The sequence below is a fragment of the Demequina muriae genome (assembly GCF_030418295.1).
In the GTDB taxonomy this organism is placed as follows: domain Bacteria; phylum Actinomycetota; class Actinomycetes; order Actinomycetales; family Demequinaceae; genus Demequina; species Demequina muriae.
Genome location: NZ_JAUHQA010000001.1, coordinates 1,757,998 through 1,988,683, shown reverse-complemented (window position 1 = coordinate 1,988,683; position 230,686 = coordinate 1,757,998). Strand labels below are relative to the sequence as shown.

General features: G+C 70.1%; 211 protein-coding genes, 2 tRNA genes and 1 riboswitch (2 of these 214 running past the window's edge). Of the genes, 78 read left to right on the top strand and 135 right to left on the bottom strand.

The annotated features are described in order from the left end of the window. The 18 genes from QQX02_RS09355 to rpmE form a co-directional block, all read right to left on the bottom strand. Positions 1-14, bottom strand: the 5' end (the start) of a protein-coding gene (locus tag QQX02_RS09355) for an alpha/beta hydrolase (protein WP_301143705.1). Its footprint begins 694 nt before the window's first position; only the first 14 of its 708 coding nucleotides appear in the window; its start codon is at positions 12-14; its stop codon lies off the left edge, out of view. A 40-nt stretch (positions 15-54) separates the two neighbouring features. Further along, positions 55-366, bottom strand: coding sequence for an Rv1322 family protein (locus QQX02_RS09350; RefSeq protein ID WP_301142647.1), 312 nt, complete (start codon positions 364-366; stop codon positions 55-57). Between the two features lie 78 nt (positions 367-444). Further along, entirely contained in the window at positions 445-1,911 is a 1,467-nt protein-coding gene (locus QQX02_RS09345; protein ID WP_301142646.1) for a glycoside hydrolase family 1 protein, read from the bottom strand. A 173-nt stretch (positions 1,912-2,084) separates the two neighbouring features. Next, complete coding sequence (gene nucS / locus QQX02_RS09340; protein WP_301142644.1) at positions 2,085-2,780, bottom strand: endonuclease NucS; 696 nt, start codon at positions 2,778-2,780, stop codon at positions 2,085-2,087. A 3-nt stretch (positions 2,781-2,783) separates the two neighbouring features. Further along, on the bottom strand, positions 2,784-3,053 hold the full coding sequence (locus QQX02_RS09335; protein WP_301142643.1) for a F0F1 ATP synthase subunit epsilon: 270 nt from the start codon (positions 3,051-3,053) through the stop codon (positions 2,784-2,786). Between the two features lie 2 nt (positions 3,054-3,055). After that, complete coding sequence (gene atpD, locus QQX02_RS09330) at positions 3,056-4,570, bottom strand: F0F1 ATP synthase subunit beta (RefSeq protein ID WP_084631194.1); 1,515 nt, start codon at positions 4,568-4,570, stop codon at positions 3,056-3,058. Between the two features lie 17 nt (positions 4,571-4,587). Next, positions 4,588-5,481: a F0F1 ATP synthase subunit gamma gene (locus QQX02_RS09325; protein WP_301142641.1), complete on the bottom strand. Its 894-nt coding sequence runs from the start codon at positions 5,479-5,481 to the stop codon at positions 4,588-4,590. A gap of 6 nt (positions 5,482-5,487) precedes the next feature. Then, the gene (gene atpA / locus QQX02_RS09320) at positions 5,488-7,122 is read right to left on the bottom strand and encodes a F0F1 ATP synthase subunit alpha (RefSeq protein ID WP_301142638.1); all 1,635 of its coding nucleotides are present in this window, start codon (positions 7,120-7,122) and stop codon (positions 5,488-5,490) included. A 45-nt stretch (positions 7,123-7,167) separates the two neighbouring features. Continuing rightward, complete coding sequence (locus tag QQX02_RS09315) at positions 7,168-7,980, bottom strand: F0F1 ATP synthase subunit delta (RefSeq protein WP_301142637.1); 813 nt, start codon at positions 7,978-7,980, stop codon at positions 7,168-7,170. Between the two features lie 5 nt (positions 7,981-7,985). Then, positions 7,986-8,555 (bottom strand): F0F1 ATP synthase subunit B, encoded by a 570-nt coding sequence (locus tag QQX02_RS09310; protein ID WP_301142636.1) that lies wholly within the window; start codon positions 8,553-8,555, stop codon positions 7,986-7,988. Beyond that, entirely contained in the window at positions 8,555-8,785 is a 231-nt protein-coding gene (locus QQX02_RS09305) for an ATP synthase F0 subunit C (RefSeq protein ID WP_301142635.1), read from the bottom strand. The genes QQX02_RS09310 and QQX02_RS09305 overlap by 1 nt, the downstream gene beginning before the upstream one ends. A gap of 54 nt (positions 8,786-8,839) precedes the next feature. Then, positions 8,840-9,709, bottom strand: coding sequence for a F0F1 ATP synthase subunit A (gene atpB / locus QQX02_RS09300; RefSeq protein WP_301142634.1), 870 nt, complete (start codon positions 9,707-9,709; stop codon positions 8,840-8,842). 86 nt (positions 9,710-9,795) lie between these two features. Further along, a complete protein-coding gene (locus tag QQX02_RS09295; RefSeq protein ID WP_301142633.1) occupies positions 9,796-10,212 on the bottom strand; it encodes a Cg1360 family ATP-synthase-associated protein in 417 nt (138 codons plus the stop codon). Continuing rightward, positions 10,213-11,508, bottom strand: a complete 1,296-nt coding sequence (locus tag QQX02_RS09290) for an MraY family glycosyltransferase (protein ID WP_301142632.1) — start codon at positions 11,506-11,508, stop codon at positions 10,213-10,215. Continuing rightward, positions 11,505-12,188, bottom strand: coding sequence for an L-threonylcarbamoyladenylate synthase (locus tag QQX02_RS09285; protein ID WP_436968529.1), 684 nt, complete (start codon positions 12,186-12,188; stop codon positions 11,505-11,507). Before QQX02_RS09285 ends, QQX02_RS09290 begins: the two co-directional genes overlap by 4 nt. Positions 12,189-12,192: 4 nt before the next feature. Then, the gene (gene prmC / locus QQX02_RS09280) at positions 12,193-13,089 is read right to left on the bottom strand and encodes a peptide chain release factor N(5)-glutamine methyltransferase (RefSeq protein ID WP_301142631.1); all 897 of its coding nucleotides are present in this window, start codon (positions 13,087-13,089) and stop codon (positions 12,193-12,195) included. A gap of 3 nt (positions 13,090-13,092) precedes the next feature. Then, on the bottom strand, positions 13,093-14,178 hold the full coding sequence (gene prfA, locus QQX02_RS09275; protein WP_301142629.1) for a peptide chain release factor 1: 1,086 nt from the start codon (positions 14,176-14,178) through the stop codon (positions 13,093-13,095). A gap of 21 nt (positions 14,179-14,199) precedes the next feature. Further along, entirely contained in the window at positions 14,200-14,406 is a 207-nt protein-coding gene (gene rpmE / locus QQX02_RS09270) for a 50S ribosomal protein L31 (RefSeq protein WP_062132150.1), read from the bottom strand. 914 nt (positions 14,407-15,320) lie between these two features. Between rpmE and QQX02_RS09265 the strand changes: the two genes are divergently transcribed. Further along, positions 15,321-15,683: an endonuclease domain-containing protein gene (locus QQX02_RS09265; RefSeq protein WP_301142627.1), complete on the top strand. Its 363-nt coding sequence runs from the start codon at positions 15,321-15,323 to the stop codon at positions 15,681-15,683. A 149-nt stretch (positions 15,684-15,832) separates the two neighbouring features. Here the strand turns inward: QQX02_RS09265 and rho are convergent, their stop codons facing one another. After that, positions 15,833-17,707: a transcription termination factor Rho gene (rho, locus tag QQX02_RS09260; RefSeq protein ID WP_301143701.1), complete on the bottom strand. Its 1,875-nt coding sequence runs from the start codon at positions 17,705-17,707 to the stop codon at positions 15,833-15,835. A gap of 358 nt (positions 17,708-18,065) precedes the next feature. On the opposite strand from rho, the gene QQX02_RS09255 reads away from it, so the two are divergent. Continuing rightward, positions 18,066-19,253 (top strand): ROK family transcriptional regulator, encoded by a 1,188-nt coding sequence (locus QQX02_RS09255; RefSeq protein ID WP_301142626.1) that lies wholly within the window; start codon positions 18,066-18,068, stop codon positions 19,251-19,253. A 212-nt stretch (positions 19,254-19,465) separates the two neighbouring features. Here the strand turns inward: QQX02_RS09255 and QQX02_RS09250 are convergent, their stop codons facing one another. From QQX02_RS09250 to QQX02_RS09240, 3 genes are all read right to left on the bottom strand, one after another. Further along, positions 19,466-20,467 carry a sugar phosphate isomerase/epimerase family protein gene (locus tag QQX02_RS09250; RefSeq protein WP_301142625.1) on the bottom strand — a complete coding sequence of 334 codons (1,002 nt, stop codon included), beginning with the start codon at positions 20,465-20,467 and terminating at the stop codon, positions 19,466-19,468. A 33-nt stretch (positions 20,468-20,500) separates the two neighbouring features. Next, complete coding sequence (locus QQX02_RS09245; protein ID WP_301143699.1) at positions 20,501-21,643, bottom strand: Gfo/Idh/MocA family protein; 1,143 nt, start codon at positions 21,641-21,643, stop codon at positions 20,501-20,503. Between the two features lie 113 nt (positions 21,644-21,756). Beyond that, the gene (locus QQX02_RS09240) at positions 21,757-22,815 is read right to left on the bottom strand and encodes a substrate-binding domain-containing protein (RefSeq protein ID WP_301142623.1); all 1,059 of its coding nucleotides are present in this window, start codon (positions 22,813-22,815) and stop codon (positions 21,757-21,759) included. Positions 22,816-23,098: 283 nt separating this feature from the next. On the opposite strand from QQX02_RS09240, the gene QQX02_RS09235 reads away from it, so the two are divergent. Together QQX02_RS09235 and QQX02_RS09230 are read left to right on the top strand one after the other, a co-directional pair. Beyond that, a complete protein-coding gene (locus QQX02_RS09235; protein WP_301142622.1) occupies positions 23,099-24,619 on the top strand; it encodes a sugar ABC transporter ATP-binding protein in 1,521 nt (506 codons plus the stop codon). Continuing rightward, positions 24,616-25,659: an ABC transporter permease gene (locus QQX02_RS09230; RefSeq protein WP_436968507.1), complete on the top strand. Its 1,044-nt coding sequence runs from the start codon at positions 24,616-24,618 to the stop codon at positions 25,657-25,659. The genes QQX02_RS09235 and QQX02_RS09230 overlap by 4 nt, the downstream gene beginning before the upstream one ends. Before the next feature lie 95 nt (positions 25,660-25,754). Here QQX02_RS09230 and QQX02_RS09225 read toward each other — a convergent pair whose 3' ends face one another. From QQX02_RS09225 to QQX02_RS09190, 8 genes are read right to left on the bottom strand one after another with little or no spacing between them, the layout of a single operon-like run. Next, positions 25,755-27,731: an ABC transporter ATP-binding protein gene (locus QQX02_RS09225; RefSeq protein ID WP_301142620.1), complete on the bottom strand. Its 1,977-nt coding sequence runs from the start codon at positions 27,729-27,731 to the stop codon at positions 25,755-25,757. Further along, positions 27,728-29,461 (bottom strand): ABC transporter ATP-binding protein, encoded by a 1,734-nt coding sequence (locus QQX02_RS09220; protein ID WP_301142618.1) that lies wholly within the window; start codon positions 29,459-29,461, stop codon positions 27,728-27,730. Before QQX02_RS09220 ends, QQX02_RS09225 begins: the two co-directional genes overlap by 4 nt. Positions 29,462-29,465: 4 nt before the next feature. Next, a complete protein-coding gene (locus QQX02_RS09215; protein ID WP_301142617.1) occupies positions 29,466-30,083 on the bottom strand; it encodes a TetR/AcrR family transcriptional regulator in 618 nt (205 codons plus the stop codon). Between the two features lie 60 nt (positions 30,084-30,143). Continuing rightward, positions 30,144-31,103, bottom strand: coding sequence for an FUSC family protein (locus tag QQX02_RS09210; RefSeq protein WP_301142615.1), 960 nt, complete (start codon positions 31,101-31,103; stop codon positions 30,144-30,146). Beyond that, positions 31,096-31,683 (bottom strand): GNAT family N-acetyltransferase, encoded by a 588-nt coding sequence (locus tag QQX02_RS09205; RefSeq protein ID WP_301142613.1) that lies wholly within the window; start codon positions 31,681-31,683, stop codon positions 31,096-31,098. Before QQX02_RS09205 ends, QQX02_RS09210 begins: the two co-directional genes overlap by 8 nt. A 54-nt stretch (positions 31,684-31,737) precedes the next feature. Beyond that, entirely contained in the window at positions 31,738-32,664 is a 927-nt protein-coding gene (gene thrB / locus QQX02_RS09200; RefSeq protein WP_301142612.1) for a homoserine kinase, read from the bottom strand. A 2-nt stretch (positions 32,665-32,666) separates the two neighbouring features. Then, positions 32,667-33,725, bottom strand: a complete 1,059-nt coding sequence (thrC, locus tag QQX02_RS09195) for a threonine synthase (RefSeq protein WP_301142611.1) — start codon at positions 33,723-33,725, stop codon at positions 32,667-32,669. Next, positions 33,725-35,014, bottom strand: a complete 1,290-nt coding sequence (locus QQX02_RS09190) for a homoserine dehydrogenase (RefSeq protein WP_301142609.1) — start codon at positions 35,012-35,014, stop codon at positions 33,725-33,727. Before QQX02_RS09190 ends, thrC begins: the two co-directional genes overlap by 1 nt. An 81-nt stretch (positions 35,015-35,095) precedes the next feature. Between QQX02_RS09190 and QQX02_RS09185 the strand changes: the two genes are divergently transcribed. After that, positions 35,096-35,653 carry an arsenate reductase/protein-tyrosine-phosphatase family protein gene (locus tag QQX02_RS09185; RefSeq protein WP_301142608.1) on the top strand — a complete coding sequence of 186 codons (558 nt, stop codon included), beginning with the start codon at positions 35,096-35,098 and terminating at the stop codon, positions 35,651-35,653. A gap of 92 nt (positions 35,654-35,745) precedes the next feature. Here the strand turns inward: QQX02_RS09185 and QQX02_RS09180 are convergent, their stop codons facing one another. The 3 genes from QQX02_RS09180 to QQX02_RS09170 form a co-directional block, all read right to left on the bottom strand. Beyond that, the gene (locus tag QQX02_RS09180) at positions 35,746-35,979 is read right to left on the bottom strand and encodes a hypothetical protein (RefSeq protein ID WP_301142607.1); all 234 of its coding nucleotides are present in this window, start codon (positions 35,977-35,979) and stop codon (positions 35,746-35,748) included. A gap of 147 nt (positions 35,980-36,126) precedes the next feature. Then, positions 36,127-36,348 carry a hypothetical protein gene (locus QQX02_RS09175; protein WP_301142605.1) on the bottom strand — a complete coding sequence of 74 codons (222 nt, stop codon included), beginning with the start codon at positions 36,346-36,348 and terminating at the stop codon, positions 36,127-36,129. A 120-nt stretch (positions 36,349-36,468) separates the two neighbouring features. Further along, positions 36,469-36,828, bottom strand: coding sequence for a winged helix-turn-helix transcriptional regulator (locus QQX02_RS09170; RefSeq protein WP_301142604.1), 360 nt, complete (start codon positions 36,826-36,828; stop codon positions 36,469-36,471). A 111-nt stretch (positions 36,829-36,939) separates the two neighbouring features. Between QQX02_RS09170 and QQX02_RS09165 the strand changes: the two genes are divergently transcribed. Next, the gene (locus QQX02_RS09165) at positions 36,940-37,794 is read left to right on the top strand and encodes an NAD(P)H-binding protein (protein ID WP_301142602.1); all 855 of its coding nucleotides are present in this window, start codon (positions 36,940-36,942) and stop codon (positions 37,792-37,794) included. 50 nt (positions 37,795-37,844) lie between these two features. On the opposite strand, the gene lysA is transcribed toward QQX02_RS09165, so the two are convergent. The 15 genes from lysA to QQX02_RS09090 form a co-directional block, all read right to left on the bottom strand. Next, positions 37,845-39,179, bottom strand: a complete 1,335-nt coding sequence (gene lysA / locus QQX02_RS09160) for a diaminopimelate decarboxylase (RefSeq protein WP_301142601.1) — start codon at positions 39,177-39,179, stop codon at positions 37,845-37,847. A gap of 2 nt (positions 39,180-39,181) precedes the next feature. Further along, positions 39,182-40,858, bottom strand: coding sequence for an arginine--tRNA ligase (gene argS / locus QQX02_RS09155; RefSeq protein ID WP_301142600.1), 1,677 nt, complete (start codon positions 40,856-40,858; stop codon positions 39,182-39,184). A 70-nt stretch (positions 40,859-40,928) separates the two neighbouring features. Further along, a complete protein-coding gene (locus tag QQX02_RS09150; protein ID WP_301142598.1) occupies positions 40,929-41,309 on the bottom strand; it encodes an MmcQ/YjbR family DNA-binding protein in 381 nt (126 codons plus the stop codon). A gap of 37 nt (positions 41,310-41,346) precedes the next feature. Then, positions 41,347-42,126, bottom strand: a complete 780-nt coding sequence (locus QQX02_RS09145; protein WP_301142597.1) for an MBL fold metallo-hydrolase — start codon at positions 42,124-42,126, stop codon at positions 41,347-41,349. Between the two features lie 4 nt (positions 42,127-42,130). Continuing rightward, positions 42,131-42,475 (bottom strand): hypothetical protein, encoded by a 345-nt coding sequence (locus QQX02_RS09140; RefSeq protein WP_301142596.1) that lies wholly within the window; start codon positions 42,473-42,475, stop codon positions 42,131-42,133. After that, positions 42,475-42,810: a DUF202 domain-containing protein gene (locus QQX02_RS09135; RefSeq protein ID WP_301142595.1), complete on the bottom strand. Its 336-nt coding sequence runs from the start codon at positions 42,808-42,810 to the stop codon at positions 42,475-42,477. Before QQX02_RS09135 ends, QQX02_RS09140 begins: the two co-directional genes overlap by 1 nt. Further along, a complete protein-coding gene (locus tag QQX02_RS09130; protein ID WP_301142594.1) occupies positions 42,807-43,178 on the bottom strand; it encodes a YidH family protein in 372 nt (123 codons plus the stop codon). Before QQX02_RS09130 ends, QQX02_RS09135 begins: the two co-directional genes overlap by 4 nt. Before the next feature lie 9 nt (positions 43,179-43,187). Then, positions 43,188-44,222 (bottom strand): LacI family DNA-binding transcriptional regulator, encoded by a 1,035-nt coding sequence (locus QQX02_RS09125; RefSeq protein WP_301142593.1) that lies wholly within the window; start codon positions 44,220-44,222, stop codon positions 43,188-43,190. 84 nt (positions 44,223-44,306) lie between these two features. Beyond that, a complete protein-coding gene (locus QQX02_RS09120) occupies positions 44,307-45,758 on the bottom strand; it encodes an aldehyde dehydrogenase (NADP(+)) (RefSeq protein WP_436968528.1) in 1,452 nt (483 codons plus the stop codon). Beyond that, a complete protein-coding gene (locus QQX02_RS09115; RefSeq protein ID WP_367304244.1) occupies positions 45,758-46,789 on the bottom strand; it encodes a mandelate racemase/muconate lactonizing enzyme family protein in 1,032 nt (343 codons plus the stop codon). Before QQX02_RS09115 ends, QQX02_RS09120 begins: the two co-directional genes overlap by 1 nt. Before the next feature lie 38 nt (positions 46,790-46,827). Beyond that, on the bottom strand, positions 46,828-47,739 hold the full coding sequence (locus tag QQX02_RS09110) for a 5-dehydro-4-deoxyglucarate dehydratase (RefSeq protein WP_436968506.1): 912 nt from the start codon (positions 47,737-47,739) through the stop codon (positions 46,828-46,830). Then, on the bottom strand, positions 47,732-48,655 hold the full coding sequence (locus QQX02_RS09105) for an NAD-dependent epimerase/dehydratase family protein (protein ID WP_301142590.1): 924 nt from the start codon (positions 48,653-48,655) through the stop codon (positions 47,732-47,734). Before QQX02_RS09105 ends, QQX02_RS09110 begins: the two co-directional genes overlap by 8 nt. Then, positions 48,652-50,010, bottom strand: a complete 1,359-nt coding sequence (locus tag QQX02_RS09100) for a Gfo/Idh/MocA family protein (protein WP_301142589.1) — start codon at positions 50,008-50,010, stop codon at positions 48,652-48,654. The genes QQX02_RS09105 and QQX02_RS09100 overlap by 4 nt, the downstream gene beginning before the upstream one ends. A gap of 14 nt (positions 50,011-50,024) precedes the next feature. Next, positions 50,025-50,894, bottom strand: a complete 870-nt coding sequence (locus QQX02_RS09095; RefSeq protein WP_301142588.1) for a carbohydrate ABC transporter permease — start codon at positions 50,892-50,894, stop codon at positions 50,025-50,027. Beyond that, a complete protein-coding gene (locus QQX02_RS09090; RefSeq protein WP_301142586.1) occupies positions 50,884-51,840 on the bottom strand; it encodes a carbohydrate ABC transporter permease in 957 nt (318 codons plus the stop codon). Before QQX02_RS09090 ends, QQX02_RS09095 begins: the two co-directional genes overlap by 11 nt. A 160-nt stretch (positions 51,841-52,000) precedes the next feature. On the opposite strand from QQX02_RS09090, the gene QQX02_RS09085 reads away from it, so the two are divergent. The 3 genes from QQX02_RS09085 to QQX02_RS09075 all read left to right on the top strand — a co-directional run bounded on the left by QQX02_RS09085 (position 52,001) and on the right by QQX02_RS09075 (position 56,230). Beyond that, on the top strand, positions 52,001-53,005 hold the full coding sequence (locus QQX02_RS09085; protein WP_301142585.1) for a LacI family DNA-binding transcriptional regulator: 1,005 nt from the start codon (positions 52,001-52,003) through the stop codon (positions 53,003-53,005). A gap of 167 nt (positions 53,006-53,172) precedes the next feature. After that, positions 53,173-54,510 (top strand): ABC transporter substrate-binding protein, encoded by a 1,338-nt coding sequence (locus QQX02_RS09080; RefSeq protein ID WP_301142584.1) that lies wholly within the window; start codon positions 53,173-53,175, stop codon positions 54,508-54,510. Positions 54,511-54,589: 79 nt separating this feature from the next. Beyond that, positions 54,590-56,230 (top strand): MGH1-like glycoside hydrolase domain-containing protein, encoded by a 1,641-nt coding sequence (locus QQX02_RS09075; RefSeq protein ID WP_301142583.1) that lies wholly within the window; start codon positions 54,590-54,592, stop codon positions 56,228-56,230. An 18-nt stretch (positions 56,231-56,248) separates the two neighbouring features. On the opposite strand, the gene QQX02_RS09070 is transcribed toward QQX02_RS09075, so the two are convergent. From QQX02_RS09070 to QQX02_RS09060, 3 genes are read right to left on the bottom strand one after another with little or no spacing between them, the layout of a single operon-like run. Beyond that, positions 56,249-57,643, bottom strand: coding sequence for a glycoside hydrolase family 5 protein (locus QQX02_RS09070; RefSeq protein WP_301142582.1), 1,395 nt, complete (start codon positions 57,641-57,643; stop codon positions 56,249-56,251). A gap of 11 nt (positions 57,644-57,654) precedes the next feature. After that, positions 57,655-58,692, bottom strand: coding sequence for a M24 family metallopeptidase (locus QQX02_RS09065; RefSeq protein WP_301142581.1), 1,038 nt, complete (start codon positions 58,690-58,692; stop codon positions 57,655-57,657). Further along, positions 58,689-59,999, bottom strand: coding sequence for an MFS transporter (locus QQX02_RS09060; RefSeq protein ID WP_301142580.1), 1,311 nt, complete (start codon positions 59,997-59,999; stop codon positions 58,689-58,691). Before QQX02_RS09060 ends, QQX02_RS09065 begins: the two co-directional genes overlap by 4 nt. 470 nt (positions 60,000-60,469) lie before the next feature. On the opposite strand from QQX02_RS09060, the gene QQX02_RS09055 reads away from it, so the two are divergent. The 3 genes from QQX02_RS09055 (at position 60,470) to QQX02_RS09045 (ending at position 63,590) form a co-directional block, all read left to right on the top strand. Beyond that, entirely contained in the window at positions 60,470-61,762 is a 1,293-nt protein-coding gene (locus QQX02_RS09055) for an ABC transporter substrate-binding protein (protein ID WP_301142579.1), read from the top strand. A 74-nt stretch (positions 61,763-61,836) separates the two neighbouring features. Then, on the top strand, positions 61,837-62,733 hold the full coding sequence (locus QQX02_RS09050; RefSeq protein ID WP_301142577.1) for a carbohydrate ABC transporter permease: 897 nt from the start codon (positions 61,837-61,839) through the stop codon (positions 62,731-62,733). After that, a complete protein-coding gene (locus QQX02_RS09045) occupies positions 62,727-63,590 on the top strand; it encodes a carbohydrate ABC transporter permease (RefSeq protein WP_301142575.1) in 864 nt (287 codons plus the stop codon). The genes QQX02_RS09050 and QQX02_RS09045 overlap by 7 nt, the downstream gene beginning before the upstream one ends. Here QQX02_RS09045 and QQX02_RS09040 read toward each other — a convergent pair whose 3' ends face one another. Continuing rightward, entirely contained in the window at positions 63,591-64,454 is an 864-nt protein-coding gene (locus QQX02_RS09040) for an AraC family transcriptional regulator (protein WP_301142573.1), read from the bottom strand. A gap of 96 nt (positions 64,455-64,550) precedes the next feature. On the opposite strand from QQX02_RS09040, the gene QQX02_RS09035 reads away from it, so the two are divergent. From QQX02_RS09035 to QQX02_RS09000, 8 genes are all read left to right on the top strand, one after another. Next, positions 64,551-67,790 (top strand): DUF5107 domain-containing protein, encoded by a 3,240-nt coding sequence (locus tag QQX02_RS09035; RefSeq protein ID WP_301142572.1) that lies wholly within the window; start codon positions 64,551-64,553, stop codon positions 67,788-67,790. Continuing rightward, on the top strand, positions 67,787-69,064 hold the full coding sequence (locus tag QQX02_RS09030; protein WP_301142571.1) for a cellulase-like family protein: 1,278 nt from the start codon (positions 67,787-67,789) through the stop codon (positions 69,062-69,064). Before QQX02_RS09035 ends, QQX02_RS09030 begins: the two co-directional genes overlap by 4 nt. Before the next feature lie 123 nt (positions 69,065-69,187). Continuing rightward, on the top strand, positions 69,188-70,354 hold the full coding sequence (gene rhaI / locus QQX02_RS09025; RefSeq protein ID WP_301142569.1) for an L-rhamnose isomerase: 1,167 nt from the start codon (positions 69,188-69,190) through the stop codon (positions 70,352-70,354). Positions 70,355-70,357: 3 nt separating this feature from the next. After that, the gene (locus QQX02_RS09020) at positions 70,358-70,726 is read left to right on the top strand and encodes an L-rhamnose mutarotase (RefSeq protein ID WP_301142568.1); all 369 of its coding nucleotides are present in this window, start codon (positions 70,358-70,360) and stop codon (positions 70,724-70,726) included. A 26-nt stretch (positions 70,727-70,752) separates the two neighbouring features. After that, positions 70,753-72,804, top strand: a complete 2,052-nt coding sequence (locus tag QQX02_RS09015; protein ID WP_301142567.1) for a bifunctional aldolase/short-chain dehydrogenase — start codon at positions 70,753-70,755, stop codon at positions 72,802-72,804. After that, on the top strand, positions 72,801-74,216 hold the full coding sequence (locus QQX02_RS09010) for a rhamnulokinase (protein ID WP_301142566.1): 1,416 nt from the start codon (positions 72,801-72,803) through the stop codon (positions 74,214-74,216). The genes QQX02_RS09015 and QQX02_RS09010 overlap by 4 nt, the downstream gene beginning before the upstream one ends. Before the next feature lies 1 nt (position 74,217). Further along, positions 74,218-75,462, top strand: a complete 1,245-nt coding sequence (locus tag QQX02_RS09005; protein ID WP_301142565.1) for an alpha-hydroxy acid oxidase — start codon at positions 74,218-74,220, stop codon at positions 75,460-75,462. A 48-nt stretch (positions 75,463-75,510) separates the two neighbouring features. Continuing rightward, a tRNA-Arg gene (locus tag QQX02_RS09000) sits at positions 75,511-75,583 on the top strand. A 130-nt stretch (positions 75,584-75,713) separates the two neighbouring features. On the opposite strand, the gene QQX02_RS08995 is transcribed toward QQX02_RS09000, so the two are convergent. Next, on the bottom strand, positions 75,714-76,589 hold the full coding sequence (locus QQX02_RS08995; RefSeq protein ID WP_301142564.1) for an ArgP/LysG family DNA-binding transcriptional regulator: 876 nt from the start codon (positions 76,587-76,589) through the stop codon (positions 75,714-75,716). Positions 76,590-76,678: 89 nt separating this feature from the next. Between QQX02_RS08995 and QQX02_RS08990 the strand changes: the two genes are divergently transcribed. After that, positions 76,679-77,326 (top strand): LysE/ArgO family amino acid transporter, encoded by a 648-nt coding sequence (locus QQX02_RS08990; RefSeq protein WP_301143693.1) that lies wholly within the window; start codon positions 76,679-76,681, stop codon positions 77,324-77,326. Between the two features lie 109 nt (positions 77,327-77,435). Here QQX02_RS08990 and QQX02_RS08985 read toward each other — a convergent pair whose 3' ends face one another. The 3 genes from QQX02_RS08985 to QQX02_RS08975 form a co-directional block, all read right to left on the bottom strand. Beyond that, the gene (locus QQX02_RS08985) at positions 77,436-77,678 is read right to left on the bottom strand and encodes a hypothetical protein (protein ID WP_301142563.1); all 243 of its coding nucleotides are present in this window, start codon (positions 77,676-77,678) and stop codon (positions 77,436-77,438) included. A gap of 24 nt (positions 77,679-77,702) precedes the next feature. Further along, positions 77,703-78,578: an aldo/keto reductase gene (locus QQX02_RS08980; protein ID WP_301142561.1), complete on the bottom strand. Its 876-nt coding sequence runs from the start codon at positions 78,576-78,578 to the stop codon at positions 77,703-77,705. A gap of 94 nt (positions 78,579-78,672) precedes the next feature. After that, a complete protein-coding gene (locus QQX02_RS08975) occupies positions 78,673-79,149 on the bottom strand; it encodes a hypothetical protein (RefSeq protein WP_301142560.1) in 477 nt (158 codons plus the stop codon). Positions 79,150-79,171: 22 nt separating this feature from the next. On the opposite strand from QQX02_RS08975, the gene QQX02_RS08970 reads away from it, so the two are divergent. Next, positions 79,172-80,014, top strand: coding sequence for a patatin-like phospholipase family protein (locus QQX02_RS08970; RefSeq protein WP_301142559.1), 843 nt, complete (start codon positions 79,172-79,174; stop codon positions 80,012-80,014). On the opposite strand, the gene ald is transcribed toward QQX02_RS08970, so the two are convergent. Continuing rightward, a complete protein-coding gene (ald, locus tag QQX02_RS08965) occupies positions 79,914-81,029 on the bottom strand; it encodes an alanine dehydrogenase (protein ID WP_301142558.1) in 1,116 nt (371 codons plus the stop codon). The two genes, QQX02_RS08970 and ald, sit on opposite strands and share 101 nt — an antisense overlap. Before the next feature lie 262 nt (positions 81,030-81,291). Between ald and QQX02_RS08960 the strand changes: the two genes are divergently transcribed. Then, the gene (locus QQX02_RS08960) at positions 81,292-82,116 is read left to right on the top strand and encodes a class II aldolase/adducin family protein (RefSeq protein WP_301142557.1); all 825 of its coding nucleotides are present in this window, start codon (positions 81,292-81,294) and stop codon (positions 82,114-82,116) included. A gap of 22 nt (positions 82,117-82,138) precedes the next feature. Here the strand turns inward: QQX02_RS08960 and QQX02_RS08955 are convergent, their stop codons facing one another. Next, complete coding sequence (locus tag QQX02_RS08955; protein WP_301142555.1) at positions 82,139-82,978, bottom strand: M15 family metallopeptidase; 840 nt, start codon at positions 82,976-82,978, stop codon at positions 82,139-82,141. 218 nt (positions 82,979-83,196) lie between these two features. On the opposite strand from QQX02_RS08955, the gene QQX02_RS08950 reads away from it, so the two are divergent. The 4 genes from QQX02_RS08950 (at position 83,197) to QQX02_RS08935 (ending at position 89,560) form a co-directional block, all read left to right on the top strand. Continuing rightward, entirely contained in the window at positions 83,197-84,117 is a 921-nt protein-coding gene (locus QQX02_RS08950) for an ATP-binding cassette domain-containing protein (RefSeq protein ID WP_301142554.1), read from the top strand. After that, positions 84,114-84,926: an ABC transporter permease gene (locus tag QQX02_RS08945; RefSeq protein WP_301142553.1), complete on the top strand. Its 813-nt coding sequence runs from the start codon at positions 84,114-84,116 to the stop codon at positions 84,924-84,926. The genes QQX02_RS08950 and QQX02_RS08945 overlap by 4 nt, the downstream gene beginning before the upstream one ends. Before the next feature lie 198 nt (positions 84,927-85,124). Beyond that, a complete protein-coding gene (locus tag QQX02_RS08940) occupies positions 85,125-88,955 on the top strand; it encodes a multifunctional oxoglutarate decarboxylase/oxoglutarate dehydrogenase thiamine pyrophosphate-binding subunit/dihydrolipoyllysine-residue succinyltransferase subunit (RefSeq protein WP_436968527.1) in 3,831 nt (1,276 codons plus the stop codon). Then, the gene (locus QQX02_RS08935) at positions 88,952-89,560 is read left to right on the top strand and encodes a GDSL-type esterase/lipase family protein (RefSeq protein ID WP_301142551.1); all 609 of its coding nucleotides are present in this window, start codon (positions 88,952-88,954) and stop codon (positions 89,558-89,560) included. Before QQX02_RS08940 ends, QQX02_RS08935 begins: the two co-directional genes overlap by 4 nt. A gap of 153 nt (positions 89,561-89,713) precedes the next feature. Here QQX02_RS08935 and QQX02_RS08930 read toward each other — a convergent pair whose 3' ends face one another. Beyond that, on the bottom strand, positions 89,714-90,802 hold the full coding sequence (locus tag QQX02_RS08930; RefSeq protein WP_301142550.1) for a type IV pilus twitching motility protein PilT: 1,089 nt from the start codon (positions 90,800-90,802) through the stop codon (positions 89,714-89,716). 128 nt (positions 90,803-90,930) lie between these two features. On the opposite strand from QQX02_RS08930, the gene QQX02_RS13440 reads away from it, so the two are divergent. Beyond that, a complete protein-coding gene (locus QQX02_RS13440; RefSeq protein WP_371327667.1) occupies positions 90,931-91,005 on the top strand; it encodes a 50S ribosomal protein bL37 in 75 nt (24 codons plus the stop codon). A 70-nt stretch (positions 91,006-91,075) separates the two neighbouring features. Here the strand turns inward: QQX02_RS13440 and rsrA are convergent, their stop codons facing one another. Together rsrA and QQX02_RS08920 are read right to left on the bottom strand one after the other, a co-directional pair. Next, positions 91,076-91,312, bottom strand: coding sequence for a mycothiol system anti-sigma-R factor (gene rsrA / locus QQX02_RS08925; RefSeq protein ID WP_301142549.1), 237 nt, complete (start codon positions 91,310-91,312; stop codon positions 91,076-91,078). Beyond that, positions 91,293-91,907, bottom strand: coding sequence for a sigma-70 family RNA polymerase sigma factor (locus tag QQX02_RS08920; RefSeq protein ID WP_084631179.1), 615 nt, complete (start codon positions 91,905-91,907; stop codon positions 91,293-91,295). The genes rsrA and QQX02_RS08920 overlap by 20 nt, the downstream gene beginning before the upstream one ends. 157 nt (positions 91,908-92,064) lie before the next feature. On the opposite strand from QQX02_RS08920, the gene QQX02_RS08915 reads away from it, so the two are divergent. The 4 genes from QQX02_RS08915 to QQX02_RS08900 all read left to right on the top strand — a co-directional run bounded on the left by QQX02_RS08915 (position 92,065) and on the right by QQX02_RS08900 (position 95,756). Continuing rightward, positions 92,065-92,550: a hypothetical protein gene (locus QQX02_RS08915; protein ID WP_301142546.1), complete on the top strand. Its 486-nt coding sequence runs from the start codon at positions 92,065-92,067 to the stop codon at positions 92,548-92,550. Beyond that, positions 92,547-93,857, top strand: a complete 1,311-nt coding sequence (gene aroA / locus QQX02_RS08910) for a 3-phosphoshikimate 1-carboxyvinyltransferase (RefSeq protein ID WP_301142545.1) — start codon at positions 92,547-92,549, stop codon at positions 93,855-93,857. The genes QQX02_RS08915 and aroA overlap by 4 nt, the downstream gene beginning before the upstream one ends. Further along, a complete protein-coding gene (gene rsgA / locus QQX02_RS08905) occupies positions 93,854-94,867 on the top strand; it encodes a ribosome small subunit-dependent GTPase A (protein ID WP_301142543.1) in 1,014 nt (337 codons plus the stop codon). Before aroA ends, rsgA begins: the two co-directional genes overlap by 4 nt. A 100-nt stretch (positions 94,868-94,967) precedes the next feature. Then, a complete protein-coding gene (locus tag QQX02_RS08900) occupies positions 94,968-95,756 on the top strand; it encodes an inositol monophosphatase family protein (RefSeq protein ID WP_301142541.1) in 789 nt (262 codons plus the stop codon). Here QQX02_RS08900 and QQX02_RS08895 read toward each other — a convergent pair. From QQX02_RS08895 to QQX02_RS08885, 3 genes are read right to left on the bottom strand one after another with little or no spacing between them, the layout of a single operon-like run. After that, complete coding sequence (locus QQX02_RS08895; RefSeq protein WP_301142539.1) at positions 95,753-96,193, bottom strand: DUF6912 family protein; 441 nt, start codon at positions 96,191-96,193, stop codon at positions 95,753-95,755. The two genes, QQX02_RS08900 and QQX02_RS08895, sit on opposite strands and share 4 nt — an antisense overlap. Positions 96,194-96,197: 4 nt before the next feature. After that, on the bottom strand, positions 96,198-97,463 hold the full coding sequence (locus QQX02_RS08890) for a CpaE/TadZ family protein (RefSeq protein ID WP_301142538.1): 1,266 nt from the start codon (positions 97,461-97,463) through the stop codon (positions 96,198-96,200). After that, positions 97,463-98,098: a hypothetical protein gene (locus tag QQX02_RS08885; protein ID WP_301142537.1), complete on the bottom strand. Its 636-nt coding sequence runs from the start codon at positions 98,096-98,098 to the stop codon at positions 97,463-97,465. The genes QQX02_RS08890 and QQX02_RS08885 overlap by 1 nt, the downstream gene beginning before the upstream one ends. Positions 98,099-98,211: 113 nt before the next feature. Between QQX02_RS08885 and QQX02_RS08880 the strand changes: the two genes are divergently transcribed. Further along, positions 98,212-98,433: a helix-turn-helix domain-containing protein gene (locus QQX02_RS08880; protein WP_301142535.1), complete on the top strand. Its 222-nt coding sequence runs from the start codon at positions 98,212-98,214 to the stop codon at positions 98,431-98,433. Here QQX02_RS08880 and QQX02_RS08875 read toward each other — a convergent pair. Further along, entirely contained in the window at positions 98,430-98,948 is a 519-nt protein-coding gene (locus QQX02_RS08875; protein WP_301142533.1) for a hypothetical protein, read from the bottom strand. The genes QQX02_RS08880 and QQX02_RS08875 overlap by 4 nt on opposite strands. 203 nt (positions 98,949-99,151) lie before the next feature. On the opposite strand from QQX02_RS08875, the gene QQX02_RS08870 reads away from it, so the two are divergent. Together QQX02_RS08870 and QQX02_RS08865 are read left to right on the top strand one after the other, a co-directional pair. Continuing rightward, positions 99,152-99,910 (top strand): LysM peptidoglycan-binding domain-containing protein, encoded by a 759-nt coding sequence (locus QQX02_RS08870; RefSeq protein ID WP_301142532.1) that lies wholly within the window; start codon positions 99,152-99,154, stop codon positions 99,908-99,910. Further along, positions 99,907-100,350 carry an Rv3235 family protein gene (locus QQX02_RS08865; RefSeq protein WP_301142530.1) on the top strand — a complete coding sequence of 148 codons (444 nt, stop codon included), beginning with the start codon at positions 99,907-99,909 and terminating at the stop codon, positions 100,348-100,350. The genes QQX02_RS08870 and QQX02_RS08865 overlap by 4 nt, the downstream gene beginning before the upstream one ends. A gap of 3 nt (positions 100,351-100,353) precedes the next feature. Here the strand turns inward: QQX02_RS08865 and secA are convergent, their stop codons facing one another. The 7 genes from secA to mtrA form a co-directional block, all read right to left on the bottom strand. Beyond that, a complete protein-coding gene (gene secA / locus QQX02_RS08860) occupies positions 100,354-103,170 on the bottom strand; it encodes a preprotein translocase subunit SecA (protein ID WP_436968526.1) in 2,817 nt (938 codons plus the stop codon). Positions 103,171-103,240: 70 nt separating this feature from the next. Next, complete coding sequence (locus QQX02_RS08855) at positions 103,241-104,131, bottom strand: DMT family transporter (RefSeq protein ID WP_301142527.1); 891 nt, start codon at positions 104,129-104,131, stop codon at positions 103,241-103,243. A 70-nt stretch (positions 104,132-104,201) separates the two neighbouring features. Further along, positions 104,202-104,891 (bottom strand): ribosome hibernation-promoting factor, HPF/YfiA family, encoded by a 690-nt coding sequence (hpf, locus tag QQX02_RS08850; protein WP_301142525.1) that lies wholly within the window; start codon positions 104,889-104,891, stop codon positions 104,202-104,204. 43 nt (positions 104,892-104,934) lie between these two features. Beyond that, positions 104,935-105,774 carry a ComF family protein gene (locus QQX02_RS08845; protein WP_301142523.1) on the bottom strand — a complete coding sequence of 280 codons (840 nt, stop codon included), beginning with the start codon at positions 105,772-105,774 and terminating at the stop codon, positions 104,935-104,937. 109 nt (positions 105,775-105,883) lie between these two features. Then, positions 105,884-107,611 (bottom strand): LpqB family beta-propeller domain-containing protein, encoded by a 1,728-nt coding sequence (locus QQX02_RS08840; RefSeq protein ID WP_301142521.1) that lies wholly within the window; start codon positions 107,609-107,611, stop codon positions 105,884-105,886. Then, on the bottom strand, positions 107,608-109,260 hold the full coding sequence (gene mtrB, locus QQX02_RS08835) for an MtrAB system histidine kinase MtrB (protein WP_301142519.1): 1,653 nt from the start codon (positions 109,258-109,260) through the stop codon (positions 107,608-107,610). Before mtrB ends, QQX02_RS08840 begins: the two co-directional genes overlap by 4 nt. A gap of 25 nt (positions 109,261-109,285) precedes the next feature. After that, positions 109,286-109,969 carry an MtrAB system response regulator MtrA gene (mtrA, locus tag QQX02_RS08830; RefSeq protein ID WP_301142518.1) on the bottom strand — a complete coding sequence of 228 codons (684 nt, stop codon included), beginning with the start codon at positions 109,967-109,969 and terminating at the stop codon, positions 109,286-109,288. Between the two features lie 97 nt (positions 109,970-110,066). On the opposite strand from mtrA, the gene QQX02_RS08825 reads away from it, so the two are divergent. Genes QQX02_RS08825 through QQX02_RS08805 form a run of 5 tightly spaced genes read left to right on the top strand, consistent with a single transcriptional unit; the run spans position 110,067 to position 115,538 of the window. Next, positions 110,067-111,296: a hypothetical protein gene (locus QQX02_RS08825; protein WP_301142517.1), complete on the top strand. Its 1,230-nt coding sequence runs from the start codon at positions 110,067-110,069 to the stop codon at positions 111,294-111,296. 3 nt (positions 111,297-111,299) lie between these two features. After that, positions 111,300-111,935, top strand: a complete 636-nt coding sequence (locus QQX02_RS08820) for a DUF4129 domain-containing protein (RefSeq protein WP_301142516.1) — start codon at positions 111,300-111,302, stop codon at positions 111,933-111,935. Next, positions 111,932-113,236, top strand: a complete 1,305-nt coding sequence (locus QQX02_RS08815) for a DUF4350 domain-containing protein (protein WP_301142515.1) — start codon at positions 111,932-111,934, stop codon at positions 113,234-113,236. Before QQX02_RS08820 ends, QQX02_RS08815 begins: the two co-directional genes overlap by 4 nt. Then, on the top strand, positions 113,233-114,243 hold the full coding sequence (locus QQX02_RS08810; protein ID WP_301142514.1) for an AAA family ATPase: 1,011 nt from the start codon (positions 113,233-113,235) through the stop codon (positions 114,241-114,243). The genes QQX02_RS08815 and QQX02_RS08810 overlap by 4 nt, the downstream gene beginning before the upstream one ends. Positions 114,244-114,245: 2 nt before the next feature. Beyond that, positions 114,246-115,538 carry a DUF58 domain-containing protein gene (locus tag QQX02_RS08805; protein WP_301142513.1) on the top strand — a complete coding sequence of 431 codons (1,293 nt, stop codon included), beginning with the start codon at positions 114,246-114,248 and terminating at the stop codon, positions 115,536-115,538. A gap of 14 nt (positions 115,539-115,552) precedes the next feature. Here the strand turns inward: QQX02_RS08805 and QQX02_RS08800 are convergent, their stop codons facing one another. Further along, positions 115,553-116,548, bottom strand: coding sequence for a stage II sporulation protein M (locus tag QQX02_RS08800; protein ID WP_301142511.1), 996 nt, complete (start codon positions 116,546-116,548; stop codon positions 115,553-115,555). Positions 116,549-116,589: 41 nt separating this feature from the next. On the opposite strand from QQX02_RS08800, the gene QQX02_RS08795 reads away from it, so the two are divergent. Next, positions 116,590-117,417 (top strand): RDD family protein, encoded by an 828-nt coding sequence (locus tag QQX02_RS08795; protein WP_301142509.1) that lies wholly within the window; start codon positions 116,590-116,592, stop codon positions 117,415-117,417. Between the two features lie 81 nt (positions 117,418-117,498). Here QQX02_RS08795 and ahcY read toward each other — a convergent pair whose 3' ends face one another. From ahcY to QQX02_RS08775, 4 genes are read right to left on the bottom strand one after another with little or no spacing between them, the layout of a single operon-like run. Then, the gene (gene ahcY, locus QQX02_RS08790) at positions 117,499-118,944 is read right to left on the bottom strand and encodes an adenosylhomocysteinase (RefSeq protein WP_301142508.1); all 1,446 of its coding nucleotides are present in this window, start codon (positions 118,942-118,944) and stop codon (positions 117,499-117,501) included. Further along, positions 118,941-119,939 (bottom strand): cation diffusion facilitator family transporter, encoded by a 999-nt coding sequence (locus QQX02_RS08785; RefSeq protein WP_301142507.1) that lies wholly within the window; start codon positions 119,937-119,939, stop codon positions 118,941-118,943. Before QQX02_RS08785 ends, ahcY begins: the two co-directional genes overlap by 4 nt. Position 119,940: 1 nt before the next feature. Beyond that, positions 119,941-121,359 carry a phosphomannomutase/phosphoglucomutase gene (locus tag QQX02_RS08780; RefSeq protein WP_301142506.1) on the bottom strand — a complete coding sequence of 473 codons (1,419 nt, stop codon included), beginning with the start codon at positions 121,357-121,359 and terminating at the stop codon, positions 119,941-119,943. 16 nt (positions 121,360-121,375) lie between these two features. After that, positions 121,376-121,729: a DUF3499 domain-containing protein gene (locus QQX02_RS08775; RefSeq protein ID WP_301142505.1), complete on the bottom strand. Its 354-nt coding sequence runs from the start codon at positions 121,727-121,729 to the stop codon at positions 121,376-121,378. 70 nt (positions 121,730-121,799) lie between these two features. Between QQX02_RS08775 and QQX02_RS08770 the strand changes: the two genes are divergently transcribed. Next, positions 121,800-122,201, top strand: a complete 402-nt coding sequence (locus QQX02_RS08770; protein ID WP_301142504.1) for a metallopeptidase family protein — start codon at positions 121,800-121,802, stop codon at positions 122,199-122,201. A 106-nt stretch (positions 122,202-122,307) separates the two neighbouring features. On the opposite strand, the gene QQX02_RS08765 is transcribed toward QQX02_RS08770, so the two are convergent. The 4 genes from QQX02_RS08765 to QQX02_RS08750 all read right to left on the bottom strand — a co-directional run bounded on the left by QQX02_RS08765 (position 122,308) and on the right by QQX02_RS08750 (position 128,126). Then, positions 122,308-123,594 (bottom strand): DUF5719 family protein, encoded by a 1,287-nt coding sequence (locus QQX02_RS08765; RefSeq protein ID WP_301142503.1) that lies wholly within the window; start codon positions 123,592-123,594, stop codon positions 122,308-122,310. Next, positions 123,591-126,704, bottom strand: coding sequence for a glycosyltransferase (locus tag QQX02_RS08760; protein WP_301142501.1), 3,114 nt, complete (start codon positions 126,702-126,704; stop codon positions 123,591-123,593). Before QQX02_RS08760 ends, QQX02_RS08765 begins: the two co-directional genes overlap by 4 nt. 24 nt (positions 126,705-126,728) lie before the next feature. Continuing rightward, positions 126,729-127,049, bottom strand: a complete 321-nt coding sequence (locus QQX02_RS08755) for a WhiB family transcriptional regulator (protein WP_301142499.1) — start codon at positions 127,047-127,049, stop codon at positions 126,729-126,731. Positions 127,050-127,112: 63 nt separating this feature from the next. Continuing rightward, positions 127,113-128,126 carry a glycosyltransferase family 2 protein gene (locus QQX02_RS08750; RefSeq protein ID WP_301142498.1) on the bottom strand — a complete coding sequence of 338 codons (1,014 nt, stop codon included), beginning with the start codon at positions 128,124-128,126 and terminating at the stop codon, positions 127,113-127,115. 141 nt (positions 128,127-128,267) lie between these two features. Here QQX02_RS08750 and QQX02_RS08745 point away from each other — a divergent pair, with 141 nt between their 5' ends. Continuing rightward, positions 128,268-129,467 (top strand): LCP family protein, encoded by a 1,200-nt coding sequence (locus tag QQX02_RS08745; RefSeq protein ID WP_301142497.1) that lies wholly within the window; start codon positions 128,268-128,270, stop codon positions 129,465-129,467. A gap of 109 nt (positions 129,468-129,576) precedes the next feature. Beyond that, positions 129,577-130,830: an LCP family protein gene (locus QQX02_RS08740; RefSeq protein WP_301142496.1), complete on the top strand. Its 1,254-nt coding sequence runs from the start codon at positions 129,577-129,579 to the stop codon at positions 130,828-130,830. A 92-nt stretch (positions 130,831-130,922) separates the two neighbouring features. On the opposite strand, the gene purE is transcribed toward QQX02_RS08740, so the two are convergent. Together purE and QQX02_RS08730 are read right to left on the bottom strand one after the other, a co-directional pair. Further along, on the bottom strand, positions 130,923-131,432 hold the full coding sequence (gene purE / locus QQX02_RS08735) for a 5-(carboxyamino)imidazole ribonucleotide mutase (protein ID WP_301142495.1): 510 nt from the start codon (positions 131,430-131,432) through the stop codon (positions 130,923-130,925). Next, positions 131,429-132,574, bottom strand: a complete 1,146-nt coding sequence (locus QQX02_RS08730; protein ID WP_301142493.1) for a 5-(carboxyamino)imidazole ribonucleotide synthase — start codon at positions 132,572-132,574, stop codon at positions 131,429-131,431. The genes purE and QQX02_RS08730 overlap by 4 nt, the downstream gene beginning before the upstream one ends. 33 nt (positions 132,575-132,607) lie before the next feature. Between QQX02_RS08730 and QQX02_RS08725 the strand changes: the two genes are divergently transcribed. After that, positions 132,608-133,111, top strand: a complete 504-nt coding sequence (locus QQX02_RS08725) for a GtrA family protein (protein ID WP_301142492.1) — start codon at positions 132,608-132,610, stop codon at positions 133,109-133,111. On the opposite strand, the gene QQX02_RS08720 is transcribed toward QQX02_RS08725, so the two are convergent. Next, positions 133,089-134,396, bottom strand: coding sequence for a sensor histidine kinase (locus tag QQX02_RS08720; RefSeq protein ID WP_301142491.1), 1,308 nt, complete (start codon positions 134,394-134,396; stop codon positions 133,089-133,091). The genes QQX02_RS08725 and QQX02_RS08720 overlap by 23 nt on opposite strands. Positions 134,397-134,404: 8 nt before the next feature. Beyond that, positions 134,405-135,082, bottom strand: a complete 678-nt coding sequence (locus QQX02_RS08715) for a response regulator transcription factor (protein ID WP_062131937.1) — start codon at positions 135,080-135,082, stop codon at positions 134,405-134,407. A 103-nt stretch (positions 135,083-135,185) separates the two neighbouring features. On the opposite strand from QQX02_RS08715, the gene QQX02_RS08710 reads away from it, so the two are divergent. Beyond that, entirely contained in the window at positions 135,186-137,306 is a 2,121-nt protein-coding gene (locus QQX02_RS08710) for a hypothetical protein (RefSeq protein ID WP_301142488.1), read from the top strand. 97 nt (positions 137,307-137,403) lie between these two features. After that, a complete protein-coding gene (locus QQX02_RS08705; RefSeq protein WP_301142487.1) occupies positions 137,404-140,298 on the top strand; it encodes an FtsK/SpoIIIE domain-containing protein in 2,895 nt (964 codons plus the stop codon). 11 nt (positions 140,299-140,309) lie between these two features. Here the strand turns inward: QQX02_RS08705 and QQX02_RS08700 are convergent, their stop codons facing one another. Continuing rightward, positions 140,310-140,729 (bottom strand): hypothetical protein, encoded by a 420-nt coding sequence (locus QQX02_RS08700; RefSeq protein ID WP_301142486.1) that lies wholly within the window; start codon positions 140,727-140,729, stop codon positions 140,310-140,312. A 165-nt stretch (positions 140,730-140,894) separates the two neighbouring features. Here QQX02_RS08700 and QQX02_RS08695 point away from each other — a divergent pair, with 165 nt between their 5' ends. After that, the gene (locus QQX02_RS08695; RefSeq protein WP_062131924.1) at positions 140,895-141,149 is read left to right on the top strand and encodes a WhiB family transcriptional regulator; all 255 of its coding nucleotides are present in this window, start codon (positions 140,895-140,897) and stop codon (positions 141,147-141,149) included. Positions 141,150-141,194: 45 nt separating this feature from the next. Here the strand turns inward: QQX02_RS08695 and QQX02_RS08690 are convergent, their stop codons facing one another. Next, positions 141,195-142,643: a sensor histidine kinase gene (locus tag QQX02_RS08690; RefSeq protein ID WP_301142485.1), complete on the bottom strand. Its 1,449-nt coding sequence runs from the start codon at positions 142,641-142,643 to the stop codon at positions 141,195-141,197. A gap of 59 nt (positions 142,644-142,702) precedes the next feature. On the opposite strand from QQX02_RS08690, the gene QQX02_RS08685 reads away from it, so the two are divergent. Genes QQX02_RS08685 through QQX02_RS08675 form a run of 3 tightly spaced genes read left to right on the top strand, consistent with a single transcriptional unit; the run spans position 142,703 to position 143,966 of the window. Next, the gene (locus QQX02_RS08685) at positions 142,703-143,197 is read left to right on the top strand and encodes a DUF2505 domain-containing protein (RefSeq protein WP_301142482.1); all 495 of its coding nucleotides are present in this window, start codon (positions 142,703-142,705) and stop codon (positions 143,195-143,197) included. Next, positions 143,194-143,598 carry a fluoride efflux transporter FluC gene (locus QQX02_RS08680; RefSeq protein ID WP_301142481.1) on the top strand — a complete coding sequence of 135 codons (405 nt, stop codon included), beginning with the start codon at positions 143,194-143,196 and terminating at the stop codon, positions 143,596-143,598. Before QQX02_RS08685 ends, QQX02_RS08680 begins: the two co-directional genes overlap by 4 nt. Next, complete coding sequence (locus QQX02_RS08675; RefSeq protein WP_301142479.1) at positions 143,595-143,966, top strand: fluoride efflux transporter FluC; 372 nt, start codon at positions 143,595-143,597, stop codon at positions 143,964-143,966. Before QQX02_RS08680 ends, QQX02_RS08675 begins: the two co-directional genes overlap by 4 nt. Before the next feature lie 46 nt (positions 143,967-144,012). Here QQX02_RS08675 and QQX02_RS08670 read toward each other — a convergent pair whose 3' ends face one another. Together QQX02_RS08670 and QQX02_RS08665 are read right to left on the bottom strand one after the other, a co-directional pair. After that, entirely contained in the window at positions 144,013-145,356 is a 1,344-nt protein-coding gene (locus QQX02_RS08670; RefSeq protein WP_301142478.1) for an APC family permease, read from the bottom strand. A 100-nt stretch (positions 145,357-145,456) separates the two neighbouring features. After that, positions 145,457-145,530: transfer RNA gene (locus tag QQX02_RS08665), tRNA-Met, on the bottom strand. Between the two features lie 96 nt (positions 145,531-145,626). Here QQX02_RS08665 and QQX02_RS08660 point away from each other — a divergent pair. Continuing rightward, positions 145,627-146,565, top strand: a complete 939-nt coding sequence (locus tag QQX02_RS08660; protein WP_301142476.1) for a glycoside hydrolase family 16 protein — start codon at positions 145,627-145,629, stop codon at positions 146,563-146,565. Positions 146,566-146,633: 68 nt separating this feature from the next. Here the strand turns inward: QQX02_RS08660 and QQX02_RS08655 are convergent, their stop codons facing one another. Both QQX02_RS08655 and QQX02_RS08650 read right to left on the bottom strand, forming a co-directional pair. Beyond that, on the bottom strand, positions 146,634-149,672 hold the full coding sequence (locus QQX02_RS08655; RefSeq protein WP_367304235.1) for a UPF0182 family membrane protein: 3,039 nt from the start codon (positions 149,670-149,672) through the stop codon (positions 146,634-146,636). A gap of 41 nt (positions 149,673-149,713) precedes the next feature. Next, complete coding sequence (locus tag QQX02_RS08650; protein WP_301142475.1) at positions 149,714-150,844, bottom strand: YlbL family protein; 1,131 nt, start codon at positions 150,842-150,844, stop codon at positions 149,714-149,716. A gap of 108 nt (positions 150,845-150,952) precedes the next feature. On the opposite strand from QQX02_RS08650, the gene QQX02_RS08645 reads away from it, so the two are divergent. The 3 genes from QQX02_RS08645 (at position 150,953) to QQX02_RS08635 (ending at position 153,708) form a co-directional block, all read left to right on the top strand. Further along, complete coding sequence (locus QQX02_RS08645; RefSeq protein ID WP_301142474.1) at positions 150,953-152,380, top strand: zinc-dependent metalloprotease; 1,428 nt, start codon at positions 150,953-150,955, stop codon at positions 152,378-152,380. A gap of 141 nt (positions 152,381-152,521) precedes the next feature. Then, the gene (locus QQX02_RS08640) at positions 152,522-152,683 is read left to right on the top strand and encodes a DUF5679 domain-containing protein (protein ID WP_193746335.1); all 162 of its coding nucleotides are present in this window, start codon (positions 152,522-152,524) and stop codon (positions 152,681-152,683) included. Positions 152,684-152,832: 149 nt separating this feature from the next. Continuing rightward, complete coding sequence (locus QQX02_RS08635) at positions 152,833-153,708, top strand: hypothetical protein (protein WP_301142473.1); 876 nt, start codon at positions 152,833-152,835, stop codon at positions 153,706-153,708. Positions 153,709-153,714: 6 nt separating this feature from the next. Here the strand turns inward: QQX02_RS08635 and QQX02_RS08630 are convergent, their stop codons facing one another. Continuing rightward, positions 153,715-155,697, bottom strand: a complete 1,983-nt coding sequence (locus tag QQX02_RS08630; protein WP_301142471.1) for an ATP-dependent helicase — start codon at positions 155,695-155,697, stop codon at positions 153,715-153,717. 50 nt (positions 155,698-155,747) lie between these two features. Next, positions 155,748-156,629: an NAD(+) diphosphatase gene (nudC, locus tag QQX02_RS08625; RefSeq protein ID WP_301142470.1), complete on the bottom strand. Its 882-nt coding sequence runs from the start codon at positions 156,627-156,629 to the stop codon at positions 155,748-155,750. Positions 156,630-156,795: 166 nt separating this feature from the next. On the opposite strand from nudC, the gene QQX02_RS08620 reads away from it, so the two are divergent. After that, entirely contained in the window at positions 156,796-157,725 is a 930-nt protein-coding gene (locus QQX02_RS08620; protein WP_301142469.1) for a macrolide 2'-phosphotransferase, read from the top strand. Here the strand turns inward: QQX02_RS08620 and QQX02_RS08615 are convergent, their stop codons facing one another. Genes QQX02_RS08615 through QQX02_RS08600 form a run of 4 tightly spaced genes read right to left on the bottom strand, consistent with a single transcriptional unit; the run spans position 157,726 to position 166,234 of the window. Next, complete coding sequence (locus QQX02_RS08615) at positions 157,726-161,016, bottom strand: ATP-dependent helicase (RefSeq protein ID WP_301142468.1); 3,291 nt, start codon at positions 161,014-161,016, stop codon at positions 157,726-157,728. It lies immediately after the preceding gene. Further along, positions 161,013-164,195 carry an ATP-dependent DNA helicase gene (locus QQX02_RS08610; RefSeq protein ID WP_301142467.1) on the bottom strand — a complete coding sequence of 1,061 codons (3,183 nt, stop codon included), beginning with the start codon at positions 164,193-164,195 and terminating at the stop codon, positions 161,013-161,015. Before QQX02_RS08610 ends, QQX02_RS08615 begins: the two co-directional genes overlap by 4 nt. Before the next feature lie 57 nt (positions 164,196-164,252). Continuing rightward, entirely contained in the window at positions 164,253-165,227 is a 975-nt protein-coding gene (locus QQX02_RS08605) for a DUF368 domain-containing protein (protein ID WP_301142465.1), read from the bottom strand. Between the two features lie 50 nt (positions 165,228-165,277). Continuing rightward, positions 165,278-166,234 (bottom strand): DUF3152 domain-containing protein, encoded by a 957-nt coding sequence (locus tag QQX02_RS08600; RefSeq protein WP_301142464.1) that lies wholly within the window; start codon positions 166,232-166,234, stop codon positions 165,278-165,280. Positions 166,235-166,284: 50 nt separating this feature from the next. On the opposite strand from QQX02_RS08600, the gene QQX02_RS08595 reads away from it, so the two are divergent. Continuing rightward, entirely contained in the window at positions 166,285-166,503 is a 219-nt protein-coding gene (locus QQX02_RS08595; RefSeq protein ID WP_062131881.1) for a DUF3107 domain-containing protein, read from the top strand. Positions 166,504-166,521: 18 nt separating this feature from the next. On the opposite strand, the gene QQX02_RS08590 is transcribed toward QQX02_RS08595, so the two are convergent. Then, the gene (locus tag QQX02_RS08590; RefSeq protein ID WP_301142461.1) at positions 166,522-167,028 is read right to left on the bottom strand and encodes a gluconokinase; all 507 of its coding nucleotides are present in this window, start codon (positions 167,026-167,028) and stop codon (positions 166,522-166,524) included. Between the two features lie 201 nt (positions 167,029-167,229). Between QQX02_RS08590 and QQX02_RS08585 the strand changes: the two genes are divergently transcribed. Beyond that, the gene (locus QQX02_RS08585; protein WP_301142460.1) at positions 167,230-168,936 is read left to right on the top strand and encodes a DEAD/DEAH box helicase; all 1,707 of its coding nucleotides are present in this window, start codon (positions 167,230-167,232) and stop codon (positions 168,934-168,936) included. A gap of 65 nt (positions 168,937-169,001) precedes the next feature. On the opposite strand, the gene QQX02_RS08580 is transcribed toward QQX02_RS08585, so the two are convergent. Then, entirely contained in the window at positions 169,002-169,838 is an 837-nt protein-coding gene (locus QQX02_RS08580; protein WP_301142459.1) for a PHP domain-containing protein, read from the bottom strand. Positions 169,839-169,894: 56 nt separating this feature from the next. Here QQX02_RS08580 and QQX02_RS08575 point away from each other — a divergent pair, with 56 nt between their 5' ends. Then, the gene (locus QQX02_RS08575) at positions 169,895-170,500 is read left to right on the top strand and encodes a helix-turn-helix domain-containing protein (protein ID WP_301142458.1); all 606 of its coding nucleotides are present in this window, start codon (positions 169,895-169,897) and stop codon (positions 170,498-170,500) included. A 20-nt stretch (positions 170,501-170,520) separates the two neighbouring features. Here QQX02_RS08575 and QQX02_RS08570 read toward each other — a convergent pair whose 3' ends face one another. After that, the gene (locus QQX02_RS08570; RefSeq protein ID WP_301142456.1) at positions 170,521-171,234 is read right to left on the bottom strand and encodes a DUF1028 domain-containing protein; all 714 of its coding nucleotides are present in this window, start codon (positions 171,232-171,234) and stop codon (positions 170,521-170,523) included. Between the two features lie 182 nt (positions 171,235-171,416). On the opposite strand from QQX02_RS08570, the gene QQX02_RS08565 reads away from it, so the two are divergent. From QQX02_RS08565 to QQX02_RS08530, 8 genes are all read left to right on the top strand, one after another. Continuing rightward, positions 171,417-172,964 carry an ABC transporter substrate-binding protein gene (locus QQX02_RS08565; protein WP_301142453.1) on the top strand — a complete coding sequence of 516 codons (1,548 nt, stop codon included), beginning with the start codon at positions 171,417-171,419 and terminating at the stop codon, positions 172,962-172,964. A 4-nt stretch (positions 172,965-172,968) separates the two neighbouring features. Next, positions 172,969-173,937: an ABC transporter permease gene (locus QQX02_RS08560; protein ID WP_301142452.1), complete on the top strand. Its 969-nt coding sequence runs from the start codon at positions 172,969-172,971 to the stop codon at positions 173,935-173,937. Beyond that, entirely contained in the window at positions 173,934-174,839 is a 906-nt protein-coding gene (locus tag QQX02_RS08555; protein ID WP_301142451.1) for an ABC transporter permease, read from the top strand. The genes QQX02_RS08560 and QQX02_RS08555 overlap by 4 nt, the downstream gene beginning before the upstream one ends. Then, on the top strand, positions 174,836-176,491 hold the full coding sequence (locus tag QQX02_RS08550) for a dipeptide ABC transporter ATP-binding protein (RefSeq protein ID WP_301142448.1): 1,656 nt from the start codon (positions 174,836-174,838) through the stop codon (positions 176,489-176,491). Before QQX02_RS08555 ends, QQX02_RS08550 begins: the two co-directional genes overlap by 4 nt. Positions 176,492-176,556: 65 nt before the next feature. Then, the gene (locus QQX02_RS08545; protein WP_301142447.1) at positions 176,557-177,930 is read left to right on the top strand and encodes an aminopeptidase P family protein; all 1,374 of its coding nucleotides are present in this window, start codon (positions 176,557-176,559) and stop codon (positions 177,928-177,930) included. Continuing rightward, positions 177,903-178,109 (top strand): hypothetical protein, encoded by a 207-nt coding sequence (locus QQX02_RS08540; RefSeq protein ID WP_301142446.1) that lies wholly within the window; start codon positions 177,903-177,905, stop codon positions 178,107-178,109. Before QQX02_RS08545 ends, QQX02_RS08540 begins: the two co-directional genes overlap by 28 nt. 204 nt (positions 178,110-178,313) lie before the next feature. Next, entirely contained in the window at positions 178,314-179,798 is a 1,485-nt protein-coding gene (locus tag QQX02_RS08535) for a hypothetical protein (protein ID WP_301142445.1), read from the top strand. A 177-nt stretch (positions 179,799-179,975) separates the two neighbouring features. Continuing rightward, on the top strand, positions 179,976-180,956 hold the full coding sequence (locus QQX02_RS08530; protein WP_301142443.1) for an LLM class flavin-dependent oxidoreductase: 981 nt from the start codon (positions 179,976-179,978) through the stop codon (positions 180,954-180,956). A 13-nt stretch (positions 180,957-180,969) separates the two neighbouring features. On the opposite strand, the gene QQX02_RS08525 is transcribed toward QQX02_RS08530, so the two are convergent. Together QQX02_RS08525 and QQX02_RS08520 are read right to left on the bottom strand one after the other, a co-directional pair. After that, positions 180,970-181,503, bottom strand: a complete 534-nt coding sequence (locus tag QQX02_RS08525; protein ID WP_301142442.1) for a hypothetical protein — start codon at positions 181,501-181,503, stop codon at positions 180,970-180,972. A gap of 65 nt (positions 181,504-181,568) precedes the next feature. Further along, positions 181,569-182,969, bottom strand: coding sequence for an aminotransferase-like domain-containing protein (locus QQX02_RS08520; protein ID WP_301142440.1), 1,401 nt, complete (start codon positions 182,967-182,969; stop codon positions 181,569-181,571). Between the two features lie 96 nt (positions 182,970-183,065). Between QQX02_RS08520 and QQX02_RS08515 the strand changes: the two genes are divergently transcribed. From QQX02_RS08515 to QQX02_RS08505, 3 genes are read left to right on the top strand one after another with little or no spacing between them, the layout of a single operon-like run. After that, positions 183,066-184,484, top strand: coding sequence for a pyridoxal phosphate-dependent decarboxylase family protein (locus QQX02_RS08515; RefSeq protein ID WP_301142438.1), 1,419 nt, complete (start codon positions 183,066-183,068; stop codon positions 184,482-184,484). 59 nt (positions 184,485-184,543) lie between these two features. After that, positions 184,544-185,830, top strand: coding sequence for a magnesium transporter MgtE N-terminal domain-containing protein (locus QQX02_RS08510; protein ID WP_301142436.1), 1,287 nt, complete (start codon positions 184,544-184,546; stop codon positions 185,828-185,830). Then, positions 185,831-186,334, top strand: a complete 504-nt coding sequence (locus tag QQX02_RS08505) for a DUF1003 domain-containing protein (RefSeq protein WP_301142434.1) — start codon at positions 185,831-185,833, stop codon at positions 186,332-186,334. A gap of 36 nt (positions 186,335-186,370) precedes the next feature. Here the strand turns inward: QQX02_RS08505 and QQX02_RS08500 are convergent, their stop codons facing one another. Beyond that, entirely contained in the window at positions 186,371-186,715 is a 345-nt protein-coding gene (locus QQX02_RS08500) for a hypothetical protein (protein ID WP_301142432.1), read from the bottom strand. Positions 186,716-186,863: 148 nt separating this feature from the next. Here QQX02_RS08500 and QQX02_RS08495 point away from each other — a divergent pair, with 148 nt between their 5' ends. Continuing rightward, positions 186,864-187,988, top strand: coding sequence for an Mrp/NBP35 family ATP-binding protein (locus QQX02_RS08495; RefSeq protein ID WP_301142431.1), 1,125 nt, complete (start codon positions 186,864-186,866; stop codon positions 187,986-187,988). A 67-nt stretch (positions 187,989-188,055) separates the two neighbouring features. Here QQX02_RS08495 and QQX02_RS08490 read toward each other — a convergent pair whose 3' ends face one another. From QQX02_RS08490 to QQX02_RS08450, 9 genes are all read right to left on the bottom strand, one after another. Continuing rightward, positions 188,056-188,763: a hypothetical protein gene (locus tag QQX02_RS08490; RefSeq protein WP_301142430.1), complete on the bottom strand. Its 708-nt coding sequence runs from the start codon at positions 188,761-188,763 to the stop codon at positions 188,056-188,058. A gap of 104 nt (positions 188,764-188,867) precedes the next feature. Further along, complete coding sequence (locus tag QQX02_RS08485) at positions 188,868-189,668, bottom strand: exodeoxyribonuclease III (protein ID WP_301142429.1); 801 nt, start codon at positions 189,666-189,668, stop codon at positions 188,868-188,870. Positions 189,669-189,776: 108 nt separating this feature from the next. Beyond that, positions 189,777-191,270: a dihydroxyacetone kinase phosphoryl donor subunit DhaM gene (gene dhaM, locus QQX02_RS08480; RefSeq protein ID WP_301142428.1), complete on the bottom strand. Its 1,494-nt coding sequence runs from the start codon at positions 191,268-191,270 to the stop codon at positions 189,777-189,779. A 10-nt stretch (positions 191,271-191,280) separates the two neighbouring features. After that, a complete protein-coding gene (gene dhaL / locus QQX02_RS08475) occupies positions 191,281-191,931 on the bottom strand; it encodes a dihydroxyacetone kinase subunit DhaL (RefSeq protein WP_301142427.1) in 651 nt (216 codons plus the stop codon). Between the two features lie 8 nt (positions 191,932-191,939). Beyond that, on the bottom strand, positions 191,940-192,935 hold the full coding sequence (gene dhaK / locus QQX02_RS08470) for a dihydroxyacetone kinase subunit DhaK (protein ID WP_301142426.1): 996 nt from the start codon (positions 192,933-192,935) through the stop codon (positions 191,940-191,942). 315 nt (positions 192,936-193,250) lie between these two features. Next, positions 193,251-194,150: a bifunctional methylenetetrahydrofolate dehydrogenase/methenyltetrahydrofolate cyclohydrolase gene (locus QQX02_RS08465; RefSeq protein ID WP_301142425.1), complete on the bottom strand. Its 900-nt coding sequence runs from the start codon at positions 194,148-194,150 to the stop codon at positions 193,251-193,253. Positions 194,151-194,167: 17 nt separating this feature from the next. Beyond that, positions 194,168-195,460: a serine hydroxymethyltransferase gene (gene glyA / locus QQX02_RS08460; protein WP_301142424.1), complete on the bottom strand. Its 1,293-nt coding sequence runs from the start codon at positions 195,458-195,460 to the stop codon at positions 194,168-194,170. Between the two features lie 46 nt (positions 195,461-195,506). Beyond that, positions 195,507-195,590, bottom strand: a riboswitch (ZMP/ZTP riboswitch). A gap of 36 nt (positions 195,591-195,626) precedes the next feature. After that, positions 195,627-196,679: an acyltransferase family protein gene (locus QQX02_RS08455; protein ID WP_301142423.1), complete on the bottom strand. Its 1,053-nt coding sequence runs from the start codon at positions 196,677-196,679 to the stop codon at positions 195,627-195,629. Positions 196,680-196,741: 62 nt separating this feature from the next. Further along, the gene (locus QQX02_RS08450; protein ID WP_301142421.1) at positions 196,742-197,275 is read right to left on the bottom strand and encodes a GNAT family N-acetyltransferase; all 534 of its coding nucleotides are present in this window, start codon (positions 197,273-197,275) and stop codon (positions 196,742-196,744) included. Between the two features lie 70 nt (positions 197,276-197,345). Here QQX02_RS08450 and purU point away from each other — a divergent pair, with 70 nt between their 5' ends. Next, positions 197,346-198,203 carry a formyltetrahydrofolate deformylase gene (gene purU, locus QQX02_RS08445; protein ID WP_301142419.1) on the top strand — a complete coding sequence of 286 codons (858 nt, stop codon included), beginning with the start codon at positions 197,346-197,348 and terminating at the stop codon, positions 198,201-198,203. Between the two features lie 15 nt (positions 198,204-198,218). Here the strand turns inward: purU and QQX02_RS08440 are convergent, their stop codons facing one another. The 10 genes from QQX02_RS08440 to QQX02_RS08395 all read right to left on the bottom strand — a co-directional run bounded on the left by QQX02_RS08440 (position 198,219) and on the right by QQX02_RS08395 (position 209,202). Next, on the bottom strand, positions 198,219-199,100 hold the full coding sequence (locus QQX02_RS08440; protein ID WP_301142418.1) for an N-acetylglucosamine-6-phosphate deacetylase: 882 nt from the start codon (positions 199,098-199,100) through the stop codon (positions 198,219-198,221). 2 nt (positions 199,101-199,102) lie between these two features. Then, on the bottom strand, positions 199,103-199,885 hold the full coding sequence (locus QQX02_RS08435; RefSeq protein ID WP_301142417.1) for a glucosamine-6-phosphate deaminase: 783 nt from the start codon (positions 199,883-199,885) through the stop codon (positions 199,103-199,105). Next, positions 199,878-200,783, bottom strand: a complete 906-nt coding sequence (locus tag QQX02_RS08430; protein WP_301142416.1) for an ROK family protein — start codon at positions 200,781-200,783, stop codon at positions 199,878-199,880. The genes QQX02_RS08435 and QQX02_RS08430 overlap by 8 nt, the downstream gene beginning before the upstream one ends. After that, a complete protein-coding gene (gene nagZ, locus QQX02_RS08425; RefSeq protein ID WP_301142415.1) occupies positions 200,780-202,204 on the bottom strand; it encodes a beta-N-acetylhexosaminidase in 1,425 nt (474 codons plus the stop codon). Before nagZ ends, QQX02_RS08430 begins: the two co-directional genes overlap by 4 nt. Beyond that, on the bottom strand, positions 202,201-202,980 hold the full coding sequence (locus tag QQX02_RS08420; protein WP_301143689.1) for a carbohydrate ABC transporter permease: 780 nt from the start codon (positions 202,978-202,980) through the stop codon (positions 202,201-202,203). Before QQX02_RS08420 ends, nagZ begins: the two co-directional genes overlap by 4 nt. A 59-nt stretch (positions 202,981-203,039) precedes the next feature. After that, on the bottom strand, positions 203,040-203,996 hold the full coding sequence (locus tag QQX02_RS08415; RefSeq protein WP_301142414.1) for a carbohydrate ABC transporter permease: 957 nt from the start codon (positions 203,994-203,996) through the stop codon (positions 203,040-203,042). A 170-nt stretch (positions 203,997-204,166) separates the two neighbouring features. After that, a complete protein-coding gene (locus QQX02_RS08410) occupies positions 204,167-205,498 on the bottom strand; it encodes an extracellular solute-binding protein (protein ID WP_301142412.1) in 1,332 nt (443 codons plus the stop codon). Positions 205,499-205,569: 71 nt separating this feature from the next. Beyond that, on the bottom strand, positions 205,570-206,763 hold the full coding sequence (locus tag QQX02_RS08405; RefSeq protein ID WP_301142411.1) for an ROK family protein: 1,194 nt from the start codon (positions 206,761-206,763) through the stop codon (positions 205,570-205,572). Positions 206,764-206,958: 195 nt separating this feature from the next. Beyond that, entirely contained in the window at positions 206,959-207,948 is a 990-nt protein-coding gene (locus QQX02_RS08400) for a malate dehydrogenase (RefSeq protein ID WP_301142410.1), read from the bottom strand. Positions 207,949-207,984: 36 nt separating this feature from the next. Further along, complete coding sequence (locus QQX02_RS08395; RefSeq protein ID WP_301142409.1) at positions 207,985-209,202, bottom strand: NADP-dependent isocitrate dehydrogenase; 1,218 nt, start codon at positions 209,200-209,202, stop codon at positions 207,985-207,987. Positions 209,203-209,395: 193 nt separating this feature from the next. Between QQX02_RS08395 and QQX02_RS08390 the strand changes: the two genes are divergently transcribed. Next, the gene (locus tag QQX02_RS08390; protein ID WP_301142408.1) at positions 209,396-210,247 is read left to right on the top strand and encodes an aquaporin; all 852 of its coding nucleotides are present in this window, start codon (positions 209,396-209,398) and stop codon (positions 210,245-210,247) included. A gap of 127 nt (positions 210,248-210,374) precedes the next feature. Here the strand turns inward: QQX02_RS08390 and QQX02_RS08385 are convergent, their stop codons facing one another. The 3 genes from QQX02_RS08385 to purN are packed head-to-tail and all read right to left on the bottom strand — an operon-like array spanning position 210,375 to position 212,769. Further along, entirely contained in the window at positions 210,375-210,638 is a 264-nt protein-coding gene (locus tag QQX02_RS08385) for a DUF3017 domain-containing protein (protein ID WP_301142407.1), read from the bottom strand. Next, a complete protein-coding gene (gene purH / locus QQX02_RS08380) occupies positions 210,638-212,194 on the bottom strand; it encodes a bifunctional phosphoribosylaminoimidazolecarboxamide formyltransferase/IMP cyclohydrolase (RefSeq protein ID WP_301142406.1) in 1,557 nt (518 codons plus the stop codon). The genes QQX02_RS08385 and purH overlap by 1 nt, the downstream gene beginning before the upstream one ends. Continuing rightward, positions 212,191-212,769 carry a phosphoribosylglycinamide formyltransferase gene (purN, locus tag QQX02_RS08375; RefSeq protein ID WP_436968525.1) on the bottom strand — a complete coding sequence of 193 codons (579 nt, stop codon included), beginning with the start codon at positions 212,767-212,769 and terminating at the stop codon, positions 212,191-212,193. Before purN ends, purH begins: the two co-directional genes overlap by 4 nt. A gap of 109 nt (positions 212,770-212,878) precedes the next feature. Here purN and QQX02_RS08370 point away from each other — a divergent pair, with 109 nt between their 5' ends. After that, the gene (locus QQX02_RS08370; protein WP_301142403.1) at positions 212,879-213,304 is read left to right on the top strand and encodes a hypothetical protein; all 426 of its coding nucleotides are present in this window, start codon (positions 212,879-212,881) and stop codon (positions 213,302-213,304) included. Here the strand turns inward: QQX02_RS08370 and QQX02_RS08365 are convergent. The 4 genes from QQX02_RS08365 to sucC form a co-directional block, all read right to left on the bottom strand. Then, positions 213,291-214,517, bottom strand: a complete 1,227-nt coding sequence (locus QQX02_RS08365; protein WP_301142401.1) for a cell division protein PerM — start codon at positions 214,515-214,517, stop codon at positions 213,291-213,293. The two genes, QQX02_RS08370 and QQX02_RS08365, sit on opposite strands and share 14 nt — an antisense overlap. A gap of 83 nt (positions 214,518-214,600) precedes the next feature. After that, positions 214,601-215,743: a GNAT family N-acetyltransferase gene (locus QQX02_RS08360; protein ID WP_301142399.1), complete on the bottom strand. Its 1,143-nt coding sequence runs from the start codon at positions 215,741-215,743 to the stop codon at positions 214,601-214,603. A gap of 219 nt (positions 215,744-215,962) precedes the next feature. Continuing rightward, a complete protein-coding gene (sucD, locus tag QQX02_RS08355) occupies positions 215,963-216,856 on the bottom strand; it encodes a succinate--CoA ligase subunit alpha (protein ID WP_301142398.1) in 894 nt (297 codons plus the stop codon). A gap of 12 nt (positions 216,857-216,868) precedes the next feature. Then, positions 216,869-218,035: an ADP-forming succinate--CoA ligase subunit beta gene (gene sucC, locus QQX02_RS08350; RefSeq protein WP_367304234.1), complete on the bottom strand. Its 1,167-nt coding sequence runs from the start codon at positions 218,033-218,035 to the stop codon at positions 216,869-216,871. Positions 218,036-218,268: 233 nt separating this feature from the next. Between sucC and QQX02_RS08345 the strand changes: the two genes are divergently transcribed. After that, positions 218,269-220,416 carry a right-handed parallel beta-helix repeat-containing protein gene (locus tag QQX02_RS08345; RefSeq protein ID WP_301142396.1) on the top strand — a complete coding sequence of 716 codons (2,148 nt, stop codon included), beginning with the start codon at positions 218,269-218,271 and terminating at the stop codon, positions 220,414-220,416. 108 nt (positions 220,417-220,524) lie between these two features. Here QQX02_RS08345 and QQX02_RS08340 read toward each other — a convergent pair whose 3' ends face one another. Both QQX02_RS08340 and QQX02_RS08335 read right to left on the bottom strand, forming a co-directional pair. Continuing rightward, positions 220,525-221,169: a response regulator transcription factor gene (locus tag QQX02_RS08340; protein WP_301142394.1), complete on the bottom strand. Its 645-nt coding sequence runs from the start codon at positions 221,167-221,169 to the stop codon at positions 220,525-220,527. Next, positions 221,166-222,572 (bottom strand): sensor histidine kinase, encoded by a 1,407-nt coding sequence (locus tag QQX02_RS08335; RefSeq protein ID WP_301142393.1) that lies wholly within the window; start codon positions 222,570-222,572, stop codon positions 221,166-221,168. The genes QQX02_RS08340 and QQX02_RS08335 overlap by 4 nt, the downstream gene beginning before the upstream one ends. Before the next feature lie 207 nt (positions 222,573-222,779). On the opposite strand from QQX02_RS08335, the gene QQX02_RS08330 reads away from it, so the two are divergent. After that, positions 222,780-224,984, top strand: a complete 2,205-nt coding sequence (locus QQX02_RS08330) for an MMPL family transporter (RefSeq protein WP_301142392.1) — start codon at positions 222,780-222,782, stop codon at positions 224,982-224,984. A gap of 59 nt (positions 224,985-225,043) precedes the next feature. Further along, positions 225,044-225,928 carry a L,D-transpeptidase gene (locus tag QQX02_RS08325; RefSeq protein WP_301142391.1) on the top strand — a complete coding sequence of 295 codons (885 nt, stop codon included), beginning with the start codon at positions 225,044-225,046 and terminating at the stop codon, positions 225,926-225,928. 6 nt (positions 225,929-225,934) lie between these two features. Here the strand turns inward: QQX02_RS08325 and QQX02_RS08320 are convergent, their stop codons facing one another. The 3 genes from QQX02_RS08320 to QQX02_RS08310 all read right to left on the bottom strand — a co-directional run bounded on the left by QQX02_RS08320 (position 225,935) and on the right by QQX02_RS08310 (position 230,023). Then, positions 225,935-226,888 (bottom strand): L-lactate dehydrogenase, encoded by a 954-nt coding sequence (locus tag QQX02_RS08320; RefSeq protein ID WP_301142389.1) that lies wholly within the window; start codon positions 226,886-226,888, stop codon positions 225,935-225,937. An 89-nt stretch (positions 226,889-226,977) separates the two neighbouring features. Next, positions 226,978-227,616, bottom strand: coding sequence for a hypothetical protein (locus tag QQX02_RS08315; RefSeq protein WP_301142387.1), 639 nt, complete (start codon positions 227,614-227,616; stop codon positions 226,978-226,980). Between the two features lie 52 nt (positions 227,617-227,668). Continuing rightward, positions 227,669-230,023 carry a UvrD-helicase domain-containing protein gene (locus tag QQX02_RS08310; RefSeq protein WP_301142386.1) on the bottom strand — a complete coding sequence of 785 codons (2,355 nt, stop codon included), beginning with the start codon at positions 230,021-230,023 and terminating at the stop codon, positions 227,669-227,671. Positions 230,024-230,098: 75 nt separating this feature from the next. Between QQX02_RS08310 and QQX02_RS08305 the strand changes: the two genes are divergently transcribed. Then, positions 230,099-230,611, top strand: a complete 513-nt coding sequence (locus QQX02_RS08305; RefSeq protein WP_301142385.1) for a hypothetical protein — start codon at positions 230,099-230,101, stop codon at positions 230,609-230,611. Between the two features lie 13 nt (positions 230,612-230,624). Here QQX02_RS08305 and QQX02_RS08300 read toward each other — a convergent pair whose 3' ends face one another. After that, positions 230,625-230,686: the end of a hypothetical protein gene (locus QQX02_RS08300; RefSeq protein WP_301142384.1), read on the bottom strand. Its footprint extends 361 nt past the window's final position; 62 of the gene's 423 nt are visible here — the last part of the coding sequence; its start codon lies off the right edge, out of view — the gene reads right to left on this strand; it ends in the stop codon at positions 230,625-230,627.

The window sequence follows — 230,686 nt, the reverse complement described above, 5'->3', positions numbered from 1 at the left end:
GGCAGCACAGTCATCGCCCGGATCTCGGCGCTGTCGCCCTGGACCTCGTCGGTGTCAGCCACGGTTCCTCCCAAAGGTGTTCCAACAGTGCGTGTGCCAGTGCCGGCGCTGCGCAGCGGCCTCCTCGGCGCCGAACAGTCCGTCCGCCGCCCAGGCCACGAGGTGGGCGGTGCGAGGCGGGATGTCCTGGCGGCACGCGGGGCACACGTAGGTCTTGTCGGTGGGCCGGGGCGTCACGACGATGTACTCCTCGCCGCCGGGGCCCGGCTCGCGCCGCCCGCCGGTCGCGTTCGCGACTCTGTCGACGTCCAGCTCGGGGTGCGGCTCTCCATACGGGCGCTTGGACGAGCGGCGCTTGGAGGGCATGGCCACCAGTCTAGGCGGGGAGCGAAAAGCGCCCGGCCGATGCGCGCATCGGCCGGACGCTCGTGTCGCCTGTGCTGCTCAGAAGGTACGCGGCGGCGTGGCCGCGAGCGCATCCGCCTGCTCGACGGGGACGACCGCGCGCTGGCGCAGGACCTCCTGGTACCAGTACGCCGAGTCCTTCCAGCGACGCTCGAGGGAGTCGTAGTCGACGTGCACGATGCCGAATCGCTTGGCGTAGCCCTGGGCCCACTCGAAGTTGTCCATGAGCGACCACGCCATGTAGCCGCGCACGTCCGCGCCCTCGCCGATCGCTTTCAGCACCGCGCCGATGTGGCCGTGGAAGTACTCGACGCGGTCGGTGTCGCGCACGCGCCCGTCCTCGTCGATCTGGTCGTTCCACGCGGAGCCGTTCTCGGTCACGTAGATGGGCTTCCCGGTCTCGCGGTGAATCTTGATCAGGTGAGCGTGGAAGGCGGAGGGGTCCACATTCCAGCCCATCTCCGTCAGCTTGCCGGTGGGCGGCATGAACTCGATCTCCTCGTCGCCCGGCCAGGGCGAGTTGGCGCCTGCCTTGTGGCCGTCCGCGAGGGTGGCGAGCTTGGTGGTCTCCTGGCCCTTATTCGGGTTGTGACGGACCACGTGCGACGCGTAGTAGTTGACGCCGAACCAGTCGACCTGGCCATGCATCTCTTCGAGGTCGCCATCCTGGAGGAAGGACCAGTCCGTCAGGTGCGCGGTGTTGGGCAGCAGCACCGCCGGGTACTCGCCCGTCACGAACGGGTCGTGGAACATCGTGTTGGCGAGCGCGTCGATGTGGTCGGCGGCGGCGCGGTCGGCCTCGCTGGAGGGGTCCCACGGTCGCGGCGTGTGGCAGTTGTTCACCAGGCCGATGCGAAGGTCGCCACGGACCTCCTTCATGGCGCGGTAGGCGCGGGCGTGAGCGAGGTTGAGGTGGTGGGCGACCTGCAGCGCTTCCGCATCGTCCGCGTGGCCAGGAGCGTGGGCCCCGGCGCCGTAGCCGACGAAAGCGGCGACCCAAGGCTCGTTGAGGGTGGCCCACATGTCCACGTCCGCCCCGAACTCCTCCGCCATGCGACGGGCGTAGACGGCGAACGCGTCGACGGTGCCGCGCGACAGCCAGCCGCCCTGATCATCCAGCGCCTGCGGCAGGTCCCAGTGGTACAGGGTCACCATGGGCGTGATGCCCTTGGACTTGAGACGGTCGATGATGCCGCGGTAGAACGCGATGCCCTCCGCGTTGAACTCGCCGGTGCCGAGCGGCTGCACCCGCGGCCACGCGATCGAGAAGCGATACGCCTGCAGGCCGAGCTCGGCCATCATGTCGATGTCCTCTTCCCAGCGATGGAAGTGGTCGCATGCGACGTCACCGCTGTCGCCGCCCACGACCTTGCCTGGAGTCGCGCAGAAGGTGTCCCAGATGGACGGACCGCGGCCACCCTCTCTGGCGCCGCCCTCGATCTGGTACGAGGCAGTCGCGGCTCCGAACAGGAAGTCGTCGGGGAAGGTCTGAGGCGTCGTTGTCATGCGCACCAGTCTAACGAACCGTTTCGACAATTTCTACCGAGTGGTAGGCAGGGCGCGCGGGTGGGCCGTGGCTTCCTCACTGACGAAGTGGGCCGACTCCAGTGCGGACGCTGCGCCCTCGCCTTCCGCACGGAGACCACAGCACTCGATCAGTGCAGACGCTGCGCCGCGCCCTAGAACAGGCGTGTGGAGGAGTCGTCGACGCCCCGCATCGCGTCATAGTCGAGCACCAGGCACCGGATGCCCCGGTCCTGCGCCAGGACGCGTGCCTGGGGCTTGATCTCCTGTGCGGCGAAGACGCCTTCCACGGGGCTCAGCAGGGGGTCGCGGTTGAGGAGCTCCAAGTAGCGGGTGAGCTGCTCGACGCCATCGATGTCTCCCCGGCGCTTGATCTCGACGGCCACGGCCGCTCCGGCGGAGCTGCGGGCCAGAATGTCGACGGGACCGATCGCCGTGGGGTACTCGCGGCGCACGAGGGTGTGGCCGTCTCCCAGCACCGAGATCTGGGCGGCGAGGAGCTCCTGCAGGTGCGCCTCGACGCCGTCCTTGATGAGGCCGGGGTCGACGCCGAGCTCGTGCTGCGTGTCCGCCAGCACCTCGTGGATCTCGATCTCGAGCCGGTCGTCGGTCTTGTCGTGCTGGACGGTCCATACCGCCGTCACGCCGGCCGATGCTTGGGCCGCGTCAGGCTCGATCTCACGGGTGGTGCACGGCGGGCTCATCCAGTTGAGCGGCTTGTACGAGCCGCCATCGGAGTGGAGCAGCACGGAGCCGTCGGCCTTGAGCATGATCGCCCGGGTGGCGAGAGGCAGATGCGCGCTGAGCCGCCCGGAGTAGCGGGCGGCACAGCGCGCGATCACGACGCGCATGGATCAGTCCTCGTCAGGCTCGGCCGGCTCCGCGACGATGTTGACGATGTTGTGGTCGAACGAGACGAAGCCGCTCTTGATCGGGAACTCGCTCCAGTCCCCGCTCTCGCCGCGCACCCGGACCGTGCCGGAGCGCAGCAGCGACAGGATGGGCTCGTGGTTCGCGAGCAGACCGATCTCCCCCTCGACCGAGGGGGCGATGACGCGCTCCGCCGTCCCGGACCACAGCGTGCGGTCCGGGCCGACGATGTCGACGGTGAGGGGGCCGGCCATGGTCAGCCGATCTCCTTCTGGATGCGGGCCCAGTTCTTGTCCAGGTCCTCGAGGCCACCGATGTTGAAGAAGGCCTGCTCGGCGATGTTGTCGTACTTGCCGTTGACCAGCCCATCGAACGCCTCGATGGTCTCGGTCAGCGGCACGGTCGACCCCGCCACGCCGGTGAACTGCTCCGCCATGTAGGTGTTCTGCGACAGGAACTGCTGGATCTTGCGCGCACGGGCGACGATGATCTTGTCCTCCTCGGACAGCTCGTCGACACCGAGGATCGCGATGATGTCCTGCAGCTCCTTGTTGCGCTGAAGGATCGACTTGACCGAGTTCGCCGTCTCGTAGTGCTTCTGGCCCACGTAGCGCGGGTCGAGGATGCGAGAGGTGGAGGTCAACGGGTCGATCGCGGGGTACAGACCACGCGAGGCGATCTCACGCGACAGCTCCGTGGTGGCGTCCAGGTGGGCGAACGTGGTCGCCGGGGCCGGGTCGGTGTAGTCGTCAGCGGGCACGTAGATGGCCTGCAGCGACGTGATCGAGTGGCCACGGGTCGACGTGATGCGCTCCTGCAGCTGACCCATCTCGTCCGCCAGGGTGGGCTGGTAGCCCACGGCAGACGGCATGCGGCCCAGCAGGGTCGACACCTCGGAACCGGCCTGCGTGAAGCGGAAGATGTTGTCGATGAACAGCAGCACGTCCTGCGACTGCACGTCGCGGAAGTACTCGGCCATCGTCAGCGCCGACAGGGCCACGCGCAGACGCGTGCCCGGGGGCTCATCCATCTGGCCGAACACCAGGGCGGTCTGCTCGATGACGCCGGACTCGGTCATCTCCTCGATGAGGTCGTTGCCCTCACGGGTGCGCTCGCCCACTCCGGCGAACACCGACACACCGTTGTGGTTGTTGGCGACGCGGTAGATCATCTCCTGGATGAGGACGGTCTTGCCCACGCCGGCACCGCCGAACAGGCCGATCTTTCCACCCTGCACGTACGGGGTCAGGAGGTCGATCGACTTGATGCCGGTCTCGAACATCTCCGTCTTGGACTCGAGCTGGTCGAAGGCCGGCGGCTTGCGGTGGATGGGCCACCGTTCCGTCACCTCGATGACCTCGCCCTCCTTGGCGTTCAGCACCTCACCGGTCACGTTGAAGACGTGACCCTTGGTGACGTCGCCGACGGGAACCGAGATGGGCTCGCCGGTGTCGACCACCGTGGCGCCGCGCACGAGGCCGTCGGTGGGCTTCAGCGCGATCGCGCGCACCATGTTGTCGCCCAGGTGCTGCGCGACCTCGAGGGTCATGTGCAGCGTGCCGTTGCCCTCGCCTTCGCCCTGCGCCGTGAGATCGATCTCGGTGGTGAGCGCGTGGTACATGTCGGGAATGGAGTCAGCCGGGAACTCGATGTCGACCACGGGGCCGATCACCCGAGCCACGCGACCGGTCACGGCCTTCGTGGGGGCGTCCTTCGTCTCGGCGGGCGTGTCGCCTGCCGGCTTCTTCGCGGTCTTCGCGGTGGGGGTCATGGGTGTCTCGCTTCCGATCACGAGGCCGCGAGCGCATCGGCGCCCGAGACGATCTCGCTGATTTCCTGGGTGATCTCGGACTGGCGCGCCGTGTTGGCGAGCCGGGTGTACTGACGAATGATGTCCTCGGCGTTGGACACGGCGGTGTTCATCGCACGCTGTCGGCTCGCCAGCTCCGATGCGGCCGACTGAAGCAGGCAGCTGTAGATGCGTGCCTGGATGTAGCGCGGAAGCAGGGTGTCCAGCACCTCCTCGGCAGAGGGCTCGAACTCGTACAGCGGCTCGACCTCCTCGTCCGGCTCGGCCACGCCCTCGACGATCTCCAGGGGCAGCAGGCGGATGACCCGCGGCTCCTGAGTGACCATCGACGTGAAGTGCGTGTAGACGATCTGGATCTCCGAGACGCCGCCGTCCTCGGCCGCCGCCGTGAAGGCCTCGTAGAGCGCATCGGCGATCTCCGTGGCGGTCTCGACCACCGGCGAGTCCGAAGCCCCGGTCCACTTGCCCGCGAGCTCGCGGTGACGGAACGAGTAGTACGAGACGGCGCGACGGCCGGCGGCGTACTGCACGACCTCCTTGCCGTCCCTCTCCAGGTTCAGTCGGAGCCGCTCGGCCGCGCGGATGGCGTTCGCCGAGTAGGCGCCTGCCATGCCGCGGTCCGCGCTCACCACGAGCACCGCCACCTTGTTGGTGTCAGTGCGCTTGCTGGTGAGCGGGTGATCGACGTCGGAGTGGATCGAGACGGCGCTGATGGCCCGCGTGATGGCCTGCGAGTACGGAGTCGCGGCGGCCACGCGGGCGCGTGCCTTACCGATGCGTGAAGCCGCGATCAGCTCCATCGCACGGAAGATCTTCTTCAGCGACTGAGTCGACCGGATCTTCTGCCGGTAGACGCGCTGCTGTCCGCCCATCGGTCCCTACTTCTTCTTCTTCGCGACGATCTGCTCCTGCTCGACATCGACATCCTCGCCACTGGGGGTCGAGGAGTCGGTGCTGAGCTCGGTGCCCTCGGAAGCGAGGAACGTCGAGAGGTAGTCGTCGATGGCGGCCTCGAGGGCCGTCTCGGTCTCTTCCTTGAGCTGACCGGACTCCGCGATGTCGGTGAGCACCGAGGTGTTCCGGCGGAGGTGATCGATCAGTTCGCGCTCGAAGCGCAGCACGTCCGCCACCGGAACCTTGTCCAGCTTGCCCTTGGTGCCGGCCCAGATCGACACGACCTGGTCCTCGACCGGGTACGGCGTGTACTGAGGCTGCTTCAGCAGCTCCATGAGGCGCGCACCCCGGGTCAGCTGCTGACGCGATGCCGCATCGAGGTCGGACGCGAACATCGCGAACGCCTCGAGGGAGCGGTACTGCGCCAGGTCGATCTTCAGCGTGCCGGAGACCTTCTTCATGGCCTTGATCTGCGCCGAGCCACCGACGCGTGACACCGAGATGCCGACATCGATCGCGGGGCGCTGGTTGGCGTTGAAGAGGTCGGACTGCAGGAAGATCTGGCCGTCCGTGATGGAGATGACATTCGTGGGGATGTACGCCGAGACGTCGTTGGCCTTGGTCTCGATGACCGGCAGACCGGTCATGGACCCCGCACCCATCTCGTCCGAGAGCTTCGCACAACGCTCCAGCAGACGGGAGTGCAGGTAGAACACGTCGCCCGGGTACGCCTCACGGCCCGGCGGGCGGCGCAGCAGGAGCGACACGGCACGGTAGGCCTCGGCCTGCTTCGACAGGTCGTCGAAGATGATCAGCACGTGCTTGCCCTGGTACATCCAGTGCTGGCCGATGGCCGAGCCGGTGTACGGGGCGAGGTACTTGAAGCCCGCGGGGTCGGATGCGGGGGACGCGATGATGGTCGTGTACTCGAGAGCACCGGCCTCCTCGAGAGCGCCGCGCACTGCGGCGATCGTCGAACCCTTCTGACCGATCGCGACATACACGCAGCGGACCTGTTTGGTGGGGTCGCCGGTCTCCCAGTTCTTCTTCTGGTTGATGATCGTGTCGATCGCGATGGCGGTCTTGCCGGTCTGGCGGTCGCCGATGATCAGCTGGCGCTGTCCGCGGCCGATGGGGATCATCGCGTCGATGGCCTTGAGCCCGGTCTGCAGCGGCTCGTGCACCGACTTGCGCGCCATGACACCCGGCGCCTGGAGCTCGAGGGCGCGACGCCCGTCGGTCTCGACATCGCCGAGGCCATCGATGGGCGTGCCCAGCGGGTCCACCACGCGGCCGAGGTAGCCGTCGCCCACGGCGACGGACAGGACCTCTCCGGTGCGGTGCACCTCCTGGCCCTCCTCGATGCCCGTGAACTCGCCCAGGACCACGACGCCGATCTCGCGGACGTCAAGGTTGAGCGCAAGGCCGAGGGTGCCGTCCTCGAATCGCAGCAGCTCGTTCGCCATGCAGCCGGGGAGTCCCTCGACCTGGGCGATGCCGTCGCCGGCGAGGGTCACATGACCCACCTCTTCACGCACGAAGCCGGTCGGCTCGTACGACTTCACGTAGCTGTCGAGCGCGTCCCGGATCTCGTCGGGACTGATCGTCAACTCAGCCATGTCTCATCTCTCCTGTCACTACCGCGTTCGCGGTGTTCGTCTTCGCTAGCCGACGAGTCGTCGTCGTGCCTCGTCAAGGCGGCTGAGCACAGTGCCGTCCACCACCTCGGAACCAACCTGAACTCGCATGCCGCCCAAGACCTCGGGGTCTACGGCGACGTTGATCTGCATGTCGCGACCGTACGCCTGCTTGAGGATGTCACCCAGCCGGGTGCGCTGCGCCGCGCTCAGCTCGACTGCGGCCGTGACGTTCGCCACGGACCTGCCGCGCCGTGCGGCGGCGATGTCGAGCAGGGCGTTGATCGCGGGGATCAGACGCCGACCGCGAGGCATGCCGACCACACGGGTCAGCAGCGCCTGCGTGGTGGGCCGCAGCTTGCCGCCCAGCGTGCCCTCGAGGAGAGCGAGCCGCTGCGCCTTGGTCGCGGAACGGTTGCTCATCGCGACCAGCAGCTCGCGCTCTGCCGTGAGCGCGCGCTCCACTCGGAACAGCTCCTCTTCGACCGCCTCGAGGGTGCCCTTGTGCTCCGCGTAGGAGAACACGGCGACCTCGCCGGCGTCGTCGATCGACTCCGCGAGGTCGTGCTCGTTGGACCACCGCGCGTTGGCGAAGTCAGCGACCACGGTCACCGCCCGCTCATCGAGCGAGCCGAACAGACGCCTCACCAGCGTGGCCTTGTCCGCACCCGGGCGCGCCGGATCCGTCAGTGCACGCCGCAGCGAGCCCGACCGGTCCAGCGTGTCGACCACCGCGAAGAGCTGCTCCGCGATGAGGATGCCGTCCTCACCCGCCGCAGTGGCCACGGGCTCGAACTCCCGAAGCACCGCCGCACGCGAGGCCTGACTGGTTCCACGCATCGGCGCTATCCCTTCGCCTTGCTGGTGTCCGACACCTGGGCCTCGAGGTCGTCGAGGAAGGAGTCGATGATGCGCTGCTGACGAGCGTCGTCGGCGAGAGACTCGCCGACGATGCGGGACGCGAGCTCGGACGCGAGCGCGCCCACCTCGCTGCGCAGCGACACGATGGCCTGCTGACGCTCCGCATCGATCTGCTTGTGAGCGGTCTGCACCAGACGCTGAGCGTCCTCGGCGGCCGATTCACGAGTCTCGGCCACGATCTGACCTGCCTCGGAACGCGCGTCCTCACGGATGCGCGCCGCCTCGGCGCGTGCCTCGGTCAGCTGCTCCGTGTACTCCTCGAGAGCGGCAGCGGCCTCAGCCTGTGCCTGCTCCGCCTTGAGGATCCCGCCCTCGATCTTCTCCGCGCGCTCGTCGAGCACCCGCTGAAGCTTGGGCAGCAGCAGCACCATGAAGACGCCGACGACGACCAGGAAGATGACCGACGACCACAGGATGTCGTAGGCGGCGGGAATCAGCGGGTTGGGGTACTCACTCTCCCCCGCTGCAACAACGATCACGCTGGCCGGTGACATTACGTGAAGAGGAATCCGGCGACGAAGCCCAGCAGGGCGAGCACCTCGACGAACGCGACACCGATGAACATGGTGGCGCGCAGCTGGCCGGCGACCTCGGGCTGGCGAGCCATGCCCTCAACCGTCTTGCCGATCAGGATGCCCAGACCGATGCCGGGGCCGAGCGTCGCGAGGCCGTAGCCGACCGTGGCGATGTTGCCGGAGACCTCGGCGAGAGTGGTGGTGTCCACTGTGTTTCCTTCCGTTGAAGCGACGCCTTGGAGGCGCCGCAGGTCGTGATGGGGTTAGTGCTCTTCCTCGACAGCCATGGTGATGTACACCGAGGACAGCATGACGAAGACGTAGGCCTGGAGGGCCGAGACGAATACTTCGAACAGGGTGAAGGCGAGTCCGGCGATGAGCGTGACGGAGCCCACGGCCTTGAGCGCCAGCGCCGCCTCGAAGAACAGGTACTGGGTGGCCGCGAAGCACAGCACCAGCAGCAGGTGGCCGGCCATCATGTTCGCCGCGAGTCGCAGCGCCAGCGTCGCCGGCCGCAGGATGAACACCTGCAGGAACTCGATGGGCGTCAGCAGGATGTAGATGGGCTTGGGCACGCCTGCGGGGAACAGGCTGGTCTTCAGGTACCCCCCGAAGCCGTGCTGCTTGATGCCCACGGCGAGGTACAGCACGTAGACCCACAGCGCCATGATGATCGGGAGCCCGATCAGCGCGGTTCCTGGCATGTTGATGAACGGGATCACACCCGTGATGTTGAACGTGAAGACCGCGAGGAAGAGCGTCGTGAGGAACGGGAGGAACCGCTTCGCGTTCTCCTTGCTCATCACCTGCTCGACGATCTGCACGCGCACGAAGTCGAGGAGCATCTCCACGAGGGACTGGCCGCGCGTGGGGATCACGGTGGCGCGACGGGCCACGAGCCAGAAGATGAGGATCAGGACGGCAGCGGCGATGACGCGCGCCAGCATGATCCGGTTGAACTCGAAGAAGGTTCCCTCGCCGAAGAGCGCCGGGGGGAAGAACTCGCCCACGGTGGGGGCGTGGAAGCCGTCAGAGTAGAACAGCCATCCGAAGAAGCCGCTGGCGGAGCCGGGCTCGTCGGCAGCGAGCTCGGAAGCGGCCTCCGTGGCCGCATCCAGGGCTAGATTCGCCACAGAATTATCTCCTGGTGTCGTGAAGCAAGCGCGGGCTGGCCGCCGAGTAAGCCGGGACCGTGATGCCCCAGAATCCTAACGCATCCTCACCCGGCATTCGAACTCGGATCGACATACGGGATGCGCCCCGCTCGCATCGCCCACATGTCGATGGCGAGCGTCGCGACGACCCCGGCGAGGGCGAACCCGGCGAGCAGGCCCCGATGGAAGCCCTCGATGCTGCCGAGCGCGACGAGAGCGATCACGATCAGGAGCATCTTCAGGAGCCACGAGCCACCGATGTACGCCGCCATGATGTGCGGCGCCTGGCGGTGGCCCAGCAGCATCGCGACCTGCGTGGTGATGCCCGACAGCGCCGCGACGGCCACGCCGGCCTCGGCGGCCAGCACTCCCGATCCCCCGTCGACCCACAGGCCCACGGGGACGGCGATGATCGCGAGCGCGACGATCGCGATGGCCGTCGCGCGCAGGGCGCGGCGATAGGTGGCAGTCTCTTCGTTCACTTAGGTCTCCCTCGTCGGGGTCGAGCGACGGTCGGTGGTCGGGTGGGCGACGTCCTGGTCGCCCGCGGTGAGGACGGCCGATGCGGGGGCGGGCTCCTCGTCCTCGGCACCGTCGCGGTGCGGGTCGTGAGGGGCGTCCCGCTGCCCCTCGGGCGTGAGCCGCTGAAGGGGCTTGGCACGCTCTCCCGCCGCACGCCAGACTCGCGACAGCGCGCGACGCAGCGGTGGCGAGAAGGTGAGCAGGCTCGACAGGATGAACGCGGTGCCGATCAGCACGAACGCGCCCCGCGCCGGAAGGAACACGAGCGACACGGTGCCGAAGGACAGCACTGCTGTCCAGAGGTACAGCACGCTCACGGCCCACCGGTGCGAATGGCCGGAGCGCAACAGCACATGGTGAAGGTGGTGGGCGTCCGGCATGAACGGCGACTGCCCGCGGAGCAGGCGCCTGATCACCGCGAGCGTCATGTCCACCAGCGGAACCGCGATCACCATCAGCGGCAGCACGATGGGGATGAAGGCCGGGATGCGCTCGCGCTCCGAGACCACCTCCGGGTCGATCTGGCCCGTCACCACGATGGCGGCGGCGGCGATCGTCAGCCCCAGCACCATCGATCCGGAGTCGCCCATGAAGATGCGAGCCGGGTTGAGGTTGTGAGGCAGGAAGCCCAGGCACGCGCCCACGAGGACGGCGAGGATCAGCGTCGCGAGCGACGAGTAGTCGCCCGGCGAGGCGGATCGCGCGAGCACGTAGGTGTACGTCAGGAACGCGGCGCCGCCAATGGCGACCATCCCCGCGGCCAGTCCGTCGAGGCCGTCGACGAAGTTGACGGCGTTCATCGCGACCACCACCACGATCACGGTGGCCGCGAGGGACAGGTACGAGCTGCCGATCGTCAGACCCGCGATCGGGACCGTCACCAGCTGCACGCCGCTCCAGGCCATGATCAGCGCCGCGAGCACCTGACCTGCGAGCTTGGCCATCCAGTCGAGATCCCAGATGTCGTCGGCCATGCCGAGCGCGCACACCAGCGCGGCGCCCCCGAGCACTCCCCACGCGGCGCCCGATGCCTCGAAGACCGGCTGGAGGAACGGGATGTTCTGGGCGATCACCACGCCGGCGGCCACGCCGAGGAAGATCGCGAGTCCCCCGAGCCTCGCGGTGGGCGTGGCGTGGACGTCGCGCGCACGGACCGCGGTCACGGCGCCCACGCGGAACGCCAGATGGCGCATCGCCGGAGTCGCTGCATATGCGACGATCGCGGCGATCACCATCAAGGTGAGATAGACCTTCACCCTGCGGACTCGCCTTCAGCAGGCGGCTCGGGCGCGAACGCGTCGGCGCCAGCGATCTCGATGAGCCGGGCACGGGGCACTCCCCCGTCGCGCACCACCCTGAGTCCGGCCGGATCCGTCGCATCGACGATGGTCGAGGCCGTGCCGAGCGGGCTGTCGCCGCCGTCGAGATAGACCGCGACGGCGTCTCCGAGCTGGTCTCGCGCGCCCTCCGCCGTGGTGGCGGCGGGCTGACCCGTGAGGTTGGCGCTGGTCACGGCGAGCGGCCCGGTCCGCCTGAGCAGCGCGAGAGCGGCCCCGTGGTCGGGCTGCCTCAGCGCCACCGTGCCGTGGGTCTCACCCAGGTCCCAGGCGAGCGACGGCTGGGCGTGGACGATGACCGTGAGGGCTCCCGGCCACAGCTGCTCCATGAGAGCGCGGGCCGGCGCCGGGACGTCGCGCGCGAGGCCGTCGACCGTGCGCACATCGGGGATGAGGACGGGCGGGGGCATCTGGCGGCCGCGACCCTTCGCCGCGAGAACGGCCGCCACTGCCGTCGGCTGGAACGCATCGGCCCCCACGCCGTAGACCGTGTCCGTCGGCAGCACGACGACGGCACCGCGCTGCACCGCGTCGACGGCGGCGTCCAGGCTCGGTCCCCAGGTGGCAGGGTCGAAGCAGGGGTAGATCACGGGATTCAGTGTGTCAGACGCCCACACGGGTAGCGATGAGCATCCGGTCGCGTCCGTTCAGATCCTGCTCCGTGCGAGCATCGGCCCAGAACTCCGAGCGCTGGACGAACCCGCGCAGCGCGGGGCCCTGCTCGTCCCCGTGCTCCATGATGAGCGTCCCGCCGACGCGCAGCAGTCGTGCGGCCTCGTCGATGATGGCGCGCGGCAGGTCGAGGCCGTCCGTGCCCATCCCATAGAGCGCCTCCGGGGGGTCATAGTCGCGGACCTCGGGGTCACGGGGGACGCCATCCGGCGGGATGTACGGAGGGTTCGCGACGACGACGTCGGCGCAGCCGTCGAACAGGTGCAGACACCGGCGTGCGTCGCCGAGCACCGTGCGCACCCGCGGACGGACGTCGGCGGGCATGAAGCGGGCGTTCAGCCGCAGATACACCAGCGCGCCCTCGCTCGCCTCGAGCATCGTCACCTCGGCGTGCTCGACCTCGCTGGCGATCGACAGCCCGATCGCGCCCGAGCCTGCGCACAGATCCGTCACGCGCACGCGCCCATCGCGGTTCGGCTTGGCCGCGCGGGCGGCGTCGATCGCGGCCTGCGCGACGGTCTCTGTCTCCGGCCGGGGGATGAACACGCCGTCGCCGACCTGCAGCTCGAGGTCGCGGAAGTACGCGACTCCCGTGATGTGCTGCAGGGGCTCGCGGCCCATGCGCCGTTCGACGCGCGCCTCGAGCAGGTCGAAGTCGAGCGGGTCCTCTGGCCAGTGGTCGTCGCGGGCCGCAGCAGTGCGCACCTCGCTGCGAGACCACCCGAACGTGTGCGCCATCAGGGCGACCGCATCGGCCTCAGGCGACGGGACTCCGGCCTCGGCAAGGCGCGACGCAATTCCGCGCAACCGCGCGCCAACGCTGGGCATCAGTCAGTCTCCGTGGGCTTCGAGTCGGGCGGCCTCGTCTGCGTCGATCGCGGACTGCACGACGGGTCCGAGGTCCCCGGACAGCACGTGATCGAGGTTGTAGGCCTTGTACCCCGTGCGGTGATCCGCGATGCGGTTCTCGGGGTAGTTGTAGGTGCGGATGCGCTCGGAGCGGTCCACCGTGCGGACCTGGGACTTGCGAATGTCCTGAGCCTCCGCATCGGCCGCCTCCTTCTGCGCGGCGAGGATCCTCGCGCGCAGGATGCGCATGGCGGACTCCTTGTTCTGGAGCTGGCTCTTCTCGTTCTGGCAGCTCACCACGATGCCCGTGGGCAGGTGGGTGATGCGGACAGCGGAGTCGGTGGTGTTGACCGACTGTCCGCCGGGGCCCGAGGAGCGGTACACGTCGATGCGCAGGTCGTTGGCGTCGATCGCCACCTCGGCGACCTCTTCGACCTCCGGGTAGACCAGCACGCCCGCGGCCGAGGTATGGATGCGGCCCTGCGACTCGGTGGCGGGCACGCGCTGCACGCGGTGGACGCCGCCCTCGTACTTGAGGTGTGCCCACACGCCGTTCTCGGGGTCGACCGCGCCCTTGGACTTGATGGCCACGGAGATGTCCTTGAAGCCGCCCATGTCGGTGGGCGTGGCCTCGAGCACCTCGGCCTGCCAGCCGCGGGACTCCGCGAACTTGAGGTACATCTTGAGCAGATCGCCCGCGAACAGCGCCGACTCCTCGCCGCCCTCGCCGGACTTGATCTCGAGGATCACATCGCGGGAGTCGTCGGGGTCGCGCGGGATCAGGATGCGCCGGAGCTTCTCCGTCGCGTCCTCTGCTGCCTGCTCGAGCGCGGGCACCTCCGCGGCGAACTCAGGGTCCGCATCGGCCATGCCGCGGGCGGCCTCGAGGTCCTCCTGCGCGGACTCCCAGGCCCGATGCGCAGCGACGACGCGGCCGAGCTCCGCAAAGCGACGCCCGAGTTTGCGCGCGCGCCCGGCGTCCGCATGGACGTCAGGTTGCGAGAGCTGATGCTCGATATCGGCGTACTCGTCCAGCAGCGGCAGGACGGCAGCGAAGGCTTCGGCCACGTCGTCTCGAGGCTTGTCGGACTACTTGTTCCCGTAGCGCTTCTCGAAGCGGGCCACGCGGCCGCCGGTGTCGAGAATCTTCTGCTTGCCGGTGTAGAACGGGTGGCACGCCGAGCAGACCTCGACGCTGATGGCGCCGGACTTCACGGTGGACATGGTCTCGAACGTGGAACCGCAGGTGCACGTGACAGTGGTGGCCACGTACTCGGGGTGAATATCCTTCTTCATGAATCTCCCTTTGAGATGCCTCCGGGTCCTCGCGCGTACTTCGCGGTCGGTGAACCGGACGGCCAGCGATCTATTCTGCCACGTCCGTGAGTGGGCGGCCACCCGCCCGCCGTCCGCCCTGAGCCGAACCTCCGTGCCCGTCCCCGTCCCTGCCAACCCGTCCCCCGCATCGGCCGCTTGCTTGCTGTGCTGCGCGCCCTCCCCATGCATCAGCGCGCTGAAGGGACATGAGCGCAGGATCCGGCCGCGATCCGGCGTCCATGTCCCTCCAGTGCGCTTGGAGTATCCACAGAACTGCTCATCATCGTTTTCCTCACCGCGGCAACTGTCGCTCAGATGGCGACATGCGTCCTATTCCAGCTCTCGTTCGACTCGACGACGACCTCACCGCCTTCCTAGGCGCGAATGCCCACGCGTTCAGCAGAGCGGACATTCTCGAGCGTTGGACCCGGACGTCACTCGAACGAGCCGTTGCGGAAGGCCATGCGAGTCGCATCTTGCCCGGGGTGTACTGCGGGACCGCACATCTGAAGGTGCCGTCGGTACGGGGCGAGGCGCTCAACCTCTGGCATCCCGCTGGACTCGTGACCGGACCACTCGCTTTGCACCTGTACTCGAATGTGCTCCCCCCTCCCCGCCTCGCCGATATCCGCGTCATCGATGGCTTTCGTCCGCGCGTTCCGGCGTGGGCCCGGTGTCGCCAAGGGGGGCCGATGCGGGCGCGCAGCCTTCCGCGCGGTGTCGCCTGTACGGTCCCTGAGCTAGCGCTGCTCGACGCTTGGCGTTACGCGGCACCGACCGACCGCCTCAACATCGTCTACGAAGCACTGTGGGAGCGAGTCTGTACGTGGCAAGCGCTGGCGCGCGAGGTGGAGCGGACCACGCGGGTGTCAGGACGTAGGGATCTTGAGCGAATGCTCGGATGGTTTGCCGAGGGCGCGACCTCGCCTCTCGAAGTCCGCGCCAAGTACGAGACCTTCGCCGATGCGCGCTTTGGCGACTTCGAGTGGCAGGTCGAGCTGGGGCTGGGATCGCGCCGCGTCACCGTAGACATGCTCCACCGGTCGGCCATGGTGATCGTCGAACTCGATGGCGACCGCTACCACTCCACGCGCGGGGCACGAAATGATGACCGGGAGCGCCAGAACGACCTAGCGGCGGCGGGCTACGTCACCATCCGGCTCGGGTGGGACGACATCGTGCGGCGCCCTGCGCGCAGTCGCCAACGAGTCCTGGCGGTCATCGAGGGGCGACTCTCCCGTGCTGGAGGGACATGAGCGCAGGATCTTGGACACATCGTGCGCTCATGTCCCTCCAGCACGTGGGGGTGGGCACGGGGCAGGCAAGCGGCCGATGCGGGGGTGGGGACGCAGAAGGCCCCGGTCCACCTGACGGCGGGCCGGGGCCTTCGTACTGGACGAACCCGCTACTTGACGGTGAGCTCGTTCTCGCCGTTCTTGTCCGGCGTGGTCTTGGCGACCTGCATCAGGAACTCGGCGTTGGTCTTGTGGTCCCTCAGGCGACCCAGCAGCAGCTCGGTCGCGGCGACGGACTCCAGCCCGGACAGAACGCGGCGGAGCTTCCACATGACCTTGAGCTCCTCGGTCGAGACCAGGATCTCCTCGCGGCGCGTGCCGGACGAGTTGACGTCCACAGCCGGGAAGATGCGGCGGTCGGCGAGCTGACGCGACAGGCGCAGCTCCATGTTGCCGGTGCCCTTGAACTCCTCGAAGATCACCTCGTCCATCTTGGAACCGGTGTCCACGAGCGCGGTCGCCAGGATGGTCAGCGAGCCGCCGTGCTCGATGTTGCGCGCGGCGCCGAAGAACTTCTTGGGCGGGTACAGCGCGGCGCTGTCCACACCGCCGGAGAGGATGCGGCCCGATGCGGGAGCGGCCAGGTTGTAGGCGCGGCCCAGGCGGGTGATGCCGTCGAGCAGCACCACGACGTCCTGACCCAGCTCGACCAGGCGCTTGGCCCGCTCGATGGCGAGCTCCGCCACCTGGGTGTGGTCAACCGCCGGGCGGTCGAAGGTCGAGGCGATGACCTCTCCCTTGACGGACCGCTGGAAGTCCGTGACCTCCTCGGGACGCTCGTCCACCAGGACCACCATGAGGTGGACCTCGGGGTTGTTCGCGCTGATCGCGTTCGCGATGGACTGCATCACGAGGGTCTTGCCGGCCTTGGGCGGCGACACAATGAGACCGCGCTGGCCCTTGCCGATGGGCGCGACGATGTCGATCACCCGGTTGGTGAGGTTGCGGGTCTCGGTCTCGAGGTGCAGACGCTCCTGGGGGTACAGCGGCGTAAGGTCGCCGAACTCCCTGCGGGTCTTGGCCTCCTCGGGGCTGACACCGTTGACCGTGTCGACCGTCGCGAGCGCGTTGAACTTCTGACGCTGACCGCGCTCTCCCGGACGGGGAGGGCGGACGGTGCCCGTCATGGCGTCGCCCTTGCGCAGGCCGTACTTGCGGACCTGGTTCATGGAGACGTAGACGTCCGACTTGCCGGCCAGATATCCCGTGGTGCGAATGAAGGCGTACGAGTCGAGCACGTCGACGATGCCGCCCACGGGGCTCAGCTCCTCGTCGTCACGGGCGTCGTCCTCGTCGAAACGGCCCTGGGGCTCGTTGGTGGCGGCGCCGGTGGTGCTGCCGCCGCGCTCGTCGCGGTTGCGGCCACGTCCACGGCCACGGCCACGGCGCCTGCGGCCGCCGCGCTCGTCGTCGTCGTCATTGGTGTTGCGGTTGTCGTTCCCGCGGTCACTGCTATTGCGATCGTTGCTGTTGCGGTTGTCGTTCCCGCGGTCACTGCTACTGCGATCGTTGCTGCTGCGGTCGTTGGTGCGACCGCCGCGGCCCTCACCCTTGGAAGAGTCGCCCTCGGATCGAGCGCTGCCAGCGGACTGCACGGCCTCGGCGGCGCGACGGGCGCGCTCATCGCGCTCCGCGTCGGTCTCGCTCTTCGAGCCGCGGTCTCCACGACCACGACGCTGACCGGAGGACTGCTGACCGGATGACTGCTGACCAGACGGCTGCTCGCCGCCCGACTGCTGTCCGTCGGACGACGAGTCGGAGGCGGGCGCATCGTCGGTCGCCGAGGACTCCTGCTGAGCGCGGTCGTTGCTGCGGTCGTTGCTGCGGTCGGAGTCGGCCTTCGGAGCGTCGGAAGCGGGGGCGTCGGCCTTGGGAGGCACGACTCCGCCGTTGTTGATCGCTTCGACGAGGTCGCTCTTTCGCATCTTCTTGACGCCGGAGACTCCGAGCTCGGAGGCGAGTGCCTGCAACTGAGGGAGTTTCATGGCGCTGAGGGCCGCACCCTGATCGGGGCTGGCCACGGTGGTGTCTGTCACTGAAGATTCCTTCCCTCGCACGAGCCCATCTGGCTCTCGAACAGTGCGAGATACTCCCATGCGGCGGAGATGCGCGTACGCCATCGTTCGCAAACGCCTGAATGATATGGGATCGCTGTCCGCCGGGGCCGGTTGCCGTCCGGGGGAAGCGACTCCCACGCTACCACCGCAGGGGCTCCGCCTCAAATACCTCGTAGACGCGGCGGATGGGCGGTCTCGGCACGCTTCGCAAACAAGTGGCGATGAAACGACGACGTGAGACCAAAGTCGGGACTCTTATGCCGTCGCGCGGCGATAAGATGAGGCCATGGTCGACGTAAAGGCACAGGACTCGTTGGGAGACTCCCCCACGACGGACCTCTTCCAGATCCTCCGCGACGGGCGGGCACGCACGCGGTCAGAACTCGCGAGCATCACGGGGCTGGCGCGCTCCACGGTCGCCGCACGAGTCGACTCGCTCGTCAAGCTCGGCCTCGTGTCGCCGGTCGGCGACGCCGTCTCCACGGGCGGACGGCCGTCGAGCCAGTTCGCCATCAACTCCTCCGGACGCGTCGTCCTGGGCGTCGACATCGGCGCCTCGCACGCACGCATCGCGATCGCGGACCTCAGCGGCGCGCTGCTCGGTCAGGACTCCGTCGCCATGGAGGTCGCCGAGGGGCCCGAGGCGGTGCTCGGATGGGTCACGGCGGCCGCCACCGAACTCCTCGCCACCCATGGCGCCGCCGACGGCCTGCTCGCGATCGGCGTGGGTCTCCCAGGGCCCGTCGAGCACTCGAGCGGACTGCCGATCGACCCGCCGATCATGCCCGGCTGGGATCGCTACGACGTGCCGGAGCACCTGGGCCGACGGTTCGGCGTGCCGGTCCTCGTGGACAACGACGTCAACATCATGGCGCTCGGCGAACGCGACATGTCGTGGCCGGGCGTCGACCACTTCATCTTCGTGAAGGTGGCCACGGGCATCGGCTCGGGCGTGATCTCGGGCGGCTACCTCCAGCGCGGAGCCCAGGGCATCGCCGGAGACATCGGCCACGTCTACGTTCCCAGCGGCAAGGACGTCGTGTGCCGATGCGGGAACTTCGGCTGCCTCGAGGCGATCGCTGCGGGCCCCGCGATCGCGCGCCAGCTGCGTGAGAGCGGCCTCGACGTCGAGACCAGCGCCGACGTCGCAGCCCTCGTCAAGGCCGGCAACACCACCGCCATCCAGGCCGTACGAGCGGCCGGTCGGCTCATCGGCGAGGTCCTCACCACCTGCGTCAGCCTCATCAACCCCGCGGTGATCGTGCTCGGCGGCTCAATCGCCCATGCCGGGGAGCACCTGCTCGCTGGCGCCCGCGAAGTGATCTACATGCGGTCGATGCCGCTCGCGACCGGCAACCTGCAGATCGCGCAGTCCCGGTCAGGCGCGAACGCCGCGATCCAGGGCGCGAGCATGCTCGCCATTCATCACGCGCTGTCGCCCGAGCGGGTCGACGCGATGCTCGGCGGCCGCTGACCCACGCGACTCCCGCCGCGCGCGGCGGGACGTTCCAGCCGGCCGATGCGCGCCCCACGGCTGAGCCTGCGACGCACCCCCGCAACAGGGCCACCCGCGCAACAGGGCTACTTGCACAACAGGGCCACCCGCGCATCGGCCGCACCCGCCGTTGACGCAGCGACGGCCCCCGCGCCGGAGCGCGAGGGCCGTGCTGAGACTGCTGCGGGTCGTCAATCCTTCGAGCTGAATGCCGCGTCGAAGGCGGCGTCCGGAGCGTCGAAGGCGAAGCGACGCACGAACTCGAGCGCCTCGGGGGCGCCCACCAGGCGGTCCATGCCGGCGTCCTCCCACTCCACCGACAGCGGCCCGTCGTAGCCGATGGCGTTGAGCATCCGGAACGCGTCCTCCCACGGCACGTCGCCGTGACCGGTGGAGATGAAGTCCCATCCGCGGCGCGGGTCGGCCCACGCGAGGTGCGAGGACAGCCGACCATTGCGGCCATTGAGCCGCTTCTTCGTGTCCTTGCAATGCACGTGATAGATGCGGTCCTGGAAGTCCCAGAGGAAGCTCACCGGGTCGAGGTCCTGCCACACCATGTGGCTCGGGTCCCAGTTGAGGCCGAAGGACTCCCGGTGACCCATCGCCTCGAGAGTGCGCTTGGCCGTCCAGTAGTCGTAGGCGATCTCGCTCGGGTGGACCTCGAGCGCGAACCGCACGCCCTCCTCCTCGAACACGTCCATGATGGGGTTCCAGCGGTCGGCGAAGTCCTGGTAGCCGGCCTCCACCATGTCGGCCGGCACGGGCGGGAACATCGCGACGGTCTTCCAGATCGACGAGCCCGTGAACCCCACGACGGTGCTGACGCCCAGTCGCGAGGCCATGCGAGCCGTGTCCTTCATCGCCTCGGCGGCGCGCTGGCGCACGCCCTCCGGATCCCCGTCGCCCCACACCTGCGGAGACAGGATCTCCTGGTGGCGGCGATCGATCGGATCGTCGCACACGGCCTGGCCGGTGAGGTGGTTCGAGATCGCGACGATGCGCAGTCCGTGGCGCTGCATCAGGTCGAGCCGACCCTGGACGTACTCCGCGTCGTCCCACCGGCTCACGTCGACGTGGTCGCCCCAGCATGCCAGCTCGAGGCCGTCGTAGCCCCAGCCGGCCGCGAGCTCCGCGACCTGCTCGAGGGGAAGGTCGGCCCACTGGCCGGTGAACAGGCTGATCGGTCGTGCCATGTCATTGTCCTTTCATCGCTCGAAGACCCGCAACTACTCTGTCGCGGTCCATGCGCTGCCGTCGTTCGCGCTGCGCTCGACTGCGCCCAGCACCCGCTGGACCTGATAGCCGTCCGCAAAGGACGGGGTGGGCTGAGAGCCTGACGCGAGCGCCTCCACGAAGTCTTTCACCTGGTGGGAGAATCCGTGCTCGTAGCCGAGCATGTGGCCCGGGGGCCACCACGCCTCCATGTACGGGTGATCCGCCTCGGTCACGTAGATGCGGGTGAACCCCTGCTCGGTCCCGGGAGCGGTGGCGTCGTAGTACTGCACCGCGTTCATGTCCTCGAGATCGAACAGCACCGCGCCCTTGTCCCCCGCGACCTCGACCCGCAGCGCGTTCTTGCGGCCGGTGGCGAAGCGCGTGGCCTCGAACGAGCCCATGGCGCCTGAGTCGAAGCGGCCGGAGAAGGCGGCGTAGTCGTCGACGGTCACGGGTCCGCGCTCGGTGCCGGCCGAGCCGGACAGCCCTTGGCCCTGTGCGAGGACGGGGCGCTCCTTGACGAAGGTCTCCATCACGCCGGACACCTCGGTGAGGCTCAGTCCGGTGATGAACTGCGCGAGGTCCACGGCGTGCGCGCCGATGTCCCCGAGCGCCCCCGATCCGGCCTTGGACTTGTCCATGCGCCACGTCAGCGGTGCCTCGGGGTCCGAGAGCCAGTCCTGCAGGTACTGCGCGCGCACCTGGCGCACCTGACCCACGGCCCCGCGTGCGACCAGGTCGCGAGCGAAGCTGGCCGCAGGGACGCGGCGGTACGTGAAGCCGACCATAGCGAGCACGCCACGATCAGCGGCCGATGCGGCGGCGTCGGCCATGCGACGCGCCTCGTCGACGGTGTTGGCCAGGGGCTTCTCGCAGATCACGTGCTTTCCCGCCTCGAGGGCGGCGATCGCCATGTCGCAGTGCAGGTGTCCCGGCGTGACGATGTCGACGATGTCGATGTCGTCACGCGCGAGCACGGCGTCGAAGTCCTGCGACGCCTCCGCCCATCCCCACTTCTGGGCGAGGGCGGCGTTCTTGTCGGGATCCCGGCCCACCATGACGGTCATCTGGGGATCGACCGGCAGGTCGAAGAAGCGGGGGGCGGTTCTCCACCCCTGGGAGTGTGCGGCGCCCATGAATCCATTGCCGATCATGGCGACGCGCATCGGCGCGGGCATTGTGCTCTCGCTTTCTTTCGTGAGGTGGGTGGTGGAGACGGTCGGCATGGTGGCCGCCCCGGGGAGGGCGGCCACCGCACCTCAGGCGATCAGGACTCGAACCCGATCTCCATGTACTGGTCCACGTTCTCCGCCGTCACGACCGGCGCATCGAGAACGATGCGGCGCGGAACTCCAGGCGAGGCCAGGTCGCCGAGGTTGGCGTTCTGGCCCAGGAGACGGGCGAGCGCAATGCCGTCAGCCGCCTGCGTGGAGGGGTAGATGACCGTCGCCTCGAGGACGGTGTCCCCGGACTCGATCGCCTGCATCGCGTTCAGCGAGCCAGCGCCACCCACCATGAAGAACTCGTCGCGTCCGGCTTCATCGATCGCCGCGAGGACGCCGATGCCCTGGTCGTCGTCGTGGTTCCAGATCGCGTCGATCTGGGGGTTGGCCGAGAGCAGCTGAGCCGTGACCTCCTGGCCGCTGTCGATCGTGAACTCTGCAGCCACGCGCGGTCCCACGCTCAGGCCGCACTCGGCGAGTGCGTCGCTGAAGCCCTGCGACCGGTCGGTGGTGAGCTGGAGCGAGTCGATGCCGGCGATCTCGCCGATGATCGCGTCGGGCTGGTCGCCCAGACGCTCGCACATGTACTCGCCCGCGCTCACGCCCATGCCGTAGTTGTCTCCCAGGATGGTGACCCTGGCGGCGTCGGTGGACGAGAACTCGCGGTCCACGTTGACGACCGGCACACCCGCGTTCATCGCATTGATCGCGGCTTCGGTGAGCGCCGCGCCATCCGTGGGAAGCAGCACGATCACGTCGACGCCCTCGTTGACGAAGGTCTCGACCTGGCTGATCTGCAGGTTGGCGTCGTTGGTGCCCTCGGCCACACGGAGCTCGACGTCGTCGTACCCGTCGGCCTGCGCGATGGCGGCCGAGTTGATGGCGCCAAGCCAGCCGTGGTCGGCGGCGGGGCCCGAGAAGCCGATCACGACGGTCTCGCCGGATCCGCCCTCTTCTGCCGCTGCGGTCTCGTCGCCGCCTGCCTCGTCTTCGGTGTCACCGTTGTCGGCGTCAGAGCTGCAGCCAGCCAGCAGTGCCACGCCCGCGAGCGCCGCCCCGGTGGTGGCCATCATCCGCAGTCGCTTGGAGCGGAATGCGTACATGGGGTTCCTCCTCTATAGGTCACTGTCGTCATTGCCAGCGAGTAGGGGGCACGCCTGCCGGGGATCGCGATGCGACTCGGCTGCTTGTCCACACTGACCAGGCCAACGTAGCAGAAGTGACTGTGAGGCGCGCATCTTTTGTCGCCCCTCCGTCATAACAGTTTGGCTACGAAAAGTTTCGCTGCGAGCTGTCCCGTGAACGGGATTCGTGCGGAAAACGCGGTTCCGCATCGGTCTGTCGCTCCTCCTTCCGGCCACTCTGAGCCTGTGTTATGTTCGTCGCGTGATCGAAGACGACCACCCCGTGTCATTACTCGAGGTCCGGGGCCTCGCGAAGAGTTTCGGGAGCGCGAAGGCGCTCACAGGAGTCGACCTTGACGTGCGCGCGGGAGAGGTCCATTGCGTCCTCGGCCAGAATGGCGCCGGCAAGTCGACCCTGATCAAGACCCTCTCGGGCGCACACCAGCCCGATGCAGGGGAGATTCGCTGGAACGGCGAGTCAGTGAGCATCGCTGACCCCGTCGCGGCGCTCGAGCTCGGCATCGCCACGATGTACCAGGAGCTCGACGTCGTCGGCGGCCTTTCCATCGCGGAGAACATCTTCCTTGGCCACGAGCTCGCGCGTGGAGGTGTGCTGAGCCGCCGGGAGGCCGCGCAGCGCACGCGCGAACTCATGAAGCGGCTCGGCCACCCTGACCTCTCGCCGTCGCGCGAGGTCGGCACGCTCTCCCCTGCCAATCAGCAGCTCGTGTCGATGGCGCGCGCGCTCTCCCACGACATCAAACTGATGATCATGGACGAGCCGAGCGCCGTTCTCGACTCCGGCGAGGTGGACAACCTCTTCCGGGTCATCGAGGAGCTGACTCACCAGGGCATCGCAGTGATCTACATCTCCCACCGGCTCGAGGAGATCGACCGCATCGGCGATCGCATCTCCGTGCTCAAGGACGGCGCGAGCCAGGCCTCGAACCTCCCCGTCAAGGACACCTCCACGCGCGAGCTGATCTCCCTCATGACGGGCACCGACATGGAGCATGCGTTCCCTGCGCACGTGCCGATTCCTGAGGACGCACCGGTGGTGCTCGAGGTCGAGGGACTGTCGCTCGGCAAGCACTTCTCCGACGTCAGCCTCACGGTGCGCGCCGGCGAGATCGTGGGCCTCGCTGGCCTCGTGGGCTCAGGCCGCTCAGAGATCCTCGAGACCATCTACGGGCACCGCAAGGCCACGGCGGGCACGGTGCGGGTGATGGGCGAGAAGCTCAAGCCGGGCTCCGTCTCCCATGCCGTCTTCTCCGACATGGGCCTGTCTCCAGAGGAGCGCAAGAGTCAAGGGCTGCTCATGGAGGAGCCCATCTACCGCAATGCGACGCTGTCGACGTTCGCGCGGTTCGCCAAGGCGTCGTGGCTCAACGAGCCGGCCGAGCGCCGTGCCACGGAAGAGCAGATGAAGGCGCTCGAGCTCCGCCCAGCAGAGCCCAAGCGGATCACCCGGACGCTGTCGGGGGGCAACCAGCAGAAGGTGCTGCTGGCGCGCTGGCTCATCCACGGCACCAAGGTGCTGCTGCTCGATGAGCCCACTCGAGGCGTCGACGTGGGCGCGCGCATGGAGATCTACCGCCTGATTCGGCGCCTGGCCGCCGAAGGCACCGCCATTCTCATCGTCTCCTCCGAGATCGAGGAGGTCCTCGGGCTGGCGGACCGCGTGCACGTCATCGCCGACGGCCGCGTGCTCGACGAGCGTTCCACCCAAGAAATCGACGAGCACGGAGTGCTCGACATGATCATGAAGGGAAGTGCCGCGTGAGCGAGCCGACCTCCTCCACCGCCACGAGCGGCGACTCCACCCGCGCATCGGCCGCCGAGAAGCCCAACCCCATGAAGACGTTCTTCGCGAGCCCGGCCGGGCGCAGCATTGGACTGATCGTCGCGCTGCTGCTGCTGATCGCCGTGGGCGCCATCACCGCGGGCGACAACTTCATGAACATGAACAACTTCTTCGTCATCGTGCGCTACGCCGCCGTCATCGGCGTGATGGCCATCGGCATGACGTTCGTCATCACCGCGGGCGGCATCGACCTGTCGGTCGGATCGGTCCTCGGACTCTCGTCGGTGATCGCCACCATGGGCGCCATCCAGACGGCGGCCAGCGGCTTCTGGCCGCTGATGGTGTTCGTCGCGATCGCCGTGGGCGTGCTCGCGGGCCTCACGAACGGACTGATCATCGCCTACGGCAAGGTGGTGGCGTTCATCGCGACGCTCGCGATGCTCGTCGCCGCGCGAGGCCTCGCCGAGCTGATCTCGGGACGCTCGACCCAGGTGGTGAACAACCAGGGCTTCCTCAACTTCTTCCGCGGCGACTTCCTGGGCGTCGACTGGATCGTGTGGATCTTCGTGATCGTGGCGATCGCGGGCTGGTTCCTGCTCAACCGCACCACGTTCGGACGCCGGACGGTCGCCATCGGCGGCAACCCGACCGCCGCGCGCCTCGCGGGTGTCAACGTCAAGCGTCACACGGTGTACCTCTACATGATCGCGGGTGCGTGCGCCGGCATCGCCTCGCTGATCATTCTGTCGCGGACCACTGCGGGCACGTCGACGCACGGTCAGCTCATCGAGTTGGACGTGATCGCCGCCGTCGTCGTGGGTGGCACTCTGCTGGCCGGCGGCCGCGGCACCATCGGCGGCACCGTGCTGGGCGTCATGCTGTTCGCGGTGCTCGTGAACGTGTTCACCCAGAACAACCTGTCCAGCTCGTGGCAGCTGGTCGCGAGGGGCGTCATCATCGTCATCGCGGTCATGCTCCAGCAGCGGCTCGCGAATCGGGAGACCTCCTCCTCGGGTTGACCCGCGCGCCGCCACGGACGACGGCCGCCGCCCCTTCGTGGGCCGGCGGCCGTCGCTGTTCGTGGAGGGCGCGTGCAGGACGGCCGATGCGCGCCCTAGGCTCGCGAGTCCCGTTCAGGTGCGGGTGCGTCGTCTCCGTCGAGCGGGTGCGGCACCGCGGGGTGCTCGAAGGCGACCGGCGCATCGGCCGATGCGGGCACGTCCGGCAGGTCCACGTGCGGATCGACCTCGTCGAGGGGAGCCGCGAACTGGGCCTCGTACAGCTGGGCGTAGGCACCGTCGGCGGCGATGAGCTCGTCGTGAGTGCCCTGCTCGACGATGTCGCCGTCCTTCATCACGAGGATCACGTCCGCGTCGCGAATCGTCGAGAGCCGATGCGCGATCACGAAGCTGGTGCGGTCCTTGCGGAGCTCGGCCATCGCGTGCTGCACCAGCAGCTCGGTGCGGGTGTCGACGGAGCTCGTAGCCTCGTCGAGGATGAGCACGCTGGGCTGTGCCACGAAGGCGCGCGCGATCGTGATGAGCTGACGCTCCCCCGCCGAGACGTTCGTCGCGTCGTCGTCGAGCACGGTGTCGTAGCCGTCGGGCAGGGAGTGCACGAACCGGTCCACGTACGCGGCCGTCGCGGCAGCGTGGATGTCCTCCTCAGAGGCGCCGGGACGGCCGTACGCGATGTTGTCGCGGATAGTGCCGCCGAACAGCCACGCGTCCTGCAGGACCATGCCCGTCCGGGACCGGAGGTCGTCGCGGGTCATGTGGGCGATGTCCGTCCCGTCGAGCGTGATCCGCCCGCCGTCGAGCTCGTAGAACCGCATGATGAGGTTCACCAGCGTGGTCTTGCCCGCCCCGGTGGGCCCCACGATGGCGATGGTCTTTCCGGGGTCCGCGGTCAGCGAGAGCCCGGTGATGAGTGGCGACTCCTGGTCGTAGCTGAAGCGCACATCGTGGAACTCCAGCCTGCCGCGGAACACCTCCGGGGTCTCCGCCGGATCCCGGTCCGGCGTCTGGTCCTCCGCATCGAGGAACTCGAACACGCGCTCGGCGGACGCGGTTCCGGACTGCAGCAGGTTCACCATCGACCCCAGCTGGCTGAGCGGCTGCTGGAACTGGCGCGAGTACTGGATGAAGGCCTGGATGTCGCCCAGCGGGAGCGAGCCGTTCGCGACCATGATGCCGCCCAGCACTGCGATGGCGACGTAGACGAGGTTCCCCACGAACATGGTCGCCGGCATGATGATCCCGGAGATGAACTGTGCGCCGAAGCTCGCCTCGTACAGCTCGTCGTTCTTGCGGTCGAACTCCGCCTGCGTCTCGCGTTGACGGCCGAACACCTTGACCAGGGCGTGGCCGGTGTAGGTCTCCTCGATCTGGCCATTGAGCTCGCCGGTGTGACGCCACTGGTCGGCGAAGCGCGACTGCGAGCGCTTGGCGACCTGCGTCACGATCACCACCGTGAGCGGGATCGACACCAGCGCCACGAGCGCCAGCTGCGGCGAGATCACGATCATCATCGTCACCACGCCCAGCACCGTCAGGAGCGACGTGAACATCTGGCTGAGGGTCTGCTGGAGGGTCTGCGACACGTTGTCGATGTCGTTCGTGACGCGGCTCAGCAGATCGCCGCGCTGATGGTGGTCGAAGTAGCGCAGCGGCAGACGATGGATCTTCTCCTCCACCTCGGTGCGCATGCGCAGCACCGTGCGCTGGGTGACGCCGTTGAGGATCCACCCCTGGAGCAGCGCGAGCACGGAGGACACCACGTAGATGGCCGCCACGGCGATCAGCACGCGGTGCAGGCGGTCGAAGTCGATGCCCTCGCCGGTGATGAAGCCCTCGTAGATCACCGTGGTGGCCTCGCCCAGGATCTTGGGCCCGATCACGGACAGCGCCACCGAGCCCGCGCCCAGCAGCACCACGAGGGCGACGAGGGCGCGCTCCGGCCGCAGCCGTCCGGCGAGCCTCTTCAGTGATCCGGTGAAGTCCGACGCCTTCTCGGCCGGCAGTTGCGGACCACCCATCGGCCCGCCATGGGGCCGGGGCCGGGGCGGTGCCGTCCTGCTCTCGGCGCTCATGACGCGTCCTCCGCTCGCAGCTGCGTGCTCACGATCTCCTGGTACGTCTCCGACGTCGCGAGGAGTTGAGCGTGAGTGCCACGCGCCACCACCTCGCCATCATCGAGGACCAGGATCTGGTCCGCCCCCACGATGCTCGAGACGCGCTGCGCCACCACGATGACGGTCGCATCGGCCGCCGCCTCGGCGAGCGCGCCTCGCAGGCGCGCATCAGTCGCGGTGTCGAGCGCGCTGAACGAGTCGTCGAAGATCAGCACCTTCGGCTCGCGCACGAGCGCGCGGGCGATGGCCAGTCGCTGACGCTGCCCGCCCGAGACCGTCGTGCCGCCCTGCCCCATCGGCGTCTCGAGGCCAGTGGGCATCGCGCTCACGAAGTCGTCGCCCTGGGACACCCGCAGCGCCTCCCAGATCTCGTCCTCCGTGGCATCGCGACGGCCGTAACGCAGGTTCGATCCCACGGTCCCCGAGAACAGGTAGGGCCGCTGGGGGACGAGCCCCATCTGGGACCACAGCGCCTCGAGATCGACGTCGCGCACGTCGACGCCGCCCACCCGCACCGTCCCGGACGTCGCATCGTAGAGCCGCGGGATCAGGTTGATCAGCGTCGACTTGCCCGCGCCCGTGGAGCCCACGATCGCCGTCGTGGTGCCCGGTCCCGCCGTGAAGCTCACATGCCGCAGGACGGGCTCCTCCGCCCCGGGGTACGCGAAGGTCACGTCGTCGAACTCCACGGTCCCGGCATCGGCGATGTCGCGCACGCCGTCGATGGGAGGAGTGACGGTGGTGCGCGTGTCGAGCACCTCCCCGATGCGGTCCGCCGACACGGCGGCGCGCGGCACCATCACGAACATGAAGGTCGCCATCATCACGGCCATGAGGATCTGGATCAGATACGTCAGGAAGGCGGTGAGCGCCCCGACCTGCATCTCGCCGTTGTCGACGCGCTCCGCGCCGAACCACAGCACGGCCACCGACGAGAGGTTGAGGATCAGCGTGACGATCGGGAACATGGCGGCCATGAGGCGGCCCGCCTTGAGCGCGGACTCAGTGACGTTCTCGTTGGCCTGGCCGAACCGCGCGCGCTCGGCGTCCTCCCGGACGAATGCGCGGACCACGCGGATCCCGGTGAGCTGCTCTCGCAGCACGCGGTTGATCGCATCGATGCGCGTCTGCATGCGCCTGAAGTGCGGCACCATGCGCCAGATGACCAGCGTCACCGCAACGAGGAGCAGCGGCACGGCGACCACGAGGATCGAGGACAGCGCGACGTCCTGCTGCACTGCCATCAGCACGCCGCCGATCGCCATGAACGGCGCGCTCACCAGGAGCGTGCAGCTCATCAGCACGAGCATCTGCACCTGCTGGACGTCGTTGGTGTTGCGCGTGATGAGGCTGGGCGCCCCGAAGTGCTGGACCTCGCTCTCGGAGAACGTGCCGACGCGGTGGAAGATGCGGGCGCGCACATCCCGGCCCACCGCCATCGCCAGCTTCGCGGCGAAGTAGATCGCGACGGTCGCGCAGATGATCTGGACGAACGACAGGACGAGCATCACGGCGCCGATGCGCCAGATGTAGGCCACGTCGCCGGTGGCGATCCCGTTGTCGATGAGGTCGGCATTCAGGGCCGGCAGGTACAGGTTCGCGACGGACTGGGCGAGCTGGAAGACCACCACCGCCGCGAGCAGCCGCCAGTACGGCCGCACCGAGGTGACGAGCAGGGACCAGAGCACGGGATCACTCGCTTTCAGCGGCGATGCCGCGCAGGATGAAGTCGGACAGAGAGGCCGGGTCGATGTCCGCGTCGCGGAGGAAGGGCATCGACGTGCCGAAGACGAGGACCCGAATGAAGTCGATCGCGGTGTCGATGGGGACGCGAATGCGATCGCGGTCGGGCTCCAGCAGGGCGCCGACCACCTCGGTGGCCTCTCCGAGCATGGGGCGATGGCGGGCGTGATCGCCCGCGCGGTGGCGGGCGTGATCGCGCGGACCGAGTGCGCCCATGAACGCGACGGCGCGGCTGACGCGGTCGTGAAGGATCGCCACGATCAGGTCGAGCTTGACCGGCAGCGGGTCAGCCGGGTCGATGCAGCTGAGCGCCTCGAGCGCCGCGGCGGGGTCCATGACGCGCGCGATCGCGGCGTCGATCAGTTCGGTCTTGTCCGCAAAGGCACGGAAGACCGTGCCCTCGGCGATGCCTGCAGCATCCGCGATCTGACGCGTGGTGACCTCGGCGCCGTGCTCGAGAATGAGCGGAATCGCGGCGTCCACGATCATCGCGCGGCGCTCATCGGGGGCCATCGGACGGGCGCGCCCAGGACGGGGCGTCGCCGCGCTGGTCGAGGGTGCAGTCACCCGAGCACTGTAAGTGAGTGAGCACTCACTCCGCAACTCTAGGCTCGGACCTGGAGACGGTCATGCTCGGCGCTGGCGTGACCCCTCGAGTCGGGCCACGACCACCCCGGCACCGACCGCCACCGCGGCGCCGAGCGCCGTCAGCCACACGCGGGAGAATCCCGCGTCCCACGCGCCTTCGCCGCCCCCCACGCTCACCACGACCACCACGGCGAACGCCGTGCTGGCGACGAACTCGCGGCGTCGGCCCGCGAACATGAGAGCCACGCTGAGGAGCAGGGCCACGCCTGCTCCGGCGAGCGCAGCCGGCACGGGAAGCATCGTGGCCGCCACTGCGCCCGCCGCCGCGCCCACCACCGTGCCTGCGATCCTCGCGCGCGCCCGGGGCATCGTCTCGCCAGCATCGGGCACCCACACCATCGCCAGCGCGATGACGATCCACACCCCGTGCGGAAGGTCGTACGCGACGATGATGCCGGTGGTGATGCCAGCGAGGAAGGCGAGGATGGCGAGGTACGCGCCCATTCCGGAGGGCGCGCGGCCTGCCGCGGGAGCCGCCGGCATCGGCAGCGCCCGCATCGCCGCCGCGCACACCAGCGCACCCACGAGCACGCCCGCGAGGGCGGCGCCAGGGTCGATGCGGTCCGCTCCGACGGCGAGGTCGGCGATCACGACGGGGACGATCGCCACGACGGGCCCGTACCGCACCGCGATCGGGGTCACCGCCAGGACGGACAGGGCGACCAGCGCCCCGACCGCGCGCGGATCCTCCGTCGCGACCGCGCCCGCGCCACACCCGGCGAGCACCACCCCGAACCACAGCAGGTGCGGCCACGAGGGCCGCCGCGCCGCCAGCGCGATCACGGACACGGCGCCGAGCGCGCTCGACATCGCGAGGCCCTCTCCCCCGACCATCCACGCGGTGGCAGCAATGACCATCACGATGCCGACGACGAAGGCGGCGACGGCCAGTGCGGGGCGCGGCGGCACCCACCGACGCACACCGTGGACGTCAGCCACCGCTCGTCCTGCGCGCGAAGGTGACGGAACTGTGGTCCTCCGAGACGGGGACGAATCCGACGCGAGGGTAGAACGCCTGTGCTCCGGCGTTCGCCTTCGCCGCGACCAGGTGGGCGCCCGGCACTCCGCGCTCGCGCAGCCCTTCCACAGCTGCCTCGATGAGCGCGCGACCCGCTCCCCTGCCCTGCGCCTCCGGGAGAAGGTCGATGTGGAGGTGCGCGGGGTACTCGTCGACCAGGTCGGTGAGCATGCGCTCGGGGTCGAGAGCCGCGGGCAGCAGCCAGCGATCGGCCTCGGTCTGAACCTCGCGAGTGGGACGCGATGGCCACCAGTCGGCCACGAACCAGTCCTGGAACGCGCGCGTGTCATCGGTGCCGACGACGTATCCCACGGCGCTGCCTCCTTCGTCCCACACGAGCGCGAAGCAGCCCGGTCCGTACAGGTACGGCAGCGCGTACACATCCGCGATCGCCCGGTCGTCGCCGAACATGCCCGAGGCATCGGCTCCGCGGTCGCCCGTCAGGACGCAGATGCGCGCGATCGCCTGCTCATCGCCAGGTAGCGCCGGCCGAATCCCCATGCCGAGACACTATCCGCTCGTCCGCCCAGGCGAGGCGGCCGATGCGGGGGCCAGCTACAGCCGCTCGACCATCGCTCCGGGGACGCGTTCGACGGTGTGGACGCAGCGCCATGACTCGTCGCCGATTCCCTCCGCCCAGGCGAGGTGCCCGGTGGACAGACCGTGGGACGCCAGGTCGGTGCCGAGCACCAGCACCGACGGCCCCGCCCCCGAGACGACGGCGGCGATGCCCTGCGCTCGCAGGTGGGCGATCATGGCCGGCGCGGCTGCCATCACCTCGGCGCGATAGCCCTGGTGGAGACGGTCCTCGGTGGCGGCGAACAGATCTTCCGGGCGCCCCGCGAGCGCATTGACCAGCAGCGCGGCGCGGCCAGCATTGAAGGCGGCGTCAGCGTGCGGCACCTGAGCAGGCAACACGGACCGGGCCTGTGTCGTGGGCAGCACCGATCGCGGAATCAGCACCGCAGTCTCGATCTCGTCCGCCATGACGAGCGGCCGCGCATGTGCGCCATCCGCGTCCTGCCACGCCACGGTGGCGCCGCCCAGAATGGCGGGTGCAGCGTTGTCGGGGTGTCCTTCGAACCGGGTCGCGAGCTCGAGCGCCACCTCGGGCGACAGCGCGTCCGGCTCCGCGATCAGGCCGCGAGCGGCCCAGATGCCCGCGACGACCGCTGCGGCCGACGAGCCCAGCCCACGTCCGTGCGGAATGCGGTTGGTGGCACGAATCGCGAGGCCCACCTGGGACGCGCCCACGTGATCGAGCGCCTCACGCAGCGCGCGCACCACCAGATGCGTGTCGTCGCGCGGAAGCGAATCGGCGCCTTCGCCCTCGATCTCGATGCCGACGTCTGCGGCCGCGACGGCGCGCACGTCGAGCTCGTCTGCCACCCCGAGGGCGAGCCCGAGCGCGTCGAAGCCCGGGCCGAGGTTGCCGGCCGTGGCGGGCACCTGCACCCGCACGCGATCCGCGACGAGCCTCATGCCTAGAGCCCCAGCGCCTGGGCGGCCGCCTCGACGTCCACCGGGATGACGACGGGCTCGACCTCGTGTCCCGCGAGCGCCGTCGCCGTGTCCTTGAGGCCGTTGCCGGTCACGGTGCAGGTGATGGTCGCTCCCCGCGGCACCTCGCCCTTCGCGGCTGCGGCGAGCAGCCCGGCGATGGGGGCGGCCGATGCGGGCTCCACGAACACTCCCACATCAGCGGCCAGGCGCTGCTGGGCCGCAAGGATCTCGGTGTCGGACACCGCACGAATCCACCCGCCGGAGTCGTCGCGCGCGGCGATCGCCAGGTCCCAGGACGCGGGCTTGCCGATGCGGATCGCGGTGGCGACCGTCTCGGGATCCTTGATGGGGTGCCCTGCCACGAACGGCGCGGCGCCCTCGGCCTGCACGCCCCAGATGCGGGGCGTCCGGGTCGCCGGACCCGACTCCGCATACTCACGGAAACCCATCCAGTACGCGGAGATGTTGCCAGCGTTGCCCACCGGAAGCATGTGGATGTCGGGGGCGTCCCCCAGCTGGTCGACGATCTCGAAGGCGGCGGTCTTCTGGCCCTGCAGGCGGAAGGGGTTGACGGAGTTCACGAGTGCGACGGGGTACTCCTCGCTGAGCGCGCGCACGATGTCGAGGCACTCGTCGAAGTTGCCGTCCACCTGCACCAGGCGAGCACCGTGCACGATGGCCTGCGCCATCTTGCCGGCCGCGATCTTGCCCTGCGGGATCATCACTACGCAGGTGAGTCCGGCATGCGCGGCGTAGGCGGCGGCCGATGCGGAGGTGTTGCCCGTCGAGGCGCACACCACGGTGTGGTCGCCGCTCTTGACCACCTGGGTCATCGCCGCGGTCATGCCGCGGTCCTTGAAGGAGCCGGTGGGGTTCATCCCCTCGACCTTGACGAAGACCTCGGCGCCCACCTCGGAGGAGATCGACCCGGCGTACACCAGCGGGGTCCCGCCCTCGCCCAGGGTCACCACCTGATCGGACTCGTCGAAGGGAAGCCGGTCCCGATACTCGCGGACGATGCCGCGCCACACGTGCGCCACTACAGCTCTCCCTCGATACGCAGCACCGACCAGACCTCGTTGACGGCATCGGTGGACCGCAGATCCTCGACGGTCGCGCTCAGCGCGGACTCCCGTGCCCGGTGCGTCGACAGGATCAGGCCGGCGTGGCCCTTGCCTGGCATCTGGCGCACCGACTCGATGCCGACGCCGTGCGACGCGAAGATCGTCGCGACGGCGGCGAGCACTCCCGGGCGATCCGGGACGCTCATGCGCACCGCGTAGCGCGTCATGGCCGCCGACATGGGCAGCACCTCGAGGCGCGCGTAGTTGGATTCGCGCGGCCCCTTGCCGCCGCCCGCCTTGTGGCGCGCGACGGACACGATGTCGCCCAGGACGGCCGATGCGGTGGGAACGCCGCCCGCTCCCTGCCCGTAGAACATCAGCTCGCCGGCTGCCTCGGCCTCGACGAACACGGCGTTGAAGGCCCCGCGCACGCCCGCGAGCGGGTGATCGCGAGGCACGAGGGTGGGATGCACGCGCACCGACACGCCCGCGTCCGTCTGCTCGGCCACGGCCAGCAGCTTGATGACGCGGCCGGTCTCGGTCGCGGCAGCGATGTCGTCAGCCGTGACCGCAGTGATGCCCTCGCAGTAGACGTCGTCGATTCCCACGCGCTGGTGGAAGGCGAGCGACGCGAGAATGGCGGCCTTCGCGGCGGCGTCGTGGCCGCCCACGTCCGCGGTGGGGTCCGCTTCCGCGTAGCCCAGACGCTGCGCCTCGGCGACCACGGCGTCGTAGTCCAGGCCCTTGGTTGTCATCTCGTCGAGCACGTAGTTGGTGGTGCCGTTCACGACGCCCAGGATGCGCGTCACGCGGTCGCCGGCAAGCGACTCTCGCACCGGGCGCACGATGGGGATGGCGCCGGCGACGGCCGCCTCGTAGTAGAGGTCGGCGCCCGCCGCATCGGCCGCCTCGTACAGCTCCGCGCCACCCTGAGCCAGGAGCGCCTTGTTGGCGGTCACCACGGCGGATCCCCGCTCGAGTGCGCGGAGGATGAGCGTGCGAGCGGGCTCGATGCCACCCATCACCTCGACGACGACGTCGGAGGAGTCCACCAGCGCCTGGGCATCGGACGTGAGCGCGTCGACTGGGACGGCCGCGTCGCGGGGCGTGGTCGTGTCGCGCACGTAGATGCCGGAGAGTTCGACGGGGGCGCCCACGCGAGCGGCGAGGTCACTCGCCTGCTCGAGCAGCAGCCGCACCACCTGGGTGCCGACGGTGCCGCATCCGAGCACGGCGATCTTCACGGGAGCGGAGGTGGGAGACACGGCCCCACTCTATCGGAGCGCGGCGGACGCCCAGGGCGGCGCCGGGACGGGCATCGCCAGGCCTCACGTAGGGTCGATGACATGGATCAACGCCCCGCACGAGTCGTCATGGTCTGCACCGGCAACATCTGTCGCTCCCCTGCGATGCACTACCTCGCACAGCGCGAATGGGGTGACGCGGCGGAGGTCACGAGCGCCGGCATCTTCGCGGAGATCGGGATGGACGTCCCCACGCCGATGCGCATGTCCGCACGCAGGCACGGGCTGGACATACCGCGCCATCGCCCCACGCAGCTCGACCGCCGCATCATCGAGAACGCGGACCTGGTGCTCGTCGCCACCCAGCAGCACGCGACGTGGATCGAGGAGGAGTGGAACGGTGTGCCGGCGCATGCCTTCGGCATCAAGGAGGCGCATGCGCTCACCGAGCAGGCGGAGCCACCCATGGGCGCGTCTCCACGAGAGCGGCTCATGAACACCGCGGGGGCCCTGCACATGGCCCGCGTGGCCGAGCCCGTGGAGCTGCGAAGCCTGGATGACCCGTGGTCGCTCGACCAGGAGACCTACGACCGCGTCATGGACGAGATCGTGGAGTCCCTCGAGGCGATCACCGCGTGGGCGCGGCTGGCCGACGGCTGACCGCCCAGCTCAGGGGGCCGCAGTCTTCACGCGAGACGAACGAATGCCCGGGGGCCTGACGGCACCCGGGCATTCGCGACGGTGAGGGCGGATCAGATGCCGGGTCGCTGCACGCGGCCTGCCACGCCGACGATGCCAGCCCGGGCGGGGTCGCTCGCGTCGCCCAGAACCTCGTCCACCCCTTCATGGTCCTCGCGGGTGGTCTCGCCGTCCTCGTTCTCAGGGACGTCGTCGAAGGGCGTGTGGCCCTTGGCCTGACGCTCCTTCTCCACCTCGTCAGCGAGGTGCTGCAGATCTTCGGTGCCCTCGTGAGTGAACTTCGCCATGATGGTCTCCTTCCGTCCACTGCAGGCACCGCCCTGGTGCCCCGGAGCGGACGACGCTCGGGCCACCCGCTCACCTAGGACAACGCTCGCGGCGTTCTCAGACCTTTCACAGGTACGGCCGATGCCGTCCCTCGCATGTGCGTCGGTCTACTTCTGCTCGTCGAGCCGGTGATCGAGCGGTGTGGCCACGTCAGGCTCGAGGTGGTCCTCGCGCGTCTCCGCCTCGCCCTCGGCCGTGTCGTCGTCGTTCGGGAGGTTGGTCCCGCTGCCCGAGCGCTCGCGCTCGGCCTCGACGTCGTCGGCGATGCTCTGCAGGGCCTCGGTGCCCTCGTGGAACTCTTCCTTGCTCTGGTCGGTGGGGTCTGGCATCACTCCACTCCTTCCTTCGCTGGACGGCCCTTTGCCGTCCGGTGGGGAGAACAATCCCTCCCCTTGAGCACTTCCACTCATCACGAGATCGGCGGTCTAGCAGTGCGGACGAGCAGTGGCTCAATCCTGGAGGCGTGCGGCGGCGGTGCCCTCCAGCAGGTCGGCCAGGCCGCGGAGCCGGGTCGCCACCTGCGCGCCGAGCTCGGTGAGCTCGTAGTCCACTCGTGGCGGCGACTGGGGGTGGGCGGTCCGGGCGACCATGCCGCCGCTCTCGAGCGTCTTGAGCGCTTGGGAGAGCATCTTCTCGCTCACTCCCTCGACCCGCCGTCGGAGCTCCCCGAATCGTCGAGGCCCGTCGTCGAGAGCGAGCAGCACGAGCGACGCCCACTTGCCGGTGACGTCCTCGAAGAGCGCGCGCGAGGTGCACTCACGCGCGAACACGCTCACCACGAGCGTCGCGTCAGGACCGTTGTCTGCCACCGCCCCAGACTAGCCTCGACAGCACATCTCGGGGCACTGAGGAATGGATAGTGCTTTCTCCTGGTTAGCGTCGATGCTCACCTCATCGACCCTAGGAAAAGGACACCCCTCATGACCACCTTCGCCGTCACCGGAACCAGCGGACACCTGGGCCGCCTCATCGTCGAAAGCATGCTCGCTCGCGGCGTCGCCGCTGCTGACATCGTCGCCATCGCTCGCACCACAGCCAAAGTGAGCGATCTCGCCGAGCGCGGCGTTCAGGTGCGGTTCGGCGACTACAAAGACGCCGCCTCACTCGACGCCGCCCTCGACGGCGTCACACGACTCGTGCTCGTCTCCTCCTCCGAGGTGGGCAAGCGCAGCGCTCAGCACGCCGCCGTGATCGACGCAGCGGAGCGTGCCGGGGTCTCTCGCATCGTCTACACCTCGATCCTGAAGGCGGACACCTCCACCCTTGGCCTTGCCCCCGAGCATGTCGAGACCGAGGCGGCGCTGCGCGCATCGGCCATCCCTGCCACCGTGCTGCGCAATTCCTGGTACCTCGAGAACTACACCGGCCAGATCGGCCAGTACGTCGCGACCGGCACGCTGCTGGGAGCCACTGGAGGCGCACGGCTCACCGCAGGCACGCGCTCCGACTTCGCCGATGCTGCGGCCGTCGCCGCCATTCAGGATGACGAAGGCGCCACCTACGAGATCGGCGGCGTCGCCTTCACCATCGACGAGCTGGCGAGCACGGTCACCGCCGTCACCGGCACCACCGTCACCCACCGCGACGTCAGCGTCGATGAGCTCTCATCGACGCTGCAGGAGGCGGCAGGAATGGACGCCGGCACCGCCGGATTCTGGGCCTCCGTGGACGCGTCTATCGCGAGGGGCGACCTCTTCACCGAGTCGACCGACCTCGAGCGCCTGATCGGACGCCCGCCCGTCTCGCTCGAGTCCGCGGTGCGCGCCGCGATCTGATCGCCGGCTCTCACGTCCGCCCGTCGCTCCTCGCGGCGGGCGGACCCTGCTCACTCAGGTGCGACGTCGAGCGCCAGCAGGTCCTCGATGGTGTCGCGCCGCACCAGCACGCGGGACTGGCCATCGCGCACCGACACCACCGCAGGCCGCAGCGCCGCGTTGTAGTTCGACGCCATCGAGCGCCCGTACGCGCCAGTGGCCGGCACGGCCACGAGATCGCCGCGGGCCACATCGAGCGGAAGCCGCACGTCGCGCACCACGATGTCGCCGGACTCACAGTGCTTGCCGACCACTCGGGACGCCACCAGGTCCGCTGAGGACTCGCGTGACGCGATCGCCGCGGTGTAGTTCGCGCCGTAGGTGACGGGCCGCATGTTGTCGCTCATGCCGCCATCCACCGCGATGTACGCGCGGCGACCACCGTCCTCGAGGTCCACCGACTTGACCACGCCCACCCGGTACAAGGTGAGCCCCGCCGGACCGGCGATGGCGCGTCCCGGCTCGATGCTGAAGCGCGGCCAGGTGCCACCGACGGTCTCCATCACCGCCGCCACCGCATCGGCGATCGCGTAGGCGGCCTCCGCGGGGTCGAGCGCCTCGGCGTCCTCGGTATACCGAATGGCGTAGCCGCCACCGAGGTCGACCTCGGGCAGCTCGTCGCCGGTCGACGCCGTGAACGCCGCACGAAGGCCGAGCATGCGCTCCGCCGACTCGCGGAACGCGTCGATCGACATGATCTGGCTGCCGATATGCGTGTGGATGCCCGACAGTCTCAGGTGGGGCGCCTCGTGGCACGCGAGGAGCGCGCGCATCGCGGCGCCCGAGGCGAGCGACAGCCCGAACTTCTGGTCCTCGTGAGCCGTCGCGATGTACTCGTGGCCGCCCGCGTGCACGCCGGTCGTGACGCGCACCATCACGGGAGCCACCACACCGAGCTCACGCGCGAGGGCGTCGAGGATCTCGATCTCAGTGAACGAGTCGACGATGATCCGGCCCACGCCCGCGATGAGCGCGCGCCTCAGCTCGTCGTCCGCCTTGTTGTTGCCGTGCAGGCCGATGCGCGCGGCAGGCATGCCCCCGCGCAGCGCGATCTCCAGCTCCCCGAGGGACGCCACGTCGAGGTGCAGCCCCTCCTCGTGCATCCATGACGAGACCTGCGAGCACAGGAAGGCCTTGCCCGCGTAGTAGATGTCGACCTCGGCGCCGTGGCGGGCGAACGCCTCTCCGAAGTGGTCCCGGAAGGCCGATGCACGGGCACGGAAGTCGGTCTCGTCCACCACATACAGCGGCGTGCCGTGCTCGCCGACGAGCTCGCGCACGTCGACGCCTCCCACAGACAGCGCTCCGTCCTCACCGCGCTGAACGGTGCTCGACCAGACCGACACGGCTACATCCGCTCCGGCGCTGACACGCCGAGCAGGTGCAGGCCGTTCGCCAGCACCTGCCGCGTGGCGTCGTTGAGCCACAGGCGGGTGCGATTCAGGTCCGTGATCTCCTCGTCGCCCTGAGGCGTCACGCGGGTGCGGTCGTACCAGCCGTGATACACCGATGCGAGCTCCTCGAGGTAGCGCGCCACTCGGTGCTGTTCGCGATAGTCGACGGCCATGGCGACCACGCGGGGGAACTCCCCGAGCACGCCCAGCAGCTTCGCCTCCCACTCGTGCGCGAGCAGCGAGGCGTCGAAGCCGTCCTCGCGACGGATGCCGTACTCCGCCGCGTTGCGAGAGACGCCGGAGGTGCGCGCGTGGGCGTACTGCACGTAGAACACGGGGTTGGCGTTGGACTGCGAGGCCAGCAGGTCGAGGTCGATGTCGATCGACTGGTCGGCACTCGAGCGCGCGAGCGCGTAGCGCGCGGCGTCCACGCCGACGGCCTCCACGAGGTCCTCCATGGTGACCACGTTGCCCGCGCGCTTGGACATCCGCACCGGCTCGCCGTCCTTCACCAGGTTGACCATCTGGCCAATGATGACCTCGACGATCTCGGGGGCGTACCCGAGCGCGGCGGCACCGGCCTTGAGCCGTGCGATGTATCCGTGGTGGTCGGCGCCGAGCAGGTAGACGCACAGGTCCGCACCACGCTCGGCCTTGTCGCGGATGTACGCGATGTCACCGGCGATGTACGCCGCATTCCCGTCCGACTTGATGACCACGCGGTCCTTCTCGTCACCGTACTCGGAGCTGCGCAGCCACCACGCGCCGTCCGACTCGTACAGCGCACCGGAGGCCTTGAGCTCGGCGAGCGCGCGCTCCACCTTGCCCGAGTGGTGCAGCGAGTCCTCGTGGAAGTACACGTCGAACTCGACGCCGAAGTCCGCCAGCGACTGCTTGATCTCGCCGAACATCAGCGTGACGCCACGATCACGGAAGAATTCGAGCGCCTGCTCGCGCGGCATCTCGAGGGGATCTTTGTCCCCGGCGGCCATCGCCTCGACCATCACCTGATCCGCGATGTCCTGGATGTACTGGCCGCTGTAGCCGTCCTCGGGAGCGGGTTCTCCGGACACGACGGCGTACAGCGATGCGGCGAACCGGTCGATCTGGCTGCCGTGATCGTTGAAGTAGTACTCGCGCACCACCCGCGCACCGTGGAACTCGAGCAGTCGGGCGATCGAGTCGCCGACCGCGGCCCAGCGAGTGCCGCCCAGGTGGATCGGTCCGGTGGGGTTCGCGGAGACGAACTCGACGTTGACCGTCTTCCCCGTCAGCGACTCCCCGCGGCCGTAGTCCGCGCCGTACTCGACGATGCCGCGCGCCAGCTCGCCCGCGGCGGATGCGGCCAGGCGGATGTTGAGGAAGCCGGGTCCGGCGACATCCGCGCTGTCGATGCCGTCCAGCTCTCCGAGCCGCTCGGCGAGGGTCTGCGCGAACTCGCGCGGACTCGTCCCCGCTTGCTTGGCCAACTGCATCGCGACGTTGGTCGACCAGTCGCCGTGCTCGCGCTGGCGGGGTCGCTCCACACGCACCTCGTCTGGCACATCGAACGGCGACAGTTGGAAGTCGCTGTCGTCGATGCCTTGAAGCAGGGCGTCGCGGATCTTCTGGGAGAGCTCGTCAGGGGTCACTTCTCGAGTCTATCGGCGCGACAGCGCCCGGGCGCGCGGCCGATGCGAGGGGCCCGGGCCGCTCGCGAGGTCACCCGAGCGAGGCCTGCACTCGCTTGGGCAGTCCTTGCCTGACCAACGCGTAGGCGGTCTCCAGCGCCTCGATCGCGACGTCGCGCGGCATGGCGGGATCATCGACCTCGATCGAGATCCACCGCCGCTTGTCCGCGTAGTAGCCGGGGGTGACGGCCTCGAACTGTGCCACAAGCGCCGCGTTGACGTCCGGGTCGCCCTTCACGGTGATGATGCGCGCGCCGCTGGGGTGGAGACCGAGGCGTCCGAAGTGCTTGCCACCCACCTGAAAGGTCTGCGACCCCCACGCGGGATACGGCACCACCTGCGCGCCCGGCAGCCGGGACAGCACGTCCATCATCCACGGGTCGACGTCAGGGACCTCGGCGGGTTCGCTCATGTCACTCACGCTAGGCGTGCCCTCCGACACGCGCGCGTCAGGAGGCCGACGCCACCGCCGCGGGCAGGGGCGTGCGCACGCCGCGCTCGAGGAGCGTGATCGTGTCGAGCTGGCCCGCGTCCTCGAACCAGGCGACGAGGTCGGCTCGCGGCTGCGCGAAGTGGGCCCAGTCGTCGATGTGCACCGGATACACGGCGGCGTCGGGCCACAGCCCGGCGATCTGGGACACCCGCTCGGCGTCGACCGTCAGCAGCATGTCCCCCAGTCGTTCGACCCGCGCCCCGCCGGCGAAGATGATGGCGATGCTGACGTCAGGGAACCGCTCGGCCACTCGCGTGACCTTCTTCACTGAGGAGTTGTCGCCCGAGATGTAGATGGTGGGCCAGCCCTCGGCCTCGAGCACGAATCCGGTGACCTGACCAGTGAGGTGCTTGATGACGCTCGGACCGTGGCGGGCCGGCACCGCGGTGATGGTCACCGGCGACGCGCCGCCGGGGATGATCGCCTGATCCCAGCGCCGCATGCCCTGGGCGCGGCCGATGCGCGTGCCACCCGAGGGAGTGGTGAGCACGTGCGGCACGAGGTCAAGCACTGTGCGCCCGGAGACGTCGAGGTTGTCCTCGTGCTCGTCGTGCGACAGCAGCACCACATCGATGTGGCCGATGTCGCTGTGCGACAGCGCGGGCCCCTCGAGCTTGGTGAGGTTGCCCACCTTCCCGGGCGGATCGAAGGTGGGGTCGGTGAGGAAGGTCAGTCCCGCGTATTCGAGGACCACGGTGGGGCCACCGACGAGCGTGGCCTGGGGGGTGCCGGTCATGGCGTTAGTCAAGCACCTCGATGGCCTCGACCTCGCATTGCACCGGGAAGGACTCCGCGCACGCACTCGTCCACACGCGCAGGCGATCTCCGGCCGCGATGTCACTCGCCGCGGCCGCAGCCCCGACCACGGTCACGTCGTCGTCGAGGACGAAGATCGTGCCCTCGAAGTACTCGTATCCGGCATCGTGCGCGAAGTGCACGCGCACGCCGCCCGCGTCGCTGTCGATCGACGCTGCCGCACCCACCGCATCGGCCGCGCGCTCGGGCGCCGCCGTGCCGGATCCGCACGCGGAAAGCGCTCCGCCGCACGCCACCGCGGCGACCACCAGGCCGGCACGGCGCCTCATCACGGCAGCGCCCCGGCGAAGACGTAGGCGGCGCACGCGACACCGAGCACCAGCACGCTCGCCGACATCGCCGCGAGCGCCAGGCCCGGTCGCGGGGCGGTGCCGTAGGTCACCAGTTGCGCATGCGCGGTGCGATAGCGCGCCGAGGCGACCACGTACGCGACGCCGCCCAACGCGACGCCCGCGAGACCGAGCACGACGACCGCCACGCCCGCATCGGCCATCACCTTGATGCCCATGAGCGAGGCGACGGCGAAGGACAGCGCGGTGCGTCGCCATGCGAGCAGCGTGCGCTCGGCCTGGAGGCCCTCGTCGAAGGGGCCGTGCTCGGTCACCGGAGCAGCCCCACCGCGACCATCACGACCCCCACGATCATGCCGACGGTCAGGATGGGAGCGACCGAGGGACCACGCAGCGGCGTGCGCAGCCGCATCGCCTTCTCCGTGCGGAACCACCCCAGCAGCCCCTCGACTGCCGCAAGAATGCCCAGCACGACGAACAGCGCCGCAGCCCACATACGGAGCTCGCCGTCGATGGGCACCTCGAGCGCCTCGAGCGCGACGCCGGCGGCGAACAACGCGAGCGCAGTGCGCGTCCATGCGAGGTAGGTGCGCTCATTCGCAAGGCTGAACCGCGGGTCCGGCTCGTCGCCCACGCCGTAGACGCGACGGGGAAAGCGCTGGGACATGTCTCGTGCGGCCATGACTCCAGACTATGCCGGGGCGTCCGGCGGGGCCGGCACGGTGCTGGAGGCCCGCACGACGAGCTCCGGCTGGAACACCACGTGCTCGCGGGCGGCCGCCGGCGCGAGGCCCGCCTCGCGGAGCAGCAGGTCCACTGCCGTCGCCCCCATGACGCGGCGAGGCTGGCGCACCGAGGTGATCGGCACCACCGCGGCCGCCGCGAAGCTGATGTCGTCGTACCCCACGAGCGCCACCTCGCGCGGAATCCCCACCGGGTCGGGACCCGACAGCAACGCCTGCTGCACGCCGATCGCGAGCAGGTCGTTGGCCGCGAGCACGGCGTCGCACCGGCCCGCACGCACCAGCGCACGCACCTCGGCGCCGGCTGACATGCCGTCGTCCAGAGTGAGCGCGGCGGTCGGGACGTGGAGGATGCCCGCGCCCTCGACGGCGCCCACTGCGGAGTGCGCGCCGGCCGATCGGTCCTGGACCTGCGGCAGATCCTCGGGCCCGCCCACGAAGACCAGCTGGCGCCGCCCCTGGGACAGGAGGTGCTCCGCGGCGAGCCGGCCGCCCTCGACGTCGTCGACCGCGACCGAGGCCAGCGTCGCATCGGCCGTCCCACGGTCCACGAGCACGACGGGGACGCCGTGGGCGCGCAACTGGCTCACGCGCGGCTGGGCCGAGGAGGTTGGCACCACCAGCACTCCGGCGACGCGCTGGCGCTCGAACTGGTCGAGGTGCGCAGACTCGCGCTCGACCGAATCGTCGCTGTTGGCGAGCAGCAGCGTGTACCCGGATTCGACGGCGCGCTCCTCCGCACCCCTGGCCACGTCCGTGAAGAACGGGTTGCCGATATCGAGCACCACCAGCGCGATCGTCGTCGACTGCCCCGCCCGCAGCTGGCGCGCGGCGTCGTTGGGCACGTACCCCAGCTCGTCGATCGCACGCTCGACGCGTTCGACGGTCGCGGGGCGCACCGCATCGCGCCGATTGAGGACATTCGACACGGTGCCCACGGACACGCCCGCGCGCGCGGCGACCTCGCGCACGCTCACCGACATGGCCACTCCTCGCCCGCGATCATCCTCGGATGATGCCACAGTGCGGTGATCGCGCACGTGCGCCGTGCCCTCCGCGCGCGACGCTCAGCGCGACGCAGGCAGCGTCAACACCCCGTCCACGCGGCGGGGGATGCCGAGCGGATTGTCGTCACGCAGCGCCGCGGGGAGAGCCGATGACGGCACGTCCTGATAGGCCACGGGGCGCTGGAACCGGCGCACGGCGGTCGCGCCGACTGATGTGTGGATCGAGGTCGTCGCAGGATAGGGACCACCGTGCTGCTGAGACCAGGTGACCGCGACGCCAGTGGGCCAGCCATCGAACAGCACGCGTCCCACACGGGCGCTGAGGACGCTGACGAGCGGGGCCACGTCCTCGCCCGGCTCTGCATGGATGGTGCCCGTGAGCGCGCCATCGAGCCGGGTCAGGGCCGCTCTGACGCGCGCCTGGTCATCGCTTCGCACCAGCACGGTCACCGGGCCGAACACCTCGTCGAGAAGCCGTTCCGCGTGCTCTTCCAGCGTCGCGATGGACACCGCCACCACGCGCGGCTGTGGAACCCCGTCGACGACCGCAGACGTGCCCGCCACGTGCTCCACGCCGGGGATGCTCTCCAGTTCGGCGATGCCGTGCTCGAAGCTCGACAGGATCGAATCGTTGAGCATCGGCTGACCACTCGCGGCGACATGGTCCGGAAGCGCCCGCTCGAGCGACGAGCCCGTGGGGACGAACACCAGTCCCGGCTTGGTGCAGAACTGGCCCTGTCCCAGCGCGAACGACCCTGCCAAGCCTGCGGCCAGCGCCTCCCCTCGCGCACGGTCGGCTGCCGTCGTCACCACCACCGGGTTGATCGAGGCGAGCTCGCCATAGAACGGTATCGGCACGGGTCGGGCCGCGGCACGGTCGAACAGCGCTCTGCCGCCACCGAGCGAGCCCGTGAAGCTGGCTGCGGCGATCGCCGGATGCTCGACAAGTGCGATACCCGCCTGACGGCCCGTCACCAGGGTGAGGGTGCCCTCGGGCGCCCCCGCGCGGGTGAGCGCCTCCACCACGATCGACGCCGTCAGGGCGGAGAGCTCGGGATGGCCCGAGTGTCCCTTGACGACCACGGGACACCCCGCCGCGAGCGCAGAGGCAGTGTCGCCGCCCGCCACGGAGAACGCGAAGGGGAAGTTCGAGGCCGAGTACACCGCGACGGGGCCGAGCGGCCGCAGCAGCCGCCGCAGGTCGGGACGGGGTGGGGTGGCGTCCGCCACCGCGTGGTCGATCGTCGCCTCGAGGTAGGAGCCTTCGCGCAGGACGTCCGCGAACAGACGGAGCTGACCGGTGGTGCGCGCGACCTCCCCGCGGAGGCGCGCCTCTCCCAGGTGGGTCTCACGGTCGGCGACCGCGACGAGCTGCTCCACGTGGTGGTCGAGAGCGTCGGCGACTGCTGCGAGCCAACGCGCGCGCGTCACGTCGTCGGTCTCCGCGGTGACGTGGAACGCGTCGAGCGCCCGGCGGGCGATCCGGTCCACCTGGTCGTCAGTCGTGTCGATCATGAGATCTCCTCCTTGAACTCGAAACCCAGTCCTGCTCTGCGGCCCCCCGACACGCGGCCATCCGCGATCGTGACCCCCGTCGGCGCCTTGAGCGCCCCCGACTGCCAGAAGCCCGCGCCCTCGACGTCCTCCACCCACGTGCGCTCAGGAAGCGCGAACGCGAGCTGGGCCGAGATCTCAGGCAGCAGGTGAGGGGCGAGGGCTACGCCTGCATCACGAGCCAGCGCCGCGACGTCGAGGAACGGGGTGATCCCACCCACCCGGATCACATTCGGCTGGACGACGTCCACGGCGCCAGCCGCGATGAAGTCGCGGAAGCGGTGGAGGGTGTGCAGATTCTCGCCGAGTGCGATCGGCACCGACGTGCGGGCCTTGAGCGCGACGTGCCCCGCGAGGTCGTCTGCCCGCAGCGGCTCCTCGAGCCACGCGATGCCGACCTCCGCCATGGCATTCGCCGCGACCGCGGCCGTGTCGACATCCCAGCGCTGGTTCGCGTCCACCATCAACGAGCGCTCAGGGCCGATGACGTCGCGCACGGCGCGCAGGCGCTCGAGATCCTCGGCGAGCGTCGGTCGCCCCACCTTGACCTTGACTGCACCGAAGCCCGCCTCGACCCACCTTTTCGCCTGGGACACCAGTTCATGGAGGCTGTAGTGAAGGTTGACGCCGCTGCCGTACGCCGGCTGAGTGTCATGGCGACGGCCCAGCGCATCCGCGAGCGGCATCGACTCGCGGCGGCATCGCAGGTCCCACAGTGCGAGGTCCAGCCCGGCCAGGGCGATGGTGGTCACCCCGCCCCCGCCCGCCTCGTGCACGTGCTCCCATCCGTCGGTCCACGCGTCAGGCGACGCGGGGCGACCGACGGCGTGGGGCAGGACGTGGTCCTCGATCATCGCGAGGACGGCACGCGCGCCGATCGATGGAGTCCAGGCGAAGCCCTGCCCGGACGCGCCGTCGGAGTCCTGCACGTCGACGACGATCACACTGACCTCGCTGACGTCGGGACCCCAGGGCCGCGAAAGCGGCACGCGTAGGCGTCGGGCGCTGGCGTGGGCTACCGGGGCTGTCACGCGACCAGATCCCTCCCGCGCTCGAGGATGGCACGGAGCCGGTCGAGCTGATCACGGGAGGGATCCATCAGCGGAGGCCGCACGGACCCGACACGGTGACCCGCGAGGCGAAGGCCTGCCTTGATGAGCGACACGGCGAAGCCAGGCGTCTCGTCGCGCAGCTCGATCAGTGGCGTGTAGAAGCCGTCAAGCAGTCGCGCCTGTGCCTCGTCATCTCCCGATTCGAGAGCATGATGAAATGCCGTCGCCACGTCAGGCGCCATCGCGAAGGCGGCCGAGGAGTACAGGGGCACCCCGATGGCCCGGTAGGCGGCCTGGCTCGCCTCGGCCGTGAGGAGCCCGTTGAAGAACAGCGTGCCGTGACCTGCGGCACGCGCCTCGAGCACGAACTGCTGCGCGAGCGCCACATCTCCCACGCCATCCTTGAGCCCCACGACTTGCGGGTGCCGGAGGAGCCGCGCGGCCGACTCCCTCGTGAGCTGGGCATTCGCCCGGTGATAGACGATCGCCGGCAGCGCCGTGGCCGCCACGACCGCCTCGACATAGGCGACGACGCCTGTCTGGGGACCCTGCACGAGGTACGGAGGCATGATGAGCAAGGCATCCGCCCCCGCCCGCTCCGCGCCGCGCGCGACAGCGATGGCGTGGCCCAGAGGCCCGCCCGCGCCAGCCACCACCGGCACGCGACCAGCCACGGCTCGCACCGCTGTCTCCACCACGCCGTGGTGCTCCTCGAGCGAGAGCGCATGGAACTCGCCGGTGCCGCAGGCAGGAAACACGGCGCCCGCGCCGTGGCCGACGCCATCATGGATGAGCGTTGCCGCAAGGTCCAGGTCGACCTCACCCGAGTCGTCGAACGGGGTGACCGGGAAGAAGTAGACGCCCTCGCCAAAGGTCAGGTCAGGCATGGGAGTCCTGCCGTTCTGATTCGGTCCCGCGGGGCGGCTCGACGAGCTCGTCCCGCCAGGTGCGGGAGGCTCGCCAGCCCAGGTCGCGTTCCGCACGCGCGCTCGAGAACACCGGCCCACGGTCGCCGAGGGCACTCGACGCGGCGGCGGCCGAGGGGACGAGCCGCGCGAGCGCCTCTCCCACCGGTTCGCGCACCAGCGAATCCACGGCGCCCACGATGTACGTCGCACCATTGGGAGCATCGTCATGCGTCAGCCACGCCAGGACGAAGTCGGCGGCATCGCGAGCATCGACATAGTTGAACAGCGCGACTGCGGACAGCGCCGGGTCATCGAGCCGTTCGGTGACGGTATGTCCCTGCTGAGTCACTGCGCCGCTCCACTCCTCGGGAGAGATCACGTAGCACGGCCGGAACGCACCCGTGCGAAGCGTCTCTCCGTAGCGGCGGGCTGCCATCGCCATCATCGCCTCGAGCGTCGCCTTCGACAGCGCGTAGGCGTTCCATGGCGCCACCGGGTGATCCTCGTCGATCGGGAGATACGTCGGCTCCCACCCGCATGGTGCGCCATACCCCGTCACCGTGGGGCTCGACGCGACGAGCAGCCGCGGGCAGCCGCACGCGAGGACGGCGTCCAGCACCGACATGGCGAGGCCGGTGTTGATCGCGAGCAGTTCATGCTCGGGGGCGGAGAACGGGACGGCGATCGCCGCCAGATGGATCACCGCGTCTGGCTCAGCCTCTGCGAGAGCGGATGCCGTGGCCTCCCGGTCGGCGAGGTCAACCGCGACGGAGCGCGCAGGAAGCGCAGGATCGATATCGCGGTCGAGCACGACCACGGCGTGCCCGGCGTGCGCCAGCCCGCGGACGACCGAGCGTCCGAGCCGGCCCGACCCTCCCGTCACGACGACCTTCACGAGGGGTCCCCCGTCAACGATGCCGCTCCGCGGCCGAGGTCGACGTCCGCGATGCGCACCGCGCGGTCTCCTTCGAGCGATCGGTTCCCTGCGAGGCCGACGGCCATGCTGCGCACGCCGTCGTTCCATGTGGAGGCTCTGCCCAATGGATCCTCGTCGCCGCCGACGAAGACGTCACGCAACAGCTGCGCATCGCCGCCGCCGTGACCACCTTCGCCCTCCGGGATGGGGACCTCCTCCGCGGGCTCGAAGTGCCGCTGCACCACGAGCCGTTCGCCGATCGGTCGGGTGCGCTCGGAGATCACGCCATCGGGGTGCATGCTGGGGTCGACCGTGACGGACCCGTCGTCCCGGACGAGCACCGCACCTCTCTCGACCACGGTCAGCTCGGCGCGACCGGCGGTGCCGTTGACGGCGACGGCGTAGCCCTCCCACGGTGCATGGGCATTGAGGCTGTACGACATGGAGGCGCCGCGCGCGTAGTCCACCACCAGGGACAGGTTGTCCTCGATCGTGATGCCAGCATCGAAGACGTCGCGATCACGCAGGTAGCCGTCGTGAGCCTCCTGATCGAAGTACAGCCCCTTCAGTTCCCGGTCGCGGCGCAGGTCGAGGCTGAACGCGTCGCGCAGATCAGAGTCGACGGAGCCACGCTCGGGTCTCGGGCCCAGACCCCGATGAGCCGCATTGTCCGCTCCGTAGAAGCGCAGTCCTCCTGAGGCGAACACGCGCACCGGCACGTCGGCCAGCCACCAGTTGACCAGGTCGAAGTGATGAGAGGACTTGTGGACCAAGAGGCCGCCCGAGTTCGACTTGTCACGGTGCCAGCGCCGGAAGTAGTCCGCACCATGGGCCGTATCGAGGACCCATTCGAAGTGGACCGAGGTGACATCCCCGATGGCTCCTGAGGCCACGACTTCCTTCAGCGCCGCGTTGCGAGGCGAGTAGCGATAGTTGAAGGTCACGGTGACCTGTCGACCCGTCGACTCGACCGCCTGGGCGATGCGTCGCACCCCCTCCTCCGAGACCGTGAGCGGTTTCTCGACGACGACGTCGGCGCCTGCCTCGAGAGCGGTGGCGATGATCTCCGCGTGGGTGAAGTCGGGCGACGTGACGATCACCCGATCGACGTTCGCGTTCACGATCGCCGCCGCCAGTCCTTCCGGCGCGAACCGTACCGGCTCGCCGAGCGCCTCGCGGCCCTCCTGCCGGAGCGACCAGTCGAGTCGACCTGGATTGGTGTCGGTCCACGCGACGAGCTCGGCGACGTCGGCGTGCGGGCCGGCGATCGCATCGAGGAACATCTGAGCGCGCGAGCCGGCGCCCACGAGGGCGTACCTGGTGCGTGTAGTCATGCGAAGGAGACCCCTTACTTGAGTCCGGTGGTGGCGAAGCCTTTGATGAGGTACCGCTGGCCGACGAGGAACACGACGAACAGGGGCAGCAACGACACGACGGACATCGCGAACATCGAGCCGAAGTCGGAGCTCGACTGGACGTCGAGGAACCCCTTGAGCGCGACCGAGACGGGGAATGTCTCGGGTAGTCGGAGGTAGATCAGTGGCCCGAAGAAGTCCGACCACGTCCAGATGAACGTGAAGATGGCCGTGGTGGCCAACGCCGGGATCATCAGCGGCAGCGTGACCTGGATGAAGGTGCGCAGATGCCCAGCGCCGTCGATGCGCGCGGCCTCGAAGATCTCCCGTGGAAGCGCACGGATGAACTGCACCATCAGGAAGATGAAGAATGCGTCCACTGCCAGGAACTTGGGCACGATGAGTGGGAGGAAGGTATTCAGCCAGCCCAGTTCCTTGAAGATCGTGAACTGCGGAATGAGCGTCACCTGGAACGGCAGCATGATCGTCATCAGCATCAGCGCGAACAGCAGGTTGCGGAAGCGGAACCGCAGCCGGGCGAACGCATATGCGGCGAGCGAGCAGGACAGCAGGTTCCCGATGATCGAGGCGGCCGAGATGATCGTGGAGTTCAGCAGGAAGACGCTGAACGGGTGCTGCAGGTCGTTCCACCCGTTGATGTAGTTCTCGACCGTGAGGTCAGTGGTGAAGATGCTGAGGTCCCGGAAGATGTCCGCATTCGGCTTGAAGCTCGAGATCACGAGCCACACCAAGGGGTAGATCATAATCGCCGAGAACAGGACGAGCGACGCGTGCTTCGCGAACGACGTCACTCGCTCTCGGGGCGTGCGCGTGCGGACAGGACGGTCGATGTCAGTCGTCATAGAACACCCAATACTTCGAGAGCCAGAAGTTGATCAGAGTGAACGCCGCGATCACGATCACCAGGAACCAGGCCATCGCGGAGGCGAGGCCCATGTCGTACTCGAGGAAGCCGACGCGATAGAGGAACAGCGTGTAGAACATCGTCGAATCAGCCGGGCCGCCGGTGCCTCCCGAGACCACATAGGCCTGGGTGAAATTCTGGAAGGCGAAGATGATCTGCAGCACCAGGTTGAAGAAGATGATCGGCGTCAGGAGCGGCAGGGTGATGGAGTAGAACCGCCTCACCGGACCCGCACCGTCCACCTCGGCCGCTTCGTAGTAGAGAGCAGGAATCTGACGCAGACCGGCAAGGAAGATCACCATCGGTGAGCCGAACGTCCAGATGTGCAGCACGATGATCGTGCTCAGCGCATAGTCCGGGTGCCCGATCCACCCGGGCCCGTCGATGCCGAACCAGGCCAGGAACCCGTTGACGAGCCCCTCCTTGCCGAACACCTGACGCCACAGGATCGCGATCGCGACCGACCCGCCAAGCAGACTCGGCAGGTAGAAGATCGACCGGTAGATCGAGAGCCCGCGCAGACCCTTGTCGAGCGCCAGCGCCAGCAGGAGCGCCAAGACCAGCTGCAGCGGCACAGAGATCAGCACGTACGTCAAGGTGACCCTGACGGAGTTCCAGAAGTCCGGGTCGCTGAACATCTCTGCGTAGTTGCCGAGTCCGATCCAGTCCGGCGGATTGTCGATCGGAGACTGCAGCAGGTTGTAGTCCGTGAACGACAGATAGAGCGACGCCACCATCGGTCCCGCGGTGAAGGCGATCAGGCCCAGCAGCCACGGAGCGAGGAACAGGTATGCCGCGCGATTGTCCGGGGCCTTGTGCTTGACCCGCGCTCCGCTCCCACGCGCCGTGCGCGCCATGGTGCGGAGTTCGTCAAGACTGCTCACGCCAACCTCCTTGTCGACTGTGTGCTCCCGGCCATTCACGGTCGAGAAAGCGGTTTCACGCTGTGTGCTGGCATCATGGCACGAGCCGCGGCGGGACGTCAAACCTGACCCGCGCATCGGCCACTATGGTGTCACCAGACGATGAAGTGAGGAGGCTCGCGTGACTCGAGAACGGCATGCGACCACCATCGCCGAGGTCGCCAGGCACGCCGACGTGTCGCCGGCGACGGTGTCCCGCGTGATGAACGGGAGGTTCTTTGGCGACCCGGCCGTGGCCGAGAGGGTGCGCGCCTCTGCCGTGGCGCTCGCCTATATGCCGAACCACACCGCTCGCAGCCTGGCCCTGGGCCAGACGCAGGCCGTGGCGTTCGTCGTCCCCGACCTCTCCAACCCCGCGTTCCAGGCCGTACTGACCGGCCTGAGCAAGACCGCCGGCAAGGAGGGGTACCGCGTCCTGGTCGCCGATTCCGCCGAGTCGCCGAGCGATGAGCCGCTGCTGGCGACGGAGATCAGGCGACGGTGCGACGCGATCGTGCTGTGTGCTCCGCGCATGCCGCACGACGAGCTGGTGGCCCTCAGCGAGTCGTTGCGCCCCTTGGTGCTGATCAACCGTGCCGTCCCCGAGATCGACACCCCGACGCTCTCGATCGACTACCGCAGCGGGATCCGCGACCTCGCCCAGCACGTCTACGACCTGGGCCACCGACACCTGGTCTACCTCGAGGGTCCGCCCCAGAGCGCCTCGAACGCCCACCGACTGCGCGGGCTCGATGACTTCGCTGCGGCGGTGCCCGGCGTCCGGGTCGATCGAGTCCGTGCCGGCGTGACGTCGGACGACGGCTTCGCGGCCAGGACCGCCGTCCGCGACTCGGGCGCCACGGCGGCCCTCGCCTTCAACGACCTGGTTGCGGTGGGACTGCTGAACGGGCTGATCGACCTGGGAGTCCGGGTGCCCGACGACGTGTCGGTCACCGGATTCGACGACATTCCCTTCGCCCGCTTCACTGCCCCATCGCTGACCACCGCTTCAGTCGGGCATGCCGAACTCGGCGTCGAGGCATGGGCCCGGATGAGCGCGCTGCTGGCTGGCGACGTACCCGGCGACAACGTGGTCTACGCACCCCGCGTCGAGGTGCGAGCATCGACCGGACCCGCAATTCGGTAACGATTCAATCACTCCGTTGACAGCGTTTTCGACCGATGGTACGTTCCGAGAAAGCGGTTTCTCAGAGGCGAGAGCGCGTCTGATGAATCGTTCTTCCCCGGGGGCGACGTCCTCGGGGCCATGGCACCACAACCGGTGGGATACCACCGACGAGGAGAAGAGGCGCAATGACGCGTACACCCCGTTTCCCGGCGCGGAAGGGCGCGGCGGCCACCGCCGCTCTCGCCACCGCGCTCGTCCTCACGGCCTGCTCTGCGGACTCCGACCCGGAGAGCTCCGGCAGCACTGACGACAACGGCTCCACCGACGAGGCGATCACGCTGGAGATGTCCTGGTGGGGCGACGATGCTCGCGCAGCGTTGTTCGATGAAGTGATCACGATGTTCGAGGCGGAGCACCCGAACATCTCGGTGACCCAGACTCCCGTCGGAAGCCCCGACGACCTGTTCAACCGACTCGCGACGGACTTCGGCACCGGCGGCGAGACCGCGCCGGACGTGTTCGCGCTGGGCGGGGCCAAGCCGCAGGAGTATGGCGCGGCTGGCGCACTGCTCGACATCGGCACCGTCGCCGACATCGTGCAGGCAGACCAGTATCCGGACTTCTCCACGACGAGCGCCGTTGTGGACGGCACGCTGTATGGCCTGCCCACCGGCGGCAACGCGACCGCTGCGTTCATCAACGAGGACATCTTCGCCGAGGCCGGCGTGGACCTCCCGGACGAGTCATGGACCTGGGACGACGTGATCGAGGCATCGAACGCCATCGGCAGCGCCGGCCTCACGAACGAGGCCGGCGAGCCCGTGTACGGCCTCGACCTGCGAGTGCAGGACATCATCGGCACCTACGCGGCCCAGGAGACGGAGCTCGGCATCTACGACTGGGAGGGCCAGCTCGCTGTCGAAGCGGATGACATCGCCAGCTGGTACGAGATCGAGCTCGAGATGCTCGACGGCGGCGGACTCCCGGACCCGAGCATCATCACCGCGGGGTGGGCGCTGCCCCCGGACCAGCAGCTGTACACGCTGGGCCAGGCAGGAATCACGTTCGGATACTCGAACCTCGTGGGCACCTATGAGATGGGTGGCACCACGACGGTGCTGACGCCCCCGACGAACACCGACCAGACTGGCGTGGCCCTGCTGCCGTCGTCCTTCTGGTCGATCAACGCAGCGACCGCACACCCGGAAGAGGCGGCCATGCTGGTCGACTGGTTCCTGAACGAGCCCGCCGCTGCTGAGCTCATCCTCGACACTCGCGGCGTGCCCTTCAACCCGGACACAGCCGAGGTCGTGGCACCGCTGCTCGAGGGACCGAGCCAGGTGGCCGCCGAGTATGTGCAGTCCGTGCTCGACTCCGGCACCGTCGCACCGCCTCAGCCTGATGGCGGCGCGAACATGAACAAGTACACCCAGGACGCCGAGGCAGCGGTCCTGTTCGGCGACGCCACTCCGCAGGAGGCGGCGCAGATCTGGATCGAGCAGCTGTCGGGCGACTTGAACTGAGTCACCGGCTCAACCCACCTCAGCGGCGGGCGGTCCCCTGTCGGGGCCGCCCGTCGCTGTCGTCCACCAGGATGGAACCATGAACTCGCTTGATGACGCCCGCTCACGACTGCATGCCGCATCGGCCGCCGCGCGCGCAGGTCTCAGCACCGACCACCCGCTCAGCTCAGGGCTGCTCGAGGCTGGCGTGCGCTTTTCCTCCGTGGGCGGCACTCTCGAAGCGCGATGGGACCAGGCACTCCGCGAGCTCGCGCAATGTATCAGCCCGTTCGCCGGAGGTGCGTCAGTCGTCAGCGAAGGGGGCGTGTATCACGGCGCATGGATCGAGAGCACGGGCACGGCGAGCACCGAGGTGCTGACTCGGTTCGCCCCCGAGGTCTCCGAGGCGACCCACCGACTGTTCGCCACCCATATGCGCGACGACGGCCTCATGCCGTACAAGGTCACGTCCGACGGCCCAGGGTTCAGTCAGATCCAGATCGTGTCGCCGCTCGCGCGCGCCGTATGGAACCACCACCGGCTCTGCGGCGGAGCCCCCGACCATCTGCGGACCATGTACGAGGCGATGGCACGGATGGATGCGTGGCTCGCCCGCCACCGCGACACGCGCGGCACCGGCGGCGTCGAGGCCTTCTGCACCTTCGACACCGGCCATGATCTGTCGCCCCGCTTCTGGGGAGTCGCAGATCGGTGCGTTGACGGTGACGCGACGCGCTGGGACGACTCGGACCCCCTGCTCCCGCTCGTGGCGCCCGACCTCACCGCCAACGTCGCGTGCCAGCGGTCCTACCTCGCTCTCATCGCCGAGGAGCTCGGGGAGGACGGGGAGCCCTGGCGCGAGCGCGCCCGGACGAGCGAGGCGAGCCTGTGGCGCGAGTGCTTCGACGAGGAGGACGAGTTCTTCTACGACATGGAGGCGACTGGCACCCGCCGACGGCTGCAGTCGGACGTGCTGCTGCGGGTGCTCGCTTGCGAGATCGGCGACGGCGCCATGGTCTCGCGCGCGCTCGAGCGCTACCTGATGAACCGCACCAAGTTCCTGGCGGGCTACGGCCTCACCTCGATCGCACTGGACGATCCCCGGTTCGACCGCGACTTCTCCCGGAACTCGTGGGGCGGGCCGACGAATGCTCTCACCATGCTTCGCACCCCTGCCGCCTTCGAGCATCAGGGTCGTGTGGCAGAGCTCGGCATGCTGAGCACACCGATGATCGAGGCCCTCGCCGCCGCGGACCGCTTCCCGCAGTGCTTCGACCCGTGGAGCGGCGACGCGGGCTTCACCGAGGTCTACTCACCCGCGATCCTGTGGTTCCTCGATGCGATCGAGCGCCACTGCGGAATCCTCCCCCAGCCCGACGGCGAGCTCTGGTGCAGCGCGCTCGCGCCGACCCGCATGGGCCACGGCACGGCGGCCGATGCGGTCGCGTACGCCCGCACGCATGCGGGGGTCGCGTACGAGTTGGCGATGGACGACCACGTCGCTCAGTTGTGGCGCGACGGCGACCTCTGGCTGACCTTCCCCCGCGGCTGGCGCATCGTCCTCGACGCAGCAGGCGACCTCGACACGGTCGTGGGCCTGTCCCCCGCACCCGTGTCGGGCGACCTCACGATCGGACCGGACGTGCTGTCGCTCACGCTCGCTGGCAATGACCGCGTCGCGGTGCACGGAGGAACGCGCGGGGGCCGCACGAGCATCGGCGTGATCACGCCGCGCTCGTAGCGGCCCCGCCGCCCGGAGTCATGCGGTCAGGTGGCTGCGCAGCACGTCTGACAGACCCGAGCGCTCGACGGTCTCGTCGAAGCGGAAGCTGGCCGCGAGTGCCCGCGCCTGTGCGGGGTCCACCCCTGCGAAGCGATCACCGAACTGCTCGGCGAGCGGCTCCGCGAGCAGGATGTGGCGCACCAGCGTCGCGATGTGCGGCTGGCGACCCCAGGGCCACGGCGCGAAGTCAGGGAACTCCGCGTCGAAGGCCGCGTCGATGGGGTCGAGGATGTCCCGCACCCCCACATCGGAGCCGCCCCATGAGTCGACTCCCAGTCGCTTCTTGCGCTCGACCAGGTCCGCGATCAACTCCACATACGGGCTGTCGGGGCGCGCGCACACCAGCCCCTGAAGCCCGATGTCCTTGTAGGTCCAGAGCGCCCAGCTGGCGCCGTGATCGCGGTAGATCTCAAGCTGGTCGCGCAGCAACTGGTATCGCCACGAGTCCTGAGAGCGATCGTCGGAATACACCGGACCGAACTCGCCGATCCAGATCGGAGTGCCCGTGCGGCGCATATATTCGGTGCGGCGCAGGAACGTCTGTTCCACGACGCCACGGTCAAAGTGCTCTCCCCTGGTGACGCCTGGATAGGCGGTCGCGCTTGTGATGCCCGGGAGCGCGTAGTCGTGTGCGGTGTAGACCGTGTTGGGCAGCGGCTCGGCGCGACCGTCGAGGAACGAGAAGTCGGTCGAGTACTTGTTGCCATCCAGAAACAGCACGTGGCGATTGTCGATCGCCCGGATCGCCTTCTCGAGCCGCTCGTAGAACACCGGCAGGACGGCGCCAGTCGGGTCCGACGGCTCGTTCATCGGGTTGTACCCGGCGACTTCGGGCCGGTCCTTGAAGTGCTCCGCGAGCGCCTCCCAGAGGTGCACCACGCGATCCTGGAAATGCCGATGCGTCCAGAAGTCGGCGATGTGGGTGGGGTTATCCGAGTGCCAGTGCTGGTTCTGCCGTCCCGGCAACGCGTGCAGGTCGAGGATCGAGTAGATGCCGTGACGAGCGAGCAGGGTGACCACACGATCGAGCTGAGCGAAGCCGCTCTGCTTGAGCTCGAACGGAGCGGCGTCGTCCTCGAAGTGGCGGTAGTTGAAGGGGATGCGCACGGAATTGATGCCGAGTGAGGCGAGGTGAGCCGCGTCCGCCTCGTCGAAGAACGCGACCAGGAACTCGTCGAAGAACGCGTCGTACGCCTCGCGCCCCATACGGTCGAGCATGACGCGGCGGATGTTCTCCTCATTGCCTGGGTAGCCGGTGATGAAGTTCTCCATGTTCATCCAGCCCCCCAGCCCCACGCCGGACAACGTGACCGTCGTGCCTGACTCGTCCACGAGCCTCGTGCCGTCGACGCGGATCCAATCCAGTGCCATGGTGATTCCTCTCATTCCAGTTCCAGTGTCGCGGGGCGCGGCACTCCTCGTACGTTCTGCGTCGGCCAGTCGGGGTCCACCGTCAGCACCTGCGTTCCGTCGCGGTCCACGATCACGGTGTCCTCGGCCTTCGCGCCTTGCACCCAGGGGTTCCAGGCGAATGCCTGGCCCGCGTGCACCACGGCAGTCTCGCCTGGCATCACCTTGGGGTCTCGGCCCACATACCCCGTGGGTCCGCCCTGGTGATGGGCCAGCCACGCATCGGCCCCGAGACCGTGGCGCTGGTAGGCGATGGCGATGTCGGACAGCACCTCTCCCAGCGGACGTCCAGGTCGCGTGGCGGCCCACGCATCGGCCTCCACCTCGCGCAGCGCCGACTCCCCCGCGTGTGCGGCCGCGCCCAGCGACACGACCCGCGTGAGATTGGCGATCATGCCGTGTCGGCGCGCTCCGACTGCGATGACGACACGGCGGCCGATGCGCGCAGTGGTGGGCAGGGGATGCTGTACTCCGGTGCGGGTCTCCCCACCGACGAGCACCACGATGGGATCCGCACCCAGACGAGCCACCTCGGCGACGAGGCGGGCCGCGACATCGCGCTCGCTGTCGTGGCGTGCCACCGCTCGCGCGACCGCCCCGACGCGGGCCGCGGCCTCGGCGCAGAACTGTGCATAGCGACGCCGCTCGACGGGAAGGAGTGACGCGCGCGCGGCGCGCATCACCCCCGGCACCTCGGTGTCACGCAGCGCTCCCGCCTCGAACGGCGCCACATCGTCGTGCCACGGGACCGAACGGATGTCGACGGCGTCGAGTTCCTCGTGACGCATACGCTGCGCCTCGTTCGCGAGTGCGGTGACGGTGAGGTCGCCGTCCAGGCTGACCCTGGCCGACACCACAGGCGGCCCCGAGTACGGCACTGTCACGCGCGCGCCATCGAGCAGCCACGCGAGGTTCTCCGGTGACGTCACCGTCATCGCGGTCGCACCGTGCGCGTGGAGGGTCGCCTGAATGCGGGCGATCTTGGCGGGCCGATCCGTCGGCGAGGTCATGGCACGGGGGTCCTTCCGTCGTACTGCCAGAACTGAGGGCGCGCCACGCGCACGGCACCGACCACCGCCACGATCAGCACGGCGCCGAGCAGCGGGGGCCACCACAGCAGCGCCGCCGCGGCGAGGAACCCCGCGTACACGTCGCCCGACCTCGGCCCCGCTGTCAGCACCAGCGTGAACATGCCTTGGAGGCGGCCGCGCACCTCGTCCGGCGTCGCGGACTGCATCATCGTGGTGCGGAAGATGCTTGCGATGTTCTCGGCAACGCCCGCGAGGACGAGCGCCGCGGCCACTGCCGCAAGGGCGGCCACGTTCATCCGTCCGTCAGCGGGTGCGCCGCCACGGAGTTCGAGCACCAGCAGCAGCGCGCCGAAGATGGCCACCGCCGCCGCGAACCCGACGGTGGCACGCGCGATGCCACGGCCGTGCGCGTGCATGCCCCCGAGGCGACCGGACACGAGACCGCTGAGGATGACGCCCACGGCGGCCGATGCGGTGAGCAGACCCACCGTGAGTGGACCGCCGCCGATCAGGACCGCGCCGACCGCCGGCAGGATCGCGTAGGGACGACCGAACGTCAGGGTCGCGATCTGGAGGACGAAGGCGGCGCGCAGATTGGCGGCGCCACGAAGGAACCGGGCTCCCTCACGCAGGGACGTGAGGCCCACGCGCGTCGCACGCTCCGGAGCGATCGGGGGGAGGGAGACGACTCCCCAGAAGCCCACCATGAAGAGTGCGACGTCGATGGTGTACGTCCATGCGAAGCCGAAGGCCGCCACGAGCAGGCCCGCCAGAGCCGGACCGACCGCGGTCTGCAGTCCAGCGCTCACGCCGCTGAGAGCCGCCACAGCCGGCAGCTGGTCGCGGCGCACCAGCCGCGGATGGATCGCGAACCGCGCCGCTCCGACGAGCGACCCCACGGTGGAGGACAGGGTGGTGAAGACGTAGTACGGCCACAGGACTTCCACGTGCGTCCACGCGAGCGCTGCTATGCCCACCGGGGCGATGAAGGAGATGAACGACGCGGCCAGCAGCACCCGCCTGCGATCGAACGCGTCGACGATGCTGCCGCCGACGATCCCCATGATCGCCATCGGCGCGAGGGCGAAGCCTCCCACCAGTGCGACGGCGGCGGTCGAGCCGCTGAGTTCATAGACATGGATGGCGATGGCGACAGCAGTGAGCTGATGACCGATGCCACTCGCGACTCCACTCACCCAGAAGCGCCGGAACGCCGGAGATTCGCGGAGCGGGGAGGTGTCGAGGAGCCAGCCGCGGGAGGGCGCACGACGCTCGATGACGGGCACGGCCTTGCTCCCTCCAGCGTCGGTGGACTCAGCGGCAGTTTAGGGGAGAAACCGCTTTCACGCGACCAGCGCAGACGTCAAGCATCTCCCGCGAATCGAGAAGACGCCCTCGTCGATCGACCGCCATGAGAAGGTGATCGGAGACCGACGCCCAGGTGGCGAGGCGCACTGCGAGTGAGGGCCCAGCGGTCACCGCAGGACTCTCACGGGCGGTGGCGAGGTCGCCGAATGCGGGGATACTACTCACCGGCGCGCGAGCACCAGGAATCGGCGAATCGTCCATGCGGACTGCGGAATCACCCATGGCCCGGCTGTCCGCGGCGACGTAGTTTCGAAGCAGGAGCCAACTGACGGGAGACCCCGCCCACCGGCCCCGACACGACAAGCGCAAAGGAGCACATATGTCATCCCCCACGTCCCCGCGTCGCCGAGTAGGCGCCGCTGCGGCATCTGTACTTTCCCTGAGCCTCATGCTCACGGCGTGCAGCAGCGCCGATGACGACGACACCAGTCCAGACTCGAGCGCCGACGGGACGGAGGGCTCGAGCGGCGAGGTCGTCGAGCTGACCTTCCAGTCCTGGGTTCCGAACATCGACCAGGCCGTCGATGCCTTCAACGCCGCACACGACGACGTCAACGTCACGCTGGAGACCGTCACTGCGGGTCCCGACGGCGGCTACGCCACGATGCAGTCGGCCGTCCAGGCCGGCAACCCGGCCGACGTCGCCCAGGTGGGCTATGACGCCATTCCTGACTTCCTCATCAACGACGCCCTCGAAGACATCACCGACTACGTGGGCGACTCTGCCGACGTGTTCGCCGACTGGCAATGGCAGACCGGGGTCTTCGGGGATCGCGTCTACGCGGTGCCTCAGGCGTCTGGCCCCCTCGGCCAGTTCTATCGCAAGGACATCTTCGACGAACTGGGCCTCGCGTACCCCGAGACCTGGGACGACTACTACGAGGCCGCCAAGGCCATCCGTGAGTCCGACTCCGACCGCTACATCGCGGCCTTCGCGTTCAACCAGGCACCGTGGATGATCGGTCTTGCGGAACAGGCCGGAGCGAGTTGGTTCTCGATCGAGGGCGAAGCCTGGAACGTCGACATCGACAGCGCCGAGACGGCGAAGATGGCGGACTTCTGGCAACGACTCATCGACGAGGACCTGGTGAAGATCGTCGCCGACTTCTCGAATGAGTGGAACGCAGACATCCAGAACGGCGACATCGTCACCTGGATCTCGGGCTCGTGGGCGGACGCCATTCTGCGGGGCACGGCGCCCGACACGGCCGGGTCCTGGGCCGTCGGGGCCATGCCGCAGTGGGACGCTGGCGAGTCGGTGTCCGCCACGTGGGGTGGAGGCTCCGCGAGCGTGGTCCTCAAGGGGTCAGAGAACCCCGAGGAGGCGGCGGAGTTCGCCCTCTGGCTCAACTCTGACCCCGAGAGCGTGAGCATCCTCACCAGCGTGGGCGCGGGCTGGCCGGCCATCGCGGATACTTCCCAGATCGAGTCGCTGCAGGAAGACCCAGAGGTCTTCGACTTCTACGGCGGGCAGGACATCTGGGACGTGTTCGCGGAGTCAGACGCCAACGTCGACACGTCGTGGACGTGGCCGCCGCTCTCGTCGACCCTGTTCTCGTCGCTGACGGACAACGTCAAGGCGGCCGTGGACGCCGGTGAGCCGATCGCCGACGCCTACGCCCAGACCGAGACGGACATGGTGGACGCGCTCGAGCAGCGCGGCATCTCAGTCAACGAGTGACGCCCGTGGGTGGGAGGCGTGGTCAACCGCCTCCCACCCACGCAGGTATCGAGAGACGAGTGACAGTGACGACAATGAGGCAGCAGAGCCGCACTCGCGCAGCCCGCTGGATATTCATCACCCCCTTCATGGTGATGTTCGGGCTGTTCTTCGCAGCTCCGATCGTCTACGCGATCGTGCAGAGCATCTTCGCGGAGAAGGGTTCGGCGCTCGGCTTCGGGCCGCCAGAGACGGTGTTCGTCTGGTTCGACAACTACAGCCGGGCCATGAGCGACGAGGCATTCCGCGAGAGCCTCGTGCGCTTGGTCCAGTTCGCGGCGATCCTCGTGCCGCTGATGGTCGTGACGTCCTTGACTCTCGCCCTTCTCCTCGACTCAGGCCGCGCACTGTGGCCGCGATTCTTCCGCGTCTTGTACTTCGCTCCCTACGGGATCCCCGGCGTGGTCGCGACGCTGCTGTGGGGATTCCTGTACATCCCCGCCACGAGCCCTGTTCTCGAGATGCTGTCCACGATCGGCATCGAGATCGAGCCGCTCTCCAGCGGCGGCGTGCTGTTCGCCATCGCGAACATCGCGCTCTGGGTCTTCGCCGGCTACAACATGATCATCCTGCTGTCCGCGCTCGATGCCGTTCCAGCCGAACTCTACGAAGCCGCTCGGATGGACGGGGCGTCTGCGTGGGGTCTCATCTGGCACATCAAACTGCCACTCGTGCGATCCTCCATCATTCTCGTGACGGTCTTCACGATCATCGGGACGCTGCAGCTGTTCGTCGAGCCCCTGGTGCTCCTCCCGCTGACCACGGCGATCGACTCCAACTTCACGCCCAATCTCGCGGCCTACAACCAAGCGTTCGCACTCGGCAACCCCAACCTCGCCGCAGCCATGGCCGTCATCGTGGCGCTGCTCGGCATGGTGTTCTCGTTCGGGTTCCTGCGAGCCGTCAACCGTAAGGGGAACCGCGCATGGTGACGCAGAAACGTCGCTCGAAGCCCGCCGTGAGCACGGTCGCGGTCAGCATCGTCCTCGGAGTCGCGGCCATCTACTTCGTGATCCCCCTGGTATGGGTCGCGATCGCAGCCACCAAGTCCACCGGGGACGTCTTCGGCTCGTTCGGGCTCTGGTTCTCGGACTCGCCGCAGGCCTGGGACAACCTCCGTCAGCTGTTCGCTCAGGACGGCGGTGTGTACGCGCAGTGGCTCGGGAACTCGCTCCTCTACTCCGGTGTCGGCGCGTTCGTCGCGATGATCATCTCCGCCATGTGCGGGTATGCCATCGCCAAGTACTCCTTCCGCGGCAGAGAAGCGCTCTTCTCCGTGATCCTCGGAGGCGTCCTCGTTCCCGCCACGGTCATCGCGCTGCCGCTGTACTTCTTGCTCAACAACGTGAACCTGACGGGCACCTACTGGTCGGTGTTGCTTCCCAGCATGGTGAGTCCCTTCGGCGTCTACCTGGCACGCATCCACGCCAATGCGAGCGTTCCAGACGAGGTCATCGAGGCCGCGCGTCTGGACGGCGCTGGTGAGGTCCGCATCTTCGCCTCCATCGCGGCCCGCATCATGGTGCCCGCGCTCGTGACGATCTTCCTCTTCCAGTTCGTGACGATCTGGAACAACTACCTGCTGCCGCTGGTGATGCTCAATGAGACGGCAACGTTCCCCGTGACGCTCGGCCTGACGCTGTGGAACTCGCAGACCCAGCGCGACCCGATGTTCTACGAACTCGTGATCGGGGGCTCGGCCGTCTCGGCCATCGTGCTCGTCGCTCTGATGGTGGGGCTTCAGCGCTTCTGGCGAGCCGACCTCACCGCAGGCTCCACTAAGGGCTGATCAGCCCTTGCGGGTGGCACGGTACTGCGACGGGCTCAGCCCATGCACCTGACGGAACTGGCGGGAGAAGTAGAACGGATCCTCCATTCCCACGGCCTTGGCGATCTCACCCACCGGCAACTCGGTCGTATCCAACAGTTCGCGGGCCCGCGCCATCTTCAGCGACCGGTGGTAGGCGAGGACCCCACCACCCGTGACCTCCCGCACGAGCGTCGACAGATGCGAAGGCGAGATCCCGACGAGCGCCGCAAGCTCCGGAACCGTGACGCGCCCATCGATGCGCTCCGCGAGGTAGCGCAAGGCCCGCTCGACAGGAGTGCCGTCCTCCGAGACCACGCGATCCACCGCCAACTGGCTCCACATTCGCCAGGCGATGCCGGCCGTTGCCACCAGTGACGCAGGAGTGAGTCGCCGCTCGATCGCGACGGCGATCTCATCCAGGTGAGCAGTGACGCGGTCCACTGCTCGCAGTGGAAAGGTCAACCGGCGCGGTCCGGCGCCCAGTTCGCCGAGGAAATCGGGGATGTCGCTTCCCCGCATGTGGCACCACCAGATCGTCCATGGATCATCCTCGCTCGCGCCGTACGCGTGAGGCACGTGAGGAGGAATCACGATCGCGGTCGCCGCTCCGACGCCCGACCGGCGCCCTTCGGATTCGACCCACCCCCTGCCCGAAACGCAGACGATCACGATGGTCTCCGGGACGCCCTGCGCCCGGCGCCGGGCGTGGTCGGTCGCCCGCGGAAAGTAGCCCGCATCGGTCACCACCATGCGCCGCGTGATCGGCTGCGACAACGCCTCGACGACCATGGGTCGCGGCACGACCATCAGACGCTGATGCTCGAAGCCCTCCCTCTTCTCCATGGTCGCATCCTAAGGCCCACGTGCTCCATCAAATCGTCTAGGTCTTTCGAAGGAACGCCCATGGTCGCGCTCCGGCAATCGCCGTAGTTTCGTCCTGTGACCCGCAATGACGCCGTCCCCAGCACCCTCGTACTCCCGCCCGCTCCGGCCGACCAGGAGGCCATACTCGCCGACGGTGGAGTGGCCTGTTGGAGCGAGCCCGTCACGATCGACACATACGCGCCTGGGGCACCCGATCCGTACCCCTTGTTCCTCGAGCGTCGCGTCTACCAGGGGTCGAGCGGGCGCGTCTACCCCATGCCGATCGTCGACTCCATCGACCACGAGAAGGCTCCCCGAGAGTGGCAGGCCGTGCACCTCGAGAACGCCTATGTGCGCCTGCTGCTCCTGCCAGAGATCGGCGGCAGGATCCACATCGGGTACGACAAGGTCGCAGGCTACGACTTCTTCTACCGCAACAACGTCATCAAGCCCGCTCTCGTGGGGCTCGCGGGGCCATGGATCTCCGGCGGAGTCGAGTTCAACTGGCCCCAACACCACCGGCCCGGGACGTTCTTGCCCGTCGATTGGCGCATCGAGCGGGAGGACGACGGCTCCGTCGTCGTGTGGCACAGCGACCTCGACCCCCTGCAAAGGATGCGCGCACAGCACGGCGTCCGGCTGCGACCCGGCTCATCGCTGGTCGAGGCCGAGGTGCATGCGCATAACCGCCGCGACACGGTTCAGACGTTCCTGTGGTGGGCGAACGTCGCCGCCCGCGTGCATGACCAGTACCAGTCGTTCTTCCCCGACGACGTCCGGTACGTCGCCGACCACGCACGACGAGCCATCACCTCGTTCCCTGCCGCCGACCGCCCCTACTACGGCGTCGACTATCCGGCGCTGGCGGCCTCCCGCGTCGACGCCGACCGCATCGACTACTACGCAAACCTCCCCGTGCCCACCTCATACATGATCACCGACACGGCGCACGCGTTCTTCGGAGGCTACGACCACGCGGCTGACGCGGGGTTCGTGCATTGGGCAGATCCTTCGATCGCGCCGGGAAAGAAGCAATGGACGTGGGGAGACGGGGCCATCGGGCGCGCGTGGGACGCTCAGCTGACCGACGACGACGGGCCATACGTCGAGCTCATGGCCGGCGTCTATACCGACAACCAGCCCGACTTCGCCTGGCTCGCACCCGGCGAGACCAAGTCCTTCAGCCAGTACTGGTATCCGATCCACCGGATCGGTCCCGCGCGCCAGGCAACGCCCGATGCCGCAGTCTCCGTCACCGTCGACGACACGACGGCCAGGGTCGCGGTGATCACCACATCCGCGCGACCGGAGTGTCTCGTCACCGTCGTCGCCGACGGAACCGAAGTGGCCAGGTGGACGGCGACCATCGGCCCTGACCGACCCTTCCGCGCCGAGGTCTCGATCGATGCCGGCGCTGCCTTGGCCGTTCGCGTCGCTGCGGGAGATCACCTGCTCGTGCAATGGGACGCCCAGGATGCGACGGTCGACGAGCCGTGGGTGGCAGAGGCGCCGCCGCTGCCAGCAGAGATCGACTCCAACGACGAACTCATCGTGACCGCGACCCATCTTGAGCAGTACCGGCATCCGTCTCGGGCGGCGGAGCCGTACCTGAGCGAGGCACTGAACCGCGATGCCGCAGATACGCGCGCCCACACCCATATCGGCGCCATTCGGCTCGAGCAGGGACGATACGTGGAAGCGATTCACCATTTGGAGCGTGCTGTGGCACGTCTACAGAAACGCAACCTCAACACTCGCGACGGAGAGCCGCACTATCTGCTCGGCTTGGCGCTGGAGCGTGCCGGTCGGGACGACGAAGCCGATGCCGCCTTCGCGCGCGCTGCATGGCTGTCCGCCTGGCGGGCGCCATCATCCTTGGCGCGTGCCCGGATCGCGCTCCGCACAGGGCGCCCCTCCGATGCAGCCACGATGGCGCAAGCCGCGGCCCATGTTCCGGAGGCACGTCGCCTCATCGTGCTCGCTCAGCGTGCGCTCGGTCTCCGTGAGACTGCGGATGCCAGTCTCACGCGGTTGCTCGACGAGGACCCGCTGGACCCCGTGACCCGCGCGCTTGCGCGCCGCCCAGCAGGCACGGACCCACGCGCACGGCTCGACGCCGCCGCCGAACTCGCTCGCGCAGGGGGTTGGGACGAGGCGCTGGCCGCTACCGAAGCCTCCGAGCCAGCAGAACCCCGCGCGTTCGGCAATCCCGAGCCCATGCGCCTCTACCTCCGCGCTTCGTGGTGGGAGCGCATCGGCCGCCCCGCCAGCGCGCAGGCCGATCGTGCCGCGGCGGCCGCCGCCGACCACTCGCTGGCCTTCCCGGCGGGACTCGACCAGCACGACGCTCTGGTCGCCGCGATCACAGCAGACCCCACAGATGCGCGCGCGCTCTCGCTGCTCGGGATGTGGCTGATCGATGCGGGCAGGGCTGCGGACGCCGTGCGCATTCTCCGAAGTGCAATCGCCAACGGGCCCGATGACGCCGTCACGCTCCGCAATCTCGCTGTGGCACTCATGCGCTCCGACGGCGACCCCGTGGAGGCCGACGCGCTACTCGAGCGTGCGCTGAAGGCCTCGCCCATCGCACGCCTCGTCCTCGAACGCGACGCCCTGGCGCGAGCCCGCGGGCTCGCGCCGCGCCATAGGCTCGACCTCATGGAGCCTCACCGACGGCTCGTCGAGGAACGCGACGACCTCGCCCTGGTCTACGTCGAGCTGCTACTCGACGATGGCCGTGAGCAGGAGGCGTGGCAGATCGTCTCGACGCGGCGGTTCCGACCGTTCGAGGGCGGCGAGGGCCGGCTCATCGACGCATTCGATCGCGCACTGTGCGCGCGAGCTCGACAGCTCAGCGAGACGGACGTGGACGCGGCGATCGCCCTCCTCGACGACGGCTTCACGGTGCCACAGACGCTCGGCGAGGGACGCCACCCGCAGACGCGCCCCACCGAACGCCTGGTGCTCTTGGGAGACCTGCGGGCACGCGCCGGCGATGAGGACGGAGCACGTGCGGCGTGGGAGGCGGCCCGCGCATCGGACCCCTTCGCCGTCGATCCGACCCCCGCGTCCGAGCGTGACTTCTGGCGTGGCGTCGCTCACCTGCGTGGGAACGACCCTGCGTCCGCCGATGGCGTCTGGCGGGCGCTCGAGGAACGGGCCGATGCGCTCGACGCAGCAGGGGACGCTCCAGACTACTTCGCGACGTCGCTCCCGGAGCTTCTCGTGTTCGATACCGACACTGCACCACATCGTGCCCTGCACGTGGCACAGTTGCGCGCGCTCGCCGAACGCGGGCGCCGAAGGGAGGAATGACCGTGTCGCACACGTATCCGACTGCCGCGGGCGTACCTGACCACCTGCCCACACGCCTCGCCATCACGTTGTGGGACTTCTCCTGGTACACGCGGTGCGGCCAAGGGGAGCCGTATGAGGACATCGACGCCGCCGTCGCGGACGCCGCGAGCCTCGGCTACAACGCGATCCGCATCTGCGCCGCACCGATGCTGATGTTCGGTGGTCTCGGCGTCGAGGACCTCGCGCGGGACCTCCGGATCGAAGGCCTGGGGCGCGCGAACACCGGCGGCTACTACGGCCAGCGGACGCGATGGTACGACGCGCCGGGCGGATATTCGATCAACCTCTATGAGCGGCTCGAGGCACTCTTCGCGGCCGCTCGTCGTCACGGAATGGTGATCATGCTCGCCAGCTGGGAGTACCAGCAGGCGACGGCATTCGCCGCCTCCTCACGGTGGTGGGAGGCGATCGACTCGGTCCCGCTCGAGAAGCGGCCCCGCGCGCTCGCGACCGCGTGGGATGGGCTGATCCGCTGGCTCGACGCACGAGGCCACCGCGACCGCATCGCCATGGTCGAGCTTCATAACGAGGTGGACTTCTCGATGCTCCCCCCCATGGAGAACATGGCAGACGCTCTGACGGAGTTGAGAGCGCACCACTCCGACCTGGTGGTCACGGCCAGCTACGGCAAGCCACCCCACCTCGAGATGTACAGGCTGCCTGAGTCAATGGGCGCGATCCAGTGCCACGTGTACAGCTATGGCGTTCTCGACGCTCTCCAGGACGAACTGGACATCCGAGGGACAGGAATGGAGAACTATCCCGGTGACGCGCTGGCCGCGATGCTGGTGAAGGACTCCCCCAGCCCTCAGGCGTACGGCGCCCCGATCGCCTGGAAGATGAACGCGACGGTCGTGACCGATCGCATGATCTACGGCTACGACTGGCTCGACGCCGATGCGTGGGACACGTGGCTCTACTCGCACTACGGGGAGTACCGGGCGATGATGATCCGCGAGATCACCTCGCGCACCAAGGCGATCGCGCGCGCAGCGCACTGGCGGGGCGTACCGGCGGTGATCGGCGAAGGCTGGGTGGGCTACACGCCCCTCCATGGCACGTTCGAAGAAGGGCCGGGCGGCAGGGCACTCGTGGAAGCTGGCGTGGAGACCGCTCTCGCGGAGGGAGCCTGGGGAATGGTGCTGTGCTCGAACGCTGCACCGCATCACCCCATGTGGGAGCAGCGCGCCTGGCAGATCCGACTCAACGCCAAGATCCGCGCTCAGTCCTGAGAGCCTGACGGACGGGGACTGCACACGCGTGGTGAAATCCCACCCTCGCCCTCGTTGACAGCGACGAACGACCTGCCTAGGCTCGGAGGTGAATCGTTTCAATTCTGGAAGGACAACGACGTCATGCCACAGTTCGACACCATCGCAGGCCGCCTCGATGAGCAGGCCATCGAGCTTCCGTCCTGGGCCTTCGGCAACTCGGGTACGCGCTTTCGCGTCTTCGGCCAGCCTGGAGTGCCGCGGGATCCGTTCGAGAAGGTCTCCGACGCCGCCCAAGTTCACCGCCACACGGGGCTCTCGCCGTCCGTCGCGCTTCATATCCCGTGGGACAAGGTGGACGACTACGGGAAGCTCCGCGCACACGCGGAGTCGGAGGGCGTCTCACTGGGCACCATCAACTCGAACACGTTCCAGGACGACGACTACAAGCTCGGCTCGCTCGCCCACCGCGACGCGCGCGTGCGCCGCAAGGCCATCGACCACCACCTCGAATGCATCGACATCATGGACGAGACGGGGTCCCGCGACCTCAAGATCTGGCTCGCCGACGGCACCAACTACCCCGGCCAGGACGACATGCGGGGACGCCAGGACCGCATGCACGAGGCGCTCCAGGAGATCTACGGCCGCATCGGAGAGCACCAGCGGCTGGTGCTCGAGTACAAGATCTTCGAGCCGGCGTTCTATCACATGGACGTTCCGGACTGGGGCACCAGCTACGCCCAGTGCGCCTCGCTCGGCGAGCGCGCCGTCGTGTGCCTCGACACCGGCCACCACGCCCCCAGCACCAACATCGAGTTCATCGTGATGCAACTACTGCGACTCGGTCGACTCGGCTCCTTCGACTTCAACTCTCGCTTCTATGCCGACGATGACCTCATCGTGGGCGCAGCCGACCCCTTCCAGTTGTTCCGGATCCTGGTCGAGGTGATCCGCGGCGGCGGCTACGGCAACGACGGCGACACCGCCTTCATGCTCGACCAGTGCCACAACATCGAGGACAAGATCCCCGGCCAGATCAGGAGCGTCCTCAACGTCCAGGAGATGACCGCACGCGCGCTGCTCGTGGACCGCGATGCGCTGGACAAGGCCCAGGCGGCGGGAGATGTGCTGGCAGCCAACGGCATTCTGATGGACGCCTTCTACACGGACGTACGACCCGCGCTGGCCGAGTGGCGCGCGGCGAAGGGCCTTCCTGCGGACCCGATGGCGGCATTCGCCTCCTCCGGATACAAGGACCGCATCGTCGCTGAGCGCACCGGTGGCGCCCAGGCCGGCTGGGGAGCCTGAGCCGTGCCCCGCGTGTGCTTCACGCTCCAGGTCGATCGCGATCGCCTCGATGAGTACATCGACGCGCATCGGACGGTGTGGCCAGAGATGCTCGACGCGATCCGCGACGCCGGCCGCCGTGAGTACTCCCTGTTCCTGCGTCCTGACGGGCTGCTGGTGGGCTGCTACGAGTCCGACGACGATGAGGCCTCGTCTCGCGCCCTGGCGGAGGACCCCCGCACCGCTGAGTGGGAGGCGACCATGGCGCCGTTCTTCGTCTCGCTCGACGGCGCACGTGCCGATCAGAGCGCCCCGCACCTGACCGAAGTGTTCAACCTCGAGGCCCAACTGGCGGCGCTGTCCCCCGACGTGCGCCGCACATCTGCCTCCTGACCGCATCGCACCCTGAAAGGACTCTCATGACGAACCCCGTCGTCACCGACCTGATCTCACGCTCGAACCGCCTGGGCGCAGATCCCAAGAACACCAACTACGCCGGCGGCAACACGTCCGCCAAGGGCGCGGACACGGATCCTGTGACCGGCGACGCGGTCGAGCTGATGTGGGTCAAGGGCTCCGGCGGCGACCTCGGCACGCTTCAGGAGAAGGGTCTCGCGGTGCTGCGGCTGGACCGCATGCGCGCCCTCGTCGACGTCTATCCCGGCGTGGAGCGCGAGGACGAGATGGTCGCGGCCTTCGACTACTGCCTGCACGGCAAGGGCGGTGCGGCCCCCAGCATCGACACCGCGATGCACGGACTCGTCGACGCCGCGCACGTGGATCACCTCCACCCCGACGCCGGCATCGCCATCGCGACAGCCGCCGACGGCGAGGAGCTCACCCAGAAGATCTTCGGCGACGGTGCTGGTGGACAGACGGTGGTGTGGGTGCCATGGCGCCGGCCCGGCTTCCAGCTCGGCCTGGACATCGCGGCGATCAAGGCCGCGAACCCGCAGGCCATTGGCTGCATCCTCGGCGGGCACGGGATCACCGCGTGGGGTGACACGTCGGAGGAGTGCGAGGCACGGTCCCTCGAGATCATCGAGACCGCGGCGGCCTATATCCAGGAGCACGGGCGGCCCGACCCCTTCGGAGGCGAACTCGCCGGCTACGGGGCACTCGAGGCCACGGCTCGCCGCGCCAAGGCCGCCGCGCTCTCCCCCACGATTCGCGGACTCGCCAGCACCGACCGGCCCATGGTGGGGCACTTCACCGACTCCGAGGTGGTGCTGGACTTCCTGTCCCGTGCCGAGCACCCGCGCCTGGCCGCGTTGGGCACCTCGTGCCCGGATCACTTTCTGCGCACCAAGGTCAGGCCCATGGTGCTCGATCTGCCCGCCGACGCCTCAGTCGACGACTCGATCACGCGGCTCAAAGAGCTTCATGAGGAGTACCGAGCCGACTACCAGGCCTACTACGACGCGCACGCCACCGATGAGTCGCCCGCCATCCGCGGAGCCGACCCGCTCATCGTGCTCGTGCCCGGCGTGGGCATGTTCTCGTTCGGCGCGAACAAGCAGACCGCTCGCGTCGCCGGCGAGTTCTATGTCAACGCGATCAACGTGATGAGGGGAGCCGAGTCCCTCAGCACGTATACCCCCATCTCCGATGCCGAGAAGTTCCGCATCGAGTACTGGGCGCTCGAGGAGGCCAAGCTCCAGCGCATGCCCGCACCGAAGTCCCACGCCACCCGCGTGGCCTTCGTGACCGGCGCCGCCTCTGGCATCGGCAACGCGATCGCCACGCGCCTCGCGGCCGAGGGAGCATGCGTGGTGATCGCCGATCTCGACCTCGACAAGGCACGCGACGCGGCGGCAGAACTGGGCTCGACCGACGTCGCCGTCGGAGTGCAGGTCGACGTGTCGAAGCCCGATGCGGTGGCCGCCGCGATCGATGAGGCGGTCCTCGCCTTCGGGGGCGTCGACCTGGTCGTCAACAACGCGGGCCTGTCGCTGTCCAAGCCACTGCTCGAGACCACCGAGAAGGACTGGGACCTCCAGCATGACGTCATGGCCAAGGGCTCGTTCCTCGTGAGCCAGGCCGCGGCGCGCGCCATGATCGCTCAGCAGATGGGCGGCGACATCCTCTACATCGCCTCCAAGAACGCTGTCTTCGCCGGCCCGAGTAACATCGCGTATTCCGCCACCAAAGCGGACCAGGCCCACCAGGTGCGGCTGCTCGCCGTCGAGCTGGGCGAGCACGGCATCAAAGTCAACGGCATCAACCCCGACGGCGTAGTCCGAGGATCCGGCATCTTCGCCGGGGGCTGGGGCGCCAACCGCGCCAAGACCTACGGCATCGACGAGGAGAATCTGGGCGAGTTCTACGCGCAACGCACGATCCTGAAGCGCGAGGTGCTCCCGGAGCACGTCGCCAACGCCGCGATCGTGCTGACCGGGCCCGACATGACCCACACCACGGGACTGCACGTGCCCGTGGACGCCGGCGTCGCGGCCGCCTTCCTGCGATGACCGCCGCGGTCGCCGCGATCGACCTGGGGGCCACCAGCGGTCGCGTGGTCGTGGGCCACGTCGGCTCGGAGTCGCTGAGAATCCGCCAGGTCGCCCGTTTCCCCAACGGCGCGGTCGCACTGCCCGACGGACTGCACTGGAACACCCAAGGGCTGCATCGCGCCGCGCTGGACGGCCTCCGGGACGCGGTGTCCTGGGAGAAGGACATCGCGAGCGTCGGCATCGACTCGTGGGCCGTGGACTACGCGCTGCTGCGCAGGGGCCGCACGCTCGGCGAACCCTTCCACTACCGGGACGCGCGCAATGCGCCCGCGGTCGAGAAGGTGCACTCCCAGGTGCCGTTCGAAGCCCTCTATGCGCGCAACGGCCTTCAGTTCCTGCCGTTCAACACCGTGTACCAGCTCGCTGCGGAGGACCCGGCGGTGCTGGGGGTCGCCGATTCTCTGCTGCTCGTGCCCGACCTCCTCGGATTCTGGCTCACGGGCCGCGCCGTCACAGAACGCACCAATGCCTCGACCACGGGCCTGCTGGACGTCGCGACGCGAGACTGGGATCTCTCGCTGCTCGATGCGCTGGGCATCGACTCCGGACTGCTGCCCGCACTCGTCGACGCTGGCGAGGCGATCGGGCCCCTGCTCGCGGCACCCGCGCAGCACACCGGACTGCGGGATGCCCGCGTAATCGCCGTGGGCAGCCACGACACCGCATCGGCCGTCGTGGCCACGCCGATGCGCGAATCCGGCGGAGCATACATCTCGTGCGGGACGTGGGGCCTGGTGGGCGTCGAGACCGAGCGCCCCGTGCTGTCGGACGATGCCCGGGAGGCGAACTTCACCAACGAGGGGGGCGTCGACGGCCGCACGCGGTTCCTTCACAACGTCATGGGCCTCTGGCTGCTCAGCGAGTCCGTCAGGGCCTGGGAGCGCGACGGCGAGCCGGTGGCCCTCGAGCGACTGCTCGCCGAAGCGACGGCGATCGGGCCTGACGTGCCGGTCTTCGACGCGAACGACCCGGTCTTCATGGCCCCGGGCGACATGCCGGAGCGCATTGCTCAGTGGTGCGCAGGGCGGGGACTGCGCACCCCGACGACCCGAGCGGAGTTCGCGCGGTCAATCATCGAGAGCCTCGCCGTCGCGTTCGCCGATGCCGTCACCCGCGCATCGGCGCTCTCCGGACAGCGAGTCGACACCATCCATCTGGTGGGCGGCGGCGCTCAGAACGAGCTGCTGTGCCAGCGCACTGCGGACAGGTCGGGGCTCACGGTCGTCGCGGGGCCCGTCGAGGCGACCGCGCTCGGCAACGTGCTGGTCCAAGGTCGCGCGCTGGGCGCGATCGGGGGCACTCTGGAGTCCATGCGCGATCTCGTGCGCCGCACGTTCTCACCCCGCACCTTCGAGCCCACCGGAGCCTGACATGAAGCAAGAGCGGCACATCCCGCGGCCGAGCGAACTCGCTCCCCTGATGCGGTTCAAGCGCTTCGAGACCGACGGCCGCACGCGCCGGCTGGCGAAGGCACACACCATCGCGGATCTGCGGGCGATCGCCAAGCGGCGGACTCCGAAGGGCGCGTTCGACTACGCCGACGGGGCGGCCGAGGCGGAGCTGTCGCTCGGCCGGGCGCGTCGGGCCTTCCGCGAGATCGAATTCCACCCCGCGATTCTGCGCGACGTCTCGGCGGTCGACACGTCGGTCGAGATCGCGGGCGGGCGCTCGGCGCTGCCCTTCGGCATCGCCCCCACGGGATTCACCCGGATGATGCACTCCGAGGGCGAGCGGGCTGGCGCCTCGGCCGCGGGAGCGGCGGGGATCCCGTTCTCGCTGTCCACGGTCGGCACCACGTCTCCCGAGGACGTGCGGGCGGCGAATCCTGAGGGGCGCAACTGGTTCCAGCTGTACATGCAGAAGGACCGCGACCGGTCCATGTCCCTCGTGTCCCGGGCGGCAGAGGCGGGCTTCGACACCCTGCTCGTGACCGTCGACGTGCCGGTCGCGGGCGCCCGCCTGCGCGACAGCTACAACGGGTTCACGATCCCACCGCAGCTGACGCCCCGGACGATCCTGAACGCGATCCCGCGCCCCGAGTGGTGGTGGAACTTCCTCACCACGGAGCCACTGACCTTCGCCTCGCTGTCCGAGTGGCAGGGCACTATCGGCGAGCTCCTCGATACCCTCTTCGACCCCACCATGGACTTCGAGGACCTGGCGTGGGTCCGCGATCAGTGGCCCGGGAAGGTGGTCGTCAAAGGCATCCAGACCGTCGCCGATGCTCGCGCGGTCGCCGACCTCGGAGTCGACGGCATCGTGCTGAGCAACCACGGCGGGCGGCAGCTCGACCGTGCACCGGTGCCGTTCCACCTGCTGCCTGCGGTGCGAGCCGAGCTGGGCGAGAGCAAAGAGATCATTCTCGACACCGGCATCATGTCCGGCGCCGACATCGTGGCGGCACTCGCGATGGGAGCGGACTTCACCCTCGTGGGCCGCGCGTACCTGTACGGGCTGATGGCCGGCGGCCGCGAAGGGGTGGACCGGGCCATCGAGATCCTGACCGCAGAGACCATTCGCACCATGAAGCTCCTGGGAGTGGCGTCGGTGGCCGACCTGAACCCCGGTCACGTCACCCAACTGCAGCAATTGGTGCCGCGCGGGGACGCCTCCTGAGCCGTCCCCGCACTGGTAACCTTGATCCTCGCGGGTTGATCCCGTCTTGCCCTCGTAGCTCAGCGGATAGAGCACCGGTTTCCGGTACCGAAGGTCGCAGGTTCGATTCCTGTCGAGGGCGCGTCGCATGCTCGCGACACTGAAGCCGGAGGGCACGCTGAAAGGCGTGGGTCCCTCCGGCTTTGTCGCATCCGGGTCGCATGGACGCGACGACGGCAACACGATCTGGTGCCGCGGTGACCGCCCGCCCGTCAGCGGCCCAGGGCAGTCGACGCGGCCGCTGCCACCTCCGCCGCGATGCGGTCAAGCAGTGCCGACCGAACCCGCCACTGCTGCCAGTGCAACGGCACCGTCACGATTGGTCCGCCCAGCTCCACCAGGCCGGCGGCCTGCGCCCCCAGTGCGGGTGGCAGCACCGCCCACCCCATGCCGAGCTCGATGGCACGCACCATTTCGGAGGATCCGGGGATGCGGTGGCGAGGCGGCTGGTGCGGATCGACGTCGTGCGCGCGCAGAAAGCGCGTCTGGAGTGCGTCGTCCTCGTCCACGTCCACGACCGGAGCGGAACTGAGGGCAGGCGCTGACACCCCGTCGGGGAACCACTGCGCCGCGAAGGCCTGCGACGCGAACGCCCCGTAGCGCATGTCTCCCAGGCGGGTCACCGTGCAGCCCGGCACGGGCGCGGAGCGGGTTGTGACCGCAGCGGCGACGGTACCGTCGGACAGCAGGTCCGCCGTGCGCCCCTCGTCCTCACGATGGAGCTGAAAGGTGACGCCCAGCTCGTCGGCGAGCACCGCGAGGGGCTCGAGGAACCATGTGGCGAGCGAGTCCCCGTTCACGGCGATGGCGACGCTGGGGCGCGGCTGCGTCTCCACCCCGAGCGCCTCCCCAAGGTCGCGCTCGAGATGTTCGACCTGGCGCGCATACCGGATCACCGCTTCTCCGGCAGCCGTGGCGCGCACGGGACGTGACCGCACCAGCAGCACCTGGCCCACCGTCTTCTCGAGGGCCTGGATGCGCTGCGTGACCGCGGGCTGCGAGACGTGAAGGGCACGCGCCGCCCCTTCCAGCGAGCCCTCCGAGACGGCCGCGGCAAGAGTCGCGGCAAGGTCTGGAGGCACCTTCATATCAGCCATGCTAATGCCCCATCGCTACAATTTAGTGGCGCTTCTACAGGACTCGCCCTAGCGTGGATCCCGTGACCTTCCTCGCCGGCATGGCCCTCGGGCTCTCCCTCATCATCGCCATCGGCGCCCAGAACGTCTTCGTGCTGCGCCAGGGGCTGCGCCGCGAGCACGTGGGACTGGTCGTCACCATCTGCGCGGCATCCGACGCGCTGCTCATCGCTGCTGGCGTCGCGGGCGTCGGAGCGGCACTCTCCTCCGCTCCCGCTCTGGTGACGGCGATCCGATGGGGAGGCGCGATCTTCCTGCTCGGCTATGCGGTGCTCGCCGCGCGGCGGGCATGGCGGCCGCGCGCCACGGCCCTTGAGGCCGAGGGAGGGACCGCACCCGAACACCAGATCCAGGGGAACGCAAGCGCCGTCCCCGTCCGCACCCTCGCACCCGGGACCGCATCAATGAGCGCGACTGCGGTGACCTGCCTCGCGCTCACCTGGCTCAACCCGCACGTCTACTTGGACACCGTGCTCCTGCTCGGCACGATCGCGTCATCCCACGGCGATGCGCGCTGGCTCTTCGGCGCGGGCGCGATCGTGGGGTCGATCGTGTGGTTCACCGCGCTCGGCTACGGAGCGCGGCTGTTCAGCGGCGTGCTCGCCAAGCCGGGCGCATGGCGCGTGCTCGACGCCGCGATCGCGCTGGTGATGCTCGCCCTCGCGGTCACGCTCGCTGCGGGCGCATGACCCGCGGCGCGGGCCGCGGGGCACCCATTCCCTGCGGCCGCATCGTCGTCGCGACTAGCTAGTCCTCGCGACCAGCTAGTCCTTGCGCCCCGCTAGTCCTTGCGCCCCGCTAGTCCTTGCGGCCAGGCGGCAGGAGCCACACGATGGCGACACCCGCGACCACCTCGGCCGCGGCGAACGTGCGGGTGTTGCGCGCGTTGCCCACGAACGGCTTGAGCGCCCGCTGCCACCACGCCGGTCCGGACTCCCAGCGCGCGATGTGCTGCTCCGGCTGCAGCAAGCCGATCACGCCGTCGCCGATGAGACCGATCCCGACCGTCTCACCTATTCTCACGCTGATCTTGCGACTCATGACGTCCTCCAGATGTCGTTCGTGTCAGTCTCCGAGGACCACCGCGAGCGCGGCCATCTCATCCTCGGTCAGATCGATCTCCGCGGCTCCGGCCGAGTCCAGGATCGAGCTCGGGCGCGACGCCCCGGGGATGGGGATCACGACGTCGGACAGCGCAAGCTCCCACGCCAGCACTGCCTGCTGCGGGGAGATGCCCCGCGCGTCGGCGACCTCCTGGAAAGGCACGTGCTCCGTGCCCACGTCCCCGGCGCGGCCGATGCCGCCGAGTGGGCTCCACGGAAGGAACGCGATCCCGAGCTCGGCACACAGCTCGAGCTCCGGGTAACTCGAGACGAACCGCGGCGAGAACTGGTTCTGCACGCTCACGAGCCGGCCATCCAGGATCTCGTGAGCCTCACGGATCTGCGCGGTGTCGGCGTTCGAGATGCCCGCCATCTGGATCACGCCTTCATCGAGCAGCTCGGCGAAGGCGCCCACCGAATCCGCGAACGGCACGCGTGGATCGGGGCGGTGGAACTGATGCAGGCCGATGGCCTCGACGCCCAGGCGCTGGACCGAGGCCTTGGCAGCCGACTTCAGGTAGGCCGGGTCGCCATTCTGGTGCCAGGTGCCATCACCGGGGCGGAGCGAGCCCGACTTGGTGGCGACGAGCACCTCCGTCTTGTCGGCCGGGCCTGAATAGGCCATCAGGGCGCGCGCGATGAGCGCCTCGTTGTGCCCGGTCTCGCCGGGGTTGAGATGGTAGGCGTCGGCCGTGTCGATAAGGGTGACGCCGGCGTCCAGGGCCGCGTGGATCGTGGCGATCGCCCTCGCCTCGTCGGGCCGGCCTTCGATCGACATGGGCATGCCGCCCAGGCCGATCGCGCCGACGGTGCGGTCTCCGAGCTTGCGCTGCTCCATGCGTCTCCCTGTGTCTGAAGGTCCTGGTCCACAATCGAACGTAGCGGCTGTGACCGACAACGCAACTCGCGCACGCGCGCTTCCCGCGTTCTCGCTACGCGTCAGCTCCCCCGCGCACCACCTCGAGGGGACCCACGACCGCGAGCCCCGCGTCGACGGTGCCGTCCGCGACAGGCACGGCGCACTGCGCGTAGGCGTCGTCGTCGAGCCGCCACACGATCACCATGGTGCCCGCGCCGCTCTCCTCGAAGGCCGCGGCCCGCGCGTCCCACGCGGCGACGTCATCGTCGGACAGGTCATCCAACGACGCCGGGACGTCCGCCTGCTCCTCGACGACGGCGTAGTGCTCGCGCCACCGAGTCGGGTCATAGATCTCGCCCGCAACGATCGCGGGGCCGGTGGTGGCTTCGTACTCGGCCTCGCATGCGGCGATCACCGCCGCCTCGGTCTCGTCCGGCCCTCCGCCGAGCGCGAAGGACACCACCGCCGCCGCGACCACCACCGCTCCGACCACGCCCGCGGCCGCCAGGGGAAGCCAGGTGCGGGGGCGTTCATCGGGCGCATCGGACATCCTGCCAGCCTACGATGACGCCATGGCAGCCGTGCACGACCTCACCCGCATGCCGCGGCTCGGGCTCGCGCTCGGCGGCGGCGGGGCGCTCGGAGCGGCGCACGTGGGAGTGCTGCAGGTGCTCCGCGAGCGCGGCATCGCGCCCAGCATCGTCGCGGGCACCTCCGCCGGTGCCGTCGTGGGCGCCGCCTACGCCGTCGGGCTCGACCCCTACGACCTCGAGGATCACGTGGTGCGTGCCTCGTGGAGCACGTTCGGCACCTTCACCCCCAGGCCCGGACTGGGCCTGCTGACGGCCGATGCGCTCCGTGAGACAGTGCGGACTGTCGCCGGGGATGCGGCGATCGAGGACCTGCCGGTGACCTACGGGGCCGTCGCCACCGATGCCGAGACTCGCACCGCGACCGTTCTGAGGAGCGGGCCGCTCGCGGACGCGATCGCCGCGTCGATAGCCGTGCCGGGGATCTTTCGGCCTGTCAGCATCGGCGGTCGCATGCTGATCGACGGCGGCGTGGTGCAGAACCTCCCGATCGAGACGGCCTTCGACATGGGCGCCGAGCACGTCATCGGAGTCCGGCTGGCGCCCGAGTGGGAGCGGCTGGGCGGCTCCGAGCTCTCGGTGCACGAGTGGGCCATCCGGGCCGATGTGACGCTCGTGCAGCCCGTGGTCGGCACCCACTCCCAATGGGTGCCCCGCGACCTGACCGCGCTCGTCACGGAGGGCCGTCGCGCGGCGGAGGCGGTGCTCGCCGACTACCCGGTGGTCACTCCGCCTCCACCGCGCGAACCGCCGGAGGATCCGCCGGAAGATGAGGAAATGCCTGGGCCACTGCGGGGTATCGCACGGTTCCTGCATCGGTATTGAGTCCGCGGGCGAGAGCGCCGTCGGCCGCCACTGCGCGCTCCCATCCGCCGGCGAGCGCTGTGATGTAGGGCAGGGTGGCGTGCGCCAGGGCCGCCGTGGCCGTCGCCCCCACGGCTCCCGGCATGTTGGCGACGCAGTACACCTGCACCTCCCCCACGGTGAACACGGGGTCGTCATGAGTGGTGGGGCGCGACACCTCGAAGCAGCCGCCCTGATCGATGGCGATGTCCACCATCACGGCCCCCGGCCGCATGCGCATCACCGTGTCACGGCTCACGACCTTCGGTGCGCGGTGACCGGGAACCAGCACGGCGCCGATGACAAGATCCGCAGCGAGCACCTCACGCTCGATGGCAGCGGGCGTGGAGACCACCGTGCGCACCCGGTCTCCGTGGGTGCGCGCGAGCGCCGCGAGGCGCGCCTCGTCGAGGTCGATCACCACCGCATCGGCGCCCATCCCGACCGCCTGTGCCAGCGCGTGCGAGCCGGCCACCCCGCCGCCGATGACCACCACACGGGCGCCTGCGACGCCGGGGGCACCAGAGATCAGCACCCCGCGCCCGCCTTGCGAGCTCAACAGGTGATGGCCGCCCTCGAGCGTTGCGAGCCGGCCGGCGATGACGCTCATCGGCGTGAGCAGCGGAAGGCTGCCGTCCTCCACCTGGACCGTGTCGTACGAGAAGGCCGTCGTTCCCGCCTGGACCAGCGCCGCTGCGAGGGGTTCGTTCGCCGCCAGGTGAAGGAACGTGAACAGCACATTGGCGCGCAGCAGACCGTACTCCCCTTCGACCGGCTCCTTGACCTTCAGCACCAGGTCCGCGCCCCACGCCTCTGAGGTGGAGACGATGCTCGCCCCCGCGGCCTCGTACTCGTCGTCGGGCAGGAACGCGGCCGCGCCCGCACCCCGTTCGACGAGCACCTCGTGACCGTCGTCCGCGAGCGCGCGAGCGCCCTCGGGCGTCAGTGCCACACGGGTCTCGCGGTTCTTGGTCTCCCGGGGGATGCCGATGCGCATCGCGCCTCCTCGTCTCGCGCCGCGCCCGGTGCGGGTGGACCGGGCGTCGGCGAGTGCGGTCGCGGCCACGGGTCAGGGCCGGTTCCTGGCCCCTAGCCTGCTACAGCGCGTACGGGGATGCCTGGCGACACGTCGGTCGGCTCGCCCCGATCGCCTTCCGCTCCCGCCGGCGACCGCACCAGGACCTAGGACACGGCCGGCGCGCATCCCACGTGCTTGAATCGTTTCAACGCACCGTCCCCCTCACGCCAAGGAGCACGCCATGAGCAGCACCCCCTCCCACCCCTCCCTCGACGAACTCATCGCGCAGATAGGCGAGGCCGGCGCCCGCATCTGCGACATCGACGCCTCCGAGGCCGGTGCGGGCAACATCTCCGTCTACATGGGGTGGGACGTCGACGTGAGCCACCACTTCCCCCAGGAGGAGCAGATCACGCTTCCCGATCCGGTTCCTGCCCTCGCCGGCGGCATCGTGCTCGCGACGGGATCGGGACGGCGCCTGCGCCAGATCGAGGCCGACCCGCTGTCCGCCATGGGCGCGGTGCGGATCCACCAGGACGGCCGCACCGGCACTCTTCACACCGCGACCACCCGCCGATTCGCGCGCCTCACCTCGGAGCTCAACTCGCACCTGGCCGTGCACCAGGACCAGGTCGCGCGGCGCGGCATCGGCTTCCAAGCCGTGGTGCACGCACAACCGCCGCACCTGACCTACCTCAGTCACATCCCTGCGTATCGGGACACCGAGCGCATGAACCGCGCGATCCTCCGGTGGGAGCCGGAGACCATCGTCTCGCTCTCCCAGGGGATCGGCGTGCTGCCGTTCTACGTCCCAGGCTCAGAGCAGATGGGCGCCGCGAACGTGGCGGGGCTCCGCGAGCACGAGATCGTGCTGTGGTCCAAGCACGGCACCATGTCACGCTCGGATGTGTCGGTCTACCGGGCGGTCGACCGCGTCGAGTACGCGGAGACGGCTGCGCGCTACGAGTACATGGACCTGCTGGCAGGCGGCCGTGCGGAGGGCCTCACGCGCGAGGAGATCGCCACCGTCGCCACGACGTTCTCGATCGAGTCCCGCTGGCTCTAGCGCCTCGGAACGGGGCGATGGGTCAGTTCGACGAGCGGTAGGCGCCTGAATTGGCCCAGTAGGAGGAGCCGTAGACGCCGAGCTCATCGGTGCCGGGCTCGTACTCGAAGTGCCACGGCTCGTACTTGCTGGTCTTGGCCCAGCTGGGGTTGACCCAGCCCCACGTGGCGCCGTTCTCCTCCAGCCACGCCTTCGCAGGGCCGCGTGCATCGCTGCTGCACAGGTCGATGGCAAGGCCCCAGCCGTGAACCGAGGTGCCCGGCGTCGCCGCAAGGAACCCGCGGGAACGCTTCGTGGCGTACTGGCTGGAGAGCGTGCGGTACCCGTCCGAGAGGCAGATGTCTCGACCGAAGTCCTGGGCGAAGCGGTTGTTGAGCTCGGCGAACGCGACGGCGGCGTCGTTGCGGAGCTGCTCGCCCTGGCCGACGTCGCACAGCGAGTCTGCCGAGAGCTTGCCGTTGTACCCCTCCCAGCCCTGGAGCGGGTTGCAGTCAGGAAGGTGCTGGCTGACCTCGATCTGGACCGAGGTCGCGAGCACGGCGGAGGCGTCTGCCTCGGGCAGCGGCAGCTCGGACTCGACGAGCTGAGGCCCGCCTCCGAGGAGCGCGCGGGCCGTCGAGGGATTCTCGCCGGCCACCGCTCCCGGCACCGCCTCGACTGCATCGGCGTACGGCGTCAGCGTGCCCATGACCGGGTACACGACCATCGCGAGCACGAAACCCGCGAGGACGCCGGTGCGAGTGAGCACCTTGCGGCGGCGGTGGGTCTGACGGACCTGGATCTCCTGCGTCTGCAGGAGCCGTCGCTCGCGGCGCGACGAGCGCGACGCTTGGGGCGCCGACGCATGCGCGTCAGTGCTCACACGAGCCTCCAGGTGCCATCTGAATCGAACGAGTACGGCCGACGTCGAAGCGTCGGCCTGGGTGCGATTGTAACCAATTGGTAACGGAGAGCGCCACCCCTCACCTCTGTCTGATTGGTCACGCGGCCCGAAAGCGGTGACCTGCCAGGCCTTGGACGCGTGGTCATCGAGCGCGGGAGCCCGTTAGCATCGAAACACACCACACTCACGGAGGTCTCATGCAGTCGCGCACCATCGAGGTCGACTCGCTCACCAAGCGGTACGGCGCGATCACCGCCGTGGACGACCTGAGCTTCTCGGCGCAGCCGGGTCGCGTGACCGGGTTCCTCGGACCCAACGGGGCCGGCAAGTCGACCACGCTGCGGATCCTGGTGGGACTCGTCTCCGCGACGTCGGGCACCGCCCACATCGGAGGCGCGAGCTACGCGAAGCAGCACCGCCCCGGCACCATCGTGGGCGCGCATTTCGAGGGTGCGTTCCACCCGGGTCGCACCGCCTTCCAGCACCTCCGCGCCTACGCACCGCTCGTGGATGTCGACGATGCCCGCTGCCACGAGGCGCTCGCCTCGGTCGGCATGACGGACGCCGCGCACCGGCGGGTGGGCGGCTTCTCGCTCGGCATGCGCCAGCGACTGGGCCTCGCCACCGCACTGCTCGGACGCCCCGACGTGCTGGTCCTCGACGAATCCGCCAACGGCTTGGACCCCGCGGGCATCAAGTGGCTGCGGTCGTTCCTGCGATCGTTCGCCGATGCGGGGGGCACGGTGCTGCTCAGCTCTCACCTGCTGAGCGAGGTTCAGCAGACTGTCGACGATGTGGTGGTGATCGCGAACGGCGCCCTGCGCCATCAGTCCTCCCTCGAGGAGCTGCGCGCGCTTGCCGAGCCGGGTGTCGTGCTGAAGAGCCCCCGCGCCGATGCGCTGGCAGATTTCGCACGCACGCGATTCCCCGGCACGGCGACCATCGAGCGGGAGGGCCAGGTCCGGATCCTGGGCGCGAGCGCCGCCGAGGTCGGGGCCTACGCGTTCGCCGATGGACTCGAGATCCACGGGCTCGACGAGACGGGCGAGAGCCTCGAGGACGTGTTCCTGCGACTGACCGAGTCCCCCGCCACGACCGAGACCGAGGTGGCCGCATGAGCACCGCGATCGTCTCCGAGCTGCGCAAGATCCGGTCCACCCGGCTGTGGTGGATCCTGTTGCTGTGCATGGTCGCGGGCGTCGCCTTCATGACCGCGACGATCGGCTTCTCCTTCGCCTTCGCGGAGGAGATCGGCGGATCCGGAGTGGAGGGCGGCGGCGCCGACATGGACCCGGTCGCCACGGCCCGCATCATCTACACGTTGCCAGTGTCGTTCGGGTATGTGTTCCCCGTCATCGTGGGCGCCCTGGCAGTCACGTCCGAGTTCCGCCATCGCACCATCGACACGACGCTGCTGCTGGAGCCGAGTCGGGCGAAGGTGATCGGTGCGAAGTTCGTCGCGGTGATCCCGTTCGCGCTGATCTACGCGGTCGTCGGTGTCGCGACCGGCGTGGGCGTCGGAGCCGGAGCGCTGATGCTCGGCGGAGAACCGACCGGCCTCGATTCCGCGGAGGTGTGGCGCACGCTCGGCATGAGCGTCGTGGCGCTGACCGCGTGGGGCCTCGTCGGCGTGGGATTCGGCACAGCGCTCACCAACCAGGTGGTCGTGATCGTGGCGCTGCTGGGCTGGACCCAGCTGGTCGAGCCCATCGTGCGCTTCGGACTCGCCTTCGTCGACCCGATTGCGGGAGCCGGGAAGTTCATGCCGGGCGCGGCAGGCGAGGCGATCGCGGGTGCCAGCTTCTACTCCACTGCGGGAGTGGGCGATCTGCTCGCGCCATGGGCTGGACTGCTCGTTCTCCTGGGATACGCGGTCATCGCCGCCGTCATCGGTTGGCTGATCACGTTCCGCAAGGACATCTCGTAACGATTTGCCCAAGTCACGGGGACGGTCCACCCGCGCAGAGCGTCTAGGCTGGACTATTGAAGAACATCGACGTCCTCGTTAGACGCATCCGCGCCAAGAAAGTGAGCGGCCCCCGACGTGTCCACCGACACCAGCGCGACAGCTACTGACCGCACGTCAGTCGCACGAGACGCCGGGGCTCCCTCGGTCGCCTCGCTCATCCTCGGCACGAGCGCGCCCAGCGCCTCGAGCGCCGCCGAGGGCGACTCGACTCCCCACGCCACGGCCCCGACCGCCGAATCCGCCCCTCCGGGCGATCCGGCCCCGGACGCCCCCGCATCGGCCACCGCGTCGGATGCGGGCACCGCGAGCCCGGGCGACGAGCCCACCGCGCAGCCCGCGGCGCGTGCTGAACGCCCGGCGCCATCGCCAGGAAGCCACGAGGAGGGCGGCCAGCCCTCCGCGCCGACGCCCACACCCGCGCCCGCCACCGAGCGCCGCACCGTGCCCCAGCCAGCGACGCAGGAGATGCCCGTGGCGCGGAAGGACTCCCCCGCATCGGCCGCATCGGCGCCCGAGCCGGCGGCCGACGTCGAGCAGCTCGCCACGCAGCCGATCGCGACGGCGCAGGCTCCCACGGCCGCCTACCTGCAGCGCCACGACCACAAGATGCTCGCGGCCAAGGACGTGAAGCACGGGCTCGAGCGGCTGCGCGGACCCGCTGCGCGCGTCGTCTCGAACATGGAGGCGAGCCTCGAGGTCCCCACCGCGACCTCGGTGCGCACCATCCCCGCCAAGCTGCTGATGGACAACCGGGTCGTGATCAACAACCACCTGGCCCGCACGCGCGGCGGAAAGGTGAGCTTCACCCACCTCATCGGCTACGCGATCATCGAGGCGCTCTCCGAGCAGCCGGCGATGAACGTCTCGTTCGCCGAGGACGATGGCAAGCCCGCCGTGCGCACCCCCGAGCACATCAACTTCGGCCTCGCGATCGACCTCGACAAGGGCGACGGCGTGCGCCAGCTGCTCGTGCCGAACGTCAAGGGCGTCGACAGCATGGACTTCGCGAAGTTCTGGGCCGCGTATGAGGCCGTCGTCCGCAAGGCGCGCACAGGGGCCCTCCAGGCCGACGACTTCCAGGGCACCACCATCACGCTGACGAACCCCGGCACGATCGGCACCGTGCACTCGGTGCCTCGACTCATGCAGGGCCAGGGCGCGATCATCGGCGTGGGTGCGATGGACTACCCCGCCGAGTACCAGGGCGCGTCGGAGGAGACCGTCGCACGGCTCGGCGTCTCGAAGGTGCTCACGCTGACGTCGACCTACGACCACCGCGTCATTCAGGGCGCGCAGTCCGGCGACTTCCTGTCATTGGTGCACAAGAAGCTGCTCGGACTCGACGGGTTCTGGGACCGCGTGTTCGTGGCGCTGCGCGTGCCGTACGAGCCCGTGCGGTGGGTGCAGGACTCCGCGACCAACGACGACGCAGAGGCGGCGAAGCCCGCGCGCATCGCCGAGCTGATCCACGCGTACCGCTCGCGCGGCCACCTGATGGCCGACGTCGACCCGCTCAGCACACGCCTGCGCAAGCACCCCGACCTCGACGTGCAGACCCACGGCCTCACGCTGTGGGACCTCGACCGCCACTACGCGACCGGCGGGTTCGGCGGCAAGAACCGCTGGAAGATGCGGGAGGTCCTGGGCCGCCTGCGCGACGCGTACTGCCGCACCGTGGGCGTCGAGTACATGCACATCGCCGATCGCGCCCAGCGTGCGTGGCTCCAGGAGCGGCTCGAGAAGGGCTACACCAAGCCCACCCGCGAGGAGCACCTGCGAGTCCTGCGACGCCTCAACGCCGCGGAGGCGTTCGAGGCGTTCCTGCAGACCAAGTACGTGGGCCAGAAGCGATTCTCGCTCGAGGGCGGCGAGTCCCTCATCCCGTTGCTCGACGCGATGATGTCCGCGGCTGCCGTCTCCGGCATCCAGGAGGTGTGCATCGGTATGGCGCACCGCGGGCGCCTCAACGTGCTCGCGAACCTGGCGGGAAAGTCGTACTCGCAGATCTTCAGCGAGTTCGACGGCACCGCCATCCCCGGCTCTGTCCAGGGCTCCGGAGACGTGAAGTACCACCTCGGCACCGAGGGCGTCTTCACCGCAGAGACCGGCGAGACCACCAACGTGTACCTGGCCGCGAACCCCTCCCACCTCGAGGCGGTCAACCCGGTGCTCGAGGGCATCGTGCGCGCGAAGCTCGACCAGCTGGGCGCCGACCCCGCCACCGATGGCTACCCCGTGCTCCCCGTGCTCATCCACGGCGACGCCGCCTTCGCCGGCCAGGGTGTCGTCATGGAGACGCTGAACATGGCGGGCCTGCGCGGCTTCACCACGGGCGGCACGGTCCACGTGATCATCAACAACCAGGTGGGCTTCACGACGGGACCGGGCGACTCGCGGTCCACGCGCTACTGCACGGACATCGCCAAGGGCTTCCAGATCCCGATCTTCCACGTGAACGGCGACGACCCCGAGGCGTGCGTGCGCGCTGCGCGACTGGCCTTCGAGTACCGCGAGGCATTCGGTCGCGATGTGATCATCGACATGGTCTGCTACCGTCGCCGCGGCCACAACGAGGGCGACGACCCGTCGATGACCCAGCCGCGCATGTACGACCTCATCGAGGCCAAGCGGTCCGTGCGTCACCTGTACACCGAGGCGCTGATCCGCCGCGGCGACATCACCACGGACGAGGCCGAGTCGGTCTCGCAGGACTACTTGGCGCAGCTCGAGCGCGTGTTCATCGAGACCCGCGAGGGCTTCAAGGGCACCGAGTCCGAATCCATCTCGGGACTCGAGCTGCCCTCCTCGCAGTCGTCCGACGCCGGCGTCATGGTGGGCTGGCAGACGGCCGCGACCACGGCCCAGGTCGAACGCATCGGCGTCGCTCACACCCGCCCCCCGCAGGGCTTCTCCGTCCACCCCAAGCTCGCGAAGCTCCTCGAGCGCCGCGAACTGATGACCCGCGAAGGCGGCATCGACTGGGGCTACGGAGAACTGCTGGCGTTCGGCGCCCTGCTCCAGGAGGGCGTGCCCGTGCGGCTGTCCGGACAGGACTCTCGCCGCGGCACTTTCGTGCAGCGCCACGCCGTCTTCCATGACCGCGCGACCGGCGCCGAGTGGGCACCGCTCCTCTACCTGAGCTCGAACCAGGCCAAGCTCCACATCTTCGACTCGTCGCTCAGCGAGTACGCCGTCGTGGGATTCGAGTACGGCTACTCCGTCGAGCGGCCCGATGCGCTCACGCTGTGGGAGGCGCAGTTCGGCGACTTCGTCAACGGCGCCCAGACGATCATCGACGAGTTCATCTCCTCTGCCGAGCAGAAGTGGGGTCAGTCCTCGTCCGTCGTGCTGCTGCTGCCGCACGGCTTCGAGGGGCAGGGCCCGGACCACTCGTCCGCCCGCGTCGAGCGCTTCCTCCAGCTGTGTGCCGAGGACAACATGATCGCCGCCATGCCGTCCACGCCGGCCAGTTACTTCCACCTCCTGCGTCGCCAGGCGTACGACAGGCCGCGCCGACCCCTGATCGTGTTCACCCCCAAGTCGATGCTGCGGCTGCGGGCGGCGCAGTCCGCGGTCGAGGACTTCACGTCCGGAACGTTCGAGCCCGTCATTGCGGACACGGTCGACCCCGAGGGCGTGGATCGGGTGCTGCTCTGCGCCGGCAAGGTGTACTACGACCTCGCCGCACGGCGTGAGAAGTCGGGTGACACCTCGACCGCGATCGTCCGTCTCGAGCAGCTCTACCCGCTCGACCACGACAGCCTCGAGGCGGCCCTGGCCCCGTACGGCGACGCTGCGCTCGTGTGGGTCCAGGAGGAGCCGCGCAACCAGGGAGCCTGGGGCTACCTGTCGATGACGCTGCCGCCGCTGATGAAGCGCACGGTCAAGGGCGTGACTCGCGCGGCGGCCGCCTCGCCGGCCTCGGGCCTGAGCTCGCGGCACCAGGAAGAGCAGGCCGATCTCGTGGACCGGGCATTCGCGCGATGAGCAACGTGTTCTTCGTGGGCGACGAGCTGGTCGCGGGTCACGGCGACCCCAAGGCGCTGGGATGGGCGGGCCGCGTCGCGGCGCGCACGCTGCCGCTCGCGCCTCACCTGCGCTTCCACACGCTCGCAGTGCCGGGTGAGACCACCGGCGAGCTCACGAGCCGATGGGACGAGGAGGCGCTGCGGCGCATCGGCCCCGACGGCGTCTCGGGCACCACCAACTTCGTGCTGTTCGCCATCGGCCGCCACGACCTGTCGCACGGCGTCTCCCCCACCATGACCAGACTGCACCTGGCGAACACCCTCGATCGCGCATCGGCCTTGGGCTTCCGCACGATGATCGCGGGCCCTCCTCCCATCGCCGCCGAGGACCGTCGCGCGGTCGCCGAGTACTCCGCGCTGTGCGAGGAGTCTGCGGCACGCCGCGACGTGCCCTACATCGACATGTACGGCCCGCTCGCGCGTCATGAGCAGTGGGCGACCGACATGGCGATGAGCGGCGGCGAGCTGCCGTTGCAGGCCGGGTACGGCCTCATGGCGTGGCTCGTGCTGCACTCGACGTGGCACGACTGGCTGGGCGTGCCGTCGTCGGCCCTCACCGCCTGACCTCTCCCTCGGACCGCGCCGCACTCCTGTCCGGCACTCACTGACCCCTCTGGCGGCTCGTGACGTGCTGTCCGGCACTCACTGCCAGGTCCTGCCGGACAGCAGGCCGATACCTGCCGTAGGGGTCAACCAGTGCCGGACAGAGGTCCCGTGTCAGACGATGACGCCGGAGTTCCGCAAGGTCACCTGAAGGTCGTGCGGACGCGTCGCGATCGCCACGGCGTCGTCGACGGACACCACGCGGTCCCGCACCAGCTCGAACAGGTGCTGGTCGAACGTCTGCATCTTGTAGTACTCGCCCTCGGCGATGAGGTCCGTGATGGGCGGCTGGCTCGCCGGCTCCACGATGGCCTCCGCGATGCGGCCGTGGTTGACCATGATCTCCGCCGCGAGCGTGCGGCCGCTGCCGTCGCCCTTGCGCACCAGGCGCTGTGACACGATGCCGCGGAGCGTCTGGGCGAGGGTGGAGCGCACCTGGCTCTGCTCGTGCGGGGTGAAGAAGTCGATGATCCGGTTGATGGTGTCCTGCGCATCGACGGTGTGAAGGGTGGCGAGCACGAGGTGGCCCGTCTCGGCCGCCGACAGCGCGGCGCGCACGGTCTCGATGTCGCGCATCTCGCCGACCATGATGACGTCGGGGTCCTGGCGCATCGCTCCGCGCAGCGCCGCGGTGAAGTCGAGGGTGTCCGAGCGGATCTCGCGCTGCGAGATGATCGCCTTCTTGTCGCTGTGGAGGACCTCGATCGGGTCCTCGATGGTGATGATGTTGACCTCGCGGTACGTGTTGATCAGGTCGACCATGGACGCCAGCGTGGTGGTCTTGCCGGAGCCGGTAGGGCCGGTGACCAGCACCAGCCCACGCGGCTCGAGCGCGAGGTCGGCGATCACGGGCGGCAGGCCGAGGTCCTCGAACGGGGTCGCTCCCACCGCCACGCGCCGGAACACGAGGCAGTCCGTGCCGCGCGCCACATAGGCGTTGACGCGGAATCGACCCACGCCGGACAGGGAGAACGCGAAGTCCGCCTCATGCGTGTCGCGGAACTGGGCGACGAGGTCCTCCGGCAGCACCTGGGCCACCATGTTGCGGGTGTCGGCGGGCGTCAGCGGCGGCACCTGCAGCTTGCGCAGCCGGCCATCCACGCGTACCCGCGGAGCGGAGCCCACCTTGCAGTGGAGGTCGGAACCGCCCGTGGACGCGAGGGCGTGCAGGAAGGGGATGACGGATACTGGCTGGTCGCTCACGGGTACTCCATCGGCACGGGTCGGTGGTCTCTTGAGCGAGGGTAGGGCTCCGAGGCACCGACGTGAAGCACGGTGTGGGAAGATAGATAGTCGATTTCGTCACGTCCGCGTAAGAAAGGGGGATCCCGATGAGCAAGCGAGGCCGCAAGCGCAAGGCGCGCGCCAAGGGCGGAGCCAATCACGGCAAGCGTCCCAACGCCTGATTGATCCCACCTGACTCGAGGCCGCATCGGACAGTTCCGGTGCGGCCTTCGTCATGCCTGGCCAGTCAGGTCAGGCGCGCGTGGACCTGATCGACGAGAGGATGCGCTCGCGCAGTTCCTCCGGGGCGGCGTCGCCGCCGGAGCGCGACGTCAGGTTCTTGATCTTCTCTTTGATCTTGTGCTCCGCCTCGCACGGCGGGCACGTCTTCAGATGGGCGCCGATGCGGCGGAGCTCATCATCCGAGAGCTCATCGTCGATGTATTCGAACAGGCGGTCGAGGGCCTCCTCACACTCCCTTCCGGGCATGGCACACCTCCCCACTGTCCACATTGGGGGCCGGGCGCTTGTCGTAGATGCCGCGCTCAGCCGCGTATTCTCTCAACTTCTCACGGAGCAGCTTGCGCCCCCGGTGCAGGCGAGACATCACCGTGCCCACGGGGGTATCCATGATCTCCGCGATCTCCTTGTAGGCGAACCCCTCGACGTCCGAGAGGTAGACCGCCATCCTGAAGTCCTCCGACAGCTCCGACAGTGCGCGCTTGACCTCGACGTCGCCGATCTGGTCCAGCGCCTCCTGCTCAGCGGACACGAGTCCGGAGCTGGTGTGCTCAGCCGCCGCGGCGATCTGCCAGTCCTCGACCTGCTCGGCATCGGAGAGCTTGGGCTGACGCTGCTTCTTGCGGTACGTGTTGATGAACGCGTTCGTCTGGATGCGGTACAGCCACGCCTTGAGGTTGGTGCCCATCGTGAACTTGTCCTGGGCGGCGAACGCCTTCGCGTACGTCTCCTGCACCAGGTCCTCTGCGTCGGCACCGTTGCGCGTCATGCGCAGGGCGGCGGCGTACAGCTGATCCATGTACGACAGCGCCTCGGTCTCGAAGTCCAGCGCGGTCTCACTCATGAGGGGCGAGCCTACTCCAGCTTCGACGCTGCCGGTAGCGGCACCGCGTTCGAGAAGCAAGGAGGCTGTCATGGTGGTCGCAACGTTTGTTCCCGCGGCTCCATTCCCCCGGTGCTCACCATGTGCACCTCGCGCGAAGGTTGGTAGCGTAGGTGTCATGTTCCGAGTGCTAGCACGGCCCTTGCTCGCCACGTGGTTCGTCTACGGAGGCGTCCAGTCAGTTCTCGAGCCCGAGCGGCGAGCCGCGCGCTCCGCCCCGGTGCTCGAACCCGCCCTCAAGGAGGTGGGTCTCGACGACGTCAGCACCACCGACCTCGTCAAGGCGCACGGCATGGCGACCATCGCTGCCGCATCGGTGCTCGCGCTGTCACGCACCCCCCGCACCGCCGGTCTGGTCCTCGCCGGGCTCACCGCCGCCACCGTCGCGGTCGGTCGCCCGTTCTGGCTGGAGACCGACGAGCAGCGCAGGGAGGAGCAGCTCGAACTGTTCCTCAAGAACGTGTCGCTGTTCGGCGGCACCCTGCTCGCCGCCACGGTCGGCCACAGCCCGCGCAAGGTCAAGCGGGCCAAGGCCAAGAAGGCGAAGCTCAAGGCGAAGAAGGACGTGCTCGGCGGAGCATCGGTCACGGCCAAGAAGAAGTGAGCGTCGGCGAGACCCTCCCCGTCGGCACCGGCCCGGGCGAGGCGTGGACTGCCCCTGCCGCGAGCGAACCGCTCGACGCACGGGTCGAGGTTCCTGGCTCCAAGTCCCTCACGGCGCGCTACCTCGTGCTGGCCGCCCTGTCAGAGACGCCCGTCCACCTCCGTGGCGGCCTGCGCTCACGCGACAGCGCGCTCATGATCGCCGCGCTCCGCAGCCTAGGCGCCTCGGTCGACGACACTGGCGACGCCTGGACCATCACGCCGGGCCCGCTGCGTGGAGGCGGCGACGTCTTCTGCGGCCTCGCCGGCACGGTCATGCGCTTCGTGCCGCCCATGGTCCTGCTCGCTGACGGTCCCGTGACGTTCGACGGTGACGAGGCCGCCCGTGTCCGTCCCATGGCTCCGCTGTTCGACGCGCTGCGCGCACTGGGGGCACCCGTCGACGACGACGGCCGGGGCTCCCTTCCGTGCACCGTGACGCCGCCCGATGCGGTGGCGTCGGAGGTCGAGGTCGATGCCTCGACATCGTCGCAGTTCGTGACGGCCCTGCTCCTGGTCGCACCGCGCCTCCCCCACGGGCTCACCATCCGCCAGGTGGGCGCGCGCCTTCCGAGCCTGCCGCACATCGACATGACCTGCGCGACGCTGCGCGAGGCGGGCGTCCAGATCGACCAGCCCGATGCCACCACGTGGGTGGTGCACCCGGGCCCGGTGCGTCTGCGCGACGTCCGAGTCGAGCCTGACCTGTCGAATGCCGGACCGTTCATGGCCGCCGCCCTCGTCGCGGGTGGCGAGGTGCGCATCCCGGGCTGGCCCGCCAGCACCACGCAGCCGGGCGCGCTGTACCCCGAGCTGCTCGCGCGGATGGGCGGCTCGTGCTCCCTCGAGGGTGACGTCATGACCGTTCGCGGCGACGGCACCATCCGTGGCATTGATGCCGACCTGTCCCCCGCTGGCGAGATCACCCCCACCATCGCGGCGCTGTGCGCTCTCGCGGAGGGGCCGTCGAGGCTCACCGGCATCGGCCACCTGCGCGGGCACGAGACGGACCGCCTCGCGGCGATCCAGGATGAGGTCAGGCGGCTCGGCGGCGAATGCGAGGCCGGCGACGACTGGCTCGCCTTCGGCGGCATGCCTGCAGGAGGACTGCACCCCGCCGTCATCGAGTCGTACGAGGACCACCGCATGGCGACGTTCGGCGCCATCGTGGGGCTCGCCGTGAACGGCACGCAGGTGCTCAACGTCGGCACCACCGCCAAGACCATGCCCGAGTTCCCCGCCATGTGGAAGGCGATGCTCCGCCCGTGAGGCGCGAGTACGACGAGTCAGACGCTCGCGTGCGGCCCGGCCGGCGCGGCTCCCGTCCTCGTTCGAAGATCCGGCCGGCGCACCTCGACGCCGTCCCCGGGACCGTCATCGGCGTGGACCGCGGCCGCCTCGCCGTCCACATGGACGACGGGGTCTCCCTCACGGCGGTGAAGGCGAGGGAGCTCGGTCGACGCGGACTGGTCGTGGGCGACCGGGTGGGGGTGGTCGGCGACACGAGCGGACAGGACGGCTCCCTCGCGCGCATCGTGCGCCGCGAGCCCAGGGCGACCGAGCTGCGCCGCACCGCGGACGACACCGACCCCACTGAGCGCGTCGTCGTCGCGAACGCCCAGCAGCTGGCGATCGTCACGTCGCTCGCGGACCCCGAGCCCAACCCCCGCATGATCGACCGCTGCCTCGTCGCGGCGTTCGACGCGGGCATGGACGCCCTGCTCGTGCTCACCAAGGGCGACCTCGCATCGGCCGATGCGCTCCGGGACTCCTACGACCCGCTCGGCGTCGCGCTGCTCACCACCACGATGACCACGGTGGGCGAGGACCGCACCTTCACCGGCCTCGACGAGCTGCGTGAGCGCCTCCAGGGGCGATCGACGGTCCTCGTGGGCTACTCCGGGGTGGGCAAGTCGACCCTGGTGAACGCGATCGTGCCCGAGGCGCACCGCACCACGGGCATCGTGAACGACGTCACGGGCCGGGGCCGGCACACCTCGACCTCCGCGATCGCTTTCGATCTGCCCGGTGGCGGGCGCATCATCGACACCCCCGGGATCCGGTCCTTCGGCCTCGCGCACGTCAACCCCGAGCACTTCATCGCCGCCTTCCCCGACGTGGCCGAGGCGGCGGCGGAGGGCTGCCCCCGGGGCTGCACGCACGAGTCGGAGGAGGCCGGATGCGCGCTCGACGCGTGGGCGTCCACGCCCGATCAGCGCGCGCGCGTGGTATCGATCCGCCGGCTGCTCGCGTCGCGGGCCGAGGGCGACGCATGGTGATCACTGCGCGGTGACCACCGCGGGGTGACCACCGCGGGGTGACCACTCCGGGGTGACCGCACGGACCAGCGGGCGAGCACGCTCCCGCTAGCCTGGAGCCATGCAGCCCGCCGGACCCTACGCCGCCGACCTCGCGCTCGCTCTCAGCATCGCGGACGAGGTCGACGCCCTCACCCTTCCCGCCTCGACAGGCCACTTCGAGGTCGAGCTCAAGGCGGACGACTCCCCCGTCACCGCGATCGACCGGGAGGCGGAGCGCATCATCCGCGCGCGGGTCGCCAGCGAGCGACCGGCCGATGCGTTCGTGGGCGAGGAGTACGGCTCCACCTCGGGGGGCGCACGCCAGTGGGTCGTCGATCCCATCGACGGCACCAAGAACTTCGTCCGCGGCGTGCCCGTGTGGGCGACGCTCATCGCCCTGATCGACGACGGCGTCCCAGTCATGGGCGTCGTGAGCGCGCCCGCGCTCGCACGTCGGTGGTTCGCCGCCGCCGGGGACGGCGCGTGGAGAGGACGGACCGTGGACTCCGCCGAGCGCATCGGCGTCTCCACGGTGGACGACCTCACCGAGGCGAGCCTCTCGTACTCGTCGCTGTCCGGGTGGGACGAGCGCGGGCTGCTGCCGGCCTTCCTCGGGCTGGCGGACGACGCGTGGCGCACCCGAGCCTATGGCGACTTCTGGAGCTACATGCTGGTGGCCGAGGGCGTGGTCGATGCCGCGATGGAGCCCGAGCTCGAGCTGTACGACATGGCGGCGCTGGTGCCCATCGTGACGGAGGCAGGTGGGCAGTTCACCTCGCTCGCCGGCGAGCCAGGGCCGTTCGGCGGGGACGCCCTCGCCACCAATGGGCTGCTGCACGCCCAGATCGCGGCCCGGCTCCAGCCCTAGGAGGTGGCGAGGTCTGCGATCTCGCTCACGTCGTACCAGAGCAGGTCGCGCTCCTCGAGCCTCGCGAGCGCGTCGGAGTCGCCTTGGGCGGCCGCGCGGCCGTCGACCTCCGCATCGGGCTCGTCGACGAAGGCACACGCCACCGCATCGGCCCTCACCCGTCCAGTGAGCGTCACGGCGGCCGGGTGCTCGCCGACCACCTGCTCGACATCGGCGCGCGGGTAGTCGACGGCGATCACGGCGCGACGGGGGGCCCCCAGTTCGAGCACCGCATCGGCGGCCGCGGCGTCGCGCACCTGCTCGGCCAGCAGCTCGTCATCGTCGGAGGCCGAGATGTCGAGGAGCGTGGGGGTCAGCGCGTATCCGGTGCGGGGTTCCCACGCTCCGGACAGACACTGACCCAGGTCCTCGACGGCGATGGGCACGTAGACGCGCATAGGTTCAGTGTCCCACCCCGGCGCTCGCGGCGCGCGGACGACGCGGCGCGGCGACCGCATCGGCCGGGGCATGGAGGCTTGCGGCGAGGGAGGCGATGGCACGCCGCGCCTGAGACCGTGGAGCACGCTCGGCAAGGAGTTGGCCCGCCAGCGCGGCTGCATCGCACGCGCGCGGGTCCCACGGCACGGTCCACGTGTGCGGGACCTGTCCGAAACGAAGCAGGGCGTCAGCGACCGCCTCCTCTGGCCGGGTGCCGGCGACCTCGGCCCGCACCCTGTTGACCACCACGACGGGCTCGCCGCCGATGAGGCTGCGGAGAGTGCCCAGGCCGTGCACCAGTCGCTGGATTCCCAGCGGTTCCGCCGTCCCGACCGCGACGACCGTCTGCGCGGCCCCGAGAGCGCTCAGCGTCGCCGCGTTGCGTTGAGGAGCACGCGTGTCGTACGAGAGCTCCTCGTCGATCTCCAGGTTGAACCCGCAGTCGATGACCGTGATCGCCGCAGAGGAGCGGGCGGCGCGCCACACCTCGTCGAGAGCGGGCCCCGGCAGTTCTGGCCACCGCTCGGCACGGGTGACACCGGTCAGGACCCGCAGCCCGGGGGCGACCTCGAGCGCGTAGTGATCGATCGTCGAGCGATCGACCCCGCCGTGCTGTGCGGCTCGCGCGACGGCCGCCAGCCCGGGAGCCTCATCCATGAGGCCGCACGCCTGCGCGACGGCTCCGCCGTATGTGTCGACATCCACGAGAAGCGTCGCCGTGCCGTGACGCGCGAACTCACTTGCGAGGTTCACGGCGACGGTGGTGCGCCCCGGAGCACCGGCGGGGCCCCACACCGCGATCACGACGCCCTCGTGCTCGTGATCGGGGCCGCTGGCACCTGACGGGACGTGAGCACCCGACTGCGGCGTCCGTGGAGCAAGCGCACGCAGCGCACGCTGGGCCGCCGTGACGAGTGCGTCGTCGGTCGCGTGAGGCGCCACCACCTCGCTGATGCCGATGAGGGACAGCTGCTCGGCCGCCTCGGGCGTCGTCGGCACGCCCACGACGGCAACGCCGTGCCGCGAGAGCTCGGTGAGCACGGTGCGCGTCAGGTGGGGCTGGTCCGAGAGCACCACGACGGAGCCCACACCCGCGTTGGCGGCGGCCGCCGCCTCCGCCAGGTCCGCGCATCGGCGCACGACCCGGAGGCCCGCGGCTCCGTCGAGCGCCTGGGCCACGCGCGCCTCCACCTGGCCCGCGACGGCGATGATCACGCCTGGGGCCGCCATCACTGGCCTCCGGCGAGCCCCACCACGGACACCTCGCCGTCTGCCGCGAGCGCCTCGAGGAAGGTCTCGAGCCCGGTCCGCGGCACGACCACGTAGACCGTCTCGCCGCCGCCAGCACCGAATGCGCCCTCGTCGCGCTCGACGTCCGCCACCACGAGCCCCTCGCCGACGAGACTGCTCTGAGCCTCGGAGTCGCCCTTCGCCTGCGTCACCCAGACATCCACGAGCGAGCCGCGACGCACGTCGGCCGCCACCGGCGACGTCGTAACCACGGCCACGGGGCGCCCGTCGAAGTCGTCCGGGCTGGCCAGCGCTGCTGCCGGGACCAGTTCGCCCTCATCGACGACCCTGGTCACCACCTGGCCCCAGGGCTCGACGACATCGGCCCCCTCGGCGGGCAGGTACGGCCCTTCGCCCACCCGCACATGCGCGACGACGAGGTCATCGGCCTCGAGGACCATCCCGGGTGTGAGCGTCGCATGGGCGACGTAGTGCGGCGTCGTGCGGTCCGCAGCGCCCACGATCCCAGACACGCCGACGATCGCCACGGCGATCAGCAGCAGCCCAATGAGCAGGCGCGGATCCTTCCAGCCCGGGCGCCGCAGTCGGCCCGCGACAGGTACCCGTTCGTCCATAGCCTTTCCCCCCTGGTACACGGCTTTGGGCATAGCCTGCCCCGTCGCGACGCATCCCACAAGGCCCTGTGGAAAGGCCCGAACGAACGCCGGCACCGTGCCACAATGTCGCCATGGCGCCCCGTTTCCTCAAGATCGAGGACGTGCAGGAGATCCTGAACGTCTCCTCGCAGCAGGCCTACGCCCTCGTGCGCTCCGGCGATCTGCCCGCCATCCAGGTGGGCGGGCGTGGCATCTGGCGCATCGAGGCGAGCGAGCTCGAGTCGTACATCGAACGCCAGTACGCCGCGACGCGCGAGAAGACGAGTCACCCCCGCTCGGCGACGGAGTCCTAAGAGGACGCCACCTCGATGATGGCGGCGGTCGGGACCGCCACGCGGTGCCGGTGCGGCGCGTCGGTCACCAGATCGATGTGGTCCCCGAACACCGCCGCGATGACGCCGTGCGTCTCGCTCCCCCGCGTCCGCACCTGAACCCTGGCGCGATCACGGCTGAGGGCCCGCAGCGCGTGGGAGATGCCGAGCCTGCGCTCCACCTCGGTGACGTGATGCGCCGCGCCGCTCAGTCCGTCGACGGAGGCGACGGCGGCCATCGGCACCAGATGCTCACGACCGCCCGCGTCGACCAGCAGCAGCCACGCATGAGCGGAGTCGGTCACGACCCCCGCGAGGACGGTGCCGTCACTCAGCACGATCGACAGGCTCGCACCCTGAGCCGCCGCGATCCTGGACGGCAGGTCGATCCCGGTGCGCTCCCCGCGGGTCCGCTCGGCGACCTCCGCGCGCCAGTCGTCATCGTGTGCGGCGGCCATCTGTCCCTCGAGGTCGGTGAACAGGGCTTCCCAGCGCATGTGCACACGCTACGGGGTGACCGCTGTCCACAGCCAGCGGACACTTCCGGTGGACGCCAGAGCCGCATCGTTGTATATCTAACGTCATCAACATGCATCAAACGCTATCGAAGAGGTGTGACATGGAGATCGGAACAAGTGGGCGGCGGACCGACAACCGGGGCACGCCTGCCGCGCGCTCCGCGGCAGTGAAGACACCGGCGTTGAGCGCTGCGGCAGTGAAGACAGCGGCGACGAGGACTGCGGCCCTGACCGTGCTCGTGGCCATGCCGGTCCTCGCCTGGATGCTCGCCGTCGCCACGTGGGAGTCCGGTGCCGCGATTGCACACGACCTGTCACAGGCGCCGTCGCTTGCTCTCGCCCCTGTGGCGCTCGGCGAGGCCCTGGCCGTCGTCGCGGGCGCGGGGGGCGCAGCGGTCGCGGCGCACCTCAGCGCCATGTCGTTGGCGCTCGTCGCGACGCCCCAGCGCTCGCGCGTGCGACGGGCCGCACACCGCTTCACCCCACCGACGTGGCGGCGCGTGGTCGCCGTCGCCGCGACCGGGGTGGCCTCCGCAGGACTCGCGCTGCCTGCGGTGGCGGCCCCTGGCGACTCGGACGCCGGGTGGGTCCCGGAGCCGATCGCCCATGAGGCCAGCGTCGTCGAGTCACCCCCGTCCTCCCCGGTCCTGCCGCCTCCCGCGGGCTCTGGGTCCACCACAGCGGAGGCGCCGTCGCAGACGGCACCCCCAGACCGATCCGCAGACGCGCTCTATGTCGTGACTGCGGGCGACTCGTTGTGGAGCATCACGGCCGATGCACGCGAGGGGGGCCTCCGCGACGGCGCCGTCAGCCTCGACGCGGAAGCGATCGCGGAGGGGTGGCCGGAACTGTACGACGCGAACCGTGGCGTCGTCGGCCCGGACCCCTCGCTGATCCATCCCGGTCAGGAGTTCGCGATTCCCGAGGGGTGGGGGCGATGAGCGCCGCGAGCCTCCCCACCTCCCGGGGTCAGTCGGGTGCGCCGAGGCTTGCCGCGGCGCCGCACCGGCAGCCGAGGCCTGCGGCCCCCGTTCCCTACGCCCGGGAGCGCCGGGTGCTCGGAGACCCGACGCCGCTGGCCTGCACCGTCGCCAAGGCGGTCATGGAGGCGCTGCTGGGCGGCCCGGCGCTGGACTCGTATGCACGATGGATCGAGCCTGCGGTGTTCGCGCAGGTGGCCCGGCAGCGGTCACTCGCGCGGCGCGCTGGGCTCTCTCGATCACGGCCCGTCGGCGTGCGTCGCGCACGGGTGTTCCGGGTGTCGCGGGACGCGGCCGAGGTCTCGATCGTCGTCGACGATGGGGACCACTGCCGCGCCATCGCGATGCGGCTCGAGGACGTGACGGGCAGGTGGCTCGTCACCGAGATGCACGTGGGCTGAGGATCAGGCCTCGTTCTTGCCGTGACACATCTTGTACTTCTTGCCTGACCCGCACGGGCACGGTGCGTTCTTCGCGGTGCCCGGGAACGTCGCGCCGTCGTCGGACGGCTTGTCGCCGGCCTTGGGCCCCGACTTCTTGACCTCGCCCGTGCCATCGTCCGAGGGCCCCGAGTACGTGAGGGCGCCCATGTTGGACTGCATCATGGCACCGGGCGTGGCCGAGGAAGCGCCCCGGCGCTGGCCGGACTTCGACCCGGCGGCCTGCGCGCCCGCCGTCGCCTGCGCGACGTTCGGGGCGCCCGCGGCGGTCGCCGCAGCCGATTCGGCCGTGACCTCGCCCGCCGCCGGCTCCTTGACGCGCTTCTCGACCCGGTAGAGCACCTGCAGCGACTGCTCCTTGATCGAGTCCGTCATGGCCTCGAAGAGCTGGAAGCCCTCGCGCTGGTACTCAGTGAGGGGATCGCGCTGGCCCATGGCCCGCAGACCGATGCCCTCCTTGAGGTAGTCCATCTCGTACAGGTGCTCACGCCACTTGGCATCGAGCACCTGCATGACGACCTGACGCTCGACCGTGCGCGTGAGGTCGGCGCCCAGGCGCTCCTCCACGGCCTCGTACTGGACCTTCGCATCGGCGACCAGCTCTCGCGTGAGGAATGCGGCGGAGAGCAGGCTGACGCCTCCGGCCTCCTCGACGAGCTCGTCGGTGGTCAACGAGACCGGGTAGATGGTGCGCAGGTCCTTCCAGAGCGCGTCGAGGTCCCAGTCCTCGGGACTGCCCACCACGGTCGCTGCGCGCACGTAGGCGCCGACGATGTCGTCGATGAACGTCATGACCTGATCGCGGAAGTTCTCGCCGTCGAGCACGCGGCGGCGCTCCGAGTAGATGACGCTGCGCTGCGAGCTCATCACGTCGTCGTACTTCAGGATGTTCTTGCGGATCTCCGCATTGCGGCCCTCGAGTTGCGCCTGCGCCGAGCGCACGCCGCGCGTCAGCACCTTCGATTCGATGGGCATGTCGTCGGGCAGCGCCGACGAGTTCATCATCGTGGCGGCCAGTCCCGACTGGAACATGCGCATGAGGTCGTCCTCGAGCGACAGATAGAACCGGGACTCGCCGGGGTCGCCCTGGCGGCCGGAGCGGCCTCGCAGCTGGTTGTCGATGCGGCGCGACTCGTGGCGCTCGGTGCCCAGCACGTAGAGTCCGCCGGCGGCGAGCACCTCCTCGTGCTCGGTGGCGACGGCGGCCTGTGCCTGTTCGAACACGCCGTCCCACACGCGCTCGTACTCCTCGGGCTGCTCCTGCGGATCGAGGTCGCGGTCCGACATCTCCTGCACGGCCCGGAACTCGGGGTTGCCGCCCAGCATGATATCGGTGCCGCGACCGGCCATGTTCGTGGCGACGGTCACGGCGCCCTTGCGGCCCGCCTCGGCGACGATGGCCGCCTCGCGCTCGTGCTGCTTGGCGTTCAGGACCGAGTGCTGGATCCCGTGCTTGCGCAGCTCGGCGCTCAGGCGCTCGGACTTCTCGACGGAGACCGTGCCGACCAGCACCGGCTGGCCCTTCTCGTGGCGCTCGAGGATGTCCTCGATCACGGCATCGAACTTGGCCTGCTCGGTCTTGTACAGCAGGTCTGCCTTGTCCTCGCGGATCATCGGCATGTTGGTGGGGATGGGCACCACGCCCATGCCATACGTCGCGTTGAGCTCGGACGCCTCGGTCTGGGCCGTACCGGTCATGCCGGCGAGCTTGTCGTACTGACGGAAGTAGTTCTGCAGGGTGATGGACGCGTAGGTCTGGTTCTCGGCCTTGACCTCGACGCCCTCCTTGGCCTCGATGGCCTGGTGGAGACCCTCCGAGTAGCGGCGGCCGCGCAGCAGCCGGCCGGTGTGCTCGTCGACGATGTCGACCTCGCCGTTCTGGACCACGTAGTCGCGGTCGCGGCGGAACAGCTCCTTGGCCTTCACGGCGTTGTTGAGGAAGCCGATCAGCGGGGTGTTGGCGGGGTCGTAGAGGTTCTCGATGCCCAGGGCCTTCTCGACTTTGTCGATGCCCGGCTCGAGCATGCCGACGGCCTTCTTCTTCTCCTCGACCTCGTAGTCCTCGTCGATGACGAGCGACTTCGCGATGCGGGTGAACTCGGTGTACCACTTGAGATTGTCGCCCTGCGAGGGTCCGGAGATGATGAGCGGCGTGCGCGCCTCGTCGATGAGGATCGAGTCGACCTCGTCGACGATCGCGAAGTGATAGCCACGGTGCACCAGCGCATTGGGGTCCAGCGCCATGTTGTCGCGCAGGTGGTCGAAGCCGAACTCGTTGTTGGTGCCATACGTGATGTCGGCGGCGTACTGGGCCTTGCGGTCCTGCGGCGACATCCCCGACATGATGCAGCCGGTCTCCATCCCGAGGAAGCGGAACACGCGGCCCATGAGCTCGGACTGGTAGCTCGCGAGGTAGTCGTTGACCGTCACGACGTGGACGCCGTTGCCCGTGATCGCGTTGAGGTACGCCGGCAGCGTCGCGACGAGGGTCTTGCCCTCACCGGTCTTCATCTCGGCGATGTCTCCGAAGTGCAGCGCCGCGCCGCCCATGATCTGAACGTCGAAGTGCCGCAGGCCAAGAGTCCGGCGCGATGCCTCGCGCACCGCCGCGAACGCCTCGGGCATGATCGAGTCGAGGCTCTCGCCGCCCTCGAATCGGGTGCGGAACTCCGGGGTGAGGCTCTTCAGCTCGTCGTCCGAGAGCTCCTGGTAGGCGTCCTCCATGGCGTTCGTCAAGGTGACGATCCTGCCGAGACGTCGCAGTACGCGGCCCTCGCCCATGCGGACGACACGATCGAGAATTGACACGTAGCTCTCCTAGCGGTTCGGATCCGTCATCCATCGTAGGGCGTCAGTGCAGGGTCGCCGGTTCGTCTCGCTGTGGGCGCAACAGCACGACGGCCGATGCGAGGGCCGCTCCTCCGAGCAGCCCCCCGGGGCCGATGCGCTCGACGAAGATCAGCGCGCCGAGCACGGCGGCGACGAGCGGCTCGACCAGCGCGACCACGGTCGCGACGAACGGCGGCACCGTCTGGAGTCCGGTGAGGTACGCGAGATACGCGAGCGCAGTGGACCCGATGCCGAGCGCCAGTGCGTATCCCCACGACACGACTCCCGCGGGCGCTCCCCAGCCGAGCAGGACAGCGACCGGCACCAGCATCAGCCCGCCTGCGCTGAAGGCGAGCGCTGTGAGCCGGGCCGCGCCGAGTCCAGGGACCGCGACGCGATTCACCACCGTCACCCCGGCGAAGACGGCGCCGGTGGCGATCGACAGTGCCACGCCGGCGAGGGCGCCGTCACCCGCATCCAAGGAGGAGCCGAGCAGCGCCACGAGTCCGGCGAGCGCGACCACCAGCGCGAGCGTGCGGCGCGCGTCTGGCCGATCACCGCGCCTGACCCAGTCCCACAGCACCACCCAGGCGGGCGCGCTGCCGATCGCCACGAGCGTCGCGAGGCCCACCCCCGCGAGTGCGATGCTCGTGAAGTACAGCACCTCGAAGGCGGCGATCAGCGCTCCCGTGGCGAGGAGTCGGCGGAGCATCGGCGCGGTGAGCGAGCGCAGTCGCAGCGCGCCGCGCGCGACGAGCCACAGCGACAGCGCACTGCCGGCGACGAGCATGCGCCACATCGCCACCGAGGCCGGCGGCACCTGGCCGTCATCGGCCAGCAGCGTCCCGAGCACCCCTCCCGTCCCCCACAGTGCTGCGGCGAGGAGGACGAGCAGGAAGTCGCGGGTGCGCACGCTCGGAGACTACCGGGAGGCCCCGATGCTCCAGCGCGCGCACCCGCGACGGTTCCGCGTCGTCAGGCGGTCAGGCGGTCTCGCGCTGAGCGTCCTCGTCGTCGGAGGTCTCCTCGAGGCGGATCACGCCGTACGTCCAGCCCCGCCGGCGGTACACCGCGGAGGCGAGTCCGGACTCGGAGTCGAGGAACAGGTAGAAGTCGTGCCCGACGAGCTCCATCTGATCGATGGCGTCGGCCACGGACATGCGCGTCGCGCTGTGAGTCTTGGAGCGGATCACGATCGGCGTGCCGTCGATCGGCACCTCCACCGTCGATCCCTCGGGCGCGCCCTCCCACGACTCGACGCTCTCGACTCGCTCGCCGTCCTGCGGGGCGCCGTGCTCGGTGGTGGTGCCGGCCTGCTCGGCGGCTGCCATGTCCTGAGCGACCACCGCGTGGAGCGACGGCTTGCCCTTGTGACGGTTGGCGCGGCGCTCGTGCTGCCGGCGCAACTGCTCCACGATGCGCGCGGTCGCAAGGTCCAGCGCGACCATCCGGTCGTCGGCGGCGGCCTCGGCCCGGATCACGCCGTGATCGTGAAGCGTGATCTCCACGCGCTCGCGCTCTCCGGACAGCCGGGGGTTCCGTTCGTGCACCACGTTGATCTCTGCGCGCGTGGCTCTGGGGGCGAGCGACTCGACCTTCTCCATCTTCTCGAAGATCTTCAGGCGCGTGTCTTCGGAGACCTTCGTGTGGCGTCCGACGATCGCAATGTCCATGGTGAAACTCCTCCGGGTCAGCGTTAGCGGCCACGTGGCCGAGTCATGGTGACGGCGGCGCCTTCTGCGCCTGCGGCATCACCTCCTCGAACCTTGAAGGTGTCGACGAATCTCTGTCTGAATCCCACCCTAGCCCCACCCGGGTGCGCGAGCGAGCATCACCGGCGGACGCGGCGACGAACGCGCCGATCACGATCGCGCCGGCCGCCTCGAGCGCATCGGCGCAGGCCGCCAGGGTCGCTCCTGTGGTGAGCACGTCGTCGACCATCACCACCGGCCCGACGACCGCACGTCGCACCGTGACGGACCCGCGCGCGCCTCGCCAGCGGGCGCGTGCCGATCGACCTCGTGACTCCCCTCGTCCGATCCACAGCGCCCTGGCGACCGACGCCTCGATGCCGGCCTCGAGCAGGCCGGCTGCGACGCCCTGCGCGAGCACCACCGGCAGGTCGACCCCGCGCCGCCGCGTGCTGGTGGAGCGTGCCGGCGCGGGGACCACCGTGAGGGACGTCACGGAGGTCGGCGCGGCCCTGGCGTCGAGGACCGGCGCCGGTGCGAACTCAGGGCCGATGCGCCGCGCGGCCAGGCGCACGGCGCCCGCCATCCACCGGTCGAGATCCCGGCGCGCGCCGTCCTTCCATGCGCGCACCACCGACTCGGGCGATCCGTCGAGGCTGGCGACCGCCCATACCGGCAAGGGTGCGCGTCCCTCGATATCGAGCCGCGGGGCGCCCGAGTCCACGCGCACCGGCCACTCCCACCAGAGGGAGGCGCAGTCCTCGCACAGCCTCACGTCGACGACGCCACACCCCGCACACTCGACAGGCACCACCAGACGCGCCAGGTCCGTCGCTGCGGTGCGCACCGTCCGTTTCCAGTCCACCGGGCCAGGATGACCGCAGGGACGCTCAGAGGCCGTGCCAGGACCGTCGCACGGTGCAGGGCGCAGGGGCCTCGCCCTGGTGGGGACGGCTCTGGCCGGAGTGTGCGATCTAGCCCGAGTATGCGATCTCGGACACGCCTTCGAGCACGGCCGCCCACGCCGAGCCGGAGCGCTCCTCGACACGGCCGTCCGCGCCCACCACCACGAGCGACGCCTCGCCGACGCGGACCGACAGGTCGACCGCATCCTGCAGAGTGGTCACCACGGAAGTGCCACCACCGACCGTCACCAGCCACAGCGGCGACGACGCACCCTCGACGTCCTCTCCGAGCACCGCGACCGTCGAGTCGTCGAGCCACGCAAGGTCGACGCCGGCGCCGACCCCAGTCCCGATCGCGACCGGCTCCCCGATCCCCAGCGGCACGCCTGCGCCGTCGCGCACCACGGCAGCGACCTCGACCACCGGCTGCCCGCCGGAACGCGACAGCGTGGCGACCATACTGCCGTCGCGGGACACGGACAGGGCGATCGTCGATCGCGTCTGCAGCCAGGCACTCTCGAGGACCACGCTGTCCCCGCTCGGGCTGATCGCGATGAGTCCCTCGCCGTCGACGCCGCGGGCGGTCCACAGATACCCATGCCGGTCGAAGCTCGGCGCCACCAAGTCGCCGCCGGAATACACCTCGGAGGCTGCCACAGCGCCCGTCGGCGCCGGCATGTCCGGCTCGAAGGCGGCGAACGACGCACCGTCCTCCGCGAGCACGGTGCTGGTCATGATCGCGTCGCCGTCCACGTACGCCACGCGCTCGCCGTCGTAGGACCGCGCCAGGCCCTCCACGTCCTCGCCCACGCCACCCGCGTCATCGGCGGTCATCAGCAGAGTCTCGCCGTCCCATGTGCCGAGGCGGCCTGCCGCGAGCACAGCCGCCTGGGGTTCTGGCACCGGCGGAGCCGTGAGTTCGACGGGCTCATCGGTGGCGATCGGCAGGCCGCCGATGCGCACGGCGACGTCCGTGACGCTCGGCATCGCTCCCAGCGTCGCGCGCATCTGCTCCGCTGCCAGCGCACGCTGCTCTGGCGTGCCGGCGGACTGAGGCGTGAGATCGACGGTCGCGACGCCGCCGGTGACGACGACCGACTCCACGGCGAGGGCCGCCGTCGCGGGGAACCCCGTGACGACTGCATCCGCCAACCATGTCGAGGGGCCCTCGACCAGTTCGCGTGCGGCAGCGGTCACGACATTGTTGTCCGGGAGCCAGCGCACCTCGGGGACGGCGGTCGTCAGATCGGGGGTGGCGAACACCAGGTCGACCTGACGGAAGAACCGGGTGAAGTTCGCCTGGTTCATCAGCACCCCATCGGGAAGCTCGGAGATGCGCCACCGCCCCTCGGCGTCCTGCGTGAGCGTGAACGCGAGCTCGGCGACGGTGCCGTCGGGAGAGTCGACTCGCCGGCCCGACGAGTCGACGGTCGACGAGAGCGGGACCTCATAGGCGACCGTGCGAGATTCCTCATCCCAGGCGGGAGTGACGGCGCCCGAGCGGTAGACGAGCGTCTGCGCTCCGGGATTCCACCCCGCCGCCGCATCGTCCGTGAGGAACTCTCTGGCCACCGCGAAGTCGGAGGCGACGCCCGCGGCGGAGGCGTTGAGGAAGCCCACGATGATCGCCGCGGGCTCATCGGAGGGACCGGGGCCCTCCTGGATGGGCTGCAACGGCTCGACGGGCAGCACGTCGGCGTCGCCCTCTTCGACCACGCCGCTGTGCGGGATCGCGGCGCAGCCCACGAGCGTCATCGCGGCGAGCGCGACCGTTGCGGCCAGGTGTCGGGTCCTCACAGGTAGCCTCCCTCGGCGCTGGGGCTCACGAGCGTGGGACTGAACTCCACGCGGGGCCCAGCGACCTCGAAGTCCTTCTCGCGCATGACGAGCGGGAGCGGGGCGTTCGATCCGAGGCCCTCAGACGTGCGCGGCAGCAGCAGCCGGAAGCTGGCGCCCTTGCCCGGCTGTCCCCATGCCTCGAGTCGGCCATCGTGGAGCACTGCGTCCTCACGCGCGATCGACAGCCCCAGCCCGGTGCCGCCCATCGTGCGGGCCCGGGCGGCATCCGCGCGCCAGAACCGGTCGAAGACCCGCTCGACCTGGTGCGTGGTGAGCCCGAGGCCGTAGTCGCGCACCACGACGGCGACGCCGCGCCTGTCGGCGCCCACCGCGACGTCGACGGCGCCCTCCTGACAGTGTTCGATGGCGTTCGAGAGCAGATTGCGGACGATGCGCCCCACCCGCGGCCGGTCGATCGAGGCCGTGTGGCCGCCCGCCGACACGTGGAGCCTGATCTCGACGCCCATGTCGGCTGCGATGGGCAGCATGGCCTCGACCTCATCCCGCACCACATCGGCGAGGTCGACCTCTTCGAACTCCAGGGGCGCGGCGCCGGCGTCGATGCGCGAGATCTCCAGCAGGTCGCTCAGCAGCGCCTCGAACCGGTCCAGCTGGGCGCTCAGCAGCTCGGCCGACCGCGACACGTGCGGCGGGAACCCCTCCCGGGCGTCGTGGAGCACGTCGGAGGCCATGCGCACCGTGGTGAGCGGGGTGCGCAGCTCATGCGAGACGTCCGAGACGAACCGACGCTGCAGGCGCGACAGGTGCTCCATGCGCGTGATCTGGCGCTGGAGCGACTCGGCCATCTCGTTGAAGGTCTGCGCGAGCGTCGCCATCTCGTCGTGGCCGCGCACGGTCATGCGCTCCGAGAGCCGCCCTTCGGCGAGGCGCGACGCGACGCGCGCGGCCTGCCGCACCGGGCGCACCGCCTGCGACGTCACGAACCACGTCATCGCGACCACGAGCGCCACCAGCACCCCCGCGCCGAGGGCGAGCACCTGCTGGATGAGCGCGAGGGTGGACTGCTCGTCGGCGAGCGAGTACACGAAGTACAGCTCGTACGGGCCGGCGACGGGAATGTCGAACTGCGACCCCACCACGACCCCCGGGTCCTCGGTTCCGGGCAGGGTGACGAACTGCCACGGCTGGGCGACCCCGTCGGCCACGGCGTCGCGCATGTCGGGAGAGACGGCCTGGCGCAGGCCTGTGGTCGACTCACCGATGGTCAGCGGCACCGACGACGTGTTGTCGGGGCTGCGCAGCATGACCAACCCGCGGCTCTCGCCTCCCAGCGCCCGCAGCTCCGTCTGCAGCTCGTAGACGAACTGCTGAAGATCCTGGGGGTTGGCGGCCGTCGACGTCTCGGCCCGCTCCTGAGCGGTGGCGGCGTCGCGCGCGCTCTCCGCGAGCACGCGGTCCACCCGGTTGTCGACCAGGCCGTCGCGAATCTGAGTGGTGACGTAGGCGCCGAGCAGGGCGACGGTGCCGATGCCCATCACGAGGGTCGATACGACGACGCGCAGCGACATCGAACGGGTCCAGCGCCGGGTCGCGTAGCGCACCGGGGCGGCGAGAGCCGAGCCGACGGACCGTGCGATGCTCGTCATGGGGGTGGACCTCAGACCCACGCCGTCACGGCTGGTGGGCGCCCGCCTTGTAGCCGACGCCGCGCACCGTCTGAATGATCTCGGGATTCTCCGGGTCGTGCTCGATCTTCGCGCGCAGACGCTGGATGTGGACGTTCACCAGGCGGGTGTCGGCGGCGTGCCGGTAGCCCCACACGTCTTCGAGCAGGATCTCGCGGGTGAAGACCTGACCCGGCGCTCGCGCCAGCGTGACGAGCACGTCGAACTCGAGCGGCGTGAGCGGAATGACGTCGCCTGCCCGCGTCACGCGGTGGCCCGTGACATCGATCTCGAGGTCGCCGATGCGCACCACGGCCGGGACCGCATTGTCGTTGCGGCGCAGCCGCGCCCGCACGCGGGCGATGAGCTCGCGGGGCTTGAACGGCTTGGGAATGTAGTCGTCCGCGCCTGACTCGAGGCCGAGCACCACGTCGACGGTGTCGGACTTCGCAGTGAGCATGATCACCGGAACGCCCGACTCCGCGCGGATCTCCCGGCAGATGTCGATGCCGCTCTTGCCCGGCAGCATCAGGTCGAGCAGGATCACGTCGGGATTCTCGTCACGGAATGCCTGGACCGCGCGGTCGCCATGGTCGCAGAAGACAGGGTCGAAACCGTCCCCGCGCAGGACGATTCCGATCATCTCCGCTACAGCGGGGTCGTCGTCGACCACCAGGATGCGTGCCGTCATGACGCCATCTTGCCACGCTGGCCGCGGCAGGCGGGGAAGGGTCCGCTTCCCGCGTGCGCCGCATGGCAGGATAGTCCGAGTCAACGAAGGGGGCTCGATGACCAACGACGATCGCCGCGACACGGAGGCATCCGCCGACGCGGCGGCGCTGCACTGGCCGTCGCCCGGCACACCGGCCGATGCGGAAGCGGCCCAGGAGTGGAGCGCGCCCGGCGGCGCGCCGCCAGCTCCGCCGGTGCACCCGGCGTCGCCCCCCGCCCCGGTCGCAGGTGCAGCTCCGGGCTCCACCAGTCCCGGCTCCACCAGTCCCGGCACAGCGGCCTACGGCGCCCCGGGCACAGGCAGGGGACCCGCCCCCCATCCGATGGGCGCGGCGCCGTCGTTCCGGTCGTGGCAGCCAGGAATCATCCCGCTTCGCCCACTCAGCTTCGGCGACTTCCTCACCGTGCCGTTCAAGGCGATGCGGTTCAACCGGACGGTCATCCTGGGCGCACCGCTGCTGTTCACGCTCGTTTCCACGATTCTCATGCTCGTCGCACTGTGGATGGTGTTCACCGACCCCCAGCTCGGCCTGCTGAACACCACGCCGACCTTCTCGGGCATCTCGTCGCGCACCATCGCGATGATCGTGGTGTCGGTGCTGATGATGCTGCTGGCCGACGTGTTCTCCAGCTCAATCATCGCCCCCGGGGTCGCGCGCGCCGTGCTCGGGGAGCGCATCGGCATCCCTCTCGCGTGGCGCCAGGTGCGGCGCCGCCTGGGCTCCCTGCTGCTGCTCTACGTCGCCAGCTCTGCGGCGTACACCGTGCTGCTGCTCGTGGCGTTCTCGCCGCTGCTGGTGTCGCTCGCCGCGGGAGACCCCAGCGGTGTCGCGATCGCCCTCACCGTGGTGCTGTTCCTCCTGGTGATGATTCCTGCGGGCTTCGTCCTGACGCTCGGCCAGGGCATCGCGCGCTCCATGATCGTCCTCGAGGGCATCTCGATGGTGGCGGCGCTCAAGCGCCTGACGCGCCTCATCCGAGGTCGCTTCTGGTGGAGCATCCTCATCCTCTTCGTCACCGCGATCCTGATCAACATCGTGTCGAGCGTGCTGCAATACGCGGGGCAGTTCGGCGCGATCCTCGTCTCTCTCGTGGCACCCGAGAACATGGTCGTCCTGATGGTCGCCTTCTTCGTTGTCTACGGGCTGTCCTATGTGATCTCGCTGGTGCTGGTGTACTCCTACCTCGGCTCGATGTTCGCGCTCCTCTACATCGACCTGCGCATGCGTCACGAGGGCTTCGACCTCGACCTGGCCCGCGCCGCCGAGGAACGGGCACGGCGCTGACACATGCGCGTCGACATTCCCGTCACACCTGACGCCGACACTGCGCGCGAATGGGCGCGCGAGGAGCTGGCGAAGGCCGAGTACATCGACCAGGGCACCACCTGGTTCGAGAGCTTCCTCCAGTGGTTGCAGGAGCTGTTCGACGGCGTCGGCTCTCTCGGTGGCGCGATCGGGCCACTCGGCACGATCCTCCTCGTGGTGCTCGCCGTCGCGGCCGTGGGCATCATCGTGTGGCTCGTGCTCGGGCCGCTCAGGCGCTCCCGTCGTGCCGCCGCCGCGGGCGCAGTCTTCGACGACGACGGGCGCTCGTCCCAGCAGATCCATGACGCGGCCGCGACGGCCGGGGACGAGGCCCAGTGGGACCTCGCGGCCATGGAGTGGTTCCGCGCCGCCGTGCGCCTGATGGAGGAACGGCGCCTGATCGTCGACTCCCCCGGCGCCACCGCCCGCGAGGCCGCCGTGCGGATCGAGACTGCGGTGCCGGACCTCGCGGGTGACGTCGCGGTCGATGCCGAGAGCTTCGACGTCGCACGGTACGGCTCGGGCGGGCTCACCAAGACCGATGCGGATCATGCGCGCGCGACGTACGACTCGCTCGTCCACGCGCGTCCCGGTGCACGGGCGGAGGCGCCCGCGTGAGCGCCTCACACGTCGACAGCACGACGCACCTGGACAGCGCGCGCACGCGCCCCACGCCCGCCTCGGCTGGCTACAGCCGAGCCGACGACAGCGCCGGGCTGGTGACCCGCGCTCGCAAGCGCCCAGTGGTGCTGATCGCGGCCGCCCTGTTCGTCGCGCTCATCGTGACGCTGATCTGGACGTCGCGGCCCGAGGACTACACGCCCCTGTCGACCGACAACGCGACTCCCAGCGGCACCCGAGCGCTCGCCCAGGTGCTGCGTGCGCAAGGCGTGGACGTGCGACAGATCGCGACCATGGCCGATGCCCGCATCGAATCCCCGGGGACGACCACGCTCGCGATCGCAGGCACCGAGCCCCTGGCCGAGTACCAGATCGACGCGCTCTTCGAGTATCCGGGAGACATCGTCGTCATCGACCCGTCACAGAGCGTCGTCGACCGCATCGCCCCTGCCCTGTCGGTCGAGCCTTCCCTCGACGCCGCGCCCACGGCTGCCGACTGTGAGGACCCGGATGCGGTGGCCGCCGAGCGAGTGCGGGTCGCGGACGAGGGCCTCGCCGGCGATGCCGGCGAGGACGGAGTGCTGTGCTTCCCCAACGACTACGGCAGCCACGCGTACGCAGTGGTCGACGACGGCGACCGCCGGGTCACGCTGATCGCGTCGTGGCCGCTGGTCACGAACGAGCACCTCGCGGAGGACGGCAACGCCGCGCTCGCGCTGCGCGCGCTCGGACGGCACGAGTCGGTGGCCTGGTACGTCGGCGACCTGTTCGATCCGTCGACGCTGACGTGGAGCGCAGGCGACGACGGCGACGGCGACGGGGATGGGGACGGGGGCGCTGGCGCTGACGGCGCCGTCCCGCCCAGCGAGATCGAGGCCAACCCGGACTTCCTTCCCCCCGGCACCGGCAGCGCCATCTACCTGCTCGCGCTCACTGCGCTCGTCGCCGCATGGTGGCGCGCACGCAGGTTCGGCCCGCTGGTGCGCGAGCCGCTGCCTGTCGTCGTACGCGCGTCCGAGGCGACACGGGGACGCGCACGGCTGTACCGCCGCTCGCGAGCGAGTGGTCGGGCCACCGCCGCTCTTCGCGCCACCGCCGCCGCACGCATGGCGCGTCGGCTGGGAGTGCCCCGCGCGGCGGGACGGACCGGCCTCGTCCCCGCCGTGGCCCGCGCCGCTGGCCGCGACGCGACCGACGTCGAACGCATCCTCTACGGCGCTCCGCCCACCGACGACTTGACCATGATGAGCATCATCCACGAGCTCGACACCCTGGAAAGTGAGGTTCACCGACCGTGACCGAAACCCCTGACTCCCCGCAGCCGACCTCAGAGACGCCGCCCTCCAGCGCCGAAGCCGACAGCGCACGCGAGGCGCTGTCCCGCATCCGCACCGAGGTGGGACGGGCCGTGGTGGGCCAGGACCAGGTGGTCACCGGGCTGGTCATCGCGTTGCTGTGCCGCGGACATGTGCTCCTCGAGGGCGTGCCAGGCGTGGCCAAGACGCTGATGGTGCGGACCCTTGCGCGCACGATCGGCCTGGACTCCAAGCGGGTCCAGTTCACGCCCGACCTCATGCCGGGCGACGTCACCGGGTCTCTCGTCTACGACGCGCGCACGGCGGCGTTCTCGTTCCGTGAGGGCCCGGTGTTCACCAACCTGCTGCTCGCGGACGAGATCAATCGCACCCCTCCCAAGACCCAGTCGTCACTGCTCGAGTCCATGGAGGAGCGTCAGGTCACCGTCGACGGCTCCGCGCGACCGCTGCCGGACCCGTTCCTCGTGATCGCGACCCAGAACCCCGTCGAGTACGAGGGCACGTATCCGCTCCCCGAGGCCCAGCTGGACCGGTTCCTCCTCAAGCTGCCCGTGCGCATGCCCGCGCGACACGACGAGATCGATGTGCTGCGCCGCCACGCCGCCGGCTTCGACCCCCGCAACCTCGAGGCCGCCGGCGTCACCACCGTCGCCACGATCGCGGATCTCGAGGCCGGCCGCGCGGCCGTGTCCCAGGTCGCGGTGTCCGATGAGGTCGCCGGCTACGTGGTGGACATCTGCCGTGCGACGCGAGAGGCGCCGTCGGTGGCGCTCGGCGTCTCCCCCCGTGGAGCGACCGCCCTGCTGAGCACCGCGCGGGCGTGGGCCTGGATGCGCGGCGGCACCTTCGTCACGCCCGACGACGTCAAGGCGCTCGCCGAATGGGCGCTCAGCCACCGGATCCAGATGCGCGCGGAAGCAGAACTCGAAGGCGTCACGACGGCCGCAGTCCTGGCCTCCGTGCTCGCGAGCGTCCCGGTGCCGCGCTGACGATGTACATCACCGGTTGGACAGTGGCGCTCAGCGCGCTGGGTGCCGTGCCCGCGATGTGGGTGCAGGAGCGCACCTTCGCCTGGGTGTGGGTGCTCGGCGTCATCGCGCTGGCGTGCCTGGATGCGGCGCTCGCGCCCAAGCCCGGGAGCCTCGGCCTCAGGCGCAGCGCACCCCGCGCCGTCCGTCTGACCGAGTCCACGGCCGTGGAGCTCGAGGTGGTGAACCTGGGGGCCCGGCGCGTGTCGGGCGCCGTACGCGACGCGTGGCAGCCGTCCGCCGGCGCCACGGGCAATCGCCATCGCATCCGGCTGGCTCCCGGCGAGGCGACGGTGTGCGTCACCCCGATGCGTCCCACACGGCGCGGAGACCGCAAGGCTGACGTCGTCACGGTGCGTCTGGCGGGACCGCTGCGGCTCGCGGGCAGGCAGCGCTCGATCGACGCACCGGCCACGCTGCGGGTGCTCCCCGAGTTCGCCTCGCGCAAGCACCTGCCCTCCCGGCTCGCCCGCCTGCGCGAGATCGACGGTCAGACGGCGGTGCAGCTCAAGGGGGCGGGGTCCGAATTCGACTCCCTGCGCGAGTACGTGATCGGCGATGACGTCCGCGCCATCGACTGGCGCGCGAGCGCGCGGCGTGCCGAGGTGCTGGTGAAGACCTACCGCCCCGAGCGCGACCGGCGCGTCATGATCGTGCTCGACACCGCGCGGCTCTCCGCCGCCCGCGTGGCGGACGCTCCGCGCCTCGACGCCTCCATCGAGGCAGCACTGCTGCTGTCCGCGCTCGCGTCCAAGGCGGGCGACCGCGTCCAGGTGAGCGCGTTCGACCGCGTCGAGCGAGCGCGCGCGATGGGCGTCTCAGGGCCCGCGATGATGCCTGTCCTCGCAGACGCGCTGTCGACCGTCGAGCCCGCGCTCGTGGAACCTGACTGGCCCGCCGTGGCACGGCTCGTCCAGTCCCGCCTGTCCCAGCGTGCGCTCGTCGTGCTCATGACGACCCTCGATGCCTCCGCGGTCGACGGCGGCATGCTCGACGCCGTCGCGGCGATCGCCCACACGCATGCCGTCGTGATCGCCTCCGTCGACGATCCAGAGGTGCGCGCGCTGGAACGCGGTCGCGACGACATGCACGAGCTGTACGCCGCGGGTGCCGCCGCTCGGGGAGCACTCGAGCAGGACGCGGTCGCGGCGCGGGTGCGCGAACTGGGCGCGGACGTGCTCACGGCGCTGCCGGACGATCTCGCGCCGGCCGTGGCCGACCGCTACCTCGACCTCAAGGCCTCGGGAAAGCTGTAGCGCGTCGGGCGGCCCTAGCCGACGACCGCGGCGGTGTCCGTCGCGAAGTCGCCCTCGGAGTCCCCCGTGACCTGCGAGGCGACCGCGTGGCGACCGATCACGAAGACGTAGAGCCAGAACGCCCCGAACGCCAGCGAGCCGATCGCGATCTTCACGGACCACGGCATGTACGACCCGGTCACGAAGCCCTCGATGAGTCCCGACAGGAACAGCACGCCCACGAGTCCGATGCCGACGCTCACGGCGATGCGGCCCTCCTGCGCGAGCGCCTCGCCGCGGGTGCGATCGCCGGGCACGAGCATCGTCCAGAACAGCCGAAGGCCCGCGCCAGCCGCGACGAACACCGCGCTCAGCTCGAGCAGACCATGCGGGATGATCAGCTGGAAGAAGATGTCGAGCAGTCCGGCCTCGGCCATGACGGCGGCGGCGACCCCGAGCTGAATCACCGTGTTGTACATCAGGATGAGCGGGAAGAAGCCCGTGATGCCCAACGCGATGCACTGCAGTGCGATGAGCCCGTTGTTGGTCCACACCGTCGCGGCGAACGACGAGGAGTCGTACTCGTAGTAGTAGTTCGCGAACTCGAGCTCGGCGACGGCCGCCCGCTCCTCTGGCGTCCCGATGAGCGCGAGCGCCTCGGGGTGGGTCACGGTCCACCACGCCGACAACGCGGCCATGGCCACCACGGCCGCGAAGACGATGACTCCCCACCACCGCACCCGGTAGAAGGCGGCGGCCAGACCGAGCGTCAGGTAGTGGCGGACCCCGTGGGTCGACACCTCGTGCGCACCCGTGAGCCACACGCGGGCTCCGGCGAGCAGGATCGACAGGCGCGTGACCAGGCCCGGTTCGGGCGCGGCGGAGCGGATCGCCGACAGATCGCCTGACGTGGACTGGTAGAGGCGGGTGAGTTCATCGGCCTCCTCCCCGGTGAGCCGGCGCCGGCCAGAGAGGTTCTTCAGGCGAGCCCAGCGAGCCTCGCGAGCCTGGGAGAAAGCGTCGATGTCCACGCCGCTACGATGCCATAGGAGCGGCGGAGAGGGAGGACGCAGTGGACGAGATCGACGACGAGATCCTCACGGGCGAAGGCGTGGTGCTCAGCACCGGTGCGGCCTCCGTGACGATGCGCATGCTGTCCGGAATCATCGACCTCACCGCCTACGGAATCCCCGCCCTGCTCGCGATCTCGGCCGTCGAGCGTGCCGTGCTCCCGCTCAACGAGGCCCTCGTCCGGGCGCTGCTGATCATCGCTGCGGTCGTGATGCTCGTGATCGTGCCCGCCCTGGTCGAGACGCTCACGCGTGGTCGCTCACCGGGCCGCTATGCCGTCGGACTCCGCGTCGTGCGGGACGACGGCGGGCCCGTCTCGTTCCGTCACGCCTTCACGCGGTCGCTGGTGGGGCTCGTCGAGCTGTTCGGCACGCTGGGGATGCTGGCGATGACCGTGTCGGTGCTGTCCGCCCGCGCGAAGCGGCTGGGCGACATGCTCGCGGGCACCTACGCGATGCGCGTCCGCGGCGCCAAGCGCGCGCTCCCTCCTGTCGAGATGCCGCCGCACCTCGCGGCATGGGCGTCGACGGCGGACATCCGCCGGCTCCCCGACGGGCTGGCGCTCACGTGCCGGATGTTCCTGGCACGCGCGAACGACCTGCACGTGGGCTCGCGCGCCCGGCTCGCCACCGCGCTGTCCGCGCGCCTCGCAGAGTACGTCGCTCCCGCGCCGCCGGTGGGCACGCACCAGGAGTACATGATCGCGGCGGTGCTCGCCGAGCGTCGCTCACGTGAGACCGTCATCGAGTCGCGGCGCGCCGCCCGCGCGGCCGGCGAATCCGTCCGGGTGAGCACGCTCCCCTACGACGTTCCGGACGCCGTCAACTGACCCGCGGGCCGATGCGCGCGCAGCCGCGCACGCATCGGCCGCCTGCAGTCGGCACCGCCCCCAGTGAGGAGCGCCCGGTGCTCAATACCTGTAGTGCTCCGACTTGAACGGGCCGTGCTGCGGCAGACCCAGGTAGTCGGCCTGATCCTCGGTGAGCTCCGTGAGCCGCACGCCGAGGGCGTCGAGGTGTAGACGCGCGACCTTCTCGTCGAGCACCTTCGGCAGTCGGTGCACGCCGAGCGGGTAGGCCTCGAGGTTGACCCACAGCTCGATCTGGGCGAGCACCTGGTTGGCGAACGACGTGCTCATCACGAAGCTGGGGTGACCGGTCGCGTTCCCGAGGTTGAGCAGACGGCCCTCGGACAGCACGATGACGCTGTGGCCGTCGGCGAAGGTCCACTCGTCCACCTGCGGCTTGATCGGTTGGTGCTTGGCGCCAGAGCGCGCGAGGCCCGCGATGTCGATCTCATTGTCGAAGTGACCCACGTTGCCGACGATGGCCTTGTCCTTCATCGCGGCCATGTGCTCGACGCGGATGATGTCCTTGTTGCCGGTGGTGGTGATGAAGAAGTCGGCGCGGCCCACGACGTCCTCGATGCGGACCACCTCGTAGCCGTCCATGACCGCCTGCAGCGCGCAGATGGGGTCGACCTCGCTCACCACGACGCGCGCGCCCTGGCCGCGCAGCGCCTCTGCCGCGCCCTTGCCGACGTCGCCATAGCCGGCCACGAAGGCCACCTTGCCGCCCATCAGCACGTCGGTGGCGCGGTTGATGCCGTCGGGCAGCGAGTGGCGGATGCCGTAGCGGTTGTCGAACTTGGACTTGGTCACCGAGTCGTTGACGTTGATCGCCGGGAACGCCAGCTCGCCGCGGGCGTGCATCTGGTCAAGACGGTGCACTCCGGTGGTGGTCTCCTCCGACACGCCGACGATGCCTGCGGCCATGCGCGTGAAGCGCTGCGGGTCGGCCTCGAGGGAGCGGCGCAGCACGTGGCGCATCGACTCGACCTCGGCGTTGTAGGCGGGGTCCTCCTCCTCGAGCGGCGGCGGCACCGAGCCGGAGCGCTCGGCCTTGACGCCCTCGTGCACCAGCAGAGTCGCGTCGCCGCCGTCGTCCAGGATGAGCGTGGGACCGTCGTGGCCCTCCCACGTGAGGATCCGATCCGTGTACTCCCAGTACTCGCGCAGCGACTCGCCTTTGACCGCGAACACCGGCACGCCGTCGGGCGCCGAGTACGTTCCCGCGCCCACCACCACGGCCGCGGCGGCGTCGTCCTGCGTCGAGAACACGTTGCACGACGCCCAGCGGACGTCAGCGCCGAGCGCGGTCAGCGTCTCGATCAGCACCGCGGTCTGCGTGGTCATGTGGAGCGACCCGGCGATGCGGGCGCCCGCAAGAGGCTGAGAGGCGCCGAACTCCTCGCGGAGCTGCATCAGCCCCGGCATCTCCTGCTCCGCGAGACGGAGCTGGTGGCGGCCCGATTCCGCAAGGGACAGATCGGCGATGACGTAGTCGGTCAGGGTCACGGGTGGGGCTCCTCGTTCGTGGGTGCGGTGCCGATGGGTTCGGCGGCTGGATGCTGCGGGTCGATCTCGCCCGCACGGACGCGGGCGGCTCGACGCAGGTCTGGCTCGATGAAGATGATGCTCGCCGCCGGCACTGCCGTGCGGATCCGGCGTTCGGCATCGTCGACCTGAGCCGCGATGTCCTCCATGGTCGCACCGGAGTCCACCCCGACCTTGGCCGCGACGAGCACGTCGTCCGGGCCCAGGTGCATGGTACGCAGGTGGATGACGTCGCCGAGGCCGGCGTCGAGGAACGCGGATCGGATCGCAGCGACATGCTCCGGAGTCGCGGACTCGCCGAGCAGCATCGACTTGGTCTCTCGCGCGAGCACGAACGCGATGACCACCAGCAGCACGCCGATCATCGCCGTCCCAGCCGCGTCCCACAGTCCGCTGCCGGTGGCGAGCGTCATCGACACTCCGAACAGGGCGAAGACCAGACCGACCAGCGCGCCGAAGTCCTCGAGCAGGATCACCGGCAGCTCGGGAGAGCGCGACTTGCGGATGAACGCCAGCCAGCCGGCATTCCCCCGCACCTTGTTCGACTCGCGGATCGCGGTGCGAAAGCTCAGGATCTCGAGCCCGATCGCGGTCACGAGGACCACCACGGGCACCCAGTGCCAGGACACGATGGGCTCCGGGTGCTGGAACTTGTGCCATGCCTCGTACAGCGCGAACAGGCCGCCGAGCGTGAACAGCACCACTGCCACGAGGAATGCGTAGTAGTACCTGCTGCGGCCGTAGCCGAACGGGTGCTCGGGAGTCGCCTCCTTGCGCGCCTGACGTCCGCCGACGAGCAGCAGCACCTGGTTGCCGGAGTCCGCCATCGAGTGGATGGCCTCGGCGAGCATCGACGAGGCGCCGGTGAGCGCCCACGCCGCGAACTTCGTGACGCCGATGCCGAGGTTCGCACTCAGCGCCGCGACGATCGCCTTGGTCCCGCCGTCGGTCGACACGTCAGTCGTTGCGGATCGCGGCGAGCGCCGCGTCGCGCACCCGCTCCATCTCGTGAGGCTCGGCGGCTTCGCAGTTGAGGCGCAGCAGGGGCTCGGTGTTCGAGGCGCGGATGTTGATCCACCACCGCGGCTCCGCGTGCCAGTGCGACAGCGTGACGCCGTCCATCTCGTCGACCTCGATCGACTCGTGGTCGAACTCCGTGCGCACGCGTGCGATGGCCGCCGCGACGTCCTCGACCGTCGAGTTGATCTCGCCGGACGCCGCGTACGGGCTGTGGGACTCGAGCAGCGCCGAGAGCGGGCGATCCTGCGAACCAAGCGCCGCCAGCACGTGCATCGCGGCCAGCATGCCCGAGTCGGCGAAGAAGAAGTCGCGGAAGTAGAAGTGGGCGGAGTGCTCGCCGCCGAAGACGGCGTTCAGTCGCGCCATCTCGGCCTTGATGTAGCTGTGCCCCACCCGCGAGCGGACCGCCGTCGCGCCGGCTGCGGAGAGCTGCTCGGGCACGGCGCGGGAGGAGATCAGGTTGTGGATCACCGTGGGAGTGCGGCCGGCGTCCAACTCGCGCGCGCTCTCTCGCAGCCCGACAAGAGCGGTGATGGCCGATGCGGGCACCACCTCACCGCGCTCGTCCACCGCGAAGCAGCGGTCCGCATCCCCATCGAACGCGAGACCGATGTCGGCGCCGTGCTCCCGCACCGCCGCCTGGAGATCGACGAGGTTCGCCGGGTCGAGGGGGTTCGCCTCGTGGTTCGGGAACGTGCCATCGAGCTCGAAGTACAGCGGGATGATCTCGAGCGGCAGCTCGGGCAGCCCGGCACCGGTGCCGAGCACCGCGGGCACCGTGTAGCCCCCCATCGCATTGGCCGCGTCGACCACCACGCGCAGGGGGCGGTTCGCGCTCAGGTCGACGAGCGAGCGCAGGAACGCCGCGTAGTCGGCGAGCATGTCACGCTCGACCGCGCGCCCTCTCACCGGCGCGAGGGGAATGCCGTCGGCGAGATAGTCGGCGGCGACCGATCGCACGTCGCCCAGCCCGGTGTTCTCCCCGACCGCACGCGCAAGGCTCCGGCACAGCTTCATCCCGTTGTAGGCCGCGGGATTGTGCGAGGCCGTCACCATCACGCCCGGCCGCTCGAGGACGCCGGAGGCGTGGTAGAGGCCGTCCGTGGAGCACAGCCCGATGTCGATCACGTCCACGCCGCGGTCACGCAGACCGTCACCCACCGCCGCGACGAGGCCGGGTCCCGAGTCGCGCATGTCGCGGCCGATGACCACCTCGCTCTCACCGTCGGGCAGCACCACTGCATCGGCGAAGGCCGCGCCGATGGCACGGGCGACGTCCACCGTGAGGGTGTCGCCCACGATGCCGCGGACGTCGTAGGACTTGATGAGGGAGCTGAGGTCAGGGCGCGAGGTCACGCGCCCAGGCTAGCGGTCAGGCGTCCCCGGAGACCACGCGAAGGTGCCCGCGACGCGGCTCAGAGGCCAGCGGTGCCGGCGGCTGCTGCGGGGCACGGGGCCGGCCTGCCTCCCGCACGGCTCGCGCCAGGGCGTCGAGATCGTCCGGCGTGGGCCCCGCGTCCACGAAGTCCTGGTGGATGTGCACCACGTCCCAGCCGCGCGGCGCCGAGAACCGATCCGCGTGGTGAGAGCACAGGTCGTAGCTGTGAGGCTCGGCGTCGGCAGCAAGCTGCCCCACCACCACGGTCGAATCGGCGTACACGTACGTCAGCGTCGCCGCCGCGGGGCGGGAGCAGGAGGTACGGGAGCACTGACGAGTGGACTTCACGCCTGGGACGCTACCCGCGCGGCCCCGCCGCTTCCGGCTGCCACGCCGATGCGCGGGTAGCGTGGACGCCATGGGACGACGGGATCGCCACGACCGCGGTCTCCGCGCACCCCTGCTGCCCTACGACGCGCCCGGCTACCGCACTCGCGCGGACGTGTTCGACGACTGCGTGAGAGACGGCGCGGAGCGACTCGAGAGCCGGTGGGGATCGCGGTGGGGGCGGATCGACTTCGCCGCCGAGGACGTGCCGCCATCGGACCCGACGCCGTGGGAGCACGGCGTGCCCTTGGGTCGCGTGTTCCCGGCGGACCTCGGTCAGCCCACGCGCGTGGTGCTGTACCGGCGGCCGATGGAGCTGCGTGCGGACTCAGACGACGTGGCGTCGCTCGTCCGTGACGTCCTCGCCGAGCAGGTGGGCGCAGTGCTGGGCCGCGCGCCGGAGGAGATCGACCCGCACTATGGCATCGAATAGCAGCGGCACTGATTAGCAGCGGCACCGAGTAGCAGTGGCACTGAAGAGCAGCGGCACCGGATGGCGGTACGCGTCCACTCCCGGGTCTGGGTGCGACGGTCGGGCGCTAGCCTCCGACGGTCACGGTGGTGTCCACCGACGACAGCTCGACCGAGACGGGCTCGATGCTGGTCAGGAAGCCGGGATCGTCGGTGACGACCAGCGACCACGTCGCCTCCGCGGTGCTCGACAAGCGCACGCCGGCCTCGAGGTCGAGGGGCGCGATGGCGCTGCCGCCCTCCTCGACGGTCACCGTCACGGCCTCGCCGTCGGCGTCGAAGTCGACGGTGCCGGCGGCGTCGGCGTGAACCTGAAGGGAGACCTCGCCCGGCGGGACGATCACTGCCCGCTCGCGCGCATCGGCCCGCGCCTGGGACCCGCTCCACGCGAAGTCGAACGCCTGCACGCCCTCTCCTGCGGCGGCCGCGTCGCGCCCGACGCGGACGCGGGAGGCTGCGGCGACCGGAGCGCTGGAATCGATGAGCACGGTGCCGGGGCCTGCCTGCGGGACGGGGATCTCCGTCAGGACTCCTGGTTCGAGCGTGAGCGCCGATTCGCCGATCCAGGTCAGTTCGCCTTGGTCCGTCGCCATCGCGAGGTCCACCTGAGCGCCGTCCGGCGCGATCAGCGTCAGAGTGGCACCGCCGTCACCATCGGACTCGGCAGGCACCGGAACCGCCAAGGCCTCACCGAGCGCCGATGCGGTCACCCAGTCGGACCCCGCAGGGGTGAAGCCCTCGAGCCGCGAGTCCTGGATGGCCGCGCTCACCCCCAGGCCCCCCGCGGTGATGTGGGCTGCGACCGCCGGCATCTCGGGCTCGATCGCCTCGAGCAGCACGACGCGCTGGGATCCCGGTCCGATCACGACCGAGGTGACGCCCTCCACCGCGCCCACCGGGGTGTGCAGGGCGACCTCCGCGCGCACCGACGTGTCCGCCGGGTTCGAGAGCACCAGCCGGGCGCTCGCGCCGAGCTCCGTCGAGCCGCCCACGAGCCACTGATCACGTGACGTGGGAGCGCAGGCCATGCCGGCGAGGCCCGCGATATCTCCCGTGCCGATGCGCTCGAGCGACATCCCGACGCCCTCGAACGAGGCGCCGCCGTCGATGACCTCACCGCCCTCGGGCAGCACCGTGAAGTCGACCTCGTCCGAACCGGAGTCGAGCTCCGCATCGCCGGACTGGATGTCGCCGACGGGAATGGTCTGCGCGCCAGGGCACACGGCGGGGAGCGTGCGCGGGTCGGAGGCGAAGGTCGCGGACGCGGCCGGGGACCCTCCCGGGGTCGGGGCGTCGAGCGCGATCGCCGCGGCGAGCCCCGCCAGGGCGGCGACGATGGCCAGGATGCGAATCATCTCTCGTCCTCCTCGGTCGCGCGGCGGGAACGGGCGGGGATCGACCCGATCACGGCCCAGCCGAGTGTCGCCGCAGCCGCCCAGAACCACGCACGGTACCCGCGGTCGTCATACGAGAAAACGACCTCCCCCGGGCCTGACACCGCGAAGGCCTGCCGGCCGAGCGGGTCGTCGATCGCCACCACCGGTGCACCGTCGAGCGTCGCTCTCCATGCGGAGTCGGCGGCGGCGCCCACGACCAGCGTGCCGGGCCCCTCCGCGTCGACCGTTCCTGAGGCATATCCCATGCGCGCGACCGCCACCCCGTCGCTGGTCTCCATCCAGCCGAGGGCCACGCGGCCCTCTCCCTCCGGAGTGCCGATGCGCCAGGACGTGCCGCGATCGGACGCTCCCATGAGCGCGAGGCCGGGGGTCTGCGCAAGCGCATCGGCGATTCCCTCTGATCCCGGCGCGGCCACCACGACGCCGACGCCCCACTGCGCCAACGCACTGGCGGCGTCGTCACTCGAGGTCACGAGACCGGCGACCGCCGCCCCCAAGTCGGCCGCGCCCGCGACGGGCGCAGCATCCCGGCGAGCCGCCGGAGCACCCGTCGACGTGAGGGTCGCTGCGGAGGAGAGCACCTCATGTCCGTCAGTGAACAGCAGCGCGTACTCGACCGCGCCGTCGGCCTCCGCGAGCGTGAGCACACGCTGGCGCTCCCCCGTGCCCTGCTCGATCGCAGCCACCAAGGGGAGGACGTCACGCGGGACCGGGTCGACATCGCCGTGGGACTCGCGCGCGGGCCACGCCTGGGCGGTGGCGGCGCCGGCGGTGGCCACCACCAGCACCGCGCCGACGGCGATCGCGCCCACGCGCCGCCACGCTCTCGCGGCGCCAGCGCCCGCGAACCACACATCGGCGGTGGCTGCGGTCACGAGGATCAGGAATGCGACGGCCACCACGGACATCCCGGGTCCGTAGAAGCCGGCAGGCGCGGCACCGCCCGCACCCGCATCGGGAGACAGCGTCACCCCCTGGACCAGGTTCGCGACCATCAGTCCGAGGGTCGCGGTGAGGGCAGCGAGCGCCGACAGCGCGCGGCGCCTGCCGATCAGCGCCGCGACCACCGCCGCGACGACGACGAGGCCGGCGAGCCCCCTCGCCGCAAGCGTCACGATCTGCGGCACGCCGACGATGTCGAGGTCGAGACCGGTGAGGAGGTCCAGCGATGACTGGACGGCGGCCGTTCCGCTGGGTCCGGGCTCACGGACCAGGATCGCCAGCGCGTCGCGGGAGAACGGCCCGGCATTCCACGCAGCGATGAGGCCCGGCGCGGACAGCACGAGCGCGGGGATGGCGACTCCCCAGAGTCGCCACCGCAGGCGGCCGGCGAACACGCCGAGCGCGGCCACCACCGCGAGTGCAGGGGCGAGGAGCACCGGTGCGGCGATGACCACCACGCCCAGCATCGCGGCGGCCCCCATCGCGGCGCTCGAGGAGGGCGGCCGGGCCGGGTGCTCGTCTCCGTCGCCGATGCGCTCGCCGCGCTGCCATCCGCCCGCCCGCGCGAGGCCCAGGACGACCCACGGCAGCACGATGTGGACGATGACGGCCCCGACGCGGCCCTGCTCGACTGCGACCAGTGCGGCGGGCCACAGTGCGTAGACGACGGCCACGAGCCCGCGCGTCGCGAGGGAGCGGGTGAAGGCGCCCGACGCCGCCCACATGGCGAGTCCGGCGGCCAGCGGCGTGAAGACCAGGAGCAGACCGAGTCCCACGGCAAGCCCACCAGGCACGGCCGCGAGCGGCACCAGGAGCGCGCTCAGTCCCGCATCGATCGCCGGCCCGCCGAGCGACTGCGCCGACCATCCGGTGAGGGCGCGGTCCCAGAGGGCGCCGATGCCTGGGTCAGTGACGCCGAGCACGGTGCCGGAGAGCATCTCCCCGCTGACGATCTCCGCGAGCCATTGCGGTCGGAGGGCGACCGACAGCCCCGCGAGAAGCACGGCCACCGCCGCCAGGACGATGCGGCGCCGCCGCCGCGCTGCCAGGAGCTCGGCCTTGACGACATCGGTGGGCGCAGCTGCGGCCTTGCGGCGGTCGCGCACGCCGAATTCCAGGGCGCGGACGTGGTGGGCGATCTGGCGCGTGCCAGCCAGCAGTCTCTTCTCCGCCGCGCGGCCCTCCCGCCCTGCGTGGCGGACGCGGCGACGGGACCCGGGGAGCTGAGGCACGAGCGACAGCACTCGCCACGGCACGACGAGATCCGCGACGAGGAGTCGAGGCTCGTTCTGGGCGATCCGCAGCACCGCGCGGGCCACCGCGGACAGCATGGTCCAGACGAGCAGCAGCGGAACCGCCCACAGCGGCGCGTAACTGAGTGCGTGGTACCACTCCGACGCGCGCCGCAGGGCATACGTCGAGCGACGTCCGCCGCCCGAACCGCCGCGCCGGCCGTAGAGCCGTTCCTGGCTGTGCCGCACCTTGGCCGCGGGCACCGCCACGACGTCGTGACCGGACCGCCACGCGCGGCGGCAGAAGTCGAGGCTCTCGGACCAGCCGTCGCATCCGGGGTCGATGCCGCCCAGCCGCTCCCACACGTCGCGCCGCACCAGCGCGCCGCCCAACGAGACCGCGAGCACGTCGTCGCGGTCGTCGTACTGCCCCTGGTTGACGTCCTCCTCCTCGACGAGCGCGAGCCGGCGCGCGCCGATGCGGGAGGTGGTGGTGCCCAGATTGACGAGCCTGGACGCGTCGTCCCACCGCACCTGGGCGGCACCGATCACTCCCGCGCGCAGGCGCTTGCGTGCGGTGGCGGTGAGCGCCGCGAGGGCGCCCGGGAGCGGCGCCATGTCGTCGTGGAGCAGCCACAGCAGCTCGTGCGGGGCAGCTGGGACATCCGCGACGAGACCGGCGACGGCTTCTCCCCATGTGTCGGCGTCGACGCGCCGCACGTCGATGCGCGGATCCCAGCCCCGATCGGGTGCCTCGACGTCAGCCGTCAGCAGCAGATGGATCGCGTCGGGAGCGGGGTCCTGAGCGAGGATCGCGTCAAGGGCCGCGAAGAGTTGGGGCGCGCGCGCGTCAGAGACCACGACGGCGCGCACCGTGAGGCGCGCGGGGCTCATGAGATGCCCACGCAGGCCGACCGGCTAGACAGCGCGGCGCTTGAGTTTGCGCCGCTCGCGCTCCGACAGTCCGCCCCAGATGCCGAAGCGCTCGTCGTTCTCGAGCGCGTAGTCGAGGCACTCGGACCGGACGTCGCACGAGGCGCAGACCTTCTTGGCCTCGCGGGTGGATCCGCCCTTCTCAGGGAAGAATGCCTCGGGATCGGTCTGAGCGCACAGTGCGCGTTCTTGCCAGCCCAGGGGACCGTCGTCATCGGCCCCATCGAAGATGTCCACGACCGACGCGAGGGTCGGTGAGGGCTTTCCTGCGTCCGAGGGCACTGCGCCTTCGTAGATATTCCACATAGGCCGTCCTCCGATTCGCCGCTGCAGGAGTTCCTGCATGTAGGAATTACACCGTTGTCATCCCTATGCGTCAAGTCGAGAGTAGCGCACACCACACAGATATCCGACGCCCCAGGCAACATGCATGGTAATGAGCACCACCGGCATCGCCAACGCCGCCCGCGCACCCGTGCGGCTCGCGAGGGATGCGGTCGCGCCGAGCACCCCGAGGAGGTAGGCAGCCGGGGCGACGAGCAGCCAGCCGAGCGCCGGCGCACCCAGTGCCGCGCCGAGCCCGGCGGCCACGATCGCGGATGCGTTGACCACCACCATCGCTGGCGCCGCGACATACCGAAGCGTGCGCGTCTCAGGGTGCTTGCGGGCGACCTCTCGGCGCCACCGCCCGGACGCGAAGAACTGCTGGCGCAACGGTCCCCAGCCATCGCGAGGCGTGTACGGCACCGCCATCTCCGGCACGAACCACACCACGTAGCCGGCACGACGCAGCCGGTGGTTGAGCTCCCAGTCCTGAGCGCGGACGAAGTGGGGGTCATACCCGCCGACCTCGACGAGCGCCTCCCGCCGGAAGGACCCGAGATAGACGGAGGCGCTGGCCTCCTCGCGGCCACCCTGGCGATGACTGGCGCCCCCGAGTCCCCAACGCGAGGCCATCGCCACCGCCACCGCCCGGCCGAATGGGCCTGGCGAATCGGGAACCATCCGGCCGCCCACGTTGGCCGCGCCGGTACGACGCAGCGCGTCCACCGCGAGGTCGATGTAGCCGACAGGCATATGAGCGTGACCGTCCATGCGCACGATGACGTCATGCTTCGCGGCGGCAATCGCCGCGTTGAGGCCGTCGGGAGTGCGCCCGCTGGGGTTGTCGACGACCACCACCTGGCCGGTGTGAGCGAGGCCGCGGGCGATCTCCTCGGTGCCGTCATCGGAGGGGCCGACCGCGACGACCACCTCGAGCTGGCCTCCGTACCCCGACTCCAGGACTGCGGCGACAGAGCTGGCGAGCGCCGACGATTCGTTGCGCACCGGCATCACGACCGACACGCCGGGGCGTTCGTCAAGAGCGGGCAGTTCAGGCACGACACGTAGGCTATCCGAGAAGTACACGGGGCCACGGACGGCCCGCGGCACCAGGGGGAACACTGGTCCTGCACGCCTTCGGCCACTGCCGTCCGCTGTCGCCACCGTACGCAGACGGATGACGACCACGAGGAGCAGCGCGTGACGAGACGGATCGGCACCGTCCGGCACGCGCGCCGCACCCGCTCGCACGCTCTCGGCCGCACGATCGCGATCGCTCTCGCCGCATCGGCCGGGTTCGCGATCGTCTGGGTGCAGACCCTCGCCATGCAGTTCGGCGGCGGGATCGACACGCGGGACGCCAACCCCCTCGTGACGAAGACGCCGGAGTCACCGGTCGAGGACCTCCCCGGCGACCCGCTCACGATCCTGCTCATCGGCTCTGACGCTCGCTCCGACGAGAACGGGGAGATCGTCAAGGACGGCGTCGAGGGCATGCGCAGCGACGCGACTGTCGTCGCGCACCTCTCAGGGGACCGCTCCCGCGTGGAGCTCATGTCCATCCCCCGCGACCTGCAGGTCGAGATTCCCGACTGCACGCTGTTCGACGGCACGACGGTGCCTGGCGGATACGGCGACTTCAACGTCGCGTTCTCCAATGGCGGGCGCCACGGCGACCCTGCGGAGGCCGCCGCGTGCACCATCAACGCGGTACACGACCTCACGGACATCCCGATCGACCACTGGGCCGTCATCGACTTCGCCGGATTCACCCGCATGGTCAACGCCCTCGGCGGCATCCCGATGTGCATCCCCGAGCGCATCGTCTCCCAGGATGCCGACCTCGAGCTCGACGCCGGGCGCCAGCTGCTCGACGGTGCGGAGGCGCTCGGGTATGCGCGGCTGCGCACGGCCGAGGTCGGCGACGTCTCGGGTTCCGACCTACAGCGGATCACCCGCCAGCAGCAGCTGCTCGAGCGCACCCTCGAGACGGCTCTGGCGAAGAACCTCTTCACCGACGTGGGAGCGCTGACCAGTTTCATCCGGGCGGGGGCGGAGTCGCTCACCACCGATGAGCAGCTCGGCGATCTGGGCTTCATGATCCGCCTCGCCTACGGCCTCCGAGGCGTCTCGGCCGACGCGCTCACGGTCACGACCGTGCCCTGGGAGTACACCGACGATCGCCTCAATGTGCTGATGACCGATGACGCGCCACTCATGTTCGACGACATGCGTCACGACCGTCCGCTGTCAGTGATGTCGGAGGGCGATTCAACCAGCGAGTGGGATCCGGAGCCGACGACATCGCCCGACGCAGACGCACCATTGGTCGAGCCAGACTCCCCGAACAGCGCCGCACCCGATAACATCGACGAGATCCTGGATACGTGCGGCTCGTGAGCGCGGGCGTTCCTGTTGCCACCGGCAGCGGGAACCGACGCCTCCACTGGCGCGTTACCTGCCCAGCGCCCACACGTCACGTTCGTCACATCCCGTCCTGGAGGAACCCATGCCGGCAGCGACCCGGCCCGTCCGACCGCGCCACGCGTCTCGCGCCGTTCACCGGCGCGTTCTCGGCACGCTCGCGGCGGCATCGGCGGCAATTCTCGGCTTCGCCGCAGTCGGCGGCGCGACCTACCTCCAGCTGACGGTCGGCGCGCTGGAGACGCACGACGTCTCCGGGCTGCTCGGTCCAGGCGCGGACTCGACCGCAGAGCCCGTCGAGGAGGGCCCCACGAACTTCGCACCGGGAGAGCCCATCAACATCGCGTTGATCGGCACCGACGAGCGCAACGGCGAGAACGGGGACATCGGCGGTCTCGAGGGACTGGGCGGCATGCGCGGCGACACCACGATGGTCATGCACATCTCGGCTGACCGCTCCCGCATCGAGGTCGTCTCGATCCCGCGCGACTCCCGCGTGAGGGTCTCCGACTGCCAGATGTTCGACGGCAGCACGGTGACCGGCTGGACGGGAAAGTTCAACATCGCGCTTGCCAACGGCGGTCAGAACGGCAACCGCGGCGAGGCCGCCGCGTGCGTGATGCGCACCATCAACGACCTGACCGGGGTGGACTTCAACGGTCACTTCATGATGGTCGACTTCTCCGGCTTCCAGAACATGGTCGACTCGCTGGGCGGCATCCCGATGTGCATCCCGCAGGACATGTACTCCACGAAGGCCAAGCTGGACCTCGAGGCGGGGCCGCAGGTGCTCGATGGTGAGACCGCGCTCGCCTACGCTCGTGCTCGCACCGGCACCGGGCTGGGAGACGGCACGGACCTGATGCGCATCGACCGTCAGCAGGAGCTGCTCACCAACACAGCCCGCCAGGTGTTCGGCTCGAACCTCCTGACCGACGTGCCCGAGCTCACCCAGTTCGTGAGGTCCGCGGCCGAGTCCCTCACGGTCGACAACGAGCTCGGCAGCCTCAACAACATCGTCGGCCTGGCCTACTCGCTGAGGAACTTCGACACCGACAACCTCGTGTTCGCCACCGTGCCGTGGCAGTACGCAGGAGACGGCTCGGGTGACGTGCTGTGGCGCGAGGCGGAGGCCGCCGCCATGTGGCAGTCACTCGTGGACGACGAGCCGATCGTGCTTCCCGACGATGAGATCGAGTCCAGCACCGAGCCCTCACCGACCGCGTCGAGCGGCCCGACGACGTCCCCGACTCCGGAGGCGACACCAGCGCCGACTGCCTCGCCCGTGCGCGAGACGCAGGAGGACATCCTCGACAGCTGCGCGATTCCCGAGAGCTGAGCAGCGCCTCACGCACAGCGCACGTTGTCGAAGTGACCCCGTGTCACCATGACCCCGTGTCGCAGTGACCCGGTCGCCTGACGGCGATGCCTTCACTCGGCGGCGCGGAGGGCCTCGCCCTTGGCGTACGCAGCCTGGCGCAGCTGGTCGCGGAACTCGGTCATGCGCTCGCGGATGCGCGCCGCCTCATCACCATCGCCCGCGCCGAGCATGCGAGCGGCCAGCAGCCCCGCGTTGCGTGCGCCACCGATCGACACCGTCGCCACGGGGACGCCGGCGGGCATCTGGACGATGCTGAGCAGCGCGTCCATGCCGTCCAGGTGCGCGAGCGGCACCGGCACACCGATGACCGGCAGGTTCGTCACCGACGCGAGCATGCCCGGCAGATGCGCTGCCCCGCCAGCACCGGCGATGATCACCTTGAGCCCGCGCTCCTCGGCCTCGCGACCATACGCGATCATCTCGTCGGGCATGCGGTGCGCCGAGACCACGTCCTTCTCATACGCGATGTCGAACTCGCGGAGCGCGGCTCCTGCGGCCTTCATCACCGGCCAGTCCGAGTCGGACCCCATCACGATTCCCACCACGGGAGCATCACTCATGCCGCACCTCCGTCCCTCACGATAGCGGCCGCGTCCACAGCCCTGCGGTAGGTCTCGGTGCGGTCGGGACCCGTGGTCGTGACGTGTCCGACCTTGCGGCCCGGCCGCACCCGCTTGCCGTAAAGGTGGATCTTCGCGCCGGGGTCGCTCACGTCGGCGAGCGCGCTCGCAAGGTCCCCCCTGGCGCCGCCCAGCACGTTGGCCATCACCGTCCACGGTGACATCGCGACGGTATCCCCCAGCGGCAGATCGAGCACCGCTCGCAGGTGCTGCTCGAACTGGCTCGTGACGGAGCCGTCGATGGTCCAGTGCCCCGAATTGTGCGGCCGCATCGCGAGCTCGTTGATGACCAGTGCGCCCTCGACTTCAAACAGTTCCACGGCGAGCACGCCGGTGACGTCGAGCGCCTCTGCCACCGCGAGCGCGATCTCCCGTGCCCGCTCCGCGAGATCCGCGGCGAGCTCGGGAGCAGGAGCGGTGACCTCGGAGCACACCCCCTCGCGCTGAATCGACTCCACCACGGGCCACACAGCGCTGCCGCCACCGGGACGTCGAGCGACCTGGACCGCGAGCTCACGGCGAAAGTCGACCTTCGCCTCGATCAGCAGGCGAGGGCCGCCCTTGGCCGCGGCAGCAAGCCAGTCATGCGCCTCGGACGCTGCGCGGATCACCCGCACGCCCTTGCCGTCGTAGCCTCCCCTGGCGGTCTTGAGGACTGCCTCGCCGCCGTGCGCGGCGAGGAACTGCTCCACCTCGTGCTCGGTCTCCACGGTGTGCCATGGCGGATTCGGCAGCCCCAGCTCGTCCATCCGCGCCCGCATCTCGATCTTGTCCTGCGCGAAGCGCAGCGCCTCCGCGCCGGGCCTCGCCGCGATGCCGGCGTCCTCGCACGCGGCGAAGACCTCGGAAGGGATGTGCTCGTGCTCCCAAGTGACGACGTCGGGGTGGGGCGCCGCCAGCAGGCGCCTGATCGCGTCGGGGTCGGTCGGCAGCCCGACGACGGTCTCGTGCGCGGCGTCCGCTGCGGAGGCCTCGTCGGACTCGACCAGGACTCTGAGGGTGATGCCGAGGGCGGTCGCCGCGGGCGCCATCATGCGCGCGAGCTGGCCCCCGCCGACGACGGCGACGATGGGTGAGTTCATGGGCCCAACCTACCGGCGACTAGGCTCCTGCTCGTGAGGGTGACCACGTGGGTGCGCAGGCGCGCGGGACAGCTGTCCCGCTTCGCCGCGGTGGGCGTCACGGGAGTCGCCGTGAACCTCGTCGCGTTCAACCTGCTGCGCCTCGGCCCGCTCGCCTCGGATGCCGAGGTGGCCGGCGATGAGGACCGCGTGGTGACCGCCAAGGTCATCGCCACCCTGCTGTCGATCGCCTTCGCTTGGTGGGCTCATCGGGGCTGGACGTTCAGGGGCGGACGACGTCACGGCCCGTCGCGCGAGATGGCGCTGTTCGCTGCGGTCAACGCGGTGGCGCTCGTGCTGGAGGCGGGAGTGGTGGCCATCAGTCATCACGGCCTGGGGTTCACGTCCCTCGTCGCCAACAACATCGCGTCGCTCATCGGCATCGGCATCGCGACGGTGGCGCGGTACACCGGCTACGCGCTGTTCGTGTTCCACGCGGAGGCAGAGGAGTCCCCCTCCGACGAGGCCGAGCCGGTCACCGGTGCCGACGCGCCCTGACCGACAGCCCGTGTGGCACCACCGTCTCCAGATCGACCATCTGCGGGACGCCCTGCAGGAACACCGCGAACGCCGCGGGCACCCGCTGCGCCAGCTCGAGGCGCCCACCGTCGGCAGTGACGAGGTCGCGCGCGAGCGCCAGCCCCAGTCCCGTCCCCCGGCCCCCGGTCACCTCGCGCTCGAAGATGCGCGGGGCGAGGTCCTCTGGCACCCCGTCGCCCTCGTCACGCACCTCGATCACGATCGCGCGGCTCGCCCCTGACTCGCGCACCGCGACCGTGGTGGTGCCGCCGCCGTGGTGGAGAGAGTTCTCGATCAGCGTCGCAATGACCTGTGCGAGGCCCCCCGGCGTTGCGAAGACCGTCGCAGCCGAGTCCTGGATGTCGAGCTGCCGTCCGGCGGACCGGAACGGCTGCGTCCACTCCTCGCGCTGCTGCTCGAGCACGTCCTGAAGCACGACCAGTTCGGTTCCAGAGCCGAGCGCGCGGCGCGAACGGCCCAGCAGGTCGTCCACCACGCCCACCAGTCGCTCCACCTGCTCGAGCGACTTCTCCGCCTCCTCTCGCACCTCGTCCTGCGACGTGGTCGCGGCGATCTCTTCGAGACGCATCGTGAGGGCCGTGAGCGGCGTGCGCAGCTGATGCGAGGCATCGGACGCGAACTGGCGCTCGGCCGCAAGCCGCGCGGCCATGCGATCGGCGCTGCGGGACAGCTCCTCCGCGACCTGATCGATCTCCTCGACGCCGGTGCGCTCCAGGCGCGGGCGCACCTGCCCTGAGCCGAGCTGCTCGGCGCTGGCGGCCAGGTAGAGCAGCGGCGCGACGAGTCGATTGGCAAGCCAGATCGAGATCGACACGCCTGCCACCACGGCGATCACGCCGAGCACCAGGACCAGTCCGACGTAGCGCGCGGCCTGCCAGAACACGTCCCACCAGGCGACGGACATCACGACGACGATGCCTGACTCGGTGACGTAGGAGTCAGCGAATGCCGACTGTGGCTCCTCGCCCGCCGTCAGCTCGGTGCCGTCAGGGAGCTGGACGTAGATGTACGAGCCAGCGCCCGGGGCGCTCGACACGTAGGAGGACAGGTTGTCCTGGGTGATGGTCTCGCCCGCCTGCTGACGCACGTCGAGCGCGCGGGCGGCGGTCACGGTCCGCAGCTCCAGGTCCCGCAGCGCATCGTCTCGCACGAGCTGTGCGGAGAAGAACCCGAGCGGGATCCCCAGCAGAATCACTGCGACGGCCAGTGCCGAGATGGTGGCCTGCAGCACGCGGCGCCGCACGGGGGCTCCTACTCGTCGTTCTCGAACCGGAAGCCCATGCCCCGCACGGTGGTGATGTACGAAGGGTCGGAGGCGTCGTCGCCGAGCTTCCGGCGCAGCCAGGAGACGTGCATGTCGAGCGTCTTGGACGGGGCGCCGGGGTCCGCCTCCCACACCTCGCGCATCAGGGTGTCGCGCGACACCACCGAGCCCGCGTTGGCGACGAGGAGGTGGAGCAGGTCGAACTCCTTGCCGCTCAGCTGCAGCTCGCGGTCGTCGAGGAACGCGCGGTGGCCCGCGACATCGACACGGACGCCACGCACGGAGAGGTCCTGGGCATCGTCCGCGGTGAGGCGACGGCGCAGGAGCGCACGCACGCGCGCCAGCAGCTCAGCGAGCCGGAACGGCTTGGTGACGTAGTCATCGGCACCCGCATCGAGACCGACCACCAGGTCCACCTCGTCCGCGCGGGCAGTGAGCATCAGAATGGGCACCTGCAGTCCCTTGTCACGGATCCTGCGGGCGACGTCCACGCCGTCGATGTCGGGAAGGCCGAGGTCGAGGATGACCAGATCCGCCTCGTCGGCGGCTCCCACGCCCCCCATGCCGTTCCCGTGCCACGCCACGTCGTAGCCTTCTCTACTCAAAGCACGGGTCAAGGGTTCTGAAATGGTCGGGTCATCTTCGACCAAGACAATTCGCGTCATGGGGCAACACTACCCGCGAGCGCGACGTTTGCAACGCGGGTGAACGCGCGTCGCCGGACGGCGCGGGCCCGCTCCCTGGGTCCCACGACTAGCCTGGTGCCTCGTGACCGCCACCGCTCACGACGCCGCCCCCGCGCCCGTCCTCTCCCCCGCGCTCCGCGCATTCGCCAGCGCGCCCGAGAGGCTCGTGCTGATCGGCGTCGCACTTGCGCTCGCCGCCGGGGGTGCGGTCTCGCTGGGCATCCACTACTGGTGGACGGTGCTGCCCGCAGCAGCGGCGATCACCGTCCTCGCCTGGCGGCCGCTCGGGCCTCGGGCAGCCGCCACGGCGGCCGATGCGCGGGCGGGCGCGATCGCCGTCGGCGGCACCGTGGTCTGGACAGTGGTCAACATCGCGCTCGCCGCCGAGTACGTGATCGTGGTGCGCGACCCCGGCTTCCTCACCTTGTCCGGGCTGTGGCTCGCGGATCATCCCCACACGGACATCCCCGCAGCGGGCGCCGTAGAGGCCGCCGCCGCTCATGCCTCAGCGCTCCCTGACGCCTCGGAGGCGTGGAACCTTGCCGGCGACGTGATCCAGCCGCAGGGAGCGAAGATGCTGCCGGCCACCATCGCGATCGGCGGCTGGGTCGCAGGCGACACCGGCGTGCTGGCCGCGAACGTCGTCATCGGCGCACTCGGCATCCTCGCGGTCTATGCCGTCGCGCGCCGCTTCCTCGGCCCGGCGGCGGCGCTCGCCCCCGCCGGCGCCCTTGCACTGACGGTGTCGCACATCGGCCTGTCGCGGGCGGCCTACTCCGAGCCCCTCACGCTGCTCCTCGTGATCGCAGGGATCCTGTGGGCCTGGCGTGGCGTGGAGCAGCGCTCCCTGGCGTTGATCGCAGCGGGCGCGATCGCCTCCGGCGCCACCACGTTCATTCGGATCGACGGCGCGGCATCGGCCATCGGGGCTCTCGCAGGAGTCGCGGTCGCGTTGGCGCTGGTGGACGCGGACCGGGCGTGGCGCCGCAAGGCCGCGGTGGTGTTCCTCGCAGCTCAGGCGACCGTCCTCACGCTCGGCTACGTCGCGTTGGCCCGGTGGAGCACCGAGTACCTCGAGCGACTCGCCGATGAGGCCTACGCCCTGCTGTTCGCCTACGGAGCGGTCGCGGGGCTCGTGGGCGTGTGGGTCCTGCTGTGGTCGCCTCGCCTCCACGTCGACCTGTGGCTGCCCGCGTGGGCCGACGCTCTGGGCCGACGCGGCGCCATCGCCGCGGGAGCGATCGTGGTGACCGGCATGGCGGTGCTCGCGTCGCGACCGTTGTGGACCACGGTGCATCGCGGCACTGAGGCGGAGCGCGATCGGTTCACCAATGGGGTCGTCGAGGGATTCCAGGCAGCGCAGGGACTCCCGATCGAGCCCACGCGCACCTACGCGGAGTCCACCGTGACCTGGCTGTCGTACTACCTCACGTGGCCACTGGTGGTGCTCGGCATCATCGGACTGGGAATCGCCACGTATCGGATGGTCAGGCGCCACGGCGGCTGGGCGGTCTTCATGGGCGCGGTGATGGCACCCACGCTGGTCTACCTGTGGCGCCCGGCGATCGTGCCGGACCACTTGTGGGCGATCCGACGCTTCGAGCCCGCCACCCTGCCGGGGTTCGTGCTCGCGGCGGCCGCGGCGGCGTGGGCGCTCACCGGGCTCGCTCGGACGCCGGCCGCGCGAGCAGCGCTGCGACGAGTCGCAGCCGCGCTGATGATCGTGATGCCGCTGTCCACCTGGCTGTCGATCGCGCCTGCGGAGGAGTACCCGCTGTCGGGGGCGGTGAACGTCACGTCACGAGAGATGATCGGCGCACGCACGCAGCTCGACCGCCTCTGCGCGATCGACCCCGGGCGGCCCATCGTCCTCGTCGGCACGAGCTCGCACTTCGGGTCCCTTCGCGTGATGTGCGATGTGCCGGTGGTCCTCATGCTCTCGTCTCCCTCCGCGGAGGATCTCGCTGAGATGGCGACGGCGTGGGAGCGTGCTCCGCTGGTCCTCACGCGGGAGGTCGACGACGTGCCGTGGTCCAGCGACCCGCTCGTGGTGGTCGAGTCGCGGGTCACTCACTCGGGCTACTCGCTTCAACGGATTCCGCGCACCTTCGTCGAGCGCTCATACAGCTGGTACGCAGGCGTGGTCGACGACACGGGCGAGGTCCGCCCCGTCCACGTCGGCGAGACCCTCACCACGCCCTGACGCGCCCGCCGCCCCCAGCCCCGGCGGTCCTCGCCGTTCTCCACAGGGACACGCCGAACTCCGACGGCGCACGGTTGTGCGGCGCCACCCTGACCAGATGCGCATCACGGCACCGGGCGACCTCGACCTCGACGTGCACCCGGGCACGACAGCCGCCGAGGTCTGCGCGTTCGCAGGTCTCGACCGCGGCTGGTGTGGCTCGGTTGAGCTCGACCCGGACCATCCGGCCGGCGTCGCCCCGCTGGTGCACGGCGCCCGGATCACCTCGGCGCCGGCTCCGTCCTGCCTGCCGCACGCTGGCCTCCACCTGCGCGTCGTGGAGGGGCCCGATGCGGGCCACACGATCGCCCTCGACCGCCCGGTGATCATCGGCCGGGGAGAAGGCGCGGACCTGCGTCTTGACGATCCCGCCATCAGTACTGAGCACGCTGTCGTCACTGGACCCCCACGCGTCAGAGCGCGCGACCTGGGGTCGTCCAATGGCACCGCCTCGCCATGGCGAGGTCGGCTGCGCCCAGGCGATCACGTCACCGTCGGGCGCTCGCGCATCGTGCTGGTCGACCCGGGCGACGCACGGGCCGCCGGGGCCGACGCGCCCCTCCCTCCGCCGCATCCGGGCGATGGCGCGCGGCGATGGGGCGCGCTGGCAGGCGGACTCGCCTCCGGCGTCGTGCTGGCCGCGATGACGGGCCGGTGGCAGCTCGGACTCGTCGGCATCGTGCCCGCCGCCGTGCCGTGGTTGAACCAGGTCGTCGCGCGCCGCCGCGGCTCGACTGCCGCACCCGCTCCCGATGCCGACGTCACAGGAGCAATAGCCGTGCGCGGCACGACCGAGGCCGTCAGGGGCTACATGCGCGCGAGAGCGCTCGCGAGTGGGGCGAGGCCCATGGATGCGGCGTGGGAGGAACCGTGGATGCGCTGGCTGGACCCGCCACGTGACCGCGAGCGCATGGTGACCGTCGAGCCCGCGGCGGCCTGGCCGTCGTGGGCGGCGGTCCGCGTCGACGTCGCTCGCGACGCGCGCGTCGAAGACCACGGCACCGGACCGCTCGCACTGCTGCCGCTCGCGGTCACGGCGAGCACGGCCGAGCTCGTCGCTCGGAGACGTGTCGCGGGCCGAGAGGAGGACCCTCTCCCCCACGAACTGCGGTGGGCGGACGTGGCCGACGCCGTGGACGATCGCCCCGCAGACGGCGGAGCGCGACGCCTGCGTGCCGCGTTCGGTGCGACCCGCGATGGCCCGTTCGTCCTCGACCTCGATGCCGACGGACCGCACCTGCTGGTGGCCGGCACCACAGGATCCGGCAAGTCCGTGGCGCTCGAGACGCTGGTCACGGCGCTGGCGTACGCGCACCCTCCCAGCGACCTCACGCTCGCGCTCGTCGACTTCAAGGGTGGGGCCGGACTGCGCGGCTGCATGGCGCTGCCGCACGTCGCCGCAACGCTCACGGACCTTGACGGGGCGCTCGCGCGCCGCGCGCTCGCCGGGCTGGCGCACGAGCTCCACGCACGCAAGACCGCGCTGAACCACCGACGCCTTGCTTCGATGAGCGAGTGGGAGCGCGCCGGCGGTGCGCCGCCCCGGCTCCTGGTGGTGATCGATGAGTACCAGGAGATCGTCGCGAGCCACGCGTCGTTCCTGCCCGACCTCGCCCGGATCGCGGCCCAGGGCCGATCGCTGGGGCTGCACCTGGTGCTGGCGACCCAGCGCCCGGCGGGGGCGGTGACGCCCGAGGTGAGGGCGAACGTCTCCACCACCGTCGCCCTGCGTGTCGCGTCGGCAGCGGAGTCACGCGACCTGCTGGGCACGGCGGACGCCGCCGCCATCCCCGCCTCCACGCCCGGGCGCGCGATCGTGGCTCGGGGCAGGGATCATCGCGAGGTGCAGATCGCCGTACCGAGCGCCGAGCCGTCGCCGCGCGTCAGGCGAGCGGGAGTGGCGAGCCCTCCGGGTGCGCCACTCGCCCGCGATGCCGCCGCGCGGTGGGACGGCAGCGGCCGTGCGGCTCCCCTGTGGCTTCCGTCTCTCCCTCACCGCTGGAAGCCCCCTCGCCACGCATCGGCCGGGATCGCCGTCGCACTCGTCGATCGGCCGGCCACCCGCACTCAGGAGGTCGCGGACTGGGCGCCGGAGCAGGGGCCGGCGATCATCATCGGACCGCCCGGATCGGGTCGCACCAGCGCGCTCCACGCGATCGCCGACCAGGCACAGGCGGCCGGGCTCACACCGGTGGTGCTCCCCACGGATCCACGCCTCGCCTCGCGGACGCTTGCGATCGCGTCGGCTCGCGCGGACGTCCTGGTCCTCATCGATGACGTCGAAGCGACCGCCGCGCGACTCGCCATGGTCGACGACGGCGCAGCGCTCGAGGACCTGGCTCAGAGGGCCGCGCTGCGACTGCCGACCGCGATGGCGGGCAGCCCGGCGATGCCGTTCCGTCTCGCGACGGGGGCGTTCGTGCTGGCTGTCCTGACCGGCGTCGAGCCGAGCGTCGCATCACAGTGGGGCGTGCCCCGGGCACTGATCGAGCACACCGGGCCTCCGACCCCCGGCCGCGCGCACATTCGCCACCGCGGGTCATGGGACGCCGCGCAGCTCGCCTCGGGCGAGGAGGGCGCGTCGACCCGCCTCGTTCGGCCACTTCCGCTCGAGGTCGACGGGCCGCGCCTGGGAGCGTCTCTCGGCATCGGCGGCGACGATGCCGCGCCGGTGACGGCCCCCACCGGACCGGTCACCGTCGTGGGCACGCCTGGCCCCACGCGCGATGCGGTGCTCGCCCGCCTCGAGGGCGCAGCGATCACGACCGTGGAGATGCCCGGCCTGGTCGCACCCGGCTGCCCGACGGTCGTGCTCGTCGAGCCGACCCCGCGCGCTGTGCGCCAATGCGCCCCGCATGCGTGGCGAGGGGTCACCGAGCCGCACCAGGTGCCTGGGCGCATCGTGCTGGTCCGCGACGGCTCAGCGGCAGCCGTGCAGATCCCGCGCGAATGACTGCGAGAGCGTCACGCGGCGGGAGGCTCGGGGCTGGTCGGCGCATCGTCGGGAGTCGCGCGGATCTCACGCCGCGCGTCTGCGAGCAGAGCGGCCGCTGCCAGGATGGCCGTCGCGATGACGACCGCACCGACGGCCACCGACCACTCGAGCACGGTCACGCCGGCCGCAGCCTGCAGCACCTGCCACGTGATCGCGAGACCGCGGGGCCATGCCGCTCCACGCCACAGCGACCGGCTCGCCCACACCAGCGCGATGCCGGCTCCCAGCGCCAGCGCCGCAATCGCCGCAGCCATCGCCGTGGCATCCTCGCCTGCCACCGCCCTCGCGCCGATCCAGGCGGCGACGGCGACCAGAGTGACGCCCTCGGCCGCCACCAGCACTGCCGCGAGCCGGCGCAACGGCAGGGTTGTCCCGATCGTTGTGCTCATGGACGACACGGTAACTGTTGGGGAACTGTGGAACATGACACACCGACACCCCCTTGTCATCTGTTGTTAACAATGAGAACCTTGGACCAGTGAATTCCGCGATGGCAGCGGCATCCCCCCACCACACTTGAGGGCTTTGCTGCGCCTCCGAACCCAGGAGGAACCATGGATTGGCGTAACAACGCAGCCTGTCTAGATGTTGACGACCCCGAGCTGTTCTTCCCCGTCGGCAACACCGGGCCGGCGCTCGTGCAGATCGAGAAGGCCAAGGCCGTCTGCAACACCTGCGAGGTGCGCGACATGTGCCTGCAGTGGGCGATGGAGCACAACCAGGACTCCGGGGTCTGGGGCGGCCTGTCTGAGGACGAGCGCCGCTCGCTCAAGCGCCGCGCTGCCCGCGCGCGCCGCGCCGCGAAGTAGGGACGTCGGGGCGAACACCGCCCCACGCCTCGACGCCTCCGCGCGTCAGCGCTCGTCGCCCACCAGGGCGTCGAGCTCGACGACGGAACCACCGTCGAGGCGCGTCCACGTGATCGAGCCCGAGAGCTCGTTCTCGATCAGCGTGCGGACGATCTGCGACCCCAGGCCCGACGGCTCGCCCGCGAGCCCCACGCCGTCGTCCTTGATCGAGACGTGAAGGCGGTCGTTCTCGCGCGCAGCCGCGACCGTGATGGTGCCGAACTCTCGTCCCTCGAAACCGTGCTCGACGGCGTTGGTGACCAATTCCGTGATGACGAGCGCCAGTGACGACGCGAACTGCGCCGGCACCAGGCCGAAGTCACCGTCGCGGACGATCTTCACCTGCACGCCCGGCGAGGCGACGTCGGCGGCCATCCGCATGGACCGCTGAGCCAGATCGTCGAAGTTCACGAGCTCGTCCAACGTCCCCGACAGCGTCTCGTGCACGAGCGCGATCGTCGACACGCGTCGCATCGCCTCGGCGAGCGCTTCCTTCGCCTCAGGGGCCTCGACACGACGAGACTGCAGTCGCAGCAGCGCGGCGACCGTCTGCAGGTTGTTCTTCACGCGGTGGTGGATCTCGCGGATCGTCGCGTCCTTGGTGATGAGCTCACGCTCGCGACGTCGCAGCTCGCTGACGTCGCGGCACAGCAGCACCGCCCCCGTGCGCTCGCCCTGCTCGGTCACCGGAATGGCTCGCAGCGACAGGCACGCCCCGTTCGCCTCGAGATCGGTGCGCCAGGCTGCCCGCCCCATCACGACCATCGCCAGCGTCTCGTCGATGTGCCCCTTGTCGAGCACGACCTCGCTCGTCACCCGCGGCAGAGAGCGGTTCATGAGCGACCCGGTCACGCCGAGGCGGTGGAAGCACGAGAGGGCGTTGGGGCTCGCGTACGTCACGTGCCCTGCGGCATCGAGCCTCAGCACGCCATCCCCCACGCGCGGCGCGCCGCGCCGCGGGCCCGTCACCGACGTCTGCACCGGGAACTCTCCCCGCGTGATCATGTGAAGCAGATCGTCGGCCGCGCCCTTGTAGTTGAGCTCGAGACGGCTTGAGGAGCGCGACACCGCCTGCGACACCTCACGCGTGAGGACCGCGATCGCCTTCCCGTTCATCACCACGGGCAGCGCGTCCTCGCGTACGGCATACGTCTCGTCCCAGCGGGGTTCACGAGACGCGATGATGCCGCCCTCGTCGAGAGCGCGCTGGAGGTGGGCGACTCGTCCCGCTGCCGCGCGGGTGCCCACCACATCGTCCTGGTGGACGGTCGGGCCGGTGGACGGACGGCACTGGGCGATCGCGACGAACCCCTCCGGCACCTGACGCCACATCACGAGGTCGGCGAAGGACAGATCGGCGATGATCTGCCAATCTCCCGCGAGCAATGCGAGCCTGTCTGCCTCCGCATCCGTCAACGGTCCGAATCGTTCTGCTGTCTCTCGAAGTGCTGCCACAGGGACCACCCTAGGCAATCAGAGGCGCGATACGCTGATCCCACCTCGTAAGGAACATCATGGACATCTCACACAGCCACGTCTTCGCCGCCGCCCCGGACGCCATCTCCGCTCTCCTCGCCGATCCCTCGTTCGCGAGCGCTCGCAGCGACGCGGCGGGCGCCGCCCATGCCGACGCGATCGTGGACGGCACCCCCGCGACCGGATTCTCGGTGTCGATCCGCCAATCCGTTCCCGCCTCGTCGATCCCCGCCGAGTTCCGCTCATTCGTCGGATCGCAGCTCAACGTGCGATACACCGAGGTGTGGGACCCGGCGACCGGAGACGCCCGCACCGGCACGTTCGCCGTGGAGATCGTGGGCACACCCGGCCACGCCGCGGGATCGCTGCGACTCGACCCCGAAGGCGACGGCACGCGCTTCACGGCCGACGGCACTGTGTCCGTGAGGATTCCGCTGGTCGGACCCATGATCGAGAAGGCGGTGGCCAGCGCCGTCGTGAAGGCGCTGCGCGAGGAGCTGACGGTCGCTGACGAGTGGCTCTCGCGCCGGTGACGTCGGCGCGCGCGCCCCTCGCGGTGTTCGCGGGCGGCTGTCTCGGGGGAGCCCTCCGACTCGGCATCGATGAATGGGTGCCGTCGACCGCCTCCGGCCTGCCGCTGGACATCGTCGCCATCAACCTCATCGGTGCGTTCTGCCTGGGCATCCTTGCTGCGTGGGTGCTGGTCCAGGGCGCGCGCTGGTGGGTGCCGCTCGTGGGCACCGGCGCTCTCGGGGCGTTTACGACGTTCTCCGCGCTGGCCGCGCTGCCCTGGATCGCTGAGGCCGGAGCCCTCCTCGCCGTAGGCCTGCTGTGCGCGACCCTCGTGGCCTCCGTGGCCGTCGCGGCGGCCGGTTGGCCGATCGGTGTCAGGATTGCGCTCGCTCAGGAGCGCCGCGCGGAGGAGTCGTCATGACGCCCGCGCTGTTCCTCATCGCGGCGCTCGGCTGCGGAACGGGTGCGACGCTGCGGTACGCCATCAGCCGGCTCGACCGTCACGGCCGGTTCCCGTGGCCGACGATCGTGTCCAACACCGCGGGCTCCGCGCTGCTGGGCTGCGTCGCGGCGGCGGTCATCGATGGCGGTGCGGGCGTGGGGTGGCTGCTCGTGCTCGGCGGCGGCGTCGCAGGCGGCCTGAGCACCTTCTCCACGCTCGCCGTCGATGCGGTGATCCTGTGGCGAGAGGGGCGCAGGCGCGCGCTGCTCACATACGTCACGGCCACCCTCGCGACCGGCCTCGGAGCGGCGGCGCTCGGCTGGGCGGTAGGGCTGGCGCTCGTCTGAGGCCCGCTCGTCTGACACCCGCCCGTCTGCGACGCCGATGGCGCGGCTACGTCAGCGTGCGCCCGGGACGGGGGCCACCGCTGCGCACGCGCAGCACGATCGGCCATCCCACGACGATGACGGCCACCACCAGTGCAGGCCAGGCGGTCGCCGACGATCCCACCAGCGCGACCGCGCCGAGCACGAGCGACCCGAGCAGGCCAGCGGCGGAGACGGCGATCGGCACTCTCAGCGCGGCGATGCTGCCACTCCGGCGCTGCGCCATCGCCGCGATGTTCGCCACGGAGTAGTACGTGAGGATCGTCGCCACCGACACGAGCAGCAGATCGATGCCAGGCACCCACACCAACGCCACGGCACCGACCGCGATGATGGCCTCAGCCCGCACCGGCGCTCCCTGCGCGCCCTGATGGGCGAGAACCCGGGGGAGGTCTCCTTCCCGTGCCATCGCCATCGCGGTGCGACCCGCACCTGCCATCACCGCGAGCATCGCGCCGCCGACGGCCAACGCCGCTGTGACAGTCACGAGACCCACCGGCGCACCGACGACGCTCCCTAGGGCGGCGATCGGCGCCTCGGCGACCGACGCGGTCTCGGTGACGGTGAAGGTGACCGTCGAGCCCACTCCGGCCTCGCCCACCACCGCGCCGCCATCGAACACGCCCCTGAGCACCACCGCGAGCCCGACGTACAGCGCAAGCACCCACGCGAGCGCGAGGCCGATCGCACGAGGGATCGTCCGGGCGGGGCTCACCACCTCCTCCCCCAGCGTCGCGATGCGCGCGTACCCCGCGAATGCGAAGAAGGCGGCCGATGCGCCGGCGAGCACTGCGGGCAGGCCCGTTGCCGCATCGGCCGGGCTTGCGGTGAAGGGCAGTGCGTCGAAGGATCCGTCCGTGTACTCCACCGTCGCGCCGAGCACGATCAGCGTGGCGAGCACTGCGCTCACGATCACGGCGATGGCGGTGGCGCCCGCAGCGGTACGGGTGATCCCGCGCGCATTGAGGGCCCAGCACAGCACGATCGCGCCCGTCGCCACGACCTGCGGGTGGCCCGGGAGCACGTATGTCCCGAGCACCGCCGCGCCCACTCCCACCGATGCCGTCTTGCCCACGATGAACGCGGTGCCCGCGAGGCGACCCGCGAAGTCGCCGAGCTCGGCGCGACCGTATGCGTAGGCTCCCCCCGCCACGGGATGTCGGGCGGCGAGCTGGGCGGTCGACAGCGCGTTCGCTGTCGCGACGAGTGCGGCGATCGCGAGCGCCGCGAGATACCACGAGCCGGCGCCGTGGACGTCCGCCCACATGCCGGAGAACACCCCCGCGCCCAGCATCGAGCCGACGCCGATGCCGGTGGCACCCACGAGTCCCAGCCGCCGGGGGTTCGTCACGGCGACAGCATAGGGGTGGACGCCGCCCCCGGGGCACGACGCACGCGCCCGGAACGCACGAAAGCCCGGACCATCTGGTCCGGGCTCTCGTGTGCTGTAGTAGCGGGGACAGGATTTGAACCTGCGACCTCCGGGTTATGAGCCCGGCGAGCTACCGAACTGCTCCACCCCGCGTCGGCAATCACTCACTCTACCGGACGGTTGCCACGTCACCAAATCCCCGTCGCAGCACCCCTATCGCGAGTGGGACGGCCGACCTATAGTCGGAGCGTGACCCCTCGCAGCGCTCTTCGACTCGCGGTGGTCCCCGTGATCATCCTCGCGGGCTGCGCCGGGCCGCCGGACGACTCGGCTGACGGCAGCGCCACGCCCCGGCTGATCGAGCGCGCGAGCCCCTCGCCGTCTTCTTCCCCCTCTCGCCCCGCGCCCCTGCCGTTCCGAGGCACGGAGCGCGCTGAGCCCGACGTTCTCGTGTGGTCGCAGGAGTTCGACGGTCCCGCCGGCAGCCTGCTCGACCCGGAGACGTGGCTGGTCAACGACTACGCCTCCCACCCCAGTCAGTCACTGACGTCGTGGACCGCGCGCCCCGAGAACGTCTCGCTCACCGGTGACGGCGCCCTGCGCATCACCGCGCGTGAGGAGGACTGGGAGGACCCCTACGGCACTGAGACCGACTACACCTCCGGTCGCATCGAGACCGTCGACGCGTTCCGGTACGGAAGCATCGAGGGACGGGTCAAGGCCACCGCCGGTCTCGGCACGCTCTCGGCGTTCTGGATGCTGGGCCGCTATGAGGTCGACGGCGAGACCTGGCCGGGTGCAGGCGAGATCGACATCGTCGAGCTCGTGGACGAGGCGGATCTAGTGCATGGCACCGTGCACGGCGCCACGCGCATCGACGGTCACTGGCAGCAGGGCGGCACGCGCGATGCGGAGGGCGGCTGGGCGGACGAGTGGCACGTCTACCGTGTCGAGTGGGAGCCAGAGTCCATCGAGTTCTCAGTCGACGGCGAGGTCTACTACCGGATCACCCCTGACGACCTTGCCGAGGACCAGCGGTGGAGCTTCGACGAGCCCCAGCACATCCTCGTCAACCTCGCCGTGGGCGGCTCATGGGCGTCCGACCCAGCGGACCCCTCCGTGTTCCCCGCGGAGATGCTGGTCGACTACATCCGCGTCTACGGCAGCGAACACCACCCGAGGCTGTGACCCAGGCGGGCCGAGTCTCACGGCCCGCCTGTCGCGCGACCCCGCCGGAGCGGGGTCGCGACGTCACGTCAGGGGGTGGGCTCGGGTGAGGGCGAGGCGTTCGACTCGCCAGCGGCCTCGCTCTGGATGGCAGCGATGCGCTCATCGGCCACGACCGCGTCCTCCAGCGCCGCAGCGAGCTCGTCCTGCGCGGTGCCGTAGGCAGTGAAGTCGCTGGCCTGCAGCGCGGTCTGTCCGTCGGCGATCGCCTGCTGAGCCCGCTCGAGCGCATCGCGCAGGTCCGCCTGGGCGGCCTCGAGATCGGTCAGCGTGCCCGGGTCGATCGGGGCCTCGTCGCCTTCTGCAGGCTCCTCGGCGTCCGCCGGCTCCTCACCGTCGACGGGCTCGTCGCCCGCCTCTCCAGGCGCCACGGCTTCTCCGTCCTCCGTCGGCGGTCGCGGGTCCTCGACCGCACCGTCCGCCGCACCCTCGCCGAAGACCTGGTCGAGCGCCTCCTGAAGGGTGTCCGCGAAGCCCACCTCGTCACCGAAGGAGACGAAGACCTTGCGCAGGAGAGGCACCCGGGTGCCCTCGCTGGACTGGACGTATACCGGCTGCACGTAGAGCAGTCCGCCGCCCACGGGAAGCGTGAGCAGGTTGCCGTTGACCACGTCGGTCTCGCCCTGGCGGAGCAGGTTCAGCGTGGTCTGCGCGTCCGAGTTCGAGTTGAAGTTGTTCTGGACCTGGCCCGGACCGGGGATCGTCGTGTCACGCGGCAGCTCGAGGAGCCGCAGCGTGCCGAAGCCCTCGGCGACCTCGCCCGCGGTCGACCCCGTCTCGGAGTCCACCGCGAGATAGCCGGTCAGGATGTTGCGGTCCGTGTTGCCGCCAGGGATGAAGTTGCTGGTCAGCGAGAAGGACGGCTCGTCCTGCCCGGGCATCTGGAGCGACAGGTAGTACGGCGGCTGCAATCCCTCGCCGGCCTGCACAGGGTCGGCCGGGGTCGACCAGATGTCCTGGCCGGAGTAGAAGGCCGATGCGTCCGTCACGTGGTAGCGCTGGAGCTGGTGGCGCTGGATCGAGAACAGGTCCTCGGGGTAGCGCAGGTGGCTCATCAGGTCGCTGCTGATCTCCGACATCGGCTCGATCGCGTTCGGGAAGATGTTCTGCCACGTCTGGAGGATCGGGTCCTCCTCATCCCATGCGTACAGGGTGACCGAGCCGTCGTAAGCATTGACGGTGGCCTTGACCGAGTTGCGCACGTAGTTGAGCGAGGTCGGGAACTGAGAGGTGGCCGAGCCCGCGAAGACGCCGGTCGCCTGCACCGGCGCGGAGTACGGGAACGATCCGGTGGTCGTGTAGCCGTCGACGACCCAGACGACCTCCTCGTCGACCACGGCGGGATACGTGGTCTGGTCGAGCTCGAGGTACGGCGCCACCTTCGCGACGCGCTCCAGGGGGTCGCGGTTGTAGAGGATCTGGGACTCGCTCGTGACGCGGTCGGAGAAGAGGATCTGCTCCTCGCCGAACTTGATCGCGTAGAGCACCTTCTCCACGAACGTGCCGATGCTCGGTCCGCCCTCGCCCTCGTACGTCGTGTTGATCTGCCCGTTGGGCGAGTCGTCGTCCGGGTAGTCGAGCTCCCAGGGGTTGGTGTCCGCGGGCGCTCCCACGATCGAGTAGTCGGGCAGAGTCTGGCCGAAGTAGATGCGCGGCTCGTACGGGCCCAGACCGCCGTTCGACGGGATGTTGCCCTCGTAGAAGGCGGGCTGACCGTCGACCGTGGTGCGATTGCCGTACGCAGCGACGACGCCGAACCCGTGCGTGAACACGGTGTGGTCGTTCACCCAGCTGCGGTTCTCGTTGGACAGGCCGTTGAGGTCGAGCTCGCGCACTGCGATCACGGTGTCGCGCGACTCGCCATCGATCGTGTAGCGGTCGACCGCGAGCTCATCGCCGAAGTTGTAGTACTGCTTGTTCTGCTGCAGCTGCTGGAACGCCGGACCCACGATGGTGGGGTCGAGCAGTCGGATCTGCGTGGTGGTCTCCGCGTTCGCGCGCAGCGCGTCAGCCTCCGCCTCGGTCGCCGCCTCGTACTGCATCGTCTCGATGTTGTCGAGGCCATAGGCGTACTGAGTGGCGTCGATGTTGCGCTGGATGAACGGCTCCTGGAGCGACTGCGCGTTCGGCTCCACCTGGAAGCGCTGCACCACTGCGGGGTAGATGCCGCCGATCACGAGGGCGGACAGCACCATGAGCGAGACGCCGACCGCGGGGATCCGCCAGTCGCCGCGCCAGATCACTGCGAGGAATAGCAGGCCCACCAGGACGGCGATGCCCACGAGGATGGTGCGGCCCGGAAGGATGGCGTTGACATCGGTGTAGGACGCCCCGTAGAAGCGCTCCTCCTCGGAGTTCAGCAGAGCGAACCGGTCCAGCCAGTAGTTGGCGGCGATGCCGAGCATGACGATCAGACCGGAGATCGCCAGCTGAATGCGCGCGCCCCCCGAGGCGACGAAGCCTCGCCCGCCACCGATGCCGCCGTACAGCAGGTGGACGAATGCCGCGAGGATGGTGCACAGGATCGCGATGGTGAGCACGAAGCCGGAGAGCGTCTGCAGCACCGGCAGAGTGAACACGTAGTACGACGCATCGAGACCGAACTCGGGATCCGCGACCCCGAACTCCTCGTGGTTCAGCCACGCGAGGAAGTCCACCCAGCGCGCGGACATCGCGAGGCCGGCGATGAGTCCCACGAACGCGGGAAGCGCCACCATGGCGATCTTCTCGAGGGGCTGAATCTGCTCGCGGTACTGGTCGAGCGTGGTGCGCTTGCCCGTGACCGCGGGTCGCACGCGACGCGCCACCCAGAGCGTGATCCAGACGGCGAGGGCGGCGATCAGACCGAATCCGAAGAAGAGGACCGCACGGGTGATCCACTGGGTCGTGAGCACCTCGGCGAAGCCGAGCTGTCGGTACCACGCGATCTCGGTCCACACCTGCGCGGCGATGATGGTGAGCACCACGAGGACGGCCACCACGATCCCGGTCACAAGCATCGGAGAGCGGCGCCTGGGCGCCTGCATCGGGCGCGGCGGGGTCGAACGGCGGTCGTCGTCGAACGTCACAGAGGTGTCCTTCTTTGGGGTTGATTCAGTTCAAGGGTAGTTCAGGGCGAGCGGCACGACTGCAGGCTGTCGGTGTCGCCGCTGCCAATGCCGATGATCGCGGCATAGGCATCGTCCAAGGTCTCCACTGAATAGACGTCGAGACCGGCTGGGACGTTCCCGATGACCTCCCCGCAGTTGTCCGCAGGAGCGAGGAAGTAGTCCGCGCCGGCGTCCACGGCACCGTGCATCTTCATGGCGATGCCGCCGATCGCGCCGACATCCCCCGACGCGTCGATCGTGCCCGTGCCGGCCACACGCGCATCGGCGAGCTCATCCGCCTCGGTGAGCATGTCCATGATCGCGAGCGAGAACATCAGCCCTGCGCTGGGTCCGCCCACCGAGTCGATCTGGACCGAGACGTCGATGGGGAGCTCGAAGCCGGGATCGATGCCGAGCCCCATGAGCGCCCCGCCGGCGCCGTCGTCCAAGGTCGCGAATGCGACCTCCGCGGTCTGGCCGCCGCGCACATAGGACACGCTCACGTCATCTCCGGGGGTGACGTCGGCGAGCACGTCCGCCAGCGCAGAGAACGTGGGCACGTCCTGACCATTCAGCGCCACGATCACGTCGCCTGGCTCCAGCAGTCCGGTGGCGAGCGAGGTGGGGATGACCTCGGCGACCTCCAGCTCGGCCGGCACCGGCTGATCGAGCGCCTCGAGAGCGGCGACCGTCGCCGATTCCTGAGATGTGATCCACGCTTGGGCCGACTGCTCCTCGAAGACTTCCTCCTCGTCCGGCGTCCCGAAGACCTCCTCCTCAGGCACGACGTAGCGGGCCTCGTCGGCCCAGCCGCGCAGCACACGGCCCAGCGTGAAGGCAGAGGAGCTTCCGCGCGCGACAGAGACGGTGGTGAGGCGCAGCTCGCCTGACGCGGGGAAGGTCGGTGCACCCTCGATCTCCACCAAGGGCACGCCCTCCACCTCCGATAGCGTGTCGAAGGTGGGGCCGGGTCCTCCGATGGCGAACGGCGCGGGGAGGATGGACAGCACGGCGATCAGCAGCGACGCGCCGAGTCCGGTCGCGGCCAGCACGAAGGAGCGGCGATCCAAGGGGTCGCCGGAGACGTCGGTGATGGTGTCTCCGCCAGCGCCGTCGAGCAGGACGGGCGGCGGTGGGGGTGCGGCGCTCACGCGCACCATCATTGCTCATAGCGAACGACGTGCCCAAATGGCCGAGCTGTTCGTTACCTTGGACAGACGTGCGCGCCAGGCGCCCGCCGCGAACTCCAGGAGCCCTCAGTGACCGACGACCAGACCCCGTGGATGCGCCTGCTGCGCGAACTGTTCGGAGACGACGCGGAGGCAGCGCTCGAGGAGCTCGAACGCATGGGCATGGATCCCGCTGCTCTCGCTCAGGCGAGCGGCATGCTGTCCAACCCGGCCATGCTCGACCACGTCCTCGGGCAGATCCGGTCCCTGGTGGCGCAGTCGCAGGGCGAGGACGTGAACTGGCAGCTCGCTCACGACGTCGCTCGCGGCGTGGCGGCACAGGGCGGCGACCCCACAGTGACGGCTCACGTCGCCTCGGAGCACCGTGCGGCCGTGTCCCGCGCCGAGCTGTGGCTCGATGCCGCCACCGACTTCGATCCCTCGGGACGCGAGCCCCGGGTGTGGAGCCGCGCCGAGTGGATCGAGGCGACCATGCCGACGTGGCGCGTCCTCGCGGGGCCTGTCGCCACCAGCGTCTCGAAGGCGCTCAGCGGCATCCTCGGAGCAGAGGGCGGCGGCACCGGCCTCGGCGCCGAGTCCTCCGCACTCGTCGGCTCGGTGAGCCCCACCGTCTGCGGCATGCACGTGGGGCAGGCGGCTGGCGAGATGGCCCGCGACGCCTTCGGCGCGACCGACCTGGGATTCCCGCTGCTCGCCGAGCCTCGCGTCGTGCTGGTGCCCAGCGCGATCGACGCTTTCGCCGGGGGCCTGGGCGTGCCGGAGGACGAGGTGCGCGCGTACATCGCCCTGCGCGAAGCGGCGCACGTGCGTCTGTTCTCTGCGGTCCCCTGGCTTCCCGGCCACCTCCACACGCTCATCGAGAAGTACGCCGCCGGCATCAGCATCGACGTGGAGGCGCTCGACGAGGCTGTGCGCGACGTCGGCTTCGAGGAGCCCGCGAAGATGCAGGAGGCTCTCACTCAGGGCATCTTCGCCTCCCACCACAGCGACGAGCAGCGCGAGACGCTCGCGTCCATCGAGACGCTGCTCGCCCTCATCGAAGGGTGGGTGCAGGAGGTCACGGTGCGCGCCGCTGCTCCGCACCTGCCCTCCATCGGCGCGCTCCGCGAGATGATGCAGCGCCGACGCGCCACGGGCGGCCCGGCCGAGGACGCCTTCGCGACGCTCCTCGGTCTCGAGTTGCGGCCCCGCCGCCTGCGTGACGCCGCTGCTCTGTGGGCACGACTGAGCCTCGAGGCGGGGCCCGAGGAGCGCGACCGCGTATGGGCGCACCCTGACGTGCTTCCGGGCGCGGCGGCGCTGGACGATCCGCAGGCGTGGGTCGCGCAGTGGCTCGGTGGCGCCGAGGAGGACGATGTCGACCGTGCCCTGGAGGCGCTGCTGGCCGAGGGACTCGGCGACGGGTCGCCAGCGTCTGATCCGGATGATGGCGAGCAGGATCCGGGAGCGTCCGGAACTCCCGGGGGCGCCCCGGACGGCGGCTCTCCGCGCCGTTGACTCTCGCCACCGGACGACACGGCACGCGCGCGCTTGTCCCGCATTGTCGTGGTGTCCGTCTACGCTTGTGGTGATCGGCCCGCAGGGGCCACCGGAGCCGGGTGCGCAACGCGCCCGGCGAGCAAGCGAAGGAGATGCCTCATGGCTGACGAAACTTACAAGGGCGAGTTCTACTGCGTGAAGTGCAAGGAGAAGCGCGAGACCGAGGGCAACGTCGTCGTCTCGGAGAACGGCCGCCGCATGGCGAAGGCCGTGTGCCCCGTCTGTGGCACCAAGCTCAACCGCATCCTCGGCAAGGCGTAACCTCCGCCCCACCGCATCGTTGAAAGCGGGCCGCCCCACCGGGGCGGCCCGCTTTCTGCTGTCTGGGGTCCCGTCGGGTCCGGGGGCGCCCACCGCGGTGTCCCTGTGGATAACGCGCGGCGTGCCGGCTCCCCTGCCACGCTGACCAGATGCACCTCAACCCTGCGGCTCCCGTGCTCGCGCTGCCCGGCACCGGACTGCAGGTGGGCTGGGACGCGCCCCTCGTGCTGACCACCACGACCCCTGGCGAGGCTCGGTTCCTCCGCTCGCTCGAGGGCGGCAGGCGCGTCGGCGCGGCCGAGCGACGCAAGCATGCCGACCTGCTGCGGCGACTGGCCGCCCACGGCCTCCTGGCGAACGACGATGAGCCGCGCCCGGACTCTCCGTGTGTGCGCATTCACGGCGCGGGTGCGCTCGGCACCGAGGCCGCGGTGGCGGTCGCGCGTGCGGGGCTGGCGCTGACGGTGGTGGACCAGGATCGTGCCAGGGCCGGCGCCGCGCCTCATCTGCCGGACCCCGACTGCGGTGCCGTGGCGCACGCGCGCGTGCGAGAGGCCGTGCCGACGGCACAGCTGCGGGGGGCACACGCGGATGCGGCGCTCGATGTCCTCATCTCATCGGGCCCGGCCGTCGCCAGGGCGCGGGCGCTGCTGTCCGCCAACCAGCCGCATCTGCTCGTCGAGTGCAGCGAGGCGTCGGTGCGCGTGGGTCCACTGGTGGTGCCGGGGACCACCGCGTGCGCCACCTGCCTGGGACTGACGGAGACCGAGTCTCGTGGCGACTGGCCAGTGCTGGCGCTGCAGAGCGATTCCAGACGTCCGCGTGTCGATCCGGTGGCGGCCACGATCGCGGGAGCACTGGCCGCCCACGAGGTCATCGCCTTTCTGGCGGGCCGCGCCGCCACGACGTGGCGCGTGAGCACCGGGGGCGTGACCACGCTCGCACCGACGGCCCCGCATCCCGACTGTCGCTGCACGGACGACGCGGTGCACGCCATCACCCGGGACGCACCTGCCGGCGTCTGACCCCCGTCAGTTGTCGGCGACGACCCTCAGGATCTGTGCGCCGAACTGGTCCAGCTTGGACGCGCCCACGCCGCGGACGCTCGCCAGGGCACCGATGGTCGAGGGGCGCTGCTGAGCGATCTCGACCAGCGAGGCGTCGGTCAGCACCGTATAGGCCGGCTTCGAGGACTCGCTCGCAAGGTCCAGGCGCCAGGCGCGCAGCGCCTCGAAGAGGTGCGCCTGGTCGGCATCGAGATCGGCGACCTTTCCTGCGGCCTTGGCTCGGCGCGTGGGGGTGCGCCCCGCCTCCGGCCACCAGCGCTCCAGGAACCGCGTGCGCTTGCGGCTGGCGCGCCCGCCGGCCTTCCGCGACCGCGCGAAGCTCAGCATGAGGTGCTCGCGTGCTCGGGTGACGGCGACGTAGAGCAGACGCCGCTCCTCTTCCACGGCCTCAGGCGCCTCAGCGAGGGAGATCGGCATCAGGCCTTCCGAGCATCCCACGATGAACACCGCGTCCCATTCGAGGCCCTTGGCCGCGTGCATGGTCGTGAGCGTCACTCCTTCGACGGCGGGCGCGTGCTGCGCCTGCGCGCGCTCGCCGAGGTGTTCGACGAACTCCCGCACCGTCGCGCTCCCTCCCCCGTCCGCGTCGAAATCATCCGCGAGCTGCACGAGAGCCTGCAGCGACTCCCAGCGTTCCCTCACCGCTCCTCTGGCCGAAGGCGCCTGCTCGCTCCATCCCGCATCGGCGATCGCGTCGCGCACCTGCTCACCGAGCGGCGCCTCGGTCGCGCTCACGGCTGCGCCACGCAGCAGCACCATCGCCTTGCGGACCTCCTCACGGTCGAAGAACCGGCGGCCGCCTCGGATCAGATAGCCGATGCCGCGGTGGGCGAGGGCGTCCTCCAGCTCCTCCGATTGGCTGTTGGTGCGGTACAGCACGGCGATCTCGGAGGCGGAGATTCCGGAGGCGATGAGCCGCTCGATCCGTTCCGCCACGGCAGCCGCCTCGGAGGAGTCGTCGTCGTACGCCGTGAACGAGGGGTCCGGGCCCGAGGGTCGCTGTGCGACCAGCTCGACCCCCGTGCGGGCCGACCCACGAGCCGCCATCAGTCCGTTCGCAAGGTTCACCACCTGCGGGGTCGACCGGTAGTCGCGCACCAGCCGCACCACCGTCGCGTCCGGGTGGGTGCGCGGGAAGTCGAGCAGGTGCCGCGGCGATGCCCCGGCGAACGAGTAGATGGTCTGGGCCGGATCGCCCACGACGCACAGCTCCTCGCGGCCTCCCAGCCACTGATCCAGCAGGAACTGCTGAAGTGGCGAGACATCCTGGTATTCGTCGACGACGAAGTGCCGGTACTGACGGCGGATCTGCTCGCCCACCTCGCCATGGCGCCCGATCATGTCCGCGAGCAGCAGGAGGATGTCCTCGAAGTCGAGGACCACCGCCTCGGTCTTCGCCTCCTCGTAGGCGCGCATGACGTCGGCCACCTGGCGTCGCTCGACGCCTGCGGGCGCGGGGCGTCCGGCATCGGCCGTCACCTGGGGGTAGTCCTCCGCGCCGACCAGCGAGACCTTCGCCCATTCGATCTCGCTTGCGAGGTCGCGCACGGTGAGCCGGTCCGGGCTGAGTCCCACCTGCCGGGCGGCGCGGCCCACGAGAGAGGCCTTCTGCTCGACCAGCTGCGGGATCTGGCCGCCGACCACCTGCGGCCAGAAGTAGCTGAGCTGGCGCAGCGCAGCCGCGTGGAAGGTGCGCGCCTGGACGCCCTGCGCCCCGAGCGCCCGCAACCGCTCACGCATCTCGCCGGCCGCGCGCGCGGTGAACGTCACCGCCAGCACCGACTGCGGGTTGTAGGCGTTCACGCGGACCCCGTACGCGATCCGATGCGTGATCGCGCGCGTCTTGCCCGTGCCCGCACCCGCGAGCACGCACACGGGCCCGTGAAGGGCGGTGGCGACGTCGCGCTGCTCGGGGTCGAGCGCGTCGAGGATCTGGTCGGCTGACATCACCGGCATTGTGTCAGGCCGCGGTGACACCGGGCGACGGACGGCGCCCGTCACGGCAGGGTCGAGCCGTACCACTCCTCGAGCAGGCGGCGGGCGATCGAGCCGGGGGGTGCGAGCACCAGCGTGCCATCCGCGACTCGCGCGTCGAGCTCGGCGCGCGAGACCCACATCGCCTCGGAGATCTCGTCATCGTCGAGGACGAACGCGGGGTCATCGACACGCGCCCGGAACCCGACCATCACGGAGGCGGGGAACGGCCACGGCTGCGACCCCGCGTACGTGAGGTCGTGCAGCACCAGTCCGGACTCCTCGGCGACCTCGCGATGCGCGGCCTGCTCGAGGCTCTCCCCCGGCTCGACGTAGCCCGCAAGGTGAGAGAAGCGATTCGCGGACCAGTGACTCGCGTGTGCCATGAGCATGCGGTCCTCGCCGTCCGTGATCGCGACGATCACGGCGGGGTCGGTCCGCGGGTAGTGGTCCCTCTGGTCGGTCGGGCACCGGCGCACCCAGCCGCCCATGCGCGGCTCGGTCGCGCTCCCGCACAGCGCACAGCGCGGGTGTGACGCGTGCCAGGCGGAGATCGCCACCGCGGTGGTCGCGAGCTCGCGGTCGCGCGCTCCGTCCGCGCCACGCGCCGCGAACATGCCGAGCAGCTCCCGCAGGGGGGTCATGCGCGCACCGGGGCCGCCGATGTCGAGCGGGCCATCGGGCACGACCGCGACGAGCTCATGCTCGCCGTCGCGTCCCAGGTAGATCTCGAGCCCGTGCGCAGGGCGCTCGGACGGCGGCAGTTCGACGACGTCGCCGTCGATCGCCAGCACCGCGCCATCGCGCACCACCACGGCGTGGGCGTGGGTCGTGTCCACGAGCTCGCGGCGCTCGCTTCCCCGGTCGATGATCAGGGGCTGGTCGAGCAGCAGATGGCGATTCACGCGATCACGCTACGCCACCGGCCACAGTCAGTCCCACTCGCGGCGCTCACGAACCCCGACACGGCTCGACGCGAGTGACGGCGCCGCAGACGGGCGGCCGGACGGGTCGCACGGGCGGGCGGCGTGGACTGTGGCATACGGTCGGGCGAGGTCCTATCGTGAGGGCGTGCCACGTTCGCCGCTCGCCCTCGCCGCTCTCGCGTCTGTCGCCGTCCCTGGACTCGATGTGTACGACGTGCTGCGGAGCCCCCACACCGATGCAGACTTCGATGTGGTGGTCGTGAAGGACGCGACCGGCACGCGATGGATCGTCCGGGCACCCAAACGCCCTGCTGCCGGTGCGGCTCTCGAGGCGGAACGAGGCCTCCTCGACGCTCTGGCGCGCGCCCATGACACAGGACTGCTCTCGTTCGACGTGCCGCGGCCGCGCGGCACCGCGTCCCTACCGGAGGCGGAGGGCGGGCGTGCCGTCGTCTACTCGGAGGTCAGCGGCAGCGCGCTCGTGCTGTCGCGGCTCGAGCCCGGGCCAGGCCTCTCGGCCGCGGTGGGACGCGCTCTTGCGCAGGTCCACGAGCTGTCGCCGTCGCTGGTCGAGGACGCCGGCCTGCCCGCCTACTCCGCCGAGGAGTATCGCGCGCGGCGCATGGCGGAGCTCGACGCCGGCATTCAGACGGGTCAGGTTCCTCCTCGGCTGGCAGATCGGTGGGAGCACCAGCTCGAGAACGTGGCGTGGTGGCGATTCGAACCCACCGTGGTGCATGGCGACCTCGGCGAGCACCAGATCATGGTGACCGGCGACCGCGTCTCCGGAATCGTCGACTGGATGGACGCCCGGGTGGCGGATCCGGCCGACGACCTCGCATGGCTGGTCGCCGCCGCCCCGGAGGACTCGCTCGAGTCCGTGGTCGAGGCCTATCGCATGGCTCGGCGCGAGACCCGTGACCCGCACCTGCTCGACCGCGCCCGACTGTCGTCGGAGCTCGCGCTCCTGCAGTGGATGATGTACGGCGTGCGGACCGAGAACGACGACGTCATCTCGGACGGCGCCGGCATGCTCGCCGACCTCGAGGCCCTGCTGTTCGACGACGAGGGCTGATCACTCGTCGCCGGAGATGAGCGCGATGATCTCTTCGCGCGACAGGAGTGCGCGAGGCTTCACCGTGACGTCGTCGGCCACGTAGTAGAACGCCGCATCCACCTCGTCGAGCGCGATGCCCTTCCACTCCGACCACGCCAGCCGGTACACCGCCAGCTGCACCTCGCGGGCGGCACGCTCGTCCGGATCGCGCGGCGGACGGCCGGACTTCCAGTCGACCACGGTCACGCGGTCCAGTCCCCCGCCGGCCGGGAACACTGCGTCGATGCGCGAGCGTATCGTCACCCCGGCGAGCGGAACCTCGACGTCCACCTCGACATCACTCGGCTGCCTGCTCGCCCACTCCGAGGCCGCGAAGGTCGCCCTGAGCCCTGCGACGTCCGCCGACACGTCGCCGTCCGGGTCCAGGTCCTCGGGCGCGAGAAGGGGCACATGGCCGTACTGAGTCTCGATCCACGCGTGGAGGGCGGAGCCGCGCTGGGCGGCCAGCGACGGCTCCTGCGGCACCGGCCTGCGCAGCTGGATCGCGAAGGCGTCCCGGTCGCGACGCATCGCGACGAGCGCCGATGCCGACAGGTGCGCAGGCAGCGGAACCTCGGGCGGTCCGCTCATCCGGCGCTCGCGCTCGTCCAGCATGGCCGCGATCTCGGCCGCCAGCGGCAGGTGCGCGGGCTCCACCCCGTCGGGTGCGCCGCGGCGCACGGCAGCGGCCAGCGAGCGTCGACGCGCACGCGCAGGTGAATCGGGCCGCGGCCAGGCGCCCACGTGCAGCGGTGGCTCCGGCGGCTCGGCGTCGTCCTCGGGCTCCGGCGCCCAGTCAGCGTCGCTGAGGAGCCCTGCGTCAACGAGCTCCGTCACGAATGGTGACGGCCTTCGCACCGTCCGACCGCCCGCATACCAGGAGCCGGACACCAGCACGTGGCTTCGCGCGCGGGTGAGAGCGACGTAGAACAGACGTCGTTCCTCATCGAGCCGGTGCAGGCCAGCCGCCGTACGGAAATTGGTGATGGTGTCGCCCAGGCTCGCGTGGTCGACCGCGCGGTGCACATGCCAGTCCGGGAGGCTGCGGGCGTCCATGCGGAGGGCCCACGGCACTTCAGGGTCCCCGCTCAGCCACGCGCCGTCCTCGTGCTTGCCATGGAAGTGCATGAACATCGGGAAGCGGCCATCGGTGGCTCCGGGCACGGCCACCACGTCCCACTCGAGCCCCTTGGCGGAGTGGACGGTGAGCACTTGCACCGCCCCCGGCTCGGGATCCTTGACGGGGGCGTCGAGTCCGCGCTCCTCGCTGCGCGCGGCGTCCAGCCAGTGCAGGAAGGAGCCGAGCGTCGCGTGCTCGGCGCCCTGCGCGAAGGTGCGGGCCGCGTCCAGGAACGCGTCCACGTTGCGGCGCACGCGCCCGTCGGGCCGCGCGACCTCAGCCTCGATGTCCAGACACCACACCCGCTCGGCGAACGCGATGAGCTCGGTCAGCGGCAGGTACGTGTGCTCGCGCAGCTGCCTGATCGCCCGCCGCAGGCGCTCGAGGCGGGATCGTGCCTCGCTGGTCAGGGCCCGGTCCTCGTACGAGACCCATCCGACGGGCGGGAGGTCTTCGAGCGCATCGACGATGCTGGGCGCGCCCTCGCGCTCCGCCCGGCCACCCGCGATCACCTCGGCACGGTCGCGCAACGCCATCAGGTCACGCGGGCCCAAGTTGACGCGCTCGGACGTGAGCAGCCGCATCAGCGCGTCACCGCGGGACGGATCGTGCGCCACCTCGAGCAGCGCCACGAGGTCGGCCACGTCGGGCGTGTCGAGCAGCCCGCCCAGTCCCACGACCTCGTAGTCGACGCCCCGGCGCTCGAGCTCGTCGACCACGAGAGGGATGGTCGCGCGACGGCGGCAGAGCACCGCTGCCTCGACGATGCGGGGCGTGGCTCGACCGGCACCGTCCGTGACGAATGCGCCGTCGGAGCCGCGCCACGGCCGCCCATGACCCAGCGCCTCTCGGCGTGCGAGCAGGTAGTCGACGACGACGGTGGCCTCGTCCTCCTCGGTGGCCGCCATGTGGGCCTCGACCCCAGGGGCGTCCCGCGTCGGCTCTGGCCTTCCTTGGAGCGCCGCTCGTGACACGAGCCGCTCGACGGGAACGCTGGTGGCCTCGCGCAGCGGCTCAGCGGACGCATTGGCCACGTCCAGGATCGCGCCCTCGTTGCGCCACGAGACGGACAGGCTCGCCTGTCGGACGCACTCAGGACCCCCGAACAGCGTCACGAAGTCCTCCAGCGCGGCCGCGGACGCCCCTCGGAATCCGTAGATGGCCTGGTTGGGGTCCCCGACCGCCATCACCGGGTGCTCCGCGCCGAACATCTCTCCGAACAGCCGCAGCTGGGCAGGGGACGTGTCCTGGAACTCGTCGAGCAGCACCGCCCGGTACCGCGACCGCTCGATCTGCTGGACGGCCGGCAGGCCAGCCAGGTCGACGGCGACGGCCACCTGGTCGGAGAAGTCGAGCAGCGCGCCCTCGTGCTTGCGCCTCTGGAAGTCCTCGACGAGATCGGTCATCCCGAGCAGGGTGCGCAGCTTGCCGATTCGGCCCGCAAGCGTCGCGGTCATGGTTCCGGGGATGCCGTCGCCGACCTTCTTGGGGAGGCCCTCGACGAACGACAGCGTGTCCGCCAGCCACTCCCGCATCGCTGCGGGACTGACCCCGTGCTCGCGCATCTGCGCCGCGAGCCGCGGCAGCGACCCGCGCACCGTGCCGGGAGCCGCGTCCGTCTCGAGCGCCGCAGTCCACTCCTCCAGAGCACGTGCCGCGAGCTGCCACAGGGCGGCGTCCGTCACGACGGTCGAGTCTGGGTCCACGCCGACCCGCAGGCCATGCTCGGAGGCCAGCGCCGCGGCATAGGCGTTGTAGGTGGCGACCGTCGGCGCGGGCCGCTCGGGATCGCGGCGCCGACGCTCGCGACCGTCCGGGCCGGTCTCGACCGCGTCCCACACGCGGGAGATGCGCTCGTCGGCGCGTTCGGCGATCTCGGCGGCCGCCTTCCTGGTGAAGGTCAGGCACAGGATCTCGTCGGGAGCGATGTCGGTGCCGAACAGCTCTTGGGCATGGTCCAGCAGGTAGACGATGCGCATCGACAGCGTCTCCGTCTTGCCGGAGCCCGCTCCGGCCACGACGAGCATCGGCTCCGTGCCGGCACCGATGATGGCGGCCTGCTCCGCGGTGGGTGGCCGGCCGGGGGCGATCAGCTCCGCGAGCGCCTCGACGCGCCGTCCCTGGCCCTTGACGATGCCGTCGTCGGTCACGAGTCACTCACCTGACCCCCGACGGCGTGCGCCGGGCATGATCGCCGGATGGGGCAGTGCGCGCACATGGGGTTGGGCGTGGCGAGGAACGTCTGGGCGCGCATGGCGCCCACCGCGGAGTCGAGCTCAGCGCGGGCCTCGGTCTCATCGATCGCGGCCTGCGGAACGACCGAGCCCTTGCGCGCCGCACCGTCGCCGACGAACACCAGCGCAGCATCGGTCGCGCGGGAGACGCCCTCGAACGCGCCGTGGTTCGCCACGAGCTGGTAGAGCATCAACTGACCATGGTCAGCCGCCTCCGCCGCGGTGATCTTGCGACCGGTCTTGAGGTCCACGACGCGTGCCACGTCGCCCACGATCTCCACCCGATCGGCGATGCCGGACACCCGGGCCTTGCCGAACACCACTCCGAAGCCCTGCTCGACCATCACGCGATCCGCGGTCACCCCCTCGAGATAGCGCGCAAGCCGGCGCACCATGTCCCGTGCGCTGTCCAGCTGGAGCCGCTCGAGCCAGGTGTCCGTGCCGCCGATCTCCTTCCAGCGACGCTCGAGCTCCGCGAGCATCGTGTCCTCGCCACCGTCGGGGAACTCTGCGGCGATCTCGTGGACGAGCAGGCCCACGTGCTGCGCATCGCTGCTCTCGATCGTCCCGCCGGCAGTCTCGAGAGCCCACTTCAGGGCGCACGCGCGCACGGCGTCGAGGCGCGAGGGGGAGACTCGCACTTCCGCGTCCTCATCCCAGAAGCCCTCGGTCGTCGTGATCTCCGCGACCCCGTGCCACTCGGCCGGGTCTGCTCCCGGCACTCCGGCGTCGATCAGTCGGGCCAACTGAGCCGACGCACCCTCGAGCGTGGCGGCCGCCCCGCCGTCCGCGGGGTCGTCGTCGAGCCGCCGTGTGGCCTCGAGTCCGTCGATGCGGAGCCTGGCGACCGCGCCACGCAGGTCGGCGACGCCCCGGGCGGCAGAGGCGTCCGACCTCGCCACTCCCGCGGCGTCCTCGATCAGCGGCAGGTAGCGAGACGGCCGGGCTTCGCCGTCGTCGACCGCGGTGACGATCAGCCGGTGGCGCGCCCGGGAGACGGCCACGAGCAGCGCCCGAGTCTCGTCGTCGAGCACTGCGCGGCGCGCGCCGTGGAGGTCCCGCGGGCCGCGAGCGCTTGCGACCTGGTCGTTCGTGACCGGCCCGTCCGCGACGAGCTCCGCGAAGGCCTGCGCACCCAGCACCGAGTCACGTAGACGGAGGTCCGGCCATGCCCCCTCCTCGACCCCCGCCACGGCCACGACGTCCCACTCCCGCCCGGCCGCGGAGGCGGGGGTGCAGAACGACACCACATCGGTCGATTGGCCCCGGGCTCCCAGCGAATCGGCAGCGAAGTCCTGGCCCTCGAGATGAGCGAGAAAGGCCGTGGCGTCGGCCTGCGGCAACCGTTCCGAGTAGGTCTGGGCCGCGCGCATGAGCGCGATCACGGCATCGAGGTCCGCGTCGTCTCTCGCGGATCCCGCAATCGCCGACTCTCGCCACGAGTCGGCGACGCCCACCGCGTCCCACGCCGCCCACAGGACCGCGCCGGGAGTCGCGCCCGGCTCACGCGACCGCGCCTGCACGGCGGCCACCGCCCGCGATGCGCGCGCGGCGTGCCGGGCCTCGGGCACGTCCAGCGACGCCCACCGGGCGGGGTCGGCCATGGCCTCGACGAGCAGCTCTGCGCTGGACCGACCGCCACCGCCGGACCGCTCCTCCCGTACCAGGGCACGCCGCAGTCGACGCAGCGCGACGGCATCGAGGCCGATGAGCCTGGAGCCGAGCACGTCGAGGGCGCGGTCCTCGTCCCATTCGTCCCCCAGGCCGATGCGCACGATGTCGAGGAGAGGCGCCACGGATGGCTCGCGGTGGAGCGCCGTGCCGTCGCCGAGCGCCTCGCAGGGGATGTCGGCGCCGAGCAGGTCCGACCGCAACGCGCGCAGCTGCGCGCTCGACCGCGCGATGACCGCCATGCGTCCCCATGGGGTGGACGGCCCGTCAAGGCCGTGGCGAGCCCGCCGGAGCGCCGCGGCGATGGCGCGCGACTGGCCGAACGCGTGGGCGGCAGTGAGCACCGTCACCGCCGGTTCCGCGGGGGGCACCAGGCGGTGAGCGGCGCGGGCCGACCCCACCCCCTTCACGCCGATGCGCTCGGCGACGGCGGCGGCGACCCTGGTCAGTGCGGGCGCCTGACGGTGGGCCTCGGTGAGCTCGACATGCCGCGCGGGACCCAGCGCACCACCCACCGCCTCGGCGAGGCCGTGCGGCCGAGCGCCACGATAGCCCTGCACCGCCTCATCCGCGTTCCCGAGCAGCATCAGACGGGCGCCCCGCATCGCCATCGCGTGCAGCAGCGCCGTGGTGGCGGCGGTCGAGTCCTGGTGATCGTCGACGATCACGACGTCCCAGGTGGGAACGGGACCATCGGCGACGTCATGCCAATGCTCCAGCACCCACGCCGCCTGAGCGGCCACGGTCGCGGGGTCGTGCCGCTCGCCCTGGTCCGCCGGCATGGTGCGGAGCGCAGTGACGAGCTCGTACTCGTCCATGACTGCGGCGGCAGCGACCCATTCCGGGCGCTCGGCTCGCTCGCCGAGCTCGCGCAGCTCGCCTGCGGTGCGGCCCGACTCGGCGGCGCGCATCAGCAGGTCGCGCAGCTCGCCACGGAAGCCTGGCAGCGCGGTGGACTCGGGAGGCACCACTCCCGTCCAGTCGACGCGCGCGCCCTCGCCGCGAGCATGGCCCGCGAGCAGCTCGCGCAGGATCGAATCCTGTTCCGCCCCCGTGATGAGCGCCGGAGGAGGACGATCCAGGGAATGCGCCTGTGCCGTGAGCACCATGTGCGCCGCTGAGGCCGACGTGCGCACCATCGGGACTCCGGTGGGCCGGCCCATCGCGACGCTCACACGGTCCCGGAGGTCCGCCGCGGCCCTCCGTGTCGGGGCGATCGCCAGCACGCGCTCGGGCCGCATCCCAGCGTCGACCGCGGACACGGTCGCCGCGAGCGCGGCGGTGGTCTTTCCGGTGCCGGGTGCGCCGGTGACCACCACGTGCTCCGGGCCGGCGACGACGGCGCTCACTGCCGACCGTTGTCCCTCATCCAGGGGAGGGCCGATGGGCGAGGGTCCGGGGGCGACGAGTCGGATCCGGGTCATGGCATCACCTCACCACACGGTTCCGACATGCCGGCACGGGGGCACGGGGGCACGGGGTCAGCGGTCCGCGGTGGCACCGGTGGTCGGCACGGCTGCATCGGTGCGGCGGGACGCGACATGCTCGAGCACGAGCAGCGCGCCCACGGCCGCGATCCCCACCACGAACAGGGCGATGACGGGCCCGAGGTCACCCGACGGCGCCTGCAGTGACGCGTCGTCGCCCTGCCACGGCCACAGCGCCCGGAGCGATCCCAGCATCAGGCCGGTCATGGTGGCGAGCGTCAGCGCATGGTGGTGCGCGAGCATCCACTGCAGCCCGGTGACGAACACCGCGAGGCCCATGACGGCGCCCGCGGCGAAGACTCCGAGATAGGCCAGGTTGCGGTCGTTGACGGCCGCCAGCGTCGACGCGTACATCCCGAGCACCAGCAGCAGGAAGGACCCGGACACGCCCGGCAGCACGAGCGCACAGACCGCGAGTGACGCCGCCCCCATGACGAGCCACAACGACGGATCCGCGCGCTCGACGCCCGTCAGTCCGGTCAGCAGGAACGCGGCCACGGCACCCGCGACGGCGACGGCGACCTCGCGCGCTCCCCACCGGCCCACCATGCGCGTGGGAACGATGAGCGACGCAACGATGAGACCCGCGAAGAGCGCCCGCGTCTGCACCGGGTGATCCTCGATGAGCGGCGCCAGCGTCGCGGACACGAGCACGATCGCCGTGAGCATGCCCACGCCCACCGGGAGGATCACGCCCCAGCGGACGCGAGCGAAGTGTGCACGCGACCGCTCCAGGCCGGTGCGGCGCAGCAGTCCCGTGGCCCCAGTGACGACCCCTCGCACGAGCTCGCCTGCGGACGTGATGAGGGTCTCATAGACGCCCACGACGAGCGCCAAGGTCCCGCCCGAGACCCCGGGGACGACCTCGACGGCTCCGATCACACCACCGCGCAGCACGTTGAGCCCGGCGGTGCCGAGGCGTCGCCGTCGGCTGGGCGCGGCGTGGTCGGCGGGAGCGAGGTCGGGCATGCCGGGGAGTCTACCGACGCCGCGCGCCGTGCCACCCCTGGCGGTGCGCCCTACCCCTCGTCGTCGCGCGTGGCGGCCGTGGCATCGGCCGACGGGCTCGGCTCTGGCACGGGCTCGTCGGGCCACGGCCAGGGGTTCGGATCACAGTCCCCGGCGAGGTCGCTCTGATCGGCCATGACCAGCGCTCGACCGGACGTGCACTCGACGTCCTCATCGCCCAGGGCGTGGCCCACGAAATGGTTGATCAGGTAGGCCCGAGCGCCCGACCGGTCGTCTCCGTAGGCGTCGAGTCCCCGGAGCCAGTCGTAGTGGTTGAGCATCACGAGCCCCTGGTCCGCACAGCTGGTCGCCTCGGCCGAGGCATCGGGATCGGCCGATGCGGCGGTGGAGGGGTCCACCGCCGGCTCGGGCGTCGCCGACGGGTCGACGAGCGCTCCCGCCGGCGCGGTCGCATGAGGATCGGGGCAGGTCGCGGCGGCCGTGTACGGACTCGCAAGCACGATGCGGAGGTCGGGGGCCCCACCGGTGGGCACGAACTCGAAGCGTCCCCTGGCTCCCCAGCCACGCGGATCATTGAGGGTGTCGAGCACGAACTGCCCGAGGGCGCTGCCGTTCATGTTCAGCCCCTCCTCGTACTCGACGCGGACCCACCGCACCGACGCGCCGCCCCCGGAGGGCTCGCCGTCGGTGGTGACCGTGGCGAAGCTGCCATCGCCCTCGCGCACGACGTCGAGCAAGGCGATTCCCGCGAGCGCGTCCGCCTCGTCGACGTCGCGGTCGATCGGATCGAGTGGCGGGATGCTCACCGCCACGGTGGGGGTGGCCGAGGCGCTCGGCGTCGCGGAGACGCTGGGCTCCGGGGCGGCGAGACGGTCGGCGACGAGACCCGTACCCCAGCCCACGCCGATGCCCGCCGCGAAGGCGACGACCACGACGAGGGCGATCGATCCCAGGGTGGGCAGGGAGATTCCCCTGCCCGCGAACACGCGTCTGCCACCATCACTCACCCCCCTACGATAATCAGTAGCCAGCAGTGAACAGACCCCAGGAGGTCAGCGTGGAAGTCAGGATCGGCGTTCAGAACGTCTCCCGTGAGATCGTGATCGAGTCCGACATGACGGCCGATGCGGTGGCCGAGGCGGTGTCCGCAGCGGTGGCGGGAGCCACTCTCGACCTCACCGACGACAAGGGTCGCCGGGTCGTCGTCCCGTCCGGTTCCTTGGGCTATGTGGAGATCGGCGAGGAGACCAAGCGGCGCGTGGGCTTCAACGCCTGAGGCGCCACGGCCAGCGCGCTACCGGCGCGCAGATTCGACGATCGCGCGTGCGACGAGCGTCGCTCCTTCGGGAGAGTGCCGATGCACCGGCACCTTGCCGCCCAGCTCATCGGCCTCGAGGGGCTCGAGCACGGCGTACTGAGAGTCCAGCAGCCCGGCGGGCGCGAAGTGTCCGTCGTGCTCGGCACGCCTGCGGACCCGAGGCTCGAGCACGCTCTGCGGAGCGGCGAGGTGGACGAAGACCACTGAGTCGCCCGCGACGTCGCGGATGCAGTCGCGGTAGACGCGCTTGAGCGCCGAGCACGCGACGATGCCGCGGTCCTGCCCCTCCAGCCAGGTGGCCACGGCGTCGAGCCACGGCCACCGGTCCTCGTCCGTCAGCGCGATGCCCGCGGCCATCTTCGCGATGGCCGTCGCCGAATGCAGGTCGTCACCATCGCAGAACTGAGCCTTGAGCTCGTGCGCGAGTCGCATCCCTACGGTCGACTTTCCGCACCCTGTCACACCCATCACCACCACGCGCATGTGCGACAGCGTAGACGGGGTTCCTGGCCGCGAGTCGCCGCGGGGGCTAGAATGAACGCGACCCGGGGCTGACCGGTCGTCATGGAAGCGCGGCGCCGCTGGAGATAGCGAAGGCCGCAAGGACAATGATTCGCGATCGGCTGCCCGCCGACAGGACGCGACACCTCGCGCCCGCGAATCACCCCAAGGATCTTCACCACCATGACTGAGACCACTCAGACGCACGCCAGTGTGCATACCGCGGACCAGAGCTTCGCGGACTTCAAGATCAACCCACTGATCGCCGAGGCCCTCGCCGAGGGCGGCATCGTGAACCCGTTCCCGATCCAGGCGATGACCCTCCCGGTCGCGCTCGGCGGCCACGACATCATCGGCCAGGCCAAGACCGGAACGGGCAAGACGCTCGGCTTCGGCGTGCCGCTCCTGCACCGCACCGTCTCCCCCGGCGAGCCCGGGTATGACGAGCTCGATGCACCCGGAAAGCCGCAGGCACTGGTCGTCGCCCCTACCCGCGAGCTCGCGGTGCAGGTGGCAGGCGACCTCCAGACGGCGTCCAAGAAGCGCTCCACCCGGATCGCCCAGATCTACGGCGGCCGTGCCTACGAGCCCCAGATCGACATGCTCAACAAGGGCGTCGAGGTCGTGGTCGGCACCCCCGGCCGCATGATCGACCTGCTCAACCAGGGACACCTGGACCTGCGCTACGTCCGCACGGTGGTGCTCGACGAGGCCGACGAGATGCTCGACCTCGGGTTCCTGCCCGACGTGGAGCGCCTGCTCGCCGCGACGCCCGCCTCGCGCCACACGATGCTCTTCTCCGCGACCATGCCCGGTCCCGTGGTGCAGCTGGCCCGCCGCTACATGCTCCAGCCCACGCACATCCGCGCCGCCGACCCGGATGACGACGGCGCCACCGTCAAGGCCACCACGCAGTTCCTCTACCGGGCCCACGCCATGGACAAGGTCGAGGTGCTCGCGCGGATCCTGCAGGCCGAGGGCCGTGGCCGGACCATCGTGTTCGCGCGCACCAAGCGCACCGCGGCCAAGGTGTCCGACGAGCTGCGCGACCGCGGATTCGCCGCCGGCGCGCTGCACGGCGACCTGGGGCAGGGCGCCCGTGAACAGGCGCTCCGCGCCTTCCGCCACACCAAGATCGATGTGCTCGTGGCGACGGACGTGGCCGCACGCGGCATCGACGTCGACGACGTCACGCACGTCGTGAACTACCAGTGCCCCGAGGACGAGAAGACGTACCTGCACCGCATCGGCCGTACGGGCCGTGCCGGCAAGACGGGTGTCGCCGTGACGTTCGTGGACTGGGATGACCTTCCCCGCTGGTCCATGATCGACAAGTCGCTCGACCTCGGCTACCCGGACCCCGAGGAGACGTACTCGAACTCCCCGCACCTGTACGAGCAGCTGAACATCCCCGTGGGAACCAAGGGCCGCCTGCCCCGCAGCGAGCGCAAGCTCGAAGGCCTCGAGGGCGAGACGCTCGAGGACCTCGGCGAGACCGGCAAGAAGCCCGGCGGCGACCGCGGTGGACGTGACGGCGGGCGTGGACGCGGCGGCCCCGGTGGCGGACGCGGCGAAGGCCGTGGCCGCGACGGTGGCAGCCGCGACGGTGGCAGCCGCGACGGTGGCAGCCGCGATGGCGGCGGACGCGGCGAGGGCCGTGGACGTGGTCGTGACGGCGGGAGCCGCGACAGTGGCGGACGCGGTGAGGGCGGTCGACGCCAGGAGCGCTCGGGCGCCGAAGGCGGCGGCTCGGACCGCCCCCAGTCCGGCGCGGACCACTCGTCAGCTCAGCCCAGCCGTGACGGTGAAGGCGGTCAGCCGCGCAAGCGCAACCGCCGCCGTCGCCGCAGCGGCGGCCAGGGCGGACAGCCGTCGCAGTCGCAGGACTGACGTGACAGGGCTGGGCCGTCATGGCCCAGCCCTCCGTCCCGGCGGCGAGCTCGCCGCGAGACCGCTCAGCGGTCCCGGCTCACCCGTGCCCTCTCGAGTGCGAGGAACGACCTCGGGTCCGTGAGGTTCTCCCCCAGCGCGTTGCGCTTGCCCGTGCCGTGATAATCGCTCGCACCGGTGCGCACCAGGCCCAGGCGTGACGCGATGCGCGCCAAGCGCTCCCGCTGACGCTCGTCGTGGTCGCGGTGATCGATCTCGAGTCCCACCAGCCCGGCCTTCGCCATCGACTCGATGACGGACGTGGTGACGATCCGGCCGCGCGCATCGGCCCCCGGGTGTGCGAACACCGTGACCCCGCCGGCGGCGCGCATCGTCCGCACCGCGTCGGTCACCTCGGGCGCGTAGTGCGGCACGTAGTAGCGGGAGTTGCCGGCCAGAATGTGCTCGAAGGCCTCGTCCCGGGTGGGCACGACACCCTGCGCGACGAGCGCATCGGCGATGTGGGGCCGGCCGACCGTGGCCGCGTCCCCCGCCAGCTCCGCCACCGCTTCCCACGTGACGGGATAGTCGACGCCCACCTTCTCGACGATCTCTCGGGCACGATGCACGCGCGCGTCCCTCGTGCGGGCGAGCATCGCGATCGCATCGGCGTCATCGGCGCGGTGCCAGTAGCTGAGCAGATGGATCGAAATGCCGTGGTGCCGGCACGAGACCTCGATGCCGGGCACGAAGCCGAGCCCCGCATCGGCCGCCGTGGCCGCGGCCTCCTCCCAGCCGTCGATGGCGTCGTGGTCCGTGAGCGCCACGATGTGGAGCCCTGCCTCCGCCGCCTCCCGCATCACCTGCGAGGGCGCACCCGTGCCGTCGGAGACAGTCGAGTGGGTGTGGAGGTCGATCCGCATGCCGCCAGCGTACGCGGCACGAGCGCGCGCCCGCGTGAGCGGTACGCTGGCGCACTATGCACGATTCTGACCCCGCGCCGCGTCTCGACGACGCGGCGGCTGTGGTGGTCGCGATCGGACACAACCTCCGCAGGGAGCGCAAGCGGCTCCACCTGAGCCTGCAAGCACTCAGCACGCGTGCGGGCGTGAGCTTCGGATCCATCAGCGAGCTCGAGCGCGGCCTGGGGAACCCCTCGGTGAACTCGCTCACGCGCCTCGCCGCGGCACTCGAGGTGCCCATCTCCAGGCTGCTCGACGCCCCTGATGGCGACTCGATGGTGGTGAGGGCGGATGCGCGCCACCTGCTCCCGGTATACGGCGGGTCGGACCTCGCACGTCAGGTGAGGCGGGAGCTGCTCACCCCCCGCAGCCGCTCGAACCTGCAGCTGATCCGGTCCACGCTGCCCATCGGATTCTCCAACGAAGCCTCGCCCTTCCGGCACGCGGGCACCGAGGCGGTGGTGGTGGAGCAGGGGCTGCTGGTGGTGCAGCACGGCGAGCGGCGCATGGAGCTCGCCCCAGGCGACACGGTGTCGTACCGCTGCTCGACGTCGCACTGGTGGGCCAACGGTGCGGACGAGCCCACGATCGTGCTCGGGGCCGTCAGCCCCTTCGAGGACTGAACCCTTCGAGGACTGACGGCTCAGTCCGCCGCGCGGGTCCCGAGGCGGTGGTCGAGCAGCGCCGCCAACGCGTAGGGACCGCGGTCATCGTCATCGACTCTGAGGTCGATGTCGGTCGCTGGCGGCCACTGCACGCGTTCTCCGCGTGACGACACGATCAGCGATGCGCTCTGCCTTCCTCGAGCGTCGCCACCCGCGTCCTCCGCAGCGAGGAGTGCGGCGACGAGCCGCTTCGCGAGCGCCACTGACGCCTGCGGAACGGCGCGCTGGGCGCGGCGACCTGCCGTGTCGACGACCTCGTCCGGTGGGACATCAGCATGAAGATCGGGGGTCGCGCCCCAGGCGTCGGCCGCGGCGTCGAGCACATGCGAGCCAGCCAGATAGTTGCCGGCGATGACCATCCCGTCGACCGCACGGTGACCCGCCCACGGAGTGCAGCTCTCGCCGGTGTGGACCTCCCACGCGCCGTCGAGTCCCATCACCGCGAGCTGCCGGTAGGCCGCTCCGCCATCCGTGCGGAGGGCCGATGCGAGGGCGGAGGCGGGCTGCGCTCCGTCCCTCAGCGCTTCGAGGGCGAGGTGGCGGAGGTCGCGGTTGGGCCAGGCCTGGCTCGCCACCGCGCCCGCGGCGGGGTCGATGGCCGGCACCGAATTGCCGACCGCCAGGGAGAACGTCGCGGTCGCGATCCCGATCGCACGGTGCGCGCGATCGACCGCGAGAATGCTGTAGGTCATGCCCCTCCAGTGCGAAACGCTTCGGTGCCGTGCGCTCCCGGGTGAGCGAGGGAGGGAGCGCATGTCCGGCGACCACGTGGGATTGTAAATTTGTTGTTTCGTGACCTTCCCCGCCTTGTGATGAGCACTATGGTGCCACATACTGATTCAAATATCAGCAAAGTGATGGTGAGGAGAAGACCGTGAGAACTACACGTACAGCTATAGCGGCCATGGCCGCAGGAGTGCTCGCCCTGTCTGCGTGCTCCGGCGGCGGCGACGCTGTCGATCTGGACGGCGACGGGTCGACCGCCGACGGACAGGTCGAGCCGAGCTCCGACGCGCTGGTCGCCGCGATCGCCGGTGAGCCAGACCAGCTCGACCCGCATGTGACGTCCGCGTACTTCTCGTTCCAGGTGCTCGAGAACGTGTTCGACACCCTCGTCGAGCCCGACGACAGCCTCGAGATGCAGCCGGCGCTCGCAGAATCGTGGGAGATCAGCGACGACCAGCTCACCTGGACCTTCGACCTGCGCGACGACGTGACGTTCCACGACGGCTCCGCGTTCACCGCCGACGACGTGGTCTACTCGTACACGCGCATCATCGATGAGGAGCTCACACCCTCGTGGCGGTTCGCCGCGATCGAGTCGGTGACCGCGCCTGACGACTCCACCGTGGAGATCACGGTGGCACAGCCGACGCCCAACCTTCTCGCCCTCATCGGCGGCTACAAGGGCATGGCGATCGTCAGCGAGGACAACGTGACCTCCGGCGACATCGTCAGCGCCCCGGTCGGGACCGGCCCGTTCTCGTTCGCCGACTACGTCAGTGGCGACCACATCACCCTCACCGCGAACCCCGACTACTGGGGCGATGCACCGAGCGTGCCTGGGGTCGAGTTCCGCTTCATCTCCGAGGGCTCAACCGCCATCACCGCACTGGAGAACGGCGAGATCGATTGGACCGACTCCGTGCCGGTGCAGCAGGTCGAGGCCCTCTCCGGCGGCGACAGCGAGCTCGCCATCGAGCCCAGCACCGACTACTGGTACCTGGCGCTGAACCAGAACAACGCGCCGTGGGACGACGTGCGCGCGCGCCAGGCGGTCGCGTACGCGATCGACCGCGAGGCGATCCTGCAGGCCACGACGTACGGCACCGGCGTGCTCAACCAGCTCGCCATCCCCGAGCAGTCGGCGTGGTTCACCGAGTACGACGAGTACTCGTACGACCCGGAGCGCGCTCAGGAGCTGTTCGACGAAGCGGGCTTCACCGGAGGAACCATCGACTTCCTGGCGACGAGCGAGTACTCGGAGACCGAGCTCACGGCGCAGATCCTGGCCGACAACCTCGAGCCGTACGGCATCGACGTCGAGATCCGCACGGTCGACTTCGCGACGTGGCTCGCCGAGCAGGGTGAGGGCAACTTCGACATGTTCATGCTGTCGTGGCTCGGCAACCTCGATCCCGACGACTTCTACTACGCGCAGCACCACTCCGAGGGCGGCTTCAACTTCCAGGGCTACTCGAACCCGGACGTGGACGCTCTACTCGAGGCGGGACGCACCGAGACCGACGCCGACGCGCGCCGTGATCTCTACGCTGAGGCGGCGACCATGATCGCCGACGACGCGTCGTACATCTACCTCTACAACCCCGCCGTCATCCAGGCCTGGTCGCCGGAGCTGTCCGGCTACACGGTCCGGTCCGACGGAGCCATCCGGTTCCGCTCGGTGGAACTGACGGGTTAGGACGGTGGGGGCGGTCCTCACGAGCCCGACGCTGCGATTCCTGCTGCGACGGCTGGCACAGTCCGCAGTCGTGCTGTTCGGCGTCATGGTTGTGGTGTTCTCGTTGGTGCAGCTGGTGCCGGGCGACCCTGTGCGCATCGCGCTCGGCACCCGCTACACGCCCGAGGCCTACGCCGTGCTGCGCGAGGCCTCCGGACTGGACCGTCCCCTGCTCCTGCAGTTCGTCAACTACCTCGGCAGTGCCGTCACCGGCGACCTGGGCGTGAGCTTCCGCTCGGGCCAGCCGGTGACGGCGCTGCTGACCGACCGACTGCCCGCCACGTTCTCGCTCGCGTTCACCGGAATCCTCATCGGGTTGGTGATCGCCGTCGTCGCCGGTACGTGGGCGGCCCTGCACGAGGGCCGCGTGTCGGACATGATCGTGCGGGTCGGCAGCCAGTTCGGCGTCTCGATTCCCGACTTCTGGATGGGGCTGCTCCTCATCATGATCTTCTCGGCGACGTTCGGCCTGCTTCCGAGCTCCGGCTATGTGCCGCTGTCCCAGGGCCTGGGACCGTGGCTGTCGCACGTGATCCTGCCGGCCACCGCCGTCGGCCTCGTGGCCGGAGCCATCATGACGCGGTACATCCGGGCCGCTGTTCTCGAGGTAGCGTCCATGCCCTACGTGCGCACCGCGAAGTCCAAGGGCATCGCGCCGCGCGTGGTCATCGCACGCCACATCGGCCGCAACGCCCTGATCCCGGTGCTGACGATCGCAGGAATCCAGTTCGCCACCATCCTGGGAGGAGTCATCGTGGTCGAGGTCGTCTTCGCGTGGCCGGGGCTCGGGAGCCTCGTCTACAACGCCGTGGGCGTGCGCGACTACCCGGTGATCCAAGGCGCGGTGCTGCTCATCGCCGTGATCTTCCTCGCCGTCAACCTGCTCGTCGACCTGCTCTACGCGGTCGTCGACCCACGGATCCGGCTGTCATGACCGCCATCCCCGAACCCTCGTCCGCGCCGACCGCCGAGACCGGTGCGCGCCTCGCGTCGTGGCGCCTGCTGCTGCGCAATCCGGTCACGGTCGCGTCCTCGATCGTCCTCATCCTCGTCGTGCTGATCGCCGCGTTCGCGCCGCTGATCGCTCCCCACGGCGTGAACGTCATCAATGTCCCCGGCGCCCTGCAGGCGCCGTCCGCCGAGCACTGGTTCGGCACCGACGATCTGGGCAGAGACGTGTTCTCGCGCGTCCTCATGGCGACGCGAGTGTCACTCATCGTCGCGCTGGCATCGGTCGCCTTCGCCTTCGTGCTCGGCGTCACCCTGGGCATCGTGTCGGGCTTCATCGGCGGAAAGCTCGACGCGGTGCTGATGCGCGGCGTCGACGTCATGTTCGCGTTCCCGGTCATCCTGCTCGCCCTCGCGATCATCGCCGTGCTCGGTCCCGGGATGGCCACGACGATGCTCGCGATCGGCATCGTCTACACCCCCATCTTCGCGCGCGTGGCGAGGGCATCGGCGCTCTCCGTGAGCGTGCAGCCGTTCGTCCAGGTGTCTCACACCATGGGCACCGGCCGCGGTTACATCCTGTCTCGCCACGTGCTCCCGAACATCACCGGGCCGATCATCGTGCAGACGTCGCTGTCGCTCGCGTTCGCGATCCTGTCCGAGGCCTCGCTGTCGTTCCTCGGCCTGGGGGTGCAGCCGCCCGCCCCGTCGTGGGGAGGCATGCTGTCCGACGCGCGGCCGTTCCTGGAGAGCGCATGGTGGCTCGGGGTGTTCCCGGGTCTCGCGATCCTCGTCACGGTCCTCGCCTTCAACCTGGTGGGCGACGGGCTGCGGGACGTCCTGGACCCGCGCCAGCGCACGATCATGGAAGCGAGGGCCCGCCGATGACCACCTCTCGGAGCAGAGCCACGCGCACGGATCCCGTCCTCACCGTCTCGGATCTTGCGGTGGACATCGGCCGTCGTTCGATCGTGCGGGACATCAGCTTCCAGGTGGAGCCAGGCGGCACTCTGGGCATCGTCGGCGAATCAGGCTCGGGGAAGTCGATGACGGTGCTCGCGGCGACGGGTCTGCTCGACGCCCCGGCCTCCCGAGTGCGGGGCACGAGCCGACTGGGCGATCTCGACATGGTGTCCGCCTCGGCACGCACCCTGCGCTCCGTGCACGGCAGCAAGGTCGGCTTCGTGTTCCAGGACCCGTCCACGTCCCTCAACCCCCTGCTCACGCTGGAACGCCAGATCACCGAACCGCTCCAGGCGCATCGGCGGATGACGCGCAGACAGGCAGCGACTAGGGCCGCCGAGCTGCTCGAGGCCGTGGGCATCCCGGACCCCCAGAACCGGCTGCGCTCCTACCCCCACCAGCTGTCCGGCGGGCAGCGTCAGCGCGTGATGATCGCCGTGGCGCTCGCGTGCGATCCCGAGCTGCTGGTGGCCGACGAGCCCACCACCGCGCTGGACGTCACGACCGAGGCGCAGATCATCGACCTCGTCCGCGACCTGCAGCATGAGCGTGGCACCGCCGTGGTGTGGATCAGCCACGACCTCGGCGTCATCGGCCAGGTGGCGGATGACGTCGCCGTACTGAGCGCAGGCGACATGATCGAGCACCGTCCCGTCGTCGACGTGTTCGATGACCCGCGCCACGACTACACCCAGAGGCTCCTCGCGGCACGTCCACTGCTGTCACGGTCCGTTCCCCTCGCCCCGGAGGCCGACTCGCCCGTCGTCCTGGACGTCCGGAACCTCGACGTCTCCTATCCCGTGACCACGCCCACCGGACGCTCGCACGTGCACGCGGTCAAGGACGTCAGCTTCCAGGTGCGGCGCGGCCAGACGCTCGGCATCGTGGGCGAGTCGGGCTCAGGCAAGTCCACGATCGCGGGCGCCCTGACCGGGCTGGTGGAGGCGCAGGCCGGGACGGCGATGCTGCACTCTCCCGGCCGGGCCGAGGACGATCCCATCGATCTGCTCTCGGTGCACGGTCGCGGCAGTGGCGCGACCCGTCGGCGGGTGGCGATGGTCTTCCAGGACCCGTTCTCGTCGCTCAATGCGCGCCGGCGGGTGTCCGATGCGATCGACGAGCCGCTGTCGGTGCACCGCCTCACCCCACCGGGAGAGCCACGGCGAGCGCGCATCGTCGAGCTGTTGGATCAGGTGGGCCTCCCGGAGGAGTTCGCCTCGCGCTACCCGCATGAGCTCTCGGGCGGCCAGCGTCAGCGGGTGTCCATCGCACGGGCGCTGTCTCTCGAGCCCGACGTCATCATCCTCGACGAGGCGACGGCGTCGCTGGATGTCTCGATCCAGGCGACGGTGCTGCAACTGCTGCGCCGGCTCCAGGATGAGCTGGGGCTCACGTTCGTGTTCATCGCCCACGACCTCGCGATCGTGCACGAGATGAGCCACGACGTCCTCGTGCTGCGCCATGGCGAAGCCGTGGAGTACCGTCCCACGCCCGAGCTCTTCGCCGGCCCCCAGGCCGAGTACACCCGCGACCTGCTGGCAGCCGTCCCGCCCGAGCGCCCCCGTGCTGCTACCTAGAGCGGCGCTGCCACCGGGGCGCGGAATGAGGCCGGAGCTGCCGCGCGCCGTGCGACCATAGTCGCGTGAACGACGAGCAGCCAGACAAGACCAACAAGGCGCGGGCGCTCCGGCCCGACAACGAGGAGTTCAAGGCGTGGATCGGCTCCGAGTGGGCCGAGCCGGAGGACCTCGAGACCACCGCGATGGCCTCCGCGCCGTTTGCGGCCGAGCGCCGCCGCCGCCTCTCCGAGCGCTTTCCCGGCCGCCGCATCGTCGCTCCCGCAGGAGACCTCAAGGTGCGCTCGAATGACACCGACTACCGCTTCACCCCCGACCGCGACTTCGCGTACCTCACCGGTCTCGGCACCGACCGCGAACCCGGCGCGGTGCTCGTCATGGAGCCGGCCGATGCGGGCCACACCTCCACGCTCTACCTCACCCCTCCCGCGGGCCGGGATGACGAGGGCTTCTACTCGGACCCCCGCTCGGGCGAGTTCTGGATCGGGCGCAGGCCCGGACTGGAGGAGTTCGCCGCCATGACCGGGATCGCGACCGCGCCACTCTCCGAGCTGCCCCGCGACATCCGCCTGGCTTCCCACCCGCATCAGCCGGTCAAGCGCGCGCTGGCCGAGATGCGCCTGGTCAAGGACGAGTACGAGGTCCAGCAGCTGCGCGACGCTGTCGACGCCACCGTTGCGGGATTCGAGCGCGTGGTGGGCGAGCTGCCACGGGCGATCGCCCACAAGCGCGGCGAGCGCGTGGTCGAGGCGACATTCGACGGCCACGCGCGCGAGGAGGGCAACACGGTGGGCTACGAGACCATCGCGGCGTCTGGCCCTCACGCGACCACGCTGCACTGGATCACCAACCACGGCCAGGTCCGCGACGGCGACCTGCTGCTGCTCGACGCGGGCGTCGAGGTCGAGAGCCTCTACACGGCGGACCTCACCCGCACGATGCCCGTCAATGGCGAGTTCACCGCTGTGCAGCGGCGCGTCTACGAGGTGGTTCTCGAGGCGGCCGATGCGGCCTTCGCTGCCGCGCGGCCGGGCGTGAGCTTCCGCGACGTTCACGAGGCGGCGATGGACGTCATCGAGCGTCACCTCACCGAGTGGGGCATCGTGCCCGAAGCCGAGAATCCCGAGTCCAAGCTGTTCCGCCGCTGGATGGTGCACTCGACGTCGCACCACCTGGGGCTCGATGTGCACGACTGCGCGGCCGCCAAGCGTGAGCTGTACATGGACGGGCCTCTGGTGCCCGGCATGGTGTTCACGATCGAGCCGGGGCTGTACTTCAAGGCCGACGACCTGGCGGTGCCTGCCGAGTTGCGCGGCATCGGGATCCGGATCGAGGACGATGTGCTGGTGACCGAGGACGGGGTCGAGAACCTCTCCGCGGCTCTCCCCCGCGAGCCCGATGCGGTCGAGGCGTGGATGCGGACGCACCGGCGGGTCTGATGCGCGGGTGGAGCGAGCGACGGCGGGCGCTCTGGCGCTGGGGCTGGGTCGCGCTCGTCGCCGGCGTGCTGTTCTGCCCGGTCGGCATAGTCGGCGCGTGCTCGGACGGCGACGACGGCGGCCGATGCGAGACCTCCTACGCCTCTCTCGCTGGGCTCGCGACGGGCATCGAGTACTGAGCGGCGCCTCCGCGTACACCTGGACCGGATCAACTGAGCCACCGAATCCCTCGTGAACGGGGACGGCGTCGCTCGCACTCGGGCGATCCGAGCCTCGTGCACACTGTCACCCCGGCGGGACCTAGGGCCCGTCGCTCACGCTCTTCTCGCTCGTAGCCTGGCGGCACCCGTCATCGATCCATCGCACTCAGGCAAGGAGCGCCGATGCCCGCCGTCCCCGCCACGCGCGCCCAGCGCGCACTCGCGATCCTGTGCGGTGCGCTGCTCGCCCTGGCCCTGCTCGCGCTCTCCGGCGGCAACGCCATCGCCGCGCTCATCGGCGCAGGTGACGACTCCGCTCCCACGGTGACCGCATCGGGCCCCGATCTCCTCGTCGCCGATGCCCGGGTGACCGCCGAGACCCGTGAGGCCCCCGCGTCGGGCGTGGACCCCGACGCGGACCTGGTGCTGTTCTGGGGCGACGGCTGCCCCAACTGCGAGGCCGAGCGCGGGTGGCTCGAGGAGGTCGAGGTGCAGCACCCGGACCTGACCATCGCGCAGTACGAGGTGTGGAACGACCCGGCCAACCAGGAGCTGTTCGCCCAGGAGGCCGAACGACTCGGATTCGAGGCCGGCTCGGTGCCCACGACGATCATCGGCGAGCGCGTGTGGATCGGCTGGACGGACCAGATCGAGCAGGACATGGCGGGAGCGATCGCCGCCGTGGAGAACGGCCGCGCCCCGCAGCCCGGAGTCTTCGGCACGGCCGGCGCAGGCACCTGCTCGGAGGACGAGGGGCTGTGCAGCTCCGAGCCCCCCGAGACCACGATCGACGTGCCGCTCGTCGGCGACGTCTCGGTCGGTGCCGACTCGCTGCTGTTCTCTACCATCGTGATCGGCTTCGTGGACGGCATCAACCCGTGCTCCCTGTGGGTGCTGTCGATCCTGCTGGCGATCGTGCTGCGCACCCGGTCGCGTCGCCGCGTGCTCGCGATCGGCACCACGTTCCTCACGGTCACCGCAATCATGTACGCGCTGTACATGGCCGCGTTCTACTCGGCCCTCGCGGTCGTGGGCTTCATGGGGTGGATCCAGATCGCGGTCGCGATCATCGCGGGCACGTTCGGCATCGTGTCGGTCAAGGACTACTTCGCGTTCGGCAAGGGCCTGTCCTTCACGATCCGCAAGGAGGACAAGCCCGGCATCTACAAGCGCATGCGCGAGGCCGCTGGCACCAAGGCGCTGGTCCCGGCGCTGGGCGCGACGGTCGTGCTGGCCGTCGGGGTGTCGCTGCTCGAGACCCCCTGCACTGCGGGCTTCCCCGTGCTGTGGACGGGCATGCTGCACGCCAACGGCGTGGGAGTCGCGGAGACCGCCGGGCTGTTCGTCGCCTACATGGTCCCGTTCCTGCTCGACGAGCTGATCATCTTCGGCATCGCGGTCGCGACCATGCGTGCCACCAAGCTCCAGGACAAGCACGGCGAGCTCCTCAAGCTGTTCGCGGGCGTCACGATGCTGGTGCTCGCGGCCGTCATGGTGGTCGACCCCACGCTCATGGAGAACCCGGTGATGGCGCTCCTGCTGTTCGCGGGGGCCTTCGCGCTGGCGACGGCGATCCACCTGATCACCTCGCGGGTGATGCGTGCGCGCGAGCCCGCAGCGACGCCCGAGCCCGAGTCCGAACCCGTAAGCGGCTCCGCGCCGCGCTGAACGCGCCACGCGCCGTCTCCCAGCAGTGCACGGGCGCACGTGTGGGCCGGCAGCGTGCACCCCTGCACTTCCCGCGCGCTCAACGGAGCGGCGGCCGATGCGCCCGCAGGCCGGGCATACCCGGCGGGGGTTCGGCGTTGGCACCTGAGCACCCCTCAGCCGCTTCGCAGGAGACTCATGTCCGCACGTCTGTCCGTTCTCGACCTCGCGCCCATCGCGCCGGGTGAGACCCCCGCCGATTCGTTCCGTCACTCCGTGGCGCTTGCCCAGGCCGCAGAGGCCGCCGGGTACGAGCGCGTCTGGTACGCCGAGCACCACAACATGGAGCGCATCGCGTCGTCGGCCACGAGCGTGCTGATCGCCCACATCGCGGCGCACACCGAGTCGATCCGACTGGGCGCGGGCGGCGTCATGCTGCCCAACCACTCTCCGCTGGCCATCGCCGAGCAGTTCGGCACCCTCGCCGAGCTCCACCCCGGCCGCATCGACCTCGGGCTCGGCCGCGCGCCCGGCGGCGACCGCGCCGTGTTCGGCGCGCTGCGCCGCGACCCCGCCGCATCGGACCGGTTCCCGCAGGACGTCGTCGAACTCCAGGGATACCTGAGCGACGAGTCACGCGTGCACGGTGTCGTCGCCACGCCCGGCAAGGGCACCCACGTGCCGCTGTACATCCTCGGATCGTCTCTCTTCGGCGCGCAGCTCGCGGCACAGCTGGGCCTGCCCTACGCGTTCGCGTCCCACTTCGCCCCGGCCGCGCTGCACGATGCGGTCGCCGCGTACCGCGCGGGCTTCCAGCCGTCGGATCAGCTGGCGCAGCCGTACGTGATCGCCGGCGCCAACGCCTTCGCCGGCTCCGACGAGGCCGATGCGCGCGAGCAGTTCGCGCACGCGCGCCGCTGGCGCGTGCGCGGCATGATCCAGCGTGGCACTCAGGCGCGCGAGTACTCGGACGAAGAGATCGACGCGTTCCTGGCGACGCCTCAGGGCCAGCAGCTGGCGGACATGATGCGCTACACCGCCATCGGCACCGGCGACGAGGTGAACACGTGGCTCGACGACTTCGCCAGCGAGGTGGGCGCGGACGAGGTCATCGTGGCGCACAGCGCGATGAGCGCCGATGCACGAGTGGAGTCGGTGCGACTCACGGCACGGGCCTAGCCCAGGCGAGCCACTACTCCCTCGCCATCACCACGGTGTAGTTGACCGTGGACATGCTCTCATCGGAGCCTTCCAGCACGCCCAACGTGACCGCGTCGACGCTGCCCTCGCTCTCGAGGGTCGCGGACTTCATTCCCCCCATGTCGACCTCGGCACTCACGGTGAAGCCGGCAGACTCGAGGAGACCGAGCGCCTCAGCGTGAACCTCCTCGACGGAGCCCGTCGCGTTGATGGACACGGCGAACGCGTCGGCGTCCCCGTCGTTGACCCTGGCCGTCTGCCCGATCTCGCCGTCGACCAGCGGGACCTCTGCCTCGGGGAAGCCCTCCGGCAGCGAGCCGTCGCCGCCCACGGTGAACTCCCCGTCTTCGGTCGTGACGCTGAAGCCGTCCTCCCCGGCCTCGACGTCCGCGCCGGTCGCGCCCTCGACGCCTTTCTCGACCGCCTCTTCCATGGCGCTCTCGACCAGATTGTCAGCGGCACCGCATCCTGCGAGCACGAGGCTGGCGGCGGTCACAGGGGCAAGGATCCTCAGCATGGTGTTCATGCCACGCAAAGTAGCAATGCGGCCCCGTGGTGTCACTAGGCAATCTGTTGCTATGGGGTCGGGGGCTACGCGGCGCGCTGGGCCAGCACCTTGACGCCCAGGCGCATCTCCTCCGGGGGCAGGTAGAACGGCAGCCGGAAGTGCGCGCCCGCCGCGCCGGGCACGACCTCGAAGGCCGATGCCGGGGCGACCGGGACTCCCGCATCGGCCGCGCGGGACGCGAAGCGCTCGACCCCGCCGTCAGGCAGCTCGACCCACAGGCACGGCCCCCCTTGCGGCTGCGTGAAGCGCCAGTCGAGTCCGTGCTCGTCGATCGCCTCGACGGTCGCCGCGAGCGACTCGCGCATGGACTCGATGCGCCATCGCACGGTCTCCTCGTAGTGCTCGGTCAGGAACCGGTACGCGAGACGCTGGAACAGCGCCGGGCTGCCGAGGTCCATCGCGGCCTTGCGGTGTCGGAGCTGCGCGGCCAGCGTCGCGTTGGTGTGCAGCCAGCCGATGCGCATGCCGCCCCAGAACACCTTGCTCAAGCCCCCGATGGTGATGACGTTCTCCCCGCCCTCATGAGTCGCGAGCGGCCGCCGCACCTGCCCGTCGAGGGCGAGGTCTCCGGTGATGCGGTCGTCGATGACGGTGGTGCCCACGGCCGATGCGGCGGCGACCAGTCGCGCAGCGTCCTCCTCCGCCATGGCGGTGCCGGTGGGGTTGTGGAAGGTGGTGACGTAGGCGACGTCGGGCCGAGCGGCCCGCAGCAGCTTCGCGGAGGCCGTCACGTCGAGCCCGGCCGGGGTCATGGGCAGGGCGAGCGGCCGGGACCCGGCGGCGGAGATGGCGTCGAACACCCCCGGATAGGTCACGGACTCGAGCGCCACCGGGCACTGCGGCCCCGCGACTGCGGTGATCGCGAGCCAGACCGCCTGCTGCCCGCCTGCGGTGACCACCACCTCGTCCGGCTCCGCGGGGATGCCGCGCGAACGGAGGTGGTCGACGATCGCGGACACCAGCTCGGGGTCGCCGAGCGCCGCATAGCCGGTCCCCAGCGCGGGCACGCCGTCGAGCATCGCACCGGGGTCCCGCAGCGCCTCCGTGACGATGGGCGCCGGTGGCGGGCACGCGGAGCTGAGACTCACGAGCGGTGCACGTCCCGTGGGAAGGATCTTGGCGAAACGATCCTCGTCGCTCATCGCATCCAGTCCCCGGGCGCGCGATCCGAGTGTGGGAGCGGCGCCGGCGCGCACCTCGAGCCATTCCTCGTCACGCAGGCGCTGGTATGCCGCGGTCACCGTGTTGCGCGACAGGTGCAGGCTCGTCGCGAGCGCGCGCTCCGATGGGAGCTTGGTCCCGTAGTCGAGGGACCCGGCCTCCGCGAGCGACACGATCGCATCGGCCAGTTGGGCATAGAGCGGTCCGGTCCCGGACTGCCAGTGGTCGAGAACGTCGCGGAGCTGATCGGCTGTGGTGCGCATGGAGCCATTGCACTCCAAACTGGCACCTCATGACAAGAGCCACTCGAGCCCACACTGGCTCTTTCATCGAGGGTCCAGTGAGGCCAGGCTGACGCTATGACCACCACCGACCCCCTCATTCGGGTGCACACGAACCCGCTGTCCCTCGCTCGCTCTCGCGAGCGCATCGGCCTCATCACCGAGGCCGCCAGGCGCGCCGGGTCGTACGTCGCCAGCGCGACGCACCGCCCGGTGTATCCGGCCGCCGAGGCGGTCGCAGCGCTCGACGCCTTCCGTCGACCATTGCAAGATGCGCCGATTCCGGCCCGCGAGGTGCTCGCGGAGCTCGACGCCTTCGGCTCGCCCGCCACCGTCGTCTCCACTCACGGCAGGTACTTCGGCTTCGTGAACGGCGGCACCGATCCCGCCGCTCACGCCGCGTCGATCCTTGCCGGGGCGTGGGACCAGAACGTGGGAGGCACCATCATGTCGCCCGCCGCCGCCGTCCTCGATGAGGTCGCGCGCGGTTGGGTGATCGACGCGCTGGGCCTGCCCTCCACGGCCGCCGGCGCGTTCAACGCGGGAGCAACCGTCGCGAACCTCACCGGCATCATCGCCGCTCGCGACGCGCTCTACGCACGCCAGGGCCGGGACGTCGGGAGAGACGGTCTCGCCGGCGCCCCGGCCCTGCGCATCATCGTCGGGGAGGAGGTGCACGCGTCCGCGCTCAAGGCGCTGCGGCTCGCGGGATTCGGCGAGGCGCAGATCGAGCGCGTTCCCACCGACCGCACCGGCGCCATCATCGCCGAGGAGTTTCCCACCGACACGGACGCGTCGACCCTCGTGCTGCTCCAGGCGGGCAACGTCAACACCGGCGCCTCCGACCCCTTCCACGAGATCATCCCGGGCGTCCGCGAGCGCGGCGGGTGGGTCCACGTCGACGGCGCATTCGGACTGTGGGCGGCGGCGTCGCCCCGGCTGCGGGAGCAGGTGCGCGGGGTCGAGCTGGCCGACTCGTGGGCGACCGACGCCCATAAGTGGCTCAATGTGCCGTACGACTCGGGCTTCGTCGCGGTGCGGGATCCGCGCGACCTCGAGCGCGCCATGGCCGGCACGGCCGCGTACCTGAGCGCCGCCGACGACGCACCGATGCACCGCGGCATCCAGATGTCTCAACGCGCCCGCGCGGTCGAGACCTGGGCGATGCTCGCGTCGCACGGCCGCGACGGGCTCGCCGAGCTCATCGAAGGCTCGTGCGCGCATGCCCAGCGCTTCGCCTCGCTGCTGACGGCTGGCGGCGCGGAGCTGCTCGCTCCGGTCGCGCTCAACCAGGTGCTGGTGGCCTTCGGCGACGAGCGCGAGACGGCGGCGGTGATCGCCGCACTTCAGGAGGACGGCACCACCTGGGCGGGATCCTCGGTCTGGAAGGGCCGCTCCGCGATGCGCATCTCGGTCTCCGACGCGGCGACCACGCGCGACGATGTGGAGGCCGCTGCCGCGGCGATGCTGAGGTGCTGGCGAGCGGTCCGCCGCTGACGTCGCGGCGCCCGCCCGGGCTCGCCTCGGGCGGGCATGCACGCCATTAGGCTGTGGCCATGAGCACCTCAGCCGAGCGGGTCTACGTCGCGCGCCTCGCGGGCACGACCGTCTTCGACCCCATCGGCGATGCCGTGGGCCGGGTGCGCGACGTCGTGATCCTGCTGCGCAGGAGCGCCGCGCCGGTGGCCGTGGGTCTGGTGGTCGAGGTTCCAGGGCGGCGCCGCGTGTTCCTGCCCCTCACGCGCGTGACGTCGATCGTGCCGGGCCAGGTGATCTGCACCGGCGTGCTGAACCTGCGCCGGTTCAAGGCGCGCGCGTCGGAGACCCTCGCCATCGCGGAGCTGTTCGAACGGTCCGTCACGCTCAAGGACGGCGGAGACAAGGCCCTCATCGAGGATGTCGCCATCGAGCCGATGCGCGGCGGCACCTGGGCGGTGTCGAAGCTCTATGTGCGCAAGGCCGCGAGGCGCAAGGGCGTGCTCGGGTTCTCCCGGCGCGGCGAGGCCGTCGTGGTCGAGATCGACGAGGTCACCGGGCTGATGCGACGCGACGAGGTCCAGGGCGCGCACCTCGTGATCCAGACGTTCGCCGACCACAAGCCTGCCGACCTGGCGGCCGCGCTGATGGAGATGTCCCCCGAACGCTCCGCCGAGATCGCGGCCGCGCTCGATGACGAGCGCCTGGCCGACGTGCTGGAGGAGCTGCCGGAGGACGAGCAGATCGCGCTGCTCGGCACGCTGCAGTCCGACCGCGCCGCGGACGTCCTCGAGGCCATGGACCGCGACGACGCCGCCGACCTTTTGGGCGACCTGCCCGCCGCGCAGGCACAGGCGCTGCTCCAGCTCATGGAGCCGGAGGACGCCGAGCAGGTGCGTCAGCTGCTCGGCTACGAGGACGACACCGCTGGCGGACTGATGACCACCGAGCCGGTGATCGTGGGCCCCGAGACCTCGGTCGCCAGCTGCCTGTCGCTGGTGCGCAAGCAGGAGATGCCGCCCGCGCTCGCGTCCATGGTGTTCGTGGTGAGGCCACCCCTCGAGACTCCGACGGGCCGGTACATCGGCCTGGTGCATCTTCAGCGTCTGCTGCGCGAGGCGCCGCACGAGCTCATCGGCTCGTACGTGGACCCCGCGATCGAGCCGCTCGGAGCGCAGGACTCCCTGGCGGAGGTGTCGCGACGCATGGCCGCGTACGACATCCTCGCCCTGCCCGTCGTCGACGAGGACCACCGCCTCCTGGGCGCCATCTCGATCGACGACGTGCTCGACCACCTGCTGCCCCGCGACTGGCGCGAGCACGTGGACGAGCACCTCGACGAGTCAGAGAAGCCGGGGGTGGCGTAAGTGGCCGACCGTCTCGACCGCCCCAAGGCCGAGAACCATCGGTTCGGGCTGCGCCGCCCGCGCAAGTCCGACAGGTTCGGAGCGATCTCCGAGGGCATCGCCCGGTTCCTGGGCACGCCCAGATTCCTGGTGTACCTCACGGTGTTCGTCATCGTCTGGCTCATCTGGAACACGTGGGCGCCCGAGGGGCTGCGCTTCGACAACGCCGCCAACGGCTACACCGCGCTCACGCTGATGCTGTCTCTCCAGGCCTCCTACGCGGCGCCGCTGATTCTGTTGGCGCAGAACCGGCAGGACGACCGGGACCGTGTCTCGGCCGAGCAGGACCGCCAGCGCGCCGAGCGCTCGCTCGCGGACACCGAGTACCTGGCGCGCGAAGTCGCCTCGCTGCGGCAGGCGATCAACGAGACTGCCACCCGCGACTTCGTCCGTTCCGAGCTGCGGTCGCTGCTCGAGGATCTTCAGGATCTCGACAGGAACGCAGGGGACGAACGGCGACGCTGAGGCCGACTGCGGCCTCGTTCGCGTGACCCGGCGGCGTCAGCGGCGGTGGACCCGGATCGCGATGGCCGCCCACCACGCGGTGGCGATGGCCGCACCGAGCGCGACCGCCATCACGAACGCACCCGTGCCCGCGATCACGCCCACCAGGGCGCACAGCGCCAGCACGACGACGACTGCGGCCATGCGTCTCGCCCGATGCCGGCCCCCGGCCGATGCGTGGGCAGAGTCACGATCGTCGGCGAGCGCGGTCGAGGCGAAGCCCTCGGCGCCCGGGGCGACCGGGTCGAGTGCGCCGGCGAGCCTCAGCCACTCCGGCAGTGCCGATTCCCGTCGCGGCGCGGCATGCGCGCCATCGGGGTAGTACGTCGAGTTGTCGGCCATCAGGCCCTCCCGTCAGCGGTGCCACCGATGACGCGCCCAGCGTGGCACGTGCTGCCCGCGCCCCACAAGCCCTGTGAACGGTCCGAGTGGGCCGGTTCCCGCGCATCGGCCGTGCCGAGCCTTCGCACACAGCGCCTACGATGGAGCAATGCCTACCGAGACCCAGCTCCGCGACGCCCTCTCGAAGGTGATCGACCCCGAGATTCGCCGTCCGATCACTGAGATCGGCATGGTGCGCTCGGTCGACCTCGACGGCAGCATCGCCCTGATCGGCATCGACCTCACCACCGCCGGGTGCCCCATGAAGGAGCGCATCACGGACGACGTCAAGGGCGCCGCCGCCAAGGTCTCCGGGGTCACCGAGGTGCGCATCGAGCTGGGCGTGATGAGCGAGGAGCAGCGCCTGGAGCTGCGCTCCAAGCTGCGCGGCGGCAAGCCCGAGCCGGTGATCCAGTTCACGAAGCCCGGCAACATGACGCGCATCTACGCGATCGCCTCGGGCAAGGGCGGGGTCGGCAAGTCCACGGTGACCGCGAACCTCGCGGCCGCCATGGCTGCCGACGGGCTCAAGGTGGGCGTGCTGGACGCGGACATCTTCGGCTTCTCGATCCCGGGCATGCTCGGCGTCGAAGGCCAGCCCACTCGCCTCGACGACATGCTGCTGCCGCCCATCGCGCACGAGGTCAAGGCCGTGTCGATCGGCATGTTCGTGCCTGAAGGCCAGCCCGTCGTGTGGCGCGGGCCCATGCTGCACCGGGCGATCGAGCAGTTCCTCGCGGACGTCTACTGGGGCGACCTCGACGTGCTGCTGCTCGACCTCCCGCCGGGCACCGGCGACATCGCGATCTCCGTCGCGCAGCTTCTCCCCCACGCCGAGCTCGTGGTGGTCACCACCCCGCAGTCAGCCGCGTCCGGAGTCGCCGAGCGTGCCGGGTCGATCGCGACCCAGACCTCGCAGAACGTGGTGGGCGTCATCGAGAACATGTCGTGGCTCGAGCAGCCCGACGGATCACGGCTCCACCTGTTCGGTGAAGGCGGCGGCCAGATCGTCGCGGATCGCCTCTCGAAGACCCTGGGCACGTCCGTGCCGCTGCTGGGTCAGGTCCCGCTCGACATGATCGCCCGGGAGGCCGGCGACAGCGGCGTCCCCGTGGTCATCTCAGACCCCGAGTCGGTGGCATCGCAGGCACTCATCGGCATGGCACGCACGCTCGGGGCGCGCAAGCGCGGGCTGGCCGGGAAGTCGCTGGGCGTCACCCCCGTCTCACGCTGACCGCTGCGGCGCGCTCACGCGCCGCAACTCGTGACACGCACCCGTGTCAGCGCGCCCGCCGCGCCTCTCAGCGGTGGCGCGAGCGAGCCCACCCCACGATGATCGCCGCGGTGAGGCCTGCGAGCAGCGCGCCCGTCGAGACCGCTGGGGTCGCGAAGGCGACCAGCAGCGCCTCGTTGAAGCCGGGGCCAGCGGCCCCCAGGTCCGACAGCAGCGGGATCTCCCCGCCGACCGTGCCCGTCACGGACATCAGGTGCACGCCGACGGCGGTCGCGATGAGCGCCTCCAGCTGGCGGCGGAGGCCGCGCTCGGGAGCCGCGGAGAGGTAGCGCACCGCGAATCCGACGGCCGCGGCGAGCAGCGTGCCGAGGATCACCATCGCCAGCACCGACGGATCGTTGGGCACCAGCACCGAGAGCAGCAGGCCCACCGCGATCGCCACGATCAGACCAGCGGTCAGCGGGCCCATCGGGTTGGCGCGCACGGAGTCGAGGATCGAGTGGTCGCGGCGAGAGCCGTCGTGTGACGCCGGCTCCGCATGCGCAGCGGTAGCCGTGGGCGCAGTGGCGGGTGTGGCGGCCGATGCGGTCGCGGGCTCAGGTGACGTCGTCCCCTCGGGGGCCTTAGCGGCCTCGGACTGGGAGGGTGAGGACGCGGGTGCGGCCGACTGCGACGCCGGCGAGCGCTTCGCGGCCGGCTTGCGGGCGGGGGCCTTCTTGCGGGCGGCGGGCTTCTGAGCCGCGCCGTCCCCCGGCTCGGGCGTGGTGTCGGCCATGACAAATCCTCCTGGAGCGTCGTGTACGCCCATGCTACGCCGGGCAGGATGCTGGCCTTGCCGCGTCGGCTCGGGCGTCCCTCGCGGAGGAGCGGACGTCGCGCCTAGAGCGCGTAGTCGACGACCAGCGGCGCGTGATCCGTCCAGCGCGCATCCCACGACGCCTGACGGTCCACCCGGGCATCGGTCGCCGCAGCGGCCAGCGCCGGAGAGGCGAACTGATAGTCGATGCGCCAGCCGGCGTCGTTGTCGAATGCCTTGCCGCGCATCGACCACCACGTGTACGGGCCTTCGCGATCCCCGGCCAGCGTGCGGTGGACGTCCACCCACCCGGCCTCGACCCAGCGATCCAGGTAGGCCCGCTCCTCGGGCAGGAAGCCGGCCGACTTGAGGTTGCCCTTCCAGTTCTTGATGTCCCGCTCGGTGTGGGCGATGTTGATGTCACCCATCACGACCACACGCTCGTACTGCTCGCGCAGCGCGCCCATGCGCTCGGTGGAGGCGTCGAGCAGCGCGTACTTGTCGTCCATCGACGGCGTGCCGGCAGTGCCGGAGTGCTGGTAGGTCGAGACCACGCGCACCGGGCCCGCGGGTGACTCCACCGTCGCCTCGATCCATCGGCCGGTGTGGACGGGCTCGCCCATGGCGCCGCCCAGCGCGTCGACCCCGGCGAGAACATCGGTGAGCGCGGACCGCGAAGCGATGGCCACGCCCGCCCGGCCCTTGATCTCGCACGCCTGCTCGACCACGTGCCATTCCTCACCCACCAGCGGAGCGGTGATGTCGAGCGGGGCCCGCACCTCCTGGAGGGACACGACGTCGGGCGCGCCCTCGGCGAGCCATGCGCCCATTCCCTTGCGGGCCGCGGCGCGCACGCCATTGACGTTGACCGATGCGATTCTCATGCGTTCTCCCACGATTGCTGCCGTGCGGCCGCAAGCGGCCACGTCCATCTGCGAGGCTATCGCGACCCGCGGACACGCCGGGCAATCGGGGCCGCTCTCGGGAGCCCGCTACTGCGGGTCGGGGTCGACCACCAGCTCTCCCGTGCCGCCGTCCACGAGTACTTCCGTGCCCGGTGGGATCGCCGTCGCTCCGCGCGCACCCGCGACGGCGGGTATTCCGCGTTCGCGAGCAATGATCGACGTATGCGAGGTCTCCGAGCCGGTCTCGGTGACGATCGCCAGGCACACCGAGGGGTCGAGGGCCACCACATCAGCAGGCGCGATGTCGCGCACGATCAGCACGTACGGCCGGCTCTGTGGAGCAGGCGGATCCTCATCGACAGCCCCAGCCTCGCGGCCGGCCAGCACCGCGATGACCCGGTCACGGACGTCGAGCACATCGGTGGCGCGCTCCGCGATGAGTCCGCCCGCGCCCCGGAGCGACTCCGCCAGGGCGCCGGCCGCCTCCCACACGGCTCGCTCCGCGTCGCGACCCTCCAGGCACAGAGCCCTCGCGCGGCTGCTCAACGCGGGATCGACCGCGATCACCGCCGACGCCTCGAGAATCGCCGCACCCTGCCCCGTGGCTCGCGCCGCGATCTCCCGCAGCTGCCTCGATGCCTCGGCGCACGCGGGGCCAATGCGATCGGCCTCGCGTTCACGCTCGGACTCCGGCACGGTGCGCTCGGCGGGTGGCTCGGGCGGCGTCGCCCCCTGGCGCACCGGGCCCACCACCCGTCCCGGGCTCACCCCACGCGGGGCCGTCGGGCGCTCGCCGCCCGCCTGATCGGGCTCTGCTCGGGTTGAGCTCGCGAGCTCCTCACCAAAGCCGCTCTCGACGAGCGCCACCACGGCGTCGACGCCTGCGCGAGCCGACGGTCCCTCCGCGACCACCTCCAGCGTGTCCCCAGCGGCGGCGGTGAGGACCGCGAGCGACGTCGGCGAGGAGGCGTCGGCCCATGTTCCGCCAGCGCCCACCCACACGCGGGCGTCGAGCCGACCGACGGCAGCCGCAATCGCTGCGGCGGGGCGGGCGTGCATGCCCGCGGCGTTCACCACCTCCACAGACCCGCGAGCGTCCGCGGCGTCGGCATCAGGCACGTCACCCGGCGAGGCCGCGTCCGGAGTGCCGCCTTCGGTTTCGTCGGGCCCCGCGAGCTGCGCGCGCTTGGGGCCGAGAGCATCCGTGGCCTCGCGGACCACCTCGTCGATGCCTGCACCCGCGGCGGCCCTCACGGCCGCCGCCACCAAACCCTCGACGAATGGTGCGGGGATCAGCCGCACGTCGTGCTCGCCGGGCAAGAACTCGAGCGCCATCTCAGCGCTCATGAGCGCCGAGCCGAGATCGAGCAGCACCACGACCCCGGCCCCCTCGTCTGCCCTCTCGAACGCTGCCGCGACCGCAGTGGCGTCCGTCCCGGTGCCGCCGTCGGCGGTGCCCGCGGCGATCGCCATCACCGGAGGGTCCTCCGCGACCATCTCCGTGGCAAGAGCGACCGCCGCCCGTGCCAGCGGCTCCGAGTGGGAGACCACTACCAGTCCCACCCGCGGACCCGTGGTCACGTCGGCGCGCTCACGACTGCGCCGCCGCCAGCGCCTCGAACAGCAGGGTGGTGGACGCGGCGCCAGGATCGATGTGTCCTGCGGAACGCTCCCCCAGGTAGCTGGCGCGACCCTTGCGCGCTTCCCATGGCTCCGTCGCGTCGCGGCCCTTGGCTGCGGCCTCCGCGGCCGCGCGCGCAGCGTCGCGGAGGCTGTCCCCTGCCTCGATGGCTGCGGCGAACGACTCGAGCGCGGGGGCCATCGCGTCGATCATCGTCTTGTCCCCTTGCTCGGCCTTGCCACGCGCCGCGACGCCGCCCAGCCCCGCCTGGAGCGCGGCAGCGAGGCCGGCCCCGTCAAGGCTCTCGGTCGCGCCCGCGTCCACGCCGAAGCGCAAGAAGAACGTGCCGTAGAGCGGCCCCGACGCTCCTCCGACCGAGCTCACGAGCGTCATCCCGACGAGCTTGAACATCTCGTCGAGAGTGTCGGGAGCGGCGCCCGCGACCGCCTGGTTGACGGCGGTCACGCCGCGCGCCATGTTCGACCCGTGGTCCGCGTCTCCGATCGCGGAGTCCAGTTCGGTGAGGTGCGCCTTGTGCTCGTGCACCGCCGCATCGAACCGGTCAAGCCAGTCCTTGGCGGTGTCCAGAGTGAACAGGCTCGAGTCGTCTGAGTCGACCATCGCGCGCCCTACCGACCCCAGCGCAGTCCGGCGGTCTGCACCGGGGCGTCCCACAAGGTGATCATGTCGTCGTCGGCCCGCAGCACGGTGAGGGAGCATCCCGCCATGTCGAGAGAGGTGATGTAGTTGCCCACGAGGGTACGGGCCACGTCGACCCCGGCCTTCTCAAGCAGCGGCGCCACCTCGCCGAACATGAGGTAGAGCTCGAGCAGTGGCGACCCTCCCATGCCGTTGAGCATCACGATGGCGGGTCCCGCCATGTCAGAGTCCGCCAGGATCGGCTCGACCAGTTGGGCCGCGATGTCCTTGGCCGGCGCGAGCGGCACGCGGTGGCGGCCCGGCTCTCCGTGGATGCCGATGCCGATCTCCATCTGGTCCTCGGGCAGATCGAACGTGGGCTTGCCCGCCGCGGGCACGGTGCAGCTCGTCAGGGCCATCCCCATCGAGCGGCCGCCGTCGTTGACGCGGTGCGCGAGGTCGGTGACGGCGGCGAGGTCGCGTCCCTCCTCGGCGGCGGCCCCGACGATCTTCTCGAGGAGCACCGTGACGCCGACTCCCCGGCGCCCTGCGGTGTACAGGGAGTCCTGCACCGCGACATCGTCGTTCGTCACGACGGTGGCGACCTCGACGCCCGCCTCCGCCGCGGCGAACTCGGCCGCCATCTCGAAGTTCATGACATCGCCCGTGTAGTTCTTGACGATGTGGAGCACACCCGCGCCGCGGTCCACTTCCTTGGTGGCCGCCTGCATCTGGTCCGGAGTGGGCGAGGTGAAGACCTCGCCGGCGCACGCGGCGTCGAGCATGCCGTAACCCACGAAGCCACCGTGCATGGGCTCGTGGCCGGACCCGCCGCCAGAGATCACGGCAACCTTGCCGTCGGCCTTGGGCTCGGCCCGATAGATCACGCGATTGTGGTGGTCGACCCTCACCGAACGATCCGCGGCCTCGACGCCCTTCAGTGCGTCGGCGAGTACGGATTCGGGTGCGTTGATGAGCTTCTTCATCGTGTCTCCTCGTGACAAGCGCGAGCGCTCCCGCCCGCGCCAGGTGGGTGGGTCCGCGGCTCGGCGGAGGCATCGCGCGCCGACGGTGCGGCGGGAGCGACGGAGAGGAGGTGACTCACGCTGGGCCAGTGCGGGACGTCCCACTGCGCTCGTGCGTGCATCTGCGCTCCCTGACGTGCGGGGTCGCATGGCACTCGAGGGGTGCCCGCTATGCCCGCCTTTGGGCCACTGTTCGACGCTTCGAATCCTATGGGGCCCACGGCGGGTGTCAACCGGAAGTGAGGGAGGTGAGCCGCTCCGGCGGCCCCGCAGGGACTACGAGAGGGCCAAGCTTCGCTCCGCGGACTCCACCACGTTGGAGAGCAGCATGGCGCGGGTCATCGGACCCACGCCGCCGGGGTTGGGCGAGTACCAGGACGACTTCTCGACCGCCTCGGGAGCGATGTCGCCCGCGACCTTGGACCTGCCCGTCTCCGGGTCGGTGACGCGCGAGACGCCCACATCGATCAGCACCGCACCGTCTTTGACCATGGCCGCGCTGATGATGCCGGGGACCCCTGCGGCGGCCACGATGACATCGGCCCCACGTGTGTGCGAGGCGAGATCCGCCGTGCCGGTGTGGCACAGCGTGACCGTCGCGTTGACGGCCTTGCGCGTGAGCAGCAGGCCGATGCTGCGGCCCACGGTGGTGCCGCGGCCCACGACCACGATGTCCTTGCCGTGCAGCGACACCCCATGGCGTTCGATCAGCTCGATGATGCCCTTGGGGGTGCAGGGGAGCGGCGACTCGATGGGCCCCGAGACTCGCAGCACGAGCCGCCCCAGGTTGGTGGGGTGCAGTCCGTCGGCGTCCTTGGACGGGTCGATGACCTCGAGCACGCGGTTCGCGTCGATGCCGTCAGGAAGGGGCAGCTGAACGATGAACCCGGTGCAGGCCGGGTCCTCGTTGAGGCGAGTCACCGCGGCTTCGATCTCCGCCTGGGTGGCAGTGCCAGGGAGATCCTCGCGGATCGAGGCGATCCCCACCTCGGCGCAGTCGGCGTGCTTGCCGTTGACGTACCAGGTCGAGCCCGGGTCGTCGCCCACCAGCAGCGTGCCGAGACCGGGCGTGACGCCCCGCTCGGCGAGCGCCGCCACCCGCTGGGTCAGTTCACCCTTGATGGTGGCGGCGGTCGCCTTGCCGTCGAGTCGTTGTGCCCCTGCGTCGATTCCCACGGTGTCGGGAGCCCCCACTACTGCTGGAGTCCGTCGTACAGCGGGAAGTCGTCGGCCAGCGCCTTGACGCGTGCGCGCAGAGCGTCCACGTCAGCACCGCCCTTGAGCGCCGTCGCGATCACGTCGGCGACCTCCGTGAACTCCTCCGCGCCGAAGCCACGCGACGCCAGCGCCGGGGTGCCGATGCGCAGCCCGGAGGTGACCATCGGCGGGCGCGGGTCGAACGGGACCGCGTTGCGGTTCACGGTGATGCCCACCGAGTGCAGGAGATCCTCGGCCTGCTGGCCGTCGAGCTGCGAGTTCCTGAGGTCGGCGAGCACCAGGTGGACGTCCGTGCCGCCGGTGACGACGGAGACGCCGGCGTCGGTCGCATCGGCCGCCGTCAGGCGCTCCGCGATGATGCGGGCGCCCTCGAGCACGCGCTCCTGACGCTCCTTGAACTCGGGCGCCGCCGCCGCCTTGAGCGCGACCGCCTTCGCGGCGATCACGTGCATGAGCGGGCCTCCCTGCTGGCCGGGGAAGACAGCAGAGTTGAGCTTCTTGGCGTACTCGGTGTCGCGCGACAGGATCATGCCGGAGCGCGGGCCGCCGATGGTCTTGTGGATCGTGGTGGACACCACGTCCGAGTGCGGCACGGGCGAGGGGTGCAGGCCCGCGGCGACGAGGCCGGCGAAGTGCGCCATGTCCGTCCACAGCTTGGCGCCCACCTCGTCCGCGATGGACCGGAACGCCTCGAAGTCGATGTGACGCGGGTAGGCGGACCATCCGGCGATGATCACGTCGGGACGCTCGGCGAGCGCCTGCGCGCGCACCTTGTCCATGTCGATGCGGTGAGTGTCCTCCTCGACGCCATAGGCCGCGACCTCGTAGAGCTTGCCGGAGAAGTTGAGCTTCATGCCGTGCGTGAGGTGGCCGCCGTGCGCGAGGGACAGGCCCATGATCTTGTCGCCCGGGTTGATGAGCGCGTGCAGCACGGCCGCGTTCGCCGTGGCGCCCGAGTGCGGCTGCACGTTCGCGTACTCGGCGCCGAACAGCGACTTCGCGCGATCACGGGCGATGTTCTCCGCGACGTCCACCTCTTCGCAGCCGCCGTAGTAGCGGCGGCCGGGGTAGCCCTCGGCGTACTTGTTGGTGAGCACCGAGCCCTGTGCCTGCAGCACGGAGCGCGGCACGAAGTTCTCGGAGGCGATCATCTCGAGGTAGGTCTGCTGGCGCACGAGCTCGCGGTCGAGAACCTGGGCGATCTCGGGGTCGAAGTCCTGCAGGGTCGCATTCATGACCGCTGCGGTGGCGCTGGAATCAGTGCTCATCAGTGTCCTTGTCTGTGGCGGCACACGGGGCCGCCGGTTGTCCGGTGACCTTGGCCCAGGCGTACGACCAACAGTCTGATGATGTGTCGCTCCCTCGTGGTGACCCACTGCGCCAGTCGCGACGGGCGTCAGTCTAGCAACGCGCATCGGCCCGATGCGAGCCCGGTCACGACCTCCGGCTGCCCGCCCACCATCGATGGTCCATGAGCGGCTTCGTTGCGCGCACGACCACGCGGTGCGACACGAGCCACGCGAACACGAGCGTCGCCGCGGCGATCAGCACGAGCCACGCCGCCTCGGGCAGCGCGGTGCTGTAGCCGTCGACGCGGGTCGGGTACAGAGCGAAGGGGTGCAGCAGGTACACCACCAGCGAGCCGACGCCGATGCGCGCGACCACCCGCGAGCTCCATCCTGTGAGAGACACGAGCGCGAGCGTCAGCAGGCCTCCGGTCGCGAGCACGGCCGCGCGCAGGGCGGCGCCTTCGAGGAACGCGAAGTCGAGGTCCCCGTAGTCCTCGTGAAGGAAGAACACGCCGCGGCTCAGGGTCGGCTTCGTGACGTAGGCGAGCGCCAATGCCCCGGCGAACAGCGCGGCCGAGGCGACCCGGATGCCCGGAGAGCGCAGACGCGCGAACCACGCGTCCCGCCACACCAGCCCGAGGACGAAGAACGGCAGGAAGCCGAGGGTCCGGCCGAGCGACAGGTGAGGGCCGATGACAGCCAGCCCGCCCGCGGCGATGGACACGGCGACGCTCAGAGGAAGCACGTGCGGAACCCTCGTCAGCCACGGTGCGGCCATCCGCCACACGAAGAGTGACAGCAGGTACCAGGTGGTCCAGGCGGGAACGAGCGGGGTGGGCGTGGCGAGTCCACCGGCGGCGAGCGACGCGGCGACGACGTGCAGCACCTGGAAGACGGCGAAGGGGAACAGCAGACGCCCCGCGAGCGCGCGCGGCGACCACCCGGAAGACTTGCGAGTGAGGTAGCCCGAGAGGAACACGAACGCCGGCATGTGGAACATGAACAGCCACTGCGTGATCGCCTCGGCGGGACGGCCGGACAGCGGCCCGATCGCGTGGCTGAACACGACGAGCATCACCAGCAGCCCTACGGCGGCGTCGATCGAGCGGTCGCGCTCGGGAGGCGAGGCGACGTCCGTGCGGACGTCGTCCCGCGGCGACAACGGCCGATGCGGGGAGAGGGTGGAGGGGGACGTCACCCTTCCACTGTGCGGGACCGCCCTCTCAGGCCGCTCTCAGAAAGGGGGTCGGACGAGAGCGATCAGTTGTCGCCGCGCACCGCGTTGTCGTCGAGATCGTCGGAGACGACGGCGCCCGCCTCGAGGACCTTCTTGAGGTAGGCGTAGGTGAGATCGCCGGCGACCTGATCGAACTGGTGGTCGTAGCCCGCCTTGTTGTACAGCGCGATGTTGTGCTTGGAGTTCTGCCCGGTGAAGACCCATACCTCTTTGGTCGACTCGGGCAGGTGGCCGAGCACCGCGAACAGCAGCTGGGTGCCGATGCCCTGACCCTGGAGGTCGGGCACCACCGCGAGGCGGCCAATGGTCGCCTTGTCTCCATCGATGCCCACACGGATCGAGCCGATGAGTCGGTGGCCCTGCCACGCGCCCAGCGTCACGACGTCGTCGGATTCGAGGTCGACCTGCAGCTCGTCGAGCGTCTGGGTGAGCGCCGGGATGTTGGGGTCGTCGTACAACTGAGCCTCGGTGACGAACGCGGCACGCCGCACCGTCAGGAGCTCTCCCACGTGGTCGACACCGATGACGTCGATCCGTACTCCGTCTGACTGAGCCATGGGTCCATCTTGCCAGCATCGTCACCACACGCCGTGACCTGCGCCGCGCGGCGCTGGCTAAGATCGGCGCATGCCTTCCGACCGACCAGGATCGTGGATCCTCAGCCTCTCGTGCCCCGACCGCCCCGGCATCGTGCATGCCGTGTCCGGCCTGCTCGCGAGCCATGAGGGCAACATCACCGAGAGCCAGCAGTTCGGCGACCCCGACACCGGGCTGTTCTTCATGCGCGTCGAGTTCGCCTCGCACGCGTCGCGTGACGAGCTCGACGCCGCCGTCACCGACCTCGCTGAGCGATTCACGATGACCTGGACGCTCGATGTCGCGGGCCGCCCGATGCGGACCATCGTGCTGGTCTCGCGCGCGGCCCACTGCGTGAACGACCTGCTGTTCCGGGAGCGCGCCGGCACCCTGCCGGTCGACATCGCGGCCGTGGTGGGCAATCACGAGACCCTCAGGGACCTCGCCGAGTTCTACGGCAAGCCGTTCCATCACATCCCCGTCACCGCTGACACCAAGCCGGAGTCCGAGTCGCGGCTGCTCGCGCTGGTCGAGGACCTGGGCGTCGAGCTCGTGGTCCTCGCGCGCTACATGCAGATCCTGTCGCCGGAGCTGTCGGCGGCGCTTCATGGGCGTGCCATCAACATCCACCACTCGTTCCTGCCCAGCTTCAAGGGTGCCCGCCCCTACTTCCAGGCCCACGACCGCGGCGTCAAGCTCATCGGCGCGACCGCCCACTACGTGACGGCGGACCTCGACGAGGGTCCGATCATCGAGCAGGACGTGGACCGGGTGGATCACACGGCGACACCCGAGACGCTCACCGCGCTCGGCGCCGATGTGGAGCGACGCGCACTGGCCCGTGCGGTCGGGTGGCACGCCGAGCATCGCGTGCTGCTGGATGGGCACCGCACCATCGTCTTCAGCTGACGCGGCGCGGCACGCTCAGGCCAGTCCCAGCACCGCCCTGGGCACGGCCGATGCGGCGGCGACGGCCTCGTCGCGCGGCACCCCCGCCTCGACGCAGACCTCGACGGCTCTGCGCAGCGTGAGCGTCGACCCGGCGAGGGTGCCCGTGCCTGCCAGCACCGCGCGGCCGCCAGTGACCTCGACCTCACGCGACCCGAGCAGGTAATGACCGTCGGAAGACGCCGCGGCGGCCATGGCGTCGGTCACGAGCACGATCCGTCCGGGAGCGGCGCGGAACAGCGTGGCGATCAGTGCGGGATCCACGTGGATCCCGTCGGCGATGACCTCGATCCATACCCTCGGGTCGTCGAGGGCCGCGCCGACGGGTCCAATCTCGCGGCCCGTGATGCCATGCATGGCGTTGAAGGCGTGGGTGATGAGCGTCGCGCCGCGATCGAAGGCCTCCCGTGCCACGGCGGCGTCGGCGTCCGTGTGGCCCACGGCGACCGTGACCCCCGCGTCGACGAAGGTCTCGATGGCCGCGAGCGCGCCGGGGAGCTCGGGCGCCATCGTGATCTGCCGGAGAGCATCGCCACAGGCGTCCAGCAGACGCCCCACCAGCTGCGGCGTCGGCAGCGCCAGGCTTCCGGGATCGTGTGCTCCCTTGCGGGAGGGCGCAAGAAAGGGTCCCTCGAGATGGATGCCCACCAGCGCGGAGTCGCGCTCCATCGCCTCACGCACCACCCGGATCTGCCGCTCTGCCTCAGCCAGCGGCAGCGAGACCAGGGACGCCACCATCGCGTGAGTCCCTGCCTCCCGATGCGCCGCCACCGCGGCAAGCGTGCCGTCGACGGTGTCGCCGAACGCGTGTCCCCCACCGCCATGGCCGTGGATGTCAGTGAGCGCGTCCCCGTCCATCGCTAGATCCCCTGCCATGCGGGCTTGTGGCGCTGCGCCCACGCGTAGTAGTCGCGGTGGGCGAGTCGTGATGCCGCCGCCTCATCCAGCACCACCGTGACACGGGGATGCAGCTGGATGGCCGAGCCAGGCATCGACGCAGTCACCGGCCCCTCGGCCGCAGCAGCCACCGCATCGGCCTTGCCCTCACCGAAGGCGAGCAGCACCAGGTGCCGGGCCCTCAGGATCGTGCCCAGCCCCTGGGTGACGCAGTGCATCGGGACGTCATCCACCGAGTCGAAGAACCGGGCGTTGTCCTGGCGGGTGCGCTCGGTCAGGGTCTTGACCCGGGTGGGAGACGCGAAGGACGAGCCGGGCTCGTTGAAGCCCAGGTGACCGGTCGCGCCGATGCCGAGCAGCTGGAGGTCGACGCCGCCATGCTCGATCAAGGCTTCCTCGTAACGGTCGCCCGCGGTCTCGATCCCCTCGGCGCCGCCGTCCGGAACCCGGACGAGCGCCGGGTCGAGGCCGAGCGGCTCGGTGACCTCACGAGCCACCACCTCGGCGTAGGACTGGGGGTGGCCGGCCGGCAGACCCACGTACTCGTCGAGCGCGAACGCGCTGACACGCGAGAAGTCAGCGCCGCCAGCGGCGTGTCGCGCGAGCGCGGCGTAGACCGGCAGCGGACTCGAGCCGGTGGCGACGCCGAGCGTGAACGCGGAGCTCGCCCGGACGGCCTGAGCGATGTGGTCCGCGACCACCTGCGCGCCCGCCTCGGCGGTCTCGAACACCAGCATCTCAGCCACGATCCACCTCCAGTTTCGCGGCACCGATCGCAGCGATCGGCTCACCGTGGGGCGCGAGGACGATGCGTGCGCCCATGTCGAGCGAGCCGAGGAACGGCGAGGCCGCCTCCCATCCGCGGATCACCCTGCGGGCGCCGTCGAGGAGCTCATAGCGCAGGCCTGTGAGCCCGCCGCCGAGCATCACGCGATCGACGTCGAGCGTGAGCACGAGCACCCGCACCGCGGTGGCGACGCCGTGCATGAGACCCGCCCGGATCTCCTGAGCCCGCGCGTCCCCGGCCCTGGCCGCCGCGAGCACGTCCACGGCGGCCGCGCCCTCGTGTCCCCACTGCTGCACCATCCCGCTGCCGGAGGCATACGTCTCGAGGCCGCCGGGAAGGCCGTCTGCCCCGACCGGACCCGCCGGGTCGATCGAGATGTGGCCGATCTCGCCCGCGGCTCCCCTGCCGCCGCGCCACAGCCGGCCGTCGAGGATCAGCCCGGCAGCGAGCCCGGTGCCCACGTTGAGGTACGCGACGGACGACGGGCCGTCTCCGAGCAGATGCCACGCGCCGAGCGCCGCCACGTTGACGTCGTTCTCGACGGTGACCGGGACCCGCCAGCGCTCGCGCAGGACGTCCGCCAGCGCAAGGCGCTCGACGTCGAGGTTGAGCGCGTGCTCGACGACGCCGCCGCGCACCGCGCCAGGAATGCCGATGCCGACGCCGGCGGCGTCGGTGACCTGAATCCCCGCATCGGCCGTCACCTGTGCCACCGCCTCGCAGGCGGACGCGATGACCCCCTCCGCTCCCCTCGTCACGGCCATGCGATGGCGCGCGAGCAGCGCGTCGTCGTCGCCCAGCACCACCGCGTCGACCTTGGTGCCGCCGATGTCGACGCCGATCCGGGGGGCGCTCACGAGAACACCTCTGCGAGAGCCGCGCCCACCAGGCGCGACGCACCGTAGGTCGCGATGTCGGCGTACGGCTCGGTCAGGTCCGGCCATCCCATGTCGACCACGACGGGGTCGAGCGGGCGGAGCGCATCGACGACCTCCTGCGCCCACGGGTGCCGGTGGTTGTTCTTGCCGACCACGACCACCAGAGCACCGTGCGGCACGGCATCGAGGTCCACGCCGTCACCGGGCCTGACGACGACGTCCGCCGTGACGCCCACCGCGAAGACTCCCCACGGGCTGGTCCCCACGGCGATGTTCGGGGAGGACTCGAGCCGGATCCAGTGGAGGGGCTGCGCTGCAGCGCGGCGGCTCTCGAGGAGCGCTGCTGCCCTGGCCGAGACGCGGAACGCCCTCCGCACCGTCTCGTGGTCCAGCCTCGCCAGCCCCACTCCCGGGGGGTCCGAGGCGGCTGCGGTCAGCCGCCCCACCATGGCGTCGATCCGTGTGCTGGCCTCAGCGATGCGCTCCTCGGCGATCTCGCCCTGCGCGACGGCCTGCTCGATGGCGTCGACGATGGACTCGATCTGCTCGTCCGTGTTGGCCGTGCCGATGCACAGCAGGTCGCAGCCCGCGTGGAGCGCGCGCACTGCGGCGGCGGGAATGCCGATCTCGCCGGAGGCCCCCACCATGTCGAGCGCATCGGAGACGATCACGCCCTCGAAGCCCATCTCGCCGCGAAGCAGGTCCGTGAGGATGGGCCGCGAGAACGTGGCCGGATGGTCCGGATCGAGCGCTGGCACCACGATGTGCGAGCTCATGATGGTGGCCACGCCCGCCTCGATCGCCGCCGCGAAGGGAGCGAGCTCCCGTGCACGCAGCGTGTCGAGGTCCACGTCGACCGTGGGGAGGGAGACGTGGGAGTCCTGCGAGGTGTCACCGTGGCCCGGGAAGTGCTTGGCGCACCCCGCGACCCCGGCCGACTGGACCCCTCGTGTCCACGCCGCCCCGTGCCGGCTCACCAGGTCAGCGTCAGCGCCGAAGGACCGGACGCCGATCACGGGGTTGGAGACGTTCGAGTTGATGTCGACGTCCGGGGCGAGGGTCAGGTTGACGCCGGTCGCAATCAGCTCGTGGCCCACCTGCTCGCCCACCGCCTGAGTCAGTGCGAGGTCGTCGAGCCGGCCCAGCACCGCGTTGCCCGGGAACGGCGAGCCGTCGCGCTGGTGCAGCCGGGACACGTCGCCGCCCTCCTCGTCCGTCGAGATCACGGCGCGCGGGTTCGCGGCGAGAATGCTGGCGGTGAGGGAGCGGAGCTGCTCGGGGGACTCGACGTTGGTCGCGAACAGGCAGACCCCGCCCATGCCGTCGCGCAGCCGGCGCTCGACCCACGCGGGCAGCACCGTGCCCTCGAAACCGGGCATGAGTGTCGCGAGTGCGCTCATCCCTTCACCGCCCCGCCCACGAGGCCCGACGTCATGCGGCCCTGGACGATCATGAAGAACACGATGACCGGGATCGCGACGAGCGTCGAGCCAGCCATCACCTGACCCCATTCGATCATGCCCAGGCTGGAGGGCTGTGCAAAGTTGCGCAGCCACAGGGGCAGCGTCTCGCTCTGGTCGGAGGTGAGGATGACCGAGGCGAGCGCGAACTCGTTCCACACCTGCAGGTAGGCATAGACGCCCGATGCGACCAGTCCGGGAGCGAGCAGCGGGAAGGTCACGCGCATGAATGCCCCGAATCGTGTGCACCCGTCCATCATCGCCGCCTCTTCGAGGTCGGCGGGCACACCGGCGACGAAGCCGCGCAGCATCCACAGCGTGAATGGCACCACCATCGCGATGTAGATGATCGAGACGCCCGCGATGCTGTTGAGCAGCCCGAGCCCGGAGATCATCTTGTACTGCGCGATGAACATCGCCTCAGCGGGGAGCATCTGCACGAGGATGACGGCGAGCACGAACGACTTGCGCCCGCGGAACCGGAACCGGGACACCGCGAGGGCGCCGAGGAACGCGAACACGAGGCACACCACGAGCGCGATGCCCGTGACGGCCAGCGACATGCCGAGTGCTCCCGTGAACGTCGAGTCGGAGAACACGGCGCGGTAGTTCGTCCACGACCCGGACGTGGGAAGCCACGTGGGCGTGAGGCTGGAGATGGTGGCAGAGGTCTGGAACGACGAGTTCACCATCCAGTACACCGGGAACACCCACATCACGGCGAGCGCCAGTGCCAGCACCGTGAACAGGGGACGGAGCGGGGAGCGCTTGGTGGTCACGACTGGTCCTCCTTGATCAGTTCGCGCACGTAGAACCAGCTGAGCGCGATGGTGAAGAACAGGACGATCATCGCCGCCGCAGCCGCGACGCCGAAGTGGCCCTGACCGATGCCGAGCCCGTAGATGTACGTGCCGAGCAGGTCATACTTGTCACCCGCGGCACCGAAGCCCTGCAGCAGCTCGATCTGCGCGTACACCCTGAGGTCCCAGATGAGCTGAAGCAGCAGCAGGATCACGAGGATGGGGCGCAGGATCGGCAGCGTCACCCGCCGCAGCATCTGGAACCCACCGGCTCCGTCGAGCTGCGCGGCTTCCACCACCTCGTCCGAGACCTGCGTGAGGCCCGCGTAGACCGAGAGCGCGACGAACGGCACCGAGGCCCAGGTGATGATGATGGACGCGACGGCGAAGAAGCTCCAGGGGTCCACCAGCCAGTTGTGGCCCACGAGGTCCACCCCCGGCAGGAAGCTCAGCAGGTAGTTGAGGACACCGTTGCGGTCGTCGATCAGCCAGTTCCACACCGTCATCTGGGCGACGATGGGCATCGCCCACGCCACCAGCATCGCGATCTGCAGGGTGATGCGCGACCACGACGGGATCGACTTCATCAGCACCGCGAGACCGATGCCTATCACCATCGTGGCGAGTGCCGTCACGGCCATGAACGCGACGGACTTGATCAGGACCGACCAGAAGGCACCATCCGTGAGGAGGGAGATGTAGTTGTCGAGCCCCACCCATGCGGGCGCCTCACCGAACTGCTGCGCGAGCCCGTACTCACGGAAGGAGTTGAGCACCTGCCAGCCCAACGGGTAGCCCATGCCGACGAGCAGGGCGATCAGCGCGGGCGCGATCAACAGATAGGGCAGTCGGGGGCGCTTGCGCCGTGAACGCGGGCGCGAGGGCGGCGGCGGCGCGTCGAGCAGTTCGCGCGCGGGCGCAGAAGTCGTCATGGTGGTTCCTCGATGCGAGTCAGGCGGGGGAAGTCAGACGGGGGCCGTCGGACGGGGACGGTCAGCGGGACCCCGGGCGCCGGCCCAGGCACGGGAGGCGCACCCGGACCGGCGAGGAGGAGGTGCCGGTCCGGCCGTCGCTCGACGGCCGGACCGGGCCCGGCAACGGACTAGCCGTTGATGAGGGCGTTGATCTGCTCGTCGTACTCGACGGACAGATCGGTGACGTCGCCACCCTCGGCGACGGCGGCGAAGTACTGCTCCATGATCTTCGCCTCTTCGATCGCGGCCCAGCCCGGCGCCGCCGGGGTGAGCTTGGCGTTCTCTGCGGCCGTGAGCGCGATGTCGCCCATCGCGGCGACCTCGGCGTACGTGTCGGCGTAGTCGAGGTTGGCCGGGCCGAGACCGTTCTCCGCGAGCATCGTCTGGTATTCCTCGGAGAAGATGATGCGCATCAGGGTCTTCGCGCCCTCCGGGTGCTGGGTCGAGGCCGAGATGCCGATGTTCGAGCCGCCGGCGAACACGGGCGCGACGCCCCCGTCTGCTCCGGGAAGCGCGTAGGCGCCGAACTTCTCCTCGTTCCAGGTGGCGACGGGCTCGCCCTCCTCGTTCTCAGCGATGTCGCCGAGCGACCAGTAGGCCCAGTTGGGGGCCATGGTCGTCGCTGCAGGCGTACCCGGGAGGAAGCCGTCGTTGATCGCCTCGTAGGCGGTGGAGTCGTCGTCCGTGACCTGAGCGACGGAGGTCTCCATGAACAGCTCCTGCCACTGCTCCATGCCGGCGATCGACTCGGGCGAGGACAGCGTGGCCGTCCATTCCGAGCCGTCGTAGGTCGCGATGTCGCCGCCATTGGCGAAGATCCACGAGATGCCGTCGCGCCAGCTCTGGCCTGGGACGTAGAAGCCGCCCACGCCCTGCTCCATGAGCGAGGCATTGGCTGCGGTCACGTCGGCCAGGGTGGTGGGCACCTCGACGCCGCCCTGCTCGTAGAGGTCCTTGCGGTACCAGACCATGCGGGAGCCGAAGTAGTACGGCAGTGCCAGGCGCTGCTCGCCCACCGAACCCGCCTCGACGAAGCCCTGAAGCAGCGAGTCGCCGCCCAGCTCGTCGTACATGTCGGTGATGTCCATGAAGGCGCCCACGGTGGTGAACGTCGCGGACTGGGTGTTGCCCACCTCGGTGACGTCGGGGGTGTTCTCCGAGTCCGGCAGCGCGGTGGTGAGGCTCGAGATCGCGTCGCCCCAGCCGATCTGCTCGACGGTGAGCGCGCCGCCGTTGACCTCGGCGTACTCGGACTTGAGGTAGTCGATGAGGGTGTCAGGGGTGTCGGTCCCCATCAGCCACAGCGTGATGTCCTCGGCCTGGGCTTCGGCAGTGGGCTCGCCGCCGCCCGCGGTGGGGTCGGTGGTCGGCTCGTCATCGGATCCGGACGACGAGCATCCGGCGAGGACGATGGCTGATGCGGCGGCAAAGGCCACCACACCGCGTGTCATCTTCAGCATTGCGCTACTTCCTTCTGTTGTGTGTGTGCCGTCCGTGACCCGGGGGCCACGTCGTAGGTGATGCAAGGAGGTCACGAGACCCCCAGTTGGCCGGTGAGGACCATGACCACCGCCCCGAGCACGACGATGTCGCGCCCCAGGGTGGTCATCCGCAGCGTCAGGTGGCCATGGAGCTCGGCCATCGTGCGACTGCGAAGCGTCTCGGCGGTGCCCTCGAGGAGGGCACCCCCGAGGACGGAGTGGGGGCCGGCGAGCACGACCTCGCTGAGGTTCAGCGCGCCCACGACGGGACCGAGCGAGATGCCGAGCCGTTCGCCGGCGGCACGCAGAATGTCTTCGCGTTCCGCATCGTTCTCGGCCCCCGCCAGCCGCGCTTCAAGCCGGGGCGTCGCCAGCCACGTCTCCAGGCAGCCGCGCTTGCCGCAGGCGCATTCGTCGCCGCCGTCAGTGCCGACGACCACGTGGCCGATCTCGCCTGAGGCGAAGCCCGAGCCGTAGATGAGCTGACCGCCGACGACGATCCCTGCGCCCAGGCCACGGCCCACGCGGATGAGCATCATGTCCGCATCGGCACCGCCGAAGGTGCGCTCGCCGATGGCGGCCATGTTGGCGTCGTTGGCCACCTGGGCCGGGAGCTGGTAGCGCTCGGCGATGAGCTGCTGGAGGGGAACCTGGTGCCACTCGAGGTTGGGGGCGCTCACGACGGTGCCTTCGAGGTCGACGATGCCGGGGCTTCCCACGCCGATCCCGATCACGGGCGAGGCCGCGCGAGAGAGGAGATCGTCCAGCAGCGTGTAGACCGCGCTGGTGGCGGCGTCGCCCACGACGCCGGCGACGTCGACCTCTCCACGCTCGATGACGGTGCCGTCCAGGTCGGTGACCACGCCGCGGAAGACCGCGTTGTTGGACAGGTCGAGGCCTACGATCACGAAGCCCTTGCGGTTGATGTCGAGCAGCGTGGCGGGCTTGCCTGGCCGAGAGTCGGGACGCAGCCCCAGCTCGATGACGAGGTGCTCGCCGATCAGGTCGGCGACGAGGTCGGAGATCGTGACACGGGTGAGCCCCACCTCTCTCGCGAGGTCCGCGCGGCTCAGCCCTTCGGCGCGGTAGAGGGCCTGGAGCACCAGCGCGCGGTTGTGACGGCGCGCGTGCTCGGGGCGCACCCGGGCACCGGGCCGCACCGCGGCGGCACGGGTGGCGTGAGCCGCACGGCCGGACGTGCCTCGCTGCGCTTCATCAGTCGTCCGCGCATCCTGGGGTGTCATAGTTAGTTAGTAAAGGTTACTAACGAACTCCTGGCAACCCCCTCGAATCCTTTCGGCGCCAACCGTTACCGAGCCGTGACCTGACAGGAAAGCGTCGGCCCTCGCTCGCACCCGGCTCTGACGAATGACCGCCTCAACGCAGGACAGGGCCCCGCGCCGCAGCGCAGGACCCTGTCCGATGGAGACTGGTGGAGGCTAGAGCAGACCCAACTCACGCACGGCGTCGCGCTCCTCCGCGAGCTCCGCGACGGAGGCGTCGATCTTCTCGCGAGCGCCGGCGGCGATGTCGAGGCCCTGGACGATCTCCCACGCGCCGTCCTTGGACACGGCCGGGAACGAGGAGACCAGGCCCTCGGGGACGCCGTAGGAGCCGTCGGAGGGCAGCGCCACCGACGTCCAGTCGCCCTCGGGGGTGCCATTGACCCAGTCGTGCACGTGCTCGATCGCAGCATTCGCGGCCGACGCGGCGGACGAGGCGCCACGCGCCTCGATGATCGCGGCGCCGCGCTTGGCGACGGTGGGCACGAACTCGTCGGAGACCCAGGCCTCGTCCCCCACGGCGTCGACCGCGGGGCGGCCGCCGATGGTGGCGTGGGCGATATCGGGGTACTGCTTGGCGGAGTGGTTGCCCCAGATCGCGACCTTGCGGATCTCGCTCACCGGCGTGCCCGTCTTGGCGGCGAGCTGGGCAAGCGCGCGGTTGTGATCCAGCCGCATCATGGCGTTGAAGCGATCGGCCGGGACATCGGGGGCGTGAGCTGAGGCGATGAGAGCGTTGGTGTTCGCGGGGTTGCCCACCACGAGCACGCGCACATCGTCGGCGGCGCCGGCGTTGATCGCCTGTCCCTGCGGTCCGAAGATCCCGCCGTTGGCGGCGAGCAGGTCGCCGCGCTCCATGCCGGGGCCACGTGGACGCGCCCCCACCAGCAGACCGATGTTGACGCCATCGAAGGCCGCGGTCGGGTCGTCGAAGATGTCGACGCCGGCCAGCAGCGGGAAGGCGCAGTCGTCGAGCTCCATCGCGGTACCCTGCGCGGCCTTCATCCCCTGCGGGATCTCGAGCAGGTTCAGCTTGACGGGAACGTCAGCGCCCAACAGCTGACCGGAGGCGATGCGGAACAGCAGGGCGTAGCCGATCTGGCCTGCGGCGCCGGTGACGGTGACGGTGACGGGTGCGGTGCTCACTGCGGTGTGACTCCTTGGGGGTGGAAGGGTCGGGGCCTACTTGAGGCGGGCCGCGAGGTTCTGATCGAGGGTCGCGAGGAACTCCTCGGTGGTCTGCCACTCCTGGTCGGGCCCGACCAGCGCAGCGAGGTCTTTGGTCATCGCGCCCGACTCGACGGACTTCACGATGACGTCCTCGAGGGCCTCGGCGAAGCCGGTGACCTCGGGTGTGCCGTCGAGCTTGCCGCGGTGCTTGAGCCCGCCCGTCCACGCGAAGATCGACGCGATCGGGTTGGTGGAGGTCGGCTTGCCCTCCTGGTGCTGACGGAAGTGGCGCGTCACGGTGCCGTGAGCGGCCTCCGCCTCCACGGTCTTGCCATCCGGCGTCATCAGCACGGACGTCATGAGGCCAAGCGAGCCGAAGCCCTGCGCGACGGTGTCCGACTGGACGTCGCCGTCGTAGTTCTTGCAGGCCCAGACGTAGCCGCCCTCCCACTTCATGGCCGCCGCAACCATGTCGTCGATCAGTCGGTGCTCGTACGTGAGCCCGGCCTTCTCGAAGTCAGCCTCGAACTCGCGCTCGAAGACGTCCTGGAAGATGTCCTTGAACGCGCCGTCGTACTGCTTGAGGATCGTGTTCTTCGTGGACATGTACACGGGGTAGTTGCGCTGCAGGCCGTAGGCGAACGAGGCGCGCGCGAAGTCCTCGATCGACTTGTTGAAGTTGTACATGCCCATGAGCACGCCGCCGCCCTCGGGCATCTTCACGATCTGGTGCTCGATGGGCTCGGAGCCGTCGTCGGGCGTGAAGGTGATCATCGCCGTGCCGGCGCCGGGGACCTTGAAGTTGGTCGCCTTGTACTGGTCGCCGTGGGCGTGACGGCCGATGATGATCGGCTTGGTCCAGCCCGGGACCAGCCGGGGGATGTTCGAGATGATGATGGGCTCGCGGAACACCACGCCACCCAGGATGTTGCGGATGGTGCCGTTGGGGCTCACCCACATCTTCTTGAGACCGAACTCCTCGACGCGCGCCTCGTCGGGGGTGATGGTCGCGCACTTGACGCCCACGCCGTGCTTCTTGATCGCATTCGCCGCGTCGATGGTGATCTGGTCGTCGGTCGCGTCGCGCGACTCGATGCCCAGGTCGTAGTACTCGAGATCCACGTCGAGGTAGGGGTGGATCAGGCGCTCCTTGATGAAATGCCAGATGATCCGCGTCATCTCGTCGCCATCGAGTTCGACGACCTTGCCTTCGACCTTGATCTTCGTCATACGTGTGCCTCACGGGTTCTGGAGAGTGGGGTTTCTGGTTTCCAGGCTAGTGCATCGCGCCGTCCGCCCGACCGGCCGTGCGCCCGCACTTGACCCGGTGCGACCCTCCACGGCCCGTCGGCCCGCCCGCCTGCGGCCCGCATGCCAAGATGCCGGTGGACGCAACGACACGCACCACCGATGGAGGACCGACATGACCACGCCTGACGCCAACCCCGAACCCGTTGACGACGTCTTCGAGCAGGAGCTCGAGTCCGACGTGTGGGGAGACGAAGAGCTCGCGGGTCCGAGCCTCGTGTCCCGCATGCTGGCCGAGGCGGCCGGCACCTTCATCCTCGTGTTCATGGGTGTGGGAGCGATGCTCTTTGCCACCATCCTTGGGTGGGGCACGCTCGCGGTCCCGTTCGGCTTCGCCATCGGCATGATGATCGCAGTGCTCATCTTCGGACACGTCTCCGGCGCACACGCCAACCCCGCCGTCACCGTCGGAGCGTGGCTCAGCGGCAGGTTCCCCGGCCGCGACGTCGTGCCGTACATCATCGGACAGCTGGTCGGCGGTGCGCTCGCAGGCGGGCTGTTCTTCGTGCTGCGCAGCGGCAACCCCGTGCTCGATCAGGTAGGAACCCCCGTCGAGTTCATGGCGGCGGCCTCGAACGGCTTCGGCGAGCGCTCGCCCGTCCAGTTCGGACTCCTGGCCGCTCTCATCGTCGAGGTCATCATCGCCGCTCTGCTCGTGGCCGTGGTGCTCTCCGTCACCTCGCTGCGCTCCAGGGTCGGCGCGGCGGCCGCGCCGGTCACGATCGGCCTCACCTTCGGCTTCCTCGTCCTGATCGCGATCCCGTTCACCAACGGCGCCCTCAACCCCGCACGGGCCACCAGCACCGCGCTCTACGCCGGCATCGACGTGATCGCCCAGCTGTGGCTGTTCTGGCTGGCACCGCTCGTGGGCGCCGCCATCGCCGGTCTGCTGTTCCGCGCGTTCGGCCCAGAAGAGGACCTCATCATCGTCGAGACCATCGAGGAGATCGAGGTCATCGACGACTGACCCGAGCCACGCTCCTGGGCCCGGTCGCGCACAGCGCGGCCGGGCCTTGTGCGTGCCCGATGCGCGGGCCGGGAACGGCACGCGGGCTCGAGGCGCAGCGCTGACGCCAGAGCACCCGCGCGTGCGATCAGCTCAGGGGCGTGGACAGCGCGAGAAACGTCAGCGCCACGGCGAAGGCGCTGAGCACCGACACGTCGACGTAGCGGCGTCGCACCGAGAACGCCTTCCCCGCGGGGAGCGTGAGCCGCGTCACGGCGCCCACGACGGCGATCGCGGCCAGGGCCAGGACGCCCGCCTGCACATCCACGAGCGCGCCGACCGCGACGGCAGCCGTCACCGCACCGAGCGCCACGAGGGCGGTACGGGACGAGGTGAGCCGGGTGCGGGGCATCAGTGGAAGAAGTGCCGGGTGCCCGTGTGATAGAGCGTGATGCCGGCCTCGTGAGCCGCGTCGATGACCTCGCCGTCGCGCACCGAGCCGCCCGGTGAGACCACTGCCGTGACCCCCGCATCGGCCAAAACCTGGAGGCCGTCCGCGAACGGGAAGAACGCATCGGACGCGGCGACCGCGCCACGCGCACGCTCGGCGCCCGCCCGCTCCACGGCGAGACGGCACGAGTCGACGCGGTTGACCTGGCCCATGCCGATGCCCACCGCGGCGCCGTCGGCCGCGAGCAGGATGGCGTTGGACTTCACCGCACGGCATGCGCGCCACGCGAACTCGAGGTCGGCGAGCGTCGCCTCGACGGCGGGGGCACCGGCGACGAGCTTCCACGCCTGGGCCGAGTCCCCGGGGGCGTCGATGCGGTCCGCGCGCTGCACCAGCAGTCCACCGGTGATTCTGCGCCACTCGACCTGGAGTGCGCCCGGGTCCACTTCCAGGACCCGGACGTTCTTCCGCGACTGCAGGATCTCGAGGGCGCCGGGGTCGAAGGACGGCGCGACCACCACCTCCGTGAAGATCTTCGAGATCTGCTCGGCCGCGGCCACGGTGATGGCACGGTTGGCGGCGATGACGCCACCGAAGGCGGAGACCGGGTCGGTCTCATGGGCCTTGGCGTGCGCCTGCGCGATGTCCGCCCCCACCGCGATGCCGCAAGGGTTGGCGTGCTTGATCACGGCGACCGCGGGCGGCGCCTGGTCGTACGCCGCACGCAGTGCCGCGTCGGCGTCCACGTAGTTGTTGAACGACATCTCCTTGCCGTGCAGCTGGCGCGCGTGCGCGAGCCCTCCGGTGGCGGTGAGGTCCGCGTAGACGGCGGCGCCCTGGTGCGGATTCTCGCCATAGCGCAGGGGCTGCAGCCGCTCGAATGACGCGGCCACCCAGCGCGGCATCGGAGACTCGTCTTCGGGGGCCACCACGTTGGTCATCCACGAGGCCACGTGGATGTCGTAGTCCGCGGTGTGGCGGAACGCCGCCGCCGCGAGGGCCTGGCGCTCCGCGAGCGTGAAGCCTCCCGCGCGCACCGACTCGAGGGCCGCGTCGTAGCCCGCGGGGTCCACGAGCACGGCGACCGACGCGTGGTTCTTGGCCGCCGCCCGCACCATCGATGGTCCGCCGATGTCGATCTGCTCGATCGTGGCGTCCTGGCTCGCACCCGAGGCGACGGTCGCGGCAAAGGGGTAGAGGTTCACCGCGACGAGGTCGAAGGGCTCGATTCCCAAGTCCTCGAGCTGGGCGCGATGCGCCTCCAGCCGGCGGTCGGCAAGGATCCCGGCGTGCACGCGGGGGTGCAGGGTCTTCACACGCCCGTCGAGGCACTCGGGGAATCCCGTGAGGTCCTCCACCCGTGTCACGGCGACGCCCGCATCGGCGATGCGCGAGGCAGTGGAGCCGGTCGAGACGATCTCGACCCCCGCATCGGCCAGCCCGCGGGCGAAGTCCTCGATCCCTGCCTTGTCGTACACAGAGATCAGTGCCCGTCGTACCGCCTGCCGGTCGCTCATGCGTCGCCCTTCGTGGTTCCTAGTGTCACGCGTCGTCCTTCCACGGTCCATCCTTCGCGCGCCATCCGCCCCACCGTGGTGGTGACGAGGCCGCGCTCGACGGTCTTGATGCGCTCGTGGAGGCTCGTTTCGGTGTCATCATCCCAGACCTCGACGGCGGCCTGCGCGATGATCGGGCCGGTGTCGACCCCCGCGTCCACGAGCATGACCGTGCAGCCCGTGACCTTCGCGCCCCCTGCCAGCGCGTCACGCACCCCGTGTGCGCCGGGATACGACGGCAGCAGCGCAGGGTGGGTGTTGACGATGCGACCGCCGAACATGGAGAGGCTCGGCGCGCCGATGAGGCGCATGAAGCCCGCGAGCAGCACCAGGTCGGGGCGGTGTCGCGCCACCTCCTCGGCGAGCGCTCGATCCCACTCCGCGCGATCCGGGTAGTCGGCGAGGGCCACCACGGAGGTGGGCACTCCCGCCTCGGCCGCGATCGCCAGCCCGGCCGCATCGGCACGGTCCGAGATCACGGCCACGATGCGGGCCCCGTAGCCCGGATCGTGCTGCGCGTCGAGGACCGCACGCATGGTCGAGCCGGCTCCGGAGATGAGCACCACCAGGCGTGCGGGGGCGGTCGGGTTTGTCACGGGCCGAGCCTATCGGCATGCTTGGGGCACACCTGCAAGGAGGACCACCGTGGCCGAGGACCAGACCAACGAGAGCCCCCTGCCCCCCGGGGCACGGCGCGACAGCCGCATCTTCATGCTGCTGCTGTTGGTCACCGTGGTGCTGTACATGCTGTCGATCCCCCTTGCGTTCGGCGCGATCCTGACCGGACCGGCCGCCGCGATCGTGGGCATCCGCGCGCTGTGGCGATCGATGGCGACTCCCAAGGTGGCGACCTTCCGCTACGCGATGGTCGCAGGCGTGCTGGTCTCGGCCTTCGCGACCTTCATGGGCCTCGTGCTCATCGTGTTCCGGGAGCCCGTGGAGAACCTCCAGGAGTGCATGGCGCGCGCGATCACGACGTCTGCCGAGGACGCATGTGAGCGCGAGTACACGGCGGACGTCGAGCAGCTCGCCGACGACCTGCTTGCCCGCGTGGGCCTCACGAGGCCGTAGACCCCTCACGGCTGCGCGGCGCCCCGTCCCGGTCGCGACGCGCGCCGAGGGCCGCCGGGGCCCGCACCGCCGCGGCGCCGAGGGCGAGTCCAGCGGCTGCGAGCGCCAGCATCGCGGCCGTCGCCGCGAGCGCATCGGGCCCGACCGCCTCAAGGCGTCCCGGGCCGGCGGCACCGCTCGCTGCGATGAAGGCCGTCGCCATGACCAGGCCTACGGTGCCGGCCGCGACCGCATCGGCTGCGAGGTCCTGACGCCAGGACAAGGCAGGCCGTCGCACCGCGACCCGCACAGCGAGGGCCGCGAGCGCCAGCACCACCGGCACCCACACCAGCAGCCCGCCCGATGCGGAGGGCAGCGCCCCCAGCAGCGGAACGGTGGGCAGTGCATCGACGGTGAGGTCGCTCGGCGAGTAATGAGTCCCGAGCCCCACGGCGAACCCCTGACCGGTGAGCCATGCGACCATCCACACGATGAGGGTCGGCACATAGGCGAGCTCCGCGATGGCGAGCACGCCGGCGCTCACGGCATCCAGGCCCAAGGCGGTCGCGGCGTCGCCGATCGCGTGCCGGGCCACGACGGCCCAGGCGGTGCCCGCGACGGCAGCCAGCATCACCGCCAGGGCCGCGATCGCGGCGCCCCGCCGCAGGCCGGCCCTGGCCCATGCGGGCACGCGCGCGAGCGCCGAGAGGTCGGCCCCGTGCGCGCGCCAGATGCCGATCGCCACACCCACGGCCGCGACGGCCACCGCGACGGCCACGGCGGTCACCGCGTGCGTGCCCTGCGACGACGCCCCCACGGCGGACGCGACGGCGCCGACCCCCACCGCGTAGGTCGCCACGGCCAGCACCCAGCTGCCCCATGTCCGTGCCGCGAACCGACGTGCGAGCGCCGCCAGGATGGCTCCGTTCAGCACGGTCAGCCCCAGCGGGATGAGCGCCACCACCGTCCCTCCGACCTCGGCAGGAACGCCGTGGCCGAGCAGCCACAGGCTCGTCGCCACTGAGGTGGCGCCGGTCCAGTCCGCTCCCCCCACGCCGTCCTGAGGGGCCGATGCGGCGACGGCGAGGCTGGGGGCGAGCACCGCCAGGTAGGACAGTGCGAGGCCCTGCAGGCCGGTCAGGATCCCGCCGAGCCACGCTGGCGCCGCGCGCACGGCCGCGACCGCGCGCCGGCCGAGGCCGCGCAGGTCGGTGGTGAGGGAACGGGACGACATGCATCCATGGTCGCCTGGCGGGCCTCCGATTCGCCGCAACGGCTCGCGCTCTCCGCGCGGTCAGCGCACCCTCCGTCGCGCAGTCACGAGCCGGCGCGGCGCTTCACCTTCGTGAGCGTCAGGAGGGCCGCGCCTCCCGGACGAAGAGCGCACGTCACCGTCCCGAACGGCCGCGACGAGGCGTAGATGCGATTGGCCTCCTCGTTGACGGGCCACATGCAGGGGTCATAGCGGGTCACGTCGTCGCGCCGCAGCCACTCGACCGCAGTGACCACCCTCCCCAGGGTCCCGACCCGATGCTGGGCGAGGTCCTCGTCATACGCATCAGAGAATCCGAACACCGTCGCGCCCGCCTGAACTCCCAGGCTCATGTATGCAGGGCGCCCATCGAGCCGCATGGACAGCAGGCGCAGCACGCCGCGAGCCTGAAACGCCTCGATGGACTCTCGCCACCCCGCTTCGACGCCGCGCACCCTCGGTGACGCGCCGCCGCGACCGCTGTCACCCTTCCAGCCGCTGTTCAGGAGTTCATCGAACTCGTCGAGCGCTCCCGGCCGATCCGTGTCGTCGCTCACCGCCAGCGGTGCGGAGCCGTGGCGGTCGAGGCGGTTCGCGTGCCGACGCAGCGAGTGGCCGGTGGAGGCACCGAGTCCCGCCAGCGCTCGGACGTAGTCGGCGGTCGCGACGGGAGGGCTCAGTGCCGTGACGTCCTGCTGGTCGAGGAACCTCCGGTCCACGGTGTGGTCGATGATGGCGGTGCGGCGCGAGCGGCGCACGCCGGCGACCAGCGCGTCACCACTGGGGCCGTCGAGTGGCATCATCGCCAGGCGCATCACGGGAGGCGTGACGTGTCGGGGCAGCCCCCGCAGCAGCGCGGCGAGCGCGCCCGCAGGATCATCGCCCGACAGCAGCGGATGACGATGCGTCGTCGCGTCTCCGAGGAGCCCGTCGTCGTTGGACAGCGCCGGCCGCGAACGGCGTGCGACGACCGCGGTGCCCACTGCAGCGAGCAGCAGCGCATCCCACCGCTCGCCGTTCTGCAGCACGCACAGCAGCAGGCCGTCCCGCTCGTGCGGGGTCGACGCCGCCCCCAGGATCCATGCGGGAGCCGTGTTCGGGTGGGGCTCCACCGCCCGGCCGTAGAGATCCCACCAGCGTTCGATGTCGGGGGGCGAGGCGTCAGCGAGCCGGATCACGACGACGCGTCCTGCCCCGCCCGTGGTCACCGGCGCTTCATCTGTGCGGAGCGCAGCGCTGTCGTAAGTCGGGAACTCGGTCCGGCTCGCCGTGGCGGCCGTGCGTCACCCGTCATGCGCCGCCTCCTTTGCCGGGCACTTCCTGCAGGACCACCGTAGTCCTCCGGCCGCTCCTGCGGGTGGTGACGTCGAGCCGTGGAACGCCGACGGCCCGCCCCGAGATCACTCGGGGCGGGCCGTCGGTGAGTGCTACGAGGCGGTGAGGATCTGCCGCATGAGCTCGGCGGTCTCGGTGGGGGTCTTGCCCACCCTCACGCCAGCGGCCTCGAGGGCCTCCTTCTTCGCCTGAGCGGTGCCGGCGGAGCCGGAGACGATGGCGCCCGCGTGACCCATGGTCTTGCCCTCGGGTGCCTCGAAGCCAGCGACGTAGCCCACGACGGGCTTGGTGACGTGGCTCTTGATGTAGGCCGCCGCGCGCTCCTCGGCATCGCCGCCGATCTCGCCGATCATGACGATCGCGTCAGTGTCGGGGTCGTTCTCGAACGCCTCGAGGCAGTCGATGTGGGTGGTGCCGATGACAGGGTCGCCACCGATGCCGACGCACGTCGAGAAGCCCAGATCGCGCAGCTCGAACATCATCTGATAGGTCAGAGTGCCCGACTTCGACACGAGGCCCACCCGGCCGGGGCCGGTGATGTTGGCGGGGGTGATGCCCACGTTGGACTGACCAGGCGTGATCAGGCCTGGGCAGTTGGGGCCGATGAGCCGGGTGCCCTTGGACTGCGCGTAGGCGAAGAACTCGGCCGTGTCCGCGACCGGCACGCCCTCGGTGATGATCACGGCCAGGCCGATGCCGGCGTCCACGGCCTCGATGACGGCGCCCTTGGTGAACGCGGGGGGAACGAACAGCACGGTGACGTCCGCGCCGGTCTCAGCGATCGCATCGGCCACGGAGCCGAACACGGGGATCGAGCGCGTGTCGCCCTCGACCTCGAAGTCGACCGAGGTGCCGGCCTTGCGGGGATTGACGCCGCCCACGATCTGGGTGCCGGAGGCGAGCATGCGCGCCGTGTGCTTGGAGCCCTCGGAGCCGGTCATGCCCTGGACGATGACCTTGGAGTCGGAGTTGATGAAGATCGACATGAGTGACGTCCTTTACGCGTTGGCGAGCTCGGCGGCCTTGGCCGCGGCTCCGTCCATGGTGGGGGCGATGGTCACGAGCGGGTGGTTGGCGGCGGCGAGGATCTCGCGGCCCTCATCCACCGAGTTGCCGTCCAACCGCACCACGAGCGGCTTGGTGGCGGTGTCGCCCAGCTGCTCGAGTGCGCCCACGATGCCGTTCGCCACCTCGATGCAGCTGGTGATGCCGCCGAACACGTTGACGAACACGCTCTTGACCTGCGGGTCGTTCAGAATCACGTCGAGGCCGTTCGCCATCACCGCGGCAGAGGCGCCGCCGCCGATGTCGAGGAAGTTGGCGGGCTTGACGCCGCCGTGCTGCTGGCCCGCGTACGCGACCACGTCGAGCGTGGACATGACCAGGCCGGCGCCGTTGCCGATGATTCCCACCGAGCCGTCGAGCTTCACGTAGTTCAGGTTCAGCGCCTTGGCCTTGGCCTCGAGCGGATCCGCGGCGTCCTTGTCCTCGAGGTCTGCATGGTCCTCGTGACGGAAGCCGGCGTTCTCGTCCAGCGTCACCTTGCCGTCGAGCGCCACGATCGCACCGTCCTCGGTGCGCACGAGGGGGTTGACCTCGACAAGCGTGGCGTCCTCCTCGGCGTACACGGTCCACAGCTGCTGGATGACGGCGGCCACGGGCTGCCTGAGCTCCTCGGGGAAGTTCGCCTCCGCGACGATCTCTCGCGCCTTCGCGGCGTCGATGCCGACCAGCGGATCCACCGCGACGCGGGCGAGTGCCTCGGGACGCTCGACGGCGAGCTGCTCGATCTCCACGCCGCCCTCGACTGAGCACATCGCGAGATAGCGGCGCTCGGCACGGTCCAGCAGCACCGAGAAGTAGAACTCCTCGGCGATCTTCGCGCCGGCGGCGATCATCACGCGGTGAACGGTGTGGCCCTTGATGTCCATCCCGAGGATGGCGGCGGCTGCCTCTTCGACCTCGGCGGGCGAGTGGGCGAGCTTGACGCCGCCAGCCTTGCCGCGCCCGCCGGTCTTGACCTGGGCCTTGACGACGACCGTGCCGCCACCCAGCTTCTCTGCAGCGGCCTTGGCCTCCGCGGGGGTCTCGGCGACGATGCCGGGCAGCACGGGCACGCCGTGCTTCTCGAACATGTCGCGCGCCTGGTACTCGAACAGATCCATGTGCGTCCTTGCTGTCGCGCTGGCGCGCTCGGGTCGCGCGCCGCGTTGGTTCGGTGACACTCAGCCTAGCCGCCGCGTGTTTCCGCCCTGTCACACGGACACGAGTCGTGCCACGGCATCGGCCCACCGTCAGGGCGTGTGACAGTGCGGTGAACACCCCTGTTCGAGCGCTCTCGATTGTGGTAGCGTACCCGTCGTACCAGGTACAATGCCGAATCTGAGCTGAGGGGCCCATGCCGCACACCCACCCTGACCTGTCTCTGCGTACGCGCAGGGCGCTTTCCGCCACCGCGCTGGGGCTGCTCACGGCCGCGATCGCCTTCTCCCCCGCATCGGCCGTCGACGATTGCGACGGACTCGCCGCCGACGCCGCAGACTACGAGGGCGAGCTGCGGTGCGCGTCGAGCGCGACCGAGGGCGAGCAGGTCATCACCCTGACGGACAGCTTCTCCGTGCCGGATGGCGCACAGAACACCTACGACGGTGAGTTGCCGCTCACCGTCGAGGGCGCGCACGACGGCGTCACGATCACCGGGCCCGGCTTCTCGGAGTCCTTCGATGCCACGGTCTTCCTCGCCATCGGCAGCGACATGATGGGCCCGCTCGCGCTCGAGACGGAGCCGCTCGCAGTCGACGACGCCCCCGCGGCCCTTGCGGAAGTGCCCATCGAGCTGGAGGGGGAAGGCGCCGACGTCACCGTGCGCAACCTCACCATCACCGACTTCAACTACGGCGGCGCGATCATCAACTCCACCGCGCGGGCGATCGAGGTCTCCCGCGTCACCATGCTGGACAACGGCGCCCCGATCGGCGAAGGGTTCGAGCTGGCGCTGGGCGCTGCCGTCTCCTCTGCTGGTGATGTCACTGTCACCGACTCGCACTTCGAGGGCAACGAGGGCGCGTACGGCGCCGCGGTGAGCACCATCGTCGCGCTGTTCGGGTCAGGGACGGGCGAGTCCGAGTTCCCCACGGTCACCGTGGCCGACTCGACCTTCGTCGACAACGCCGGTGCGCTGGGCGGTGCGGTGCTGTCGCTCGGCGACACGACCATCACGGGCTCGGACTTCACGAGCAACACGGCCATCGTCGGCGGCGCGGTCGGAGCCTTCGGTGCCACGTCCGCGATCTCGGATTCGACGTTCACCGACAACTCGGCGGCCCCCATGGAGGGCCAGGAAGGTGTCGAGAGCCCGGAGGCAGGCGCACTCGCGATCGCCGGCGCGCTCACGTTGACGAACAGCGTGCTGACCGGCAACTCGAGCGAAGGCCTGGGCGGTGCGATCGGGTACAGCTACGGCCCCGTCGATGTGGTTCCCTCGCTCGAGATCATCGACTCCGTGCTGGCCGGCAACACTGCTGAGGGCCCGGGCGGCGCCGTGTGGTTCACCGGCGACGTCGACGTCACCAGCTCCACGTTCGTCGACAACTCCTCGGCGGGTGGGCCCAGCGCCATCGCAGCGTCCTCCCCCGAAGAGGATGCGACGGTGACGAACTCGACGTTCACCGGCAACTCGTCCGCGGCGAGCGCGCCGGCAGTGGCGCTCGACGGGGCTGACTCGCTCACCGTCACGCACGCGACGTTCAGCGAGAACGTCGCCGCAGGCGCGGCCGCTGACCTCGCGGTGGTCGAGGTGGGACAGACCACCCTGACTGCCAGCGTGTGGGCCTCGGGCGCCTCGGTGCCCTCGTGCGACATCGACGGCGACCTCTCGACGGCCGCCAACTTCGACATCGACGGTTCGTGCACCGGCGACTGGTCCGGCGCAGGCGACCTCGGTGAGGGCCTCGACCCGCAGCTGGGCGCGCTGGCCGACAACGGCGGCGCGACGCCCACTCTGCTGCCCGCAGTCACCAGCCCGCTCGTCGACGCCGTGGCTGACGACGCCTCGGATCTCGCCGTGGACCAGCGTGGAGTCACGCGTCCGCAGGGTGAGGCGAACGACATCGGCGCCGTGGAGCTCGCGCCCGCCGACCGGGCCGCGCTCATCGAGTTCCAGGTGACGACCGATGCGGGCGTCATCCACGGCACCGCGTCCCCGGCTCTCGCGGTGACCGACATCGCGTGGATCGCCACCGAGGACCTCACCCCGGCACCACCGGCGGACACGATGCTCCCGTACGGAGCCGCGGCGTTCTCGGTCGAGGTGGCCCGGCCCGGTGATGCGGTGACGATCACGCTGACGGCTCCGCGTCCGTTCACGACGGTGCTGAAGTCCGGGAGCGACGGCTGGTCCGAGGTGGAGGGTGCGACCTTCAGCGACAACGGCACCACCGTCACCTACACGCTGACCGACGGCGGCGACCTCGACGAGGATGGCGAGGCCAACGGCATCATCGTCGACCCCGTCGCGCTCGCAGTCCAGGGCACCTTCACGGGCTGACGACTCCGCACGCAGCAAGGGCAGGCACCCCCCGCGGGGGTGCCTGCCCTTGCTGCGTCGCGACCCGCGATGCGCGAGCCCGCGACACGTGAAGAGTGCAGACAGTGCCTAGTCGGTGCCGTCCCCCGGGCGCACGAATCCCGACTCGTACGCCACGATCACCGCCTGGGTGCGGTCCCTCACTCCCAACTTGGTCAGGATCGCGGCCACGTGGGACTTCACGGTCTCGACCGAGACGAACAGGCGTGCCGCGATCTCCGGGTTGGACAGCCCACGCGCCAGCTCTCGCAGCACGTCCTGCTCCCGTTCGGTGAGGTCCGGCAGGTCCGCGTCCTCCGGGCCAGCGAACCTCTCGATGACGGCACGCGTCGACGCGGGAAACAGCAGGGACTCCCCCGCCGCGACCACCCGGACGGCCTCGATCAGCTCCGTGGGGGGCAGCCGCTTGAGCACGAACCCCGCGGCCCCCGCGCGCATCGCCTCGAACACGTATTCGTCGACCTCGAACGTCGTGAGCACCAGCACCTTGGCGGCGGAGCCGGACTCGACGATGAGACGCGTCGCCTCCAGACCGTCCATGCCGGGCATGCGCACGTCCATCAGCACCACGTCGGGATGTGCGCGGCGCACCTCGGCCACGGCGGCCGATCCGTCGCCCGCCTCGGCGACCACCTCCCACCCTGGCTCCGACCGCAGAATCGCACCGAGGCCCATGCGCACCAACGGGTCGTCGTCGACGATCACAATTCTCATGCGACCACCCTGGCACGCACGCGGCTCCATCGGCAGCAGGCAGCGTCGGCATCGTCTGGCTGCGAGGAGAGCGCCAGCTCGAGCGGCAGCAGCACCATGACCTCGTAGCCGCCGTCGGGGCGGTCGCCGATCAGGCTGGTGCCGCCCAGCAGCGCCGCACGATCACGAATGCCGGCGATGCCGTGGCCCCGCCCGCCACGCGCCTGGCGAAGGGCCGCGATCGGGGCGGCACCGGGAGCCGCCGGGCCATTGCGCACGGCGACCGCAAGCGCATCGGCCAGCTGCGCCACATGCACATGGATGGTCGAGCCGGGGGCATGCTTGGCGGCGTTCGTGACACCTTCGCGCACGATCGCATAGGCCGCGCGCGAGAGAGCGGCGGGCGCGGGGCCGGCCTCGAGCCGGGTCTCGACCTCGAGACCAGCACTGCGAGCCTGATCCACCAGTCCGGGGACGTCCTCGAGCGTGGGCAGCGGAGTGCGCGACTCAGCGTCGTCACCCCTCATAGTCGCGATGATGCGATCGAGCTCCCCCATCGCGACGCGCCCGCGCTCCTCGATGTTGCGAAGCGCCTGGCGCGCGAACTCCGGATCGGCGTCGAAGACGTGGGCGCCAGCGCCCGCCTGCACGATGTTCATGGTGATCATGTGGCCGATGCTGTCGTGCAGCTCCTGGTCCACACGCACCTGGGTCTCGGCGAGCTCGGCGCGCTCGGTCGCCTCGGCGATGCGCGCGTCTCCGCATGGCCCCAGCGCCCACCGGGCGAGACTGGCCACGAGGCAGGAGTAGTGGTGCGACACCCACGCGAACATCGGCACCGCGATCGCCACCACCGGGGTGCCCACGAGGACCCAGAACGTCACAGTGTCGACCACCGCCTGCGCGGTCGGCTCGTCTGCCCCGGGCCCGGGGATCAGGCCGAGCGCGTAGCCCGCAGCGATCAGCCACGACCCGACGAGCGCGACCGGCACCACGATCGCGCAGATCGCGAGCACGAAGCCCACGGGGCCCAGCACGATCCGCATCATCAGCCACGCGAGCGTGCGCCACGCCTCCACGTCGTGGAGGAGCGCGTGACCCCAGCGGCCCGCGCCGGCCAGCGTGAGGTGCTGCCCCGGCACGTGCAGCCGGTACCGGCGCGGAGGAGGCTGCTCGATCCCCGCATCCACCAGGGCATTCGCGGTGGCCCGCTCGATGTCGCCGATGGGGCGCAGCGTCCATTGCGCGACGGCGGCGATCACCACGCCGACCCACACGATCACCAGCGCGATGCTCACTGCGTACATGGTCAGGATGTAGGTGAACCAGATGATCGATACCGGAAGCCCCAGCAGCAAGTACGCGATCTCTCGCCACGTCCGCGCGGACCACGTGACGGCGAAATAGCGACGGATGAATGCCATGGCCCCATCGTGCCCGGCGCACGCGCTCCTGCCCACACCCAGATGACGGAGCCGCCTCCCCCACGCGGGGGAACGCGCGCCAGCCGCCCTCACCCAGGGGCGTCGCGCCATTCCCCCGCCCGCGCCACGGTATCGCTCGCAGGCGGGCTGTCCCCGCGGGCCGCCGCTCCTAGCGTCGAACCGTCCCTGGATCCCCGAGGAGGAGACATGAGCACTGGAATCACCGGGCGCATCGCCCGCACCACGGCCGCCCGGCCGTGGTTGACCATCATCGTGTGGGTGGTCGCGCTGGCGTCCGCCGGCTATGCCGCTGGAGGGCTCGGAGACGCCCTCACTCAAGAGGAGCGCATGCTCATCACCACCGAGTCCGGGACCGTCCAGGAGCTCGATGAGGCCCTGCGCGGCAGCACCGCGGCCGATGCGTCCGGCACCGAGACCATCATCGTCGCCGCGAGCGAGGGCGCAGGCAGCGCCTCGTTCGGAGACGCCGCCTTCGGCGCAGCGCTCGACCAGGTGACGGGCGCCGTGCGCGACCTGGACGGCGTCGGCGAGGTGGTCGTCCCGACCGCCGAGGCTCCCTATCCCGTGTCCGAGGACGGGTCCATCGCCCTGGTGAGCGTCGCGCTCGATCCGGGCGCCGACGGCGAGCACGCGGAGGCGTTCGCCCATGCGGTCGAGACCGTCCAGGCGGACGGCTTCGAGGTGCGCGCCATCGGACCGGCCACCGGGCAGATCGCCTTCGACACCCTCGCGGAGGAGAGCCTCATCCGCGGCGAGGCCATCGGCATCGGCGTCGCGCTCATCATCCTCGTCATCGTGTTCGGCGCGCTCGTGGCCGCGGGCATCCCGCTGCTGGTCGCGCTGGTGTCGATCGTGATGGCGGTGGGTGCGACTGCCCTCGTGGGCCAGGTGTTCGAACTGTCATTCTTCGTCGTGAACATGGTGACGATGATGGGTCTTGCGCTCGGCATCGACTACAGCCTGGTGATGGTGCAGCGTTTCCGCGAGGAGCTGGCCGCGGGCCGCAGCGTGATCGACGCGGTCACGGTGGCCGGGTCCACCGCCAACCGCGCCGTGCTGTTCTCCGGCATCACGGTCGTGATCGCCCTGGTCGGCCTGCTGATCGTGCCATCCACGATCATGCGATCGCTGGGCGCCGGAGCGATCATCGTCGCCACGATGTCCGTGCTGGCCTCGCTGACCCTGCTGCCCGCGGTCCTCAGGCTGCTCGGGCATCGGGTCAACAAGGGCCGTGTGCCCACGTCTCACCCGGGGCGCGAGTCGCGCGCCTGGCGCTCCATGGCGAATGGCGTGATCCGCAGGCCGGTCGTGTGGGGCGTCGCGGGCATCGCGGTGCTGGGACTGCTCGCCGCGCCGGCGATGTCGATGCGGCTCACGTTCCCTGGCATCGACTCGATGCCCGAGGACAACGACCTGCGCATCGCGTCAGAGACGCTGGTCAACGACTTCGGTCTGGGACAGGCCGAGACCACGATCGTCGTCGAGAATGCCGGCGGCCTCGAATCCACGGTCGACTCTCTGGCGCAGGCGATCGAGGCGGACGAGGCGTTCGCCGAGACCACCGTGGAGTGGACCGGCGACACCGCGTTCATCGACACGCGCGACGTTCACGACGCCGCGGACCCGCTCGCCGAGCAGGCCATCGAACGCCTGCGCGATGTCACGGTGCCGGCAGCCCTCGTCGGCACCGGTGCGATCGCCCACGTGGGCGGGGAGCAGGCGAGCTCCGTGGACTTCTCGGACATGATCGCGGACATGGCGCCATGGGTGCTGCTGATCGTGCTCGGCTCGAGCTTCGTGCTGCTGCTCTTCGCGTTCCGCTCCGTGGTGGTGCCCGCGCTCGCCATCGCGCTGAACCTGCTGTCGACGGCGGCGGCGTTCGGAATGCTGGTGGCCGTCTTCCAGTGGGGCTGGGGCGCCAGTCTGCTGGGCTTCCCGCAGGTGGATGGCATCGCGCCATGGATCCCGCTGTTCCTGTTCGCGGTGCTGTTCGGGTTGTCGATGGATTACCACGTGTTCCTGCTGAGCCGCATCAAGGAGCGGTTCGATGCCACGGGCGACACCCGGGACGCGGTGGCGTTCGGCCTGAGCCGCACCGGGTCGCTCATCACCGGCGCAGCACTGATCATGGTCGCGGTGTTCGGCGGGTTCGCGCTCGGTGACCTCGCGGAGTTCGCGCAGATGGGCTTCGGGCTCGCGGCGGCCGTCATCCTCGACGCCACCGTGGTGCGATCCATTCTTGTGCCCGCGCTCATGACCATGCTGGGACGCGCCAACTGGTACCTGCCGCGCTGGCTCGGGTGGCTGCCAGTCATGCGCATCGAAGGCGGGGAGCCTGTGGAGGTGCCGCGCTCCGACGACGAGCGCGAGCCAGTGCTCGTGCGCGCCTGACCGCACGACCCCGCGCATCGGGGCAAGGCACGGGCACCAGGGCGTCTACCCTGGTGCCCGTGCCCTCCGACGCCTCCGCCACCGCCCGTCCCAGGTCCGGCCCTCGCCACACGGGGACAGGCCCCTCGCGTCGCAGCCGACGCTGGCAGTGGGCGGCCGCGGTCGCCTCGCTCGTCGCGACCGCGGTCGTGATCGCGGTGCTGCTCACCCAGGGCGAAGAGCCCGAGCGCGTCACGCCCGCCGCTCCCTCACCCAGCCCCTCCGAGTCCACCCCCTCCCCCTCACCCAGTGAGGCGGGCCCCGAGGTGGAGCCCGGCGAAATCGTCCTCGAAGCGGGTGCCGAGGGCCTCGCAGTCTTCGACAGCCCGGGCGGCGACGAGCCGTCCGAGGAGCTGGGCCAGTGGAGCGCCCTCGGCTCCCCCACCACGCTGATGGGCTTCGACCGCGAGAGCGTCGACGGCGAGGAGTGGATCCAGGTCGAGCTGCTGGGCTCGCCGAACCACCGCACAGGATGGGTGCGTGCGGCCGATGCGACGATCACCTCGACCGACGCACGCATCGACGTCTATCTCGCCGAGCGCGAGGTGGAGCTCACGGTGGACGGGGAGAGCTCGGTGCTCTCCGATGCGGTCATCGGCGAGGACGTGTCGCCCACGCCGCTCGGGGTGTTCTGGGTCACCGACGTGCTCGACTTCACGGCCAACCCCACCGGCGTCTACGGCGCCTATGCGCTGGGACTGAACGGGTGGTCGGAGACTCTCGACGAGTTCAACGGGGGCGTCCCGCAGATCGCCGTCCACGGGACCAACCAGCCCGACCTCATGGGCCAGGCCGTCTCCAACGGCTGCGTCCGGCTGCCCAACGAGGTCGTCACCGCGATCGCGGAGACCGACGGCGTGGGCGTGGGAACACCGGTCGTGGTCCACGCCTCCCGCGAGGCCTAGCCCGGGTCAGACGGCGCCGAACCGCTCCGCAGTCTCACGGATCGACCGTGCCGAGGCCTCGAGGGCGGCGCGCTCCGACTCGTCCATCGGGGTGTCCGCGTGGTGCTCGATGCCATTGCGGCCGATCACGGCCGGCAGCGACATGCACACCTCGCCCACGCCCGGGTAGTCGATGAGCGTCGAGACGGGCATGATGCGACGCTGGTCGCCCAGGACCGCCTCGACGATGCGGGCTCCGGCGGCGCCGATCGCGTAGTTCGTCGCGCCCTTGCCCTCGATGATCGTGTAGGCGGAGCGCATCACGTCGTGGTGGATCTGCTCGCGACGTTCGGGGGTCATCACGATCTTGCCCGTGCGGTCGCGCCACTGCGCGAGCGGCTGGCCACCCACGGTCGCGGAGGACCACAGCGCCACCTCGGAGTCGCCGTGCTCGCCAGCGATGTAGGCGTGCACGTTGCCGACCGCGACCTCGCAGGCCTGAGCGACCTGGTGCCGCAGGCGCGAGGTGTCGAGCGCGGTGCCGGAGCCGAACATGCGCGCCGGGTCCATGCCGGACTTCTTGATCGCCGCGAGCGTCACGACGTCCACGGGGTTGGTGACCAGGATGTAGATGGCGTTGGGCGCCACGCGCATGAGTGGAGGAAGCACCTTGTCCATGAGCGAGATGGTCGCGCCGGCCAGGTCCATGCGTGACTGGCCGGGCTGCTGCTTCGCGCCGGCCGTCACGACCACCACATCGGAGCCTTCGACCACGCCCACGTCATCGGATCCCAGCACCGTCGCCTCGGGCATGAACTGAATGCCCTGCGCGAGGTCCAGCGCCTCGGCCTCGACCTTGGCCTTGTTGATGTCGTACAGCGCGACGGTGCGCGCGAAACCGCGCATCAGGCCCGCATACGCGAGGGTCGCCCCCACCGCTCCCGCGCCGACGATGGACACCTTGGACGTCTTCGCTTCCACGATGGCTTCCTCCTCACGATTGGTCGAGCCCGCCGCGTCCGGTGGCGGCGAGCCCACTGGGCTCAGCCTAGCGAGGTATCGGAGGCCGATCAGGGGGCCACGAGGTCGATGCACCAGGTGGACGCGACCGGCTCGAGGGAACGGGCCTCCACAGAGCTCTCCTGGCCCGTCGCGCGGGTGGCCTCGACCCAGTACCCCGTATCCAGGCACCAGTTCGGCTGGTTGAACGCCAGCTCTCGTCCAAGCGCGTACCGGTGGTCGCTCCACGAGGCAACGAACTCGAGCCCGCCGGTGTCCGCTGCGTTCCAGACCATCGCGAACGCCGCGCCCTCGCAGAGCACCACGAGATCCGAACCGGGCTCGGAGGTGGCGTCTACGAATGCCTGTGACTCGTCAGCTGACATCGCATTCGGCACCTCGCAGCGTGGATGCGACAGCATCACCCCGCCCCCCAGGCCATCGACATCGCCGCATGCATCGGTGGCCTCGATGACGAAGGCAGGGCTCATCACGGCGGCGTCGAGAGTCGCGACCAGGCCGAGATCGATCAGCGGCACCATTCGCTCGACCACCAGGCGGCCCGTCGAGGTGAGCTGGCCGCACACGCCCTCCTCGGCGGCGACCTCGGACACGTCAGCGATCTCGGTGCCGCCCGAGCGGATCGGCACCGCCAGCGCGGCGACCAGCACCACCAGCGCCACGGCGCCCGCCAGCCCCCACCACTTCATGAGCCCCCCTCATGCCTGTGAGGGAACTCTAGGACTCGCGGCTGCTCGCGCGCTAGAGCTTGTCGAGGTTGTTGAAGCGCAGCACCAGGCGCTTCACGCCTTCGGAGCCGAAGTCGACCTTCACCACCGCGTTGCGGCCAGCACCTTCAGTGCCCACCACCTTGCCCATGCCGAACTTGTCGCTCACCACCCGATCGCCGGTCTCGAAGCCGATGTCGCCGGCGCCGCCGGGCGGGCTCGGCGGGATGCTGCGGGTGCGCACGGCTCCCGCGCGCGAGTACGCGTTGCCGTCCTCGCGGTCCTGCGAACCGCCGTAGCCCATTGACGACCACCCGGAGGAGCCACGTCGCTCCGTACGTGCGCGCAACGAGGCCATCGACTGCTCGGAGCGCGACCATTCGATCAGCTCGGCGGGAATCTCCTCCGCGAATCGCGACACCCCGAAGTACTGCGGGGCGCCCCAGCTGGAACGGACCTCGGCGCGGGTGAGGTACAGCCGCTCCCGGGCACGGGTGAGTCCCACGTAGGCGAGCCTGCGCTCCTCCTCCATGTCTTTGGGGCTGCCCGACTCGATGGACCTCATGTGCGGGAAGGTGCCGTCCTCCATGCCGGTGAGAAACACCACCGGGAACTCGAGGCCCTTGGCGGTGTGCAGCGTCATGAGGGTCACGACTCCCCCGCTGCCGTCGACGTCGGGCAGCTGATCGGCGTCCGCGACGAGGGCCACCTTCTCGAGAAACTCCGGCAGCGTGCCCTCGGGGTTCTCCTCCGAGAACTCGCGGCCCACGGACACGAGCTCCATGATGTTCTCGATGCGGGAGGCGTCCTGCGGGTCCTCCGAGGCACGGTAGGCCGCGATCATCCCCGACCGGTCCGCGATCGCGTCGAGCACGCCCGCGGGGCCGTTGTCCGCCGCGAGCGCGCGGAGGTCGTCCATGAGCGACACGAAGGTGCCGATCGCGCGCACCGCACGCGCCTGCAGGCCAGCCTCGTCCGCCCACCGGAGCGCCGCGCCGAAGCTGACGGGCGCATCGGCCGTGGTGCGCTCGCGCCGCAGGCGATCGATCGCCTCGACCGCCGTGTCCCCGATGCCGCGGCGGGGAGTGTTGATGACGCGCCTCATGGCGACGTCGTCCGCCTCGTTCACGACCGCGGAGAGGTACGCCAGAGCGTCCTTGACCTCCTTGCGGTCGTAGAAGCGTGTGCCGCCCACGATCTTGTACGGGACATCGGCCGCCGCCAGGCGCCCCTCGATGGCGCGGGACTGCGCGTTTGCGCGGTACATGATCGCGACGTCCGCCGGCGCCACTTCGTGCTCGCGGATGAGCCGGGCGATCTCGTCGGCGATGTACTTCGCCTCCTCCTGCTCGGTGTCGCCCGCGAAGGCGCGGATGCGCTCGCCTGCGCCGGAATCCGTCCACAGGTTCTTGGGCGGCCGGCCCTCGTTGTTCGCGATCACGGCGTTGGCCGCGGAGAGGATGTTCTGCGTGGACCGGTAGTTCTGCTCGAGGCGCACGATGTGTGCGTTCGGATAGTCCTTCTCGAACTCCAGGATGTTGCGGATGGTCGCGCCGCGGAACGCGTAGATGGACTGATCCGCGTCGCCGACCACCGTGAGCTCGCCGGGCGGCAGGCCGCCGTCCTCCTCGCGCCCCACCAGCTCGCGCACGAGCACGTACTGCGCGTGGTTGGTGTCCTGGTACTCGTCGACCAGCACGTGGCGGAACCGCTCGCGGTAGCGCTGCGCGATGTCGGGGTGGCGCTGCAGGAGGTGCACGGTCTTGACGATGATGTCGTCGAAGTCGACGGCGTTGGCGGCCTCGAGGCGGCGCTGGTACTCGCCATACGCGCGACCGGCCGCGTGATCGATGCTGAACTTGCTCGTCATCTCGGTCGCGGCGAGCGCGGTCGCGGGATCGATGAGCTCGTCCTTGAACGTCCCGATGCGGTTCAGCAGCGCCTTCGCCGTGAACTTCTTCGGGTCGATGTCCAGCTCCTTCATCACCAGCTTCATGAGGTTCTGGGAGTCCGCAGAGTCATAGATCGAGAAGGTCGACTTGAGGCCCGCCGCCTCGTAGTCCGCACGAAGGATGCGCACACACGCGCTGTGGAAGGTCGCGACCCACATGCCGCGCGCCTCGGGGCCCACGAGCGCCGCGACCCGCTCGCGCATCTCGCCGGCGGCCTTGTTGGTGAAGGTGATCGCCAGGATCTGGTGAGGCCGCGCGCGGCCCGCCTCGAGCAGGTACGCGATCCGGTGCGTGAGCACGCGGGTCTTGCCGGAGCCCGCTCCCGCGAAGATCAGTAGAGCGCCGCCCTCGTGCAGCACCGCCTCCGCCTGGGCAGGGTTGAGCCCCTCCACGAGGGGCGAGTGGGAACGGTCGGCGAGATCGAAGAGCGCATCCATGACCCGTCGAGTCTAGGGCGTGGCACCGACGCGCGGAGCCGTCCCACAGGCCGCCCGGGCGGCTATCGTGCCGTCATGCGAGTCATCGGCGCGATCGCGCTTCTCCTCCTGCTGGCGGGGTGCTCATCGGCCCCCACGATCGACACTGACGGGTGGGCGCCAGCCCAGTCGGACGTCACCACGGTGGAGTGCGGGGACCTGCAGGATGAGTGGGGCATCGGTGAGGAGGAGTCGCCTGACGCGTGCTGGACCTTCGAAGAGAGCACAGGGCTCGACGACCACTTCGTCGCCATGGTCGACGACTTCTCGGACCACGCAGGCGCGGAGCCCGCGAGCGCGCCGGAGTGCGTGAGTTCGTCCGAGTTCGACGTCGGCGCGGTGGGCTGCCAGGCGCAGTGGGGCGACGACGGCGGCGCGGTGGTGCTGAGCGCCCGCCTGATGCTCGACGGGTCGATCGCGGAGATGGAGGCCGGAACAGAGGCCGACGCCTCGACCCCCCGGCTGTACGCGATCACGCTGTGGACCTCGGAGGAACCGCTGGGATCCGACCCGGGGTTCGGCGACCTCGACGCGCCACTGACCGATTGACCGCCCTGCGACCCTAGCCCGCGCGGTCCATCGCGACCGCGCCGTGGCGCTCGAGCGCGACCAGGGCGGTGTCCG

Coding starts and splice junctions, on each gene's coding strand:
- QQX02_RS08920 (WP_084631179.1), bottom strand. CDS start 91,907: ATGAGTGAGACCGCGCTGGACTTCGAGACCGAGGCGCTGTCGTACATG.
- QQX02_RS08555 (WP_301142451.1), top strand. CDS start 173,934: ATGACCGCCATCCCCGAACCCTCGTCCGCGCCGACCGCCGAGACCGGT.
- QQX02_RS08390 (WP_301142408.1), top strand. CDS start 209,396: ATGACCACGCCTGACGCCAACCCCGAACCCGTTGACGACGTCTTCGAG.
- QQX02_RS08365 (WP_301142401.1), bottom strand. CDS start 214,517: ATGTCGTCCCGTTCCCTCACCACCGACCTGCGCGGCCTCGGCCGGCGC.
- QQX02_RS09145 (WP_301142597.1), bottom strand. CDS start 42,126: ATGACCGGCACCCCCCAGGCCACGCTCGTCGGTGGCCCCACCGTGGTC.
- mtrB (WP_301142519.1), bottom strand. CDS start 109,260: ATGACGAGCATCGCACGGTCCGTCGGCTCGGCTCTCGCCGCCCCGGTG.
- glyA (WP_301142424.1), bottom strand. CDS start 195,460: ATGAGCACTGATTCCAGCGCCACCGCAGCGGTCATGAATGCGACCCTG.
- QQX02_RS09095 (WP_301142588.1), bottom strand. CDS start 50,894: ATGACGACTGACATCGACCGTCCTGTCCGCACGCGCACGCCCCGAGAG.
- QQX02_RS09255 (WP_301142626.1), top strand. CDS start 18,066: ATGGTCGACGTAAAGGCACAGGACTCGTTGGGAGACTCCCCCACGACG.
- QQX02_RS08675 (WP_301142479.1), top strand. CDS start 143,595: ATGACGCCCGCGCTGTTCCTCATCGCGGCGCTCGGCTGCGGAACGGGT.
- QQX02_RS08990 (WP_301143693.1), top strand. CDS start 76,679: ATGGCCCTCGGGCTCTCCCTCATCATCGCCATCGGCGCCCAGAACGTC.
- purH (WP_301142406.1), bottom strand. CDS start 212,194: ATGAGCGACCGGCAGGCGGTACGACGGGCACTGATCTCTGTGTACGAC.
- QQX02_RS08440 (WP_301142418.1), bottom strand. CDS start 199,100: ATGGACGGGGACGCGCTCACTGACATCCACGGCCATGGCGGTGGGGGA.
- QQX02_RS09125 (WP_301142593.1), bottom strand. CDS start 44,222: ATGTCGGTGAGCGTGCGCGAGGTCGCCGCGCGCGCGGGCGTGTCCGTG.
- QQX02_RS08500 (WP_301142432.1), bottom strand. CDS start 186,715: ATGGCCGACAACTCGACGTACTACCCCGATGGCGCGCATGCCGCGCCG.
- QQX02_RS09325 (WP_301142641.1), bottom strand. CDS start 5,481: ATGGGCGGACAGCAGCGCGTCTACCGGCAGAAGATCCGGTCGACTCAG.
- QQX02_RS08575 (WP_301142458.1), top strand. CDS start 169,895: ATGCACGATTCTGACCCCGCGCCGCGTCTCGACGACGCGGCGGCTGTG.
- QQX02_RS08740 (WP_301142496.1), top strand. CDS start 129,577: ATGCCGGCAGCGACCCGGCCCGTCCGACCGCGCCACGCGTCTCGCGCC.
- QQX02_RS08635 (WP_301142473.1), top strand. CDS start 152,833: ATGCACCTCAACCCTGCGGCTCCCGTGCTCGCGCTGCCCGGCACCGGA.
- QQX02_RS08550 (WP_301142448.1), top strand. CDS start 174,836: ATGACCACCTCTCGGAGCAGAGCCACGCGCACGGATCCCGTCCTCACC.
- QQX02_RS08640 (WP_193746335.1), top strand. CDS start 152,522: ATGGCTGACGAAACTTACAAGGGCGAGTTCTACTGCGTGAAGTGCAAG.
- QQX02_RS08715 (WP_062131937.1), bottom strand. CDS start 135,082: ATGACGCGAATTGTCTTGGTCGAAGATGACCCGACCATTTCAGAACCC.
- QQX02_RS08450 (WP_301142421.1), bottom strand. CDS start 197,275: ATGGCTCAGTCAGACGGAGTACGGATCGACGTCATCGGTGTCGACCAC.
- QQX02_RS08825 (WP_301142517.1), top strand. CDS start 110,067: ATGACCAACGACGATCGCCGCGACACGGAGGCATCCGCCGACGCGGCG.
- QQX02_RS08705 (WP_301142487.1), top strand. CDS start 137,404: ATGCGCATCACGGCACCGGGCGACCTCGACCTCGACGTGCACCCGGGC.
- QQX02_RS09165 (WP_301142602.1), top strand. CDS start 36,940: ATGACCACCTTCGCCGTCACCGGAACCAGCGGACACCTGGGCCGCCTC.
- QQX02_RS08570 (WP_301142456.1), bottom strand. CDS start 171,234: ATGACCTACAGCATTCTCGCGGTCGATCGCGCGCACCGTGCGATCGGG.
- QQX02_RS08760 (WP_301142501.1), bottom strand. CDS start 126,704: ATGAGCCCCGCGCGCCTCACGGTGCGCGCCGTCGTGGTCTCTGACGCG.
- QQX02_RS09245 (WP_301143699.1), bottom strand. CDS start 21,643: ATGATCGGCAATGGATTCATGGGCGCCGCACACTCCCAGGGGTGGAGA.
- dhaL (WP_301142427.1), bottom strand. CDS start 191,931: ATGGTCGACTCAGACGACTCGAGCCTGTTCACTCTGGACACCGCCAAG.
- QQX02_RS09240 (WP_301142623.1), bottom strand. CDS start 22,815: ATGTACGCATTCCGCTCCAAGCGACTGCGGATGATGGCCACCACCGGG.
- QQX02_RS08950 (WP_301142554.1), top strand. CDS start 83,197: ATGCAGTCGCGCACCATCGAGGTCGACTCGCTCACCAAGCGGTACGGC.
- QQX02_RS09335 (WP_301142643.1), bottom strand. CDS start 3,053: ATGGCCGGCCCCCTCACCGTCGACATCGTCGGCCCGGACCGCACGCTG.
- QQX02_RS08490 (WP_301142430.1), bottom strand. CDS start 188,763: ATGGCCGACACCACGCCCGAGCCGGGGGACGGCGCGGCTCAGAAGCCC.
- QQX02_RS09045 (WP_301142575.1), top strand. CDS start 62,727: ATGGTGACGCAGAAACGTCGCTCGAAGCCCGCCGTGAGCACGGTCGCG.
- QQX02_RS08610 (WP_301142467.1), bottom strand. CDS start 164,195: ATGACCCGGATCCGACTCGTCGCCCCCGGACCCTCGCCCATCGGCCCT.
- QQX02_RS08510 (WP_301142436.1), top strand. CDS start 184,544: ATGAGCACCTCAGCCGAGCGGGTCTACGTCGCGCGCCTCGCGGGCACG.
- QQX02_RS08820 (WP_301142516.1), top strand. CDS start 111,300: ATGCGCGTCGACATTCCCGTCACACCTGACGCCGACACTGCGCGCGAA.
- rho (WP_301143701.1), bottom strand. CDS start 17,707: ATGAAACTCCCTCAGTTGCAGGCACTCGCCTCCGAGCTCGGAGTCTCC.
- QQX02_RS08875 (WP_301142533.1), bottom strand. CDS start 98,948: ATGCGCTGGGAAGCCCTGTTCACCGACCTCGAGGGACAGATGGCCGCC.
- QQX02_RS09185 (WP_301142608.1), top strand. CDS start 35,096: ATGGATCAACGCCCCGCACGAGTCGTCATGGTCTGCACCGGCAACATC.
- purN (WP_436968525.1), bottom strand. CDS start 212,769: ATGCGTGCGGTCCTCGACGCGCAGCACGATCCGGGCTACGGGGCCCGC.
- QQX02_RS08535 (WP_301142445.1), top strand. CDS start 178,314: ATGCCCGCCGTCCCCGCCACGCGCGCCCAGCGCGCACTCGCGATCCTG.
- QQX02_RS08410 (WP_301142412.1), bottom strand. CDS start 205,498: ATGCTGAAGATGACACGCGGTGTGGTGGCCTTTGCCGCCGCATCAGCC.
- QQX02_RS09205 (WP_301142613.1), bottom strand. CDS start 31,683: ATGGGGATTCGGCCGGCGCTACCTGGCGATGAGCAGGCGATCGCGCGC.
- QQX02_RS08345 (WP_301142396.1), top strand. CDS start 218,269: ATGCCGCACACCCACCCTGACCTGTCTCTGCGTACGCGCAGGGCGCTT.
- QQX02_RS08960 (WP_301142557.1), top strand. CDS start 81,292: ATGAGCAGCACCCCCTCCCACCCCTCCCTCGACGAACTCATCGCGCAG.
- purE (WP_301142495.1), bottom strand. CDS start 131,432: ATGAGTGATGCTCCCGTGGTGGGAATCGTGATGGGGTCCGACTCGGAC.
- QQX02_RS08415 (WP_301142414.1), bottom strand. CDS start 203,996: ATGACGACTTCTGCGCCCGCGCGCGAACTGCTCGACGCGCCGCCGCCG.
- QQX02_RS08590 (WP_301142461.1), bottom strand. CDS start 167,028: ATGCGCGTGGTGGTGATGGGTGTGACAGGGTGCGGAAAGTCGACCGTA.
- QQX02_RS08945 (WP_301142553.1), top strand. CDS start 84,114: ATGAGCACCGCGATCGTCTCCGAGCTGCGCAAGATCCGGTCCACCCGG.
- secA (WP_436968526.1), bottom strand. CDS start 103,170: ATGGGCGAGGGCCGCGTACTGCGACGTCTCGGCAGGATCGTCACCTTG.
- QQX02_RS08755 (WP_301142499.1), bottom strand. CDS start 127,049: ATGTGGAATATCTACGAAGGCGCAGTGCCCTCGGACGCAGGAAAGCCC.
- QQX02_RS09350 (WP_301142647.1), bottom strand. CDS start 366: ATGCCCTCCAAGCGCCGCTCGTCCAAGCGCCCGTATGGAGAGCCGCAC.
- QQX02_RS08515 (WP_301142438.1), top strand. CDS start 183,066: ATGACCACCACCGACCCCCTCATTCGGGTGCACACGAACCCGCTGTCC.
- QQX02_RS09250 (WP_301142625.1), bottom strand. CDS start 20,467: ATGGCACGACCGATCAGCCTGTTCACCGGCCAGTGGGCCGACCTTCCC.
- QQX02_RS09310 (WP_301142636.1), bottom strand. CDS start 8,555: ATGTCACCGGCCAGCGTGATCGTTGTTGCAGCGGGGGAGAGTGAGTAC.
- QQX02_RS08420 (WP_301143689.1), bottom strand. CDS start 202,980: ATGTGGGTGTTCCCGGTGTACTGGATGGTGAACTCGTCGTTCCAGACC.
- QQX02_RS08770 (WP_301142504.1), top strand. CDS start 121,800: ATGGGACGACGGGATCGCCACGACCGCGGTCTCCGCGCACCCCTGCTG.
- QQX02_RS09015 (WP_301142567.1), top strand. CDS start 70,753: ATGACGAACCCCGTCGTCACCGACCTGATCTCACGCTCGAACCGCCTG.
- purU (WP_301142419.1), top strand. CDS start 197,346: ATGCCTTCCGACCGACCAGGATCGTGGATCCTCAGCCTCTCGTGCCCC.
- QQX02_RS09050 (WP_301142577.1), top strand. CDS start 61,837: ATGAGGCAGCAGAGCCGCACTCGCGCAGCCCGCTGGATATTCATCACC.
- QQX02_RS08530 (WP_301142443.1), top strand. CDS start 179,976: ATGTCCGCACGTCTGTCCGTTCTCGACCTCGCGCCCATCGCGCCGGGT.
- QQX02_RS08520 (WP_301142440.1), bottom strand. CDS start 182,969: ATGCGCACCACAGCCGATCAGCTCCGCGACGTTCTCGACCACTGGCAG.
- rpmE (WP_062132150.1), bottom strand. CDS start 14,406: ATGAAGAAGGATATTCACCCCGAGTACGTGGCCACCACTGTCACGTGC.
- QQX02_RS08995 (WP_301142564.1), bottom strand. CDS start 76,589: ATGAAGGTGCCTCCAGACCTTGCCGCGACTCTTGCCGCGGCCGTCTCG.
- QQX02_RS09140 (WP_301142596.1), bottom strand. CDS start 42,475: ATGAGGCGCCGTGCCGGCCTGGTGGTCGCCGCGGTGGCGTGCGGCGGA.
- QQX02_RS09110 (WP_436968506.1), bottom strand. CDS start 47,739: ATGCCTGACCTGACCTTTGGCGAGGGCGTCTACTTCTTCCCGGTCACC.
- QQX02_RS08495 (WP_301142431.1), top strand. CDS start 186,864: ATGCCTACCGAGACCCAGCTCCGCGACGCCCTCTCGAAGGTGATCGAC.
- QQX02_RS09055 (WP_301142579.1), top strand. CDS start 60,470: ATGCTCACGGCGTGCAGCAGCGCCGATGACGACGACACCAGTCCAGAC.
- thrB (WP_301142612.1), bottom strand. CDS start 32,664: ATGAGGCTCGTCGCGGATCGCGTGCGGGTGCAGGTGCCCGCCACGGCC.
- nagZ (WP_301142415.1), bottom strand. CDS start 202,204: ATGAGCGCACTCGCGACACTCATGCCCGGTTTCGAGGGCACGGTGCTG.
- QQX02_RS08765 (WP_301142503.1), bottom strand. CDS start 123,594: ATGATTCGCATCCTGGCCATCGTCGCCGCCCTGGCGGGGCTCGCCGCG.
- QQX02_RS09265 (WP_301142627.1), top strand. CDS start 15,321: ATGCTCGGATGGTTTGCCGAGGGCGCGACCTCGCCTCTCGAAGTCCGC.
- QQX02_RS08485 (WP_301142429.1), bottom strand. CDS start 189,668: ATGAGAATCGCATCGGTCAACGTCAATGGCGTGCGCGCCGCGGCCCGC.
- QQX02_RS08580 (WP_301142459.1), bottom strand. CDS start 169,838: ATGCGGATCGACCTCCACACCCACTCGACTGTCTCCGACGGCACGGGT.
- QQX02_RS09030 (WP_301142571.1), top strand. CDS start 67,787: ATGACCGTGTCGCACACGTATCCGACTGCCGCGGGCGTACCTGACCAC.
- QQX02_RS09225 (WP_301142620.1), bottom strand. CDS start 27,731: ATGAGCGCCGAGAGCAGGACGGCACCGCCCCGGCCCCGGCCCCATGGC.
- QQX02_RS08315 (WP_301142387.1), bottom strand. CDS start 227,616: ATGAAGTGGTGGGGGCTGGCGGGCGCCGTGGCGCTGGTGGTGCTGGTC.
- QQX02_RS08900 (WP_301142541.1), top strand. CDS start 94,968: ATGCAGCCCGCCGGACCCTACGCCGCCGACCTCGCGCTCGCTCTCAGC.
- sucD (WP_301142398.1), bottom strand. CDS start 216,856: ATGTCGATCTTCATCAACTCCGACTCCAAGGTCATCGTCCAGGGCATG.
- QQX02_RS09005 (WP_301142565.1), top strand. CDS start 74,218: ATGAAGCAAGAGCGGCACATCCCGCGGCCGAGCGAACTCGCTCCCCTG.
- QQX02_RS08605 (WP_301142465.1), bottom strand. CDS start 165,227: ATGCCCGACCTCGCTCCCGCCGACCACGCCGCGCCCAGCCGACGGCGA.
- QQX02_RS08935 (WP_301142551.1), top strand. CDS start 88,952: ATGAGCAACGTGTTCTTCGTGGGCGACGAGCTGGTCGCGGGTCACGGC.
- QQX02_RS08585 (WP_301142460.1), top strand. CDS start 167,230: ATGACTGAGACCACTCAGACGCACGCCAGTGTGCATACCGCGGACCAG.
- atpD (WP_084631194.1), bottom strand. CDS start 4,570: ATGACCCCCACCGCGAAGACCGCGAAGAAGCCGGCAGGCGACACGCCC.
- QQX02_RS08310 (WP_301142386.1), bottom strand. CDS start 230,023: ATGGATGCGCTCTTCGATCTCGCCGACCGTTCCCACTCGCCCCTCGTG.
- QQX02_RS08405 (WP_301142411.1), bottom strand. CDS start 206,763: ATGACACCCCAGGATGCGCGGACGACTGATGAAGCGCAGCGAGGCACG.
- QQX02_RS08730 (WP_301142493.1), bottom strand. CDS start 132,574: ATGAACTCACCCATCGTCGCCGTCGTCGGCGGGGGCCAGCTCGCGCGC.
- QQX02_RS09010 (WP_301142566.1), top strand. CDS start 72,801: ATGACCGCCGCGGTCGCCGCGATCGACCTGGGGGCCACCAGCGGTCGC.
- ald (WP_301142558.1), bottom strand. CDS start 81,029: ATGCGCATCGGCATCCCCCGGGAGACCAAGAACCGCGAGACCCGTGTG.
- sucC (WP_367304234.1), bottom strand. CDS start 218,035: ATGGATCTGTTCGAGTACCAGGCGCGCGACATGTTCGAGAAGCACGGC.
- prmC (WP_301142631.1), bottom strand. CDS start 13,089: ATGCCCAGCGTTGGCGCGCGGTTGCGCGGAATTGCGTCGCGCCTTGCC.
- QQX02_RS08805 (WP_301142513.1), top strand. CDS start 114,246: ATGTACATCACCGGTTGGACAGTGGCGCTCAGCGCGCTGGGTGCCGTG.
- QQX02_RS09315 (WP_301142637.1), bottom strand. CDS start 7,980: ATGCGTGGAACCAGTCAGGCCTCGCGTGCGGCGGTGCTTCGGGAGTTC.
- QQX02_RS08630 (WP_301142471.1), bottom strand. CDS start 155,697: ATGTCAGCCGACCAGATCCTCGACGCGCTCGACCCCGAGCAGCGCGAC.
- rsrA (WP_301142549.1), bottom strand. CDS start 91,312: ATGCCCGGAAGGGAGTGTGAGGAGGCCCTCGACCGCCTGTTCGAATAC.
- QQX02_RS09150 (WP_301142598.1), bottom strand. CDS start 41,309: ATGAGCGAACCCGCCGAGGTCCCTGACGTCGACCCGTGGATGATGGAC.
- QQX02_RS09130 (WP_301142594.1), bottom strand. CDS start 43,178: ATGGCCGCACGAGACATGTCCCAGCGCTTTCCCCGTCGCGTCTACGGC.
- QQX02_RS08915 (WP_301142546.1), top strand. CDS start 92,065: ATGTTCCGAGTGCTAGCACGGCCCTTGCTCGCCACGTGGTTCGTCTAC.
- QQX02_RS09040 (WP_301142573.1), bottom strand. CDS start 64,454: ATGGAGAAGAGGGAGGGCTTCGAGCATCAGCGTCTGATGGTCGTGCCG.
- QQX02_RS08685 (WP_301142482.1), top strand. CDS start 142,703: ATGGACATCTCACACAGCCACGTCTTCGCCGCCGCCCCGGACGCCATC.
- QQX02_RS08330 (WP_301142392.1), top strand. CDS start 222,780: ATGAGCACTGGAATCACCGGGCGCATCGCCCGCACCACGGCCGCCCGG.
- dhaK (WP_301142426.1), bottom strand. CDS start 192,935: ATGAAGAAGCTCATCAACGCACCCGAATCCGTACTCGCCGACGCACTG.
- QQX02_RS08305 (WP_301142385.1), top strand. CDS start 230,099: ATGCGAGTCATCGGCGCGATCGCGCTTCTCCTCCTGCTGGCGGGGTGC.
- QQX02_RS08335 (WP_301142393.1), bottom strand. CDS start 222,572: ATGGCATTCATCCGTCGCTATTTCGCCGTCACGTGGTCCGCGCGGACG.
- QQX02_RS08340 (WP_301142394.1), bottom strand. CDS start 221,169: ATGAGAATTGTGATCGTCGACGACGACCCGTTGGTGCGCATGGGCCTC.
- mtrA (WP_301142518.1), bottom strand. CDS start 109,969: ATGACGGCACGCATCCTGGTGGTCGACGACGACCCCGCTGTAGCGGAG.
- QQX02_RS09180 (WP_301142607.1), bottom strand. CDS start 35,979: ATGGCGAAGTTCACTCACGAGGGCACCGAAGATCTGCAGCACCTCGCT.
- QQX02_RS08865 (WP_301142530.1), top strand. CDS start 99,907: ATGAGCGCCGCGAGCCTCCCCACCTCCCGGGGTCAGTCGGGTGCGCCG.
- QQX02_RS08695 (WP_062131924.1), top strand. CDS start 140,895: ATGGATTGGCGTAACAACGCAGCCTGTCTAGATGTTGACGACCCCGAG.
- atpA (WP_301142638.1), bottom strand. CDS start 7,122: ATGGCTGAGTTGACGATCAGTCCCGACGAGATCCGGGACGCGCTCGAC.
- QQX02_RS08895 (WP_301142539.1), bottom strand. CDS start 96,193: ATGCGCGTCTACGTGCCCATCGCCGTCGAGGACCTGGGTCAGTGTCTG.
- QQX02_RS08700 (WP_301142486.1), bottom strand. CDS start 140,729: ATGAGCACAACGATCGGGACAACCCTGCCGTTGCGCCGGCTCGCGGCA.
- QQX02_RS08985 (WP_301142563.1), bottom strand. CDS start 77,678: ATGAGTCGCAAGATCAGCGTGAGAATAGGTGAGACGGTCGGGATCGGT.
- QQX02_RS08970 (WP_301142559.1), top strand. CDS start 79,172: ATGGCAGCCGTGCACGACCTCACCCGCATGCCGCGGCTCGGGCTCGCG.
- QQX02_RS08385 (WP_301142407.1), bottom strand. CDS start 210,638: ATGCCCCGCACCCGGCTCACCTCGTCCCGTACCGCCCTCGTGGCGCTC.
- QQX02_RS08885 (WP_301142537.1), bottom strand. CDS start 98,098: ATGGACGAACGGGTACCTGTCGCGGGCCGACTGCGGCGCCCGGGCTGG.
- rhaI (WP_301142569.1), top strand. CDS start 69,188: ATGCCACAGTTCGACACCATCGCAGGCCGCCTCGATGAGCAGGCCATC.
- QQX02_RS09345 (WP_301142646.1), bottom strand. CDS start 1,911: ATGACAACGACGCCTCAGACCTTCCCCGACGACTTCCTGTTCGGAGCC.
- QQX02_RS08525 (WP_301142442.1), bottom strand. CDS start 181,503: ATGAACACCATGCTGAGGATCCTTGCCCCTGTGACCGCCGCCAGCCTC.
- QQX02_RS09075 (WP_301142583.1), top strand. CDS start 54,590: ATGAACTCGCTTGATGACGCCCGCTCACGACTGCATGCCGCATCGGCC.
- QQX02_RS08980 (WP_301142561.1), bottom strand. CDS start 78,578: ATGGAGCAGCGCAAGCTCGGAGACCGCACCGTCGGCGCGATCGGCCTG.
- nucS (WP_301142644.1), bottom strand. CDS start 2,780: ATGCGCGTCGTGATCGCGCGCTGTGCCGCCCGCTACTCCGGGCGGCTC.
- QQX02_RS08880 (WP_301142535.1), top strand. CDS start 98,212: ATGGCGCCCCGTTTCCTCAAGATCGAGGACGTGCAGGAGATCCTGAAC.
- QQX02_RS09070 (WP_301142582.1), bottom strand. CDS start 57,643: ATGGCACTGGATTGGATCCGCGTCGACGGCACGAGGCTCGTGGACGAG.
- QQX02_RS08975 (WP_301142560.1), bottom strand. CDS start 79,149: ATGTCCGATGCGCCCGATGAACGCCCCCGCACCTGGCTTCCCCTGGCG.
- QQX02_RS09100 (WP_301142589.1), bottom strand. CDS start 50,010: ATGACTACACGCACCAGGTACGCCCTCGTGGGCGCCGGCTCGCGCGCT.
- QQX02_RS08395 (WP_301142409.1), bottom strand. CDS start 209,202: ATGACGAAGATCAAGGTCGAAGGCAAGGTCGTCGAACTCGATGGCGAC.
- QQX02_RS09080 (WP_301142584.1), top strand. CDS start 53,173: ATGACGCGTACACCCCGTTTCCCGGCGCGGAAGGGCGCGGCGGCCACC.
- hpf (WP_301142525.1), bottom strand. CDS start 104,891: ATGGACATTGCGATCGTCGGACGCCACACGAAGGTCTCCGAAGACACG.
- QQX02_RS09175 (WP_301142605.1), bottom strand. CDS start 36,348: ATGCCAGACCCCACCGACCAGAGCAAGGAAGAGTTCCACGAGGGCACC.
- QQX02_RS08890 (WP_301142538.1), bottom strand. CDS start 97,463: ATGGCGGCCCCAGGCGTGATCATCGCCGTCGCGGGCCAGGTGGAGGCG.
- QQX02_RS09065 (WP_301142581.1), bottom strand. CDS start 58,692: ATGACCTCGCCGACGGATCGGCCCGCCAAGATCGCCCGCATTCAGGCG.